General features: G+C 70.8%; 207 protein-coding genes, 5 tRNA genes and 1 pseudogene (2 of these 213 only partly in view). 145 read left to right on the forward strand and 68 right to left on the reverse strand.

Going from position 1 to position 230686, the window contains the following annotated elements:
* Both acnA and dxs read left to right on the forward strand, forming a co-directional pair.
* Positions 1-832, forward strand: partial view of an aconitate hydratase AcnA gene (gene acnA, locus AC1ROW_RS00795; protein ID WP_493016987.1) — the final stretch only. 1979 nt of this gene lie to the left of the window's left edge; 832 of the gene's 2811 nt are visible here — the last part of the coding sequence; its start codon lies beyond the left edge, outside the window; the stop codon is at positions 830-832.
* A 79-nt stretch (positions 833-911) separates the two neighbouring features.
* Positions 912-2858 carry a 1-deoxy-D-xylulose-5-phosphate synthase gene (dxs, locus tag AC1ROW_RS00800; RefSeq protein WP_493016988.1) on the forward strand — a complete coding sequence of 649 codons (1947 nt, stop codon included), beginning with the start codon at positions 912-914 and terminating at the stop codon, positions 2856-2858.
* Between the two features lie 46 nt (positions 2859-2904).
* Here dxs and AC1ROW_RS00805 read toward each other — a convergent pair whose 3' ends face one another.
* A complete protein-coding gene (locus tag AC1ROW_RS00805) occupies positions 2905-3438 on the reverse strand; it encodes a dihydrofolate reductase family protein (protein WP_493016989.1) in 534 nt (177 codons plus the stop codon).
* A gap of 52 nt (positions 3439-3490) precedes the next feature.
* On the opposite strand from AC1ROW_RS00805, the gene AC1ROW_RS00810 reads away from it, so the two are divergent.
* Complete coding sequence (locus AC1ROW_RS00810) at positions 3491-4471, forward strand: aldo/keto reductase (RefSeq protein ID WP_493018332.1); 981 nt, start codon at positions 3491-3493, stop codon at positions 4469-4471.
* A gap of 9 nt (positions 4472-4480) precedes the next feature.
* Here AC1ROW_RS00810 and AC1ROW_RS00815 read toward each other — a convergent pair whose 3' ends face one another.
* The gene (locus AC1ROW_RS00815; RefSeq protein WP_493016990.1) at positions 4481-7489 is read right to left on the reverse strand and encodes a glycoside hydrolase family 2 TIM barrel-domain containing protein; all 3009 of its coding nucleotides are present in this window, start codon (positions 7487-7489) and stop codon (positions 4481-4483) included.
* Positions 7490-7551: 62 nt separating this feature from the next.
* Here AC1ROW_RS00815 and AC1ROW_RS00820 point away from each other — a divergent pair, with 62 nt between their 5' ends.
* Positions 7552-8184, forward strand: a complete 633-nt coding sequence (locus tag AC1ROW_RS00820) for a TetR/AcrR family transcriptional regulator (RefSeq protein ID WP_493016991.1) — start codon at positions 7552-7554, stop codon at positions 8182-8184.
* A gap of 17 nt (positions 8185-8201) precedes the next feature.
* Here AC1ROW_RS00820 and AC1ROW_RS00825 read toward each other — a convergent pair whose 3' ends face one another.
* From AC1ROW_RS00825 to AC1ROW_RS00850, 6 genes are all read right to left on the reverse strand, one after another.
* Positions 8202-9446, reverse strand: a complete 1245-nt coding sequence (locus tag AC1ROW_RS00825) for an arginine deiminase (protein WP_493016992.1) — start codon at positions 9444-9446, stop codon at positions 8202-8204.
* 58 nt (positions 9447-9504) lie between these two features.
* On the reverse strand, positions 9505-10956 hold the full coding sequence (locus AC1ROW_RS00830; protein ID WP_493016993.1) for a basic amino acid/polyamine antiporter: 1452 nt from the start codon (positions 10954-10956) through the stop codon (positions 9505-9507).
* A 156-nt stretch (positions 10957-11112) separates the two neighbouring features.
* Positions 11113-13272 (reverse strand): 3-hydroxyacyl-CoA dehydrogenase NAD-binding domain-containing protein, encoded by a 2160-nt coding sequence (locus AC1ROW_RS00835; protein ID WP_493016994.1) that lies wholly within the window; start codon positions 13270-13272, stop codon positions 11113-11115.
* 6 nt (positions 13273-13278) lie between these two features.
* On the reverse strand, positions 13279-14487 hold the full coding sequence (locus AC1ROW_RS00840) for a thiolase family protein (RefSeq protein WP_493016995.1): 1209 nt from the start codon (positions 14485-14487) through the stop codon (positions 13279-13281).
* Between the two features lie 72 nt (positions 14488-14559).
* Positions 14560-15756 carry an HRDC domain-containing protein gene (locus AC1ROW_RS00845; protein WP_493016996.1) on the reverse strand — a complete coding sequence of 399 codons (1197 nt, stop codon included), beginning with the start codon at positions 15754-15756 and terminating at the stop codon, positions 14560-14562.
* Positions 15749-16336 (reverse strand): DUF3000 domain-containing protein, encoded by a 588-nt coding sequence (locus tag AC1ROW_RS00850; protein ID WP_493018333.1) that lies wholly within the window; start codon positions 16334-16336, stop codon positions 15749-15751. Before AC1ROW_RS00850 ends, AC1ROW_RS00845 begins: the two co-directional genes overlap by 8 nt.
* A gap of 167 nt (positions 16337-16503) precedes the next feature.
* On the opposite strand from AC1ROW_RS00850, the gene AC1ROW_RS00855 reads away from it, so the two are divergent.
* Together AC1ROW_RS00855 and AC1ROW_RS00860 are read left to right on the forward strand one after the other, a co-directional pair.
* Positions 16504-17697, forward strand: coding sequence for an alpha/beta hydrolase family protein (locus AC1ROW_RS00855; RefSeq protein ID WP_493016997.1), 1194 nt, complete (start codon positions 16504-16506; stop codon positions 17695-17697).
* Complete coding sequence (locus tag AC1ROW_RS00860; RefSeq protein WP_493016998.1) at positions 17694-18755, forward strand: S66 family peptidase; 1062 nt, start codon at positions 17694-17696, stop codon at positions 18753-18755. Before AC1ROW_RS00855 ends, AC1ROW_RS00860 begins: the two co-directional genes overlap by 4 nt.
* 1 nt (position 18756) lies before the next feature.
* Here the strand turns inward: AC1ROW_RS00860 and AC1ROW_RS00865 are convergent, their stop codons facing one another.
* Complete coding sequence (locus tag AC1ROW_RS00865; protein ID WP_493016999.1) at positions 18757-19194, reverse strand: SufE family protein; 438 nt, start codon at positions 19192-19194, stop codon at positions 18757-18759.
* A 35-nt stretch (positions 19195-19229) separates the two neighbouring features.
* A complete protein-coding gene (locus tag AC1ROW_RS00870; protein WP_493017000.1) occupies positions 19230-20147 on the reverse strand; it encodes a sulfurtransferase in 918 nt (305 codons plus the stop codon).
* A gap of 127 nt (positions 20148-20274) precedes the next feature.
* Here AC1ROW_RS00870 and zapE point away from each other — a divergent pair, with 127 nt between their 5' ends.
* The 5 genes from zapE (at position 20275) to AC1ROW_RS00895 (ending at position 26008) form a co-directional block, all read left to right on the forward strand.
* The gene (gene zapE / locus AC1ROW_RS00875; protein ID WP_493017001.1) at positions 20275-21330 is read left to right on the forward strand and encodes a cell division protein ZapE; all 1056 of its coding nucleotides are present in this window, start codon (positions 20275-20277) and stop codon (positions 21328-21330) included.
* Between the two features lie 220 nt (positions 21331-21550).
* On the forward strand, positions 21551-22825 hold the full coding sequence (locus AC1ROW_RS00880; RefSeq protein ID WP_493017002.1) for an ammonium transporter: 1275 nt from the start codon (positions 21551-21553) through the stop codon (positions 22823-22825).
* A gap of 112 nt (positions 22826-22937) precedes the next feature.
* On the forward strand, positions 22938-24155 hold the full coding sequence (locus AC1ROW_RS00885; protein ID WP_493017003.1) for an ammonium transporter: 1218 nt from the start codon (positions 22938-22940) through the stop codon (positions 24153-24155).
* A complete protein-coding gene (locus AC1ROW_RS00890) occupies positions 24097-24630 on the forward strand; it encodes a type II toxin-antitoxin system PemK/MazF family toxin (RefSeq protein ID WP_493017004.1) in 534 nt (177 codons plus the stop codon). The genes AC1ROW_RS00885 and AC1ROW_RS00890 overlap by 59 nt, the downstream gene beginning before the upstream one ends.
* Positions 24631-24715: 85 nt before the next feature.
* Positions 24716-26008, forward strand: a complete 1293-nt coding sequence (locus AC1ROW_RS00895) for an O-acetylhomoserine aminocarboxypropyltransferase/cysteine synthase family protein (protein ID WP_493017005.1) — start codon at positions 24716-24718, stop codon at positions 26006-26008.
* A 242-nt stretch (positions 26009-26250) separates the two neighbouring features.
* On the opposite strand, the gene AC1ROW_RS00900 is transcribed toward AC1ROW_RS00895, so the two are convergent.
* Complete coding sequence (locus AC1ROW_RS00900; protein WP_493017006.1) at positions 26251-27474, reverse strand: MalY/PatB family protein; 1224 nt, start codon at positions 27472-27474, stop codon at positions 26251-26253.
* A 143-nt stretch (positions 27475-27617) separates the two neighbouring features.
* Here AC1ROW_RS00900 and AC1ROW_RS00905 point away from each other — a divergent pair, with 143 nt between their 5' ends.
* On the forward strand, positions 27618-28571 hold the full coding sequence (locus tag AC1ROW_RS00905; protein ID WP_493017007.1) for a hypothetical protein: 954 nt from the start codon (positions 27618-27620) through the stop codon (positions 28569-28571).
* A 7-nt stretch (positions 28572-28578) separates the two neighbouring features.
* Positions 28579-28920, forward strand: coding sequence for a hypothetical protein (locus tag AC1ROW_RS00910; RefSeq protein ID WP_493017008.1), 342 nt, complete (start codon positions 28579-28581; stop codon positions 28918-28920).
* Positions 28921-28977: 57 nt separating this feature from the next.
* On the opposite strand, the gene AC1ROW_RS00915 is transcribed toward AC1ROW_RS00910, so the two are convergent.
* A tRNA-Val gene (locus AC1ROW_RS00915) sits at positions 28978-29053 on the reverse strand.
* 188 nt (positions 29054-29241) lie between these two features.
* Between AC1ROW_RS00915 and AC1ROW_RS00920 the strand changes: the two genes are divergently transcribed.
* The 4 genes and pseudogenes from AC1ROW_RS00920 (at position 29242) to AC1ROW_RS00935 (ending at position 30931) form a co-directional block, all read left to right on the forward strand.
* Positions 29242-29314 (forward strand) — tRNA-Gly (locus AC1ROW_RS00920).
* A 69-nt stretch (positions 29315-29383) separates the two neighbouring features.
* Positions 29384-29454: transfer RNA gene (locus tag AC1ROW_RS00925), tRNA-Cys, on the forward strand.
* Positions 29455-29477: 23 nt separating this feature from the next.
* Positions 29478-29552 (forward strand) — tRNA-Val (locus AC1ROW_RS00930).
* A 324-nt stretch (positions 29553-29876) separates the two neighbouring features.
* A pseudogene (locus tag AC1ROW_RS00935) lies at positions 29877-30931 on the forward strand (zinc-dependent alcohol dehydrogenase family protein).
* Between the two features lie 99 nt (positions 30932-31030).
* Here the strand turns inward: AC1ROW_RS00935 and AC1ROW_RS00940 are convergent.
* The 4 genes from AC1ROW_RS00940 to AC1ROW_RS00955 all read right to left on the reverse strand — a co-directional run bounded on the left by AC1ROW_RS00940 (position 31031) and on the right by AC1ROW_RS00955 (position 33320).
* Positions 31031-31567, reverse strand: coding sequence for a flavodoxin domain-containing protein (locus AC1ROW_RS00940; RefSeq protein ID WP_493017009.1), 537 nt, complete (start codon positions 31565-31567; stop codon positions 31031-31033).
* 355 nt (positions 31568-31922) lie between these two features.
* A complete protein-coding gene (locus AC1ROW_RS00945; RefSeq protein WP_493017010.1) occupies positions 31923-32408 on the reverse strand; it encodes a 2'-5' RNA ligase family protein in 486 nt (161 codons plus the stop codon).
* Between the two features lie 102 nt (positions 32409-32510).
* Positions 32511-32828, reverse strand: coding sequence for a hypothetical protein (locus tag AC1ROW_RS00950; protein ID WP_493017011.1), 318 nt, complete (start codon positions 32826-32828; stop codon positions 32511-32513).
* Between the two features lie 51 nt (positions 32829-32879).
* Positions 32880-33320 (reverse strand): GNAT family N-acetyltransferase, encoded by a 441-nt coding sequence (locus AC1ROW_RS00955; RefSeq protein ID WP_493017012.1) that lies wholly within the window; start codon positions 33318-33320, stop codon positions 32880-32882.
* Positions 33321-33514: 194 nt separating this feature from the next.
* On the opposite strand from AC1ROW_RS00955, the gene AC1ROW_RS00960 reads away from it, so the two are divergent.
* The 3 genes from AC1ROW_RS00960 to AC1ROW_RS00970 all read left to right on the forward strand — a co-directional run bounded on the left by AC1ROW_RS00960 (position 33515) and on the right by AC1ROW_RS00970 (position 38296).
* Complete coding sequence (locus AC1ROW_RS00960) at positions 33515-35590, forward strand: S53 family peptidase (RefSeq protein ID WP_493017013.1); 2076 nt, start codon at positions 33515-33517, stop codon at positions 35588-35590.
* Between the two features lie 103 nt (positions 35591-35693).
* Positions 35694-37664 carry a threonine--tRNA ligase gene (thrS, locus tag AC1ROW_RS00965; RefSeq protein WP_493017014.1) on the forward strand — a complete coding sequence of 657 codons (1971 nt, stop codon included), beginning with the start codon at positions 35694-35696 and terminating at the stop codon, positions 37662-37664.
* Positions 37665-37768: 104 nt separating this feature from the next.
* Positions 37769-38296: an HIT family protein gene (locus AC1ROW_RS00970; RefSeq protein WP_493018334.1), complete on the forward strand. Its 528-nt coding sequence runs from the start codon at positions 37769-37771 to the stop codon at positions 38294-38296.
* A 71-nt stretch (positions 38297-38367) separates the two neighbouring features.
* On the opposite strand, the gene pdxY is transcribed toward AC1ROW_RS00970, so the two are convergent.
* On the reverse strand, positions 38368-39234 hold the full coding sequence (gene pdxY / locus AC1ROW_RS00975; protein ID WP_493017015.1) for a pyridoxal kinase PdxY: 867 nt from the start codon (positions 39232-39234) through the stop codon (positions 38368-38370).
* A 17-nt stretch (positions 39235-39251) separates the two neighbouring features.
* Positions 39252-40592: an aminotransferase class I/II-fold pyridoxal phosphate-dependent enzyme gene (locus tag AC1ROW_RS00980; RefSeq protein ID WP_493017016.1), complete on the reverse strand. Its 1341-nt coding sequence runs from the start codon at positions 40590-40592 to the stop codon at positions 39252-39254.
* A gap of 95 nt (positions 40593-40687) precedes the next feature.
* Here AC1ROW_RS00980 and pdxS point away from each other — a divergent pair, with 95 nt between their 5' ends.
* The 12 genes from pdxS (at position 40688) to AC1ROW_RS01040 (ending at position 53109) form a co-directional block, all read left to right on the forward strand.
* Positions 40688-41590, forward strand: a complete 903-nt coding sequence (pdxS, locus tag AC1ROW_RS00985; protein ID WP_493017017.1) for a pyridoxal 5'-phosphate synthase lyase subunit PdxS — start codon at positions 40688-40690, stop codon at positions 41588-41590.
* A gap of 10 nt (positions 41591-41600) precedes the next feature.
* On the forward strand, positions 41601-42230 hold the full coding sequence (gene pdxT, locus AC1ROW_RS00990) for a pyridoxal 5'-phosphate synthase glutaminase subunit PdxT (protein WP_493017018.1): 630 nt from the start codon (positions 41601-41603) through the stop codon (positions 42228-42230).
* A gap of 39 nt (positions 42231-42269) precedes the next feature.
* Complete coding sequence (locus AC1ROW_RS00995; RefSeq protein ID WP_493017019.1) at positions 42270-43931, forward strand: FAD-dependent oxidoreductase; 1662 nt, start codon at positions 42270-42272, stop codon at positions 43929-43931.
* A 120-nt stretch (positions 43932-44051) separates the two neighbouring features.
* Positions 44052-44813 (forward strand): YebC/PmpR family DNA-binding transcriptional regulator, encoded by a 762-nt coding sequence (locus tag AC1ROW_RS01000; RefSeq protein WP_179605738.1) that lies wholly within the window; start codon positions 44052-44054, stop codon positions 44811-44813.
* 15 nt (positions 44814-44828) lie between these two features.
* Positions 44829-45428, forward strand: coding sequence for a crossover junction endodeoxyribonuclease RuvC (gene ruvC / locus AC1ROW_RS01005; RefSeq protein WP_493018335.1), 600 nt, complete (start codon positions 44829-44831; stop codon positions 45426-45428).
* Entirely contained in the window at positions 45425-46063 is a 639-nt protein-coding gene (gene ruvA, locus AC1ROW_RS01010; protein ID WP_493017020.1) for a Holliday junction branch migration protein RuvA, read from the forward strand. Before ruvC ends, ruvA begins: the two co-directional genes overlap by 4 nt.
* Positions 46060-47112 (forward strand): Holliday junction branch migration DNA helicase RuvB, encoded by a 1053-nt coding sequence (gene ruvB, locus AC1ROW_RS01015; protein ID WP_493017021.1) that lies wholly within the window; start codon positions 46060-46062, stop codon positions 47110-47112. The genes ruvA and ruvB overlap by 4 nt, the downstream gene beginning before the upstream one ends.
* A gap of 59 nt (positions 47113-47171) precedes the next feature.
* Entirely contained in the window at positions 47172-47573 is a 402-nt protein-coding gene (yajC, locus tag AC1ROW_RS01020) for a preprotein translocase subunit YajC (protein WP_493017022.1), read from the forward strand.
* 65 nt (positions 47574-47638) lie between these two features.
* Positions 47639-49378 carry a protein translocase subunit SecD gene (gene secD, locus AC1ROW_RS01025; protein WP_493017023.1) on the forward strand — a complete coding sequence of 580 codons (1740 nt, stop codon included), beginning with the start codon at positions 47639-47641 and terminating at the stop codon, positions 49376-49378.
* Positions 49378-50394, forward strand: a complete 1017-nt coding sequence (secF, locus tag AC1ROW_RS01030) for a protein translocase subunit SecF (RefSeq protein ID WP_493017024.1) — start codon at positions 49378-49380, stop codon at positions 50392-50394. Before secD ends, secF begins: the two co-directional genes overlap by 1 nt.
* A gap of 9 nt (positions 50395-50403) precedes the next feature.
* Positions 50404-50787 (forward strand): rhodanese-like domain-containing protein, encoded by a 384-nt coding sequence (locus tag AC1ROW_RS01035; RefSeq protein WP_493017025.1) that lies wholly within the window; start codon positions 50404-50406, stop codon positions 50785-50787.
* Between the two features lie 72 nt (positions 50788-50859).
* On the forward strand, positions 50860-53109 hold the full coding sequence (locus AC1ROW_RS01040; RefSeq protein WP_431350072.1) for a RelA/SpoT family protein: 2250 nt from the start codon (positions 50860-50862) through the stop codon (positions 53107-53109).
* Here the strand turns inward: AC1ROW_RS01040 and AC1ROW_RS01045 are convergent.
* The 3 genes from AC1ROW_RS01045 to AC1ROW_RS01055 all read right to left on the reverse strand — a co-directional run bounded on the left by AC1ROW_RS01045 (position 53096) and on the right by AC1ROW_RS01055 (position 55848).
* Positions 53096-53665, reverse strand: a complete 570-nt coding sequence (locus AC1ROW_RS01045) for a type IV toxin-antitoxin system AbiEi family antitoxin (RefSeq protein WP_493017026.1) — start codon at positions 53663-53665, stop codon at positions 53096-53098. The genes AC1ROW_RS01040 and AC1ROW_RS01045 overlap by 14 nt on opposite strands.
* Before the next feature lie 119 nt (positions 53666-53784).
* Entirely contained in the window at positions 53785-55014 is a 1230-nt protein-coding gene (locus tag AC1ROW_RS01050; protein ID WP_493017027.1) for a DUF349 domain-containing protein, read from the reverse strand.
* A 57-nt stretch (positions 55015-55071) separates the two neighbouring features.
* On the reverse strand, positions 55072-55848 hold the full coding sequence (locus AC1ROW_RS01055) for a peptidylprolyl isomerase (RefSeq protein WP_493017028.1): 777 nt from the start codon (positions 55846-55848) through the stop codon (positions 55072-55074).
* A 185-nt stretch (positions 55849-56033) separates the two neighbouring features.
* On the opposite strand from AC1ROW_RS01055, the gene AC1ROW_RS01060 reads away from it, so the two are divergent.
* From AC1ROW_RS01060 to AC1ROW_RS01095, 8 genes are all read left to right on the forward strand, one after another.
* A complete protein-coding gene (locus AC1ROW_RS01060) occupies positions 56034-57374 on the forward strand; it encodes a replication-associated recombination protein A (RefSeq protein WP_493018336.1) in 1341 nt (446 codons plus the stop codon).
* Between the two features lie 197 nt (positions 57375-57571).
* A complete protein-coding gene (gene rpsD, locus AC1ROW_RS01065; protein ID WP_493017029.1) occupies positions 57572-58195 on the forward strand; it encodes a 30S ribosomal protein S4 in 624 nt (207 codons plus the stop codon).
* 147 nt (positions 58196-58342) lie between these two features.
* On the forward strand, positions 58343-58720 hold the full coding sequence (locus AC1ROW_RS01070; protein WP_369963151.1) for a DUF948 domain-containing protein: 378 nt from the start codon (positions 58343-58345) through the stop codon (positions 58718-58720).
* 67 nt (positions 58721-58787) lie between these two features.
* Positions 58788-58979, forward strand: coding sequence for a hypothetical protein (locus tag AC1ROW_RS01075; RefSeq protein WP_345834844.1), 192 nt, complete (start codon positions 58788-58790; stop codon positions 58977-58979).
* Between the two features lie 53 nt (positions 58980-59032).
* Positions 59033-61690, forward strand: a complete 2658-nt coding sequence (alaS, locus tag AC1ROW_RS01080) for an alanine--tRNA ligase (protein WP_493017030.1) — start codon at positions 59033-59035, stop codon at positions 61688-61690.
* Positions 61691-61693: 3 nt separating this feature from the next.
* Positions 61694-62161: a Holliday junction resolvase RuvX gene (gene ruvX, locus AC1ROW_RS01085; RefSeq protein WP_493017031.1), complete on the forward strand. Its 468-nt coding sequence runs from the start codon at positions 61694-61696 to the stop codon at positions 62159-62161.
* 67 nt (positions 62162-62228) lie between these two features.
* On the forward strand, positions 62229-63737 hold the full coding sequence (gene mltG, locus AC1ROW_RS01090) for an endolytic transglycosylase MltG (protein WP_493017032.1): 1509 nt from the start codon (positions 62229-62231) through the stop codon (positions 63735-63737).
* Positions 63730-64944, forward strand: a complete 1215-nt coding sequence (locus AC1ROW_RS01095; RefSeq protein ID WP_493017033.1) for a shikimate dehydrogenase — start codon at positions 63730-63732, stop codon at positions 64942-64944. The genes mltG and AC1ROW_RS01095 overlap by 8 nt, the downstream gene beginning before the upstream one ends.
* 100 nt (positions 64945-65044) lie before the next feature.
* On the opposite strand, the gene AC1ROW_RS01100 is transcribed toward AC1ROW_RS01095, so the two are convergent.
* The 4 genes from AC1ROW_RS01100 to AC1ROW_RS01115 form a co-directional block, all read right to left on the reverse strand.
* Positions 65045-65581, reverse strand: coding sequence for a hypothetical protein (locus AC1ROW_RS01100; RefSeq protein WP_493017034.1), 537 nt, complete (start codon positions 65579-65581; stop codon positions 65045-65047).
* A gap of 134 nt (positions 65582-65715) precedes the next feature.
* A complete protein-coding gene (locus AC1ROW_RS01105; protein WP_493018337.1) occupies positions 65716-67380 on the reverse strand; it encodes a hypothetical protein in 1665 nt (554 codons plus the stop codon).
* Positions 67380-67706, reverse strand: coding sequence for a hypothetical protein (locus AC1ROW_RS01110; RefSeq protein ID WP_493017035.1), 327 nt, complete (start codon positions 67704-67706; stop codon positions 67380-67382). The genes AC1ROW_RS01105 and AC1ROW_RS01110 overlap by 1 nt, the downstream gene beginning before the upstream one ends.
* Entirely contained in the window at positions 67703-67972 is a 270-nt protein-coding gene (locus AC1ROW_RS01115; protein ID WP_493017036.1) for a hypothetical protein, read from the reverse strand. The genes AC1ROW_RS01110 and AC1ROW_RS01115 overlap by 4 nt, the downstream gene beginning before the upstream one ends.
* Before the next feature lie 78 nt (positions 67973-68050).
* Here AC1ROW_RS01115 and aroC point away from each other — a divergent pair, with 78 nt between their 5' ends.
* The 23 genes from aroC (at position 68051) to rpe (ending at position 91240) form a co-directional block, all read left to right on the forward strand.
* Positions 68051-69259 (forward strand): chorismate synthase, encoded by a 1209-nt coding sequence (aroC, locus tag AC1ROW_RS01120; RefSeq protein ID WP_493017037.1) that lies wholly within the window; start codon positions 68051-68053, stop codon positions 69257-69259.
* Between the two features lie 5 nt (positions 69260-69264).
* Complete coding sequence (locus AC1ROW_RS01125) at positions 69265-69822, forward strand: shikimate kinase (protein ID WP_493017038.1); 558 nt, start codon at positions 69265-69267, stop codon at positions 69820-69822.
* Positions 69819-70898 carry a 3-dehydroquinate synthase gene (aroB, locus tag AC1ROW_RS01130; RefSeq protein WP_493017039.1) on the forward strand — a complete coding sequence of 360 codons (1080 nt, stop codon included), beginning with the start codon at positions 69819-69821 and terminating at the stop codon, positions 70896-70898. The genes AC1ROW_RS01125 and aroB overlap by 4 nt, the downstream gene beginning before the upstream one ends.
* Positions 70898-71119: a hypothetical protein gene (locus AC1ROW_RS01135; RefSeq protein WP_493017040.1), complete on the forward strand. Its 222-nt coding sequence runs from the start codon at positions 70898-70900 to the stop codon at positions 71117-71119. Before aroB ends, AC1ROW_RS01135 begins: the two co-directional genes overlap by 1 nt.
* 5 nt (positions 71120-71124) lie before the next feature.
* Entirely contained in the window at positions 71125-71562 is a 438-nt protein-coding gene (locus AC1ROW_RS01140; RefSeq protein ID WP_493017041.1) for a type II 3-dehydroquinate dehydratase, read from the forward strand.
* A gap of 99 nt (positions 71563-71661) precedes the next feature.
* Entirely contained in the window at positions 71662-72225 is a 564-nt protein-coding gene (efp, locus tag AC1ROW_RS01145; RefSeq protein ID WP_493017042.1) for an elongation factor P, read from the forward strand.
* Complete coding sequence (nusB, locus tag AC1ROW_RS01150; RefSeq protein WP_208039424.1) at positions 72225-72647, forward strand: transcription antitermination factor NusB; 423 nt, start codon at positions 72225-72227, stop codon at positions 72645-72647. Before efp ends, nusB begins: the two co-directional genes overlap by 1 nt.
* Positions 72648-72658: 11 nt before the next feature.
* A complete protein-coding gene (locus AC1ROW_RS01155) occupies positions 72659-73375 on the forward strand; it encodes a DsbA family protein (RefSeq protein WP_493017043.1) in 717 nt (238 codons plus the stop codon).
* Between the two features lie 77 nt (positions 73376-73452).
* On the forward strand, positions 73453-74025 hold the full coding sequence (pyrR, locus tag AC1ROW_RS01160) for a bifunctional pyr operon transcriptional regulator/uracil phosphoribosyltransferase PyrR (protein WP_493017044.1): 573 nt from the start codon (positions 73453-73455) through the stop codon (positions 74023-74025).
* Positions 74022-75017 (forward strand): aspartate carbamoyltransferase catalytic subunit, encoded by a 996-nt coding sequence (locus tag AC1ROW_RS01165; RefSeq protein ID WP_493017045.1) that lies wholly within the window; start codon positions 74022-74024, stop codon positions 75015-75017. Before pyrR ends, AC1ROW_RS01165 begins: the two co-directional genes overlap by 4 nt.
* A complete protein-coding gene (locus AC1ROW_RS01170) occupies positions 75014-76339 on the forward strand; it encodes a dihydroorotase (RefSeq protein WP_493017046.1) in 1326 nt (441 codons plus the stop codon). The genes AC1ROW_RS01165 and AC1ROW_RS01170 overlap by 4 nt, the downstream gene beginning before the upstream one ends.
* Positions 76332-76859, forward strand: a complete 528-nt coding sequence (locus AC1ROW_RS01175) for a PH-like domain-containing protein (protein ID WP_493017047.1) — start codon at positions 76332-76334, stop codon at positions 76857-76859. Before AC1ROW_RS01170 ends, AC1ROW_RS01175 begins: the two co-directional genes overlap by 8 nt.
* Position 76860: 1 nt before the next feature.
* Complete coding sequence (carA, locus tag AC1ROW_RS01180) at positions 76861-78030, forward strand: glutamine-hydrolyzing carbamoyl-phosphate synthase small subunit (protein ID WP_493017048.1); 1170 nt, start codon at positions 76861-76863, stop codon at positions 78028-78030.
* Complete coding sequence (carB, locus tag AC1ROW_RS01185; protein WP_493017049.1) at positions 78030-81311, forward strand: carbamoyl-phosphate synthase large subunit; 3282 nt, start codon at positions 78030-78032, stop codon at positions 81309-81311. The genes carA and carB overlap by 1 nt, the downstream gene beginning before the upstream one ends.
* Positions 81312-81340: 29 nt before the next feature.
* Positions 81341-82195, forward strand: coding sequence for an orotidine-5'-phosphate decarboxylase (pyrF, locus tag AC1ROW_RS01190; RefSeq protein WP_493018338.1), 855 nt, complete (start codon positions 81341-81343; stop codon positions 82193-82195).
* Positions 82188-83129, forward strand: a complete 942-nt coding sequence (gene gmk / locus AC1ROW_RS01195; protein ID WP_493017050.1) for a guanylate kinase — start codon at positions 82188-82190, stop codon at positions 83127-83129. The genes pyrF and gmk overlap by 8 nt, the downstream gene beginning before the upstream one ends.
* A 95-nt stretch (positions 83130-83224) precedes the next feature.
* Positions 83225-83485 (forward strand): DNA-directed RNA polymerase subunit omega, encoded by a 261-nt coding sequence (gene rpoZ, locus AC1ROW_RS01200; RefSeq protein ID WP_185277257.1) that lies wholly within the window; start codon positions 83225-83227, stop codon positions 83483-83485.
* Between the two features lie 108 nt (positions 83486-83593).
* Positions 83594-84877 carry a bifunctional phosphopantothenoylcysteine decarboxylase/phosphopantothenate synthase gene (locus AC1ROW_RS01205; protein WP_493018339.1) on the forward strand — a complete coding sequence of 428 codons (1284 nt, stop codon included), beginning with the start codon at positions 83594-83596 and terminating at the stop codon, positions 84875-84877.
* A gap of 65 nt (positions 84878-84942) precedes the next feature.
* A complete protein-coding gene (metK, locus tag AC1ROW_RS01210) occupies positions 84943-86136 on the forward strand; it encodes a methionine adenosyltransferase (RefSeq protein ID WP_493017051.1) in 1194 nt (397 codons plus the stop codon).
* Between the two features lie 2 nt (positions 86137-86138).
* The gene (locus AC1ROW_RS01215) at positions 86139-88151 is read left to right on the forward strand and encodes a primosomal protein N' family DNA-binding protein (RefSeq protein WP_493017052.1); all 2013 of its coding nucleotides are present in this window, start codon (positions 86139-86141) and stop codon (positions 88149-88151) included.
* A gap of 56 nt (positions 88152-88207) precedes the next feature.
* Positions 88208-89116: a methionyl-tRNA formyltransferase gene (fmt, locus tag AC1ROW_RS01220; RefSeq protein ID WP_493017053.1), complete on the forward strand. Its 909-nt coding sequence runs from the start codon at positions 88208-88210 to the stop codon at positions 89114-89116.
* Positions 89113-90570, forward strand: coding sequence for an RsmB/NOP family class I SAM-dependent RNA methyltransferase (locus AC1ROW_RS01225; RefSeq protein ID WP_493017054.1), 1458 nt, complete (start codon positions 89113-89115; stop codon positions 90568-90570). The genes fmt and AC1ROW_RS01225 overlap by 4 nt, the downstream gene beginning before the upstream one ends.
* A 10-nt stretch (positions 90571-90580) precedes the next feature.
* Entirely contained in the window at positions 90581-91240 is a 660-nt protein-coding gene (gene rpe, locus AC1ROW_RS01230) for a ribulose-phosphate 3-epimerase (RefSeq protein WP_493017055.1), read from the forward strand.
* Positions 91241-91259: 19 nt separating this feature from the next.
* Here rpe and AC1ROW_RS01235 read toward each other — a convergent pair whose 3' ends face one another.
* Positions 91260-92486: an MFS transporter gene (locus AC1ROW_RS01235; RefSeq protein WP_493017056.1), complete on the reverse strand. Its 1227-nt coding sequence runs from the start codon at positions 92484-92486 to the stop codon at positions 91260-91262.
* Between the two features lie 127 nt (positions 92487-92613).
* On the opposite strand from AC1ROW_RS01235, the gene AC1ROW_RS01240 reads away from it, so the two are divergent.
* The 14 genes from AC1ROW_RS01240 (at position 92614) to pyk (ending at position 109099) form a co-directional block, all read left to right on the forward strand.
* The gene (locus AC1ROW_RS01240; RefSeq protein WP_179605777.1) at positions 92614-92877 is read left to right on the forward strand and encodes a phosphoribosyl-ATP diphosphatase; all 264 of its coding nucleotides are present in this window, start codon (positions 92614-92616) and stop codon (positions 92875-92877) included.
* 46 nt (positions 92878-92923) lie between these two features.
* Positions 92924-93763, forward strand: coding sequence for an ATP phosphoribosyltransferase (hisG, locus tag AC1ROW_RS01245; protein WP_493017057.1), 840 nt, complete (start codon positions 92924-92926; stop codon positions 93761-93763).
* Positions 93763-94527: an imidazole glycerol phosphate synthase subunit HisF gene (hisF, locus tag AC1ROW_RS01250; protein ID WP_493017058.1), complete on the forward strand. Its 765-nt coding sequence runs from the start codon at positions 93763-93765 to the stop codon at positions 94525-94527. The genes hisG and hisF overlap by 1 nt, the downstream gene beginning before the upstream one ends.
* Positions 94524-94916: a phosphoribosyl-AMP cyclohydrolase gene (gene hisI / locus AC1ROW_RS01255; RefSeq protein ID WP_493017059.1), complete on the forward strand. Its 393-nt coding sequence runs from the start codon at positions 94524-94526 to the stop codon at positions 94914-94916. The genes hisF and hisI overlap by 4 nt, the downstream gene beginning before the upstream one ends.
* A 62-nt stretch (positions 94917-94978) precedes the next feature.
* On the forward strand, positions 94979-96472 hold the full coding sequence (locus tag AC1ROW_RS01260) for an anthranilate synthase component I (RefSeq protein ID WP_493018340.1): 1494 nt from the start codon (positions 94979-94981) through the stop codon (positions 96470-96472).
* Positions 96462-97184, forward strand: coding sequence for a Trp biosynthesis-associated membrane protein (locus AC1ROW_RS01265; RefSeq protein WP_493017060.1), 723 nt, complete (start codon positions 96462-96464; stop codon positions 97182-97184). Before AC1ROW_RS01260 ends, AC1ROW_RS01265 begins: the two co-directional genes overlap by 11 nt.
* 89 nt (positions 97185-97273) lie before the next feature.
* A complete protein-coding gene (locus AC1ROW_RS01270) occupies positions 97274-97504 on the forward strand; it encodes a DUF6704 family protein (protein ID WP_493017061.1) in 231 nt (76 codons plus the stop codon).
* Between the two features lie 3 nt (positions 97505-97507).
* Positions 97508-98278 carry an indole-3-glycerol phosphate synthase TrpC gene (gene trpC, locus AC1ROW_RS01275; RefSeq protein WP_493017062.1) on the forward strand — a complete coding sequence of 257 codons (771 nt, stop codon included), beginning with the start codon at positions 97508-97510 and terminating at the stop codon, positions 98276-98278.
* On the forward strand, positions 98278-99489 hold the full coding sequence (trpB, locus tag AC1ROW_RS01280) for a tryptophan synthase subunit beta (RefSeq protein WP_493017063.1): 1212 nt from the start codon (positions 98278-98280) through the stop codon (positions 99487-99489). The genes trpC and trpB overlap by 1 nt, the downstream gene beginning before the upstream one ends.
* Entirely contained in the window at positions 99486-100283 is a 798-nt protein-coding gene (trpA, locus tag AC1ROW_RS01285; RefSeq protein ID WP_493017064.1) for a tryptophan synthase subunit alpha, read from the forward strand. The genes trpB and trpA overlap by 4 nt, the downstream gene beginning before the upstream one ends.
* Positions 100284-100407: 124 nt before the next feature.
* The gene (gene lgt, locus AC1ROW_RS01290) at positions 100408-101397 is read left to right on the forward strand and encodes a prolipoprotein diacylglyceryl transferase (RefSeq protein ID WP_493018341.1); all 990 of its coding nucleotides are present in this window, start codon (positions 100408-100410) and stop codon (positions 101395-101397) included.
* A 181-nt stretch (positions 101398-101578) separates the two neighbouring features.
* Entirely contained in the window at positions 101579-106174 is a 4596-nt protein-coding gene (gene gltB, locus AC1ROW_RS01295; RefSeq protein WP_493017065.1) for a glutamate synthase large subunit, read from the forward strand.
* Positions 106167-107624 carry a glutamate synthase subunit beta gene (locus AC1ROW_RS01300; protein WP_493017066.1) on the forward strand — a complete coding sequence of 486 codons (1458 nt, stop codon included), beginning with the start codon at positions 106167-106169 and terminating at the stop codon, positions 107622-107624. Before gltB ends, AC1ROW_RS01300 begins: the two co-directional genes overlap by 8 nt.
* 59 nt (positions 107625-107683) lie before the next feature.
* Positions 107684-109099, forward strand: a complete 1416-nt coding sequence (gene pyk / locus AC1ROW_RS01305) for a pyruvate kinase (protein ID WP_493017067.1) — start codon at positions 107684-107686, stop codon at positions 109097-109099.
* Between the two features lie 105 nt (positions 109100-109204).
* Here pyk and AC1ROW_RS01310 read toward each other — a convergent pair whose 3' ends face one another.
* The 3 genes from AC1ROW_RS01310 to AC1ROW_RS01320 are packed head-to-tail and all read right to left on the reverse strand — an operon-like array spanning position 109205 to position 112420.
* Positions 109205-109840: a hypothetical protein gene (locus AC1ROW_RS01310; RefSeq protein ID WP_493017068.1), complete on the reverse strand. Its 636-nt coding sequence runs from the start codon at positions 109838-109840 to the stop codon at positions 109205-109207.
* A 25-nt stretch (positions 109841-109865) separates the two neighbouring features.
* Positions 109866-110441, reverse strand: coding sequence for a hypothetical protein (locus tag AC1ROW_RS01315; protein ID WP_493017069.1), 576 nt, complete (start codon positions 110439-110441; stop codon positions 109866-109868).
* Positions 110438-112420, reverse strand: coding sequence for an alpha/beta hydrolase (locus tag AC1ROW_RS01320; RefSeq protein ID WP_493017070.1), 1983 nt, complete (start codon positions 112418-112420; stop codon positions 110438-110440). The genes AC1ROW_RS01315 and AC1ROW_RS01320 overlap by 4 nt, the downstream gene beginning before the upstream one ends.
* A gap of 325 nt (positions 112421-112745) precedes the next feature.
* Here AC1ROW_RS01320 and AC1ROW_RS01325 point away from each other — a divergent pair, with 325 nt between their 5' ends.
* The 3 genes from AC1ROW_RS01325 to AC1ROW_RS01335 are packed head-to-tail and all read left to right on the forward strand — an operon-like array spanning position 112746 to position 115668.
* Positions 112746-113807 carry a LolA family protein gene (locus AC1ROW_RS01325; RefSeq protein ID WP_493017071.1) on the forward strand — a complete coding sequence of 354 codons (1062 nt, stop codon included), beginning with the start codon at positions 112746-112748 and terminating at the stop codon, positions 113805-113807.
* A gap of 39 nt (positions 113808-113846) precedes the next feature.
* Positions 113847-114785 (forward strand): ABC transporter ATP-binding protein, encoded by a 939-nt coding sequence (locus tag AC1ROW_RS01330; protein WP_493017072.1) that lies wholly within the window; start codon positions 113847-113849, stop codon positions 114783-114785.
* Positions 114772-115668, forward strand: coding sequence for an ABC transporter permease (locus AC1ROW_RS01335; RefSeq protein WP_493017073.1), 897 nt, complete (start codon positions 114772-114774; stop codon positions 115666-115668). Before AC1ROW_RS01330 ends, AC1ROW_RS01335 begins: the two co-directional genes overlap by 14 nt.
* Before the next feature lie 67 nt (positions 115669-115735).
* Here the strand turns inward: AC1ROW_RS01335 and AC1ROW_RS01340 are convergent, their stop codons facing one another.
* The 3 genes from AC1ROW_RS01340 to AC1ROW_RS01350 form a co-directional block, all read right to left on the reverse strand.
* The gene (locus tag AC1ROW_RS01340; RefSeq protein ID WP_493017074.1) at positions 115736-116623 is read right to left on the reverse strand and encodes an EamA family transporter; all 888 of its coding nucleotides are present in this window, start codon (positions 116621-116623) and stop codon (positions 115736-115738) included.
* Between the two features lie 61 nt (positions 116624-116684).
* On the reverse strand, positions 116685-117263 hold the full coding sequence (locus tag AC1ROW_RS01345) for a GNAT family N-acetyltransferase (RefSeq protein WP_493017075.1): 579 nt from the start codon (positions 117261-117263) through the stop codon (positions 116685-116687).
* Positions 117264-117272: 9 nt separating this feature from the next.
* Positions 117273-118118 carry an alpha/beta fold hydrolase gene (locus AC1ROW_RS01350; protein WP_493017076.1) on the reverse strand — a complete coding sequence of 282 codons (846 nt, stop codon included), beginning with the start codon at positions 118116-118118 and terminating at the stop codon, positions 117273-117275.
* Positions 118119-118192: 74 nt separating this feature from the next.
* Between AC1ROW_RS01350 and AC1ROW_RS01355 the strand changes: the two genes are divergently transcribed.
* Positions 118193-120619 (forward strand): phosphoketolase family protein, encoded by a 2427-nt coding sequence (locus AC1ROW_RS01355; protein WP_493018342.1) that lies wholly within the window; start codon positions 118193-118195, stop codon positions 120617-120619.
* 13 nt (positions 120620-120632) lie between these two features.
* Here AC1ROW_RS01355 and AC1ROW_RS01360 read toward each other — a convergent pair whose 3' ends face one another.
* On the reverse strand, positions 120633-121412 hold the full coding sequence (locus AC1ROW_RS01360) for an SGNH/GDSL hydrolase family protein (RefSeq protein ID WP_493017077.1): 780 nt from the start codon (positions 121410-121412) through the stop codon (positions 120633-120635).
* A gap of 36 nt (positions 121413-121448) precedes the next feature.
* Between AC1ROW_RS01360 and AC1ROW_RS01365 the strand changes: the two genes are divergently transcribed.
* Entirely contained in the window at positions 121449-121910 is a 462-nt protein-coding gene (locus tag AC1ROW_RS01365) for a VOC family protein (RefSeq protein ID WP_493017078.1), read from the forward strand.
* A 31-nt stretch (positions 121911-121941) separates the two neighbouring features.
* On the opposite strand, the gene AC1ROW_RS01370 is transcribed toward AC1ROW_RS01365, so the two are convergent.
* The 3 genes from AC1ROW_RS01370 to AC1ROW_RS01380 all read right to left on the reverse strand — a co-directional run bounded on the left by AC1ROW_RS01370 (position 121942) and on the right by AC1ROW_RS01380 (position 124897).
* Positions 121942-122895 (reverse strand): hypothetical protein, encoded by a 954-nt coding sequence (locus tag AC1ROW_RS01370; protein ID WP_493017079.1) that lies wholly within the window; start codon positions 122893-122895, stop codon positions 121942-121944.
* Positions 122896-123027: 132 nt separating this feature from the next.
* Complete coding sequence (locus tag AC1ROW_RS01375) at positions 123028-124053, reverse strand: LLM class flavin-dependent oxidoreductase (RefSeq protein ID WP_493017080.1); 1026 nt, start codon at positions 124051-124053, stop codon at positions 123028-123030.
* Between the two features lie 43 nt (positions 124054-124096).
* Positions 124097-124897, reverse strand: a complete 801-nt coding sequence (locus AC1ROW_RS01380; RefSeq protein ID WP_493017081.1) for an alpha/beta hydrolase — start codon at positions 124895-124897, stop codon at positions 124097-124099.
* A gap of 75 nt (positions 124898-124972) precedes the next feature.
* On the opposite strand from AC1ROW_RS01380, the gene AC1ROW_RS01385 reads away from it, so the two are divergent.
* Positions 124973-125797 carry an MBL fold metallo-hydrolase gene (locus AC1ROW_RS01385; RefSeq protein ID WP_493017082.1) on the forward strand — a complete coding sequence of 275 codons (825 nt, stop codon included), beginning with the start codon at positions 124973-124975 and terminating at the stop codon, positions 125795-125797.
* A 27-nt stretch (positions 125798-125824) separates the two neighbouring features.
* Here the strand turns inward: AC1ROW_RS01385 and AC1ROW_RS01390 are convergent, their stop codons facing one another.
* Entirely contained in the window at positions 125825-126145 is a 321-nt protein-coding gene (locus AC1ROW_RS01390; protein WP_493017083.1) for a thioredoxin family protein, read from the reverse strand.
* A gap of 97 nt (positions 126146-126242) precedes the next feature.
* Between AC1ROW_RS01390 and AC1ROW_RS01395 the strand changes: the two genes are divergently transcribed.
* The 6 genes from AC1ROW_RS01395 to AC1ROW_RS01420 all read left to right on the forward strand — a co-directional run bounded on the left by AC1ROW_RS01395 (position 126243) and on the right by AC1ROW_RS01420 (position 130155).
* On the forward strand, positions 126243-126743 hold the full coding sequence (locus tag AC1ROW_RS01395; protein WP_493017084.1) for an FBP domain-containing protein: 501 nt from the start codon (positions 126243-126245) through the stop codon (positions 126741-126743).
* 159 nt (positions 126744-126902) lie between these two features.
* A complete protein-coding gene (locus AC1ROW_RS01400) occupies positions 126903-127229 on the forward strand; it encodes a hypothetical protein (RefSeq protein ID WP_493017085.1) in 327 nt (108 codons plus the stop codon).
* Positions 127207-128142, forward strand: coding sequence for an FAD:protein FMN transferase (locus AC1ROW_RS01405; RefSeq protein ID WP_493017086.1), 936 nt, complete (start codon positions 127207-127209; stop codon positions 128140-128142). Before AC1ROW_RS01400 ends, AC1ROW_RS01405 begins: the two co-directional genes overlap by 23 nt.
* The gene (locus AC1ROW_RS01410; RefSeq protein WP_493017087.1) at positions 128142-128720 is read left to right on the forward strand and encodes a ferric reductase-like transmembrane domain-containing protein; all 579 of its coding nucleotides are present in this window, start codon (positions 128142-128144) and stop codon (positions 128718-128720) included. Before AC1ROW_RS01405 ends, AC1ROW_RS01410 begins: the two co-directional genes overlap by 1 nt.
* Positions 128717-129910: an NADH-ubiquinone oxidoreductase-F iron-sulfur binding region domain-containing protein gene (locus tag AC1ROW_RS01415; RefSeq protein ID WP_493017088.1), complete on the forward strand. Its 1194-nt coding sequence runs from the start codon at positions 128717-128719 to the stop codon at positions 129908-129910. Before AC1ROW_RS01410 ends, AC1ROW_RS01415 begins: the two co-directional genes overlap by 4 nt.
* Positions 129907-130155, forward strand: a complete 249-nt coding sequence (locus AC1ROW_RS01420; protein ID WP_493017089.1) for a ferredoxin — start codon at positions 129907-129909, stop codon at positions 130153-130155. Before AC1ROW_RS01415 ends, AC1ROW_RS01420 begins: the two co-directional genes overlap by 4 nt.
* Positions 130156-130187: 32 nt before the next feature.
* Here the strand turns inward: AC1ROW_RS01420 and AC1ROW_RS01425 are convergent.
* Positions 130188-130270, reverse strand: a tRNA-Leu gene (locus tag AC1ROW_RS01425).
* A gap of 38 nt (positions 130271-130308) precedes the next feature.
* On the opposite strand from AC1ROW_RS01425, the gene AC1ROW_RS01430 reads away from it, so the two are divergent.
* Entirely contained in the window at positions 130309-130914 is a 606-nt protein-coding gene (locus AC1ROW_RS01430) for an ANTAR domain-containing response regulator (protein ID WP_179605811.1), read from the forward strand.
* A gap of 204 nt (positions 130915-131118) precedes the next feature.
* Here the strand turns inward: AC1ROW_RS01430 and AC1ROW_RS01435 are convergent, their stop codons facing one another.
* A complete protein-coding gene (locus AC1ROW_RS01435) occupies positions 131119-131523 on the reverse strand; it encodes a hotdog fold thioesterase (RefSeq protein ID WP_493017090.1) in 405 nt (134 codons plus the stop codon).
* 93 nt (positions 131524-131616) lie between these two features.
* Between AC1ROW_RS01435 and polA the strand changes: the two genes are divergently transcribed.
* The 7 genes from polA (at position 131617) to uvrB (ending at position 142136) form a co-directional block, all read left to right on the forward strand.
* Positions 131617-134295, forward strand: coding sequence for a DNA polymerase I (polA, locus tag AC1ROW_RS01440; protein ID WP_493017091.1), 2679 nt, complete (start codon positions 131617-131619; stop codon positions 134293-134295).
* Positions 134296-134433: 138 nt separating this feature from the next.
* Positions 134434-136107, forward strand: a complete 1674-nt coding sequence (locus AC1ROW_RS01445) for a DUF885 domain-containing protein (RefSeq protein ID WP_493017092.1) — start codon at positions 134434-134436, stop codon at positions 136105-136107.
* Between the two features lie 32 nt (positions 136108-136139).
* Positions 136140-136784 (forward strand): DUF4166 domain-containing protein, encoded by a 645-nt coding sequence (locus tag AC1ROW_RS01450; protein WP_493017093.1) that lies wholly within the window; start codon positions 136140-136142, stop codon positions 136782-136784.
* Positions 136785-137768 (forward strand): epimerase, encoded by a 984-nt coding sequence (locus AC1ROW_RS01455; RefSeq protein ID WP_493017094.1) that lies wholly within the window; start codon positions 136785-136787, stop codon positions 137766-137768.
* Between the two features lie 107 nt (positions 137769-137875).
* Positions 137876-139318: a 30S ribosomal protein S1 gene (gene rpsA / locus AC1ROW_RS01460; protein WP_345834910.1), complete on the forward strand. Its 1443-nt coding sequence runs from the start codon at positions 137876-137878 to the stop codon at positions 139316-139318.
* A gap of 83 nt (positions 139319-139401) precedes the next feature.
* Complete coding sequence (gene coaE, locus AC1ROW_RS01465; RefSeq protein WP_493017095.1) at positions 139402-139998, forward strand: dephospho-CoA kinase; 597 nt, start codon at positions 139402-139404, stop codon at positions 139996-139998.
* Positions 139999-140069: 71 nt separating this feature from the next.
* Positions 140070-142136: an excinuclease ABC subunit UvrB gene (gene uvrB, locus AC1ROW_RS01470; RefSeq protein WP_493017096.1), complete on the forward strand. Its 2067-nt coding sequence runs from the start codon at positions 140070-140072 to the stop codon at positions 142134-142136.
* Between the two features lie 7 nt (positions 142137-142143).
* Here uvrB and AC1ROW_RS01475 read toward each other — a convergent pair whose 3' ends face one another.
* The gene (locus AC1ROW_RS01475; RefSeq protein WP_493017097.1) at positions 142144-142431 is read right to left on the reverse strand and encodes a hypothetical protein; all 288 of its coding nucleotides are present in this window, start codon (positions 142429-142431) and stop codon (positions 142144-142146) included.
* A gap of 110 nt (positions 142432-142541) precedes the next feature.
* Between AC1ROW_RS01475 and AC1ROW_RS01480 the strand changes: the two genes are divergently transcribed.
* The 15 genes from AC1ROW_RS01480 (at position 142542) to AC1ROW_RS01550 (ending at position 158736) form a co-directional block, all read left to right on the forward strand.
* Complete coding sequence (locus AC1ROW_RS01480; RefSeq protein ID WP_493017098.1) at positions 142542-143273, forward strand: DUF4129 domain-containing protein; 732 nt, start codon at positions 142542-142544, stop codon at positions 143271-143273.
* Between the two features lie 11 nt (positions 143274-143284).
* On the forward strand, positions 143285-143908 hold the full coding sequence (locus tag AC1ROW_RS01485) for a hypothetical protein (RefSeq protein WP_493017099.1): 624 nt from the start codon (positions 143285-143287) through the stop codon (positions 143906-143908).
* Positions 143909-143963: 55 nt separating this feature from the next.
* Complete coding sequence (locus tag AC1ROW_RS01490; protein ID WP_493017100.1) at positions 143964-145058, forward strand: AAA family ATPase; 1095 nt, start codon at positions 143964-143966, stop codon at positions 145056-145058.
* Positions 145058-146386 (forward strand): DUF58 domain-containing protein, encoded by a 1329-nt coding sequence (locus tag AC1ROW_RS01495; protein ID WP_493017101.1) that lies wholly within the window; start codon positions 145058-145060, stop codon positions 146384-146386. The genes AC1ROW_RS01490 and AC1ROW_RS01495 overlap by 1 nt, the downstream gene beginning before the upstream one ends.
* Positions 146383-146928 carry a hypothetical protein gene (locus tag AC1ROW_RS01500; RefSeq protein WP_493017102.1) on the forward strand — a complete coding sequence of 182 codons (546 nt, stop codon included), beginning with the start codon at positions 146383-146385 and terminating at the stop codon, positions 146926-146928. Before AC1ROW_RS01495 ends, AC1ROW_RS01500 begins: the two co-directional genes overlap by 4 nt.
* A gap of 251 nt (positions 146929-147179) precedes the next feature.
* Positions 147180-150062, forward strand: coding sequence for an excinuclease ABC subunit UvrA (gene uvrA / locus AC1ROW_RS01505; RefSeq protein WP_493018343.1), 2883 nt, complete (start codon positions 147180-147182; stop codon positions 150060-150062).
* 9 nt (positions 150063-150071) lie between these two features.
* A complete protein-coding gene (gene uvrC, locus AC1ROW_RS01510; protein ID WP_493017103.1) occupies positions 150072-152078 on the forward strand; it encodes an excinuclease ABC subunit UvrC in 2007 nt (668 codons plus the stop codon).
* Between the two features lie 113 nt (positions 152079-152191).
* The gene (rapZ, locus tag AC1ROW_RS01515; RefSeq protein WP_493017104.1) at positions 152192-153079 is read left to right on the forward strand and encodes an RNase adapter RapZ; all 888 of its coding nucleotides are present in this window, start codon (positions 152192-152194) and stop codon (positions 153077-153079) included.
* Between the two features lie 57 nt (positions 153080-153136).
* Positions 153137-154117, forward strand: coding sequence for a DNA-binding protein WhiA (gene whiA / locus AC1ROW_RS01520; protein WP_493017105.1), 981 nt, complete (start codon positions 153137-153139; stop codon positions 154115-154117).
* Positions 154118-154232: 115 nt separating this feature from the next.
* Complete coding sequence (locus tag AC1ROW_RS01525) at positions 154233-154859, forward strand: superoxide dismutase (RefSeq protein WP_431345949.1); 627 nt, start codon at positions 154233-154235, stop codon at positions 154857-154859.
* A gap of 101 nt (positions 154860-154960) precedes the next feature.
* Entirely contained in the window at positions 154961-155965 is a 1005-nt protein-coding gene (gene gap / locus AC1ROW_RS01530; protein ID WP_493017106.1) for a type I glyceraldehyde-3-phosphate dehydrogenase, read from the forward strand.
* A gap of 15 nt (positions 155966-155980) precedes the next feature.
* On the forward strand, positions 155981-157198 hold the full coding sequence (locus tag AC1ROW_RS01535; protein WP_493017107.1) for a phosphoglycerate kinase: 1218 nt from the start codon (positions 155981-155983) through the stop codon (positions 157196-157198).
* Entirely contained in the window at positions 157186-157989 is an 804-nt protein-coding gene (gene tpiA / locus AC1ROW_RS01540; RefSeq protein ID WP_493017108.1) for a triose-phosphate isomerase, read from the forward strand. The genes AC1ROW_RS01535 and tpiA overlap by 13 nt, the downstream gene beginning before the upstream one ends.
* Positions 157990-158097: 108 nt before the next feature.
* Positions 158098-158343, forward strand: a complete 246-nt coding sequence (gene secG / locus AC1ROW_RS01545) for a preprotein translocase subunit SecG (protein WP_179605831.1) — start codon at positions 158098-158100, stop codon at positions 158341-158343.
* A 27-nt stretch (positions 158344-158370) separates the two neighbouring features.
* Positions 158371-158736: an RNA polymerase-binding protein RbpA gene (locus AC1ROW_RS01550; protein ID WP_345834926.1), complete on the forward strand. Its 366-nt coding sequence runs from the start codon at positions 158371-158373 to the stop codon at positions 158734-158736.
* A 58-nt stretch (positions 158737-158794) separates the two neighbouring features.
* Here AC1ROW_RS01550 and pgl read toward each other — a convergent pair whose 3' ends face one another.
* The 6 genes from pgl to tkt are packed head-to-tail and all read right to left on the reverse strand — an operon-like array spanning position 158795 to position 166934.
* On the reverse strand, positions 158795-159565 hold the full coding sequence (gene pgl / locus AC1ROW_RS01555) for a 6-phosphogluconolactonase (RefSeq protein WP_493017109.1): 771 nt from the start codon (positions 159563-159565) through the stop codon (positions 158795-158797).
* On the reverse strand, positions 159562-160524 hold the full coding sequence (locus AC1ROW_RS01560) for a glucose-6-phosphate dehydrogenase assembly protein OpcA (RefSeq protein WP_493017110.1): 963 nt from the start codon (positions 160522-160524) through the stop codon (positions 159562-159564). The genes pgl and AC1ROW_RS01560 overlap by 4 nt, the downstream gene beginning before the upstream one ends.
* A complete protein-coding gene (gene zwf / locus AC1ROW_RS01565) occupies positions 160521-162062 on the reverse strand; it encodes a glucose-6-phosphate dehydrogenase (protein ID WP_493017111.1) in 1542 nt (513 codons plus the stop codon). Before zwf ends, AC1ROW_RS01560 begins: the two co-directional genes overlap by 4 nt.
* 9 nt (positions 162063-162071) lie before the next feature.
* Positions 162072-163682, reverse strand: coding sequence for a phosphoglucose isomerase-related protein (locus AC1ROW_RS01570; protein WP_493017112.1), 1611 nt, complete (start codon positions 163680-163682; stop codon positions 162072-162074).
* A complete protein-coding gene (tal, locus tag AC1ROW_RS01575; protein WP_493017113.1) occupies positions 163679-164806 on the reverse strand; it encodes a transaldolase in 1128 nt (375 codons plus the stop codon). Before tal ends, AC1ROW_RS01570 begins: the two co-directional genes overlap by 4 nt.
* Before the next feature lie 34 nt (positions 164807-164840).
* Complete coding sequence (gene tkt / locus AC1ROW_RS01580; protein WP_493017114.1) at positions 164841-166934, reverse strand: transketolase; 2094 nt, start codon at positions 166932-166934, stop codon at positions 164841-164843.
* A 372-nt stretch (positions 166935-167306) separates the two neighbouring features.
* On the opposite strand from tkt, the gene AC1ROW_RS01585 reads away from it, so the two are divergent.
* Both AC1ROW_RS01585 and AC1ROW_RS01590 read left to right on the forward strand, forming a co-directional pair.
* Positions 167307-168230 (forward strand): heme o synthase, encoded by a 924-nt coding sequence (locus AC1ROW_RS01585; protein WP_493017115.1) that lies wholly within the window; start codon positions 167307-167309, stop codon positions 168228-168230.
* A gap of 86 nt (positions 168231-168316) precedes the next feature.
* A complete protein-coding gene (locus AC1ROW_RS01590; RefSeq protein ID WP_493017116.1) occupies positions 168317-168859 on the forward strand; it encodes a GNAT family N-acetyltransferase in 543 nt (180 codons plus the stop codon).
* Here AC1ROW_RS01590 and AC1ROW_RS01595 read toward each other — a convergent pair.
* A complete protein-coding gene (locus tag AC1ROW_RS01595) occupies positions 168833-169774 on the reverse strand; it encodes a COX15/CtaA family protein (RefSeq protein ID WP_493017117.1) in 942 nt (313 codons plus the stop codon). The genes AC1ROW_RS01590 and AC1ROW_RS01595 overlap by 27 nt on opposite strands.
* A gap of 326 nt (positions 169775-170100) precedes the next feature.
* Here AC1ROW_RS01595 and sufB point away from each other — a divergent pair, with 326 nt between their 5' ends.
* The 6 genes from sufB (at position 170101) to AC1ROW_RS01625 (ending at position 175901) form a co-directional block, all read left to right on the forward strand.
* Positions 170101-171519, forward strand: coding sequence for a Fe-S cluster assembly protein SufB (gene sufB / locus AC1ROW_RS01600; RefSeq protein WP_179605842.1), 1419 nt, complete (start codon positions 170101-170103; stop codon positions 171517-171519).
* Between the two features lies 1 nt (position 171520).
* Positions 171521-172708 carry a Fe-S cluster assembly protein SufD gene (sufD, locus tag AC1ROW_RS01605; RefSeq protein ID WP_493017118.1) on the forward strand — a complete coding sequence of 396 codons (1188 nt, stop codon included), beginning with the start codon at positions 171521-171523 and terminating at the stop codon, positions 172706-172708.
* Positions 172708-173037 carry a non-heme iron oxygenase ferredoxin subunit gene (locus AC1ROW_RS01610; protein WP_493017119.1) on the forward strand — a complete coding sequence of 110 codons (330 nt, stop codon included), beginning with the start codon at positions 172708-172710 and terminating at the stop codon, positions 173035-173037. The genes sufD and AC1ROW_RS01610 overlap by 1 nt, the downstream gene beginning before the upstream one ends.
* 4 nt (positions 173038-173041) lie before the next feature.
* Positions 173042-173836 carry a Fe-S cluster assembly ATPase SufC gene (sufC, locus tag AC1ROW_RS01615; protein ID WP_493017120.1) on the forward strand — a complete coding sequence of 265 codons (795 nt, stop codon included), beginning with the start codon at positions 173042-173044 and terminating at the stop codon, positions 173834-173836.
* A 28-nt stretch (positions 173837-173864) separates the two neighbouring features.
* Positions 173865-174194, forward strand: a complete 330-nt coding sequence (locus AC1ROW_RS01620) for a metal-sulfur cluster assembly factor (protein WP_179605846.1) — start codon at positions 173865-173867, stop codon at positions 174192-174194.
* Positions 174195-174302: 108 nt separating this feature from the next.
* Positions 174303-175901: an ABC-F family ATP-binding cassette domain-containing protein gene (locus tag AC1ROW_RS01625; RefSeq protein ID WP_493017121.1), complete on the forward strand. Its 1599-nt coding sequence runs from the start codon at positions 174303-174305 to the stop codon at positions 175899-175901.
* Positions 175902-175983: 82 nt separating this feature from the next.
* On the opposite strand, the gene AC1ROW_RS01630 is transcribed toward AC1ROW_RS01625, so the two are convergent.
* Genes AC1ROW_RS01630 through AC1ROW_RS01640 form a run of 3 tightly spaced genes read right to left on the reverse strand, consistent with a single transcriptional unit; the run spans position 175984 to position 177430 of the window.
* Positions 175984-176862: an SURF1 family cytochrome oxidase biogenesis protein gene (locus AC1ROW_RS01630; protein WP_493017122.1), complete on the reverse strand. Its 879-nt coding sequence runs from the start codon at positions 176860-176862 to the stop codon at positions 175984-175986.
* Positions 176859-177101, reverse strand: a complete 243-nt coding sequence (locus tag AC1ROW_RS01635; protein WP_493017123.1) for a hypothetical protein — start codon at positions 177099-177101, stop codon at positions 176859-176861. The genes AC1ROW_RS01630 and AC1ROW_RS01635 overlap by 4 nt, the downstream gene beginning before the upstream one ends.
* Positions 177098-177430, reverse strand: coding sequence for a DUF3099 domain-containing protein (locus AC1ROW_RS01640; RefSeq protein ID WP_493017124.1), 333 nt, complete (start codon positions 177428-177430; stop codon positions 177098-177100). The genes AC1ROW_RS01635 and AC1ROW_RS01640 overlap by 4 nt, the downstream gene beginning before the upstream one ends.
* A 76-nt stretch (positions 177431-177506) precedes the next feature.
* Here AC1ROW_RS01640 and fabG point away from each other — a divergent pair, with 76 nt between their 5' ends.
* Positions 177507-178217, forward strand: a complete 711-nt coding sequence (fabG, locus tag AC1ROW_RS01645) for a 3-oxoacyl-ACP reductase FabG (RefSeq protein WP_382460522.1) — start codon at positions 177507-177509, stop codon at positions 178215-178217.
* A gap of 29 nt (positions 178218-178246) precedes the next feature.
* Here fabG and serB read toward each other — a convergent pair whose 3' ends face one another.
* Both serB and glgC read right to left on the reverse strand, forming a co-directional pair.
* Positions 178247-178930 (reverse strand): phosphoserine phosphatase SerB, encoded by a 684-nt coding sequence (gene serB, locus AC1ROW_RS01650; protein ID WP_493017125.1) that lies wholly within the window; start codon positions 178928-178930, stop codon positions 178247-178249.
* The gene (glgC, locus tag AC1ROW_RS01655; RefSeq protein WP_493017126.1) at positions 178927-180171 is read right to left on the reverse strand and encodes a glucose-1-phosphate adenylyltransferase; all 1245 of its coding nucleotides are present in this window, start codon (positions 180169-180171) and stop codon (positions 178927-178929) included. The genes serB and glgC overlap by 4 nt, the downstream gene beginning before the upstream one ends.
* Positions 180172-180218: 47 nt before the next feature.
* On the opposite strand from glgC, the gene glgA reads away from it, so the two are divergent.
* From glgA to AC1ROW_RS01670, 3 genes are all read left to right on the forward strand, one after another.
* Positions 180219-181406 (forward strand): glycogen synthase, encoded by a 1188-nt coding sequence (glgA, locus tag AC1ROW_RS01660; protein ID WP_493017127.1) that lies wholly within the window; start codon positions 180219-180221, stop codon positions 181404-181406.
* 19 nt (positions 181407-181425) lie between these two features.
* Positions 181426-182226 (forward strand): ABC transporter ATP-binding protein, encoded by an 801-nt coding sequence (locus AC1ROW_RS01665; RefSeq protein ID WP_493017128.1) that lies wholly within the window; start codon positions 181426-181428, stop codon positions 182224-182226.
* A 134-nt stretch (positions 182227-182360) separates the two neighbouring features.
* Positions 182361-182612, forward strand: coding sequence for a type B 50S ribosomal protein L31 (locus AC1ROW_RS01670; RefSeq protein WP_090038270.1), 252 nt, complete (start codon positions 182361-182363; stop codon positions 182610-182612).
* A 120-nt stretch (positions 182613-182732) separates the two neighbouring features.
* On the opposite strand, the gene AC1ROW_RS01675 is transcribed toward AC1ROW_RS01670, so the two are convergent.
* From AC1ROW_RS01675 to treS, 3 genes are all read right to left on the reverse strand, one after another.
* The gene (locus AC1ROW_RS01675) at positions 182733-183065 is read right to left on the reverse strand and encodes a DUF4190 domain-containing protein (RefSeq protein WP_493017129.1); all 333 of its coding nucleotides are present in this window, start codon (positions 183063-183065) and stop codon (positions 182733-182735) included.
* Between the two features lie 68 nt (positions 183066-183133).
* Positions 183134-183832 carry a 3'-5' exonuclease gene (locus AC1ROW_RS01680; protein ID WP_493017130.1) on the reverse strand — a complete coding sequence of 233 codons (699 nt, stop codon included), beginning with the start codon at positions 183830-183832 and terminating at the stop codon, positions 183134-183136.
* Positions 183833-183887: 55 nt separating this feature from the next.
* Entirely contained in the window at positions 183888-185597 is a 1710-nt protein-coding gene (treS, locus tag AC1ROW_RS01685) for a maltose alpha-D-glucosyltransferase (RefSeq protein WP_493017131.1), read from the reverse strand.
* Between the two features lie 175 nt (positions 185598-185772).
* On the opposite strand from treS, the gene AC1ROW_RS01690 reads away from it, so the two are divergent.
* Together AC1ROW_RS01690 and AC1ROW_RS01695 are read left to right on the forward strand one after the other, a co-directional pair.
* On the forward strand, positions 185773-186735 hold the full coding sequence (locus AC1ROW_RS01690; protein ID WP_493017132.1) for an alpha/beta fold hydrolase: 963 nt from the start codon (positions 185773-185775) through the stop codon (positions 186733-186735).
* A complete protein-coding gene (locus tag AC1ROW_RS01695) occupies positions 186732-187847 on the forward strand; it encodes a glycosyltransferase family 4 protein (RefSeq protein ID WP_493017133.1) in 1116 nt (371 codons plus the stop codon). The genes AC1ROW_RS01690 and AC1ROW_RS01695 overlap by 4 nt, the downstream gene beginning before the upstream one ends.
* On the opposite strand, the gene AC1ROW_RS01700 is transcribed toward AC1ROW_RS01695, so the two are convergent.
* The gene (locus AC1ROW_RS01700) at positions 187826-188425 is read right to left on the reverse strand and encodes a histidine phosphatase family protein (RefSeq protein WP_493017134.1); all 600 of its coding nucleotides are present in this window, start codon (positions 188423-188425) and stop codon (positions 187826-187828) included. The two genes, AC1ROW_RS01695 and AC1ROW_RS01700, sit on opposite strands and share 22 nt — an antisense overlap.
* Positions 188426-188456: 31 nt before the next feature.
* Positions 188457-189302 carry a Sir2 family NAD-dependent protein deacetylase gene (locus tag AC1ROW_RS01705; protein WP_493017135.1) on the reverse strand — a complete coding sequence of 282 codons (846 nt, stop codon included), beginning with the start codon at positions 189300-189302 and terminating at the stop codon, positions 188457-188459.
* 81 nt (positions 189303-189383) lie between these two features.
* On the opposite strand from AC1ROW_RS01705, the gene AC1ROW_RS01710 reads away from it, so the two are divergent.
* The 3 genes from AC1ROW_RS01710 to AC1ROW_RS01720 all read left to right on the forward strand — a co-directional run bounded on the left by AC1ROW_RS01710 (position 189384) and on the right by AC1ROW_RS01720 (position 193911).
* On the forward strand, positions 189384-190190 hold the full coding sequence (locus tag AC1ROW_RS01710; protein ID WP_493017136.1) for a TrmH family RNA methyltransferase: 807 nt from the start codon (positions 189384-189386) through the stop codon (positions 190188-190190).
* A gap of 76 nt (positions 190191-190266) precedes the next feature.
* Positions 190267-191526, forward strand: coding sequence for a D-alanyl-D-alanine carboxypeptidase family protein (locus tag AC1ROW_RS01715; RefSeq protein ID WP_493017137.1), 1260 nt, complete (start codon positions 190267-190269; stop codon positions 191524-191526).
* 168 nt (positions 191527-191694) lie between these two features.
* On the forward strand, positions 191695-193911 hold the full coding sequence (locus AC1ROW_RS01720) for an acyltransferase family protein (protein WP_493017138.1): 2217 nt from the start codon (positions 191695-191697) through the stop codon (positions 193909-193911).
* Between the two features lie 23 nt (positions 193912-193934).
* Here the strand turns inward: AC1ROW_RS01720 and AC1ROW_RS01725 are convergent, their stop codons facing one another.
* Positions 193935-194729 carry an SGNH/GDSL hydrolase family protein gene (locus AC1ROW_RS01725; RefSeq protein ID WP_493017139.1) on the reverse strand — a complete coding sequence of 265 codons (795 nt, stop codon included), beginning with the start codon at positions 194727-194729 and terminating at the stop codon, positions 193935-193937.
* A gap of 187 nt (positions 194730-194916) precedes the next feature.
* Here AC1ROW_RS01725 and AC1ROW_RS01730 point away from each other — a divergent pair, with 187 nt between their 5' ends.
* Entirely contained in the window at positions 194917-196659 is a 1743-nt protein-coding gene (locus AC1ROW_RS01730; RefSeq protein WP_493018344.1) for a DEAD/DEAH box helicase, read from the forward strand.
* A 37-nt stretch (positions 196660-196696) separates the two neighbouring features.
* On the opposite strand, the gene gdhA is transcribed toward AC1ROW_RS01730, so the two are convergent.
* Complete coding sequence (gdhA, locus tag AC1ROW_RS01735; protein ID WP_493017140.1) at positions 196697-198046, reverse strand: NADP-specific glutamate dehydrogenase; 1350 nt, start codon at positions 198044-198046, stop codon at positions 196697-196699.
* A 99-nt stretch (positions 198047-198145) separates the two neighbouring features.
* On the opposite strand from gdhA, the gene AC1ROW_RS01740 reads away from it, so the two are divergent.
* Genes AC1ROW_RS01740 through AC1ROW_RS01750 form a run of 3 tightly spaced genes read left to right on the forward strand, consistent with a single transcriptional unit; the run spans position 198146 to position 200279 of the window.
* Positions 198146-198700 (forward strand): DUF2127 domain-containing protein, encoded by a 555-nt coding sequence (locus AC1ROW_RS01740; protein ID WP_493017141.1) that lies wholly within the window; start codon positions 198146-198148, stop codon positions 198698-198700.
* A 51-nt stretch (positions 198701-198751) separates the two neighbouring features.
* A complete protein-coding gene (locus tag AC1ROW_RS01745) occupies positions 198752-199474 on the forward strand; it encodes a VIT1/CCC1 transporter family protein (protein WP_493017142.1) in 723 nt (240 codons plus the stop codon).
* 25 nt (positions 199475-199499) lie between these two features.
* Complete coding sequence (locus AC1ROW_RS01750; RefSeq protein WP_493017143.1) at positions 199500-200279, forward strand: AMP nucleosidase; 780 nt, start codon at positions 199500-199502, stop codon at positions 200277-200279.
* Positions 200280-200289: 10 nt separating this feature from the next.
* Here AC1ROW_RS01750 and AC1ROW_RS01755 read toward each other — a convergent pair whose 3' ends face one another.
* From AC1ROW_RS01755 to AC1ROW_RS01765, 3 genes are all read right to left on the reverse strand, one after another.
* Positions 200290-201678, reverse strand: a complete 1389-nt coding sequence (locus tag AC1ROW_RS01755; protein ID WP_493017144.1) for an NAD(P)/FAD-dependent oxidoreductase — start codon at positions 201676-201678, stop codon at positions 200290-200292.
* 85 nt (positions 201679-201763) lie between these two features.
* Complete coding sequence (locus AC1ROW_RS01760; RefSeq protein WP_493017145.1) at positions 201764-203179, reverse strand: aspartate aminotransferase family protein; 1416 nt, start codon at positions 203177-203179, stop codon at positions 201764-201766.
* Positions 203180-203181: 2 nt separating this feature from the next.
* Positions 203182-203664, reverse strand: a complete 483-nt coding sequence (locus tag AC1ROW_RS01765; protein ID WP_493017146.1) for an Lrp/AsnC family transcriptional regulator — start codon at positions 203662-203664, stop codon at positions 203182-203184.
* 89 nt (positions 203665-203753) lie between these two features.
* On the opposite strand from AC1ROW_RS01765, the gene AC1ROW_RS01770 reads away from it, so the two are divergent.
* Together AC1ROW_RS01770 and AC1ROW_RS01775 are read left to right on the forward strand one after the other, a co-directional pair.
* Complete coding sequence (locus AC1ROW_RS01770; RefSeq protein WP_493017147.1) at positions 203754-205211, forward strand: gamma-aminobutyraldehyde dehydrogenase; 1458 nt, start codon at positions 203754-203756, stop codon at positions 205209-205211.
* A gap of 111 nt (positions 205212-205322) precedes the next feature.
* Positions 205323-206867, forward strand: coding sequence for an APC family permease (locus AC1ROW_RS01775; protein WP_493017148.1), 1545 nt, complete (start codon positions 205323-205325; stop codon positions 206865-206867).
* An 85-nt stretch (positions 206868-206952) separates the two neighbouring features.
* Here AC1ROW_RS01775 and AC1ROW_RS01780 read toward each other — a convergent pair whose 3' ends face one another.
* Genes AC1ROW_RS01780 through AC1ROW_RS01790 form a run of 3 tightly spaced genes read right to left on the reverse strand, consistent with a single transcriptional unit; the run spans position 206953 to position 210700 of the window.
* Positions 206953-208341 carry an aldehyde dehydrogenase family protein gene (locus AC1ROW_RS01780; protein ID WP_493017149.1) on the reverse strand — a complete coding sequence of 463 codons (1389 nt, stop codon included), beginning with the start codon at positions 208339-208341 and terminating at the stop codon, positions 206953-206955.
* Positions 208341-209534, reverse strand: coding sequence for an acyl-CoA dehydrogenase family protein (locus AC1ROW_RS01785; protein ID WP_493017150.1), 1194 nt, complete (start codon positions 209532-209534; stop codon positions 208341-208343). Before AC1ROW_RS01785 ends, AC1ROW_RS01780 begins: the two co-directional genes overlap by 1 nt.
* Positions 209531-210700, reverse strand: a complete 1170-nt coding sequence (locus tag AC1ROW_RS01790; protein ID WP_493017151.1) for a CaiB/BaiF CoA transferase family protein — start codon at positions 210698-210700, stop codon at positions 209531-209533. Before AC1ROW_RS01790 ends, AC1ROW_RS01785 begins: the two co-directional genes overlap by 4 nt.
* 87 nt (positions 210701-210787) lie before the next feature.
* Here AC1ROW_RS01790 and AC1ROW_RS01795 point away from each other — a divergent pair, with 87 nt between their 5' ends.
* The 10 genes from AC1ROW_RS01795 to AC1ROW_RS01840 all read left to right on the forward strand — a co-directional run bounded on the left by AC1ROW_RS01795 (position 210788) and on the right by AC1ROW_RS01840 (position 227300).
* Positions 210788-211573: a FadR/GntR family transcriptional regulator gene (locus tag AC1ROW_RS01795; RefSeq protein ID WP_493017152.1), complete on the forward strand. Its 786-nt coding sequence runs from the start codon at positions 210788-210790 to the stop codon at positions 211571-211573.
* Positions 211566-212285 carry a cache domain-containing protein gene (locus AC1ROW_RS01800; protein WP_493017153.1) on the forward strand — a complete coding sequence of 240 codons (720 nt, stop codon included), beginning with the start codon at positions 211566-211568 and terminating at the stop codon, positions 212283-212285. The genes AC1ROW_RS01795 and AC1ROW_RS01800 overlap by 8 nt, the downstream gene beginning before the upstream one ends.
* A 69-nt stretch (positions 212286-212354) precedes the next feature.
* A complete protein-coding gene (locus AC1ROW_RS01805; RefSeq protein ID WP_493017154.1) occupies positions 212355-213626 on the forward strand; it encodes an FHA domain-containing protein in 1272 nt (423 codons plus the stop codon).
* Positions 213623-214459, forward strand: a complete 837-nt coding sequence (locus AC1ROW_RS01810; RefSeq protein WP_493017155.1) for a PP2C family protein-serine/threonine phosphatase — start codon at positions 213623-213625, stop codon at positions 214457-214459. Before AC1ROW_RS01805 ends, AC1ROW_RS01810 begins: the two co-directional genes overlap by 4 nt.
* Positions 214460-214642: 183 nt before the next feature.
* Positions 214643-216064 carry a serine/threonine-protein kinase gene (locus AC1ROW_RS01815; protein WP_493017156.1) on the forward strand — a complete coding sequence of 474 codons (1422 nt, stop codon included), beginning with the start codon at positions 214643-214645 and terminating at the stop codon, positions 216062-216064.
* Positions 216037-221967 carry an Ig-like domain-containing protein gene (locus tag AC1ROW_RS01820; RefSeq protein WP_493017157.1) on the forward strand — a complete coding sequence of 1977 codons (5931 nt, stop codon included), beginning with the start codon at positions 216037-216039 and terminating at the stop codon, positions 221965-221967. Before AC1ROW_RS01815 ends, AC1ROW_RS01820 begins: the two co-directional genes overlap by 28 nt.
* A 104-nt stretch (positions 221968-222071) precedes the next feature.
* Entirely contained in the window at positions 222072-223043 is a 972-nt protein-coding gene (locus tag AC1ROW_RS01825; protein WP_493017158.1) for an AAA family ATPase, read from the forward strand.
* Complete coding sequence (locus AC1ROW_RS01830) at positions 223040-224383, forward strand: DUF58 domain-containing protein (protein WP_493017159.1); 1344 nt, start codon at positions 223040-223042, stop codon at positions 224381-224383. Before AC1ROW_RS01825 ends, AC1ROW_RS01830 begins: the two co-directional genes overlap by 4 nt.
* Complete coding sequence (locus AC1ROW_RS01835; RefSeq protein ID WP_493017160.1) at positions 224380-226686, forward strand: DUF4129 domain-containing protein; 2307 nt, start codon at positions 224380-224382, stop codon at positions 226684-226686. The genes AC1ROW_RS01830 and AC1ROW_RS01835 overlap by 4 nt, the downstream gene beginning before the upstream one ends.
* Entirely contained in the window at positions 226683-227300 is a 618-nt protein-coding gene (locus AC1ROW_RS01840) for a zinc ribbon domain-containing protein (protein WP_493017161.1), read from the forward strand. The genes AC1ROW_RS01835 and AC1ROW_RS01840 overlap by 4 nt, the downstream gene beginning before the upstream one ends.
* Before the next feature lie 99 nt (positions 227301-227399).
* Here the strand turns inward: AC1ROW_RS01840 and ald are convergent, their stop codons facing one another.
* The 3 genes from ald to gabT form a co-directional block, all read right to left on the reverse strand.
* Positions 227400-228515, reverse strand: coding sequence for an alanine dehydrogenase (gene ald / locus AC1ROW_RS01845; protein ID WP_493017162.1), 1116 nt, complete (start codon positions 228513-228515; stop codon positions 227400-227402).
* A 240-nt stretch (positions 228516-228755) separates the two neighbouring features.
* Positions 228756-229754: an asparaginase gene (locus AC1ROW_RS01850; RefSeq protein WP_493017163.1), complete on the reverse strand. Its 999-nt coding sequence runs from the start codon at positions 229752-229754 to the stop codon at positions 228756-228758.
* Positions 229751-230686, reverse strand: partial view of a 4-aminobutyrate--2-oxoglutarate transaminase gene (gene gabT, locus AC1ROW_RS01855; protein ID WP_493017164.1) — the 3' portion only. 420 nt of this gene lie beyond the right edge of the window; only the last 936 of its 1356 coding nucleotides appear in the window; its start codon lies off the right edge, out of view; its stop codon occupies positions 229751-229753. The genes AC1ROW_RS01850 and gabT overlap by 4 nt, the downstream gene beginning before the upstream one ends.

Genomic DNA, 230686 nt, shown 5'->3' on the forward strand with positions numbered 1-230686 from the left:
CACCCCGACCGGCTCGGTCTTCGAGTGGGACGAGAAGTCCACCTACGTGCGCAAGCCCCCGTACTTCGAGGGCATGACGCTGGAGACCACGCCGGTCACCGACATCACCGGCGCCCGCGTGCTCGCCAAGCTCGGCGACTCGGTCACCACCGACCACATCTCGCCCGCCGGCTCCATCAAGGCGGACAGCCCGGCCGGCCAGTACCTCACCGAGCACGGCATCGACCGCAAGGACTTCAACTCCTACGGCTCGCGCCGCGGCAACCACGAGGTGATGATCCGCGGCACGTTCGCGAACATCCGCCTGCGCAACCAGCTGCTGGACGGTGTGGAGGGCGGCTACACCCGCGACTTCACGCAGGCCGACGGTCCGCAGTCGTTCATCTACGACGCGTCGCAGAACTACCAGGCGCAGGGCACCCCGCTCGTCGTGCTCGGCGGCAAGGAGTACGGCTCCGGCTCGTCGCGCGACTGGGCGGCGAAGGGCACCAGCCTCCTCGGCGTCCGCGCGGTCATCACCGAGAGCTTCGAGCGCATCCACCGCTCGAACCTGATCGGCATGGGCGTCGTCCCGCTGCAGTTCCCGGCCGGCGAGAACGCCGACTCGCTGGGGCTGGACGGCACCGAGTCGTTCTCGATCACGGGGCTCGAGGAGCTCAACGAGGGCAGCACGCCGAAGACGGTGCACGTCGTCGCGGAGCCGACCGAGCACTCGCCGTCGGGCAAGCAGACCGTCGAGTTCGACGCGGTGGTCCGGATCGACACGCCAGGTGAGGCGGACTACTACCGCAACGGCGGCATCCTGCAGTACGTCCTGCGGAGCCTGGTGTAACCAGACCGTTGTCAAGGGGAGGCTCGGGATCGCCTGGTTCCGAGCCTCCTCCGATTCACAGGGTTCTACACTGAAATCCATGAGCATCCTCGAAACCATCCACGGGCCGCGTGATCTCGACCGGCTCACGGAGCGGGAGCTCGACCAGCTCGCTGCCGAAGTGCGGGCGTTCCTGGTCGCCAACGTCGCCAAGACGGGCGGTCACCTGGGGCCGAACCTCGGCGTGGTCGAGACGACGATCGCCATCCACCGCGTGTTCGACTCGCCGCGGGACGCGATCGTCTTCGACACCGGGCACCAGTCGTACGTGCACAAGCTGCTCACGGGCCGCCAGGACTTCTCCCGGCTGCGCCAGCGCGGCGGCCTCGCCGGCTACCCGCAGCGCTCCGAGTCCGAGCACGACATCGTCGAGAGCTCCCACGCGTCGTCGTCGCTGAGCTGGGCGGACGGCATCTCGCGCGCCTTCGAGATGACCGGCCAGAACGACCGGCACGTGATCGCCGTCGTCGGCGACGGCGCGCTCACCGGCGGGATGACGTGGGAGGCGCTCAACAACATCTCCGACGACAACAACCGCCGGCTGATCATCGTCGTCAACGACAACGGGCGATCCTACGCGCCGACCATCGGCGGGATGGCGCGCTTCCTCAACACGGTGCGCACCCGGCGCACCTACCGCAACCTGTACCTGACCAGCCGCAAGGCCTTCGACAAGCTCGGCACGCCCGGCCAGTCGTTCTACCGCGGCATCCGCGGCGGCCTGCACGGCTTCCTCAGCCGCTTCTCCAACAACGAGTCGCTGTACTCGAACCTCGACATCAAGTACATCGGGCCGGTGCACGGCCACGACATCGCGGCGATGGAGGAGGCTCTGCGCCAGGCGAAGAACTACGGCGCCCCGGTCATCGTGCACGCGATCACGCAGAAGGGCCGCGGCTACGAGCCGGCCCTGCGCGACGCCGCCGACCAGTTCCACGCCGTCGGCCAGATCGACCCGGAGACGGGCGAGGCGCTCGAGAGTTCCACCGGGCAGAGCTGGACGAGCGTCTTCTCCGACGAGATCGTGAAGCTCGCCGAGCAGGACCCGAAGATCGTCGGCATCACCGCGGCGATGCTGCGACCGACCGGCCTGCACAAGTTCGCCGAGCGGTTCCCCGACCGGGTGCACGACGTCGGCATCGCCGAGCAGCACGCGGCGACGAGCGCCGCAGGGCTCGCCTACGGCGGCCTCCACCCGGTCGTCGCTATCTACGCGACCTTCATCAACCGGGCGTTCGACCAGGTGCTGATGGACGTCGCGCTGCACAAGGCGGGCGTCACCTTCGTGCTCGACCGCGCCGGGGTCACCGGTCCGGACGGGCCGAGCCACCACGGCATCTGGGATCTGGCGATCCTGCAGGTGGTCCCCAACATCCAGCTCGCAGCGCCGCGCGACGGCTCCCGGTTCCGCGAGGAGCTGGCGGAGGCCGTGGCGGTCGGCGACGCGCCCACCGTGCTGCGGTTCCCGAAGGGCGAGGTGCAGGCGGACATCCCGGCCGTGCGGCGCCTGGAGGACGGCGTGGACGTGCTGCGCGAGTCCGACAGCCAGGACGTCCTGCTGGTGACGGTCGGCCCGATGGCCGACCTGGGCTTGAAGGTGGCGGACCGGCTCGCGGCGCAGGGGATCGGGGCGACCGTCGTGGACCCGCGCTGGGTCGTCCCGGTGCCCCGCAGCATCCTCAGCCTGGCCGCCGACCACCGCATCGTCGTGACGATCGAGGACGGCATCCGGGTGGGCGGAATCGGCACGCGCGTGCGCCAGGACCTCCGCGAGGCCGGCATCGACACCGCAGTGGACGAGCTCGGGCTGCCGGACGCGTTCATCGACCACGCGACACGCAGCCAGATCCTGGACGACGCGGGGCTCACGCCGCAGAAGATCGCGCGCGACCTGGTCGCACAGGTCCTCGGCAGCCGCGTCCCGATCGCACGCCCGCTGCCCGCGGACGAGCCCGCCGAGGACGTCGCCAAGAAGCGCCGCGCCTGACCCGTCACACTCTTCCCATCACCCGCGGCGGTGGTGGGGGTGCCGCTCAGGCGAAGCGGTAGACGTGCTCGACGGCGCCGGACGGGAACGTCTTGGTGCCGGAGAGCACGAGCGGCCGGCTCGCCTCGGCGACGGGCAGCAGCGGCTTGCCCGAGCCGACCAGCACCGGCACGTACGTGATGTGCAGCTCGTCGATCAGGCCGCGGTCGGCGAACTGGGCCGCGAGCGCGCCGCCGCCGACCATCCACACGTCGCGGTCGTCGGCGGCGTCCCGGAGTTCGGCGTCGAGCTGGGCGATGTCGCCGGAGAAGAACGTGACGACCGCGCCTTCCGGGACCGGCAGCGCGCGGTGGGTGACCACCCAGGTTGGGATGTCCTGGTAGGGCCAGGGACCCTGCTCGCCGAGCACGAACTCGTACGTCGTCGCGCCCATCACCAGCGCGCCGATGCCTGCGATGAACTGCTGGTAGTGCTCGTCGAACTCCTCGAAGCCGAACTGCATCAGCCACTCGATGCGGTCGTGCACGTCGGCGATGAAGCCGTCGATGGAGGACGCGACGTAGTACTTCGTGAGGGCCATGGGGCGACCGTACCAGCCGCCGCGGACACGGGGATATCGTGAGGGCATGGCACTGATGACGATCACACTGGGTACGAAGAAGCTCGAGGTCTCGCGACTCGGCCTCGGCTGCATGGGCATGAGCGCGTTCTACACCGGCGCAGGCGACAACGACGCCGGTTCGATCCGGACCATCCACCGGGCGATGGACCTCGGGGTCACCTTCTTCGACACCGCGGAGATCTACGGCCCGTACACCAACGAGGAGCTGCTGGCCCGCGCCTTCGCCGGCGGCCGGCGCGACCAGGTGGTCATCGCGACCAAGTTCGGCACCATCCGGCACCGCTCGAAGGGCGAGCGCGGCCTGGACGGCTCGCCGGAGAACGTCCGGCTTTCGGTCGAGGGCTCGCTGAAGCGGCTGCAGACCGATCGCATCGACCTCTACTATCAGCACCGGATGGACCCGGGCACGCCCATCGAGGAGACGGTCGGTGCGCTGAAGGAGCTGATCGAGGAGGGCAAGATCCGGCACTACGGGCTCTCGGAGGCCGCGCCGGAGACGATCGTGCGCGCCAACGCGGTGCACCCGGTGACCGCAGTGCAGACCGAGTACTCCCTCTGGACCCGCGACCCGGAGGCGGAGGTGCTGCCCACCGTGCGCGAGCTCGGCATCGGTTTCGTGCCCTACTCGCCGCTCGGCCGCGGCTTCCTCACCGGCTCGATCCGCTCGCTCGACCAGCTCGCCGAGGACGACTTCCGCCGCTTCAACCCGCGGTTCGAGGGCGACAACCTGGAGGCCAACATCCGCATCGTGGAGCAGGTCGACGAGGTGGCGCGCGAGGCCGGGGCCAAGCAGGGCCAGGTGGCGCTCGCGTGGCTGCTCTCGCGGGGCGACGACCTCGCGCCGATCCCGGGCACGCGCCGCGTCGAGAACCTGGAGCAGAACGTCGCGGCCGCCGACCTCGAGCTCACCCCCGAGCAGCTGGCGCGCCTCGACGCCGTCGCGGCCCCCGTCGGCGACCGTTACGCCGACATGAGCCCGCTCAACAAGTAGCCGCCGGGATCACACCCGGAAGCGCAGCCGCAGCGTGCGGGCCTCGGGGCGGAGGGCGAACTCCGGCCAGACGTCCGGCCCGCACGCGCGCGAGCCGAGGCCGTGCTGAGCGGCGTCCACGAACAGGTACGTGGTGTCCGACCCCGGCAGCTCGTGCGGGTGGGGCGCCGCGGCGACCTGCTGCGGCGTGTGCCGGGAGAGCGAGAAGCCGGGGAGGCGTCCGCGGCCGTGCGGGAACGCGGTGAAGCCGAACGCGCCCAGGTCGACCTCGCGCACGGCCGAGCGGTGCCCGGTCTCCTGCGGCCGGGCGTACTCCACGTTCAGCTCGTCCAGGGTGGCCCGGAACCGGCCGACGTATGCGGCACGGGTGCTGTCGGGGTAGGACTCCAGCGGACCGGTGCCGAACCATTCGGCGCCCTCCACCACGCCGTCGCGATCGGGGAGGTCGAACCGCACGCCGATCCGCGGCCACACGCTGGGCCAGCCGGACGACGGCTCGATCTCCACCCGCAGGTCGAGCTCGCCGTCGGTCAGCGTCCAGACGGTCTCGACGGTCACGGAGTGCACGGAGTTCGCCGCCGAGACGCGCGTGATGGTCCGCAGGCCGCGCGCCGCCTCGTTCTCCGCCTCGTGCACCGACACCAGCCGGTGCGTCAGCCGGTCGAGGCCCTGCTCCCGCCAGAGGCTCGCGCTGGAGACGCCGAGGATGCTCGCGTCGCTGTACGCCAGGTCGCCGTACGCGGCGCCCTCGTCGTTGTCGGTGGGGGCGCGGAACAGCTCCAGCCGCGGTCCGGCGACGCCTCGGCCGCCGAGGGCGACGAGCCGGCCCCGCTCGAAGGTCGCTGGGCCGAGCGCGAGCGTCCCTTCCGCCTCCCGCCACTCCAGAGGCCGCGGGGCCGGACGGCGACGCCGCGGCGCCGATCGGTCGACCTGCGCCCGGGCGACGACGTGACCGGCCGGAGCCCAGGCGGTGTCGGCGGCGAGCACGGCCGTCACAGTGAGCCACGTCTCCGCGTCATCCGCCACCGCGACGGTGGGGAGCGGCAGGCGTACCGAATCGCCGGCCTCCACCACCGGGAGGTCGAGCGTGCCGGTGGTCGCCTCGCGCCCCTCGTGCTCGACCGTCCAGCGCAGGGCGACGTCGGCGGTGCTCGCGCTGTGCCGGCGATTCGTCACGACCAGCTCGTCGCCGTCGAACGCCAGGGCGACCGGCTGCGCCACCGCCGCGAACTCGTGCAGTCCGGGGGTGGGCACGTCGTTCGACAGCACAATCCCGTCCATCACGAAGGTGCCGTCGTGGACCACCTCCCCGAAGTCCCCGCCGTACGCGTAGTACGGCGTGCCGTCCGCGGTCCGGGTGAGGATCCCGTGGTCGCGCCACTCCCAGACGAACCCGCCGTGGAGTCGCGGATGCGTGTCCACCAGCGCTTCGTACTGGTCGAGCGCGCCCGGCCCGTTGCCCATCGCGTGGGCGTACTCGCAGAGGAGGAACGGCTTGGTCCGCTGCCGCGCTCCCTGCGCGGGCGTGCAGCCGAGCAGCGGGGCGAGCGAGCCGTCCGTCCCGATCTGCTCGGTCTCGGGCACTGAGGAGTACATCCGCGAGTAGACATCCGTGTACTCGCCGGTGTAGTCGCCCTCGTAGTGCACCGGGCGCTCGGGGTCGCGGTCGTGGACCCAGGCGGACATCGCGGCGAGGTTCGCGCCGGTGCCGGACTCGTTGCCGAGCGACCACAGCACGATCGCGGGATGGTTCTTGTCGCGCTCCACCGTGCGCCGGATGCGGTCGAGGTAGGCGTCGCGCCAGCGCGGGTCGTCGCTCGGATTGTCCCGCCAGCCGGCCTTCTCGAAGCCGTGCGTCTCCAGATCGCACTCCAGGATGACCCAGAAGCCGAGTTCGTCGGCGAGGTCGAGGAGGCGCGGGTGCGGGGGGTAGTGGCTGGTGCGGATGGCATTCACGTTGAACCGCTTCATCCGGATCAGGTCGGCGCGGGCGTGCTCCTCGTCGAAGACCCGGCCGCGCTCGGGATGGGTCTCGTGCCGGTTCATCCCGTGGAAGACGACCCGTCGGCCGTTGACGAGGAACCGGTCGCCGCGGATCTCCACGGTGCGGAAGCCGAGGCGCAGCGACACGGTCTCGCCCCGGGCGGAGACGGTGGCGTCGTAGAGCCGTGGCGTTTCGGCGGCCCACGGCTCGACCGGCCCGACCGCGAGGGGCGCGACGTCGGCGGGCGTCTCCCAGACGGCCTCGACGCGGAGCTCGGGAATGCGCAGGGAGACCGGAAACGCGCTGGCGTCGGCGGTGAGCTCCGGGAGGACGCGTCCGCTGCCGTCCGTGAACGCGGTGCGGAGCCAGACGTCCTCGATCCCGTCGGCCGGACGTGCCGACAGGGTCACGTCGCGGAAGATCCCGGGCAGCCACCACTGGTCCTGATCCTCCAGATAGCTCGCGGCCGACCACTGGTGGACGCGCACCGCGAGGAGGTTGTCCCCGGCGCGCACGTGGTCGGTCACATCGAACTCGTGGGCGAGCCGGCTGCCGCTCGCGGAGCCGACCTCCACGCCGTTCAGCCACACCCGGTAGAGCGACTCGACCCCGTCGAACCGGAGGACCACCCGCGCGTCGGCGGGCCACCCCGCCGGGACGTCGAACCGGCGCCGGTAGTCGCCGGTCGGGTTCTCGTCGGGCACGAAGGGCGGCTCGATCGGGAACGGGTACTGCACATTGGTGTAGATCGGGCGGCCGTAACGGCCGTCGCCGTGCAGGACCCAGTGCGCCGGAACCGGGAGCGTGTCCCAGGCGGCGTCGTCCAGCTCGGGGCGCGCGACGTCGTCCGGCAGGTCGGCGGTGGGGGAGAGCCGGAACCGCCAGTCGCCGTTCAGTGAGAGCGACGGGGCGTCGGACTGCAGCCAGGACCGGGGCGCGCGGAGGGCGCCGGAGGAGGGTGCGGTGTCGGCGAGGAGGGCGGGAGACGGCACGATGCTCCTTGGATGGTCACTGCGGCGTGGAGGGGCTAGCATCGACCGTAGTCGAAAATGGTTCGAGTGACCTAATTTGGAGTAGGCCTCATGTGGAGTGGGATGTGACCGAGAGCCGCGAACCGGCGCGGCGGCGCGGGCCGTACGCGAAATCGGCCGAGCGACGGCAGCAGATCGTCGACGAGGCGTATCGCGTGTTCGCCACGCGCGGCTACCACGGCAGCTCGCTGCGCGAGATCGCCGCCGCGGCCGGTATCGGGCTGAGCACGCTCCAGCACCATTTCGGCGGCAAGGAAGCCCTGCTGCTCGCGGTGCTCGCCCGGCGCGACGAGCTCGGCGGGGATGTGGACCCCACGGGCGGCCGCCCCTCCGACATCCTCCCGTTCCCCGACGCGATCGTCGCCCAGGCCCGGCGCAACGAGAACATCCCCGGGCTCATCGCGCTCTACAGCATCCTCGCCGCGGAGGCCACCGGCCCGGATCACCCCGGCCACGCCTACTTCCTCGGTCGCTATGCCGGAATGCAGGACTCCTACGAACGCGAGTTCGCCGCGCTCGCCGCGGCGGGGCGTCTCCGCGACGGCGTGGACCCGGCGCTCGCCGCAGCGACGGTGGTGGCGCTATGGGAGGGCATCCAGCTCCAATGGCTCTACGCCCCGGAGCGCGTCGACGCCGCCGCGGCCCTACGCGGCTACCTCGACCTGGTGCTGGTCAGCGGGACGTCCGCCGACCAGTAGCGTGCCGCGGCGGCCTGCTAGAAGTCGACCGGGTCGCGCAGCAGCGGGCAGGTCATGCAGTGGCCGCCGCCGCGGCCGCGACCGAGTTCGGCGCCGACGATCGGGATGACCTCCACGCCCGCGCGGCGCAGGGCGTCGTTGGTGGCGGTGTTGCGGTCGTAGGCGTAGACGACGCCGGGTCGCAGCGCGACCGCGTTGTTTCCGCTGTCCCACTGCTGGCGCTCGGTCTCGTAGTTGTCGCCCGCTGTCTCGATCACGCGCAGTCGGGGGAGACCGAGGGCGCCCGCGACGACGTCCACGAAGGCCCTGCCGCCCTCGTCGGTCACGTCGACGGGGTTCGTGCCGCTGCCGGGCCGCAGGGTGAAGGTGTGCACGCGGTCCATGATCGCCGGGTACAGCGTGACCAGGTCGCGGTCGGCGAAGGTGAACACGGTGTCCAGGTGCATGGCCGAACGGAGCTTCGGCATGCCGGCCACGATGACCTGCTCGGCCGCGCCCGCCTCGAAGAGCGCCGCGGCTGTCTGCGTGATCGCCTGCCGGGAGCTGCGCTCGCTCATGCCGATGAGCACGGCGCCGTTGCCCACGGGCATGACGTCCCCGCCCTCCAGTGTCGCCTGACCCCAGTCGCGCTCGGGGTCGCCCCACCAGACGCGCGCGCCCGCGAACGCCGGGTGGAACAGGTAGATCGCCTTCATGAGCAGGGTCTCGTCGTGCCGTGCCGGCCAGTAGAGCGGGTTGAGCGTGACCCCGCCGTAGATCCAGGACGTGGTGTCGCGCGTGTAGAGCGTGTTCGGCAGCGGCGGCATCAGGTACTCGCGCACGCCCGTCGACTCGCGGGCCAGCGCGATGTAGCCGGTCCGGTAGTCCTCGGGGAGGTCGGCGGTGGAGAGGCCGCCGATCAGGAACTCGGCCAGTCTCTCCGTGGGGAGGGACTCCAGGAACGCGCGGGTGCCCTCGACGAGTCCCAGGCCGACCTCGTTGGGGACGACCTTCCGGTCGAGCAGCCACGCCCGCGCCTCCGGCCGGGCGACGGTCTCGGCGAGCACCTCGTGCAGCTCGAGCACCTCGACCCCGTTGGAGCGGAGGTCGGCGACGAACGCGGCGTGGTCGCGCTTGGCGTTCTCGACCCACATCACGTCGTCGAAGAGGAGGTCGTCGGCGTTCGTCGGGGTGAGCCGGTGGTGCGCCAGCCCGGGCGAGGCGACGAGTACTCGCCGCAGCTGCCCGACCTCCGAGTGGACGCCGAATGTGGTGTCGGTCACAGTGATCCCCTTACGTGTCGTGCCTGATTGGTGTTCGACGGAAAGCGTTCGGGCGTCGTCACAGGGTGATCCAGCCGAGCGAGAGCGCCACGATGCCCAGGATCGCGCCGAGCACCGAGACGGCGAAGATGACGAGCTCACGGCCGCTGAACACCTTCCTGCCCTGCTCGCGCCGGACCATGACGAACAGGATGGTCGCCGGCGCGTAGATGATGAACGAGAGCAGCACGAAGGTGAGGCCCGCCGCGAAGAGGAGGAAGGCGGTGTAGATCGTCGCCAGGACCGTCACGACCAGGTCCCGCCCCCAGCCGCGCGGCTCCTGCATATAGGTCTCCCGCGTCGTCACGAGCTTGAGCGCGTAGAGAGCGGCCAGGAAGAACGGGATGAGCGTGAGCGCGCTGGTCAGATCGAGGGCCAGGTTCAGGGCGTCGTTGGCGAAGTAGATGATGACCAGGACGGCCTGCACGAACAGGGCGGTGAGCAGCAGGGCCGCAGTGGGCACGTCCTGGCTGTTCGAGCGGGCGAGGAAGCGCGGCATGTCGTGGTCCTTGGCGGCCACGAACAGCACCTCGGCCGCCATGAGCGACCAGGCGAGATACGCGCCGAGCACGGACACGATGAGGCCGATGCTGACGAACCAGGCGCCCCACGGACCGACCGCGGCCTCCAGCACGCCGGCCATCGACGGCTGGCGGAGCTTCGCAATCTCGCCCATCGGCAGCACGCCGTACGAGACGATCGTGACCGAGGCGAACACGGCGAACACGCTCACAAAGCCGAGGATGGTGGCACGGCCCACGTCCTGGCGGCGCTTGGCATGCCGGGAGTAGGTGCTCGCACCCTCCACGCCGAGGAACACGAAGACCGTCACCAGCATGGTGTTGCGGACCTGGTTGAACAGGGAGCCGGCATAGTCGGCGCCGCCCCAGTTGGCCGCGAACACGTCGGGCTTGAGCACGAAGAGCGCCAGCAGGATGAACACGATGATCGGCACGACCTTGGCGACCGTGACGATGCGGTTGATCGCCGCGGCCTCCTTGATGCCGCGGCGGATGAGGAAGAAGAATCCCCAGAGCGCCGCCGAGGAGATCGCGATGGCGAGGATCGTGTCGCCGTTGCCGAGCGCGGGGACGACCGCGCCGATCGTGGACATGATGAAGACCCAGTAGAAGACCAGGCCGACGGAGGCGCTGGCCCAGTAACCGAACGCGGAGAAGAAGCCGAGGTACTCGCCGAAACCGGCCTTGGCGTACGCGTAGACGCCGGCGTCGAGCTTCGGCTTGCGGTTGGCCAGCAGCTGGAAGACGAACGCGAGCATGAGCATGCCGACGCCCGCGATCGTCCACGCGATGAGCGCGCCGGCGACGCCGGTCTCCTGCGCGAACCGGCGGGGGAGCGAGAACACCCCGGCGCCGACCATGCTGCCGACGACCATGCCGGTCATCGTGAGCATCGAGAGCTTGACGGGAGTGGACACCCCGGTCTGCGGCGCTGCCTTCTGATCCGTCACGGGGCCCCCAAGTCGCACACCAGTGAGATATATGAACGCTAACGAGCCCCGTTCCGGTCGGTCAAGACCCGTCCCGGGTGAAAAACCGAAACCGCCGAGTACGCGGAAAGTCCACGTACTCGGCGGTTTCGACCGGAGTTTCTGCGTACTCGGCGGTTAGGCGACGGCCTCCGCGGGGGTGCGGACGCCACGGACGGGCGGGTGCTGGAAGGTGTCCCCGAAGACCCGTTCGGACGCGCCGACCCGGTCGAGGTACGGCGTGATGCCGCCCATCTGGAACGGGAAGCCCGCGCCGAGGATCATGCAGAGGTCGATGTCCTCCGGCGCCTCGACCACGTGGTCGTCGACGAGCATGCGGTGGATCTCGTCGGCCAGGCCGTCCTCGAGCCGGCGCAGGATGTCCTGCTCGCTCCACGGGTTCTTGCCGCCGGTCAGGATCTTGGCCGCGCCCTTGTCGAGCCCCTTCACCTTGCCCTTGGAGTCCTTCTCCAGCAGGGTGCCGTGCTCCGCCAGGCGGTGCAGGTTCTCGCTGCGGTAGAACCGGTCGGGAAAGGCCGCGTGGTGCGTGTCGAGCACGTGCGCGCCGACCTTCAGGCCGACCAGGTCGAGCAGGACGGAGGGCGCCATCGGCAGGCCGAGCGGCGCGAACGCCTTGTCGACGGTCTCGAACGGCGTGCCGTCGTCCACCGCGTGCATCGCCTCGCCCAGGATCTTCGCCAGCACCCGGTTCACGACGAACCCGGGGGTGTCGGCCGTGATGACGGCGTTCTTCTTGAGCGCCGCCGCCGTGACCATCGCGGTGGACAGCGTGGCGTCGTCCGTGTGCGGGGTCTTCACGACCTCGATCAGCGGCATGACCGCGACCGGGGTGAAGAAGTGGAAGCCGACCAGGCGCTCAGGGTGCTTCAGCTTCGCGCCGATCTGCTCCACCGACAGCGAGGAGGTGTTGGTCGCCAGCACAGCCTCGTCGGAGAGGTACTGCTCGACCTCGGCGAAGACGTTCTGCTTGACGGTCAGCTCTTCGAAGACCGCCTCGATCACCCAGTCGCAGTCGGCGAAGTCGGCCTTGTCGGTCGTGCCGGTCACGAGCGCGCGCAGTCGGTTGGCCTCGTCCGGGGAGATCCGGCCCGTCTCCTGGAGCTTGCCGATCTCGTCGTGGATGTACGCCACGCCCTTGTCGACGTGCGCCTGGTCCAGGTCGGTGATCACCACGGGCACGCGCAGCCGGCGCACGAACAGCAGCGCGAACTGGCTGGCCATGTAGCCGGCGCCGATGACGCCGATCTTGGTGACCTTCTTGGCCAGTGCCTTGTCCGGCGCTCCGGCGGGGCGCTTGGCGCGCTTCTGGACCAGGTTGAACGCGTAGATGCTGGCCTGGAACTGGTCGCCCGAGATGAGCTCGGCGAGCGCGTCGTCCTCCAGCTCGAAGCCCGCGGCGCGGTCGTTCGCCTTGGCGGCCTTCAGAAGCTCCAGCGCCTTGTACGGCGACTTCGGGACGGTGCCGATGCGGCTCTCCAGCATCTTGCGGGCGATGCCGATCGCAGCGTCCCACTTGACCATGCGCTCGACCTTGCCGGGCACGTTCGGGCGCTTGACCTCGACGGCGCCGGTGAGGACCTTGTCGGCCCAGAGGAGGGAGTCCTCCAGGAAGTTCGCCGAGTCGAAGATCGCGTCCGCGATGCCGAGCTCGAAGACCTCCTGCGGCTTCAGCATCCGGTTCTGCTTGAGCGGGTTCTCGACGACGACCTTGAGGGCGTTCTCGATGCCGATCAGGTTCGGCAGGATGGTCGCGCCGCCCCAGCCGGGGATGAGGCCGAGGAAGACCTCGGGGAGCGCGAACGCCGCCGCGTTGCGGTCGATGGTGCGGTAGTCGGCGTTGAGGCCGATCTCGACGCCGCCGCCGAGCGCGAGCCCGTTGGTGAACACGAACGAGGGGACGCCGAAGGTCGCCTGCTTGCCCAGCACGTAGTGGCCGAGCTGGGGGAGCAGCTTCGCGACCTCCACGCTCGGGATGTCGCTGACCCGGCTGAGGTCGGCGCCCGCGGCGAGGATGAACGGCTTGCCGGTGACGGCGACCGCGTCGACCTCGCCGCGCGCGGCCCGCTCGGTCAGCGCGTCGAAGGTCTTCCCCAGCTCCAGCAGCGTGGCGGGGCCCATCGTGTTCGGGCGGGTGTGGTCGCGGCCGTTGTCGAGCGTGACCAGCGCGAGGGTCTTGCCGCTGGGCAGCGGCACGTCCTTCACGTAGGAGTGGGTGACGACCTCGTCGGAGGTGAGCTCGACGAGGGGGGAGAAGTCGATGGTGCTGTAGTCGGTCACTGGTGCTCAGCCCTTCTTCGCCGCGCGCTTGCTGTAGTGGGGGTTCTCCCAGATCACGGTGCCGCCCTGGCCGAGGCCGACGCACATCGCGGTCAGCCCGTAGCGGACCTCCGGGTGCTCCTCGAACTGGCGCGCGAGCTGGATCATCAGGCGGACGCCGCTCGCGGCGAGCGGGTGGCCGATCGCGATCGCGCCGCCCCACTTGTTGACCCGCGGGTCCTGGTCGTCGATGCCGAAGTGGTCCAGGAACGACAGCACCTGGATGGCGAACGCCTCGTTGAGTTCGAACAGGCCGATGTCCTCGATCGTGAGGCCCGCCTTGCGGAGCGCCTTCTCGGTGGACGGGACCGGGCCGATGCCCATGATCTCCGGCTCGACGCCGGCGAACGCGAAGCTGACCATGCGCATCTTCGGCGTCAGGCCGAACTCCTTGACCGCGTCGGAGGACGCCAGCAGGCTCGCGGTGGCGCCGTCGGTGAGCGGCGACGCGTTTCCCGCGGTCACCCGGCCGTGCGGCCGGAACGGGGTCTTCAGCGTGGCGAGGCCCTCCATCGTGGTCTCCGGGCGCATGCCTTCGTCCTGCGTGGCGAGGCCCCAGCCCTGCTCGGAGCGGATGGCGACCGGCACGAGGTCCGGCTGCAACTTGCCCGCGGCGTACGCGGCGGCGGTCTTCTGCTGGCTGCCGAGGGCGAACCGGTCGGAGCGCTCCTTGGTGAGCGCCGGGAACCGGTCGTGGATGCGCTCGGCCGTCATGCCCATGTTGAGTGCGTCCTCCGCGACCATGCGCTCGGACAGGAAGCGCGGGTTGGGGTCGGCGCCGAAGCCCATCGGGTGCCGTCCCATGTGCTCCACGCCGCCGGCGATGACGAGGTCGTAGCTGCCGAATGCGATCCCGGAGCCGAGCGTGGTGACGCTCGTCATCGCGCCGGCGCACATCCTGTCGATCGCGAAACCGGGCACCGACTTCGGCAGCCCGGCGAGGAGCGCGGCCGTGCGGCCCAGGGTCAGGCCCTGGTCGCCCTGCTGCGTCGTCGCCGCGATGGCGACATCGTCGATGCGCTCCTTGGGCACGTTCGGATTCCGCTCCAGCAGGCCGATCATGGCCTTGACGACGAGGTCGTCCGCGCGGGTGTTCCAGTACTGCCCTTTTTCGCCCGCACGTCCAAACGGAGTACGGACTCCGTCGACGAACACGACATCCGTTCTATCGGCCACAGTGCCTCCCAAATCAGGTCGCTGACGATCCTAAGGAGGCCCCGACGCCGGAGTGGAATCGTTTGATTCTTTCTACGAAACGGCTTCGGACGCGTCGCCGGGCGTTTGGGTGCTTTCCACAAAGGCCTGGGCGATCGCCTGTGAGGTTGCCTCAATCTGCCAGCGCCGGGCGCCGTGCTGGGCGAGCGCGTCGGCGACCGTCGACGGCGTGATGTCGGCCGGCGGCGTCCACGCGACACGGCGCAGCGTGTCGGGGGTGAGCAGGTTCTCCAGCGGGAGTGACAGCTCCTCGGCCAGTGTCGTCAGCGCCGCGCGGGCGGCCTTCAGCCGGGCGTCGGCCTCCGGGTTGCGGTCGGCCCAGGCCCTCGGCGGCGGGAGGCTGTCGCCGGTGCCGCGCAGGACGGGCAGGTCGTTCGTGGTGCGGGCTGCCTCGATGGCGGCCCACCAGCGGTCCAGCTCGGTGCGGCTGGCGCGGCCGGTGAACTCGCGCATGGCGGCGAGGGCGCGCTTGGACTCCGGCATCGCCTTGGCGGCGGCGGTCAGGGACGCGTCGGGGACGAGCCGGCCGGGCGCGACGTCGAGCTGCTGGGCGAGTGCGTCGCGGCTCAGCCACAGCTCGCGCGCGGCGGCGAGATTGCGGATGCCGCGGATGGAGTGGATGCCGGACAGCCGCCGCCACGGCTCCTGGCGCGCCACGACGAGCTCGCGGGTGAGCTCATCGGCGAACTCCTGACGGGCGATGTCGGTCTTGCCGGCCTCCACCAGCAGCCCGGCGATCGCGTCGCGGAGGTCGGGCAGCAGCTCGACGTCGAGGGCGGCGTAGTCCAGCCACGGCTCGGGCAGCGGGCGGGTCGACCAGTCGGCGGCGCTGTGCTCCTTGGCGAGGTGGATGCCGAGCAGCTCCTCCACGACGGTGCCGAGGCCGACGCGCGGCATCCCGAGCAGGCGCGCGGCCAGCTCGGTGTCGAAGATGCTGACCGGGTCGAGTCCGACCTCGCGCAGGCAGGTGAGGTCCTGCGTCGCGGCGTGCAGCACCCACTCGTCGCCGGCGATCGCCTCGTTGAGCTCGTCGAACCGGCCGATCGCGGGCGGGTCGAACAGGAAGGTCCCTGAGCCGCGCCGGAACATCTGGATGAGGTACGCGCGCTGCGAGTAGCGGAACCCGCTCGCCCGCTCGGCGTCGACCGCGATCGGCCCTTCACCGGCGACGATCTGATCCAGGGCCCGGTGGTAGCCGTCTGGCGTGTCGATGACGGTGTGCTCAGCCACGCGGTGTCCGTCTCGTGCTCAGCAGGCTCACCCCTTCGCCCGTCGGCGGCAGGCCGGCCAGCATGCAGAGCAGTTCGCCCCAGCCCTCCACGTGCGCGGCGATGTCGGTCTCCAGCGGGCTCCAGGAGGCGCGCAGCTCGATCTGGGCGCCGTCGCCCTGGGCGGCGAGCTCGCCGAAGCCGGTGGAGATGATCTTGGTCGCGGTGCCGCTGGCGGCGGTGTACTTGGCGTGGCGCGCGTCCAGGGCGTCGACCAGCCACGACCAGGCCACGTCGGCGAGGAACGGGTCGAGGCCGATGTCGGTCTCGAGCGGGGCCTGCGCGAAGCAGACGATGCGGAACGGGCCGCCCCAGGCCTCCGGCTCGTCGGGGTCGTAGAGCAGGATGAAGCGTCCGGTGCCGAGGTCGGAGTCGTCGCCGTGCCGCGCGGGACGCACGTCCGCCGCGAGCGCGACGGAGTACGGCGCGAGCTGGGCGGGAGCCGGGATCTCCGTGATGACGAGCTCGGGCCGCGCCTTCGCGGAGCGGACGGACTCGAGTGCCGCCCCGTACTCCTTCGGCAGGTGAGTCTCCCGGGGCACGTGGGTCTCCCCCTGCGGGTGCGGGTCCCCGGGCAGCTGCGGCGGGGTCGAAGTGGGTGTCGACACGCTACGAACACTAGAAGGATTCGCGCGCTCGTGACAGTAAGGCACGCCGCCCGGTGGACTCCTGGCGGCGACGGGGCGCGGGCACGGCTACGCTGTCGGGCATGGCGACGACCAGCAGCGGATCCGGCGGAAACGGGGCATTCGGGAAGGTGGTCGGCGTGACGGCGGCCGTCGCGGGAGGGCTCGTGCTGCTCACCGCGGCGGGGGCCGGCTTCGCGATGGCGCGCGTGGCGCGAACGGTGATCACGCCGGTGCGCAGGCGCCCGCACCGCGAGGTCGTGATCGCGGCGGACGAGGGGCTCGGCGTCATCACGCTGAGGCGGACGCCGGACTCGGCGATGCCCGGCCGGTTCGGGCTGTGGTTCGGGTCGGAGACCGGCTATGCGAAGATCGGCGGCCTCCTGGAGACCACCGACACCACTGTCGTGCGGGAGCTGGAGCGCGTGCACTTCGGCGAGCTCGGGCCGGGTCGGGCGCGGATCAGCGGGTACTACTACCTGGAGCCGGAGGAGCTCGACCTGCCGGCGGAGAGCGTGGCGATCGAGACCGACCTGGGCCAGGCGCCGGCGTGGGTGTTCCCGGCCGATGAGGCGGCCACGGGCGACCGCTGGGTCATCCAGGTGCACGGCTGGGGCGCGACGCGGCAGGAGGGTCTGCGCGCCGTCCGGACGTTCCACGCGGCGGGCTACACCTGCCTGCTCGCCTCCTACCGCAACGACGGCGACGCCCCGGAGAGCGCGGACCGCCGCTACGGCCTCGGCGGGACCGAGTGGCGGGACATCGACGCCGCGATCCGGTACGCGGCCGACCACGGCGCCCGCTCGATCGTGCTGATGGGCTGGTCGATGGGCGGCGCCGTGGTGCTGCAGACGGTCACCCGGTCGCAGAACCTCGACCTGGTGACGGGCGTGGTGCTGGAGTCGCCGGTCGTCGACTGGATCGACACGCTCGAGTTCCAGGCCAACATGCTGCGCCTCCCCGACGCGATCGCCCAGGGCGCGATGCGGTTGATCGCCTCCGACTGGAGCGGCCCGATCACCGGCCTCGGCGCGCCGATCGACCTGCGCAGCATGGACTTCGTGGCCCGGGCGGCTGACCTCAGCCTCCCGATCCTCATCCTGCACAGCCAGGACGACGGCTTCGTGCCGGACACCGCCTCGCGCGCGCTCGCCGCGGCGCGCAGCGACATCGTGACCTTCGTGCCCTTCACGGTCGCGTTGCACACCAAGCTCTGGAACTACGACGAGGCGAAGTGGGCGGCGGCTGTGCGGGAGTGGCTGGACGAGCGCGCGTGAGCGGGGTGCACCGCCCGGTCGTGCCGCCCGCGGCCCGGCCGGGGGATCGGGTGGCCGTGCTCTCGCCGTCGTTCGCGGCGCCCGCGCGCTGGCCGGCGGTGCATGAGCAGGCGCTGCGCAGGCTGGAGGAGCTGACCGGCCTGGTGCCGGTCGAGTACCCGACCACCCGGCAGCTCGGCGCGACACCGCAGGAGCGCGCGCGGGACCTGAACGCGGCGTTCGCCGATCCCGGCATCCGGGCGGTGCTGGCGACCATCGGCGGTGATGACCAGATCCGGGTCATCCCGCACCTCGACCGGGAGGCCGTGCGCGCCGACCCGAAGCCGTTCCTCGGCTACAGCGACAACACCGGCATCCTGAACTGGCTCTGGACGGAGGGCGTCGCCGGGTTCTACGGCGGCAGCACGCAGGTGAACCTGGGACCGGGGCCGCGCGTGCACGACATCCAGCTGCGGTCGCTGCGCGCCGCCCTGCTCGGCGGCGAGCCGATCGAGCTGACCGACCCGGGCGAGTCGGAGGACTTCGGGACCGACTGGGGCGACCCGCGCGCGCTCGCCGAGACCGGGGAGCGCGAGCCGACCGACCGGTTCGCCTGGGCCGGACCCCGACGCCGGGTCACGGGCACGACCTGGGGAGGCTGCCTGGAGGTCGTGGACTGGATCCTGCTCGCCGACCGCTTCCCGTTCCCGCCCTCGGCGCTGGAGGGGGCCGTCCTGCTGGTGGAGACGAGCGAGCTGACGCCGCCGGCGCACTGGGTGCGGTACACGCTGCGCGCCCTGGGCGAGCGCGGGCTGCTCGCGCCGCTCGCTGGCGTGCTCGCGGCGCGGCCGCCGGTGAGCACCTTCGAGCACCGGCCGGACGCGGCCGAGCGGCGGCGCCTCCGCGAGGCGCAGCGTGACGCCGTGATCGAGACCGTGGCCGAGTACAACGCCGACGCGGTGGTGTGCGTGGGCGTTCCGTTCGGGCACACCACGCCGCAGTGGATCGTGCCCTACGGCGGGCGGATCACCCTCGACGGGGAGAGTCGCCGGGTGTTCGCCGACTACGCTCGCGGCTGAGTCAGGCCGCCGCGAGTTTGGCGCGCACCTGGCGCTTCGCGCGGCCGAGCAGCGCCGACATCCCGCGGAGGCGCAGCGGCGACACGGCCTGCGTGAGGCCGAGCGTATTCGGGAAGTCGTCCGGCACGGCCAGCACCTCGTCCGCGGTGAGTCCCGCGAGACCCTGGACCAGGATCGACGCGAAGCCGCGGGTGGTCGGGGCCTCCTTGGGCGCCGTGGCGTAGAGGTGGACGATGCCGTGCTCGTCCACCTCCACGAAGATGAAGACCGGCGCCTGGCACTCTTCGACCCGCTCCAGCAGGTCGGGGTGGTCGCGGTAGCGCTCCGGGAGGTCGGGCAGCTCGTCCGAGAACTCCAGCAGCAGCTGCAGGCGATCGTTCTGCTCCAGCGCCTGGAAGTCGTCGCGGATCTCGGCGAGCGTGCCGGTGAGGGCGGTCATGCTTTAAAGGCTACCTTCGTGCGGGTGCGGCAGGGTCAGCGCGAGGGAACCTCGCCAGGCTCCGTGCCCGTCACGATCGGCACGCGCACGGCCGAGCCCCACTCCGTCCACGATCCGTCGTAGTTGCGGACGTTCTCGAAGCCGAGCAGGTGGGTCAGCACGAACCAGGTGTGGCTGGAGCGCTCGCCGATGCGGCAGTACGCCACCACGTCGTCGCCCGGCTTCAGGCCGGCGTCGCCGAGGTAGATGGCCTCCAGGTCGGCGCGGCGCTTGAACGTCGCGTCGGGGGCGGCGGCGCGCGCCCACGGCACCGAGGCGGCAGACGGGATGTGGCCGGCGCGCAGGGCGCCCTCGGTGGGGTAGCCGGGGATCTCGGTGCGCTCGCCGCTGTACTCCTCGGGGGAGCGGACGTCGATCAAGGCCCCTTCCCCCGAACGGACCCGCCCCAGGTGGGCGAGCACATCCTCCTTGAAGGCGCGGATGGTGTGGTCGTCGCGCTCCACCACCGGGTACTCCACCGGCGCGGGCGTCGGCACCTCGCGGGTGAGCTCGCGGCCCTCCGCGATCCACTTGTCGCGGCCGCCGTCGAGCAGGCGCACGTCCTCGTGGCCGAACAGCGTGAACACCCAGAGCGCGTAGGCGGCCCACCAGTTGTTCTTGTCGCCGTAGATGACGACGGTGGTGTCGCGGGCGATGCCCTTGCCGCCGAGCAGCTCGGCGAAGCGTTCCGGGCTGACGTAGTCGCGGACCACCGGGTCGTTGAGGTCGGTGTGCCAGTCGATCTTGACCGAGCCGGGGATGTGGCCGGTGTCGTAGAGGAGGACGTCCTCGTCCGACTCCACCACCGCCAGGCCGGGCTCGCCGAGGTGCTCGGCCAGCCAGTCCGTGCTGACCAGTCGTTCGGGGTGCGCGTAGCCGGTGAAGTCGATCGACGGGTCGGGGGCGATGGCCATGCTGCTGATCCTCCGGGTTAGGCTGGGAGCCTGCGAAATCGCGGGCCAGGAGTCCAGGCTACGCGGCGCGCGGCGGGTGACGAACGTCCCGTCAACACTTCTTCACACTTAAGGTGCGCATCCAGACATGACGATCGAGACGACCGGGGCTCTTCCCCGCCTCGCGGACCGCTCGCCGGCGATCACCGGCGCCGAGATCGCGGCGAGCCTCGTGCCGCCGTCGCAGTTCGAGCACGCCACCTTCGAGTCGTACCGGCCCGACCACGACTACCCGTCGCAGTCGGAGGCCGTCGCCACGCTGAAGCTGTTCGCCAAGTCGTGGGAGCCGCAGCGTCCTGCCGGGCTGTTCAGCCGCAGCCGCCGCAAGGTGGAGGCCATGAAGCCGGGCGTCTACCTCGACGGCGGCTTCGGCGTCGGCAAGACCCACCTCCTGGCCGCGCTCTGGCACGAGGCGCCGGGGCCCAAGTACTTCGGCACCTTCATCGAGTACACCGCGCTGGTCGGCGCGCTCGGCTATGCGGGCGCGGTGGACCTGCTCCGCGGCTCCACCCTGATCTGCATCGACGAGTTCGAGCTGGACGACCCGGGCGACACCATGATGATGACCCGCATGCTGGGCGAGCTGGTCGCCTCCGGCACCCGGATCGCAGCCACCAGCAACACGCCGCCGAACGCGCTCGGCGAGGGCCGCTTCGCCGCGAGCGACTTCCTGCGCGAGATCCAGTCGCTCTCCGCCAACTTCCAGACCCTGCGCATCGACGGCCTCGACTACCGCCGCCGCGACACCTCGGGACATGCGGTCAGCGTCGACGCGGGGGAGTACGACCGGGTGCTGGCGGCGCTCACCGCCCGCGGCGAGACCGCGACGAGCGACACGTTCGACGGCCTGATCTCCCACCTCGCCACCGTGCACCCGTCGCGCTACATCAAGATGCTCGACGGAGTGGACGTCATCGGGCTGTCCGACGTGCATGTGCTGCACGACCAGATGGCGGCGCTCCGCCTCGTGGCGTTCATCGACCGCGTGTACGACGCGGAGATCCCGGTGGTGCAGACCGGCACGCCGCTGAGCGAGGTGTTCGACGACGAGATGCTGGGCGGCGGCTACCGCAAGAAGTACCTGCGCTCGATGTCGCGCATGATCGCCCTCACCGCGGGCGAGCTGCCGCCGCACGACGACTGAGACGCCCCTCCAGGCGGCCGCCCGGCAGTCGCCCCGGGGATTCGTAGACCGGCGAAACAGACTGTTTACACAGCGCAGGGATGCGTAACACCCGCGAAACACGAGCATCCCGCAGCCGAAACCTCTCGCGATCAGACTGGCTCCACCCCGAAGCGCCCGACCCGGCTCCGATGAGTCCGAACCCATCCCCAGGGCGTCGCATAGAGAGGTAGAGACTCGCATGGTGTTGCACACAGCCGCGGACTACGCAACGACAGGGACCGTGAACGCCCTGTGGTTGCTCGTCGCCGCCGCCCTCGTCCTGCTGATGACCCCCGGCGTCGCCTTCTTCTACGGCGGCATGGTCCGCGCGAAGAGCGTCGTCTCCATGATGATGATGAGCTTCGGCGCGATGGCCATCGTCGGCGTGCTCTGGGTCGTCTACGGTTACGGGCTCTCGTTCGGCAAGCCGCTCATCCCGCACGTGCTCGGCACGCCCGACCTGTTCCTCGGCAGCCTGATGGGCAAGGACGGGATGACGCCCGACCTCGGCGGACTCGCGTTCGCCGGCTTCCAGGCCACCTTCGCCATCATCACGGTCGCGCTGATCTCCGGCGCGATCGCCGACCGCGCCAAATTCGGCGCCTGGATGGTCTTCGCCGGCATCTGGGTGACGGTCGTCTACTTCCCGGTCGCGTACTGGGTGTTCAACCTGCAGGACGGCTGGATCTCTTCCATCCTGCACGTGAACGACTTCGCCGGCGGCACCGCGGTCCACATCAACGCCGGTGCGGCGGGCCTCGCCCTCGCCCTCGTGCTCGGCAAGCGCGTCGGCTTCCAGAAGGGCATGAGCAAGCCGCACAACGTGCCGCTGACGCTGCTCGGCGCCGCGCTGCTGTGGTTCGGCTGGTTCGGGTTCAACGCCGGCTCGGAGGCCGCGGTCGACGGCGTCGCCGCGATCGCGTGGATCAACACCCTCGCCGCCCCGGCCGCGGCGACTATCGGCTGGCTGATCGTCGAGAAGATCAAGGACGGCAAGCCCACCTCGATCGGTGCGGCGTCGGGTGCGGTCGCCGGCCTCGTCGCGATCACTCCGGCCTGTAACATCCTGACCCCGGGCTTCGCGATCCTGCTCGGCCTGGTGGCCGGCGCCATCTGCGCCGTCGCGATCGACCTGAAGTTCAAGCTCGGCTTCGACGACTCGCTCGACGTGGTCGGCATCCACCTCATCGGCGGCCTCGTCGGAACGCTGTGGATCGGCATCTTCGGCTTCACCCACATCGGCGGCGACGCCACCAAGCCGTTCTCCAGCCTCTGGTACGGCGGGAGCTGGGTGCAGCTCGGAGCGCAGGCGATCGGCGCCTTCAGCGTCCTGATCTACTCCTTCGTCCTGGCCTACGCGATCGGCTGGGTCATCCAGAAGACGATGGGCTTCCGGATCAAGAACGAGGACGAGCTGGCCGGCGTCGACACCGTGGTGCACGGCGAGGAGGGCTACGCGCTCGAGACGGTCTGACCGTCTCGCACCATCCAGCATCCGCGAACGGGGTGCCGCCTGCGGGCGGCGCCCCGTTCGGCGTCTGCGCGCCCGTTAGGGTAATGCTTGCATTGTGGCGGAAGGGAGCGGGATGGCCGCGACAGGCGAGCAGGTCGACACCCTGCTGCTGTTCGTCTGCGGGGCGCTGACGCTGCTCGTCCCGTTCGGCCTCGCGTTCTTCGTCGGCGGCCTCGGCGGCCGCTCCACGACCTCCCGGGCCATGAAGTTCGCGCTGACCGGCACGGCGGCGACCATCCTGCTCGGCGTCGGCGGCGGCTACGGGATGCTCGCCGGTCGGCCGTGGCTGCCCCACGTGCTCGGCGCTCCGTCGTTCGACCTGGCCGCCGGCTTCGGGGCGGCGTCGCACCGGCCCGACCTGTACGCCCTCGCCAAGGCGGGGTCGATCCTCGCGGCGGCCGCGGTGTCCATCGCGATCGTGGGCGTCGCCGTCGCCTCGCGGATCACGCTGCGCGCCTGGTTGGTCTTCACGGTGGTCTGGTCGGTGCTCGTGCTGTACCCGGCGGGCTACGCTGTGCTCGCGCTGGACGACGGCTGGGCGACCGGCGTGCTCGGCGTGATCGACTTCGGGGGAGCACTGCCGATCGGCGTGGCGGCGGGAGCGGCGGCCGCTGGGGTCATCCTGGCGTGCGGCCGGGGCGAGCACCGGCCACCGGAGCAGCGCAGCTTCCCGGCCATCGCTATCGGCGGGACGCTGGTCTGGGTCGGCTGGCTCGGACTGGTCGTCGGCTCGGAAGGGTCGGTGGACTCCTACACCGGACTGATCTCGATCAACGCGTTCGTCGCCTCCGGCGGAGGGTGCCTGGCCTGGATGGTCGTGGACCGGGTGCTGCTGCGGCGCCCCACCACGGTGAGCGCACTCTGCGGCGCCTTCTCCGGGCTGGTGGCGATCACCCCGGCGGCGGGAGTCCTGACGGTCGGCTGGTCGCTGCTGCTCGGCGTGATCGCGGCGCTGGCGTGCGCGACGATGGTCGACCTCGCTGCGCGGGCGCGGTTCGGCGCGTCGATGGCGCTGATCGTCATCGTGACAGTCGCGAGCATGGTCGGCCTGCTCTACCTCGGGCTGTTCGCCGCGGGCGGCGGGATGGTGGACAGCGGCAACTTCGACCTGTTCACCGCCCAGGCGATCGCCGGGTTCTCGGTGCTGATCGGCTCCTTCCTGGTCTCGCTGCTGCTCGCGCTCGCGCTGCGCTACACACTCGGCCTCACCCGGATCCGCTATCGTGCCACGAGTGAGCCGACTCCTCGACGCGATCGCGCGACTGTTCCGTCCCGCGCCGCGGAAGACTGAACGGCCGGCCTCCCGCGTCGGACCGGCCCGCTCCGGGCGCGTCGCCGGGCTGGAGCCGGGCCGCGGGGGCGTCGACGCGACGATACAGGTGGACCCGCGCCGGCTGAAGGGGCTGCGCACCTCGTACAACCCGAAGACCGACGGCGAGCCCGACCCGGGCGAGATCGTCTGGACCTGGGTGCCGTACGAGGAGAACGACGGCCGGGGCAAGGACCGGCCGGTGCTCGTCGTCGCGGCGGAGCCGTCCGGGACCCTGATCGCGGTCGCGCTGACCAGCCAGGCGCATCCGGGCCGTCCGGAGTACCTGGCGATCGGCGCAGGCGACTGGGACGGCCGCGGCCGGCCGAGCTTCGTCAAGCTCGACCGGGTGTACCGCGTGCACCGCACCGGGATGCGCCGGGAGGCCGCGGCGCTCGACGCCCGCCGGTATGCGACCGTCCGCGCTGCGCTGCGGAAGCTGTACGGCTGGAGCTGAGCGGCCTCCCCGCCGCCCGGCTGCTCGATGACGAACCGTGAACCGGGAGCGCGCGCCGCGCGGCCCGCGTCACTACAGTTGCCGCATGCCTGACGACTGTTCGCGCCCCCTCGACTTCGAGACCCGGCAGATCCACGCCGGCGCCGTGGTCGACGCCGAGACCCGCGCCCGCGTCACCCCGATCTACCAGACCGCCGGCTATGTCTTCGACGACTTCGACGACGGCGAGGACCGTTTCGCCGGCCGCAGCCGCTACCGCGCGTACTCGCGCAACGACAACCCGACCAACGCGGTCGCGGGGCAGCGCATCGCCGACCTGGAGGGCGGCGTGGACGGGATCGTGGTCTCCAGCGGGCAGGCCGCTATCGCCGCGGCGATCAACGCGCTCGCCGAGGCGGGCGACCACATCCTCGCGACCCGGTCGCTGTACGAGGGCACGCGGGAGATGTTCCGCGGCATCCTGAAGCGCCAGGGGATCGCGTTCGAGTACGTGGACGACGACGCCTCCGACGCGGAGTGGGCGGCGCGGTTCCGGCCGAACACGAAGGCCGTCTACACCGAGACGCTGCCGAACCCGCTCAACCAGGTGGTCGACATCCAGCGGCTGGCCCGCGTCGCGCACGCGGCCGGCGTCCCGCTGATCGTCGACAACACCGTCCCGACGCCGTACCTGTGGCGGCCGATCGAGGACGGCGCCGACATCGTCGTGCACTCGACCTCCAAATGGCTGTCCGGTCATGCCTCGGTGATCGGGGGAGCGGTGGTCGACGCCGGCCGGTTCGACTGGGCGGCGCACGCCGACCGCTTCCCGCAGCTCACCGAGCCGCCGCGGCCGGGCGTCGCGTCGTTCGTGGAGCGCTACGGCGGGGGCGCTTACCTGGCCTACCTGCGCACGGTGATCGTGCTGGAGTACGGGCCGACGGTGCCGCCGCTCAGCACCTTCCTGCTCCTGCACGGCATCGAGACGCTGTCGGTGCGGATGGACCGGCACGTGGCGAACGCCCAGGAAGTGGCGGAGTTCCTGGCCGGGCGGCCGGAGGTGTCGCGCGTGTTCTATCCGGGGCTCCCTGGCGACCCGTACCATGAGCTGGCTTCGCGGTACCTGCCGCTGGGCGCGGGCTCCATCGTGTCGATCGACCTGGCGGGCGGGAGGGCGGCCGCCCGGCGCTTCCTCGACGCGCTGCGGCTGGTCAGCCCGATGACGCATATCGGCGACGTGCGCACGCTCGCCATCCACCTCGGCAGCACCATCCACGCCAAGCTCACCGAGGAGGAGCGCCTGGACGCCGGGATCACGCCGGGGCTCGTGCGGCTCTCGATCGGCATCGAGAGCCCCCGCGACATCATCGCGGACCTCCAACAGGCCCTGGAGGCGTAGCGCCGCGCGAACGCGCCGCGCCCACATTTGTGCCGAATGTCGCGAAAGCACGCGCCATTCGCGCGATTCGTGGCGAAATGGTCCCGACGGTTGCTCGGCGACATTCGTGCCGAATGTCGCGAAAGCACGCGCCATTCGCGCGATTCGTGACGAATGTTCCGATGAGGGCTGGTGGACATTCGTGCCGAATGTCGCGAATGCGCCGCGGTTTCGCGCGATTCGGCACGAATCGCGCGGGGGCGTTACGCGGGGGTGAGCGCGGGAGTCGCGGCCGCGACGGTCGCGGCGATGCGGCGGACGGCCTCCACGACGGTCGTCGGGTCGCAGGCCAGGTTGATGCGGGCGAAGCCGCGGCCCGGCTCGCCGAACGCGAGCCCGGAGTTGAGGGCGACGCGTCCGGTGTCGATCAGTACGCGTGCGGGATCGTCGCCCAGCCCCGTCTCCCGGAAGTCCAGCCAGGCGAGGTAGCCGGCGTCGGGCCGGACCACCCGCACCGACGGTGCATGCACGGCGAGCTCGGCCTCCAGCAACCGGAGGTTCGTCACGAGCTGATCGAGGAGCCCGTCGCGCCAGCGCAGGCAGGAGAGCGCGGCGACGTTGGCGTGCAGGCCGAGGATGCTGGTGCGGGCGGCGAGCTCTTCCGGCAGCCGGGTGAGCAGGTCGGCCGTGGCCGGCTCTGCCGCGACGATGACGGCGCACTTGAGCCCGGCGAGGTTCCACGCCTTGCTGGCGGAGGTCACCGTGGCGGCGCGGGCGCCGGCGGCCCGGGCCACGGGCGCGAACGGGGTGAAGCGGGCGCCCGGGTGGGCGAGCGGAGCGTGCACCTCGTCGCTGATGACGAACACCCCGTAGCGGGCGGCGAGGCGGGCGAGCGCCTCCAGGCTGCGCCTGCTGTGACATCGGCCGGTCGGGTTCTGCGGGTTGCAGAGCAGCATCGCGTCGGCGCCCGCGGCGAAGGCGGTCTCCAGTCCGTCCAGGTCGAGCGCCCAGCCGGCGTCCTCGCGCAACGGGACTGTGATCGCGACGGCGTCGGCCTCCTCGATCATCTCGAAGAACGGCGGATAGACCGGGGGCGTCAGCACGACCCGGCCGCCGGACTCCGGCAGCACGAGCCGCAGCGTCTCCACCACGCCCACGGTCACGTCAGTGGCCAGGTGCACCCACTCCGGGTCGACGCCCCACGACCATGAGCTCCACGCGAAGTCCGCGAACGCGGGCGCGAGCGGGCCGGCCGAGTCGAGGTAGCCGGTGTCGGAGTTGCGGAGGGTCTCGGCGACCCTGTCGAGGATCGCCGGCTCGACGTCGAAGTCCATCTCGGCGACGAAGACCGGGAGGACGTCCGCCGGGTAGCGGCGCCACTTGATGCTGGAGCGGGACGCGAAAAGCTGCTCCAGGGGGCGGGCCGGTGCGAAGCTCATCGCCCCAGGATGCTGCACGGCGGGGGCGAGCGCATCCGGGCGCGTCACGGAACGTAAGGTACGGGTCTCGACGCGCGGTCTCGCGCGGGTCGGCGACCTGAGGCATCCCGGGTCAGGCCATGGGATAGCGCGGAGCGAATACCGTACTGGCACGGATTCTGCGGTTCCGGGGCGTCGATAGCGTTCGAGTCATGACGGACCTGACCGGTGCCCTGCCTCCCGAGACGAACCGCTTCGCGTGGGTGCGAACGCTGCTCCCGCGGATCGTGATCGGCTCGCTGATCGCCGCCGCCCTCGTCGGCGTGTACGCCGTGATCATCGGGCGGTGGGACGACACCTGCTGGCGGCTGATCGGCACGATCGCGCTGCTGGTGTTCTTCTCGCTGGTGTCCTGGTACGACGCGGACGTCTCCGCGCGCCGTGCGTCCTGGTTCGGAGCCGTGTCGGTGACGCTGTCGGCCTTCCTGCTGCTCGACGGGCTGGTGAAGCTCTGGTCGCCGGCGCTGGACGGGTCGCCGGGCTTGGACGGCGGGCCGGGCGCACCCGAAGCGCCCGGCACGTCCTCCTGGGGCTTCCTGGGCTGGATCGCGCTCGTCGTGGTGGTGCGGCTCGGCCTCCTGCACATCCACCTGGTGCTGAACACCCAGCGCCGCTTCACCGGGCCGATCATGTCGAAGGTGACGGTCTGCACGCTGGTACTGGTCGGCGCGCTGACGGTGGGGCTGGCCGCGCCGCTCGTGTTCGATCGCGTGGAGTTCTCGGAGGGGTACTGGCGGCTGGTGGCCGCGATCGCGATCCTGGACGCGCTGGGGACGATCCTGATCCCGTTGACATACACCCTGTTCGGGCCGAAGGCGGGGAAGCGCAGGGGAGTGGGGGCGGCCGCGTATACGCCCACTGCTGCCGCTGCGCCCGCTGCTGCCGCTGCGCCCGCTGCTGCCGCTGCGCCGGCTCCTGCCGCTGCTCCGGCTCCCGCCGTTGCGCCCGTTCCGGCCGCCGCTCCCCCCGCGTCGCCGTCCGCGTACCCGAATGTGCTGACGCCGACCGGCGGGTATCGCCTGGAGTGGCCGCGCTACGTCAACGGCACCCCGCTGCCGGCGAGGCCGGACGGCTCGCCGGACTTCACCGGCGTGATCGGGTACTGAGCCGCGGATGCAGGCGGATCAGGCCCCCCGGCGACGCCTCGCGCTGCACCTGATCTGGGTCTTCCCACTGGTCGTGGCGTTCAGCGTCGTGCCGTTCGTGATCGCGGCGTTGTCCTGGTGCGGCATCAGCGGCTGCTCGGGCGGCGGGTGGGGCCGGGACGTCAGCGAAACCTGGCTGGCGATCCTCGCCTGCTGTGTCGCGGCCGTCGCGCTGGCGCTGCCGTTGCTGTTCATCCCCTGGGTGCGTCGGCGTGCGATCAGGATCCCGGTCGGGATCGGCTCTGGACTGGCCTGGGGGTATCTGATCGCGGTGGTCTCGCACGGAGAAGGCCCGTGGTTCACGCCGTGAACGGGGATGGCTTCGAGCGCCGACGAAAAAGCCCCCGGCCGATCCCGGGGGCTTACGTGGTGGGCGATACCAGACTCGAACTGATGACCTCTTCCGTGTGAAGGAAGCGCGCTACCAACTGCGCCAATCGCCCGTGGGTTCGCGGCCGGGGATTCCGGCTGCGAGACTCGATACTAGCCGACGCCGGCCCCGCTTTGCACATCGGCCCCGCGCGCCGGGCGTTGCGTCGTGCGACACACCCGGCCGGCGCGTCCGGTTTTGTCATCGGACCGCGGATCGGCTAAAGTCATTCAAGTGCCGCGGGAGACCGGGGCGCGAAATGCGGATGTAGCGCAGTTGGTAGCGCATCACCTTGCCAAGGTGAGGGTCGCGAGTTCGAGTCTCGTCATCCGCTCGAGTCGGCCTGGTATCTCTGGATTCCAGGCCTCTCGAATACGGTACGGTTCTTCCGTGTTGTGGCTTCGGTGGATTGGCCGAGAGGCGAGGCAGCGGCCTGCAAAGCCGTATACACGGGTTCGAATCCCGTATCCACCTCGATCCTGAGTAACTCAGGCTCTGGGCGATTGGCGCAGCGGTAGCGCGCTTCCCTGACACGGAAGAGGTCACTGGTTCGATCCCAGTATCGCCCACCAACGAAACCCCCGGTATGACCGGGGGTTTTCTCGTTTCGCCTCCCATCCCGTGCTTCCCCAGCCTGGTCCGACGCGGCACAGTTCAGCGGGCACAGGGTCCCGCTTGAATCGTGATGGGACGTATGGCCCTGTCACGGTTCCGCATCCGACGACAGGCTCCCTTTCATCCACGCTGCGGAATGGGGAGGCCTGCGGGATTCCGGCCTCATCACAGAATCAGAGTTCCGATCGAAGCGGCAGGCCGTCATCGACAGTCTGTGAGGTAGCCCCCACGTGGACGATTCCCTGGTGCCAGAGGCGCCGAATGCGACTGGAGGAAGCGAAATGAAGGCTCTCGTGTACAACGGCCCGGGTCAGAAGAGCTGGACCGAGATGCCGGATCCTGTGATCCAGCATCCGACCGACGTGATCGTGAAGATGGCCGCAACGACGATCTGCGGCACAGACCTCCACATCCTCAAGGGGGACGTGCCCGAAGTGGCCGTAGGCCGCATCCTCGGTCATGAGGGCATCGGCGTCATCACGGAGGTCGGATCGGGTGTCACACAGCTCGCCGTCGGCGACCGTGTCATCCTGGCCTGCGTCAGCTCCTGCGGCGTGTGTTCGAACTGCCGCAAAGGCCTCTACAGTCACTGCCTGAACCCGGAGGGCATCCCGGGGATCGGGTGGATCTTCGGTTACATGATCGATGGCACGCAAGCCGAATACGTTCGGGTGCCGTTCGCCGAGAACTCCGTGTACAAGGTGCCGGATGGCGTCACCGATGCCGAGGGCATCCTGCTGTCCGACATCCTCCCCACCGGTTTCGAGATCGGTGTGCGATAGGGAACGTCCAGCCAGGCGACGTGGTCGCCGTGGTCGGAGCGGGGCCGGTCGGGCTCGCAGCGGTGATGACGGCGCAGCTGTACGGTCCCTCCCAAGTCGTCGCCATCGACCTGGACGATGCGCGACTGGCTCGCGCCGCGGACTTCGGCGCCACCCACACCGTGAATTCCGGCCGCGCGGATTGGAAGGAGCAAGTGCTCGCCCTCACGGATGGCGCCGGCGTCGACGTCGCGATCGAGGCGGTAGGCATCCCTCAGACGTTCACGATGGCGGTCGACATCGTCCGGCCCGGCGGACACGTAGCCAATATCGGTGTCCACGGAAAGCCGGTCGAACTCGCGCTCAACAAACTCTGGATCCGCAACATCACCATCTCGACCGGGCTGGTGAACACCAACACGCTCGGGATGCTGCTGAAACTGGTCAGTCAGCATCGCCTGCCCGCGGACAAGTTCGTCACGCACCGGTTCAGCTTCGATCAGCTGACCGACGCATATGAGGTGTTCGGGAACGCCGCCGAACACGATGCGCTCAAGGTTCTCATCCAGAGTTAGGTCTTCTCGCCACCGGGTTGCTTTCACCGGTCGTCCGCAGGGGCCAAGGCTCGACCGCGCGGCCGGTCGCTTCGGTTCGCCGGGGTAGCCGCAGCAGTGTCACATCCGGCCGGCCGGTTGCAGCTCGTCGGCGACCGACGCCGCCCAGGCCTCGATGACGGGCCATTCACGGAAGTCGCCTTGAGGGAGGATGTCGCGGATGGCCGGCATCCACGCGAAGAGACGGTCCGATCCGCGGAGCTTGTCGTGGTCGAACGCCCCCCGGAAGACCTGCATGCCGCGGGGATGGAGAAGCTCGGAATACGTGGCGAACTGCTTGGGCTCCGCGGCCTTGAGGACGTCGTGGCCGTCCTTGTCGACCTGCTCCGTGCCGACCGGTCCGCTGCTGAACAACCAGACCGGGTGGGCAGCCAGCTCGTCGACATTTCGGCGGACGAACCGGCGGGCGGCTTTGCGCCAGTTGAACTCGTAAGTGGCGGAGCCGACGACATACGCGTCGAAGCCGGTCACCTGGTCGAGGTCTTCGCAGCGGCGGACCTCGACGTCGAGACCGTGGTCCCGGAGGACCGTCCCGATGCGTTGCGCGATGCCCTCAGTTGCTCCGTACTTGCTCGCGTAGGCGATGAGCGTTCTCATGGCGTATGCCCTCTCGACTGACGTATTCAGGTCTGCGATGAGCGGCACGGTACGGGGACTGAGTGTCCGGTGCACAGGGTCGAAAGTCACAAGGCGTTCGCTCTGAGCGCGCCGCGGATCGGATCCGGGTGCCGGCGTCACCCACGGCGTCACCGAGGGTGGCGACCGGCACCGACGTCGGTACGGCCGCCGACCCAGGTACTCAACGAGGACACAGCCTGGAGAGTTCCACCCGCCCAGAGGCCGAAACGCTCGACGTCCGGCGCGAGCACGCCCGACCCCTCCACCTCATCAGCGGGAGCCCGCTCCGCAAGTTCCGTCACGGCCGCCCAGTAGCGGTCTGCGCGTTCGGCGGTCACCTCCGGCCCACGTCCACGACGTCGACGATCGTGCCGTACTCCTCCGTGAGCTGCGCCGTCGCGACGCAGCGCACCGGCCGGACGTCTCCGTCCCGCAGCCGCTCCGCACGGCCCAGGGTGATGTGCGGACGGTACCCGTCGTGCCAGTACTCGGGCTCGTCGGCGACGAAGCCGGGCAGACGCTCGACGGCGGCCGCGAGCGCCTCGTGCACGCCGGGGAACGGGCCGGGTTCGACGAGCTGGACCGGGATGTCATGGTGCGGACCGAACAGCGCGCGCCCGGCCAGCCGCGCCTCGACGGGCAGGGCCGCCAGCGCGCCGCGGACCACCTCGATCACCTGTTCCGGCGATGCCTCGACCGTGAAGTTCGAGACCAGCGTCACGTGCGCGGGCCACGCCGAGCGGGGGATCGCGGCGCCGACCTCTGTCGGTGCGAAGAGGGCGACGACGGCGTACCCGGTCACGGTCGCCTCACCGCGCATCCGCGATCACCTGGTCGATCCAGCCCTGTCGCGGCGCGGGCCAGCAGGAAGCGCTCGCCCTCGCGGATCACCGCCGTGACGGCGGGGGCAGCAGGAAGTCGATCACTCGACGGAGTGCTGACCGGCCAGGTCGGAGAAGTCGGTCCCGTCGGCGTTCTCGTGGCGGACGAAGCTGCTCGGCGCCGGCAGGCCGGAGGTGCGCTGGGCGTTCTGGATCTCCGGGAGGGCCGTGAAGTCGCGTGCCCCGTCGGAGTCGCGCCAGAGGTTGTAGACGGTGAGCCCTCTGTCGGTGGGCAGCGTCACGGAGGAGATCGCGCCGAAGCGTGGAGCATGCTCGGCCACCACAGGGTCGAAGTGCTCCCGCTTGGCGGCGAGCAGCTCATCCGGATCGCCGTCCAGGGTGTGGATCGTGAAATACATGTCCGCCCTCCCGTCCAGGAGTATAACCAGGGCCCGGCGTCGGGTCCGCCCCTAGTCGCGCACCCCCGCATACCGCATCAGCGTCGAGTCCCGCCGCACGAACCCCACCGACTCGTACAGCGCGATCGCCGCCCGGCGGCTCGGTCGTGAGGTCAGGTCGAGCGTCCGGAGCCCCTGCGCCTCGGCGAGCTCGATGATCGCGGTCAGGAGCCTGCGGGCGACGCCCCGGCCGCGGTGCGCGTCGTCCACCACCACGTCATCCACGTGCCCGCGCCAGCCGGTCGCCAGCGGGAAGGACACCAGTGTCGCCATCCCGGCGACCGCGCCGTCCACACGCGCGACGAGGAGGTCCGTGCCGGGGTGGGCCAGCATGGCCAGCACCCGGTCCTGGTCGAACGTGGACGAGCGGGACAGTTGCGGCAGCAGCCTGCGCAGGGCGGCCAGGTCGGTGCTGTCGAGTGCGGTCGGGATGTCGATCTCGATCGTGGTCATGCTCTCCACCGTAACAACCGCGTTTCGTGCTGCTCCCTCGCTGCCCGTCCGTCCGCTCGGATGAGAGTCAGCCGGAGGCCACCCGGCTTTCCTGAACGGATTCTCAGAGAACCATGCTTGGTCTACCCCCGTTCACAGGGGTTTGATAGCCCTGCGCCGACCAGCGCATCCATCGCATCGGTGAAAGGACATCCATGCGCACGACAACCAGAACCCTCAGGGCCGCAGCCGTCACCACCGGCGCGGCCCTTCTCTTTGCCGCGGTGGCCGCGTCGCCCGCCGTCGCCGACTCCGGCAGGAACGCCCTGCCCGGCAGCCAGCCGGCCTGGGCGAACGCGAAGGCGCTCCGCTCGGCGGCCCCTGCGACCGACACGGTCGACCTGCGGGTGTACCTGCCGTGGCAGAACCAGGCCCAGGCGGAGGCGACGGCGCTCGCCGTGTCCACGCCCGGCTCGGCGAGCTACCGGCGCTACCTGACGCCGCAGCAGTTCCGCCAGCAGTTCGCGCCGGCGCAGTCCAGCGTGGTGGCGGTGCAGCAGTTCCTGCGCAAGGCCGGCTTCTCGATCGTGGACACGCCGTCGAACAACCGGTACGTCTCGGCCGAGGGAACCGTGGCGCAGGCGCAGAGCGCGTTCGGCGTCACGCTCGGCGAGTACGACGCGTACGGCACGACGCTGCGCGCGCCGGAGTCGGCGGTCACGATCCCAGCGTCGCTCACCGGGATCGTGGAGAGCGTGGCGGGCCTCGACCAGGGGGCCGATCTCATCGCGCCGACCAACACCACCGGCAACGGCACGACGAACGGCAACGGCCCGAACCAGGTCCACGGCGCACCGTCCGCGGGCTTCCGCGCCGGCCAGCCCTGCTCGCTCTGGTACGGCGAGAAGACGGTCGCGATGCCGAATGCTCCCGCCTACGGCACCAGCAGCAAGCCGATCGCCCCCTGCGGCTACACGCCGGCGCAGGTGCGCGGCCTCTACGGCCTCGACACGGTCGCCGCGACGGGAGCCGGCCAGACGGTCGCCTTCGTCGGCGCGACCGCGAGCCCGACGCTCGTGCAGGACGTGACGAAGTACAGCAGCCTGCACGGCCTCCCGGCACCGAAGATCACGCAGATCGTGGCGCCGGGCGTGTACAAGCACCCCGACACCCCGAAGCAGACGCCCGGCGACTTCTACGGCGAGGAGACCCTCGACGCGGAGGCCATCCACACGACGGCGCCGGACGCCAGCCTGCTGTACGTCGGCTCCTCGAACGCGCGTCAGGACTTCGACGCGTCGGTCAACCACATCGTCGACAAGCACCTGGCGAGCATCCTCTCGATCAGCTACGGGTTCGCGGGGGAGGCGGTGCCGCAGGGCTACATCAACAGCCTCAACAACACCTTCATCCAGGCGGCGGCCACCGGCATCGGCGTCTTCGTCTCCAGTGGCGACAGCGGTGACGAGGTCAAGAACTTCGGTTCGCCCCAGGTCGACTTCTATGCGGACAGCCCGTGGGTGACCGCGGTCGGCGGCTCGTCCGCCTCGGTCGTACCCACAGCGGCGGCGCCGACCGGCCTCAGCTACGCCTCCGTCGACGACCCGTCCTCCGCCCTCAACACGAGCGGCTGGAAGCGCTCGTTCGAGGTGGGCTGGCAGACCGGGCTCGACTCCGTGACGCCGACGGCGACCGACCACCTGTCGGGAGCCCCGTACGAGCTGGACGGCACGTTCAAGACGGCCCTTCCGGGCGGCTTCAACGGCGGTGGCGGCGGAGGCGTGAGCAAGGTCTTCGCCCAGCCGTCGTACCAGGCGGCGGCGGTCGGCTCGGCCTCCGGGAGGCTGGTGCCCGACATCAGCGCCCTGGCCGACCCGAACACGGGCCTGCTCGTCGGGCAGACCCAGGCGTTCAGCGACGGCACGTACTACGACGAGTACCGCATCGGCGGCACCTCCGTCGCGGCGCCGCTGACCGCGGGCATCGCCGCCGTGGCCAACCAGGTCGCCGGCTCCCCGCTCGGGTTCCTGAACCCGCGCATCTACGGGGCGTACTCGGCGGGAGGCTCGGCCTACTACGACGTCGACCAGGCCGACCTGTTCGGCTCGGCGCTGCCGAGCGTCCTCCGCGTCAACTACCTCAACAGCGAGAACGCCGCCGGCGGTCTCAGCTACAGCCTGCGGACGCAGGAGACGCCGAACCAGACGCTCCACAGCATCAAGGGCTACGACACCGCCACCGGAGTTGGGACGCCGAACGGCGCCTCCTTCTTCGCGGCGATCACCAAGTAGCGCGTCCCTCGCAGTGCCGAGTGCCCCCTCCCGGACGGGAGGGGGCACTCGTGCCGACTAGAGTTGACGCATCCCATTGGAATACGACTCTAGGAGTGGACAGGTGGCCGACGGCTTCGAGCTCTTCACCGACCGTTCCGTTGTCGCGATGCGCGTCAACGGTGAGCTGAAGGATCTCGCGACGACCGTCACGACCACCGACACCGTCGAGCCGGTCACCATCGACTCTCCCGACGGCCTGAGCATCCTCCGCCACTCCACCGCCCACGTCCTCGCGCAGGCCGTGCAGGCGATCAACCCGGAGGCCAAGCTCGGCATCGGGCCGCCCATCACCGACGGCTTCTACTACGACTTCGATGTGGCCGAGCCGTTCACCCCCGAGGACCTCAAGGCCCTCGACAAGGAGATGGCGCGCATCGTCCGCGCGGGCCAGCGGTTCATGCGCCGCGTCGTGACCGACGACGAGGCGCGTGCCGAGCTCGCCGGCGAGCCGTACAAGCTCGAGCTGATCGGGCTGAAGGGCTCCGGCGCGGAGTCCGGCGGCGGCGACGAGTCCGTCGAGGTCGGTTCCGGCGAGCTGACCATCTACGACAACGTCGACCCGAAGACCGGCGAGACGGTCTGGAAGGACCTCTGCCGCGGCCCGCACGTCCCGAGCACCCGCATGCTCGGCAACGGCTGGGCGCTGACCCGGGTGGCGGCCGCCTACTGGCGCGGCTCGGAGAAGAACCCGCAGCTGCAGCGCATCTACGGCACCGCGTGGCCCAGCAAGGACGAGCTGCGCGCGTACCAGACCCGCATGGAGGAGGCCGCCAAGCGCGACCACCGCAAGCTCGGCGCGGAGCTCGACCTGTTCAGCTTCCCCGACGAGATCGGCTCGGGCCTGGCGGTGTTCCACCCCAAGGGCGGGATCATCCGCAAGGAGATCGAGGACTACATGCGCGATCGGCTGATCGCGAACGGCTACGAGGTCGTGAACACGCCGCACATCACCAAGGCGCACCTCTTCGAGACCAGCCAGCACCTCAACTGGTACAAGGACGGCATGTTCCCGCCCATGCACCTGGACGAGGAGCGCGACGCCGAGGGCAACATCACCCGGCAGGGGCAGGACTACTACCTGAAGCCGATGAACTGCCCGATGCACAACTTGATCTTCCGGGCCCGGGGGCGCAGCTACCGCGAGCTGCCGCTGCGGCTGGCCGAATTCGGCACCGTGTACCGGTACGAGAAGTCCGGCACGCTCTCCGGCCTCACCCGGGTCCGCGGCCTCACGCAGGACGACGCGCACATCTACGTGACAGAGGAGCAGATCAGGGACGAGGTCGCGCGCCAGCTCGACTTCGTGCTGGAGACCCTGCGCGGCTACGGCCTCACCGACTTCTACCTGGAGCTCTCCACGAAGGACCCGGAGAAGTACGTCGGCAGCGACGAGAGCTGGGAGACCGCGACCGAGACCCTCCGCGAGGTGGCGATCGCGTCCGGGCTGGAGCTCGTGGACGACCCGGGCGGGGCGGCGTTCTACGGCCCGAAGATCTCCGTGCAGGCGCGCGACGCGATCGGCCGCACCTGGCAGCTCTCGACGGTCCAGCTGGACTTCAACCAGCCGGAGCTGTTCGAGCTGGAGTACAACGCGGCCGACGGCACCCGCAAGCAGCCGGCGATGATCCACCGCGCGCTGCTCGGGTCGATCGAGCGGTTCTTCGCGATCCTCCTGGAGCACTACGCGGGCGCCTTCCCGGTCTGGCTGTCTCCGGTCCAGGTGGTGGGCATCCCCGTCGCCGACAACTACGCGCCGTTCCTGGACGAGGTGATCGCACGGCTGCGCGCCCGCGGCGTCCGCGCCGAGGTCGACCACTCGGACGACCGCATGCAGAAGAAGATCCGCACGCACACCAAGGCGAAGGTGCCCTTCCAGCTCATCGTGGGCGAGGAGGACGCGAACGCAGGCACGGTCAGCTTCCGCTTCCGCGACGGCACGCAGCGCAACGGCGTGACCGTGGACGAGGCGATCGAGCGGATCGTCGGGAGCATCGAGAGCCACGAGCTGGTCGAGACGGCATGGCCCGCCTGAGCCTCGAGGACTACGCGGACCACGGTGGCGAGCAGAGCGGCGAGCAGAGCGGCGAGCAGAGCGGCGAGCAGAGCGGCGGGGACGTCGGTGCGGAGGGCATCCGCATGGACGACCCGTCGCACCTCGCCGGGGTGCCGGACGAGTTCCAGCGGCTGTGGACCCCGCACCGGATGGTCTACATCCAGCACGGTCAGCAGCCCGGCAAGGACGACTGCCCGTTCTGCGTGGCGCCGAGCCTGAGCGACGAGGACGCGCTGATCGTGGCACGCGGCGAGCACGCCTTCGCGCTGCTCAACCTGTTCCCGTACAACAGCGGTCACCTGCTGGTCTGCCCGTACCGCCACATCGCGAACTACGACGAGGCCACGCCGGAGGAGGTCGCCGAGATCGGCAGAATCACCCAGACGGCGATGCGCGTCATCCGCGAGGTCTCTCGCAACGACGGCTTCAACATCGGGATGAATCAGGGGGTGGTCGCGGGCGCCGGCATCGCGGCGCACCTGCACCAGCACATCGTGCCGCGCTGGGCGCAGGACGCGAACTTCTTCCCGATCATCGCGAAGACCAAAGCCCTGCCCCAACTCCTCGGCGAGGTGCGGCAGGCCATCGCCACCGCCTGGCCGAAGGCCTAGGCGGCAGCGATTCGTGGCGAATGTCGACTCTCGCGCGGCGAGAGTCGACATTCGGCACGAATGTGCGCGCGTCAGCGCAGCTGCGTGACCGTGAACTGCTCGCGCGGGTGAGCGTAGGACTCCTGCGACTCCACGAGCTGGAGTTCGCGGTCGCCCGACGCGAGTGTGTTCACGAGCAGGTCGTACACGCTGGACACGGTCTTGCTCAACGCGGAGGCCGCGTCGCCGGATCCCGCCCGGCGCGACGCCAGGTAGTGCGCGGTGAACAGCGCCGCCGTCACATCGCCCGACCCGTTCGCCTTCAGGGCCAGCCGCGGCGTCTGCACGATCCACGCGCCCGCGTCGTCCACCGCCAGCATCTCGATGGTGTCCTCCGGCTGGTCGGGCCGCTCCACGCTCGTGACCAGGACGGTGCGCGGCCCCATCGCCCGCGCGGCGTCGACCGCGGCGAGCGTGGACTCCAGGTCGCCCGGCTCCGTGCCGGTGAGGTAGCCGAGCTCGAACTGGTTGGGCGTGATGATGTCGGCGACCGGCACGACCTTCTCGCGCAGCAGCTCCGGGATCGCCGGCGCGACGAAGCAGCCGGACTTCGCGTTGCCCATCACCGGGTCGCAGGCGTACGCCGCGTCCGGGTTGGCGGCCTTGACCCGGGCGACGGCGTCCACGATCACGTCGCCGATGCCCTCGCTGCCCTGATATCCGGACAGGACGGCGTCGATCGTCCCGAGCACGCCGCGCTCCTCGATCCCGGTGATCACCGCGCGCACGTCGTCCGGGGCGATGAGCGGCCCGCGCCACGCGCCGTAGCCGGTGTGGTTGGAGAAGTTCACGGTGTAGACGGGGAGCACCTCCACGCCGATGCGCTGGAGCGGGAACACGGCGGCGGAATTGCCCACATGACCGTAGGCGACGGCGGACTGGATGGAGAGGATACGCATCCTTCGATCCTGTCAGATCAGGGCCGGGGCACCGACCGCTCGGCGGCCTCCACGAGGTCGTCCACGAGCCTGTCCGCCTCCTCCTCGCCGAGGTCGTGCACCGTCAACCGCAGGTGGTGCGACGGCGCCGGCCGGCCGCCGAGCAGGAACTCGTCGCCCGTGCGCGCCAGCCAGCCGCGGCGCATCAGCCGATCGGCCACGAGCCGCGCCTCGACCGGCAGCGCCACCCACAGGTTGAGGCCGTCGCCGGCCTCGGTCGGGAGGCCGCGCGCGCTCAGCCGCGCCGCGAACGCCGCGTTCTGCGCGGCGTAGTGCCGACCTGCCTCCGCGACCTCGCCCAGCACCGTGGCGTCGGTGAGCTGCGCGAGCACCAGGCGCTGGAGGATGTGGCTCACCCAGGTGGTGCCGGGGCTGAGCCGGAACGCGAGGCGGTCGGCCGTCTCCGCGTCGGTCGCGGCGATCGCCAGGCACATGTCCGGGCCGAGGAACTTCGACACCGAGCGGACCAGCGCGAAGCGGCGGTGCCCTGGACCGATCAGCGTCTCGTACGGACGCTGCGACAGCATGGAGAAGTGGTCGTCCTCGATGACGAGCACGTAGGGATGGTCGGCCAGCAACTCGCGGAGGGCGGCGGCGCGGGCGGGGGAGAGGGTCGCCCCGGTCGGGTTCTGGGCGCGCGGCGTGCAGATGATCGCGCGCACGCCGGCGTCGAGCGCCGCGCGGAGGCCGTCGACGGTCATCCCCTCGGCGTCCACCGGCACGGGCACCGCGCGGTAGCCGCCGTGCCGGACCGTGTGGATGCTGGCGAGGAAGCAGGGGTCCTCGAGCGCGACCGCGTCATCGCGCAGCAGTGCCTGGGCCAGCAGCCGCTCGACGGCGTCGACGGCCCCGTTCGTCACGGTGATGCGGAGGCCGGGGCCGGGTTCGAGGTCGCGGAGGTCCTCCCGCACCCACGCCAGCGCCCGTGCCTCCAGCGCCGGGTCGATCACCGGCTCGCCGTAGAGCACCGGTCGCCCGGTCGCGCGGGCCAGGGCCGACGAGAGATCGGGGATCCGCTTCGGGTCCGGGTTGCCCGTGCCGACGTCGCGGAGGATGCTGTCGGCCGCGTAGCCCTCCTGGGCGACGGCCTCGACACCCGCGATGACCGTGCCCGCCCGGCCGCGCGCCACGACCACGCCGGCTTGCGCCAGCAGCCGGTAGGCGGCGACCGCCGTGTTGCGGTTGATGCGCAGCTGGGCGGCCAGCTCGCGCACCGGGGGGAGGGCGTCGCCGCGGCGCAGGGCCCCGCGCTCGTGCAGCGCGCGCACGCTCGCCGCGATCTCCGCCGCAGTCGTGCCCGTGATGACCTGTTCGTCCATATCCGCTCCCCGGCGTCGAGTCTAACCAGCCTCTGAGAGGATGCTATCGTTCGGCATAGGCCAAAACAGTTTTTGTACCGCACGAGAGGGCGATCATGACAGTCACAGAACAGGGCACCGCCACGGGGTCGAGCCGGGTCAAGCGCGGCCTGGCCGAGATGCTGAACGGCGGCGTCATCATGGACGTCGTCACACCGGAGCAGGCCCGCATCGCCGAGGACGCCGGCGCCGTCGCCGTGATGGCGCTGGAGCGCGTCCCAGCCGACATCCGCGCGCAGGGCGGCGTCGCCCGTATGAGCGACCCCGACCTGATCGAGGCGATCATCGCCGAGGTCTCCATCCCGGTCATGGCGAAGGCCCGCATCGGCCACTTCGTCGAGGCCCAGGTGCTGCAGGCGCTCGACGTCGACTACATCGACGAGTCCGAGGTGCTCTCGCCCGCCGACTACGTCAACCACATCGATAAGTGGCAGTTCACCGTCCCGTTCGTCTGCGGCGCCACCAACCTCGGTGAGGCCCTGCGCCGCATCAACGAGGGCGCGGCGATGATCCGCTCCAAGGGCGAGGCCGGCACCGGCGACGTCTCGGAGGCCACCAAGCACATCCGCAAGATCACCTCGGAGATCAACGCGCTGAAGTCGATGACGAAGGACGAGCTCTACGTCGCCGCCAAGGACCTCCAGGCCCCGTACGAGCTGGTGGCGGAGATCGCCGAGACCGGCAAGCTCCCCGTCGTGCTGTTCACCGCGGGCGGCGTGGCCACCCCGGCCGACGCCGCGATGATGATGCAGCTCGGCGCGGATGGCGTCTTCGTCGGCTCGGGCATCTTCAAGTCGGGCAACCCGGAGCAGCGCGCGGCCGCGATCGTCAAGGCCACCACATTCTACGACGACCCGCAGGTCATCGCCGAGGTCTCCCGTGGCCTGGGCGAGGCGATGGTCGGCATCAACGTCTCCGACCTCGCCGCGCCGCACCGCCTCGCCGAGCGTGGCTGGTAACGCGGACCCGATGCCGTCGACAGCGACCGGCCCGCGCGTCGGCGTCCTGGCCCTGCAGGGGGATTTCCGCGAGCACCTCGCGGTCCTGCGGGGCCTCGGCGCCGACGCCGTCCCCGTGCGCCGGGCGGAGGAGCTGGAGCGGATCGACGGCCTGGTCATCCCGGGCGGCGAGTCCAGCGTCATGGACAAGCTGTCGCGCGCGTTCGGCGTCGCCGAGCCGCTGAAAGCGGCGATCGCCGGCGGGCTGCCGGTGTACGGCACCTGCGCCGGGCTGATCATGCTCGCGGACGCGATCGTGGACGGAATCGCGGGTCAGCAGAGTCTCGGCGGCCTGGACGTCGCCGTGCGCCGCAACGCGTTCGGCTCGCAGGTGGACTCGTTCGAGACCGACCTCGACATCCCTCAGCTCGGCGACGAGCCGGTGCACGCGGTGTTCATCCGCGCCCCGATCGTCGAGAGCGTGGGGGAGCGGGCGACCGTGCTGGCGCGCGTTCCGGACGGCCGGGTCGTCGCCGTCGAGCAGGGCGACCTGCTCGGGACGTCGTTCCACCCCGAGATCACCGGCGACACGCGCTTCCACGCGTACTTCCTGGAGAAGGTGCGGGCACGCGTCGCCGGCCGGGTGGACGCCGCGGTCTGAGGATGGTGCGGCCTCGCCGCGGTCGCCTATGATCGCGGCGTGCCGACGCCTCCTGCTGAACGGCCGCCGTTCCGGGTCCCGGTCGGCACCGCGGCCAACCCCGTCTTGGAGCAGGACGCGCTCGCCCGCCTGATGGCGCTCGGCGCTTCGGAGGAGTTCGCCGTCGGGGACACGCTGTTCCGGGCCGGCGACGAGGAACTCGACTTCTTCGTCATGGAGTCGGGCCGGGTCGACATCGTCCGCGAGGCGACCGCGGACTCGCCCGCGCGCGTCGTCGCCGAGTGGCAGGCCGGCGAGTTCCTCGGCGAGCTGAGCATGCTGACCGGCCAGGCGTCGCTGCTCACCGCCCGGATCGTGGAGCCGAGCCGGGTGCGGCGCGTCCCCAATGCGGTCTTCAAGCAGCTCATGTCGAACGACGGGGAGCTGTCGGAGATCCTGCTCGCTGCCTTCCGCGGCCGCCGGCGTCTGCTGATGGCCGCCGCCGACCGCACCACGCAGATCTTCGGGACGGAGGGCTCCGCCGCGGCCCTGGCGCTGCGCCGCTACGCCGCGCGCATGGAACTGCCGCACCGCTGGACGGACGTCTCCACCGACGCGGGCCGTGCGGCGCTGGAGGCTTCCGAGCACGCCGGGCTCGACCTCCCGCTCGTCGTGTCCCGCGGCGCCGTGATCGCCGCGGCCACCCCGCTCGCCCTCGCCGAGGCGGTCGGCCTGGCGTACCGCTACCGCGACGGCGACGAGTTCGACCTGGTCGTCGTCGGCGCCGGACCGGCCGGCCTCGCCGCCGGGATCTACGGCGCCTCCGAAGGGCTGCGCACCCTGGTGCTCGACGCCCTCGCGCCCGGCGGCCAGGCCGCGGCCAGCTCGCGGATCGAGAACTACCTCGGCTTCCCGTCCGGTGTCTCGGGCGCCGAGATCACCGAGCTGGGCCTCGTGCAGGCGCTGAAGTTCGGCGTGCGGTTGTCGGCGCCGGCCGAGGTCACCGGGCTGGCGCCGCGCGAAGGAGGCCACGAGCTGACGCTGGCGGAGGGCGACGCGATCCAGGCACGCGCGATCGTCGTGGCCACCGGCGCGCGCTACCGGCGGCTGCCGCTGGAGCGATGGCCGGAGTTCGAGGGCGGAAGCATCTTCTTCGCGACGACCGAGTTGGAGGCCAGGACCGTCGCCCGCCGGCCCGCGGTCGTCGTGGGCGGGGCGAACTCGGCCGGCCAGGCCGCCCTGTACCTCGCCGAGCTCGGCAGCGATGTGGCCATCGTCGTCCGCGGACCGGATATCGCGACCAAGATGTCCAGCTACCTGGTCGACCGGGTGCGGTCGCACGAGCGGATCACCGTGCACACGTCGTCGGACGTGACGGCGCTGCACGGAGGCGACCGCTTGGAGGGCGTCACCCTGACCTCCTCCGCCACCGGCGACACCGAGCGAGTCCCCGCGGCGGCACTGTTCTGCTTCGTCGGCGCGGAGCCGCAGGCATCGTGGCTGAGCGGTGCGGCGGTGGACGGCAGCGGCTTCCTGCTGACGGACGTGGACCTCCCGGCGGCGGCCGACGCCGGCCGGGGGCCGCTTCCCTTCGAGACGAGCCTGACCGGGGTGTTCGCTGCGGGCGACGTGCGGCACGGCTCGATGAAGCGCATCGCTGCTGCGGTCGGGGAGGGCGCGAGCGCGGTCGCGTCGGTGCACAGGGCGCTCGCGGCGCAGTAGCGCTTCCGCTTCGGGGTCCCGTCCGCTTGCCGCGCCGCCTTCGCGCCGGCCGCGTCTTCGGGAGGCCTAGGGCCGAGGCATTATTATGGACAGGTTCAACAGCAACTCGAGGGAGCACCAGTGTCCGGGCATTCCAAGTGGGCAACGACCAAGCACAAGAAGGCGGTCATCGACGCCCGCCGCGCCAAGTCGTTCGCCAAGCTCATCAAGAACATCGAGGTGGCGGCGAAGACCGGCGGCGCCGACCTGTCCGGCAACCCGACCCTGGTCGACGCGGTCCAGAAGGCCAAGAAGACCTCCGTCCCCAACGACAACATCGACCGCGCGATCAAGCGCGGCGCCGGCCTGACCGGCGAGTCCATCGAGTACACGACCATCATGTACGAGGGCTACGGCCCTGGCGGCGTCGCCCTCATGATCGAGTGCCTCACCGACAACAAGAACCGCGCCGCCGCCGAGGTCCGCACCGCGATGTCGCGCAACGGCGGCACCATGGCCGACCCGGGCAGCGTGGCCTACAACTTCCACCGCAAGGGCGTCATCGTCGTCCCGCACGCCGACGGCGTCGACGAGGACACCGTCCTCACCGCCGTCCTCGACGCGGGAGCCGAGGAGGTCACCGACCGCGGCGAGAGCTTCGAAGTCCTGACCGAGGCCACCGACCTGGTCGCCGCGCGCACCGCGCTCCAGGAGGCAGGCATCGACTACGACTCGGCCGATGCCGAGTTCGTCGCCACGGTCAACGTGGAGGCCGACGCCGAGCTGGCGCGCAAGGTCTTCCGCCTCATCGACGCCCTGGAGGACTCGGACGACGTGCAGAACGTCTACACGAACCTCGACCTCACGCCCGAGGTGCAGGCGCAGCTCGAAGACGACGAGTAAGGCGCGCACATGACGATCCGGGTGCTCGGCATCGACCCGGGTCTCACGCGCTGCGGTGTCGGCGTCGTGGACGTCCGGCCCGACAGGAAGGCCGCCCTGGTGGAGGTCACGGTCATCCGCACGCCGGCGGACATGCCGCTGGAGCAGCGGCTGCTGGCGGTCGGCACCGGGATCGACGCGCTGCTCGACGCGCACCGCCCTGACGTGGTGGCGATCGAGCGCGTCTTCGCCCAGCACAACCTCCGCACGGTGATGGGCGTCGCCCAGGTGAGCGGGGTGGCACTGCACGCCGCCGCTCGCCGCAGCCTCCCGGTCGCGCTGCGCACGCCGAGCGAGGTCAAGGCGGCGATCACGGGGTACGGCTCGGCCGACAAGAAGCAGGTGCAGGCGATGGTCGCGCGCATCCTCGGGCTGGCGGAGGCTCCGAAGCCGGCGGACGCCGCGGACGCGCTCGCCATCGCGATCTGCCACGCGTGGCGCGGCGCCCCCGCGGCCGACGGGGGAGCTGCGGGCGCGGCTCCGCGCGGCGCCGCTCAGACCCCGGCGCAGGCCGCATGGCTCGCCGCGGAGCGCTCAGCCCGGACGTCGGCCGTTCCCCGTAGGCTGGCCAGGTGATCTCCTCCCTCCGCGGCACCGTCCTCTCCGCCAGCGGCGGCACCGCTGTGATCGAGGTGGGCGGGGTCGGCTTCTCCGTCACGCTCACCCCCGACCACGTGCTGTCCCTGCGCGTCGGCGAGGAGGCGTTCGTGTTCACCTCGCTCATCGTCCGGGAGGACGCCCTCCAGCTCTTCGGCTTCGAAGACCTCGAGCAGCTCCAGGCCTTCGAGCTGCTCAACGGAGTGTCCGGCGTGGGCCCCAAGTCCGCGATCGGCGTGCTGTCGGTGCTCAGCCCCGACCAGGTCGCGGACGCGGTCGCGGCCGACGACGACGCGCCGTTCCGCAAGGTCTCCGGAATCGGCCCCAAGACCGCCAAGCTCATCGTCGTCTCGCTCGCCGGCAAGCTCGCCGCCGCCCGCCGGGCGCCCGCCCGCGCGGTGAAGGCGAAGGGCACGCCGTCAGCCGTCCCCGACAGCGTGATCGTCGCCCTGGTCGGCCTCGGCTGGCCCGAGAAGATCGCGGCGGAGGCCGTGTCCGACGTCGTCGCCGAGACCGACGAGAGCGCGCGCGACTCCGTCCAGGCCCTGCTGCGGCTCTCGCTCGCGCGCCTCGGCCCGGCCGGCGCCGGCGCGGCGAGCGGGGCGGCCCGATGAGCGACGACCTCACCGCGCCCGAGCTCGAGTCGGAGTCAGAACTCGCCTTCGAGGGCGCGCTGCGTCCGCGCACGCTGGCCGAGTTCGTCGGGCAGGCGAAGGTCCGCGGCCAGCTCCAGCTGCTGCTGACGGCCGCGAAGATGCAGGAGCGCACGGCCGACCACATCCTCCTGGCCGGCCCTCCCGGACTGGGCAAGACCACGCTCGCCATGATCGTCGCGCACGAGAGCGAGCGGCCGCTGCGGCTCTCCAGCGGCCCCGCCATCCAGCACGCCGGCGACCTCGCGGCGCTGCTGTCGTCGCTGACGCCGGGGGAGGTGCTCTTCATCGACGAGATCCATCGAATGGCGCGCTCGGCGGAGGAGATGCTCTACCTCGCGATGGAGGACTTCCGGATCGACATCATGGTCGGCAAGGGCGCGGGCGCCACCTCCATCCCGCTCGACCTCGCCCCGTTCACGCTGGTCGGCGCGACGACCCGCTCCGGGCTGCTGCCGAACCCGCTGCGCGACCGCTTCGGCTTCACCGCCCACCTGGAGTTCTACGATGAGGGCGAGCTGACCCAGGTGCTCACCCGCGCGGCAACGATGCTCGACTTCGAGATCGACCGGGAGGCGCTGGCGGAGATCGCCGGCCGCTGCCGCGGGACCCCGCGCATCGCCAACCGGCTGCTGCGCCGGGTGCGCGACTACGCGCTGGTGCACGGCGGCCGCGCCGACGTTGCGGCCGTGCAGGCCGCGCTGGAGCTCTACGACGTGGACCCGCTCGGCCTCGACCGCCTCGACCGCGCCGTGCTGCACGCCATCCTGGAGCGCTTCGAGGGCGGCCCGGTGGGCCTCAACACCCTCGCGGTGTCGGTCGGCGAGGAGGCGGAGACCATCGAGTCGGTCGTCGAGCCGTTCCTGGTCCGGATCGGGCTGCTGTCCCGAACGCCGCGCGGGCGCGTCGCCACGCCGGCGGCCTGGCGGCACTTCGGACTGGCCGGCCCGCGACTTGGCGGCGAACGGCAAGGGCACTCACAGCAACCGTCCCTGATGGATGACATATAATTCAAGCTGGCCATTCGCGCCACACCCCCTTGACTTCACCGGAAGGTTCGGCTTACTTCATGGATCCGTTGACCATTGTGATGGTCGTCATTCTGGCGGCCCTCGTCTTCTTCATGTTCCGCAACAGCCGCAAGCGGCAGAAGGAGCAGGCGGAGACGCGTTCGAAGATGGTGCCCGGCGCCGAGGTGATGACCAACTTCGGCCTGTACGGCACGCTGCTCTCCGTCGACGAGGACGACAACACCGCCGTCATCGAGACGAGCCCGGGCCACGTCGTGAAGGTGCACCGCCAGGTGCTCGCCCGCGTCGTGGAGCCGAAGACCACCGAGACCGGCGACACCGAGGTCGCGGGCCCGGAGCTCAACGAGGACCACGCCATCCCGGCCGACTCCTCCGCTCCGGAATTCGGCGAGCGGCTGGACGACGCGCCGAAGAAGCCCGGCGCGAAGAGCGACGACTGATAGCATCCCTGTGCTCCGCGCGCCGAGAGGGTGCGCGGATCGCTCGTAGAAAGCTGAGTTCCTAGGTGGCAAAGTCGACCCCGGTCAAAAAAGCCTGGCGTTCGTTGACGTGGCTCGGTCTCATCGTGGTGGTCCTCCTCGGGACCCTCACGGCCGGTGTCCTGTTCAGCAATGCGACGTGGCTGCCCAAGCTCGCCCTCGACCTCGAGGGCGGCACCCAGATCATCCTCGCCCCGCAGGTCGAGAACGGTCAGTCGGTGCAGCAGCAGCAGCTCGACCAGGCGGTCTCGATCATCCGCCAGCGCATCGACGCGTCGGGTGTCTCCGAGGCGCAGATCTCCACCGAGGGCTCACGCAACATCGTTGTGTCGCTGCCGGGCAAGCCGGACCAGCAGACGCTCGACCGCGTCAAGGCCAGCGCGCGACTGGACTTCCGTCCCGTGCTGCTGACCAGCGGCCCGACCAACCAGGTCGTGGGCGCCGACGGCAAGTCGACCCCCGCGCCCAGCCCGGCGCCCGGTCTGCAGTCCACGCCGTCGACCAAGCCGACGAACGGCAGTGACCTGGCCTGGGTGACGCCCGCGCTGAAGGCGGAGTTCGACGCCTTCTCGTGCGACGCGAACAAGAACAAGGACCTCAGCGCCGCTCCGACGGACAAGCCGCTGATCACCTGCGACGACAACAACACGGTCAAGTACCTGCTCGGCCCGGTCGAGGTGAAGGGCCAGAACATCTCCGACGCGAGCGCCGGCATCGAGCAGAGCTCGCAGGGCGTCAGCACCGGCCGGTGGGTCGTCAACATCGTCTTCGACTCGACGGGCACCAAGCAGTTCGCCACCGTGACCACTCGCCTGAACGCCCTCCAGGGCGCGCAGAACCAGTTCGCGATCGTCCTGGACGGCCGGGTCATCTCGGCGCCGACCACCAACGCGGTGATCACCGACGGCAAACCGCAGATCTCGGGCAACTTCACCGAGCAGAGCGCCAAGACGCTCGCCGACCAGCTCAAGTTCGGCGCGCTGCCGTTCAGCTTCAAGGTGCAGAGCCAGGACGACATCTCGGCCACGCTCGGAACCTCACAGCTGATCAGCGGTCTCATCGCCGGTCTGATCGGCCTGATCCTGGTCGCGATCTACACGTTCTTCCAGTACCGCCTGCTCGGTCTCGTCACGATCTTCTCGCTCGTCGTCGCCGGCGCGCTGACCTGGCTCACCATCTCGCTGCTGTCCTGGCACTACGACTACCGGCTCTCGCTCGCGGGCGTCGCCGGCCTGATCGTCGCGATCGGCTTCACGGCGGACTCGTTCATCGTCTACTTCGAGCGAATACGAGACGAGTTGCGCGACGGGCGCAGTCTCGAATCCGCGGTGGAGGCCGGCTGGGGCCGTGCACGCCGCACCATCTACGCGTCCAAGGCCACCAACCTCCTGGCGGCCGTGGTGCTGTACGTGCTCGCCGCGGCCAACGTGCGCGGCTTCGCGTTCACGCTCGGGCTCACGACGATCATCGACGTGATCGTGGTGCTGCTGTTCACGCACCCGACGCTCCAGCTGCTCGCCAAGACGCGGTTCTTCAGCAGCGGCCACCCGCTCTCCGGCCTCGATCCCGAGGCGCTGGGCGCGGTGTACCGCGGTGCGGCCCGGTTCCGCGCCCCGAAGCCCGAGCTGGTCGGCGCCGGGAAGGCCGCCCGCAGCAGCGGAGAGGCGGCCCGCCGCCAAACGATCGCCGAGCGCAAGGCGGCGGAGCTCGCCTCCGCCTCGACCTCCTCGTCCTCCGATCGATCGTCCGAGGGGAAGGACAACTGATGGCCAGCCGCCTCACCAAGTTCGGAAACGACCTCTACACCGGGGCGCGCTCGTTCGACTTCGTCGGCAAGCGCAAGATCTGGTACAGCATCGCGATCGTGATGGTCGTGCTCTCCATCCTCATCCCGGTCGTCAAGGGCGGGTTCAACTTCTCGATCGAGTTCCGCGGCGGATCGCAGTTCCAGATCAGCCAGGTGCAGAGCACCGACACCGCCAAGGCGCAGAGCGCCGTGGCGAGCGTCGTGCCGAACGCCGTCTCGCACGTCAGCGTCGTCGGCAACAACGCCGTCCGGGTGCAGACCGACCAGCTCTCCGACACCCAGACCAAGGCCGTGGCCGACGCGCTGGCCAAGGCGTACGGCGTCCCGTCGTCCGAGGTCTCGTCCACGTTCATCGGTCCATCGTGGGGTGCGGACGTGACCCAGCAGTCCATCCAGGGCCTGGTGGTGTTCCTGCTGCTGGCGTTCATCGCGATGGCGCTCTACTTCCGAACGTGGAAGATGTCGGCGGCTGCGATCATCTCGCTCTTCCACGACCTCATCATCACCGCGGGGATCTACGCCCTCGTCGGCTTCGAGGTGTCGCCCGCGACGATGATCGGCTTCCTGACGATCCTCGGCTACTCGCTGTACGACACGGTCGTGGTGTTCGACAAGATCCGTGAGAACACGCGCGAGGAGCTGGAGCTCACTCGACGCACGTTCCCGGAGGCGGTCAACCTGGCGGTGAACCAGACCCTCGTCCGCTCGATCAACACGGCCGTGGTGGCCGTGCTCCCGGTCGCGTCGATCCTGTTCATCGGCGCGTACGCCTTCGGCGCCGCCACGCTGCGCGACATCTCGCTCGCGCTGCTCATCGGCATCATCGTGGGCACCTACTCGACGATCTTCCTGGCCGCCCCGATGTACTCGCAGTTCCGCGAGGGCGAGGCCGCGATCAAGAAGCACGACCAGAAGGTCCGTTCGATCCGGCCCAAGGCCCAGGTCGCCACTACCGAGCCGGTTCCGGCGGAGTAGCGTCGGCGCATGAGCGGTCACTACCTGTCGGAGGACGAAGTGAGTGCCGCGCGTGCGCGCGAGCTCGTCGACGCGGGAGCGGCCTGGCTGCTCGACGTCCGCGAGGTTCACGAGTGGGAGTCCGGCCACGCGCCGGCCGCCCACCACATCCCGATGGGGGAGCTGGGCCTGCGTCAGCACGAACTGCCGGAGGACCAGCAGATCCTGGTGATCTGCGCCGTCGGCGGCCGGTCTCGGCGGGTGACCGACGCCCTGCTGCAAGCGGACTATCCCGCCGCGAACGTCGCGGGCGGGATGCTCGCCTGGCAGGCGTCGGGTGGCCCGGTCTCCTCGCCAGGCGACGGTGGGGAACCCGCGTCCGACCCCGGCCGGCCCCCGGGAGCGTCCGCCTGAGCGCCGATCGCGCCGCCCCCGTGACCGGGAGGGCGCGAACAGCGGCGATAATGGACGACAGGAGGCGAGCAGATGGTTGATACGACGACACCGCAGTCCGCCTCGCTGCGCCGTCTCGTCCCGCGGATCTTCTCCCGGGCGCAGCCCGCCGGCGCGGTCGACACCCTGATCCGCACGGTGCGCATGCACCATCCGAAGGCCGACCTGTCGCTCATCGAGCGCGCCTATGCCGTTGCCGAGCGCGCCCACGACGGTCAGAAGCGTCGCTCCGGCGAGCCGTACATCACCCACCCGGTCGCAGTCGCGCAGATCATCGCCGATCTCGGCATCGGCGCGAAGACCATCGCGGCCGCGCTGCTGCACGACACCGTGGAGGACACCTCCTACACGCTGGACGAGCTGCGCGACCAGTTCGGCGACGAGATCGCCATGCTGGTCGACGGCGTCACCAAGCTCGACAAGGTCAAATACGGCGACAGCGCCCAGGCCGAGACCGTCCGGAAGATGATCGTCGCGATGTCGAAGGACATCCGCGTGCTGATCATCAAGCTGGCCGACCGCCTGCACAACGCGCGCACCTGGGGCTTCGTGCCCGCGGCCAACGCCACCCGCAAGGCCACCGAGACGCTGGAGATCTACGCGCCGCTCGCGCACCGGCTCGGCATCCAGACGATCAAGTGGGAGCTCGAGGACCTCTCGTTCGCCGTGCTCTATCCCAAGCTCTACGCGGAGATCGAGAGCCTGGTGAAGCAGCGCACGCCCGAGCGTGAACGCCTCGTGCAGCAGGTGATCGACGCGATCAACGACGACCTCAAGACCGCGAAGATCCGCGGCAAGGTGGTCGGCCGGCCCAAGCAGTACTACTCGATCTACCAGAAGATGGTCGTGCGTGGCCGCGAGTTCGACGACATCTACGACCTGGTCGGCATCCGCGTGCTCGTCAACACCGTGCGCGACTGCTACGCCGTGCTGGGGTCCATCCACGCGCGCTGGACGCCGATGCCCGGCCGCTTCAAGGACTACATCGCGACCCCGAAGTTCAACCTGTACCAGTCGCTGCACACGACCGTGATCGGTCCGCAGGGCCGCCCGGTCGAGATCCAGATCCGCACCGAGGAGATGCACCAGCGCGCCGAGTTCGGTGTCGCGGCGCACTGGAAGTACAAGGAGCAGACCACCGGCAAGAGCGCCGGCGGACCCGGCAAGGTGGACACCGACCTGGCGTGGCTCGCCCACATCTCCGACTGGCAGGCCGAGACCGCCGACCCGTCGGAGTTCCTGGACTCGCTGCGGTTCGAGATCGGGGCGAAGGAGGTCTACGTCTTCACGCCGAAGGGTCGCGTGATCGGCCTGCCGGCCGGCGCGACCCCGGTCGACTTCGCGTACGCCGTGCACACCGAGGTCGGTCACCGGACGATGGGCGCCAAGGTGAACGGCCGGCTGGTGCCGCTGGAGAGCACCCTCTCGACCGGCGACGTGGTGGAGATCTTCACCTCCAAGAACCCGGACTCCGGCCCGAGCCAGGACTGGCTGAACTTCGTCAAGAGCCCGCGGGCCCGCAACAAGATCCGCCAGTGGTTCACCAAGGAGCGCCGCGACGAGGCGATCGAGCAGGGCAAGGACGCCATCGCCCGGGCGATGCGCAAGCAGAACCTGCCGCTGCAGAAGCTGATGACCCAGGACGCCCTCGTGGAGGTCGCGTCGTCGCTCAAGCACCCCGACGTCTCGTCGCTGTACGCCTCGGTCGGCGAGGGCCACATCTCGACGCAGTCGGTGATCGAAAAGATCGTCGCCTCGCTGCAGAGCGAGGTCGAGTCCGATGGCGAGCTGGACATCCCGGTCAAGGGACGTCCCAAGCAGCTGCGAAACAGCGACTCCGGCGTGCTCGTGCGCGGTGCGCCCGACATCCTGGTCAAGCTCGCCAAGTGCTGCACCCCGGTGCCGGGCGACCCGATCGTCGGCTTCGTGACGCGCGGCCAGGGCGTCTCCGTGCACCAGGCGAACTGCCACAACGTGCAGTCGCTGCTGCAGGAGCCGGACCGCATGATCGACGTGGAGTGGGCGCCGAGCTCGAAGAGCGTCTTCCTGGTGCAGATCCAGGTGGAGGCGCTGGATCGCTCCGGCCTGCTCTCCGACGTCACGCGCGTGCTGTCCGAGCACCATGTCAACATCCTCTCTGCGACGGTGACGACGTCGAGCAACCGGCTGGCGCTGAGCCGTTTCGTGTTCGAGATGGGCGACACCACGCACCTCGACCGCGTGCTCAACGCCGTGCGCCGGATCGACGGCGTCTACGACGTGTACCGGGTCAGCGCCGGCTGACCGGAGCCGGCAGCTCCGTCCGCTCGACCAGGGGCATCCGGGTGAGCGCTCGGGTCGCGCCGTGCCGGCGCGACCGGGCGACGTGCGCGCCGAGCGCATCGGGCGACGCGCGCCCGAGCTCGAGCAGGTGACGCACCTCCATGGCCTCCGGCGGCCCGAAGCGGGGGAGGGTCAGCATCAGGTCGGCCGCCGTGCGCAACGGCGCCGTCACCCGGACGCCGCTCAGCTCGACGACCTCGCCGGCGCCCAGCCGGTGCTGCTGCGCGTCGAAGTCGGGCGAGACCCGGCCGCGCTGCCTGCGGTCGACGCAGACCTGCGGTCGCAGCGGCGGCGTCGAGCGGGTGCCGTGGATCCAGGCCGCGGTGCCGCGATCGGCGACCGTGCTCCCCGGTCGCAGGGCCGCGAAGGCGTGCGCGCGCAGCGACGGGGTGTCGGGGGTGTCGATGGCGGCGAACGCGTCGCCCACCCGATAGAGCTGCCCGTCGAGCACGAGCGAGAAGAGTTCGGCGAGCGGGAGGACGTTGCGATCGAGGAGAAGGGGAATGGCTGTCGTCATGCCTCCAGCCTCCGCCGGCCGCACCCGCCGGAGACCGCCGTCAGCGAATCCGTGGAGTACTCATCCGATCCCGCGGGCTGTGGAGGACGACCGCCGCAGCCGGGAACGCAACCGGGAACTCAGCCGAGCGCGTCCAGCCAGACCTTGCGGGCGTCGAGAGCCTCCTGGGCGGCCTTGACCTTGGCCGAGTCGCCGCTGGCCTTGGCCTCTTCGAGCTCCTGCTCCAGCTTGGCGATCGCCGCGTTGAGCTGGCTGGCCAGCCCCTCGGAGCGGGCCTTCTTCTCGGGGTCGTTGCGCTCCCAGTGCTCCTCGTCCAGCCGGCGCACGGCCGCCTCGACCTTGCGGAGCCGGTCCTCGATCGGGCGCACCTGGTCGCGCGGCACGCGGCCGATCGCGTCCCAGCGCTCCTGGATGGAGAGCAGCTTCGCGCGCGCGGTCTCGCGGTCCTTCTCCTTCAGGAGCGGCTCGGCCTCCTCGAGCAGCGCGAGCTTGAGCGTGAGGTTCTCCTCGTACTCGACGTTGTCGCGCGCGTCGACTTCGGCCTTGGCCGAGTAGATGGCGTCGCCCGCCGCCTTGAACCGCGCCCACAGCGCGTCGTCGTTCTTCTTGCCCGCGCGGCCGGCCAGCTTCCACTGGTCGAGCAGCCGGCGGTACTCCGGGACGCCGTCGGCGCCGAGCGGCACGAGACCCTCGGCCTGCTCGATGAGCGCGTTCTTGCGGGCGCGGACGTCGCGGTGCTGGTTGTCGAGCTCGGCGAAGAAGGCCTTGCGGTTGTGCTCGATGGTCGAGCGTGCGGCGCGGAACCGCTTCCACAGCTCGTTCGCCTCGTTCTTGGGCAGCCGGGGACCGTCGTGCTGGTGCGCCTGCCAGCTCGCGAAGAGGGCGTCGAGCTCGGCGGTGGTCTGCTTCCACTGCGTGCGGGCCGGATCCTGCGCGGCGAGGGCCTCGGCCTGCTCCACGATCGCCGTGCGGTCGGCGACGGCCTGCTCCAGCGCGGCCTTGGCCTCCGCGCTCTGCTGCTCGGTGAGCTCCTCGACGGTGCCGCCGAGCGCGTCGAGCCGCGCGATCAGCGACGCGAGGTCGCCCACAGCGTTCGCGCCCTCGACCGAGCTGCGCAGGCTCGCGACGGACTTGGCGACGTCGGCCGCCGGTGCGCCGCGGCGGGCGCGCTGCTCCAGGAGGCCGACCTGGCCGGCGAGGTCGGTGTACTTGCGCTCGAAGTAGGCGATCGCCTCCTCCGGAGTGCCGTCCGGGTACTCGCCGACGGCGCGCTCGCCATCGCCCTCGCGGACGTACACGGTGCCGGTCTCGTCGACGCGACCCCAGGGGTGCTGTTCAGAAGTAGCCAAGAGCCTCACCTTGCTTGCGGTGCCACGTTGGGAATCAGCCTATTGCACACGCCGGGATCACTGCAGCGTGAAGCTGTCGATCTTCGTCGGGACAGCGGGCTTGCCGTCGGTGCTGCCGCCCTGCACGCCCTTGGAGGTGACCTCGGCGTTGAGCGTGTCGAGGCCGTTGGTGATCTTCCCGACGACCGTGTAGCCGCCCGCGGAGTCGGACGGGATGGTGGTGTCCTTGTACACGATGAAGAACTGGCTGCCCTGGCTGCTCGCGTTGCCGCTCTGGCGCGCCATGGCGATGGTCCCCGCTGGGTACTTGTCGTCCTTCGGTGCGTTTTCGATCGGGCCGTAGGAGTAGCCGGGGCCGCCGCTGCCGTCGCCGTTCGGGTCGCCGCACTGCAGCACGTAGAAGCCGCCGCTGGTGAGGCGGTGGCAGGTGAGCCCGTCGTAGAACTTCTTCTGCGTGAGCGCGATCGTGGAGGAGACCGCCTGCGGCGCGGCCTTGCCGTCCAGCGAGACGCCGAGCTTGATGCCGTTGATCGTGAGGTCGCCCGTCCAGGTGCGGCCCTCCGCGATGCTCGCGGAGGGCACGCCCGCCGCGGCCGAGGCGGACGGCGAGGGCGACGGGGAAGCGGACGCGCTGGTGGCCGAGGGCTTCGCGAAGAAGAGGAGCTGCGTGCCGATCGCGAGCAGCACGATCACCAGCACGGCGATCCCGGAGACCCAGTTGTCCCGCTTGCGGCGCTTGACCTTCTCCTCGTGCACCGTCTGCCGCGCCTGATACGCGCGGAGACGCTCGCGAGCCTGTCGCGCTTCGCGGTCGTTCTGCTTACTGGGTGCCACGTCTGTCCTCCGGGGGCGCCGTCGAGCGGGGGATGGGATGCGATCCGCGCCGCTGACTGTCGCCCGGCGGGATGGATGCTGCACGAACCTTATCCGGCGCGGCTATGAGCGCCCAAACCCACGCGCCGCGTGCGGACGCAGCGAACGCCGACCCCGATGTCAGTGGCGGCGACTACTCTTGTCGGGTGGTCGATGTGCAACCTGGGCTCCGGACGGGAGCGACGCCTCTCGCCGTGCGCATGCGGCCGAAGTCGCTGGACGAGGTGGCCGGCCAGCGTCATCTGCTCCGGCCCGGTTCCCCGCTGGTCGCGCTGGCCTCCGACAAGGACGGGCAGAGCGGTTCGGTGTCCGTGATCCTGTGGGGTCCGCCCGGCACCGGCAAGACCACGCTGGCGCAGGCGATCGCGCACTCGTCGGGCCGGCGGTTCGTGGAGCTGTCCGCGGTCACCGCCGGGGTGAAGGACGTCCGCCTGGTGATGGACGAGGCCCTCTCCACGCGCGACCTGTACGGCGTCTCGACCGTTCTCTTCCTCGACGAGATCCACCGCTTCACCAAGGCTCAGCAGGACGCCCTGCTGCCCGGCGTCGAGAACGGCTGGGTCATCCTGGTCGCCGCGACCACCGAGAACCCGTCGTTCTCGGTCATCTCCCCGCTGCTGTCGCGTTCGCTCCTGCTCACGCTCGAGACCCTGAGCGACGAGGATCTCGGCGTCGTCATCGACCGCGCCGTCGCCGACGATCGCGGGCTGGGCGGCCAGTACACGCTGGACGACGAGGCGCGGGCCGCGCTCATCCGGCTGGCGTCCGGCGACGCCCGGCGCGCCCTCACGGCGCTGGAGGCCGCATCCGTCACGGCCGCGTCGGCGACGCCGGCGACCTCCAAGAAGAAGCCGGTCATCACCGCAGAGCTGGTGGCGCAGGCCGTCGACCGCGCCCTGCTGCGCTACGACCGCAACGGCGACGAGCACTACGACGTCATCAGCGCGTTCATCAAGTCGGTCCGCGGCTCGGACGTCGACGCCGCGCTGCACTACCTCGCGCGCATGATCGAGGCGGGGGAGGACCCGCGATTCATCGCCCGCAGAATCATCGTCTCCGCGTCCGAGGACATCGGGATGGCCGACCCGCAGGCGCTCGTCGTCGCGATCGCCGCCGCCGACGCCGTGCAGTACATCGGCATGCCGGAGGGGCGCATCCCGCTCGCGCAGGCGGTCGTCCACCTCGCGACGGCGCCGAAGTCGAACGCGGCGTACATGGCGCTCGACGCCGCGATCGCCGACGTCCGCGCCGGCAAGATCGGGAGGGTGCCCAAGCACCTCCGCGACGCGCACTATCCCGGCGCGAAGCGGCTCGGCCACGGCAAGGGCTACAAGTACCCGCACGACGACGCCCTCGGCGTCCTCCAGCAGCAGTACCTTCCCGACGAGCTGGCCGACACCACCTACTACGCGCCGACCGAGCACGGCAACGAGCGCGACGTCGCCGCGCGCCTGGCGAAGCTGCGCCGCATCGTGCGCGGACGCTGACCGGGAGTCTGCTAGAATCGTCTGGCCTAGAAGCGTGTTCAGGGTGCGGCTGCCCGGGACACGCTCTCGACGGGACAGGCCCTGTAGCCGGGCGTCCCTGGCGTCAATCCCTCTCTCTTGCAGGTGAAAGACCCTGCGCAGCGCACCCCTGCGTGCACTGCGACCAACATTCGTAGAGAGAAAACCGAAAGGAAATCGTGTCTTCACGTTCCCGCAGCAAGACCCGCGAGTCGCGGGCCCTGGGCATCGCCCTGACCCCCAAGGCCGCCCGCTACATGGAGAAGCGTCCGTACGCTCCCGGTGAGCACGGCCGCACCAAGCGCAAGCAGGACTCCGACTACGCCGTTCGTCTGCGCGAGAAGCAGCGTCTGCGCGCCCAGTACGGCATCCTCGAGAAGCAGATCCGCATCGCGTTCGAAGAGGCCCGCCGCGCGCAGGGACTGACCGGTGAGAACCTGGTCGAGCTCCTCGAGATGCGCCTCGACGCCCTGGTCCTCCGCGCCGGCTTCGCCCGCACCATCTCGCAGGCCCGCCAGTTCGTGGTGCACCGCCACATCCTCGTCGACGGCAAGATCGTCGACCGCCCGTCCTTCCGCGTGAAGCCGGGTCAGCTCATCCACGTCAAGGCCCGCTCCGAGGGCACCGAGCCCTTCCAGGTCGCGGCCGCCGGCGGTCACGTCGACGTCCTGCCGAAGGTCCCGGCCTACCTCGACGTCGAGCTCGACAAGCTCCAGGCCCGCCTCGTGCGCCGCCCGAAGCGCGCCGAGGTCCCGGTCACCTGCGACGTGCAGCTCGTCGTCGAGTACTACGCCGCCCGCTAAGGCGAGCGACAGACTCCCGCAGAACGGGGTCGCGGCTTCGGCCGCGGCCCCGTTTCTCGTTGCCGGTTTACCGCCTGCCGGGTCCATCCGGAGCCGGTTTCCCGTACGCTGGGGGTCGTATGCCCGTCACGGAATGGAGGGGGCGACATGTCCGGAGGCGACATCGCAGGACTCATCGCGGCGGCCGTGTTCGCCGTCCTGGTCGGATTCATCGCCGTACCGCTGCTGAAGCTCGGCCGCGTGCTCGACTCCACGCGTGACGCCATCAAGGAGGCCAGCGACGGCATCACGCCGATCCTGGAGGAGACGGCGACCACGATCCAGGAGACGAACAAGCAGCTCGCCCGGGTCGACACGATCACCCGGAACGTCGCCGACGTGACCGGCAACGTGTCGGCGCTCGTGGCGCTCTTCGCCGCCACGGTCGGCGGTCCGCTGATCAAGCTGGCGGGCTTCAGCGCTGCCGTGCGCGCCGCCCTCCGGGTGCCGGGGGCCTCCCGGCGTTCCCGCCGCCAGGCGGACTAGACTTGCGCGAGTGCGCTGAGCGCGCGCAACTGCGCTCACTGCGCAACCAGGGAGGGAAGATCCGGCAATGAAGAGTTTCCTGTGGCTCCTGATCGGCGTGGCCGTCGGCTTCGTCGTCGCCCACAAGGTCAACGAGACCCCCAAGGGTCGCGAGTTCTTCGGCACGCTCGACAAGAAGGCGCGCGACTTCGGCGAGGCCGTCTCCGACGGCTACCGTCAGCGCGAAGCCGAGCTCCGCTCGGCCATCGACGGCGACTGAGCCCCGCCTTTTCGACCTCGTCTCCCCGCTCCACCCTCGATCGACCGGAAACCATGCAGACTGCTGAAATCCACCGCCGCTGGCTCGACTTCTTCGCCACGCGCGGCCACACCGTCGTCCCGTCCGCCTCGCTGGTCAGCGACGACCCGTCGCTGCTGTTCACGGTGGCCGGGATGGTGCCCTTCGTCCCGTACCTGACGGGCGTCGTGCCCGCGCCGTTCCCGCGCGCGACCAGCGTCCAGAAGTGCATCCGCACCCTGGACATCGAGGAGGTCGGCAAGACCCCGCGCCACGGCACGTTCTTCCAGATGTGCGGCAACTTCTCGTTCGGCGACTATTTCAAGGAGCAGGCGATCACGTTCGCCTGGGACCTGCTCACCCTGCCCGAGGACGAGGGCGGTCTCGGCTTCGAACCGAAGGACCTCTGGGTCACGGTGTACGAGGAGGACGACGAGGCCCGCGAGATCTGGACCCGCGTAGCCGGCCTCCCCGCCGAGCGCATCCAGGGCCTCGGCAAGGACACCAATTACTGGTCGACCGGCCAGCCCGGCCCCGCCGGCCCCTGCTCGGAGATCTTCTTCGACCGCGGCCCCGCGTACGGCGTCGACGGCGGTCCCGCGACCGACGACGACCGCTACGTGGAGATCTGGAACCTCGTCTTCATGCAGTACCTGCGCGGCGAGGGCACCGGCAAGAAGGACTTCGAGATCCTCGGCGACCTGCCGAAGAAGAACATCGACACCGGCCTGGGGCTCGAGCGCGTCGCGTTCATCAAGCAGGGCGTCGACAACATGTACGAGATCGACCAGGTCCGCCCGGTGCTCGACCGCGCGGCCGAGCTGGCCGGCAAGCCGTACGGCAACGAGGCGCACGAGGACGACGTCCGCCTGCGCGTGGTCGCCGACCACGTCCGCAGCGCGCTCATGCTGATGACCGACGGCGTCACGCCGTCCAACGAGGGCCGCGGCTACGTGCTGCGCCGCCTGCTGCGCCGCACGGTGCGCGCGATGCGGCTGCTGGGCGTCGAGACGGCCACCTTCCCCGAGCTGTTCCCGGCCTCGCGCGACGCCATGAAGGCGGCGTACCCCGAGGTGGAGGCCGAGTTCGCGCGCACGTCGCAGCTCGCCTACGCGGAGGAGGAGACCTTCCTGCGCACCCTCGCGTCGGGCACGAACATCCTCGACACCGCCGTGGCGAGCACCAAGGGCGCGGGCAAGGACGAGCTCGCCGGCGACACCGCGTTCCTGCTGCACGACACCTACGGGTTCCCGATCGACCTCACCCTGGAGATGGCGGAGGAGGCCGGCCTCAGCGTCGACCGCGCCGCGTTCGACACTCTGATGGCGAACCAGCGCGCCCGCGCGAAGGCGGACGCCAAGGCGAAGAAGACCGCCCTCGCCGACCTGTCGGTCTACAGCGCGTTCCGTGCGCAGGGCGAGACGGTCTTCACCGGCTACACCGATCTGGAGACGGAGTCGAGCGTGCTCGGCCTGATCGTGGACGGCCAGTCGGTGAACGTCGCCCGCGAGGGCCAGGTCGCGGAGATCATCCTCGGCGCGACCGCGCTCTACGCGGAGTCCGGCGGTCAGAGCGCGGACGCCGGCACGATCGTGGGCCCGGGCTACGAGCTCGACGTTCTCGATGTGCAGAAGCCGGTCAAGGGGCTGATCAGCCACAAGGTGCTGGTGCGCAGCGGCGAGGTCGGCGTGGGCGCGCCCGCGACCAGCCTCGTCGACGCGCAGTACCGGCGCGGCGCCACGCAGGCGCACTCCGGCACCCACATCATCCACGCGGCGCTGCGCCAGGTGCTCGGCCCCAACGCGCACCAGTCCGGCTCGTTCAACAAGGCCGGCTACCTGCGCCTCGACTTCTCCTGGAACCAGGCGCTGTCTGCGGAGACCCGCAGCGAGATCGAGGAGATCTCCAACAACGCGATCCGCGACAACCTGCAGGTGACGACGCGCGAGCTGCCGCTGGCCGAGGCCAAGGCGCTCGGCGCGATGGCGCTGTTCGGCGAGAAATACGGCGACGTCGTGCGTGTGGTCGACATCGGCGGCCCATGGTCGCGCGAGCTCTGCGCCGGTACGCACGTGTCCACGAGCGCGGAGATCGGGATGATCAACCTGGTCAGCGAATCGTCGGTCGGCTCGACCAACCGCCGCGTGGAGTCGCTGGTCGGCCTGGAGGCGTTCCAGGACCTGGCGGTCGAGCGCACGATCGTGTCGCAGCTCTCCGGCGCGCTCAAGACGCCGCGCGAGCAGCTGCCCGAGAAGATCGCCGACCTGATGGCGAACCTGAAGGCCGCCGAGAAGCGCATCCAGGCGTTCGAGGCCCGCGCGGTGCTCGACAAGGTGCCCGGACTGCTGGAGTCGGCCACCCGCCGTGGCGCGGTCACCGTCGTGGCCGAAGACGCAGGCACGCTCAACTCGGCCGACGATCTGCGCCTGCTGGTGACGACCGTTCGCGAGCGGCTCGGTTCGGACGCCGCGACCGTCGCGCTCGCGGCGCGCGCGGCGGGCAAGCCCGTCGTGATCGTGGCGACCAACCAGGCCGCGCGCGACGCCGGGGTGAACGCGGGCGCTCTCGCGAAGACGGCGTCCGGTGTGCTCGGCGGCGGCGGAGGCGGCAAGGCAGACCTCGCGCAGGGCGGCGGAACGGACGCCGAGGCGATCCCGGCCGCGCTCTCCGCGGTGGTTTCGGCGATCGGCTAGCGCGTGCGCAGCGGAGTGCGACTCGGCATCGACGTGGGGAAGGTCCGGATCGGCGTGAGCCGGTCCGACCTCCACGGGATGCTGGCGACTCCGGTGGAGACGGTCGCACGCTCCGAGGATGCTGCGGATCGGCGCAGGATCGCGGAGATTGTGACCGAACTCGGAGTTTTCGAGATTATCGTCGGGTTGCCTCTGGCGCTCTCGGGTGCGCACACCGCGTCGACGGCGGACGCCGTCGCCTTCGCGGAAGCGCTCGACGCCGAGGTGGACGTGCCGGTGCGGTTGGTGGACGAACGTCTGTCGACCGTCTCGGCGCACTCGGCGCTCCGGGCGTCGGGCAAGAACTCGAAAAGCGCGCGTCCGGTGGTGGATCAGGTGGCCGCCACGATAATTTTGCAGCACGCCCTCGACGCGGAGCGCGCTTCAGGCCGTCCGCCGGGCCACCCCGTCGAACCGAGCATTGGACCCTAGTTTGTCGCAGAACCCGCAGGAGAAGCCGGAGCCCCCCGTCTTCCCGGCCGTGAACCGGCATCAGCCGATGACCAGGCGCGAGGCGCGCCAGGCCAGGGAGGCCCAGGAGGCCCAGCAGGCTCAGGAGGCCCAGCAGGCTCAGGCTCAGGCCGGGGCTCCTGTCGTCGACACGCGCAATCCGCAGACTCCCGGCCCGTGGACGCCGCCTCCCGCCGAGACACCGGCCAACCGCGAGACCCTCGCCGGGCTGGACTTCGACTCCGTTGTGACCGGACCCGTGCCCGTCGACGCGGCCGCGTCCGCCGAGCGGGAGCCGGTCGGAGCCTCCACGCGCCACGAGGCCGGGCAGGGCGCCGCCGGCCACGATCACGGCCGGTTCGAGGACTCGGCCCACGCGATCTTCGCGTCGCTCACCGGCCACGGCGAGCACACGTCCGACGCCGGCCGCGGCGAGTCGCCGCTCGCCTGGCACCAGCAGAACTACCTCTCGCACGAGCCGGTGCCCCGCCGGAAGCGGCGCTGGCTCAAGCGGCTCGTCATCACCGTCGTCGTCGTCCTGGTCCTCGGCGGCCTCGCGGCCGGCGGTTTCATGGCGTTCCAGCCGCAGGTCGCGGCGCTCGTCGCGAAGGTCCTGCCGCAGAACGACGACTACACGGGCAACGGCACCGGCTCGGTGACGTTCACGATCAAGGCGGGCGACGACGGCAGCGCGATCGCGACGAACCTGAAGAAGGCGGGTGTGACCAAGAGCTACGACGCGTTCTACACGCTCCTGCTCCACCAGCAGCCGCAGATCGTCTGGCAGCCCGGTGTCTTCAAGCTGGCGAAGCAGATGAGCGCGAAGGCCGCCCTCGCGGCCCTGCAGAACCCGTCCTCGCGGCTGCAGAACACCGCGGTGATCCCCGAGGGCACCGCCGAGAAGGACGCGCTGCAGACTGTGGCGACCGCCACCAAGATCCCGTTCGACCAGCTGCAGCAGGCCGCCGCGAACCCGGCCGACTTCGGGCTGCCCGCCCAGGCGAAGACGCTGGAGGGCTTCCTCTTCCCGGCGACCTACACGTTCGCCCCCGGCGTCTCGGCGCACGACGCGATCAAGACGATGGTGGACCGGTCCTTCCAGGCGCTCGACCAGGCCGGCGTGCCGGCCGCCGATCGCTGGAACGATGTGATCCTCGCCTCGATCGTGCAGCGCGAGGCCGGCCTGAAGGACGACTACCCGAAGGTCGCACGGGTGTTCCTCAACCGGCTCGCGCAGGGCTGGGACCTCCAGTCCGACGCGACCGTCGCCTACGGAACCGGGCACACCGACCGGGTTGCGACCACCGACGCCGAGCGCGCGGACGCCTCGAACCCTTACAACACGTACGTGCACCCCGGGCTCCCAGTGGGGCCGATCTCCAACCCGGGCGACCTCGCGCTGAACGCTGTGACGCACCCGGCGGACGGGCCCTGGATGTACTTCGTGACCTGGAACCTCAAGACGGGCGAGACGATCTTCTCGACCACCCAGGCGGAGCACGAGGCGGCGGTCGCGAAGTGGCAGCAATGGATGAAGGACAACCCCGGCTATGAGTGACGCACCGAAGCCCCGGCCCGCCGCGAAGTCCCGGGCGGCGAAACCGCAGAACCCGGAGGACGCGGTCGACCCGGCCGTCGAGAACGGGGTGTCGGAGGCGTCCGCGGAGGAGATGATCGCCGCGCTGGTGGAGGCCGAGCGGGAGGCCGAGGCCGAAGAGGAAGCGATCGCGGAGGCGGAGCGGGCCGCCGACGAGGAGGAGCCGTTCGAGGAGGAGCCGGCTGCGGAGGAGCTCGCCGAGGAAGAGCAAGCCGACGAGGAGCCGGCCGAGGACGAGCAAGCCGACGAGGAGCCGGCCGAGGACGAGCCCGCCGAGGCTCCCGCCCCGTCCCGCCGCCTGGCCGTTCTCGGCTCGCCGATCGGCCACTCCCGGTCTCCCGCCTTGCACCGCGCCGCGTACGCCGCTCTCGGCCTGGACTGGTCGTACGACCAGCTCGACGTCACCGAGGCCGGCCTCTCCGCGTTCCTGGACGGCCTGGGCGAGGAATGGCGCGGCCTGTCGCTGACCATGCCGCTCAAGCAGACCATCATCCCGCTGCTGACCGAGACCGACCGGGTCGCGGAGCAGACCGGCGTGGCCAACACGGTCCTGATCGACGGCGACGACCTCAGCGGCTTCAACACCGACGTCGCGGGGATCGTCCGCGCGCTGTCCGCCGCCGGCCTGGAGGAGGCGCGCTACGTGCACATCCTGGGCGGGGGAGCGACCGCCGCTTCCGCCCTGGTCGCCGCGGCCGAGCTCGGCGCGGAGCGCGTGGACGTGCACGTGCGCGACCTGCAGAAGAGCGTCTGGCTGGAGCCGCTGGCCCACCAGCTCGGGCTGATGATCCGGATCCGGTCGTTCGCGCAGGCCGATCGTTCGCTGGACGTGCCGCAACTCGTCATCAGCACGCTGCCCGGCGGCGCGTCCACCGAGGCGATCTACACCGACTCGACGCGACGTCAGGCCGTGCTGCTCGACGTGGCGTACGACCCATGGCCGAGCGTGCTCGCGAAGGCCTGGCAGGCCGTCGGCGGCCGCGTCGTCTCCGGGCTCGCGATGCTCGCGCAGCAGGCCCTCCTGCAGGTGCGCATCTTCGTCTCCGGCGACGTGCTTCAGCCTCTGCCCGACGAGGAGGGCGTCCTGGAGGCGATGCTCGCCGCGGTCGGCATCGACGCGGAAGGCGCGCCGGTCGGCGACGGCTCCGTGGAGGGCGAAGCGGAGTAGCGGGTGGTTGGTCGCCTGGTCCGGATGCACCGGAGGGATCAGGTGGCATGGGGCAGGGGACGCGGCAGGCCTCAGGCTTGGGCTACCGGCAGAGGGATGTTCAGAGTCCCTGAAGTGGTCGGAACTCGCTGCTTTTGGGGGTTACCAGAACGATGACGGTGTTGACGTGGCCGGGGCCTCTGTAACTGAAGTCGTAGATCACTTCGAACCCGAGCTTGTAACCGGGCTGTAGCGCAGCCCTTGACTTGCGATCCGGGTGGTCCTTCATGTACTTGATCTCTCGTTCCACGCTGGTTTTGTCGAAGCCGTAGGCTTCGGTGCCGTCGCGGAGGATGGTGAAGAACTCTTCCGGGGTGTCCGCGGTCAGGAAGTAGGAGATTTCATCGACCCACGCGTGCTTCTCGACGGTGAAGAACATGATGCGGTCGGTGTGGGCGGTGAGCGTGCCGTTGGAGCCGTGGAGGGTGAGAGTCATGAGGCCGTCGACGCTGAGATCAGGCACAGAGCGGGCCGTGTCGGGGAGGCCGAGGTCTTCTTTGAGGAGCTCATTGGTGGTGAGGTCGAAGGTGACCTTGCAGGTTTCGGCGATCTCCTTGAGGCCTGCCTCGTCGAATTGTGAGTTCTTCGGTTCGTTCATCGTCGTTTCCTGCTTTTTTGGGGTGTCGCATTGCTGTAGTGAGGAGTGTGAGGTGAGGGCCTGGACCACCCCGCACCCGGAGAGTGAGAACACCAGCAGCCCGGCTGACGCGATCCCGGCCAGTTTGCCGTATCTCATGGTTTCTTCTTGCCGGTGTAGCCCTGCCGTAACCGGTCGATGATTTCGGGGAGTCGGTTCGGGATGCGCATGTCTTCGGTGCGTTTGGTGAAGTCGGACCCGATGATCTCTCGCACCTTATCCGGGTGGTTGGCCACCAAGTCCTGGTACACCGGCAGGGTGTCCTCTTTGATTAGCGCCCAGCGATCGTCCTTGTCCGCGATGTTCCCCCCAGAGAACACCTCGGGGAACGTCCTCGCGCCCGGGATTGACGCGGCGCCGATCAAGGTGATCGTCTGCGTCATCGCTTCTCCGGTGATCGGGTGGTTGCGCATGGCGTCGTAGTTGTCGTTGATGATCTCTCTTTGTTCCCGCCTGAGAAGGTACGCATTTCCATCGGCGACCTGTGCGGGGTCGCCGGACGCAATCCGCTCCCATGCGATCGCGGTGTTTCGGTCGATGGCGCCAGAGGCGCGGAGGCGTTCGATTTCTTTCATGCCGCCGGCGAGGAAGGCTTCGTGTTGGCGGGCCTGGTCGAGGAAGATCTCTTTCTGCATCCCGAGCAGGGTGGTTTCGAAGAATCGCAGTTCGTCGTCGCCGAACTGCTTCAGGAACGCCCAGACCTCGTTGGGGATGAACGGAGGTTGTACCCCGGACTTCAGGATGCTGCGCAGCATGCCGAGGTCGCGGAACCCGCCGGCGAAGGATGGCCCGATCATGTTCGCCATTCCGGCCCATTGGAGATCCGGGTTCTTGAGGTAGAGGCGACCGTAGTAGTCGTAGACCTTCTTGATGATCTCCCAGTTCGCCTCCGTCCCGCGATTGATGTCCCACTTCCCAGGGTCAATACCCGCCTTCACGAGAGCCTTGTGATTCCAATACCCCGTGAGGAAGTGTCTGTACTCAAGTGAAAAGGTGGCGATCAGCCCGGAGTCGGCGGCCGCGTCCATCGCGATCTTCGCGCCTTCCCAGTGCTTAGACGCCCAGTCGCGGAATTCCGAGCTGTCAAGGTACGCCGACCGCTGCTCGGGGGTCATCCCCTTCAGCAGCTCCGTCAGGTACTGCGCGTCCTTCTTCGGGTCCGGCCTGATCCGGGACGGGGCGAACATGGCCACGCCTTTTCCCTTGGACACGGTCTGGCCGAACAGCCCTCTCGTGCCCAGGTTGAACCCGTGCAACGCATCCAACCGGTCCTGAAGGTCGCGAAGGTCGTTCTCCAGTTGCGTCAACACGAGGTCCAGTTGAGGGCCCACCGCCCTCAGCGCTTCCCCTGCTCCAGGCAGTGCCCAGTCCGCCGCCGCCGCGACAGCCTCGTTCGCCTCCTTCAGGCGTTCGGTGAGGTCGTGTTGCGGCTTCGTCGCGGTGAACTGCCTCTTCAGTTCGTCCTCTTTTAGCACCCTGAAACGATTGACCTTGCTGTCTTCGTGCGTGAACTTCTCGAGATCCTTCCCGATGACCGCGATCTCATCACGTGCCGCAGCGATCTGCGGGGCGATGTCGCGAGACAGAACGAGTTGAGCGGCGGAATAGGCTCTGCCGGACAGCTCACCACCGCTCAAAGCGTCGGTAAGGCGATTAGCCGCAGACTCCGTCGCCTCCAACACGGACAAGGCCGTGGTCAGGTTCCCGGTCAGCGCCGTCTTCAGCTTGTCCGACTCAGCAGCGTCATAGACCAGCCCCATCACGCACCCCGTCCCTCATCGCCTGACCGCTCCGCGTCCGCGGCGCGATTGATGGCGCGCACTGTCTCGGTCAGCACCTCTGTCTGCTCGCTCGCGAGTCGACCGACATAGCCGTCGACCTCTCTGCGCGCCGCCAAGTCTTTCTGCACGAAGTAGTTCGTCGTCCCCAAGCCGGCCGCAGCCTCCTCGAACCGGGAAGTGTGCTCCCTCATCGCCCGCCGATACTCGTCCCAGCGCTCCTCATGACGGCGAATCTGCGAAAGCGCATCCGCGACGTCCTGCTCGGACGAGACCTGTCCGTAGCTCTCCCCATAACGACCGCTCACGAGTCCGCACCCCAGATCGCCGCGTCCAGACTGTCGCGTTGCTCGATCTGCTTCGCTAGAGAATCGACATTCCGGGCGTGACTGATCAGAGTCGCGGACAGTTTGAAGATGCCATCCAGGGCGGTGTTCGTCACCGCCGCCCCATCCCTCATGCTGGCGATGTTGCTCGAACCGAGTTCCACAGTATTCGCCTCGATGTCCGTCTTGATGGCGGCGATACCGGCCGCCGCGTCCTGAGCGGCTGCAACGCTTGACGTCAATTTCACTAATACAACCTCCGGTGCTTACATACAAACATAGAGGTTGCCATGCCGTCGGGTCCACCGCTGTGCCAGAATCGAAGCATGCTTCGTTGGCTCACGGCCGGGGAATCCCACGGCCCCGAACTCATCGCCGTCCTGGAGGGGCTCCCCGCCGGGGTCCCCGTCTCGCTGGACGCCGTCCGCGCCGATCTCGCCCGCCGCAAGCTGGGCTACGGCCGCGGCGCACGGATGAAGTTCGAGCAGGACGCGCTGGAGGTCTCCGGCGGCGTGCGCCACGGCCTGAGCCTCGGCAGCCCGATCGCGCTGCGCATCGGCAACACCGAGTGGCCCAAGTGGGTCGACGTGATGAGCCCGGAGCCGGTCGACCCGGAGAAGCTCGCCACCGGGCGCGGCGCCGCGCTGACCCGGCCGCGTCCCGGCCACGCCGACCTGGTCGGCATGCAGAAGTACGGCTTCGACGAGGCCCGTCCGATCCTGGAGCGCGCGAGCGCCCGGGAGACCGCCGCCCGCGTCGCGCTCGGCGCCGTCGCCCGCTCGTTCCTCGCCGAGCTCGGCGTCACGCTGGTCAGCCACACGCTGTCCATCGGCCCGGTCCGCGTCCCCGAGGACGCCCCGCTGCCCACGCCTGCCGACGTGGCCACGCTCGACGCCGACCCGCTGCGCTGCTTCCACCCGGCCACCTCCGAGCGGATGGTCGCCGAGGTGGACGACGCCCACAAGGAGGGCGACACCCTCGGCGGCGTCGTCGAGGTGCTCGCCTACGGCCTCCCGCCGGGGCTCGGGTCGCACGTGCACTGGGACCGCCGGCTCGACGCGCAGCTCGCCGCCGCGCTCATGGGCATCCAGGCGATCAAGGGCGTGGAGGTCGGCGACGGCTTCCTGACCACCACCCGCCGGGGCTCGCAGGCGCACGACGAGCTCGTGGCCGAGGACGGCGCCATCCAGCGCACCAGCGACAAGGCCGGCGGCACCGAGGGCGGCATGAGCACCGGCAGCGTGCTGCGCGTCCGTGCCGGCATGAAGCCGATCGCCACCGTCCCGCACGCCCTCCGCACGATCGACATCGCCACGAGCGAGGCCGCTCCCGCACACCACCAGCGCTCCGACGTCTGCGCGGTCCCCGCGGCCGGCGTGGTCGCGGAGGCGATGGTGGCGCTCGTGCTTGCGAACGCGATGCTGGAGAAGTTCGGCGGCGACTCGGTCACCGAGACGGCGCGCAACCTCCGCGGCTACCTCGACGCCATCCCGCAGAACCTGGCAACCGAGCGCGCCAGCGCGCCCTACGCCTGAGTGCCGTGACGATCGTCCTGATCGGCCCGCCTGCGGCGGGCAAGACGCGGGTGGGCAAGCGCCTGGCCAAGCGGCTCGGCCTCCCGTTCGTGGACACCGACGCGGTCGTGGTCGCCGGGCACGGCGCCATCGCGGAGATCTTCGCGGCGCACGGCGAGCCGCACTTTCGCGCGCTCGAACGCGCCGCGGTCGCGGAGGCCGTCGCCCGCCCCGGCATCGTCTCGCTGGGCGGGGGAGCGGTGCTCGACCCGGACACGCAGGCCGACCTGGCCGCGACCCGCGTCGTCCTGCTGACCGTGCAGCCGGAGGCCATCGCCGCCCGGATCACCAACCGCAAGCGCCCGCTGGTCACCGACCTGGAGTCGTGGAAGCGACTCGTGGCGGTGCGCACCCCGCTTTACGAGTCGCTCGCGGACTACACCGCCGACACCTCGACCCGGCCGATCGACACCATCGTGGAGGAAATCGCGCGCTGGGTCGAAGACGGCTGGGTCGAAGACGGCCGGGTCGAAGACGGCCAGAGCACCGGACAGGACCAGAGCACCGAACAAGGAGAGTCATGACCGACCAGCCCACCGAGATCCTCGTACCCGGGGCGCAGCCGTACCCGGTCGTCATCGGCCGCGGCCTCCGGTTCGACCTCGCCGCGCACCTCGGCGCCGGGGTGCACAAGGTGCTCGTCGTGCACCCGCCGACGCTCGGGGCCGCGGCGGCCGAGCTGCGCGAGTCGCTGCTCGGGACGTACGAGGTGCTGCTCGCCGAGGTCCCGGACGCGGAGGCCGCCAAGCGCGTCGAGGTCGCGTCGTTCCTCTGGGGCATCATGGGCCAGGCCGATTTCACCCGCTCGGACGCCGTCGTCGGCTTCGGCGGCGGCGCCGTCACCGACCTGGCCGGCTTCGTCGCCGCGACCTGGCTGCGCGGCGTCCGGCTGGTGCAGGTCCCGACGACCGTGCTGGGGATGGTGGACGCCGCGGTCGGCGGCAAGACCGGAATCAACACCGCTGAGGGCAAGAACCTCGTCGGCGCCTTCTACGCGCCCGCCGCAGTGGTCTGCGACCTCGACACCCTGACCTCCCTCGGCCGTAACGAGCTGCTCGCGGGCTTCGCCGAGGTCGTCAAGTACGGCTTCATCGCCGAGCCGGAGATCCTGGACATCATCGAGCGCGATGTGGACGCCGCCACCGATCCCGAGTCGCCGGAGTTCCGCCGCCTCATCGAGCTGTCGATCGGGATCAAGGCGCGCGTGGTCGGAGAGGACTTCACCGAGCAGGGCCTCCGCGAGATCCTCAACTACGGCCACACGCTCGGCCACGCGATCGAGCACGCCGAGCGCTACCAGTGGCGGCACGGCGCGGCGATCTCCGTCGGGATGGTCTACGCCGCGGAGCTCGGCCGGCTGAGCGGTCGCCTGAGCGATGAGGCCGTCGACCGGCACCGCCGCATCCTGGAGTCGCTGACGCTGCCGACCAGCTACCCGGCCGGCCGCTGGCAGACCCTGCTGGCGACCATGCAGCGCGACAAGAAGGCCCGCGGCAGCCTGCTGCGCTTCATCGTGCTGGACGACATCGGCCGGCCGACCGTGCTCGCGGGGCCCGATCAGAGCCTGCTGTTCGCCGCGTACCAGGAGATCGGGTCCTGATGGCCAAGACCGTCGCGCAGAAGCTGCTGCTGAAGGAGGGCGATGCGCTGAGCGTCGTGGGCGCCGATGCGAAAGGCGGCCGCGCCGACGTCAACCGGGGCACCATCATCCGGGAGGCCGGCGCGTTCGGCTGGCGGCCGATCAGCAATATGGCCGTCGACGACGTCTGGTCGGCCGTGCGCGTCCGTCCGCTCGCCGACGGCGAGGCGCCGGTAGGGTGAGCGGCATGACTTCCGTCCTCGTCCTGAACGGTCCCAACCTCGGCAGGCTCGGCACCCGCGAGCCGGACGTGTACGGCGCGGGCACCCTGGAGGACCTCCGCGCCCAGCTGGTCGCGGACGCACCCGAGCTGGACATCGACCTGCGCCAGACGGACGTCGAGGGCGAACTGCTGGGCTGGCTGCACGAGGCGGCGGACTCCGGCGCGCCGGTCGTCCTGAACGCCGGCGCGTGGACGCACTACTCGTACGCGCTGCGCGACGCGGTCTCGCTCGTGACCAAGTCCGGCGGCACCGTGATCGAGGTGCACCTGTCGAACCCGCACGCGCGGGAGGAGTTCCGGCACACCAGCGTCCTCACCGCCGTCTCCACCGGTGTGATCGCCGGCTTCGGGTTCGAGTCGTACCGGCTGGCTCTGGCGTTCATTCGCCGAAACGCGCGCTGACGTCTAGAATCTTCTGGGGCTCCGTACGCTGAGCCCGTCGTGGACGGCGCGGGGCGCCGCTCCCACCTGAATCTTCCGCAAAGCGAATGGAACTCTGGCATGGCATCGACCGCTGACATCAAGAACGGCATCGTCCTCAACATCGACGGACAGCTCTGGAGCGTCATCGAGTTCCAGCACGTCAAGCCGGGCAAGGGTGGAGCGTTCGTCCGCACGAAGCTGAAGAACGTCACGACCGGCAAGACGGTCGACCGCACCTACAACGCGGGCGCGAAGATCGAGATCACCAACGTCGACCGCCGCGACTACCAGTACCTGTACCAGGACGGCGCCGACTTCGTCTTCATGGACACCAGCGACTATGACCAGATCACCATCCCCGGCCCGATCGTCGGCGACTCCGCCAACTTCATGCTCGAGAACCAGAACGTGACCGTCGCGCTGCACGAGGGCTCGCCGCTCTACGTCGAGCTCCCGGCCTCCGTCGTGCTCGAGATCACCTACACCGAGCCCGGCCTGCAGGGCGACCGCTCCACCGGCGGCACTAAGCCCGCCACCGTGGAGACCGGCTACCAGATCCAGGTCCCGCTGTTCCTCGAGACCGGCACCAAGGTCAAGGTCGACACCCGCACCGGCGACTACCTCGGCCGCGTCAACGACTAGTGAGCGCCCGGACCAAGGCGCGCAAGCGCGCCCTCGATGTGCTGTTCAGCGCCGACCTGCGGCAGCTCACCCTGCCGCAGGCGCTGGCGGCGGAGGCGGAGCGCGCGGCCAACGAGCCGACGCGTGAGGCCTCCTGGCTGTACGCCCGCGAGATCGTGGACGGCGTGATCGACCACCAGGACGAGATCGACGAGCAGATCGAGACGTACGCCCAGGGCTGGACCCTGGCGCGCATGCCCGCCGTCGATCGCGCCATCCTGCGGATCGGCGTCTGGGAGCTGCTGTTCAACGACGAGGTCCCGGACGGCGTCGCCATCTCGGAGGCCGTGGAGGCGGCGACCGTGCTGTCGACGGACGACTCGGCCGGCTTCGTGAACGGGCTGCTGGCCAAGATCGCGCAGAACCGCCCGCAGCGGGCATGACCCCGTCGGGCATGACCGCTTCGCGCCGGCTCCGCCGGTTCGTCGCCGCCGCGGTGCTCGCCGTCGCCGTGACCGCGGGCGTCGCCTCCTGCACGCTGCTCGGCGGTGACTCGAACGTCCCCGTCGCGACCGCGAAGCCCGCCACGGGCATCGACGGCGCGGCGAACTTCGCGGGCGGCTACGTCTGGGCGGGCTCCGGCCCGAAGAAGGTGGACCTCTGGTTCGACCCGATGTGCCCGGTCTGCGGCGCGTTCGAGAAGTCGAACGGCGCGACACTGGCGAACGCCGTCAAGGACGGCACGATCACCCTCCGCCTGCACCCGCTGACCTTCCTGGACCGGGTGTCCAACGGCACCGGGTACTCCACCCGCGCGTCGGCGGCGCTCGCCTGCGTCGCCGTGCACGACCCGGAACGGACGCTGGACTACTACCAGGCGCTGTTCGCGAACCAGCCGGAGGAGAACTCCAGCGGCCTCACCGACAAGCAGCTCGGGAAGCTCGCGACGGATCACGGCATCACCGACATCGCGGGCTGCATCGACCGCAGCGGGCCGTACCAGGCCTGGGCGCAGGCGAACACGGCGCACTCGCAGAGCGGCCCGATCACCGTCGACGGCAAAAAGGTGCTCGACAACATCCAGGGCACACCGACGGTGCTGGTGAACGGCAGGCAGTACACCGGCTCGATCAGCGACGAGAAGGAGTTCGCGAGCTTCCTCGGCCGGTGAGCGGCGCCGAGCCTGGTAGGCTCGACCCAATTGGCATCCTTTAACAGCCGTCCTGTGAGGCGGGGAAGGAGGTCGGCATGACAGCGCGCACCGTGCTGCAACAGGCTGACATCGCCCGGGCGTTGACTCGGATCTCGCACGAGATTCTGGAGTCCAACCGGGGAACGAACGACCTGGTGATCCTGGGCATCCCGACGCGGGGCGTCGTGCTCGCACGGCGGATCGCTGAGAACATCCAGCGGATCGAGCCGGACTCGGTCGCGTCGCCCGACGACATCGTCGGCGCCCTCGACGTGACGATGTACCGCGACGACCTCTCGCGCCACCCCACGCGGGCGCCGCAGCCGACCTCGCTGCCGGGGTCGATCGACGGGCGCACCGTCGTGCTGGTGGACGACGTGCTCTTCTCGGGCCGCACCATCCGCGCCGCGCTCGACGCGCTCAGCGACCTGGGGAGGCCTCGCGTCGTGCGCCTGGCCGTGCTGGTCGACCGCGGGCACCGCGAGCTGCCGATCCGGGCGGACTTCGTCGGCAAGAACCTGCCGTCGGCGGCCTCCGAGCGGATCTTCGTGCGGCTCGACGAGATCGACGGCGAGGAGTCGGTGACGATCGACGAGCCCGCCGCGGCCGAGGGGGGAGCGCGCGCATGAGGCACTTGCTGAGCACCAAGAGCCTGTCGCGGGACGACGCGATCACGCTGCTCGACGTCGCCGAGGACATGGCCGACGTGCAGGACAGGGAGGTCAAGAAGCTCCCGACCCTGCGCGGCAAGACGGTCGTCAACCTGTTCTTCGAGGACTCGACGCGCACGCGCATCTCGTTCGAGGCGGCGGCGAAGCGGCTCTCGGCGGACGTCATCAACTTCTCCGCCAAGGGCTCCAGCGTCTCCAAGGGCGAGAGCCTGAAGGACACCGCGCAGACTCTCGCGGCGATGGGCGCGGACGCGGTCGTCGTGCGGCACAGCGCCTCGGGCGCCCCGCAGACCCTCGCGACCAGCGGCTGGATCGACGCGGGCGTGCTCAACGCCGGCGACGGAACGCACGAGCATCCGACCCAGGCGCTGCTCGACGCCTTCACGATGCGGCGGCGGCTGCACGGCCGCGGCTCGCGAGGCCGCGACCTCGACGGCGTGAGCGTGACCATCGTCGGCGATATCCTGCACTCCCGCGTCGCCCGCTCCAACGTGTGGCTGCTGCAGACCCTGGGCGCGAAGGTGACCCTGGTCGCTCCGCCCACGCTGCTGCCGGTGGACGTGTCGAGCTGGCCGGCCGCGATCGGCTACGACCTGGACACGGCCATCGACGCCGGCCCGGACGTCGTGATGATGCTCCGCATCCAGGGCGAGCGGATGCACGCGGCCTACTTCCCCTCCGAGCGCGAGTACGCGCGGCGCTGGGGGCTGGACGACGAACGGCTGGGCCGGCTCGGGGCCGATAGCATTGTGATGCACCCGGGACCGATGAACCGCGGGCTGGAGATCTCGGCGGCCGCCGCCGACTCGCCGCGGTCGACGGTGCGGGAGCAGGTCGCCAACGGCGTGTCCGTGCGAATGGCCGCACTGTACCTGCTGCTCTCCGGAGGCGACAACAGTTCCCAGGCGATGAACGACGGGCGGACGACGAACGATGGTGGTGTGCGATGAGTGAGAGTGCGACGCAGAGGTTCCTGATCCGCGGCGCGACTCTGGCCGACGGCACGCGCACCGACCTCCTCCTCGCCGACGGGAGGATCGCCGCCACCGGCGCGGACGCGAGCGACGCCGGCGCGACCGCGATCGACGCGGACGGCCTGATCGCCCTCCCCGGCCTGGTCGACCTGCACACGCACCTGCGCGAGCCGGGCTACGAGCAGAGCGAGACGGTCCTGACCGGCACGCGCGCCGCCGCGGCCGGAGGCTTCACCGCCGTGTTCCCGATGGCGAACACCTCCCCGGTCGCCGACACCGCCGGCGTCGTGGAGCAGGTGCTCCGCCTCGGCGAGGCCGCCGGCTACGCGACCGTGCAGCCGATCGGCGCCGTGACCGTTGGCCTGGCGGGGGAGCGGCTGGCCGAGCTCGGCGCGATGGCCGACTCCCGCGCGAAGGTGCGGGTCTTCTCCGACGACGGCAAGTGCGTCTCCGACCCGCTGCTGATGCGCCGCGCGCTGGAGTACGTCAAGGCGTTCGGCGGCGTGATCGCGCAGCACGCGCAGGAGCCGCGGCTCACCGAGGGCGCCCAGATGAACGAGGGCGCGCTGTCCGGCGAGCTGGGCCTGACCGGGTGGCCGGCCGTGGCCGAGGAGTCGATCATCGCCCGCGACGTCCTCCTCGCCGAGCACGTCGGCTCGCGGCTGCACGTCTGCCATGTCTCGACCGCCGGCTCGGTGGACGTCATCCGCTGGGCCAAGGCCCGCGGCGTCGACGTCACGGCCGAGGTGACGCCGCACCACCTGCTGCTCACCGAGGAGCTGGCCTCCGGCTACGACGCCCGCTACAAGGTCAACCCGCCGTTGCGCCGGGCCGAGGACGTGGAGGCGCTGCGCGCCGGCCTCGCCGACGGCACGATCGACATCGTCGCGACCGACCACGCGCCGCACCCGGTGGAGTCCAAGGACTGCGAGTGGGACGCCGCCGCGTTCGGGATGGTCGGGCTGGAGTCCGCGCTCTCGGTGGTGCAGGCCTCAGTGGTCGACAACGGTCTCCTCGGCTGGACCGACATCGCCCGCGTGCTCTCGGCCGCTCCAGCCAGGATCGGCCGGCTGGACGGCCACGGCCTTCCGCTGGAGGTCGGCGCGCCCGCCGAGCTGTTCCTCTACGACCCGACCGCCTCGCGGGAGTTCTCGACGGGCGACCTCGCGGGCAAGGGCGTCAACTCGCCCTACCTGTCGATGACGCTGCCGGGCCGCGTGGTGGCGACCTTCCACCGCGGCTACGCCACCGTGCTCGACGGCGCGGTCGTCGAGGAGCTGGAGGCAGCTCGTGGATAAGCTCCTGCCGACCATCGGCATCCTCCTCGTCGTCATCGTCGTGCTGGCGCTCGCCCTGGTCGGCTGGCGACGGCGCGTCCGCCGCGACGCCCCGGCCGGCGGCGGCTACCCGGAGCCGGAGACCTCCGCGGCGCCGACGGCCTCCTCCGAGGTGCTCTACGTCGCCACGACCAAGGCCGGCGAGTCCCTGGAGCGATTGGCGCTGCCGGGCCTGTCGTACCGCGGCAGGGGAACGGTCGACGTCTCCGCCGACGGCGTCCGGCTCCGCGTCACGGGGGAGCAGCCGGTCTTCATCCCGGCCACGGCGCTCACCAGCATCGGCGCGGCCACGGTCACGATCGACCGGGTCGTGGAGCGGGACGGCCTGCTCCGGCTCGGCTGGACCACCAGCGGCGGAGCGTCCGCCGACAGCTACTTCCGGGTCGTGGACCCGGCCGGGCGCGGTCTCCTGACCGCGGCCGTCGAAGACATCCTCCCGGGCGGTCCGACGCCCGAGGCGACAAGTGAAAGCGAGGTGTGACGTGGCCGCAGCAGAACCTGCCGTGCTCGTCCTCGAAGACGGGAAGCGCTACGTGGGCCGGGCCTACGGCGCCCGTGGGCGGACGCTCGGCGAGGCGGTCTTCGCCACCGGCATGACCGGCTACCAGGAGAGCCTGACCGACCCGTCGTACGCGGGCCAGATCGTCCTCATGACGGCGCCGCACATCGGCAACACCGGCACGAACGACGAGGACATGGAGTCCCGGCGGATCTGGGTGGACGGCTTCGTCGTCCGCGAGCCCAGCCGCGTCGTGTCCAACTTCCGCGCCCAGCGCAGCCTCGACGACGACCTCGTCGAGCAGGGCGTCGTCGGCATCAGCGGCATCGACACCCGCGCCGTCACGCGGCACATCCGCTCGGCGGGCGCCATGCGCGCGGGGATCTTCTCCGGCGAGGACTTCGCGCTGAGCGACTCCGAGCAGCTGGAGCTGGTGCTCTCGGCTGCGAAGATGTCCGGCCGCAACCTCTCGGCCGAGGTCTCCACCGTCGAGCCCTACACCGTGCCCGCGGTCGGCGAGCGCGTCGGCTCGGTCGCGGTCCTCGACCTGGGCGTCAAGAAGTCCACGCTCGAGAACCTCGCGGCCCGCGGACTCGACGTGCACGTCCTCCCGCAGCAGGTCACCGCCGAGCACGTCCTCAGCCTCAACCCGTCCGCGCTGTTCTTCTCGAACGGGCCCGGCGACCCGCAGGCCTCCGACAAGCACGTCGCGCTCCTGCAGGAGACGCTGCGCGCCGGGCTGCCGTACTTCGGCATCTGCTTCGGCAACCAGCTCCTCGGCCGCGCGCTCGGGCTCACCACCTACAAGCTGCCGTTCGGCCACCGCGGGATCAACCAGCCGGTGCTCGACAAGCGCACCGGCCGGGTGGAGATCACCGCCCAGAACCACGGCTTCGCGGTCAAGGCGCCGATCGACGCGACCTTCGACTCCCCGGCCGGCTTCGGCCGGGTGGAGGTCAGCCACTTCAGCCTCAACGACAACGTCGTGGAGGGCCTGAACTGCCTCGACCTCGACGCCTTCAGCGTCCAGTACCACCCGGAGGCCGCCGCCGGTCCGCACGACGCCAACTACCTCTTCGACCGGTTCCTCGAGCTGATCCACAAGCGTGAGGCCGGGTCGCAGGACGACCAGAACCAGGAAGGCACGAACTGATGCCCAAACGCGACGACATCCACTCCGTCCTGGTCATCGGGTCCGGCCCGATCGTCATCGGCCAGGCCTGCGAGTTCGACTACTCCGGCACCCAGGCCTGCCGCGTGCTCAAGCAGGAGGGCGTGCGCGTCATCCTGGTGAACTCCAACCCGGCCACGATCATGACCGACCCGGACTTCGCCGACGCCACCTACGTCGAGCCGATCACCTGGGAGGTCATCGAGACCATCATCGCCAAGGAGAAGCCGGACGCGATCCTGCCGACCCTGGGCGGGCAGACCGCGCTCAACGCGGCCATGCAGCTGCACGAGCACGGCATCCTGGAGAAGTACGGCGTCGAGCTGATCGGCGCCAAGTTCGACGCCATCCAGAAGGGCGAGGACCGCCAGATCTTCAAGGAACTCGTGGTCGAGGCCGGCGCCGAGGTCGCGCGCTCGCACATCGCCCACACCGTCGAGGAGGCGCTGGAGTTCGCCGAGGACCTCGGCTACCCGCTCGTCGTCCGCCCGTCGTTCACGATGGGCGGCCTCGGCTCGGGCTTCGCCTACACGCCGGAGGACCTGCGCCGGATCGCCGGCGACGGCATCCACCAGAGCCCGACCAGCGAGGTGCTCCTGGAGGAGTCCATCCTCGGCTGGAAGGAGTACGAGCTCGAGCTGATGCGCGACACCTCCGACAACACGGTGGTCGTCTGCTCGATCGAGAACGTCGACCCGGTCGGCGTGCACACCGGCGACTCGATCACCGTCGCGCCCGCGCTGACGCTGACCGACCGCGAGTACCAGAAGCTGCGCGACATCGGCATCGACATCATCCGCGCGGTGGGCGTCGACACCGGCGGCTGCAACATCCAGTTCGCGGTGAACCCGGAGAATGGCCGGATCATCGTCATCGAGATGAACCCGCGCGTCTCCCGTTCGTCGGCGCTGGCGTCGAAGGCCACCGGCTTCCCGATCGCCAAGATCGCCGCGAAGCTCGCCATCGGCTACCGGCTGGACGAGATCCCGAACGACATCACCCAGGTGACCCCGGCCAGCTTCGAGCCGACGCTCGACTACGTCGTGGTCAAGGTGCCGCGGTTCGCGTTCGAGAAGTTCCCGGCCGCCGACCCGACGCTGACCACCACCATGAAGTCGGTGGGCGAGGCCATGGCGATCGGCCGCAGCTTCACGAGCGCGCTGCAGAAGGCGCTCCGCTCGCTGGAGAAGCGCGGCTCGTCCTTCCACTGGGGCCACGAGTCCCGCACCGTGGAGGAACTGCTGGAGTCGATCGCGACCCCGACCGACGGCCGGATCGTCGACGTGCAGCAGGCCCTCCGCCTCGGCGCGACGCCCGAGCAGGTCTTCGAGGCCACCAAGATCGACCCCTGGTTCATCGACCAGATCGTGCTGATCAACGAGGTCGCCGAGCAGCTCCGCGACGCCGAGACCCTCGACACCGACACCCTCCGCTACGCCAAGGACCACGGCTTCTCCGACGCCCAGATCGGCGAGCTGCGCGGCTTCGGCGAGGCCGACGTGCGCGAGGTGCGCCACATCCTCGGCGTGCGCCCGGTCTACAAGACGGTCGACACCTGCGCAGGCGAGTTCCCCGCGCTCACGCCGTACCACTACTCGAGCTACGACGAGGAGACCGAGGTCGTCGCGAGCGACAGCCGCAAGGTCGTCATCCTCGGCTCCGGCCCGAACCGCATCGGCCAGGGCGTCGAGTTCGACTACTCCTGCGTGCACGCCTCGTTCGCCCTGCACGACGCCGGGTTCGAGACGATCATGATCAACTGCAACCCGGAGACGGTCTCGACCGACTACGACACCTCCGACCGCCTGTACTTCGAGCCGCTGACGCTCGAGGACGTGCTGGAGGTCATCCACGCCGAGTCGCAGTCCGGCGAGCTGGTCGGCGTCGTCGTGCAGCTCGGCGGCCAGACCGCCCTCGGCCTCGCCAAGGGGCTGGAGGCGGCGGGCGTCCCGATCCTCGGCACCACCCCCGAGGCGATCGACCTGGCGGAGGAGCGCGGCCTGTTCGCCGGCATCCTCGAGAACGCCGGGCTGCTGGCCCCGCGCAACGGCACGGCGATCGACTTCCCGTCCGCCGCGCACGCGGCGGAGCAGATCGGCTACCCGGTGCTCGTCCGCCCGAGCTTCGTGCTCGGCGGCCGGGGCATGGAGATCGTCTACGACACCGCCTCGCTGGCGGACTACTTCGAGCGGGTCGCGGGTCAGGGCATCGTCGGACCGTCGCACCCGCTGCTGGTCGACCGGTTCCTGGACGACGCGATCGAGATCGACGTGGACGCCCTGTACGACGGCGAACGGCTGTACATCGGCGGCGTCATGGAGCACATCGAGGAGGCCGGCATCCACTCCGGCGACTCGAGCTGCACGCTCCCGCCCATCACGCTCGGCCGCCGGGAGATCGACCGCGTGCGCGAGGCGACCCTGAAGATCGCCGAGGGCATCGGCGTCCGCGGCCTGCTGAACGTGCAGTTCGCGATCGGCGCCGGCGTGCTCTACGTGCTGGAGGCCAACCCGCGCGCGTCGCGGACGGTCCCGTTCGTGTCGAAGGCGCTCGGCATCCCGCTCGCCAAGGCCGCGTCCCGGATCATGGTCGGCGACACCATCGCCGGACTGGTCGAGGAGGGCCTGCTCCCCGAGACCGATGGCTCGGTCATCCCGATGGACTCGCCCGTCGCCGTCAAGGAGGCCGTGCTGCCGTTCAAGCGGTTCCGCACCCGCGAGGGCAAGATCGTGGACTCGGTGCTCGGCCCGGAGATGCGCTCCACCGGCGAGGTGATGGGCATCGACCGCGACTTCCCGACGTCGTTCGCCAAGAGCCAGGCCGCTGCCTACGGCGGCATGCCGCTGGAGGGCACCGTGTTCGTCTCGGTCTCCGACCGGGACAAGCGCGCGATCGTCCTCCCTGTGCTGCGCCTGAAGCAGCTCGGCTACGACATCGTCGCAACCGAGGGCACTGCCGAGGTGCTCAACCGCAACGGCATCGCCGCGGGGATCGTGCGCAAGTTCAGCGAGGCGCCGGAGGAGGACTCGGTCGTCGGGCTCATCACGCGCAACGAGGTGGACGTCGTCATCAACACGCCGAGCGGCCGGTCCGCCCGTGCCGACGGCTACGAGATCCGCGCCGCTGCGGTGGCCGGCGACAAGCCGCTGTTCACTACGATCGCCGAGCTGAGCGCCGCCGTCGCGTCGCTCGACGCGGTGCGCGAGGGCTTCGAGGTGACGTCGCTGCAGGAGTACGCCCGGCAGAGGGCCGAGCGGGCGTGACGGCGCTCGGCTCGACCTCCCCGGCTGCGGTGCCGTTCGGCGACCGGCTCGCCGCCGCGTTCGCCGCACACGGCCGGCTGTGCGTCGGCATCGACCCGCACGCGCACCTGCTGGCGGACTGGGGCCTGGAGGCCTCGGCCGCCGGCGTGCGCGCGTTCGGCCTGCGGGTAGTGGAGGCCGCCGCCGGCCGCGCCGGGATCGTGAAGCCGCAGGTGGCGTTCTTCGAGCGCTACGGGTCCGCGGGTTACGCGGCGCTGGAGGACGTCCTCCTGGCGGCGCGCGACGCCGGGCTGCTGGTGATCGCGGACGCCAAGCGCGGCGACATCGGCACCAGCGTCGCGGCGTACGCCGAGGCCTGGCTGACCCCCGGCTCGCCGCTGGAGGCCGACGCCATGACGATCGCCGCCTTCCAGGGCGTCGGCTCGATCGCGGACCCGATGCGGCTCGCCGAGGCGAGCGGGAAGGGCCTGTTCGTCCTCGCGGCGACGTCCAACCCCGAGGCCGCGGCCATCCAGCAGGCGGTCGTCGCCGACGGCCCCCGTGCCGGGATGACGGTCGCCCGTGCGATCATCGAAGACGTGCACGCGTTCAACCAGGAGCAGCCAACGCATCTCTTCGGCACGGTCGGCCTGGTGCTCGGCGCCACGGTCGCGCTGGGGGACTACGGGATCGACACCGCCACCGCGATGGCGCCGGCCGTGCCGGTGCTCGCGCCCGGCTTCGGCCATCAGGGCGCGCGCGTCGAGGACGTCGAGCGCCTGTTCGGGGCGTTCGCGCCCGGCGTGATCGTGAGCGAGTCGCGCGGGCTGCTGGCCGCAGGACCCGACGGCCTGGCCGACGCGATCGCGCGTCGAGCGGAGGAGGTGCGCGCCAGCCATGGCTGAGACCCGCAGCGAGGCCCCCGCCTCCCGCCGCCCCGCTCCGCCGGAGGTCGACCGGACCGCCGCGTCCGCCGCCGCTGTCGCAGCCCGCCGGGCGCGCGCCGCCGTCAAGAACGCCATCGCCTCCCGCGAGGTCTCTCCGCTGGTCGTCCTCGACCGCGCGACCGCCGCGCCCGACGGCGTGGAGGGCCGGCTCCGCGTCACCGAGTTCCTGTTGAGCGTCCCCGCGATCGGGACCACGAAGATGCAGGAGGCCCTGCAGCGCCTCGCCATCTCTCCCGCCAAGCGGCTCGGCGGCCTCGGCCGGCACCAGCGGCTCAAGCTCCGCGAGTTCCTGATCGAGCGCGAGAACCGTTCCGGCCGCCGCCGCAATCAGCTCGTCGTGCTGGCGGGTCCCACCGCCGTCGGCAAGGGCACCGTCTCCACGTACATCCGGGAGAACTACCCGGACGTGCTGCTGTCGGTCTCCGCGACCACGCGGGCCCCGCGGCCCGGCGAGGTCGACGGCGTCAACTACTACTTCGTCGACGACGCCGAGTTCGACCGGATGATCGAGGCCGGTGAGCTCCTGGAGCACGCCACCGTGCACAACGCCTACCGCTACGGCACGCCGCGCGCGCCGATCGAGGCGGCGCTGGAGCAGGGCAGGAGCGTCCTGCTGGAGATCGACCTCCAGGGCGCCCGCCAGGTGCGCGAGTCGATGCCGGAGGCGCGGCTGATCTTCCTGCTGCCGCCGACCTGGGACGAGCTGGTCAGACGCCTGATCGGGCGCGGCACCGAGGAGGCGGCCGAACAGCAGCGCCGGCTCGAGACCGCCAAGGTGGAACTGGCGGCCCAGGACGAGTTCGACTACCGCGTGGTCAACCACACGGTCGCTGAGGCTGCCCGGGAGGTCGTAGACTTGATGAAGGTCCGCGCGGCGCCGGCGCGCCCGTAGGCCGGATCTCACGCGCCGACACCGGCGCCATCCGCAGTTTCTCCGCGTCTCGACACCGCGAGGCCCGGACGCAATGAACAGAGAGGGTTACCGCAATGGCAACCACCAACAACGGCATCATCGACCCGCCCATCGACGACCTCCTGGCTCGCGTCGAGTCCAAGTACGCGCTGGTCATCTTCGCCTCCAAGCGCGCCCGCCAGATCAACGACTACTACGCCGACCTGCACGAGGGCAGCCTGTTCGACAACGTCGGCCCGCTGGTCGACTCGTCCGTCGACGACAAGCCCCTCTCGGTCGCGCTCCACGAGATCAACGAGGACAAGCTCGTCATCAAGCCGCTGGCCGCGGAGTAACCTCCCGGCCCTTCCGGCAGACAGAGAGCCGCCGACCGAGCGCAAGAGAACGACCGCAGCCGGGACCGTGTCCCGCTGGCTGGAGGAGATGCCGCCGTGAGCCCACGATTGACCGTCGTCGTCGGAGTGACCGGCGGCATCGCCGCGTACAAAGCCGTCGGGGTCATCCGCGCGCTGGTGCTGGAAGGGCACTCGGTGCACGTGGTGGCGACGGAGGCCGCGCTGCGGTTCGTGGGCCGGCCGACCCTCGAGGCGATCAGCCGCAACCCTGTGGCGACCGACCTCTACGAGGGCGTCGCCGAGGTGCGGCACGTGGCCATCGGCCAGTCCGCCGACCTGATCGTCATCGCCCCGGCGACGGCGAACACCCTGGCGAAGCTCGCCGCCGGCATCGCCGACGACCTGCTCGGCAACACGGTCCTCGCCTCGACCGCTCCGCTCGTCGTGGCCCCGGCGATGCACACCGAGATGTGGCGCAACGCCGCCACGGTCGCCAACGTCGCCACGCTGCGCAGCCGCGGCGTCACCGTCGTGGGCCCGGCCTCCGGGCAGCTCACCGGCGCGGACTCCGGCCCCGGCCGCATGGAGGAGCCCGAGGTGATCGTGCGGGCGGCTCTGCGCGCCGCCGGCATCTCGCCGCGCCTGGCGGTGTCGGCCGTGCCGGAGCCGGTCGCCGACGTCGTGGTGCTCTCCGAGCGCCGCCGCGCCAACGAGGCGTCGCGTCGGCCGCGCGGGGGAGTGGACCTCGCCGGCAAGCGCGTCGTCGTGACCGCGGGCGGCACGCGCGAGCCGCTGGACCCGGTGCGGTTCCTCGGCAACCGGTCGAGCGGACGGCAGGGCGTCGCCGTCGCCGCGGCGGCACAGGCCCGCGGCGCCGAGGTCGTCCTCATCGCCGCGCACCTGGAGGTCGAGCCGCCAGAGGGTGTCGAGCTGATCCACGTGCAGACCGCGCTGGAGCTGCAGGAGGCCGTCACCGAGGCGGCGCGCTCGGCCGACGTCGTCGTGATGACCGCGGCGGTCGCCGACTACCGGCCCGCCGTGATGCGCGACTCCAAGATCAAGAAGACCGAGGCCGGCCAGAGCCTGACGATCGAACTCGTCGCCAACCCCGACATCCTCGCCGGCCTCTCCGCCGCCAAGCGCGAGGGCCAGGTCGTCGTGGGCTTCGCGGCGGAGACCGAGCCGGACCCGTCGACGCTCATCGAGCTGGGGCGCAGCAAGCTCGCGGCCAAGGGCAGCGACTTCCTCGTGCTGAACCAGGTCGGCTGGGAGCAGGGCTTCGCAACGGAGAGCAACGAGGTCGTCGTGCTCCGCAGGGGCGGGGATATAGTGATGGAGGCCTCGGGGAGCAAGCTGTCGGTGGCCGACCGTATCTTGGACGTCGTCGTTTAGTCGTCGACCAGGGCCCCGGCATCCCCTGGCCCCGTCCGCGCCGCGATCAACGATCAGGGAGAACAATGGCAGATCTGCGCCTCTTCACGTCCGAGTCGGTCACGGAAGGACACCCGGACAAGATCTGCGACCAGATCTCCGACAGCATCCTCGACGCGCTGCTCGCGGTCGACCCGCACAGCCGCGTCGCCGTCGAGACGCTGGTGACCACTGGTCTCGTCCACGTCGCCGGCGAGGTGACGACGAATGGCTACGTCGAGATCCCCGCGCTGGTGCGCGAGAAGATCGTCCAGATCGGCTACGACTCGTCCGACGTCAGCTTCGACGGCACCCAGTGCGGTGTGTCCGTCTCGATCGGCGCCCAGTCGCCCGACATCGCCCAGGGCGTCGACAACGCCTTCGAGTCGCGCGCCGAGCAGAGCACGGACGACCTCGACCGCCAGGGTGCGGGCGACCAGGGCATCATGTTCGGCTTCGCCACCACCGAGACGCCGCAGTACATGCCGCTCCCGATCTGGCTGGCGCACCGTCTCGCCGAGCGCCTCGCCGCCGTGCGCAAGGACGGCACGCTCGACTATCTCCGCCCGGACGGCAAGACCCAGGTCACCATCGGCTACGAGGGCTACACGCCGCGATCGGTGGAGACCGTCGTGCTCTCCACCCAGCACGCGCCGCACATCTCCAGCGAGCAGCTCCAGGCCGAGGTGATCGAGGAGGTCATCGCCCCGGTCATGCACGAGGCCGGGCTGGAGACTGCGCACATCCGCACGCTCATCAACCCGACCGGCCGCTTCGAGATCGGCGGCCCGAAGGGCGACGCCGGGCTCACCGGCCGCAAGATCATCGTCGACACCTACGGCGGCGCCAGCCGGCACGGCGGCGGCGCGTTCTCGGGCAAGGACCCGTCGAAGGTCGACCGTTCGGCGGCGTACGCGATGCGCTGGGTCGCGAAGAACGCCGTCGCGGCGGGGCTCGCCGACCGGCTCGAAGTGCAGATCGCGTATGCGATCGGCAAGGCCGCCCCGGTCGGGCTCTACGTGGAGTCGTTCGGCACCGGTCACGTGTCCGACGAGCGCATCATCCGGGCCGTCCGCGAGGTCTTCGACCTGCGCCCGGCGGCGATCGTGCGCGACCTCGACCTGCTGCGGCCGATCTACGGGCAGACGGCGACCTACGGCCACTTCGGCCGCGAACTCCCCGACTTCACCTGGGAGCGGCTGGACCGCGTCGACGACCTGCGCTCCGCCGCGGGGCTGTAACCGTGCCGGCGGCCGCCACGGTCGCCCGTGTGCTCCTCGACTCGCCGCTCCCGCAGCTCGACCATCTCTTCGACTACAGCGTCCCCGAGGAACTCGCCGCGCAGGCGGTGCCCGGGGTCCGGGTGCGCGTCCCGCTGCGCTCGGCCGGCCGCGTCGCCGATGGCTACCTGGTGGAGCTCGCGGAGCCGGACGAGGCGTTCTCCGGCACGCTGAGCCCGCTGGAGGCCGTGGTGTCGCCGGTGGCGGTGCTCACCGAGCCGGTGTGGCGGCTGGCGCGGAAGCTCGCGGACCGGAGCGCCGGGACGGCCAGCGACATCCTCCGGCTGGCGGTGCCGCCGCGCATGGTGCGGGTGGAGAAGGCGTGGCTGGCGGCACGGGAGGCGGGCGCTGCCGCCGACGGCACCGACGCGCCGACCGAACCGGCGCCGGCGGTGTTCCCGGTGCGCGGCTACGGTTCCGGCGTGGTGGAGGCCGCGGTGGCGGCGGGAGAGCGCATCGCGCTGCGGCCGATCCCGCGGTTGAGCAAACTCCCGGACGGCACCTGGGTCGGTGAGTGGGCGATCACGCTCGCCGCGCTCGCGACGGCCACCTGGCGCGTGGGCGACACCGCCATCGTCGCCGTGCCCGACCATCGCGACCTGGAGCAGCTCGGGGCCGCGCTGGCGGCGATCGCGCCCGCGGCCGCGGTGGTCCGCGCCGACGCCTCCCAGTCCAACCCGGAACGGTACAAGGGCTTCCTCGCCGCGCTGTCCGGTCCGCGCATCGTGATCGGCAACCGCTCGGTGGTCTACGCCCCGGCCGCCCGCCTCGGCCTGGTCGCCGTGTGGGAGGACAGCGACCCGCTGTTCGCCGAGCCGCTGAGCCCTTACGTGCACACGCGCGACGCCGCGCTCGTCCGGCAGGAGCTGGACGGCGGGGCGCTCGTGCTGAGCGGGCTGGTCCGCAGCGTGGAGGCGCAGCGGCTGGTCGAGCTGGGCTGGCTGCGCGATCTCGGGCCCGAACGCGCGCACAGCGCCAAGGTCGTGCTGACCGCGAATCAGAGCGCCGACGAGCCCGCCGCCCGTGCCGCGCGCATCCCGTCGTCTGCCTGGCGGGCCGCCCGGGAGGCGCTGAGCGGCGAGAGCGGGCGGCCGCGCGGTCCCGTGCTCGTCCAGGTGGCCCGGCCGGGCTACGTGCCGGTGCTGTCGTGCGCCCACTGCGGCCAGGCGGCGCACTGCACCCGCTGCCAGGGCCCGCTCGGGCAGCGCCGGGCGGGCGCGACGCCGTCCTGCAACGTGTGCGGAGCTCTCGCCACCGAGTGGCGCTGCACGCGCTGCGAGCACACGAAGCTGCGGATGGTGACGCCGGGCTCCGGCCGGACGGCCGAGGAGCTGGGCCGTGCCTTCCCCGGCACGCGCGTGATCCTCGCGGACGGCGACCACCCGGTGCAGCGGGTCGGCGCAGCGCCTGCGCTCGTGGTCGCCACGCGCGGCGCCGAGCCGATCGCGGAGGGCGGCTATCAGGCGGTGCTGCTGCTCGACGGCGAGCGGATGCTGGCGAACGAGACGCTGCATGTTGCCGAGGACTGTCTGCGCTGGTGGACGAGCGCCGCGGTGCTGGCCGCTGCGGGCGCTCCCACTGTGCTCGTCGGCGTCTCCGGCGACCTTGCGCGCGACTTCGCCACGGGCCGCCTGGTCGAGTTCGCCCGCGAGGAGCTGGCCGACCGCCGCCAGCTCCGCTTCCCGCCCGCCGTCCGACTGGCCTCCGTCACCGGTGCGGCCGAGGCGGTGGGCGGGGTGCTGAAGGCGGTCGACCCCGAGCTCCTGATCGACGTGCTCGGCCCGGCCGAGGTCGACGAGACGACGGTCCGGGCGATTCTGCGGTTCGAGTACGCGAAGGGCGCCGAGGTCGCGGCGGCCGTCCGGGCCACGGTGGTGCGCAACGCGACGCAGCGCCGCAGGGCCCCCGGGGGCCGTCCCGGCTACCGCCCCGCGCCGACGCTCCGCGTCCGCTTCGACGACCCCGAGGTCCTCTAGCCGCCGCCACGTCGCCGGTAGACTCGGGGGCTGGACCAGACCGAAAGAACCTTGACATGCGACTCGTCTTCGCCGGCACGCCCGCCGTCGCCGTCCCTTCCCTCAACGCCCTCGCCGAGCGGTTCGACATCGCCGCCGTCATCACCCGCGAGGACGCGCCGCTCGGCCGCAAGCGCGTGCTGACGCCGTCGCCCGTCGCCGACGCCGCGGCCGCCCTCGACCTCCCGGTCATCAAGGCCAACCGGCTGGACGAGGCGGTCACCGACCAGGTGGCGCGCCTCGAGGCCGACCTCGGCGTGATCGTCGCATACGGCGGCCTGGTCCGGGAGCCGCTGCTCTCGACCCCGCGGCTCGGCTGGGTCAATCTGCACTTCTCGCTCCTGCCCCGCTGGCGCGGCGCGGCGCCCGTCCAGCGCGCGGTCATGGCCGGCGACGCCGAGACCGGAGCCGCCGTGTTCCAGCTGGTGCCCGGCCTCGACGCCGGCGACGTGTTCGCCGAGCTGCGGCTGCCGATCCCGGCCGACGCGACGGCAGGGGAGCTACTCGACAGCCTCTCGTACGACGGCGCGCTGCTGCTCGTTGACACCGTCGCCGCGCTGGCGGACGGCACAGCCGAGGCCGTCCCGCAGTCGGGCGAGCCGGTGCTCGCGCCGAAGCTCACCATCGACGACGCCCACCTCGACTTCACCCAGCCGGTGGAGGAGGTCTATGCGCGCCTGCGCGGCGTGACCCCCGAGCCCGGGGCCTGGGCGCTGCTCGGCGGCGAGCGGTTCAAGATCCATGCGGCGCGCCCGGCGCCGGGGCTGTCCCTCCCGGTCGGCGTGGTCGCCGAGACGGAGGGCCGCATCGAGGTGGGCACCGGGACGACGCCGCTCGAACTGCTCACGGTGCAGCCGGCCGGCAAGCGTGCGATGGACGCCGCCGACTGGTGGCGCGGCGCCGGCGGGGAGGCGGTGCTGGCATGAACGACCACAAGCACGGCGATCACAAGCACAACGATCACGGCCGCAACCGCCCCGGCCGCAGCGGCGCCGAGCGCACCCGCGTCCAGCCCTCGCGAAAAGTCGCCCTCGACGTCATCTCCGCCGTCCGCGAGTCGGACGCCTACGCCAACCTCCTGCTGCCCGGCCGCATCGCCCGGGCGGGACTCTCGCCGGCTGATGCGGCGCTCGCCACCGAGCTGACGTACGGCACGCTGCGGATGCAGGGGTACTACGACCGCGTGATCGCGCGCGCCGCCGGCCGCACGGTCGACAAGATCGACCCGCCGCTGCTCGACGTGCTGCGGCTCGGCGCGCACCAGCTCCTGTCGACCCGCGTGGCCTCGCACGCCGCGGTCAACGAGTCGGTCGCGCTGGCGCGCCAGGTCGGCAGCCGCTCCGGCACCGGGTTCGTCAACGGCGTGCTCCGCGAGATCGGCCGCTCCACGCCCGAGGAGTGGCGTGCGCGGGTGCTGGCGGACGCGAAGAACGAGGACGAGCGCTACGCGGCGCTCAGCTCGCACCCGGCCTGGATCGTGCGCGCGTTCCACCGCTCCCTGGAGTCCGAGGGCCGCGGGGAGGAGCTGGAGGCGCTGCTGGAGGCCGACAACATCGCTCCGCGGGTCAACCTCGTCGCGCTTCCGGGCCTGGCCGACCCGCCGGAGGGCACGCGCCCCGACCGCTTCTCTCCCGTCGGCTTCACCGCGGGCGGAGGCGACCCGCAGGGGCTCGTGACCGAGGCGGAGGGCCGGCTCCGGGTGCAGGACGAGGGCTCGCAGCTCGCCGCGCTCGCGCTGACCCGTGCGCGGCCGGTCGAGCCGGGGGAGCGCTGGCTCGACCTGTGCGCGGGACCTGGCGGCAAGGCGGCGCTGCTGGCGGCCGAGGCGCTCGCGGGCGGCGCGACCCTGGTCGCGAACGAGGTGGTGCCCGCCCGGGCCGAACTGGTCCGCCGCGCCCTCGCGGCCGTGCCGCTCGACGTCCAGATCTGGGAGCGCGACGGCATCGGCATCGGCGCGGAGGAGCCGGAGACGTTCGACCGCATTCTGCTCGACGCGCCGTGCACCGGCCTGGGCGCGCTGCGCCGCCGCCCCGAGGCGCGCTGGCGGAAGACCCCGCGCGATGTGGCCGAGCTGACCGCGCTGCAGGCGCAGCTCGTCGACTCCGCCGTGGCGGCGCTGAAGCCCGGCGGTCTCCTGGCCTACGTCACGTGCTCCCCGCACGTCGCGGAGACCCGCGCGATCGTGGCCGACGCCCTCGACCGGCACCGCGGCTCGCTGCGGCCGGTGGCCACGGCCGACATCGTGCAGTCGGTCGCCGAGGAGCGGCTCGACCTCGCGGGCGACGCCGAGCAGGTCCAGCTCTGGCCGCACCGCCACCTGACCGACGCGATGTTCATCGCGCTGCTGGAGAAGCCGGGCCCGGCCTCAGCGACCGCATAGGCTGGGACCCATGGCGACGCGCATCAACCCGAGCATCCTGGCGGCGGACTTCGTGAACCTGGAGCGCGACCTCCACGCCATCGCCACGGCCGACCTGGTGCACGTGGACGTCATGGACAACCATTTCGTGCCGAACCTCACGTTCGGTCCGCAAATGGTGGGCCGCATCCAGGACGTCAGCCCGATCCCGCTCGACGTGCACCTGATGATCGACGACCCCGACCGCTGGGCCCCCGGCTACGCGGAGCTCGGCGCCTACTCGGTGACCTTCCACGCGGAGGCGGCCGCCGACCCGGTCGGGCTCGCCCGCCGGCTGCGCTCCCTCGGGGCCCGCGCGGGGATCGCGCTCAAGCCCGGCACGCCGGCCGAGGGGTACCTCGACCTCCTGCCGGAGTTCGACCAGGTGCTGGTGATGACGGTGGAGCCCGGTTTCGGCGGCCAGTCGTTCATGGCAGAGACGATGCCCAAGCTGCGGTCGCTGCGCGAGGCGGTGGCGTCCCGCGGCCTGGACGTCTGGCTGCAGGTGGACGGCGGCGTCACCGAGGAGACCATCGTGACCGCGGCGGAGAACGGCGCCGACACCTTCGTGGCCGGGTCGAGCGTCTTCCGCGGCGAGCCGGCCGAGCGGATCGCCGGCCTGCGGGCCGCGGTGGCGGCGCACACCCACTGAGGTCTGCGCCGCCGACGGGTCAGCCCTGGGCCGGTGCGGCCTCCGTCGCCACAGCGGGAGCCCGTGCGGGGATGATCGACAGCGCGGCGACCGCGAGCAGCGCCGTCGCGGCGAACACGTAGAACCCGCCGGGGTAGGCCAGGCCGAGCGAGACCAGCGTCCCGGTCACCGCCGGGCCCAGGATCGCGCCCAGCCGGCCGATGCCCGCCGCGAAGCCGAGTGCCGTGCCGCGGATCTCGGGCGGGTAGAGCTGGGTGATGAACGCGTAGACGAGCACCTGCGCCGAGAACACGAACACGCCGGTGACGAAGACCGCGGCGTACAGCATCGTCACGTCGTCCATCCGGATGCTGAGGATCGCCAGCAGCACGCCCGCGAGCGCGAACCAGGCCATCGCCACGCGCTTGGTGCCGGCCCGGTCGGCCACGATCCCGGCCAGGACGAGGCCGGTGACGGCGCCCGCGTTCAGGGTGAGCAGGAGCCCGAGCGAGTCGGTGGAGCCGTAGCCGGCGTCGCGCATGAGCTGCGGCAGCCAGGTGTTCAGCCCGTAGACCAGCAGCAGGCCCATGAAGGACGCCACCCAGACGCCGACGCTGATCGTGACGTAGCGGCGCTCGACCAGCCGGCGCACCGTCGGGCGCGGGGCGGACGTGCGCTCCCGGCGCGACTCGGGGAGGCCGAGCCGGATCAGCGGGACGGTGACGAGCCCGGCGACGCCGCCGATCACGAACAGCACCCGCCAGTCCGGGATGACGGACATGGCGATGAGCGCCGTGAGGACGGCGCCGACGTGATAGCCCGTCATAGTGAGGGTGGTCGCCTTGCCCGCGCGCCCGCTCGGCATCAGCTCGGTGACGTACGCGATGGTGACCGGCAGGCAGGCGCCCAGCGCGAGGCCCGCGAGCACGCGGAACAGCCCGAACACGAACACGTTCGGCGCGATGACCACCGCGAGGGTGAGCAGCGAGAAGACCGTCACGCAGAGCAGCAGGCAGAGCCTCCTGCCGTAGCGGTCGGCGAGCGGGCCGACGGTCAGCGCGCCGACGCCGACGCCGACCAGCCCGGCCGTGGCGACCGCAGTGGCGGCCGGAGCATCGAAGCCGAGTTCGTTCGTGCTCAGGAGGGTGGGGATGACGGTGCCGAGCACCACCAGGTCGAAGCCGTCGAGCGCGACGATCACCCAGCACAGGAGCAGGGGCCAGAACGCGGCGCGGCCGGTGGACAGCGGGGAGGTGGTCGGTGCCAAAGGGAATCTCCTCGTCGAGATGGTATGTCAGATGAGACCTGGCGACATTAGCACATCACGCGCGGTCGACGCCCGCGGACGGGGTCACGCGGAGCGACCCGCGCTCCGCGACCGGTACGCTGTAACGGTGAAAACCTTCGACGACCTCTTCGCCGAGCTCAGCGAGAAGGCCGAGACCCGCCCGGAGGGCTCCGGGACGGTTCGCGAGCTGGACGCGGGCGTGCACGCCATCGGAAAGAAGATCGTGGAGGAGGCTGCCGAGGTCTGGATGGCCGCCGAGTACGAGTCCGACGAGGCCACGGCCGAGGAGATCTCCCAGCTCCTCTACCACCTCCAGGTGCTGCTGCTCGCCAAGGGCCTCACGCCGGCCGACGTGTACCGACATCTGTGACGACCGCCTCCCACCTCTGTCGAACACGTCACGAAAGTCGAATCACATGCTGAAGATCGCCGTCCCCAACAAGGGCTCCCTCTCCGAGACCGCGGCGCAGATGCTCCACGAGGCGGGCTACAACGGCCGCCGCGACCCCAAGGAGCTCATCGTCGCCGACCCCCGCAACGGGGTGGAGTTCTTCTACCTCCGGCCGCGCGACATCGCCACCTACGTCGGCTCCGGCGCCCTGGACGTCGGCATCACCGGCCGCGACCTCCTGATCGACTCGGAGTCGCCCGCCGCCGAGATCGCGGCGCTCGACTTCGCCGCCTCCACCTTCCGCTTCGCCGGCCCCGCGGGCACCTACACCGACCTCGCCGACCTGGAGGGCAAGCGCGTCGCGACGAGCTATCCGGGCCTGGTCGGCGGCTTCCTCGCCGAGAACGGCGTGGACGCCGCGCTCATCAAGCTCGACGGCGCCGTGGAGTCCGCCGTGCGGCTCGGCGTCGCGGACGCGGTGGCGGACGTGGTCGAGACCGGCTCCACGCTCCGCAAGCAGGGCCTGGAGATCTTCGGCCCGGTCATCCTGGAGTCCGAGGCCGTGCTGGTCTCCTCGCCGTCGCCCGCGGCCGGGGTGGACACCCTGCTCCGCCGGCTGCAGGGCGTCATGGTCGCCCGCCAGTACGTGCTGGTCGACTACAACCTGCCGGTCGCGCTGCTGGACCGGGCCGTCGCACTGACGCCCGGCGTGGAGTCGCCGACCGTGTCGCCGCTCGGCGAGCCCGACTGGGTGGCCGTGCGGGTCATGATCAAGCGCGACAGCACCAACCACGTCATGGACGACCTCTACGAGCTCGGCGCCCGGGCGATCCTGGTCACATCGATCCACGCGGCGCGCATCTGATGAGCGTCGCGGTCCGGGTCATCCCCTGTCTCGACGTGGCCGCCGGACGCGTCGTCAAGGGCGTCAACTTCCAGAACCTGCGCGACCAGGGCGACCCGGTGGAGCTCGCCCGGCGGTACTTCGAGCAGGGTGCGGACGAGCTGACCTTCCTCGACGTCACGGCGACGGTCGACGACCGGGCGACCACCTACGACGTCGTGCGGGCGACGGCCGAGCAGGTCTTCATCCCGCTCACGGTCGGCGGCGGCGTACGCAGCACCGAGGATGTGGCCAAGCTGCTGGGCAGCGGCGCCGACAAGGTCGGCGTGAACTCGGCCGCGATCGCGCGCCCCGAGCTGGTGGCGGAGATCGCCCGGCGCTTCGGCGCGCAGGTGCTCGTGCTCTCGCTCGACGTCAAGCGCTCGGCGGCGACCCCCTCCGGTTTCGTGGTGACGACGCACGGCGGCCGCACCGAGACGAGGATCGACGCTCTGGACTGGGCGGCGCGCGCTGTCGAGCTCGGCGCCGGCGAGCTCCTGGTCAACTCGATCGACGCCGACGGCACCAAGGAGGGCTTCGACCTGGAGCTCATCCGCGAGATCCGGGCGATCAGCCGCGTCCCGGTCATCGCGTCCGGCGGTGCAGGGGCGGTGGGGGACTTCGTCCCCGCGATCGAAGCCGGGGCGGACGCCGTGCTCGCCGCGAGCGTGTTCCACTCGGGCGAGTTGACGATCGATGATGTGAAGGACGAACTGCTGCGCGCAGGTCTGGAGGTGCGCTCATGACCGGGCTCGACGACGTGATCGGCCGGATCCGCTTCACCGACGCCGGGCTGGTGCCCGCCGTCATCCAGCAGTGGGACTCCCGTGAGGTGCTGATGATGGGCTGGATGGACGCGGAGGCCGTGCGCCGCACGCTCACCGAGGGCCGCGTGACCTTCTGGTCGCGCTCCCGGCAGGAGTACTGGCGCAAGGGCGACACCTCCGGGCACGTCCAGTACGTGAAGGGCGCCGCGCTCGACTGCGACGGCGACACCCTGCTGGTGACCGTCGATCAGGTCGGCGCGGCCTGCCACACGGGGACGCGCACCTGCTTCGACGCCGATGTGCTCGCGCCCGCCGTGGGCGGAGCGGAGACCGACGAGCTGATCACGGAGATGGGGTCCGACCTGTGACCGCGACCGCGAACGGCACGACCGGCACGACCGGCACGACAAGCCACAGCGAGTTCGCCGCGCTGGCCGCCGAGCACCGCGTGGTGCCGGTGGTCCGCGAGCTCTTCGCCGACGGCGAGACGCCGGTCGGCATCTACCGCAAGCTCGCCGCCGGCCGGCCCGGCACCTTCCTCCTGGAGTCCGCCGAGCAGGGTGGCATCTGGTCGCGCTTCTCCTTCGTCGGCGCCGCGTCGTTCGGCATGCTCACGCAGGACGGCGACGACGTGCGCTGGCTCGACTACGGCGTCTCCGCGGAGCGGGCGCTGGGGACCACCGTGCCGAGCGGGCCGCTCGACGCCCTCGCTGCGCTCCACGAGCGCTGGCGGACGCCGCGCATCCCGGGGCTGCCCCCGCTGACCGGTGGCCTGGTCGGCTTCATCGGCTGGGAGGCCGTGCGCCAGCTGGAGCGGTTGCCGAACCGCCCGCCGACGGAGGTCGACGTTCCGGGCCAGGCGATGGCGTTCGTCGCCGACCTGGTCGTGATCGACCACCGCTCGGGCACGGTCAAGCTGATCGCCAACGCCCTCGCCGACGGCGAGTTGGATGCTGACGCGCTCTGGGACGACGCGCAGCAGCGCCTCGACCGCATGCAGCGGCAGCTCGCGCAGCCCTCCGAGGCGTGGCTGGCCGAGGTCGACCTCGGCGCTCCGGCGCACCCGGTGTCCCGCACCCGCGAGCAGGACTTCCTCGCGTCGGTCGAGACGGCCAAGGAGCGCATCGTCGCCGGTGACATCTTCCAGGTCGTCATCTCGCAGCGCTTCGAGCTGGAGTGCACCGCCGACGCGCTCGACGTCTACCGCGTGCTGCGCGCGCTGAACCCGAGCCCGTACATGTACCTGCTGTCGCTGGAGCGGCCGGACGGCGAGCCGTACCAGATCGTCGGCTCCTCGCCGGAGGCGCTGGTCAAGGTGCAGGAGGGCCGCGCGTTCACGCATCCCATCGCCGGCTCCCGGCCGCGCGGCGCGACGCCGGAGGAGGACCTCGACCTGGAGGCCTCCCTGCTCGCCGACGACAAGGAGCGCGCCGAGCACCTGATGCTCGTCGACCTGGCTCGCAACGACCTGCTGAAGGTGTGCGCGGCCGGCACTGTCGAGGTGACCGAGTTCATGCGCGTGGAGCGGTTCAGCCACATCATGCACATCGTCTCGTCCGTGGAGGGCGACCTGCTGCCCGAGTCCGGCGCGATCGACGTCTTCCGGGCGACCTTCCCGGCCGGCACGCTCTCCGGCGCGCCCAAGCCGATGGCGCTGCGCATCATCGACGAGCTGGAGCCCGCGCAGCGCGGCGTCTACGGGGGAGTGATCGGCTACTTCGACTTCGCCGGCGACGCCGACCTCGCCATCGCGATCCGCACGGCGACCATCCTCGGCGGAGTCGCGCACGTGCAGGCGGGCGGCGGCCTCGTCGCCGACTCGGTGCCGCGCCTGGAGTTCCAGGAGTCGCAGAACAAGGCGGCGGCGCCGCTGCGCGCGGTCGCGGTGGCCAACGGCATGAGACGGGTGCGCGGTGCGGACTGAGAACCGCCGCGTCAAGTACCTGACCCTCCTCGTCCTCGTGGTGGGCAGCGGCCTCGGGCTGCTGTCGGCGACGCAGACCTGGTTCACCATCCAGGTGCGGGACGTGGCGAACCACGCCGGGACGGTCACCGTCGCCGGCTCGGCCGCCGCCCCAGCGCTGACGGCGCTCTCGCTGGCCGGGCTCGCGCTGACCGCGGCCTTCGCAATCGCCGGACCGGCGTTCCGGGTGGTGCTGGCGGTGCTCGCCGTGCTGTTGAGCTTCTCGCTCGTCTACTCGGCGCTCGCCGTGCTCGGCGACCCGTTGCAGGCCGCCAGTGCGGCGATCACCTCGGCGACGGGCGTCGCAGGGGAGGCCTCGCTGCGCAAGCTGGTGCAGAGCACCACCACCGGGTTCTGGCCGTGGCTCGCCGTCGTGGGCGGCGTGCTGGTCGCGCTGTCCGGCGTGCTCGCCCTGGTCTTCCTGCGGGCCTGGCCCGGCCCGTCGCGCAAGTACCAGACCCGCTTCGCGGGCGAGGACGGGCGCTCGGCCGAGGAGGCCCTCGCCGAACTGGACGGCCCCTCAGGCGCGGAGGAGGCCACCGAGGAGGGCGACGAGCGCGAGGCGCGCGCGGCCGCCGAATCCGATGCGCCCGAGCAGCCCACCTCCCTCGACCGCGACGCCGCGATCGACAGCTGGGACGAGCTGAGCCGCGGCGACGACCCCACCCGCTGAGCCACTAGACTGGTTCAGATCCACCAATCCGTGCGCGCCCGCTCCGGTCCCAGGGCTACCGGGATGCGCACCCGACGTGCAGGAGTCCCATGAGCACCGAGTCAGTCGAGCCAGGCCACGGTCATTCGCCGGCGGCGTGGACGGCCGTGATCATCATGCTTATCGCCTTCACCATCGGCGCCATCGCGTTCTTCTACGACGCGCCGATCATCGTGTGGGCCTCCGCCGGTCTCGCGATCGTCGGACTCCTCGTCGGCTGGATCATGAAGCGCGCGGGCTACGGAGTGGGCGGCTCCAAGTACACCCCGAAGGGCCACTAGCCCGTGCTCGCCGACCTCGTCGCCGGCGCGCTGGAGGACGCGGAGCGGCGACGCGCCGAGCGACCGTACGCGGTCGTGGAGGCCGCGGCCGCCGCGCGTGAGCCCGCCGTCGACGCGCTCGAGGCGCTCGCGCCCAACGGGCGGGTCAAGATCATCGCCGAGGTCAAGCGCGCGAGCCCGTCGCGCGGCCACCTCGCCGAGATCCCCGACCCGGCCGCACTCGCCGCCCTGTACGAGCGCGGGGGAGCGAGCGCGATCAGCGTCCTCACCGAGGAGCGCCGTTTCAAGGGGTCGCTGGCCGACCTCGAGGCGGTCCGCGCCGCCGTCTCCCTCCCGGTGCTCCGCAAGGAGTTCGTCGCCGAGCCCTACCAGGTGCTCGAGGCACGGGCCGCCGGGGCCGACCTCGTGCTGCTCATCGTCGCCGCGCTGGACCAGCAGCGGCTCGTGGAGCTGCACGACCTGATCACCGACCTCGGGATGACCGCGCTGGTGGAGGCGCACACCGAGGACGAGTTGAGCCGCGCGTTCGACACCGGCGCGAAGCTGGTGGGCGTCAACGCGCGCAACCTCTCGACGTTCGAGCTGGACCCTGACCTGTTCGGCCGCCTGGCCGACCGGTACCCGTCCGGCGTCATCCGCGTGGCGGAGTCGGCCGTGAAGTCGGCCGCCGACGTCGCGCACTACCGGGCGGCGGGCGCGGATGTCGTGCTCGTCGGCGAGGCGCTCGTCACGAGCGATCCCATCGCCACGCTCGGCCAGTTCCTTGGAGCCTGATGTCCCTTCGTTCTGAACACGGACCCTACTTCGGCGAGTTCGGCGGGCGCTTCGTGCCCGAGTCCCTCGTCGCCGCCCTCGACGAGCTCACCGTGGCGTGGGAGGCGGCGAAGGCCGACCCCGCGTTCCACGCCGAGCTGGACGAGCTGCACCGCAGCTACACCGGCCGGCCGAGCATCATCACCGAGGTGCCGCGCTTCGCCGCGCACGCGGGCGGAGCGCGCGTCATCCTCAAGCGCGAGGACCTCAACCACACCGGCTCGCACAAGATCAACAACGTGCTCGGCCAGGCCATCCTCACCAAGCGGATCGGCAAGACCCGCGTGATCGCCGAGACCGGCGCCGGCCAGCACGGCGTCGCCACCGCGACCGCCGCGGCGCTGTTCGGTCTCGAGTGCACCATCTACATGGGCGAGGTCGACACCGAGCGCCAGGCGCTGAACGTCGCCCGCATGCGCCTGCTCGGCGCGGAGGTCGTCGCGGTCAAGACCGGCTCGCGCACCCTCAAGGACGCGATCAACGACGCGATGCGCGACTGGGTCACCAATGTCGAGAACACCAACTACATCTTCGGCACGGTGGCGGGCCCGCACCCGTTCCCCGAGATGGTGCGCGACCTCCAGAAGATCATCGGCGAGGAGGCCCGCGAGCAGGTGCTCGCGCTGACCGGCCGCCTGCCCGACGCCGTCGCGGCGTGCGTCGGCGGCGGCTCGAACGCGATGGGCATCTTCCACGCGTTCCTGGACGACGAGGACGTGCGCCTGGTCGGCTTCGAGGCCGGCGGCGAGGGCGCTGAGACTCCGCGGCACGCCGCGACCATCACCAAGGGCCGGCCCGGCGTCCTGCACGGCGCGCGCAGTATGCTGCTGCAGGACGAGGACGGCCAGACCATCGAGTCGCACTCGATCTCCGCCGGACTCGATTACCCGGGCGTCGGTCCGGAGCACTCGTGGCTGGCCTCGATCGGCCGCGCCGAGTACCGCCCGGTGAGCGACGCCGACGCCATGGCGGCCCTGCGCCTGCTCAGCCGCACCGAGGGCATCATCCCGGCCATCGAGTCCGCCCACGCGCTGGCCGGCGCCCTGGAGCTCGGCAAGCAGCTGGGCCCGGACGGCATCGTGCTGGTGAACCTCAGCGGCCGCGGCGACAAGGACATGGAGACCGCCGGACGCTACTTCGGCCTGATCGACGAAGGAGCCGTGCAGTCGTGAGCCGCGTGGCAGACACCATCGCCCGCCGCAACGCCGAGGCGGCAGGGGCCCTGATCGGCTACCTTCCGGCCGGCTTCCCCGACCTGCAGACCAGCGTCGACGCGGCGGTGGCGCTGGCGGAGAACGGCGTCGACGTGATCGAGCTGGGCCTGCCGTACTCCGACCCCGTCATGGACGGCGCGGTCATCCAGGCGGCGACCCAGCAGGCGCTCTCCAACGGGTTCCGGCTGCGCGACGGTTTCACCGCCGTGCGCGAGATCACGCAGCGCGTGGACGTGCCGGTCCTGGTGATGACCTACTGGAACCCGGTGCTGCAGTACGGCGTCGACCGGTTCGCGGACGACCTGGCCGCCGCGGGCGGCGCCGGCCTCATCACGCCCGACCTGATCCCCGACGAGGGCGCGGCCTGGCTGGCCGCCTCCGAGCGCGCCGGGCTCGACCGTGTCTTCCTCGCCGCGCCGTCCTCGACGGACGCGCGCCTGCGCTCGACCGTCGAGCACAGCCGCGGCTTCGTCTACGCCGTCTCCACGATGGGTATCACCGGCGCGCGCACCGACGTCGACGCCGCGGCGCGCACGCTGGTCGGCCGGCTGCGCGACGCCGGGGCCACCAGCACGTGCGTCGGCCTCGGCATCTCCAGCGCGGCGCAGGTCGCCGAGGTGCTCGAGTACGCCGACGGCGCGATCGTGGGCTCGGCCCTCGTGAAGGCGCTGGCCGACGGAGGAGTCGCGGAGGCCGGACGGGTCGCCGCGGAGCTCGCCCGCGGCACGGTGCGCCAGGGCGCGACGGCCTGACCGCGCTTCGGGCTGACCCGGCCGCGTCGGCGGCACACCCGACCAACACTTAGACTGGAGGCCGTGCGCCGCTCGGCGCCGGACTCCATCGGATACGAAAGGTAGTCATCGCGTGATCGCGACGATGAGCAGCTGGGTCGCCAGCATCCCGAGCCCGGGACCCGAGTGGCAGCAGATCCCGATCGACATCTTCGGGCTGCACTGGCGCATCCAGACCTACGCGATCATGATCCTGATCGGCATCGTGGTCGCCGCCCTCTGGACCTCCCGCCGCCTCACCAAGCGCGGGGCCGAGCCGGGCGTCATCCTCGACATCCTGCTCTGGGCGGTCGTGCTCGGCATCATCGGCGCGCGGCTCTACCACGTGTTCACGCACCCGTCCGACTACTTCTACCCCGGCGCGAACCTGTTCAACGTGTTCGCGATCTGGGAGGGCGGCAACGCCATCTTCGGCTCGCTGATCGGCGGCGCCGTCGGTGTCTGGATCGCCTGCCGCATCAGCGGCCTGCGGTTCTGGAGCGTCGCGGACGCCCTGGCGCCCGCGCTGCTGCTCGCCCAGGCGATCGGCCGCCTCGGCAACTACTTCAACCAGGAGCTGTTCGGCCTGCCGACCAACCTGCCGTGGGGCCTGCAGATCGACGCGGGCAACAAGGCGATCCCGGTCGGGCTGCCGGACAACACGCTGTTCCAGCCGCTGTTCCTGTACGAGATCATCTGGAACGTCATCGGCGTCGCCGTCATCCTGTTCCTGGAGCGGAAGTTCCGCCTGCAGTGGGGCAAGACGCTCGCCGTCTACCTGATCTGGTACGGCGTCGGCCGCTCCTACCTGGAGTCCATCCGCATCGACCCGAGCGAGTTCTCCTTCCTCGGCATCCCGAGCAACGTCTGGGCCGCGTTCCTGGCCGTCGTGCTCGGCGTCGTGATCTTCATCGTGCAGTCCCGCCGGCACCCCGGACTCGAGCCGAGCGTCTACCGACCGGGCCGTGAATGGGTTCGCCCCGATGCTGAGGTAGACTCTGACGACACGGACTCGGACGACGAGGCCTTCGTCGATGGCGACGGAGAACCCACCGCGTCCGCCGGAGCCAAGGCCACAAGCCCGTCGCGCGGATGACCTCCGCCGGCTCAGAACCACCCACCCCGTAGAGGCTGATCCCGCACGCACTACCTGACCGCACCGACCCCCGGGCCGCACACAAGCCCGGCGCAGTTGCGGCGGAACCTCCCAGCATCGGGCCGAAGGCGTCCCCGCACTCCAATCCCCACATCCACGACACTGTGAGGACGGTCGAAATATGGCGGTCACGCCTCCCCACTCCCGGTTCAGCACGGTTCCCGGTAAGCAAGGTCTCTACGACCCTGCCGCCGAGAAGGACGCGTGCGGCCTCGCCATGGTCGCCACGCTCCGCGGCACCGCCGGTCACGACATCATCGACGCCGCCCTCGAGGCGCTGCGCCACCTGGAGCACCGCGGCGCGGTCGGCTCCGACGCCGGCACCGGCGACGGCGCGGGCATCATCACGCAGGTGCCCGACGCGTTCCTGCGCGCCGTGTCCGGCCTGGAGCTGCCCAGCGCCGGCCGCTATGCCGTCGGCAACGCGTTCCTGCCGACGGACGCGGAGAGCCGTGAGGCCGTCAAGACGGCGGTCGAGGCCATTGCGACCGAGCACGATCTCACGGTGCTGGGCTGGCGCCCGGTCCCTGTGCGCCCGGAGGAGCTCGGCACGCTGGCGCGCGACGCCATGCCGGTCATCGAGCAGCTTTTCGTGTCGAGCACCCGCACGGACGAGCGCGGGGAGCCGGTCGCCGGCATCGCGCTGGACCGCCTGACGTTCTTCCTGCGCAAGCGCGCCGAGCGCGAGCTCGACCTGTACTTCTCGTCGCTGTCCAGCCGCACCATGGTCTACAAGGGCATGGTCACGACGCTGCAGCTCGAGCCGTTCTACCCGGACCTCTCCGACCAGCGCTTCGCGTCCAAGCTGGCCCTGGTGCACTCGCGCTACTCGACCAACACCTTCCCGTCCTGGCCACTCGCGCAGCCGTTCCGGATGATCGCGCACAACGGCGAGATCAACACGGTCTCGGGGAACCGCAACTGGATGCGCGCCCGTCAGTCGCAGCTGGAGAGCGAGCTGCTCGGCGACCTCTCGCCGGTGCTGCCGATCGTCACCCCCGGCGCCTCCGACTCGGCGTCGTTCGACGAGGTGGTGGAGCTCATCTCGCTCACCGGCCGCTCGCTGCCGCACGCCGTCATGATGATGGTGCCGGAGGCCTGGGAGAACCAGACCGAGATCGACCCGGTCCGCCGCGACTTCTACGAGTACCACTCGATGCTCATGGAGCCGTGGGACGGCCCGGCGGCGATCGTCTTCACCGACGGCTCGCTCGTCGGCGCGACCCTCGACCGCAACGGCCTCCGCCCCGGCCGGTACGTCGTCACCAACGACGGCCTGGTGGTGCTCGCGTCCGAGATCGGCGTGCTCGACATCGAGCCGAGCCGCGTGGTGCGCAAGGGCCGGCTGCGCCCCGGCCGGATGTTCCTGGTCGACACCGTCGCCGGGCGCCTGATCGAGGACGACGAGATCAAGTCCGAGCTCGCGGCGGGCGCGCCCTACGGCGAGTGGCTGGCCGAGGGCCGGATCAACCTCAAGGACCTGCCGGAGCGCGAGCACATCGTGCACACGCCGGCCTCCGTCACGCGCCGCCAGCGCACCTTCGGTTACACCGAGGAGGAGGTGCGCGTCCTGCTGAAGCCGATGGCGACGACGGGCGCGGAGCCGCTGGGCGCGATGGGGTCGGACACTCCGGTCGCTGTGCTCTCCGAGCGCCCCCGGCTCCTGTTCGACTACTTCACGCAGCAGTTCGCGCAGGTCACCAACCCGCCGCTCGACTCCATCCGCGAGGAGGTCGTGACCTCCCTGGCCCTCGGCCTCGGCCCGGAGCGCAACCTGCTGAGCGCCGGCCCGGAGCACGCCCGCCAGGTCGTCCTCGACTTCCCGGTGATCGACAACGACGAGCTGGCCAAGATCCAGCACATCGACCCGCGCCCGGGCAGCCGCCTCACCACGACGCTCCGCGGCCTCTATCGCTCGGACGCCGGGCCGGACGCCATGCAGGCGCGGCTCGCCGAGATGTGCGACGAGGTGGACGAGGCCATCGAGGCCGGCGCCCAGTTCATCGTGCTGAGCGACCGCGACTCCACCAAGGACCTCGCGCCCATCCCGTCGCTGCTCATGCTCGCGGCCGTGCACCACCACCTGATCCGCGCCGAGAACCGCATGAAGTGCGGTCTGATCGTGGAGGCGGGCGACGTCCGCGAGGTGCACCATGTCGCGCTCCTGATCGGCTACGGCGCCTCGGCGATCAACCCCTACCTGGCGATGGAGACCTGCGAGGAGCTCGTCCGCAGCGGGATGATCACCAACGTCACGCCCGAGAAGGCCGTCAAGAACGTGATCAAGGCGCTCGGCAAGGGCGTGCTGAAGATCATGTCGAAGATGGGCATCTCCACCGTCTCGTCCTACGCGGGAGCCCAGGCGTTCGAGGCCGTCGGCCTCAGCCAGGAGTTCGTGGACCAGTACTTCACCGGCACCACCAGCAAGCTCGGCGGCGTCGGCATCGACGTCATCGCGGCGGAGAACCTGGCGCGCCACACCGCCGCCTACCCGCCGGAGGGCGCGATCCTCGCGCACGAGCGGCTGCAGACCGGCGGCGAGTACCAGTGGCGCCGGGACGGCTCGCCGCACCTCTTCAACCCGGAGACGGTGTTCCGCCTGCAGCACTCCACGCGCACCCGGCGGTACGACGTCTTCCGCGAGTACACCAAGCTCGTGGACGACCAGGCCGAGTCGCTGATGACGCTGCGCGGCATGTTCACGCTGCGCACCGGCGAGCGTCCCGCGGTCCCGATCGACGAGGTCGAGCCCGTCGAGTCCATCGTCAAGCGCTTCTCCACCGGGGCGATGAGCTACGGCTCCATCTCCAAGGAGGCGCACGAGACCCTCGCCATCGCGATGAACCGCCTCGGCGCGAAGTCGAACACCGGCGAGGGCGGCGAGGACCTCGACCGCTTGCTCGACCCGGAGCGCCGCAGTGCGATCAAGCAGGTCGCCTCCGGCCGGTTCGGCGTCACGTCGATGTACCTGACTCACGCGGACGACATCCAGATCAAGCTCGCGCAGGGCGCCAAGCCCGGCGAGGGCGGCCAGCTGCCGCCGACCAAGGTCTACCCCTGGGTCGCGCGCACCCGGCACGCCACCGCGGGCGTCGGGCTGATCTCGCCGCCCCCGCACCACGACATCTACTCGATCGAGGACCTCAAGCAGCTCATCTTCGACCTGAAGCGCGCGAACCCGAACGCCCGCGTGCACGTCAAGCTGGTGAGCGAGTCCGGCATCGGCGCGGTCGCAGCAGGGACGGCGAAGGCGCTGGCCGACGTCATCCTGGTCTCCGGCCACGACGGCGGCACGGGCGCGTCCCCGGTCAACTCGCTCAAGCACGCGGGCACGCCGTGGGAGCTGGGCCTGGCGGAGACGCAGCAGACGCTCATGCTCAACGGCATGCGCGAGCGCGTCGTGGTGCAGGTGGACGGCCAGCTCAAGACCGGCCGCGACGTCATCGTCGGCGCGCTGCTCGGGGCCGAGGAGTTCGGCTTCGCGACCGCGCCGCTGGTCGTGTCCGGCTGCGTCATGATGCGCGTCTGCCACCTGGACACCTGCCCGGTCGGCGTCGCCACGCAGAACCCGGAGCTGCGGTCGCGGTTCTCGGGCAAGCCGGAGTTCGTCGTCAACTTCTTCGAGTTCATCGCCCAGGAGGTGCGCGAGTACCTCGCCGAGCTCGGTTTCCGCAGCCTGGACGAGGCGATCGGCCACGCCGAGCTGCTCGATGCCGACCGCGCGATCGAGCACTGGAAGGCGTCCGGCATGGACCTGACGCCGATCCTCCGCGGGCCGGAGTTCCCGGAGTCCGCGCCGCGCAAGAACGGCCGCGCCCAGGACCACGAGCTGGACGAGCACTTCGACAACCAGCTCATCCAGGCCGCGCACGACGTGCTCGTGTCCGCGCACCCGGGCTCCGAGGGCGCGTCGCTGTCGCTCTCGCTGCCGATCCGCAACACCGAGCGCGCCGTCGGCACCATGCTCGGTCACGAGGTCACCGCCCGGCACGGCGAGAACGGACTGCCGACCGGCACCATCGACATCACGCTGACGGGCTCCGCCGGCCAGTCGCTTGGCGCGTTCCTCCCCGCGGGCATCACGCTGCGGCTGGAGGGCGACTCCAACGACTACGTCGGCAAGGGCCTCTCCGGCGGCCAGATCGTCGTCCGCCCGCCGCAGGGCAGCGTCTTCCCGGCCGAGCGCAACGTCATCGCGGGCAACGTGATCGGCTACGGCGCGACGCAGGGCAGCATGTTCATCCGCGGCATCGTGGGCGAGCGCTTCCTGGTCCGCAACTCGGGCGCGACCGCGGTCGTGGAGGGCGTGGGCGACCACGCGCTGGAGTACATGACCGGCGGCCTCGCGGTCATCCTGGGCGGCACCGGCCGCAACCTGGGCGCGGGAATGTCCGGCGGCACGGCGTACGTGTACGACCTGAAGCGCGAGCGCGTCAACCGCGACGCGCTGGCCACCGGCGAGCTGGAGCTGCTGCCGCTCGGCAGCGCCGACATCGAGATCGTGCGGGACCTGCTCGAGAAGCACCGCGCCGAGACCGGCTCGGCCCTCGCCGAGCGGATGCTCGCGGACTTCGACGCCACAGTGGCGAAGTTCGTCAAGGTGCTGCCGCGCGACTACGCGGCCGTGCTGCAGATGCGTCAGGAGGCCGTCGACGAGGGACTCGACCCCGACGGCGACATTGTGTGGAACCGGATCTTGGAGGTGACAGGTGGCTGACCCCAAAGGCTTTCTGAAGACGACCGAGCGGGAGCTGCCGAAGCGCCGTCCCGTCTCCGTCCGGCTGATGGACTGGAAAGAGGTCTACGAGGCCGGCGACCCGGCGCAGCTGCGCCGTCAGGCCGGCCGCTGCATGGACTGCGGCATCCCGTTCTGCCACCAGGGCTGCCCGCTCGGGAACCTCATCCCGGAGTGGAACGACCTGATGTGGCGCGGGGAGGGCCGCCAGGCCATCGAGCGCCTGCACGCGACCAACAACTTCCCGGAGTTCACCGGCCGGCTCTGCCCCGCGCCCTGCGAGTCGTCGTGCGTACTCGGCATCAACCAGCCCGCCGTCACGATCAAGCAGGTCGAGGTGTCGATCATCGACCAGGCCTGGCAGAACGGCTGGGTGCAGCCGCACCCGCCGGAGCGCCTCACCGGCAAGACCGTCGCGGTCGTCGGCTCCGGTCCCGCCGGCCTCGCCGCCGCGCAGCAGCTCACCCGCGCCGGCCACACGGTCGCCGTGTACGAGCGGGACGACCGGATCGGCGGCCTGCTGCGCTACGGCATCCCGGACTTCAAGATGGAGAAGAAGCACCTCGAGGCGCGACTGAACCAGATGATGGCCGAGGGAACCCGGTTCCGCGCCGGTGTGAACATCGGCGTCGACATCGCCTGGGACGACCTGCGGGCGCGCTACGACGCGGTCGTGGTCGCCACCGGTGCGATGGTCCCGCGCGACCTCCCGATCCCCGGACGCGACCTCGCGGGCGTGCACTTCGCGATGGAGTACCTGGTCCAGCAGAACAAGGCCGGCGCCGGAGACCAGGTCGCCGACCAGATCACGGCGGACGGCAAGCACGTCATCGTGCTCGGCGGCGGCGACACCGGAGCCGACTGCATCGGCACCGCGCACCGCCAGGGTGCGGCCAGCGTGACCAACCTCGCGATCGGCAAGCAGCCGCCGGCGGAGCGCCCCGCGCACCAGCCGTGGCCGATGACTCCGACGCTGTTCGAAGTGCAGAGCGCCCACGAGGAGGGCGGTGCGCGCGAGTACCTCGCCTCCACCGTCGAGTTCCTCGCCAACGAGTTCGGCGAGGTCAGGGCCCTCCGCGTCGCGGAGACCGAGTACCTCGACGGCCGACGCGTGCCGAAGGCCGGGACCGAGCGCGAGATCCCCGCGGACCTCGTCCTCCTGGCGCTCGGCTTCACCGGTCCGGAGCAGGAGGACCTGGGCTCCCAGCTCGGCCTCCCGTTCGACGCCCGGGGGAATGTGGCCCGCGACGGCGACTACCAGACCAGCGAGGCCGGCGTCTTCGTCGCCGGCGACGCGGGCCGCGGCCAGTCGCTCATCGTGTGGGCCATCGCAGAGGGCCGGGCAGCGGCAGCCGCCGTCGACCGGTATCTTGAAGGGGAGACGGAGTTGCCGTCCCCGGTCCGACCCACCGACCGGGGCATCCTCGTCTGATCCCCTCCACCACGAGAACGCGCCGCCACGGTGCGAGAATCACGGAGCACTAAGAACCCATGAGAAGGGCGAAAATCGTCGCGACCCTCGGTCCGGCGACCTCCAGCTACGACAACATCCGCGCGATCATCGATGCGGGCGTCGACGTCGCTCGGATGAATCTGAGCCACGGCAGCTACGACGTGCACGAGGGGGTCTACGCCAACGTGCGCAAGGCCGCCGACGACGCGGGGAAGCCGGTCGCGGTCCTCGTCGACCTCCAGGGTCCGAAGATCCGTCTCGGCAAGTTCGAGGCGGGCCCCTACGACCTCGGGCAGGGTGACATCTTCAAGATCACCACCGACGACATCATCGGCACCAAGGAGATCTCCTCGACCACGTTCAAGGGGCTGCCCAATGACGTGAAGCCGGGCGACTACCTCCTGATCGACGACGGCAAGGTGCGCGTGCGCGTCATCGAGGTCGAGGGGAACGTCGTGACCACCGAGGTCGTCGTCGCCGGCCCGGTCTCCAACAACAAGGGCATCAACCTCCCCGGCGTCGCGGTCAACGTGCCCGCGCTGTCCGAGAAGGACGAGGCCGACCTGCGCTGGGGCCTCAAGCTCGGCGCCGACATCATCGCGCTGTCGTTCGTGCGCAACGCCAAGGACATCGAGCGCGTGCACGAGATCATGGCGGAGGAGGGCCGCAAGGTCCCCGTCGTCGCCAAGATCGAGAAGCCGCAGGCCGTCGAGGCGCTCGAGGAGATCATCGAGGCGTTCGACGCCATCATGGTCGCCCGCGGCGACCTCGGCGTGGAGCTCCCGCTGGAGGCCGTCCCGATCGTGCAGAAGCGCGCGGTCGAGCTGGCCCGCCGCGCCGCCAAGCCGGTCATCGTGGCCACCCAGATGCTCGAGTCGATGATCTCCAGCCCGGTCCCGACCCGCGCAGAGACCTCCGACGTCGCCAACGCCGTCCTCGACGGCGCCGACGCGGTGATGCTCTCGGGCGAGACGAGCGTCGGCGAGTACCCGGCGATCACCGTGGCCACCATGGCGCGCATCGTCACCTCGACCGAGGAGCACGGCCTGGACCGCATCCAGCCGCTCGGCACGCGTCCTCGCACCCAGTCGGGCGCGATCACGCTCGCCGCGGTGGAGGTCGCGGACTTCGTGGAGGCCAAGTACCTCTGCGTGTTCACCGAGTCGGGCGAGTCGGCCCGCCGGATGGCCCGCCTGCGCAACAAGATCCCGATCCTGGCGTTCACGCCGGAGGAGTCGGTGCGCCGCCGGATGTCGATGTTCTGGGGCGTCGAGTCGTTCGTCGTGGACCGCGTCACCCACACCGACCAGATGGTCGCGCAGGTGGACGAGGCCCTGAAGTCCACGGGCCGCGCCGAGAACGGCGACAGGGTCATCATCATCTCCGGCTCCCCTCCCGGGATCCCCGGAACCACCAACGACATCCGCGTCCACAAGGTCGGCGACGTCCTCTAGGGCGGATGAGGAAGGCCCCGCTGAGGCGGGGCCTTCCGCGTATCCGGCGCGAGTCCCGTGGGGGCGTAGGGGTTCAATCCGCGAGAGCGTGAGTCACACCGGCCTTCACCAGTTCTTCGGCAGCACTGGGTCGTCGGGATCGATCGGAGCACATTGGCTGTATCCCCGGAAGTCGGCGTAGTTCTCACCGATCGTGAACACGATCCCCAAGCCGTCTGCACGAACACCGGTCAGATACGGCGGGTACGACACCACCTTCCGCGGCGGGTAGATCCTATTGTCCTCGACCACCTTCGTCGGGAACCCGTGCTCGGTCCACAGCTGCGCAACCCGCTCCGCGGTCTCCTCCGGACTGGACTTCGTCGGACCGAAGTACTGGTTGAAAATGTTCCAACTCTCGGACGGGGTGCCATCGGCATAATCCCCGCACCCGTTCCCCCAGCTCTTATCGGGCACGGTCGGCCACTTGTCGGCGACCAGGGCGGTCGCCTCGTCGTAGAGACGTTGGATTTCCTGTTCGACTGCGGCGCGGTCGGCTCTGTCTTGGTCTTCCACCTGCTGGATATCCTTCGCGGTCATCGATTGTGCCGCACACCCACCGAGGGCGCCGACGGGCAGCAGCGCGGTCAGCACCACGACGGGTAGCACCACTCCGTGCACGCCCCGTGGTCGGGTGATCATCGTCCGCCTCCAGGCGGAGTAGCGTCGCGTGCGGTCCAGGATGCGCTCCATCGTCGCCATCGCCGTGCTCGACTGGCCTGAAGGTTCACCAGTTCTTCGGCAGCCGTGGGTCGTCGGGGTCCTCCGGAGCGCACCGGCTGTATCCCTGGAAGTCGGCGTAGTTCTCACCGATCGTGAACACGATGGCCAAACCGTCTGCACGAACACCGGTCAGATATGGCGGGTACGACACCACCTTCCGCGGCGGGTAGATCTTGTTGTCCTCGACGACCTTCGTCGGGAACCCGTAGTCGGTCCACATCTTCGCAACGCGCTCCGCCGTCTCCTCCGGGCTTGACTTGGTCGGACCGAAGTACTGGTTGAAGATGTTCCAGGTCTCTGATGGGGTGCCATCGGTATAGTCACCGCACCCGGTCTGCCAGCTCCTGTCGGGCGCGGTCGACCAGGTATCCGCGACCAGGGCTGTGGCCTCGTCGTAGAGGCGCTGGATTTCCTGTTCGACCGCGGCGCGGTCGGCTTTGTCTTGGTCTTCCATCTCTCGAATCTCCTTCGCGGTCTTGGGTTGTGCTGCGCAACCCGTCAGCGCTCCCGTGGCGAGCAGTGCTGCCAGTGCGACAACACGCAGCATTGTGCGGGGGGCGGCCGTGATCGTCCTGCTCATTGTCGTGCCCCCGACGGTGTCGGGCTCGGGCGCGGTTGCGGGTTTGGCACCGCCGATCGGTCCTGCGGGGTCCCGCCGGTGGGGATCTCCTGTCCGCGTCCCATGGTGGCCATCGCCGTTGCGTACTGTGCGGAGGTGAGGTTGTCGAGGTAGCTGTAGGAGTCGGGGGTTTTCGGACCGTTACCGAACGGGCCGTGTTTTGTGATCCCCTTCAGGTCGAGACCATCCAGCGTCGTGGCCTCCGCGCTGAACGGGTGCGCGCCGAAGCTCGGGCTGGTGGGGTCGAAGCGCCCGGAAAGGGTCTGCCCGATCCTGGCCCACCCGTCCCGTGTGCCCTGGGTCGCGTAGACCTCCCCGCCCGGCACATGCAACGCCGCCGCCGTCGGGACGCTTCCGGCAATGCCCGCGGACCCGAGGAGTACGACATGCCCAGCGGTGACTCCCTTCTGGGTCAGGGCAAGCGTGGCGACGTCGGTCCCGTACGAGTGCGCCACGACCGAGAGCCCGGCCGCGTTCGCCGGCCAGTCCTTCACCGCGGTCAACCCGCGCAGCGTGTTCCCCAGCCGTTCCGCGCCCGCTGTGGCGAGATCATTCTGGATAACCCCCACCACGTCCACGCTGCCGGGAGGGTCGTAGTCCAGCCAGGACAGCACCGCGATCTTGTCGCGCGGAACACCGGATGCCTTCGACTGTTGTTGTCGCAGGTCTTCCGCGGCTTTGCCGTACTGTCCGATGTCGTTGGCGGTGGTTCCCATTCCGGGAACCACGACGCTGATGTGGTCGGCGGTCTCCAGCAGTCCGGTGCTGATGGCGACTTTGATGCGTTCACCGGGTTGATAGACATACAACTCGTGCGGCGGGGTATCGGTCGGACCCTTGCCGTAAGCGATATCGATACGCGAGAGCGTGTCGGCCAGTTTCTGCGCCTCGGCCAGACGACTCAGTGCGCTTCGACGGACCCCCTCGAATGGCGAGCCGAGTTCGGGATCCGCCTTGGCGTCTTTGAGGCGTTTCTTCGCGTCGGCGAGGTCGGCCTTCAGGCATTCACGGTTCGCGTCGGAGCGGACCCGCGGCGGGACGCCGTCGAGGTTGCCGACGAGCCTCGGAACCGCCTTCGCCCACTCCTTGCGCTGCGTCGCGTCGAGTTTCTTCCACCACGCAGCCGTCTTCTCCGGCGCGGGCGGGTGGTCCCAGAACCGTTGAAGCAGCTCCGGGTGGGCGGCCAGCAACGTCTTCATCTGCGACGGGGACACGTCGTTCAGCAGCGACGACAACTCGGCGGCCGTCGCGGTCGACCAGTCCTTGGACGACCCCAGGCCTGCCAGGTAGACGAGAGCTTTCGCCCGTGCGGTCGGAGCAGCGATCCCGACACCGCCGCCGAGTTGCTCCAGGAGCGCGACGGTGTCCCTGATGGCGGAGTCCAGTTTCGACAAGCCGTCGCGAAACAGGCCCTGCGTCGCGGTTGCGAAGGCTTGGAGCGCCGTCAACCTGTCTTCCAGGTCGCGGATCTGCCTTTCCAGCTCGTTCAAGACCAGTTCCAGCTGAGTGTTCGCCATCTGCAGCGACTCGCTCAAGCCCGGCACCGCCACCGCGGAGTCCGCAGCACGGCTGTTGGCCTCCATCAGACGCTCGGTGGCATCCCGCTGGGTCGTGGTCGCGACGAGCTGCGTGGTCAGCTCGTCCTCTTTCAGAACGCCCCATCGGCTGACCTTCGCGTCCTCCCGAACATACGTGTCGAGTTCACCCCGGATCGCGTCGATCTCGCCCTTCGCCCGCGCGATACAGGGCACGACGACCCACGCGAACAACGCATCGACGGCGGAATACCCTTTCCCGGACAGCTCTCCGGTGCCCAAGCCGGCGAGAAGCCTTTTCGACGCGCTCTCCAGCTTGGCGAGCGCTGTGGATGCGGCCGTGAGGTTGGCCTCCAACGCGGTCTTCACGCTTTCCGAGTCGCCCGAGTCGTAGCTCAAACCCACGATGCGCCTTCCTTCTTTTGTCGCAGCCGTTCCAACGGCGCCTCACGGGGGATAGCCGACGCTGCGTCTGTCACGAACTCCGAGCGTTCCCGTGGAGACTGCCGACTCAGCCGTCGTGTCCCCGACGAGCGCTGATAGCAGTTCAGCCTATCTGCAGTCCTACATTGCACGCGTCAGTGCTGAAATTGTAGACGGCAATCCGAATGTGCCGCCGGAAGGCGGGAGAGGAGATCTGTCGCCCGCGTGTCATACCTGGGGATGATTTCCGGTTCTCCCACCGAATCGGAAGGGTCGGCGGCGGGGTCCCGAGCGTATCCTCGGGACTATGAAGCACCGCCTGATCCGCTGGCTCCCGGCCATCGTCGTCCCCGCCGCCATCGCCGCGGGCGCGATCGCGATCCCGCTCGCCGCGGGTGCGGCGGACCTGCCCGTGAAGTCGCCGGAGGATGTGCTCCGGCTGGTCGCGTCGAGCGACACCAAGGCGTTCTCCGGCACCGTCGAGCAGACCTCCGACCTGGGGCTGCCCAGCATCCCGAAGACGGGAGGCGGGTCCTCCAGCACGGACGGCTCCATCGCGAGCACGCTCTCGTTGCTGATGGGCGACCACTCCGCCAAGGTGTACGTCGACGGTCCGACCAAGGTGCGCGTGCAGCTCCTCGACCAGCTCGCCGAGCGCGACGCCATCCGCAACGGATCGGACCTCTGGCTGTACCAGTCGAGCAACCAGTCGGTCACCCACGCGACCGTCCCGGCGCACGAGAAGAGCGGAGCGGAGCCCACCCCGACGCCCGACGCCACGGCGACCACGCCGCAGGCGCTGGCCGAGAAGTTCCTGGCGGCCGTCGACCCGTCCACGAAGGTGACCCTCGGCCCGAACACCAAGGTCGCCAACCGTGACGCCTACGACCTGGTGCTGACGCCGCGCACCGACGCCACTCTGGTGGGATCGGTGGCCATCGCGGTGGACGGCCAGACCGGCCTGCCGCTGCAGGTCCAGGTGACGGCGCGCGGGGCCTCCTCGCCGGCGTTCCAGGCCTGGTTCAAGGACTTCACGCCGAGCGCGCCGGACGCGAGCGTGTTCTCGTTCACCCCGCCGAAGGGCGCCAAGGTCACCGAGCAGGCGCCGAAGGCGGGCGAGCACCACAATGCAGCGACCAACCGGCCGAAGCCGACGGTCACGGGCACCGGCTGGGCGACGATCGTCAGCCTCCCGGCCGGCACGGTCCCGGCGCAGGCGCTGTCCGACCCGCTGGTGGCGCAGCTGACCCAGTCGGTCGCAGGAGGTCGCGCGCTGTCGACTTCGCTGGTGTCCGTCCTGGTGACGGCGGACGGCCGGCTGCTCGCGGGCGCCGTCCCGGTCTCCGCGCTCCAGGCCGCCGCTCAGTAAGCGACCGCCGGTGACTGCCAGCTCAGCGGACGCAGCGCGGTGAGCGACGCCGCCGCCATCGCGACGAGCGGCCTGACCAAGCGCTTCCGCGGACGCGCCGTCGTGGACGGTATCAGCCTGTCGGTGCCGCGCGGGTCGGTCTTCGGCTTCCTCGGGCCGAACGGCTCGGGCAAGACCACGACCATCCGGATGCTGCTGGGGCTGATCTCGCCGTCGGCCGGGTCGATCGACCTGCTCGGCGAGGCCATGCCCGACCGCGGCGCGACCGTGCTGCCGCGCGTCGGCGCACTGGTCGAGGGTCCGGCCTTCGCGCCCTACCTGTCCGGGACCGCGAACCTCGTCCGGCGCGACACGGCCGACCGGTACGCGCCGGGCGCGACCCGCTCGGAGCGCGTCGCCGCCGCGCTCGACCGCGTCGGCCTCACGCACGCGGCGGGCAAGCACGTGCGCACCTACTCGCTCGGCATGAAGCAGCGCCTCGGGATCGCCGGCGCACTGCTCACCGACCGCGACCTCCTGGTGCTGGACGAGCCGACCAACGGGCTCGACCCGCAGGGCACGCGGGAGGTGCGCAACCTCGTCCGCTCGCTCGCCGATGAAGGCACGACGGTCTTCGTCTCCAGCCACCTGCTCGCGGAGATCGAGCAGATCTGCACGCACGCGGCGATCATGCGCACGGGCCGCCTCGTCGCGCAGGGCTCGCTCGATGAGCTGCGCAGTGCCTCCGGGCCGCGCGTGAGCGTGACCACGCCGGATCGTGCCACGGCGGCCGCGGTGCTCGCCCGGTTCGGGCTCGCGCCGGAGACCGGCGGCGACGGCGTGGAGGCGGCGCTCACCGAGGGCGCGCCGGCGGTGGAATACCTCGCCGCGAGCCTGGTCGGCGCGGGCGTGCGGCTGCGCGGCTTCGCCGTTCGGTCGTCCAGTCTGGAGGAGCGCTTCGTGGAGCTGACGGGGGAGGGCTTCGATGTCGAGCAGTGAGGCGGTGCCGGTGGAGGCCGCGGCGACGCCGCTCGATCGGTCGGTCGCGTCGGTCGGAGCGCGGCGCGCACGGCCGTCCGCGGGCTGGGCGCTGCTGGGCTCCGAGCTGTCGGTGATGTTCCGGCGCTGGCGCACCTGGGCGATGCTCGGCGCGCTGGCGGCCGTGCCCATCCTGATCGCCGTGGCCGTCCGGCTGACCGGTCGCGGCAGGGGTCCGGCGTTCCTCGACCAGATCACCAGCAACGGGCTGTTCGTCGCGTTCACGGCCCTCGTGGTCTGCGTGCCGCTGTTCCTGCCGTTGACCATCGGCGTCGTCGCGGGCGACACGATCGCGGGGGAGGCGAGCCACGGGACGCTCCGCTACCTCGTGATCGCCCCGGCCGGCCGGCTGCGGCTGCTCGCGGTGAAGTACGCGGGCTGCGCCGTCTTCTGCGTCGCCGCGGCGCTGACGGTCGCCCTGGCGGGTGCGCTGATCGGCGCTCTGCTGTTCCCGATCGGGCCGGTGACGCTGCTGTCGGGCGCGGTCGTCCCCATCGGCGACGCGGCCGTGCGGATGCTGCTCATCGCGCTCCACATCGTGGTGTCGCTGCTCGGGATGTGCGCGATCGGGCTGTTCCTGTCCACGCTGACCGATGTCCCGGTCGGGGCGATGGCCGCGACCGCGGTACTGGCCGTGGTGTCGCAGGTGCTGGACCAGCTCCCGCAGCTCGACGCCATCCACCCCTGGCTGTTCAGCCACTACTGGCTCGGCTTCGCCGACTTCCTGCGCGCCCCACTGGTCTGGGACTCCTTCGTGTCCAACCTCTGGCTCCAGGCCGGCTACGTCGCTGTCTTCGGCGCCCTCGCGGTCGGCCGCTTCCTGACCAAAGACGTCCTGTCCTAGCCAACGTCCTGGCAGGACACGCCGCCTGACGCGCGCGCGAGACGGCGTGTTCTGGCAAATGGTTCGGTCAGGGGATGGTCTCGGCCGTGGACTCGAGGTCGGAGCGCGGGTGGTCGCGCTGCGTCGCGATCGTGACGCCCGCCGCGAGGCACACAATGACGATGCCGACGAGCTGGACGAACGCGAACCGCTCGCCGAGCACGATGACCCCGAAGATCGTGGCGATCACCGGCCCGAACGCGGTGATGACTGCGTAGAGGCGCGGGGTGATCCGCCGCAGGATGAACGTGTCCAGGCTGTACGGCACCGCTGAGGAGAGGATGCCGGCGGTCAGCAGCAGCCCGGCGACCCGCCAGTCGATGCGGCTGTAATCGACCACGACGAGCGCCAGGGGAACGGTGAGCACCGTCGCGACGACGCTCGCGACGCTGAGGCCCTCCAGCCCTGGCAGCCGGATCGCCACCCGGCGGGTGAGCAGGATGTAAGCCGCCCAGGACGCCGCGGCGGTCAGCGCGAGGACGACGCCGATCGGGTCGATGGCGCCCTCCGTCGCGGTCAGCAGCACGACCCCGCCGGCCGCGGCGACGGCGCAGGCCGCGTCGAGCAGGCGCCGGGAGCCGGCCAGCGCGAGCGCGAACGGACCGAGGAACTCGATGGTCGCGGCGATCCCGAGGCCGAGCCGGCCGACGGCCTCGTAGAAGCTGAGGTTCATCGCGGCCAGCACCACGCCGAGCGCGAGCGCCGGCCACAGCCGGGTCCAGGTCAGTTCGGCGCGCTTCGGGCGGTAGAACGGCAGGATGCAGACGGCCGTCACCACCTGGCGCACGGCGACGACGACGAGCGATCCGACGATCGGGATCAGCAGCCCGGCGACCGAGGAGCCGAAGTTGATGCTGACCTCGGTGGCGACCTGGGTGCCGGCCCCGACGACGACCCGGTTGCGCTGCGAACTCACCCGTCCGAGCTTAGTTGCCGCCCGGCGCGCGGGCGTTCGTCCGCGCGCGCGTCGGTCCGCGTCAGGCGGTCAGCGTCCTCCGCATGATCGCCCGGGTCGCGCTCGGCCGGCGGACCTCTTCGAAGCCGCCGTCGCGGAACAGCGACACGGTGCCGTGATAGCGCTCCGCGGCCGACAGCGACGGCCGGACCTCCGGATCCACCGGGTAGCCCTCCACGACCGTCGCACCGCGCTCCCGGGCGTGCTGGAGCGCGCCGGCCAGCAGCGCGCGGGCGACGCCGCGCTTGCGGTACTCGATCCGGACCACGAAGCAGGTGACCGCCCAGACATCCTGCGGGTCGCCCTCCTGGCGCCGGGTGATCGGCGAACGGCCGAGCGCCGGATACGCGGAGAACGGTTCCACCGCCGCCCAGCCGACCGGCTCACCGCCGATGCGCGCGATGACGCCCGGCGAGCCCTGCTGCACCTGCTCGTGCAGCAGCGCCTTCGTCTCCTCGCGTGTTGCGGCGTCCCAGTCGGAGCGGCTGAGCTTGAACCACTGGCACCAGCACGACGACGGGTCGCCCTTGGTGCCGAACACGGTCTGGAGTTCGTCCCAGGTCGACGCGTCGACCGATTCCGTGACCACTTCGTCCGTCATGCCCCGAACCTAGCGCGGACCCAGGACACCCGCGAGGAAGCGCGGGCGCTCGACGTGCCCGAAGTGGCCGGTGCCGGGCAGGGTCAGCGCCGAGAAGCGCGGGATGATCGCGGCCAGCCGCGCGTCGTCGTCGGCGCCCACGAACACGTCGTGGTCGCCGTGCACGGCGAGCACGGCGCAGCGGATCCGCCCCCAGCGCTCCTCCGCCGGGTAGCGCCGGGCGCAGGCGACCGCCCGGACGAATGCGGCCGGCCGCAGGTCGTGGGCGAGCTCGTGCACGGTGAGCGGCTGCGGGCGGCCGAAGAGCGGAGCGAGGAGGAGCCCTAGGAGCCCCAGCCGGTCGAGTCCGCGCACGAACGGCGCAGCTGCCGCGCCGGAGGCCGCGAGCAGCCGCATCCCGAGCAGCAGCAGCGCCAGTCCGGGGCAGGCGCGCAGCAGCCCGAAGCGGCCCAGCCGGTCGCCGCGGCCGCCCAGCGTCGTGGCAGACACGAGCAGCAGGGACTCGGTCGCCGCGGGCTCCTGGGCCGCGAGCTCCAAAGCCAGGAAGCCTCCCATCGAATGGCCGACCACCCGCCAGCGCTCGTAGCCGAGCCCGCGCGCCGCCGCCGCCACGGCCCGCGCGAGCGACTGCGCGTCCAAGCCGCGCACGTCGGCAGGCGAGTCGCCCCAGCCCGGGAGGTCGGGCACGACCAGGTCGTCGAGCGCGGCCGCCCCGCCTGCGGCCTCGATTGCGGGCAGCCAGGTCGTCCACGAGCCGGCGGCGCCGTGCAGGAGGATGGTCGCGGTCCGGGCCGTGCGGCGCGTGTGCCGCACCGCCACGGGACCTACCGGCGTGTCGATGATCGTGGTGTTCACCCCTGTTGTTCGGAGCGGACCCCTCGTAGGATTCCCGAGTGAGCGAGACGTCGAACGAACTCCCAGCCACCGCAATGTCCGACACGAACCCTCTAACCGACGAAGACCTCGATCAGCTCGACGCCTGGTGGCGCGCCGCCAACTACCTCTCCGTCGGCCAGATCTACCTGCTCGACAATCCGCTGCTGCGCCGCCCGCTCTCGCGCGACGACATCAAGCCCCGCCTGCTCGGCCACTGGGGCACCACCCCCGGCCTCAACTTCCTCTACGCGCACCTGAACCGCGCGATCCGGCAGCGCGACCTCGACACGATCTTCGTCGCCGGTCCCGGCCACGGCGGGCCCGGTGTGGTCGCGAGCGCCTACCTGGACGGCACCTACAGCGAGGTCTACAGCGGCATCGACCGGAGCGAGGACGGGCTGCGGAAGCTGTTCCGGCAGTTCTCCTTCCCCGGCGGCATCCCGTCGCACGCCGCTCCGGAGACGCCGGGCAGCATCCACGAAGGCGGCGAGCTCGGCTACGCGCTCTCGCACGCCTACGGTGCCGCGTTCGACAATCCGAAGCTGCTGGTCGCGGCCGTGGTCGGCGACGGGGAGGCCGAGACCGGGCCGCTCGCGACGGCGTGGCACTCGAACAAGTTCCTGAACCCGAAGGCCGACGGCGTCGTCCTCCCGATCCTGCACCTCAACGGCTACAAGATCGCGAACCCCACGGTGCTGGCTCGCATCCCCGAGGCCGAGTTGCTGGAGCTGATGCGCGGCTACGGCTATACGCCGTACCTGGTCTCGGGCGGGTTCGACGGCGAGGACCCGCGCGAGGTCCACAAGCGGATGGCGGCGACGCTGGACGAGGTCCTCGACCGGATCGCCGAGATCAAGGCCGCCGCCGGGTCCGGCGACCTGATCGACCGTCCCGCGTGGCCGATGATCATCCTGCGCACCCCCAAAGGCTGGACGTGCCCGGCGGAGATCGACGGCCACCCCGCCGAGAACAACTGGCGCTCCCACCAGGTTCCGCTCGCCGACGCCCGCGACACCGAGGCGCACACCCGGTTGCTGGAGAACTGGCTGTTGTCGTACCGCCCTGAGGAGCTGTTCGACGAGGCGGGCGCGCCGGTCCCACTGATCGCGTCGCACGCGCCGGCGGGCGAACGCCGGATGAGCGCCAACCCGGTGGCGAATGGCGGCCTGCTGCGCCGCGACCTCCGGCTGCCCGACTTCCGCGACTACGCCGTCGACGTCCCGGCGCCGGGGGAGACGGTCGCCGAGGCCACGCGGGTGCTCGGCGGCTGGCTGCGGGACGTCATGGCCGAGAACCCGCACGACTTCCGGCTGTTCGGCCCGGACGAGACGGCCTCCAACCGGTTGCAGGACGTGTTCGAGGTCACCGGCAAGCAGTGGAACGCCGAATTCTGGCCGATCGACTCCGACAACCACCTGGCGCCGAGCGGCCGGGTCATGGAGGTGCTGAGCGAGCACCAGTGCCAGGGCTGGCTGGAGGGCTACCTGCTGACCGGCCGGCACGGCGTGCTGACGTCGTACGAGGCGTTCATCCACATCGTGGACTCGATGTTCAACCAGCACGCGAAGTGGCTGAAGAGCGCACGCGAGATCCCGTGGCGCCGGCCGGTGGCGTCGCTCAACTACCTGCTGAGCTCGCACGTCTGGCGGCAGGACCACAACGGCGCCTCCCACCAGGACCCGGGCTTCATCGACCACGTGATGAACAAGAAGGCCGACATCGTCCGGGTCTACCTTCCGTTCGACGCCAACACGCTGCTGTCCACGTACGACCACTGCCTCCGCTCGGTCGACTACGTGAACGTGGTGGTCGCCGGCAAGCAGCCGTCGCCGAACTGGCTGAGCATGAAGGACGCGATCGCGCACTGCACGCGCGGCATCGGCGTCTTCGACTGGGCCGGGACCGAGCGGGAGGGGGAGGAGCCGGATGTTGTCCTCGCCTGTGCGGGCGACATCCCGACGCTGGAGGTGCTGGCCGCGGCCGACATCCTGCGCCGCCGCCTGCCGGACCTGGCGGTGCGGGTCGTGAACGTCGTGGACCTGATGCGGCTGCAGAGCGAGGGCGAGCATCCGCACGGCATGAACGACCGGGAGTACGACGCGCTGTTCACGACCGACAAGCCGGTGATCTTCGCCTACCACGGTTACCCGTGGCTGATCCACCGCCTCACCTACCGCCGGGCCGGCCACGACAACCTGCACGTGCGCGGCTACAAGGAGGAGGGCACGACCACCACCCCGTTCGACATGGTGATGCTCAACGACCTCGACCGGTACCACCTGGTGATCGACGTGCTCGACCGGGTGCCGGGGCTGGCGGCCCGGGAGGCGGCGTTCCGTCAGGAGATGGTGGACGCCCGGCTGCACGCCCGCCAGTACACCCGGGACCACGGGGAGGACATCCCCGAGGTGGCGGAGTGGCGCTGGGGCGGCGGCGCGCGCAGCACCCGCATCGACACCACCGGCGGCGACAACGACTGACGCGCTCGGCGGATCAGAGCGGGTGGGCGGAGGCGGGGTCGACGACCGTCAGTTCCGGGATCTTGGCGGTGCGGCCATCGCCGGACGACCGGCCGGTGAGGCGGCGGCCGATCCACGGCAGCACGTAGCGCCGGTAGTAGTCCGCCGTGCGCCGCGACGGCTCGCCCGCGGGCGCGGACTCCACCTCGTCCACGCCCCACTCGGCCGGCACCGGCACGCCGAGCGCGGTCAGCACGTTGCTCGCCACCCGGGCGTGGCCGAGCGCGTTGAGGTGCAGCCGGTCGGCCGACCAGTAGCGGATGTCCTCCAGGGACTCGTCGGCCCAGTTGTCGACGAAGAGCACGCCCTCGCGGGGCAGCAGGTCGCGCACCGCGACGGCCAGCTCGTCGCCGCGCTTGCGCAGCAGCCCGCCCATGGGCAGGTGCCGGCTCGGGTTCGCGCCGCTCAGCAGCAGCATCGTGCTGCCGGAGGCCGTCACCCGGTCGGCGGCGTCGATGAGCTGCGTCGCCACCGACGCGATCGTGACGCGCGGGCGCATGATGTCGTTGCCGCCGCCGTTGAGGCTCACGAGCTGCGGGTGCTGGGCGATGGCCGGATCGAGTTGCTCGGTGAGGATCGGGGTGAGCTTGCGGCCGCGGATCGCCAGGTTCGCGTAGCGCACGGGCTCGGTCGAGGCGAGCGCCAGCCCGAGCGCGACGAAGTCCGCCCAGCCGCGCTGCCGGCCGTCCGGGAGGTCGTCGCCGACTCCCTCCGTGAAGCTGTCGCCGATCGCGATGTAACTGCTGTAGCCCATCCCGCTACGCTACCGCGCGCGGCTAGCATGACCGCCATGCAGAAGGTCAGAACGTTCCTCTGGTACGACGGCCAGGCCGAGGCGGCGACGAAGCACTACGTCTCGCTCGTCCCCGGCTCCCGCATCGTCCGCGTCGACCGACTCGGGGAGGACGGCGGCACGGTCCTGGTCACGTTCGAGCTCGGTGGGATCGAGTACCTGGCGCTGGACGGCGGACCTGCTTACTCGTTCACGGAGGCCGCCTCCCTCATGGTTGTCTGCGAGGACCAGTCGGAGGTCGACCGGCTCTGGGACGGCCTCACCGGGGACGGCGGCGAGCCCGGCCCGTGCGGCTGGCTGAAGGACCGCTGGGGCCTCAGCTGGCAGATCGTCCCGCGTGCGCTCCTGGAGCTGCAGCAGGACCCGGACCGCGAACGCGCCTCACGCGCGAACGCGGCCATGCTCAGGATGGGCAAGATCGACATCGCCGCGCTCTATGCGGCGGCCGAAGCGGGCTGAACCCGCCGCGGGCTGAACCCGACGCGGCACGTCAGCCGCGCGCGATCAACGCCTGCCAGGCGGGCAGGTGCTCGACGGTGACGCCCGTGTAGCCGGGGAATCCGCCGAACGCCGACCGCACCTGCGCCGTCTGCGCCTCGAGCACCGTCGCCGAGTCGTCGCCGAACGTCGCACCCGGTCCGCCCGCCACCTCCGGCGAGTCGGTCTCGACCCCCACGCTGAACGGCACCCGGGCGCTCGCCGCCGCCGTCGCAGCGGGCTTGGCCAGCGCGATGATCCCGTCGTCGCCGGCGGCGTGGTCGGAGAACGCGACGATCGCGACCGACTTCACGTGGGGCAGCAGCGTCCGGAACAGCGTGCTGCTCCCGTCCGTCGTCGGCTTGGCCTCCAGCCACCAGGGGAGGTCGGCCCCGACCGGGACGGACCGGGCGGCGCGCGCCGCCGTGTCGTACATGGTCGCGAGCTGGTCCACGATGCCGGGGAGCTGGTCGTCGGTGGCGTTCACCCACGGCTCGACATCGAACTGCACCGCGTCGAAGGGGGCCGCTTTGAGGGCGGCTGTGGTCCAGGTTGCGGCTAGGTCGGGCTGCTGCGCCCACGCCGGGTCGCCGCCGAGCGCGCCGACCGTGGTCACGCCGGCGCGGTGCAGCGCGGTCACCGCCGAGCGCAGCCACGGGCCGAACGGGCCCTGGTCGGCCGCCCAGGGCACGGAGAGGTAGACGGTGCGCAGCTTGTGCGCGGAGGCGAACGCGGCGAGCGCCTTCGGCTGGAACGCGGCCTCACCGTCGCCGCGCGGGTCCACGGACGGGTCGATCGGGTTACCCCACGCCCACATGCCGGTGATGGCGGACGGCGTGGACGCGCTGGTCAACGCCACAGCCTTCGGCGGAGCGGCGGAGAGTCCGGCCGCGCCGATCCCGGCCGCGCCGAGCGCGAGCGCCAGCCCGGCCGCGATGATTCCTGCACCCGATCGTCGAGTTCGCAAAGCACACCCCTTCCGTGGGACCGGACGAGGTCGTCACGGCCTGTGCTGCGGAATTCGGGTGTACCGCATGGCGATCCTCTCATGTGCGTGAATATCGCACAGGGCCGCGTTCGGGGTACACGCGGTTCGCCGTCAGGCTCCGTCGCGCCACCCCAGCTCGCGCCCCACGCCGACCACGGCCTCCAGCAGCCGCGCGTTGAAGTCGACGCCGAGCTGGTTCGGCACCGTCACCAGCACGGTGTCCGCCATCCGCACGGCCTCGTCCTGCGCCAGCTCCGCGACCAGCTTCTCGGGCTCGCCGATGTAGGAGCGGCCGAAGCGCGCGATCCCGCCGTCGAGGTGGCCGACCTGGTCGCGGCCCTCCACCTGCGCACGGGCGCCGAAGTAGCGGCGGGACTCGTCGTCCACGATCGGGATGATGCTGCGGCTGACGCTCACCCGCGGTTCGCGCTCCCAGCCCATCTCGGCCCAGGTGTCGCGGAAGCGCTGGATCTGCTCCGCCTGGAGCTTGTCGAACGCGTCGCCGGTGTCCTCCGTGAGCAGTGTGGACGACATCAAGTTCATGCCCTGTTCGGCGGTCCACTCGGCTGTCGCGCGCGTGCCGGCGCCCCACCAGATCCGGTCGGGGAGCGTCGGCGACAGCGGCTGGACGGACAGGCCGCCGGTGGTGCCCGTCATCCGCGGGTCGGCGTTCGCCATCGCCTCGCCGGCGATGGCGGCGCGGAAGATGGCCGTGTGCCGCCGGGCCATGTCCGCATCCGACTCGCCCTCGCCGGGCACGTAGCCGAACGACTCGTAACCGGCGAGCGCCGTCTCCGGTGACCCACGGCTGACGCCGAGCTGCAGGCGCTCGCCGCTGATCAGGTCGGCTGCCGCGGCCGACTCCGCCATGTACAGCGGGTTCTCGTACCGCATGTCGATGACGCCGGTGCCGATCTCGATGCGCGACGTGCGCGCGCCGATCGCGGCCAGCAGCGGGAACGGGGAGGCGAGTTGCGGGGCGAAGTGGTGCACCCGGACGAACGCGCCGTCGGCTCCCACCTCCTCCGCCGCGATGGCGAGCTCCACCGTCTGCAGGAGGGCGTCGGCCGCCGTCCGCACGACGGAGCCGGGGACGGCCTGGTAGTGGCCGAAGCTGAGGAAGCCGATGCGTTTCACAGTGAGGGCAAGCCGTCAGGCCGGCGCGGTATTCCGGGCCGGCTCAGTCCTCCAGCCCCTGCTGCCCCAGCCAGACCAGGACCTCCGTCGCCACGTCGCGCCAGCCGTGGTCGATCACGAGCGAGTGCCCGCGGTCGCGGAAGGTGATCAGCTCCGTCACGGCGTTGGAGTCGCGGTAGAGCTTGAGCGTCGCGTCGGTGGTGACCTCCGGGACGGTGTTGTCCTCGCCGCCGGCGATGAGCAGCAGGGGTCCGCGGTCCTGGTTCTTGGTGTCGACGGCGGCCTGCGAGTGGAGGCTGAAGTTCGCCGCGGCGGCCTGGAAGATCGGGCGCACCGTGGAGGGGACGGTCCAGCGGTCGTACAGCTCCTTCGCCTCCTCGTCGGTGAGCTGGTTCGCGAAGCCGAACTTGAACTGCTCGTAGGTCAGGGCGATCGGCTTGTGGATGTTCGCCGGGTTGTCCAGCACCGGGAAGGACGCCTTGAGCTGGCGGAACGGCAGCGGCAGCACGCCCTTGATCTGCGCCGGGTCGATCGCGACGCCGGAGTTGCCGTAGCCCTCGCCGATCAGCTTCTCGGTGATCAGGCCGCCGAACGAGTGGCCGATGATGACCGGAGGGATGTCCATCGCCTCGATGATCTTCGCGAAGTGCTCTGTGACGTCGTCGATGCCGTAGTTGGCCACATCGTCGGGGTGCGCCCGTGTTTCGGCCACGGTGTCCTTCTCGCCGGGCCACAGGGGTGCGACGGGGGCGTAGCCCTCCGCCGTGAAGAGGTCGATCCAGGGTTGCCAGCTGCTCGCGTGGAGCCAGAGGCCGTGGATGAAGAGCACTGGTTGATCTGCCATGGCGCACAGGCTATTGCGCGGGCGGCCTCACGGCCAGACCTGACCGCGACGACAGCGCCGGGTAACCTGGCCGGCATGGCCGATTGGTTGTGCGCGACGTGCGCGGTGGAGACGACCCCGATCGTGACGGACGCGGGGGAGGAGCCGCCGGCCTCCTGCCCGATCTGCGAGGACGAGCGGCAGTACGTCCCGCCGACCGGTCAGCGCTGGACCACCCTGCAGCGCCTGCAACGCGAGGGCGAGCGGGTGACCGTGACGGAGCTGGAGCCCGGCCTCTACGGGCTGAGCAGCGAGCCGAAGGTGGGTATCGGCCAGCGCGCCCTGCTGCTGTGCACTCCGGACGGCAACCTGCTCTGGGACCCCACCGGCTACGTCGACGAGGCCGCGGCGACCGCGGTGCAGGACCTCGGCGGCGCGGCGGTCATCGCCACCAGCCACCCGCACATGTTCGGCGCGCAGACCTCCTGGTCGCGGATGCTCGGCGGCGTCCCGATGCTCGTGCACGCGGCCGACCGGCACTGGGTCCAGCGCGAGGACCCGGCGATCCGGGAGTGGAGCGGCGAGGAGGAGGTGCTGCCGGGTGTGCTGCTGCGCACAGTCGGCGGGCACTTCCCGGGCAGCGCGATCGTGCACTGGGACCGCGGGGTGGTGCTCAGCGGCGACACGGTGTTCCCGGGGCCGTCGCAGAAGTGGGTGACCTTCCAGCGGAGCTTCCCCAACGACATCCCGCTCTCCGCGGCCGTGGTGCGGCGGGTCGCCGAGCTGGTCTGCGACCGGCCGTTCGAGCGGATGTACGGCAACCTGGGCAACGTCATCCCGGAGGACGCCCGGGAGGCCGTGCGGCGGTCGGCCGAGCGTTACATCGGCTGGGTCAGCGGCGCATTCGACCATCTGACCTGAGGGGCGGCCCCGGCAGCGCCGCGCGCGTCAGCTCAGGAACGGCGCGAGCTCGAACTCCAGGGCGGGCTTCGGCTTGGCGCCCACGATCGTCTTGACGACCTCCCCGTCCCGGAACACCTTCGTCACCGGCAGCGACAGCGCCCCGTACTCGGCGGAGGTCTGCGGGTTCTCGTCCGCGTTGATGCGCAGGACGCGGAGGTCGTGCTCGTCCGCGATCCGCTCCAGGATCGGCGTCAGCGCGCGGCACGGTCCGCACCACGGCGCCCAGAACTCGACGAGGGTCGTGCCGGGCGCGGCGAGGACGTCGGAGGCGAACGAGGCGTCGGTGACGCTGGCGAGAGTGCTCATGCCGGGAGGCTAAGCCGTCCCCCCGGGGTCAAGGTCAACCGCCCGCTTCGGGTATGGGCTCGCCCACCTGTGCGAGCATGGGACGCAGGAGGTGGACATGGACACCCTGACCCCGCAGGAACTGCGTGACTCGTTCGTGAACTGCTCGCGCTCCGACGCCGCCGACCTGCCGCTGCCGCCCGGCGTGCACGAAGTGGACTGGGCCCGCCGCGAGTACCTCGGCTGGCGCGACCCCCGGCTGCCGCAGCGCGGCTATGTCGTCATCCCGACCGGGAGCGGACCGGTCGGCATCGTGCTGCGCGCGTCGGAGGCCTCCATGCGCTCGCACGCGCCCACCATGTGCGGCTGGTGCCAGGACGTCCACGTGACGCGCGACGTCTACTTCTGGTCGGCCCGCCGCGCCGGCGATGCCGGCCGCAAAGGCGACACGGTCGGCGCGCTGGTCTGCGCGTCGTTCGAGTGCACCGAGAACGTGCGGCGCACACCCCCTCCGCAGTTCGTCGGCTTCGACTCCGAGCGCGTGATCGAGGAGCAGATCGCGGGGCTCGGCGAGCGGGTGCGGCGGTTCGCACAGGCCGTGGTGGGCGTGCGGCCCTGAGCGTGCGCGAAGCCGATCGTGCAAAGGGGATTCACAGCGACCCGATAACCGGTTCTCACCCGGATTAAGGATGCCGAAAGAAACCGGGCGCAGGCTGGTATCAGCTCCCAGGAGGTCGCGTCCCAGGCGACCCGCGGAGGGCGGGTTGGAGGCCCGGTCATGGACATTCGTTCGGCGGGACGGCGCACGGCCGTCGGGATCACCGCGGCGATCGGCATCTCGAGCCTCGCTGTGACCGGCATCCTCTCCGGCTACCTCTTCGCCGGCACGACGACAGCCCGCACAGCGGGGGGCGCGACGGTGAATACGGGCAGCACGGGCAACGGTTCGTCCAGCGACGACTCGGGCGGCGGGGCCAACGGCGACGACTCCGGCTCGTCCGGCTCTGGCTCCTCCACCGGCTCCGGCTCCTCCACCGGCTCCTCAGGCAGCGGCATCCAGCAGAGCCAGGGCGGTGGGTTCAGTGGCCAGTCCACCGGCTCCTGAACTCGTCCACGACGACTTCGCAGTCTGGGGCGTCGACGCTCGCGTCGTCGTGTCCGACGCGGAGGTCCTCGCGCAGGCTCGGGGCATCGCCGACGCGGAACTCGCCGCGGTCACGGCGGCCGCCAGCCGGTTCGAGCCCGCGAGCGAGCTCTCCCGGCTCAACGCGCAGGACCGACCCGCCGGCGGCGTCGAACTGAGCCCGCTGCTGGCCGAGTTCGTCGCCGTCGCGCTCGCCGCGGCCGCCGACACCGACGGCGACGTCGACCCGACGCTCGGCGGCGACCTGGACCGGCTCGGCTACGACCGCGACTTCGCCGCACTGGCCGCCGACGGAGTCACCGTGACGGTCGCGCGGCCGCGGTCGCCCGGGTGGCGGCGCGTGTCGCTCGACGGCCGCCTCCTGACGCTGCCCGGCGACCTGAGGCTCGACCTCGGCGCGACCGCGAAGGCGCACGCCGCCGACCGCATCGCCCGCCGGATCGCGGCGGAGACCGGCGCGGACAGCCTGGTCTCGCTGGGCGGCGACATCGCCACCGCCGGACGCACCGCCCGGCTCTGGGAGGTGCTCGTCCAAGACCTCCCGGCCGACCCGGCCCAGCAGATCGCGATCCCGAACGGCGCGGGCCTGGCGACGTCGAGCACGCAGAAGCGGCGCTGGCGCAGCGACGGCCAGGCGAGGCACCACATCCTCGACCCGCGCTTCGGGCTGCCCGCCGACGACGTCTGGCGGTCGGCCACGGTCGCAGCTACCACCTGCGTCCGCGCCAACGCGCTCAGCACGGCGTCGATCGTGCGCGGACTGAAGGCTCCGGAGTGGCTGCGCGGCCTGGGCGCGGACGCCCGGCTGGTGGCCAGGGACGGGGCGATCGTCACGACGGGGCGCTGGCCGGCGGACCGGGACGAGGTGAGCTGATGGACGAAGTGCTCTGGGCCGTCGGCCGAGCCTCCGGCGTCGTCGCGCTCATCCTGCTCACCGTGTCCCTCTGGCTCGGCATCGTAACCCGCTCCGGGCGCCCGCTGCCCGGGATGCCGCGCTTCTCGGTCACGCTCCTGCATCGCAACGTCTCGCTGCTGGCGGTCGTCTTCCTCGTCCTCCACATCGGGACACTGCTGCTCGACTCGTACGCGAAGCTCACGCTCGCCGACATCCTGGTGCCGTTCCTCGGCGCGCACCTGCCGTTCTGGCTCGGCCTCGGCACGGTGGCCGTCGACCTCCTGATAGCGGTGACCATCACGGCCCTGCTGCGCCGGCGGCTGGGCGTGCGCGTCTTCAAGGCCGTGCACTGGCTGAGCTACGCGCTGTGGCCGATCGCGCTCGCCCACACGATCGGCGACGGCACCGACGGCAGGTCCGGCTGGATGCTGCTGCTCGCCGGAGCGTCGGTGCTGTTCGTGCTCGTGGCCGTGGTCTGGCGGGTCTCCGCCGGGTTCCTCGAGACGTCCGCGGCACGACGCACGGAGGCCGAACCGAGCAGAAAGGGGCTGTCATGACCCTGACGGCCGTTCTGTCGGTCTCCGACTCCGCCGGTATCCCGCCGCGGCTGCTGGCGGCCGGGCACTCGGCAGGCGCGGCTGCCCACCTCGCCGCGTTCGGCCCGCGCCGCGGCCTCCGCCGCTCCGACCTCGAACGCGAGCTTGAGCGGTCGGGGCTCACCGGCCGCGGCGGAGCCGCGTTCCCGGCCTTCCGCAAGCTGGCAGCGACGAACGGGAGACGCGCGCCCGTCGTGATCGGCAACGGCTCGGAGGGGGAGCCGTGGAGTTGGAAGGACGCCGTGCTGCTCGCGGACGCGCCGCACCTGGTCCTCGACGGCCTCCTGACCGCGTCTGAGGCCCTGGGTGCTGCGCGCACCATCCTCTACGTCCACGGGCCGGCTCTCGCACCGGTCACGGCCGCCGTCGCGGAACGCTCCGACGCGGGTCGCGTCGAGCTGATCGAGGCGGCGGACGGGTTCGTCGCGGGTGAGGCGAGCGCCGTGGTGAACGCCCTCCAGACCGGTCGCGGTGTTCCGCTCGACCGGGTGCGGCGGCTCTCGGAGTCCGGGCTCGACGGGAGGCCGACGCTGCTGCACAACGTCGAGACGCTCGCCCAGCTCGCGCTCGTGGACCGCTACGGCGGCGACTGGTTCCGCAGCGTCGGCGACCCCGCGCAGCCGGGGACCCGGCTGGTGACGGTGACCGGCGATGTGGCCACCGAGGGCGTGTTCGAGGTGCCGACCGACGCGAGCGTCGTGGACATCGTCGCGCGGGCCGGCGCGGAGGCCCGGCTCGCCGCGGGTGTGCTGCTCGGCGGGTATCACGGGCGCTGGATCGCACCGAACGAGACCGGCGCGGCGGCGGGGGAGTACGCCGGAGCCGGAGTGGTGCACGTGCTCGGCCCCCAACGCTGCGGACTGGCGACGACCGCGGCGATCGCCCAGGAACTGGCCGCGGCCTCCGCCCGGCAGTGCGGGCCGTGCCTCTTCGGCCTCCCGGCGATGGCCGACCGGTTCGCCGAGCTGGCAGCCGGCCGGCTCGCCCCGCAGGCCGCTGCCGAGCTCGCGCGGCTGGCGGAGGTGGTCGACGGACGCGGCTCGTGCCACCATCCCGACGGCGCCGCGCGGCTGGTGCGCAGCGCGCTCCGGGTCTTCGCGCGCGACATCCACGCCCACGCCGAGGGCCGCTGTGTCCGGAGCGCACGATGAGCGGCCGGGCTGAACTTCCGCGTCACGCCCTCCACGTCGACTGGACGCGCTGCGACGGCCGCGGCCTGTGCGCCGAGCTGCTGGACGGCACGATCGCAAGGGATGAATGGGGCTACCCGTTCGCGGTCGGCCAGCCGGCCTCCGCACGGTCCGACATCCCGGTGCGCGGCGACCAGCTCGAGGCCGCGGAGGACGCGGTGGCGCTGTGCCCGGTGCTGGCCCTGCGGCTGCGTCGGGTGGGATGACGAATTTGCGCCGAGTCGGCGGTGTGGGGTTGTGCCGCTGGTGGGACTCGAACCCACACGCCCTTCCGGACAAAGCATTTTGAGTGCTCCGCGTCTGCCATTCCGCCACAGCGGCGCACAACAACACCTGAACAATACCGTAGGCTTTTACCCGTGACTGACCAGGAGACCACCCCCACCGCACCCCGCCGAGTCGTCGTCGCGGAGGACGAGTCGCTCATCCGGCTCGACATCGTCGAGACTCTCCGCGACAACGGTTTCGAGGTCGTCGGCGAGGCCGGGGACGGCGAGACCGCGGTCGCGCTGGCCACCGAGCTGCGCCCCGACCTGGTCGTCATGGACGTCAAGATGCCCCAGCTCGACGGCATCTCGGCGGCCGAGCGCCTCTCCAAGAACCACATCGCGCCCGTCGTGCTGCTGACCGCGTTCAGCCAGAAGGAGCTCGTGGAGCGCGCGACCGAGGCCGGCGCCCTCGCCTACGTGGTCAAGCCGTTCACGCCCAACGACCTCCTGCCGGCGATCGAGATCGCCCTGGCCCGCTACCAGCAGATCATCGCGCTGGAGGCCGAGGTCTCCGACATGGTGCAGCGCTTCGAGACCCGCAAGCTGGTCGACCGCGCCAAGGGCCTCCTCAACGAGAAGATGGGCCTCAGCGAGCCGGACGCGTTCCGCTGGATCCAGAAGGCCTCCATGGACCGCCGCCTCACGATGCACGACGTCGCCCAGGCCATCATCGAGCAGCTCGCCCCCAAGAAGTAACCCGCGCCGCGCTGCCGCGCTGCGCGGGCGCCGCGATTCGTGGCGGATCGCGCGCAACCGCGCCGCATTCGCGACATTCGTCACGAATCGCGCAACCCGCACCTTGCGACATTCGTCACGAATCGCGCGAGACCGCGTCGCATTCGCGACATTCGTGCCGAATCGCGCGGCGGGTGAGCGCCGCGATTCGTGACGAATCGGGCGCTACAGGTTCTTGATGAGGTTCGTGATGCGGATCGTGGAGCAGCGGCGGCCGCGGTCGTCGGTGACGGCGATCTCGTGCGTCGTCAGGGTGCGGCCGAGGTGGATGGGCGTGCACACGCCGGTCACGTAACCCTCCGTCGCCGCGCGCGTGTGCGACGCGTTGATCTCGATGCCGACCGCGAGGCGGCCCTCGCCGGCGTAGAGGTTCGCCGACATCGACCCGAGGGACTCGCCGAGGACAACGTAGGCGCCGCCGTGCAGCAGGTCCGCGGGCTGCGTGTTGCCGAGCACGGGCATCCGCGCCACGGCCCGCTCGATCGTGAACTCCACGATCTCGATGCCCATCTTGTCGGCGAGGGCGCCGAGCCCCCGCTGCTTCACGTACGCCAGCGCGTCCTCGGTCATCTGCTGCCTCTCCGCTGTGGTTCCGGCCGACGTCGGCCGTCGGCAGTGCTTCGTCGTCCCGGGACTGTCATCGGCCCCTTGTAGGCTTGCCTGGTGTCAGACTCCGAAAAGCCTACCCTTCTGATCATCGACGGCCATTCGCTGGCATTCCGGGCCTTCTACGCCCTCCCCGTCGACAGCTTCGTGAACCGCGAAGGGCAGCACACCAACGGCATCCACGGCTTCATCGCGATGCTGATCAACCTGCTCCAGCAGCAGCGTCCGACGCACCTCGCCGTCGCGTTCGACATCTCGCGCTACTCCTTCCGCACCCGCGAGTACCCGGAGTACAAGGGCACCCGCAACGAGACCCCCTCCGAGTTCGTCGGCCAGATCCCGCTGCTGGAGGAGGCCCTCCACGCGATGAACATCACCACCATCGCCAAGGAGGACTACGAGGCCGACGACATCCTCGCCACGCTCGCCCGCCAGGGCCGCGAGCAGGGCTACCGCGTCCTCCTGGTCTCCGGCGACCGCGACACCATCCAGCTCGTCAACGACGACGTCACCCTGCTCTACCCCAACGTGCGCGGCGTCTCCGAACTCAAGGTCTACGACCCCGCCGCGGTGCGCGAGCGCTATGGCGTCGAGCCGCACCAGTACCCGGAGATCGCCGCGCTGGTCGGCGAGACCAGCGACAACCTGATCGGCATCGACAAGGTCGGCGAGAAGACCGCCGTCAAGTGGGTCCAGCAGTACGGCACCGTCGAGAACATCGTCGCCCACGCCGACGAGATCAAGGGCGTCGTGGGCCAGAACCTCCGCGACCAGCAGGAGAACGCCCTCCGCAACCGCCGGCTCAACAAGCTCCTGGACGACGTGGAGCTGGAGGTCGGGCCCGCCGACCTGGAGCGCAAGCCGCTCAACGAGAACGCCGTGCGCGACATCTTCGCGCGCCTCCAGTTCAAGACGCTGCTCGACCGGTTGATGAAAGCCGCGGCCGAGGACGACACGCTCGCCGCCGGCGGCGGCGGAACCGCCCCGTCGGAGGGCGACGCCGGCGCGGTGAGCGCGCCGGCCGTCCGCACCCTGGTGGACGAGGAGCTGGCCAACTGGCTGGCCAAGGCCTCCGCCGACGGCGCCGCGGTCGCGGTTCAGCTCGAGACCGGCCCCGCCGGCATCACCGGCTTCGGCCTGGCCGCCGCCGACGACACGGTCTACGTCCCGTGGGCCGCGGGCCGCCCCGACTACACCGCGCTGGAGGAGTGGCTCGCGAGCAGCGCGCCCAAGTACTTCTTCCACGCCAAGCCGCAGTTCAAGGCGCTCAGCCGCGCCGGCTTCGTGGTCGACGGGCTCGCGTTCGACACCCGGATCGCGTCCTGGCTGGTCAAGCCGGGCGCCGCGCCGCAGTCGCTCGCCGAGCAGGTCTACGAAGTCCTCGGAGAGACCCTGCCGGTTTCCGATCCGAACCAGCTCGTGCCGCTGAACGACGCAGTGAGCCCCGCGACCGAGGCCTGGTACATCCGCCGCGTGGCCGAGGGCCAGATGATCGCGCTCGACGCGGGCACCCGCGCCGTGCTCGACGACATCGAGCTGCCGCTCGTCGCTGTCCTCGCCGAGATGGAGCTCGACGGCGTCTCGATCGACACCGAGGTGCTGAGCCGCCTGCGCGGCCAGCTCACGGACAAGGCCAACGACTACGCCGCGCGAGCCTACGCGGAGGTCGGCCATGAGCTCAACCTGGGCTCGCCCAAGCAGCTCCAGCAGGTGCTGTTCGACGAGCTCGGGATGCCGAAGACCCGCTCCACCAAGACCGGCTACTCGACCGACGCGCAGTCCCTGGCCGACCTGCAGGGGAGCAACCCGCACCCGTTCCTCGACCTGCTGCTCCAGCACCGCGACGCCACCAAGCTGAAGCAGATCGTGGAGACGCTGGAGCGTTCGGTCGGCACGGACGACCGCATCCACACCACCTACGACCAGACCGGCACCAGCACGGGCCGCATCTCGTCCAACGACCCGAACCTCCAGAACATCCCGATCCGCACCGAGGAGGGCCGCGAGATCCGCTCGGCGTTCCGCAGCGGCCCGGAGTACGAGATATTGCTGACCGCCGACTACTCGCAGATCGAGATGCGCATCATGGCGCACCTGTCCGAGGACCCGGGACTCATCGAGGCGTTCAACGCGGGGGAGGACCTGCACCGCTTCGTCGGCGCGCGCGTGTTCGGCGTGGCGCCGGAGGACGTCACCCCGCTCATGCGCACCAAGGTCAAGGCGATGTCGTACGGCCTCGCCTACGGCCTCAGCCCGTTCGGCCTGTCCAAGCAGCTCCGCATCGAGACGAAGGAGGCCCGGGACCTGATGGCCGGCTACTTCGAGCGCTTCGGCGCGGTGCGCGACTACCTGCGCAGCGTCGTGGAGATCGCCCGGGTGGACGGCTACACCGAGACGATCTTCGGTCGCCGCCGTCCGTTCGCCGACCTGACCTCCACCAACCGGGTGCTGCGCGAGAACGCCGAGCGCCAGGCGCTCAACGCTCCCATCCAGGGCTCGGCGGCCGACATCATGAAGATCGCCATGCTCGGCATCGCCGGCGACCTGATCGACCAGAAGCTGAACTCCCGGATGCTGCTCCAGGTGCACGACGAGCTCATCTTCGAGGTCGCCCCCGGCGAATGGGACGCCCTGGAAGCGGTCGTCCGCACCCGCATGGCCGGCGCCGCCGACCTCCGCGTGCCCCTCGACGTGCAGATCGGCCGCGGCCCCAACTGGGAGGCCGCCGCCCACTGACCCGTCGCACCCGCGACCCCCGCCGCCGAGTACGCGATAAGTCCGCCGAAAACCGTCGAGTACGCAGACTATTCGCGTACTCGACGGCCTCATTCGCGTACTCGACGGCGTGGTGGGGGCAGTCGATAGGCTCGGGGCATGACGAACGCAGAGAAGCGCGAACCGACTCCGATCGACACGATCGCTGAGGAGTGGGTCGACACCCAGTTGGAGCTCCACCCCGAGTACCACGTCTGGCTCGGCCGGCCCGGCCGCGAGGGCGAGTACTCCGACTACTCGCCGGCCGGCGCCGAGCAGGCCGTCGGCAAGGTGCGCGAGGCGCTGGCGAAGATCCGGGCCGCCGAGCCGGTGGACGACATCGACCGGGTGACCAAGATGGACCTGTCCCGCGAGCTCGAGCTCACCATCGAGAAGCACGAGGCCGGCTTCAGCCAGCGCGACCTCAACGTGATCGCTTCCCCGGCGCAGGAGCTGCGCGACATCTTCGACCTCGTCCCGACCGACACCGAGGAGGACTGGGCCAACGTCGCCACCCGCCTGCACAACCTCCCGGCCGCGATGGACGGCTACATCGAGACCCTGCGCAGCGGCATCGCCAACGGCAACGTCCCCGCGATCCGCCAGGTGCGCGAGGTGCTGGCCCAGGCGAACAAGCAGGTCGCCGGAACCGGGTTCTTCTTCGACTTCACCGGCTCGGCGAAGACCCTCGACGGCGAGCTCCCCGCGTCGCTGAAGGCCGACCTGGCCGAGGGCGCGAAGGAGTCGGCCGCCGCCTACGCCACGCTCGCCGCGTTCCTGCAGGACGAGCTCGCCGCTCACGCGCCGGAGAAGGACGCGGTCGGCCGCGAGCTGTACGCTCTCGCCTCCCGCGACTTCCTCGGCGCGACCGTCGACCTGGACGAGACCTACGAGTGGGGCATCGAGGAGCTCGCGCGCATGGTCGCCGAGCAGGAGTCGATCGCGAACGAGATCAAGCCGGGCGCCTCCGTGCACGAGGCGATCGCGTTCCTGGACGGGGACGCCTCCCGCAAGCTGCACGGCACCGACGCGCTGCAGCGCTGGATGCAGGAGACCAGCGACCGCGCCATCGAGGAGCTGGGCCGCACGCACTTCGACATCCCCGCCGAGATCCGCCGCCTGGAGTGCATGATCGCCCCCACGCAGGAGGGCGGCATCTACTACACCGGCCCGAGCGACGACTTCGCCCGTGCCGGCCGGATGTGGTGGAGCGTCCCGGAGGGCGTCACCGAGTTCGACACCTGGCGGGAGCTGACCACCGTGTACCACGAGGGCGTCCCGGGCCACCACCTCCAGATCGCACAGGCCACCTACAACAAGGCGCAGCTGAACTCCTGGCGCCGCATCGCCGGCACCTCGGGCCATGCCGAGGGCTGGGCGCTCTACGCGGAGCGCCTGATGGAGCAGCTCGGCTACCTCGACGACCCGGCCGACCGGCTCGGGATGCTCGACGGCCAGCGGATGCGCGCCGCCCGCGTCGTCCTCGACATCGGCGTCCACCTGGAGAAGCAGCTCCCCGACGGCTCCGGGCCGTGGACCGGCGAGTACGCGTTCGGCTTCCTGGCCGACAACGTCAACATGAACGAGGGGTTCGTCCGGTTCGAGGTGAACCGCTACCTCGGCTGGCCGGGGCAGGCGCCGTCGTACAAGATCGGCCAGCGGATCTGGGAGCAGCTCCGCGACGAGTACGCGCGCCGCGAGGGCGCGTCGTTCGACATCAAGGCGTTCCACAAGAAGGCGCTCGACATCGGCGGCGTCGGCCTGGACACGCTGAAGTCGGCGCTGCTCGACTGAGCGCCCGCAACAGCAGAGAGCGCGCAGCCGCGATGACCTCCCCGTACCGGGCCGTGCTCGGCCCTGCGTTCGACGACCTCCATCCGCGGCTGCGCGCCTACTTCGACGCCATCCCGGACGGCTCGGCCGGCGTCGGCCGGGGTGTGTTCGACACCGTCGGCACGCCCCGGCGCTGGCTGTGGCCGGTGCTGGCGGTCTTCGCCCGGGCGCACGTGATGTTCCCGGTGTGGGAGCGCGGTGTGCCGTTCACGGTCGAGAACGTGCCGGTGCTGTCGGCCGACGGCGGCCCGGCGGTCCGTGCGGTGCGCCGCTTCGAGCTGCGCGGGCGCGCGCTCGACATGCGCGACGAGATCGGCGTGGACGGCTGGTTCATCGTGGACCGCCTCGGCTCGCCGGTGCTCGCCGAGGCCTGGTTCTCCGCCCGCGTCCTCGACGGCGCCCTCCGGCTGACCTCGCGCCGGGTCGCGCTGCGGGTCGGCCGGCTGCGGATCGTCCTTCCGCGGCTGGTCGCTCCGGTCGTCGCCCTCACCGAGCGCTACGACGACGAGCGAGACGCGCAGGCGGTCTCCGTCGTCGTGCGCGTCCCGCTGATCGGTAGGGTGTACCAGTACGCGGGGAGGTTCCGATACGAGGTCGGGCGCCGCGAGGCCGGCGGGGACGCCGCAGCGGGGGAGTGAGTGAGCGAGCGCATCGTCATCGCCGGCGCGTCCGGGTTCATCGGACGCTATCTGGCGGAGCACTACCGCGCCGCGGGCGCGACGGTCCTGCTGGTGGGGCGCGACGGCGCCGACGCGTGCTGGGGCGACGCTGAGGCGCTGCGCCGGGTGGTCACCGGCGCGGACGTCCTGATCAACCTGGCTGGCAAGAGCGTGAACTGCCGCTACAGCGACGCCAACCGTGCCGAGATCTTCCGCTCCCGGCTGGAGACCACACGCGAGCTGCGGGAGGCCGTCGCAGCGTCCGACGCCCCGCCCCCGGTGTGGTTCAACGCCTCCACCGCCACGATCTACCGGCACGCCGAGGACCGGCCGATGACGGAGTCCACCGGCGAGCTCGGCACGGGGTTCTCGGTGATCGTGGCGCGCGCCTGGGAGGCCGAGTTCTTCGAGGGGGAGCTTCCCGGGACGCGCCGCATCGCGCTGCGCATGGCGATCGTGCTCGGAGACGGCTCGGCGCTCGTCCCGCTCATCCGGCTGGCACGCTTCGGCCTGGGCGGCCCTCAGCTCGACGGCCGGTGGTTCGCCACGACCGCGCGGCGCAACGCGGGCACCTTCCACGAGTTCCGCGCCCGCGGGGGACGGCAGCGGTTCAGCTGGGTGCACATCGCCGACGTGTTGGGCTCGATCGAGTTCGTACGCCGGCATCCCGAGCTCGACGGCCCGGTCAACATCGCGGCGCCGCACCCGTCCGACAACCGCGCGCTGATGGCTACCCTGCGCCGCGTGCTCCGCGTCCCGGCCGGGCTGCCGGCCTTCCGGTGGATGCTGGAGCTCGGCACCGCGGTCATCCGCAGCGAGACCGAGCTGGTGCTGAAGAGCCGCTGGGTGGTGCCAGAGCGGCTGCTCGCCGCGGGCTACGAGTTCGCCTTCCCGGACCTGGAGCCCGCTCTCCGCGACATCGTCGCCGGACGCGAGTTGCCCCTTGCGCAGACCAGTCGGTAGACTGGACCGTCACTTGTGTGACATCCACATCCGCCTGCCGTTCGCGGAAGACACCCACAAAGGTTCGCGTTCGGCCTGATTTATGTCCATAACGGAGCATCCACTACATGACAACCGCAACGACCGACAAGGCACCGAAGCAGGTCGCAGTCAACGACATCGGTTCTGCTGAAGACTTTCTTGCCGCGGTCGAAAAGACGCTGAAGTTCTTCAACGACGGAGACCTCATCGAGGGCACCGTCGTCAAGATCGACCGCGACGAGGTCCTCCTCGACGTCGGCTACAAGACCGAGGGTGTCATCCCCTCCCGCGAGCTTTCCATCAAGCACGACGTCGACCCCAGCGAGGTCGTCGAGGTCGGCGACACCGTCGAGGCGCTCGTTCTCCAGAAGGAGGACAAGGAAGGCCGCCTCATCCTGTCCAAGAAGCGTGCGCAGTACGAGCGCGCGTGGGGCGACGTGGAGAAGATCAAGGAAGCCGACGGCGTCGTGACCGGTACGGTCATCGAGGTCGTCAAGGGCGGCCTGATCGTCGACATCGGCCTCCGCGGCTTCCTGCCGGCGTCGCTCATCGAGCTGCGCCGCGTCCGCGACCTGACCCCGTACCTGGGCCAGGAGATCGAGGCGAAGATCCTCGAGCTCGACAAGAACCGCAACAACGTGGTCCTGTCGCGCCGCGCGCTGCTGGAGCAGACCCAGTCGGAGTCCCGCACCACGTTCCTCAACAACCTGCACAAGGGCCAGGTCCGCAAGGGCGTCGTGTCCTCGATCGTCAACTTCGGCGCGTTCGTCGACCTGGGCGGCGTGGACGGCCTCGTGCACGTCTCCGAGCTCTCGTGGAAGCACATCGAGCACGCCTCCGAGGTCGTCGAGGTCGGCCAGGAGGTCACCGTCGAGATCCTCGAGGTCGACCTGGACCGCGAGCGCGTCTCGCTGTCTCTTAAGGCGACTCAGGAAGACCCGTGGCAGGTCTTCGCCCGCACCCACGCGATCGGTCAGGTCGCGCCGGGCAAGGTCACGAAGCTGGTTCCGTTCGGTGCCTTCGTCCGCGTCGCGGACGGCATCGAGGGTCTGGTGCACATCTCCGAGCTCTCCGGCAAGCACGTCGAGCTCGCGGAGCAGGTCGTGTCGGTCGGCGAAGAGGTCTTCGTCAAGGTCATCGACATCGACCTGGAGCGCCGCCGCATCTCCCTGTCGCTCAAGCAGGCGAACGAGGGCGTCGACCCCGAAGGCACCGAGTTCGACCCGGCCCTCTACGGCATGGTCACCGAGTACGACGAGCAGGGGAACTACAAGTACCCCGAGGGCTTCGACCCGGAGACCAACGAGTGGAAGGAAGGCTTCGAGACCCAGCGCGACGAGTGGGAGCAGCAGTACGCCGCTGCCCAGGCTCGTTGGGAGGCGCACAAGCGCCAGGTCGCGAAGGGCATCGAGGAGGCGGCCGCCGACAGCGGTTCCTCGTCCTACTCGAGCGAGACCGGCAACGGCGGCACCCTGGCCGACGACGAGTCGCTCGCCGCTCTGCGCGAGAAGCTCAGCTCCAACAACTGAGATCCGTCTCACCTGTGAACGGCCGGTCCCTCCGGGGGCCGGCCGTTCCGGCGTTAAGCCGAGGGAGCAATAGGCTGGTCGCCGTGCATCTCATCGGACTGACCGGCGGCATCGCCTCCGGGAAATCGACCATCGCCTCCCGCCTCGCCGAGCTCGGCGCCGTCGTCGTGGACGCCGACCGCATCGCCCGGGAGGTCGTCGAGCCCGGTACCCCGGCGCTGGCCGAGATCGCCCGCACCTTCGGCGACGGCGTGATCGCCCCGGGCGGCAGCCTCGACCGGCCCGCACTCGGCGCGATCGTGTTCGGCGACCCGGACGCCCTCCAGAAGCTCAACGGGATCACCCACCCGGCCGTGCTCGCCGCCTCCACCGCGCGGTTCGAGGCCGCGGCCGCCGCCGACCCCGCGGCGATCGTCGTGTACGACGTGCCGCTGCTGGTCGAGTCCGCCAACGAGTACCCTTTCGACCTGGTGGTCGTCGCGCACGCCGACGCCGCGACGCGGATCGATCGGCTGGTGCGGCTGCGCGGGATGGACCGCGCGGAGGCCGAGCGCCGGATCGGGTCGCAGGCCTCCGACGAGGAGCGCCTGGCCGTGGCGGATGTGGTGATCGACACCGACGGTCCGCTGGATCGGACGCTGGAGCAGGTGGACGAGCTCTGGGAGAGCCTGCGGAGCTGAGCGGACGCTGTCCCGTTCCGCTCTCAGCGAGAGCGGGCCTCGATGTCGGTGGTCGTTCCTAGACTGGACTCATGCAAGCCACGCGTCTCGTCCGTCCGTTCGAGGTCGTCAGCGAATTCGCGCCCAGCGGCGACCAGCCCAAGGCCATCGCCGAACTCGCCGCCCGGATCAACGCCGGCGAGACCGACGTCGTCCTCCTCGGCGCGACCGGTACCGGCAAGTCGGCGACCACCGCCTGGCTGGTCGAGCAGGTGCAGCGCCCGACGCTCGTGCTCGCCCACAACAAGACCCTCGCCGCGCAGCTCGCCAACGAGTTCCGCGAGCTGCTGCCCAACAACGCGGTCGAGTACTTCGTCTCGTACTACGACTACTACCAGCCCGAGGCCTACGTCCCGCAGACGGACACCTTCATCGAGAAGGACTCCTCGGTCAACGCCGAGGTCGAGCGGCTGCGGCACTCCACCACCAACTCGCTGCTCAGCCGGCGCGACGTGGTCGTGGTCTCCACCGTCTCCTGCATCTACGGCCTCGGCGCCGCGGAGGAGTACCTGGAGGCGATGGTCGCCCTCCAGGTCGGGCAGAACGTCGGCCGCGACGCGCTCATCCGGCGGTTCGTCGCGATGCAGTACGAGCGCAACGACGTCGACTTCTCGCGCGGCAAGTTCCGCGTGCGGGGCGACACCATCGAGATCATCCCGATGTACGAGGAGCACGCGGTCCGCGTCGAGCTGTTCGGCGACGAGATCGAAGCGCTGTACTCGCTGCACCCGCTCACCGGCGAGGTGCTGCAGAAGATGGACGCCGTGTCGGTCTTCCCGGCCACGCACTACGCCGCCAGCCCGGCGACGATGCAGCGCGCCATCGGCACCATCCAGGAGGAGCTGCGCGAGCGGCTGCAGGAGCTGGAGCGCGAGGGCAAGCTGCTGGAGGCGCAGCGGCTCCGGATGCGCACCCAGTTCGACCTGGAGATGATGGAGCAGATCGGATTCTGCTCCGGCATCGAGAACTACTCGCGGCACATCGACGGCCGGCAGCCCGGCGAGGCGCCGAACTGCCTGCTCGACTACTTCCCGGACGACTTCCTCGTCGTCATCGACGAGTCGCACGTGACCGTCCCGCAGATCGGCGCCATGTACGAAGGCGACGCCTCGCGCAAGCGCACGCTGGTCGAGCACGGCTTCCGCCTGCCCAGCGCCCTCGACAACCGTCCGCTGCGCTGGAACGAGTTCAAGGACCGCGTCGGCCAGACGGTATACCTGTCGGCGACCCCGGGCCAGTACGAGATGGGCGTCGCGGACGGCGTGGTCGAGCAGATCATCCGTCCGACCGGCCTGGTCGATCCGCAGATCGTCGTCAAGCCGACCAAGGGCCAGATCGACGACCTGCTCGAGGAGATCCGGCTGCGCGTCGAGCGCGACGAGCGCATCCTGGTCACCACGCTGACCAAGAAGATGGCCGAGGAGCTCACCGACTTCCTCGCCGAGGCCGGCGTGAAGGTCCGCTACCTGCACTCGGATGTGGACACCCTCCGCCGCGTCGAGCTGCTGACCGAGCTGCGCGCCGGCGTCTACGACGTGCTGGTCGGCATCAACCTCCTCCGCGAGGGCCTGGACCTGCCGGAGGTGTCGCTGGTGGCGATCCTCGACGCCGACAAGGAGGGCTTCCTCCGCTCGTCGACGTCGCTCATCCAGACCATCGGCCGCGCGGCCCGAAACGTCTCGGGCGAGGTGCACATGTACGCGGACGTGCTCACCGACTCGATGAAGAACGCGATCGAGGAGACCGACCGCCGCCGTGAGCTCCAACTCGAATACAACCGCGCCAACGGGATCGACCCGCAGCCCCTCCGCAAGCGCATCGCCGACATCACAGACGTGCTGGCCCGCGAGGAGGCCGACACGGCCCGGATGCTCGCCGGCCGCGAGCAGCGCCGCAAGAGCCCGACGCCGAACCTGCGGAACGGCGGCATCGCCGCCCAGGGCGCAGCCGAGCTGGAGTCGCTGATCGCGGACCTCAACGACCAGATGCTCGCCGCGGCAGGCGAACTGAAGTTCGAGCTGGCGGCGCGCCTGCGCGACGAGCTGTCGGATCTGAAGCGCGACCTTCGGCAGATGGAGAAGGCCGGGCACCTGGGCTGAGCGCCGGCTACATCGGCATCAGCTCTCCCACCTCGACGCTCCCGCCGTAGCCGAGGCCGGGGCAGCCTTCCGCCAGCGCGGTCGCCGCCGCCAGGTCGGCCGCTTCGACGAACGCGTAGCCGGACAGGGCGTTGGCTCCGGCCGGCGCTCCCAGCAGCGCGGTCGTCCCGACGCGGCTGCCCGGGTCGGTCACCGTCGGGCCGATCTTCTCGAACCAGGCGCCCCAGGCGGCGATCTCGTCCTCCGTGGCGGTCACGGCGGGGTCGTTGCGGAACGCGAACACGAACGCAGACATGATGTCCTCCTTCTGAATCCGGTTGACGTCGGACGTCAACTCAGCAGTACGACGTGGCAGGTCACCCGAAATCGACAGCGCCCGCGCCACCTCCGCGCTACGGTGGCAGAGTGGGTTCGACGGCGACGCGGACACGGCAGCGGTGGGGGATGGTCACCGCCGCCGCGGTGCTGCTCGCCCTCTCGGGGGTGGCGCTCGCCTTCCAGGGCGCTCCGGTCTTCACCGGGCTCCGGTTCACCCCGCCGGCCGCCGACCTGCAGCCGCACCCCGGGGAGCAGCGGGCCACCGGCACTCCCGCGCCGTCGGAGATCCCGCACGAGACCCGCGTCGACCTGACCTGGGTGACCTACGCGGTCATCGCGTTGATCGTCGTCGTCCTGCTCGGCCTGCTCTGGCGATACCTGCGGAGGAGGCTTCATCCTGCGCTCCCCGGACTCAGCGGCGCTGTCGACGGCTCTACCGAGGGGACCGTCGCACCCGAGCCGCCCGCGCAGCCGCGTCCCGAGCGCGTCCGCCGCGGCCTCGACCGCGCCCTCGATCTGCTCGGCGAGGGCCGGGAGCCGCGGGACGCCATCGAGCGGGCCTGGCTCGGGCTGGAGGAGGGCGCGGCCGACAGCGGTGTCCACCGCCTGCCGGCCGAGACGCCGGGGGAGTTCGTCCGCCGCGTCCTCGCCCGGGTCGCGTCCGACCGCGATGCCGCCGGTGATCTTCTCGACCTCTACCTGCGCGCCCGATTCAGCGACGCGCCCGTGACCGCGACCGATGTGGCTGCGGCCCGCGCCGCGATCGAGGCGTTGCGCGCCTCGTGGGGGACCGCAGCGGTGGGCGGGGTGGACCGGTGACGCGCGCGCGGATGGTCCGGCGTGCCGTCGGCTGCGTCGTCGCGGCCGCGGTGGTCGGGGTGGCGGCCTGGTTCTTCGGGATGGACGCCCCGCACGCCGTCGGCCTCGGGTTCGTGGTCTTCGCGCTCGGCGCCGTGCTCTCGCTGCTCGGGGATCAGGCCGAGGTCACCTGGCCGGTGCCGTCGCCGCAGCCGCGGCCCGGCGCCCGGCGGGACGTGGTCCAGCTCGGCTGGGCGCTCGGCGCCCGCGGCGGACGCGTGTCCCCGGAGGCGGTCCGCCGGTTGCGCGGGCTCGCCGCCGAGGTGCTCGACCGGCACGGTGTGCAGCTGGACGACGTGACCGCCGCGCCCCAGGTCATCGCACTCCTGGGAGAGGAGACCGCCCGCCTGTTGCACAAGGGCAGCGCCGTCGCCCCGCGCCCGAAGGAGTTCGCCGCCTCGCTCGCCCGGCTGGAGGCGCTGGCCGGCCCCGGCCCCGAGGCGCACCGGCACGCGCAGGACGGTGGTCAGGCGGCGTACCAACGGACGCAGGACGGCGGTTCGGCGGCGCACCCTGCTCCGGCCTCGGCGGGGTCGCCTCCCTCCGCGGCAGGCGGTTCGGCCGAACCGCTCACCACCGAGCGAGGAGCCGCATGACGCCCACCGCCTCCACCACGCGCACGTCCCGCGGCGCCGACACGACAGGAGCCCGATGACCCCGGAAACTTCCGCCGCCGCAGCGCAGAGCACCGCGGCGGCCGACGCCGTGCCGGCCGACGCCGCGCCGGCCCACGCCACGCCGGCCGACCCGGCGACCGGCCCCGCCCCGCTCCCCGTCGCCGAGGTCGCCCGGCTCGGCGCCGAGGTCCTCGACCGCGTGGAGTCCGTCGTCGTCGGGATGCGCGAGCCCCTGCACATCGCACTCGCCACGGTCCTGGCCGGCGGCCACGTGCTGTTCGAGGACGTCCCCGGCCTCGGCAAGACGCTCGCCGCGCGCAGCATCGCGAGCGCCGTCGGCCTGGACTTCCGGCGGCTGCAGTGCACGCCCGACCTGCTGCCGTCCGACATCACCGGCTCCTTCGTCTACGTGCCGTCGACCGCCGAGTTCGAGTTCCGGCCGGGGCCCGTGTTCACCGGGCTGTTCCTCGCGGACGAGATCAACCGCACCTCGCCGAAGACGCAGTCCGCGCTCCTGGAGGCGATGGCCGAGGGACAGGTGTCCGTCGAGGGGCGCAGCTTCGCGCTGCCACGGCCCTTCCACGTGGTCGCGACGGCGAACCCGATCGAGTCGGAGGGCACCTACGCCCTCCCGGAGGCGCAGCTCGATCGCTTCATGGTCCGGCTCGGTGTCGGCTACCCGGACCCGGACGGCGAGACGCAGGTGCTCCTCGCCCGCGTCGCCCGGCGGCACGAGGTCGCCACGGTCGAACCGGTCACCGACGCCCGGACGCTGCTGGCGATGCAGGCGGGCGTCGAGAGCGTGGACGTGGACCCCGACATCGCCGCCTACTGCGTCCGGCTGGCCGCGGCCACGCGTCGGCACCGCTCTGTAGAGGTGGGGGCGTCGCCGCGCGGGTCGCAGGGCCTCCTGCTGGTCGCCCGGGCGCTGGCGGTGCTCGCCGGCCGCGACTTCGTCATCCCCGACGACGTCAAGCGGGTCGCGGTCCCGGTCCTCGCGCACCGGCTGACGCTGACCGTGCAGGCGTGGACCAGCGGCGTGAGCGCGTCGCAGGTGGTCCTGGAGGTCGTGTCCTCCGTGCCCGGACCGCCGGCGGTGGGCGTGCGCGAGCGGGAGGCCGCGGACTGATGTCGCTGTGGTCGCGGGCGCGCATGCCCGGCCCGCGCGAGCGGACCGAGGCGCCGGCCGGCGGCTCCGGGTGGGCGCTGAGCCCGGCGGTGACCGCGGCCGCGATCGTCGCTGCGGTGTGCCTGGTCGCCGCGTTCGTGCTGTCCCGGGTCGAGCTGGTGCTGGTCGCGGCGCCGCTGCTGCTGGTGGCGGTGGCCGGCTGGTCGTCGCGGCCGGAGTCCGCGGCCGCCCGCACCCGCGTGAGCATCGCCGGCGACGACCCGGACGGCCGCGTGCGCGTCGACGCCGTGGCGGAGGCGGACGGCCGGCCGGACGGCGTGCACCTGCGCATCCACCGCGCGGATCGTGCGCCAGAGGACGCGGTGGTCACGCCGCGCGAGGCGGCGCGGCTGCGCTTCCGCGTCGCCGTCTCGCACTCCGGCCCGCAGCGGATCCTGTCGCTCGCCGCCCGCGGGATCGGGCCGGACGCGGCGTGGACCGGTGACCCGGGTCTCCCGGCCGTCGCGGAGCGCGTCGTCCGCCCGGTCGCCCAGCGGGTGCGGAGCCTCCCGCTGCCCGCGCGCCTGCTCGGACTGACCGGTGGCCACGTCTCCACCCGGCCGGGCGACGGCGGCGAGTTCCGGGACATCGACCGGTTCCGCCCCGGCGACCGGCTCCGCCGCATCGACTGGAAGGCGACCGCCCGCCTCGCCCAGCGCCCCGGCGAGCTGTATGTGCGCCGGACGACGGCGACCTCCGACGCCGCGGTGCAGCTCGTCCTGGACGCCCGCGACGACGTCCCCGGCGCGGTCGCCGGCTGGGCGGCGCCGTACCCGCGGCCCGGAGCGACGTCGCTCGACCTCGCGCGGGAGGCCGCGGTGTCCTTGGCCGGCGCCTACGCCGCTGCGTCCGACCGTGTGGGGTTCGACGACCTCTCCGACGCGCGCCGTGCGCTGCCTCCGCGCGCGGGCGCGCGACACCTGCACCGGGTCCAGCGCGCGGTGGAGCTGACCACCGCGCACGGGTCGGCGACCGAGCGCGCCAGGGCGCCTCGGCTCGCGCAAGGGGCGGTGGTGTTCGTGATGTCCACCTTCCTCGACGACCAGGCCATGCGTCTGGCGCTCACCTGGCGCGCGGCGGGGCACCGGGTGATCGCGGTGGACGTACTGCCGCCGCGCACCGTCCACGACCTGCCGTCCCGGGAACGGCTGGCGCTGCGGATCGTGGACCTGGAGCGCGGCCTGCGACTGGACCGGCTGCGAGCGGCAGGGACCGAGCTGCTGGTGTGGGCGTCGCCCGACCGCGACGCGACACTGCGCCGGCTGGCGACGCCGAGGAGGCGGATATGAGCAGCGGGACGGGGGTGAGCGGCGCGGGTGAGCAGACTCCGGCCACCCCCGACCTCGGCCTCACCCTCCCGGCCTGGTCGCTCCGCGTGGCGTTCGCGGTCGTCGCCGTCCCGCTCGCCGTGAGCACCGCGCCCAGCGGCCCGTGGCCCGCCCTGGCCGTCCTCCTCACCGGGGTGGCGGTCGCCGTCCCGCGCTGGCGGGTCGCGTGGGTGCTCATCGGCGTGCTCGCGTTCTCCACCCTCCTCGAACCGGGCACGCTCACGCTCCGGCTGCTCGCCGTGATCGCCGCCGTCCACGTGCTGCACATGCTCGCGGCCTGGATGCTGGTCCTCCCCGCGAGGGCGCGGTTGCAGCCGGCCGTGCTGCTGCCGTCGCTGCGGCGCCTGGTCCTCATCCAGGTGCCCGTGCAGGCGGCCGCGATCGTGCTGCTGCTCGTCGCCCGGCCCGCCGCGGCGCCGTGGCTGGCGATGGTCTCCGGCGCCGCGATCGTCGGGCTGGTGGCCCTCCTGGCGGCGCTCCTGCTCGCCCGGCCGCGGGCTTGATCCCGGCGCCGGGTACGAATGTCGGTGGTGCGGCGTACGCTCGCGCGTGGTCGCACATCCTCTGGCCGAGTTGCTAGGATCGAACAAAGCTTCGAACTCGCCTACACGGCCTCCGACGGGGGCGTCGCGCGGTGCGCGGTGGGCGAACACGCGGGTGGGGCGACGGCGAATAGCGGAGAATGGAACGAGTGAGCACTCTGAATAGCAGGAGTTCGGGCAGCAGGAGTTCGGCGGGCAATCCGAGCAAGGTCGTGGGGTCGCACCTCAGCGTCCGCGGCGCCCGCGTGCACAACCTCCACAACGTCGACCTCGAGATCCCGCGCGATTCGCTGGTCGTCTTCACGGGACTGTCCGGCTCGGGCAAGTCCTCGCTCGCCTTCGACACGATCTTCGCGGAGGGGCAGCGCCGCTACGTCGAATCGCTGTCCGCGTACGCGCGGCAGTTCCTCGGCCAGGTCGACCGGCCCGACGTCGACTTCATCGAGGGCCTGAGCCCCGCGGTGTCGATCGACCAGAAGTCCACCAACCGCAACCCGCGGTCGACGGTCGGCACCATCACCGAGATCTACGACTACATGCGCCTGCTCTGGGCGCGCATCGGCGTCCCGCACTGCCCGGTCTGCGGCGAGAAGATCCAGCGCCAGACGGTGCAGCAGATCGCCGACCAGCTCATGGAGCTGGAGCCGGGCACGCGCTACATGGTGGTCAGCCCGGTCATCTCGCAGAAGAAGGGCGAGTTCGTCGACCTCTTCAAGGAGCTCGCCGCGAGCGGCTATTCGCGCGCGCTCGTGGACGGCGAGCAGATCCAGCTCAGCGAGCCGCCGACGCTGAAGAAGCAGTACAAGCACGACATCTCCGTCGTGGTCGACCGTCTGGTCGCCGGACCCGACATCCTCGGGCGGCTCACCGACTCGCTGGAGACCGCGCTGCGGCTCACCGACGGCCTGGTGCAGGTCAACTTCGTGGACCGCGAAGGTCCCGAGGCGTGGCAGTCGTTCAGCGAGAAGCTGTCCTGCCCGAACAGCCACCCGATCCAGCTCACCGAGATCGAGCCGCGCACCTTCTCGTTCAACGCGCCGTTCGGCGCCTGCCCGGAGTGCTCCGGGCTCGGCACGCGCATGTCGGTGGATGAAGACCTGCTGCTCGGCGACGACGAGCTCAGCATCGCTGACGGCGTCATCGTTCCCTGGACCACGCAGGGCAAGGGCCTCTTCAACTACTACGAGAAGCTGCTCGACGGCCTCGCCCGCGACCTCGGCTTCTCGCTGAAGACGCCGTGGAAGAAGCTGCCGCAGAACGTGCAGGAGGCCGTGCTCCGCGGCGACAACTTCGAGGTCAAGGTGCGGTGGAAGAACCGCTACGGCCGCGAGATGTCCTACACGTCCGGCTTCGAAGGCGTCGTGCCCTACATCGAGCGCCAGTACGCGCAGGCCGAGACCGACAGCCAGCGCACCCGGTGGGCCGAGTACCTCCGCGAGGTGCCGTGCCCGGTCTGCCAGGGCAAGCGGCTGAAGCCCGAGGTGCTCTCGGTGCTCGTCCACGGCGCGTCCATCGCGGACGCGTCCCTGCTCAGCCTGTCGGACGCCCGTGCCTTCATGGAGAAGCTGCACCTCACCGAGCGCGAGCAGAAGATCGGCGCGCAGGTGCTGCGCGAGATCAAGATCCGCCTGGACTTCCTCATCCAGGTCGGCCTGAGCTATCTCGACCTGGCCCGCGCGGCGGCGACGCTGTCCGGTGGCGAGGCGCAGCGCATCCGCCTGGCGACCCAGATCGGGTCGGGCCTCACCGGCGTGCTGTACGTCCTGGACGAGCCGAGCATCGGCCTCCACCAGCGCGACAACCGCCGCCTGATCGACACGCTCGTCGCGCTGCGCGATCTCGGCAACACGCTGATCGTGGTCGAGCACGACGAGGACACCATCCGCACGGCCGACTGGATCGTGGACATCGGTCCGGGGGCCGGCGTCAACGGCGGCCACGTCGTGCACTCCGGCTCCTACGACGAGCTGCTGGCCAACACCGAGTCGCTGACCGGCGACTACCTGGCCGGCCGGCGCGAGATCGCCATCCCGGAGAAGCGGCGCAAGATCGACAAGAAGCGCGTGCTCCGGGTGGTGGACGCGGAGGCCAACAACCTCAAGAAGGTGACAGTCGACTTCCCGCTCGGCGCGTTCGTGGCGGTCACGGGCGTCTCGGGCTCCGGCAAGTCCTCGCTGGTCAACGACATCCTGTACCGGGTGCTCGCCAACAAGCTCAACGGCGCCCGCAAGCTGCCGGGCAAGCACCGCACGGTGACCGGACTGGAGAACCTGGACAAGGTCGTGCACGTCGACCAGGCGCCGATCGGGCGCACGCCGCGCTCCAACCCGGCGACCTACACAGGCGTCTTCGACCGCATCCGCACCCTGTTCGCGGAGACGCCGGAGGCCAAGGTCCGCGGTTACCTGCCGGGCCGGTTCAGCTTCAACGTCAAGGGCGGTCGCTGCGAGACCTGCTCGGGCGACGGCACGATCAAGATCGAGATGAACTTCCTGCCCGACGTCTACGTCGCGTGCGAGGTCTGCGGGGGAGCGCGGTACAACCGCGACACCCTAACTGTGCACTACAAGGGCAAGAACATCGCCGAGGTGCTCGACATGCCGATCAGCGAGGCGGCCGAGTTCTTCCGGCCGATCTCGGCGATCCACCGCTACCTGCAGACCCTCGTGGACGTCGGCCTCGGCTACGTCCGTCTCGGGCAGAGCGCCACGACGCTGTCCGGCGGCGAGGCGCAGCGCGTCAAGCTCGCGACGGAACTCCAGCGCCGGTCGAACGGACGCAGCGTGTACGTGCTCGACGAGCCGACCACCGGGCTGCACTTCGAGGACGTCCGCAAGCTCCTCCTGGTGCTCAACGGCCTGCTCGACAAGGGCAACACGGTCATCGTCATCGAGCACAACCTCGACGTCATCAAGTCCGCCGACTGGATCATCGACATGGGTCCGGAGGGCGGCGCCGGCGGCGGCGAGGTCATCGCGACCGGCACGCCGGAGCAGGTGGCCGAGACGCCGGGGAGCCACACAGGCTACTTCCTCAAGGAGATCCTCCAGGGGGAGGGCGCGCTCGGTGGCGAGCGTGTCCGCGGCGCCGCGTAGGATCACGCTGTGCAGAGTACGGACACGGTCGGCTACCGCCCCAAGGCCGGCGAGATCCCCACGCAGCCGGGCGTCTACCGGTTCCGCGACAAGAACCGGAGGGTGCTCTACGTCGGCAAAGCGAAGAACCTCCGCGCGCGGCTGAGCAACTACTTCCAGCCGCTGCGGAGCCTGCACGAGCGCACCCGGCGGATGGTGATCACCGCATCGAGCGTCGAGTGGACGGTCGTCGCCAGCGAGTTCGAGGCGCTCCAGCTGGAGTACACCTGGATCAAGGAGTTCAACCCGCCGTTCAACGTGCAGTTCCGGGACGACAAGTCTTACCCGTACCTGGCGGTGACGCTGGGGGAGCGGATCCCGCGCGTCATGGTCACCCGCAACCGCAACCTCAAGGACGCGCGCTACTTCGGTCCGTACACGAAGGTCTGGGCGATCCGCGACACGGTCGACCTCATGCTGAAGGCGTTCCCGGTGCGCAGCTGCTCCGACGGCGTGTTCCGCCGCGCCGAGCTGACCGGGCGGCCGTGCCTGCTCGGCGACATCGGCAAGTGCGCCGCGCCCTGCGTCGGCCGGATCAGCCCGGAGGACCACCGCGAGCTCGCCGAGGACTTCGTCTCCTTCATGGCGGGCAACGACAGCAAGTACATCCGCGACCTCACCGAGAAGATGAAGCAGGCGGCGAGCACGCTCGACTACGAGGCCGCCGCGCGGCACCGCGACGCGATCGGCGCGCTCGAGGCGGCCATGGGCAAGAGCGCGGTCGTCCTGCAGGAGAACGTGGACCTCGACGCCTTCGGCATCGCGCACGACGAGCTCGCCGCCGCCGTGCAGCAGTTCATCGTCCGCGGCGGCCGCATCCGCGGTGTGCGCTCCTGGGTGGTCGACAAGGAGCTCGACATCTCGCTGGGCGAGCTGGTGGAGACCGTCCTCCAGAACGCCTACGAGGGCGCCGACGCGCCGCCGCGCGAGATCATCGTGCCCGAGCTTCCGGAGGACGCCACCGAGCTGGAGCAGTGGCTCATGGCCCGCCGGGTGGAGGCCGACGAGGCCGCCCCCGTGCGGCGCGGCCCCAAGTCGACCGGTCGCGTGGAGCTGCGGGTCGCCCAGCGTGGCGACAAGGCCGCGCTCGCGCAGACCGCGGAGATGAACGCGAAGAACGCGCTGATCCTCTACAAGACCCGGCGCAGCTCCGACTTCGTCGCGCGTTCGAAAGCCCTCAACGACATCCAGGACGCCCTCGGCATGGCCGAAGCGCCACTCCGGATGGAGTGCTTCGACGTCTCGCACCTGAGCGGCACCAACATCGTCGCCTCGATGGTCGTTTTCGAGGACGGCCTGCCGCGCAAGGACCAGTACCGCCGGTTCAGCATCCCGGAGTCCACCGACGACACCGAGTCGATCTACCAGGTGATCTCGCGCCGCCTGGCGTACCTGCGGGACGACGGCGACCAGCCGGACGCCGACCAGCCGGATACGGCCGAGCAGCCCGACATCGAGCAGCGCGACGGCGACGGCGACGACCCGCGGATCGACGTCGACGCCGAGCTCGCGGAGGCCGCGGAGCGCCGCCGCCGCAAGTTCTCCTACCCGCCGAACCTCCTCATCGTCGACGGCGGCCAGCCGCAGGTCGCCGCGGCGCAGCGCGCGCTGGAGGAGTCCGGCGTCACCGGCATCCAGCTCGCCGGCATCGCCAAGCGACTGGAGGAGATCTGGCTGCCGGACTCCGACTTCCCGGTCATCCTGCCGCGCAACAGCGACGCCCTGTTCCTGGTGCAGCGCATCCGCGACGAGGCGCACCGCTTCGCGATCACCTACCAGCGGGCGCGGCGCAAGCGCGACATCTCGACGGTGCTGGGGGAGATCCCCGGCCTGGGACCCGCGCGCGTGAAGGAGTTGCTCAAGCACTTCGGATCGGTGGCGCAGCTGCGCCAGGCGACGCCCGAGCAGATCGCGGAGGTGCGCGGCGTCGGCCCGGCCATCGCGGCGGCCGTCCACGACCGGCTCGCTGCCGGCTGAGCGCCGCCCACCCGCGAAGAGGAGCCCGCGCAGAAGCGCACGACTCCGGAAACCGCCTCGGCGCGGCGGGTCAGTCGGTAGGCTGGTCGCACCCGGTCAGAGAAGGAGAGCACGTGGCGAGCGACATCGACACGAACGCCGAGCAGCAGGAAGTGCTGATCGTCACCGGGATGTCGGGGGCGGGACGGTCGACCGTCGCCAACGCCCTCGAAGACCTCGACTGGTACGTGGTCGACAATCTGCCTCCGCAGATGCTGCGGCCGCTGATCGAGCTGGCGAACCGGGCCGAGTCCGGGCTGCCGCGGATCGCCGCGGTGGTCGACGTGCGCGGCCGCAATTTCTTCGAAGACCTGCAGTCGATGATCCAGAGCCTGCGCGAGGGCACGAAGGTGCGGGTGCTGTTCCTGGAGGCCTCCGACGCCGTGCTGGTCCGCCGCTTCGAGCAGGTGCGGCGCCCGCACCCGCTGCAGGGCAACGGCACCATCCTCGACGGCATCGACGCCGAGCGCGCGCGGCTGCGCGAGATCCGCGAGGCGAGCGACATCATCGTCGACACCACCGACCTGAACATCCACCAGCTCGCCACCAACATCACCGACACCTTCGCGGCGGAGGACACCGCCGGCGTCCAGGTGACCGTGATGAGCTTCGGCTTCAAGTACGGCCTCCCGCCGGACGCCGACCTGGTCGCCGACGCGCGGTTCCTGCCGAACCCGTTCTGGAACCCCGAGCTGCGCCCGCACACCGGGCTGGACGAGATCGTCCGCGACTATGTGCTCCAGCAGGACGGCGCCGAGGAGTTCGTCGACGGCTACACCGCCGCGATGCGCCCGATCTTCGCCGGCTACCAGCGCGAGAACAAGCGGCACGCGATGATCGCGATAGGCTGCACGGGAGGGAAGCACCGGTCCGTCGCGATAGCCGAAGAGCTCGCGACCCGGTTGAGGGGCTTCCCCGGCGTCGCGGTCAACACCAAGCACCGTGACCTGGGCCGTGAATGATGCCGGCCGCCCACTTCACGGCGTGACCCGCGCCGTCTTTCACAGTTAGGAATCCGATTGGCTCTCACCGCCGATGTCAAAGACGAACTCACGAAGGTCGAAGTCAGCAAGACGACCGTCCGCGCCGCGGAGCTCGCGACCATCCTGCGGTTCTCGGGCGGGCTGCACCTGATCGGCGGCCGGATCGCGGTGGAGAGCGAGCTGGACACGCCCGAGCTCGCGCGCCGCGTCCGCAAGGACCTGGCCGAGCTGTACGGCGTCCGCAGCGACGTGTCGGTGATCTCGTCCTCCGGCGTCCGCCGCGCCAGCCAGTACCTGGTCCGCGTGCTGGAGGGCGGCGAGACGCTCGCCCGCCAGACCGGTCTGCTGGACGCCCGCCGCCGCCCGATCCGCGGCCTCCCGAACCGGCTCACGACCGGTTCCCGCGAGGAGCTCGCGGCCGTCTGGCGCGGCGCGTTCCTCGCGCACGGCTCGCTGACCGACCCGGGCCGTTCCGCCGCCCTGGAGGTCACCTGCCCCGGCAACGAGGCCGCCATGGCTCTCGTGGGCGCCGCGGGCCGCCTCGGCGTGTCCGCCAAGGCCCGCGAGGTGCGCGGGGTGCACCGGGTCGTCATCCGCGACGGCGAGGCGATCAGCGCCATGCTCGTGGCGATGGGCGCGGTGGAGACCGTCGCCAACTGGGAGGAGCTGCGCCAGCGCCGCGAAGTGCGGGCCACGGCCAACCGGCTGGTGAACTTCGACGACGCCAACCTGCGGCGCTCCGCCCAGGCCGCTGTCGCGGCCTGCTCCCGCGTCGAGCGCGCCCTGGAGATCCTCGGCCCGGACGTCCCGGAGCACCTGCGCTACGCCGGCGAGCTGCGCCTGGCGCACCGCGACGCCAGCCTCGACGAGCTCGGCCACCACGCCGACCCGCCCATGACGAAGGACGCCGTGGCCGGCCGCATCCGCCGCCTGCTGGCGATGGCCGACAAGAAGGCGTCCGACCTGGACATCCCCGGCACCGACGCCAACCTCCCCGCCGACCTGGATGAGGTGTAGTTTCCGCAATGGGCGTGCGGCCGGGAAGAGACCTGAAGCCGGCCGGGTTGCCGTCACTAGACTGAACAGGTCGCCCGAATCGGGAATCGAAGAAGAACAACTGTGGAGATGAGTAATGGCTGACTACACGCTGCCTGACCTTCCGTACGACTATGCGGCCCTGGAGCCCAACATCAGCGGCCGGATCATGGAGCTGCACCACGACAAGCACCACAAGACCTACGTCGACGGCGCCAACACCGCCATCGCGAAGCTGGCCGAGGCGCGCGACGCCGACGACCTGACGTACGTCAACAAGCTGCAGAAGGACCTGGCGTTCAACCTCGCCGGGCACGTCAACCACACGGTCTTCTGGAACAACCTGTCGCCGGAGGGCGGCGACAAGCCGACCGGCGAGCTCGCCGCGGCGATCGACGAGTTCTTCGGCTCGTTCGACAAGTTCCGCGCCCACTTCACCGCCTCGGCGCTCGGCATCCAGGGCTCCGGCTGGTCGATCCTCGCGTGGGACTCGCTGGGCCAGAAGCTCATCATCGAGCAGCTGTACGACCACCAGGGCAACCTCGCCGCGGCCACCATCCCGCTGCTCATGCTCGACATGTGGGAGCACGCCTTCTACCTCGACTACGTGAATGTCAAGGCGGATTACGTCAAGGCGTTCTGGAACATCACCAACTGGGCGGACGTGAACGACCGCTTCGTGAAGGCCCGCGAGAAGACCGCGGGTCTGCTGCTACTGTCGTAGCGGGTCGGCGTCCCGGGAGGGAGCCCTCCCGGGACGCCGCCGTCCGCAACAACACCCACATGGCGCCGTCCGGCGCCCCCATCAAGCAACGGGAGACATCTGTGTCCGTAAAGATCGGAATCAACGGGTTCGGTCGCATTGGTCGCAACTACCTGCGCGCGGCCCTCGCCAAGGGCAGCGACCTCGAGATCGTCGCGGTGAACGACCTCACCGACAACAAGACGCTCGCGCACCTGCTCAAGTACGACTCGATCACGGGCCGCCTGGACGCGACGGTCGAGCTCGAGGGCGACAGCATCGTCGTCAACGGCAAGCCGATCAAGGTGCTCGAGGAGCGCGACCCCGCCAACCTCCCGTGGGGCGACCTGGGCGTCGACATCGTCATCGAGTCCACCGGGCGCTTCACCAAGGCCGCAGACGCCAAGAAGCACCTCGAGGCGGGCGCCAAGAAGGTCATCATCTCCGCTCCGGCCACCGACGAGGACGCCACGTTCGTCATCGGCGTGAACGAGCACCTGTACGACCCGGAGAAGCACAACATCATCTCCAACGCGTCGTGCACCACCAACTGCCTCGCGCCGCTGGCCAAGGTCTTCAACGACGAGTTCGGCATCGAGCGCGGTCTGATGACCACGGTCCACGCCTACACCGCCGACCAGAACCTGCAGGACGGCCCGCACAGCGACCTCCGCCGTGCCCGCGCCGCCGCGATCAACATCGTCCCGACCTCCACCGGCGCCGCCAAGGCGATCGGCCTGGTTCTGCCGGAGCTGAAGGGCAAGCTCGACGGCTTCGCGCTGCGCGTCCCGGTCCCCACCGGCTCGATCACCGACCTGACCGTCACCGCCTCGCGCCCCGTCACCATCGACGAGGTCAAGGCCGCGTACAAGAAGGCCGCCGAGGGTCCGCTCAAGGGCATCCTCAAGTACACCGAGGACGAGATCGTCTCCTCCGACATCGTGTCCGACCCGCACTCGTCGATCTTCGACTCGGGGCTGCTGCGCGTGATCGGCGACCAGGTCAAGCTCTCGAGCTGGTACGACAACGAGTGGGGCTACTCCAACCGTCTGGTCGACCTGACCGAGTACGTCGCCGAGCGTCTCTAAGGGCCGGGAACCGACGTGACGCTCCGCACCCTCGACTCACTCGGTTCGCTCGCGGGAAAACGCGTCGTCGTCCGCTGTGATCTGAACGTCCCCCTCCAGGACGGGAAGATCACGGACGACGGTCGCGTGCGAGCGTCGATTCCCACTCTGGACGCCCTGATCAACCAGGGCGCCAAGGTGATCGTGATCTCCCACCTGGGCCGCCCCGAGGGCGCGCCCGACTCGAAGTACAGCCTGGCGCCGGTGGCCCAGCGGCTCTCGGAGCTGCTGGGCAAGCCGGTGACCTTCGCGCAGGACACCGTCGGCGCGGGCGCCGAGGCTGCGGTCGCGGGCCTGCGGGACGGCGATGTCGCCCTGCTGGAGAACCTCCGGTTCAACCCGGGCGAGACCGCGAAGGACGAGGCGGAGCGCACGGCGTTCGCCGCCAAGCTCGCCGCGTTCGGTGACGCCTTCGTCTCGGACGGCTTCGGCGTGGTCCACCGCAAGCAGGCCAGCGTGTACGAGCTCGCGAAGGCGCTCCCGAGCGCCGCGGGCACGCTCATCGCGGCCGAGCTGGATGTGCTCGACCGGCTCACCGAGAACCCCGAGCGCCCCTACGCGGTCGTGCTCGGCGGGTCCAAGGTGTCGGACAAGCTCGGCGTGATCGGCCACCTGCTTCCGCGCGTGGACTCGCTGCTGATCGGCGGCGGCATGCTGTTCACCTTCCTCGCCGCGCTCGGCCACAAGGTGGGCTCCAGCCTGCTGGAGGCCGACCAGATCGACACGGTGAAGGGCTACCTGGCGAAGGCCGAGGAGCTCGGCGTCGAGATCGTGCTGCCGCGCGACGTGGTCGTGGCCTCGAAGTTCGGCGCCGACGCGGAGCACGTGGTGCGCCCGATCGACGCGATCGAGGACACCGACTGGGGCGCCTCCGGGCTCGGCCTGGACATCGGCCCGGAGACCGGCGAGCTGTTCTCGGAGTACATCCGCGCCGCCCGCACGGTGTTCTGGAACGGCCCGATGGGCGTCTTCGAGCTGGCGCCGTTCGCGGCGGGCACCAAGGCGATCGCGCAGGCGCTCACCGAGGTCGACGGCCTCGGCGTCGTCGGCGGGGGAGACTCCGCGGCGGCCGTGCGCGCGCTCGGCTTCTCCGACGATCAGTTCGGTCACATTTCTACCGGCGGCGGCGCGAGCCTCGAGTTCCTCGAGGGCAAGCACCTGCCGGGTCTGGAGGTCCTGGGATGGCAGCAGTGAACGAGTCCGTGCGGCGGGTCCCGCTGATCGCGGGCAACTGGAAGATGAACCTCGACCACCTGCAGGCGATCGCGGTCGTCCAGAAGCTGGCGTGGACCCTGAAGGACGCCGGGCACGACTACTCGGCCGTCGAGGTCGCCGTGTTCCCGCCGTTCACCGACCTGCGCAGCGTGCAGACGCTCGTCGCGGCCGACAAGCTGCCGATCGCGTTCGGCGGCCAGGACGTCTCCGAGCACGACTCGGGCGCCTACACCGGCGAGATCGCGGCCTCGTTCCTCGCGGCCCTGGAGTCGCGCTACGTGATCATCGGCCACTCGGAGCGGCGCACGCTGCACAACGAGACCGACGAGCAGGTGGCGGCGAAGGTCGCCCAGGCGATCAAGAACAACATCGCGCCGATCATCTGCGTCGGCGAGACGGCGGAAGACCTGGAGACCCACGGCGCCAGCGCCGTGCCGGTCGCCCAGCTCCGCGCGGCCCTGGCGTCTGTCGACTCGGCCGCCGACTTCGTCGTCGCCTACGAGCCGGTCTGGGCCATCGGGTCCGGTCAGGCGGCGACGCCGGAGCAGGCCGAGCAGGTCGCGGCGGCGCTGCGCGCGGTGATCGTCGAACTCCTCGGCGAGGAGGTCGCGGCCAAGACGCGCATCCTGTACGGCGGCTCGGTGAAGTCCGGCAACATCGCCGGCTTCATGCGCGAGCCGAACGTCGACGGCGCTCTCGTCGGCGGCGCGAGCCTCGACGTGGCCGAGTTCTCGGCCATCATCCGCTACCAGAAGCACGTCGGAGTCTGACGGCGCGCGACGGCTCCCCGAACCTCCGGTGAGCCGTCGCGCCCTTCGGCGGTTATACTGGTCGTTGGTTTTGCCGGGCGCGGGCCCGGTCGCATCGAAAGGTCAAGCGTGCAGATTCTCACGGTCATCCTCCAGGTGTTGCTGGGGATCACCAGCCTCCTGCTGACCCTCCTCATCCTGTTGCACAAGGGACGCGGCGGCGGCCTCTCCGACATGTTCGGCGGCGGCGTCACCTCCAACCTGGGCGCCTCCGGCGTCGCGGAGCGCAACCTCAACAGGATCACCGTCATTCTCGGGCTCATCTGGATCACGTGCATCGTCGTGCTCGGGCTCATCACCAAATTCAGCGCCTAGCCGGCGCGCCTTCACCAGAGGAGAAGCATGGCATCCGGAGGAAGCGCAATCCGAGGCTCGCGCGTCGGCGCGGGCCCCATGGGGGAACAGGACCGCGGTTTCCACGCCGAGCGCGTGGCGGTCTCGTACTGGGACGCCCTCGGCAACGAGACCGTCCGTTATTTCGCGGCAAACCTGCCCGACGAGGAGATCCCCGATGTGATCGACTCGCCGTCCACCGGCCTCCCGGCCGGGCGTGACAAGGAGAACCCGCCCTCGGTCGCCAAGACCGAGCCGTACAAGACGCACCTGGCCTACGTGAAGGAGCGCCGCTCGGAGGAGGAGGCGGAGCAACTGCTCGAGGACGCCCTCAACCAGCTCCGCGCCCGCCGTGGTAAGCCCACCAGCAACTAGAGCGTCAACGAAGAAGCCCCGCCGGTCGATGACCGGCGGGGCTTTCGTGTGTTCGGGCTCAGTAGCTCGGGGCGATGAGATTCTCGGGCACGTCCACGGCGGCGTCCTTGTCCACGAAGAACACGGTGCGCTTGCGGCCCTTCGCGCCGGCGACCGGCACCTCGGTGTAACTCGCACCCGCGAGGGCGAGGCCCAGGGCGCTGGCCTTGTCGCTGCCGGAGAGCACCAGCCAGATCCGGTCGGAGGCGTTGAGCACCGGGCGGGTGAGGCTGAGCCGCAGCGGCGGCGGCTTCGGCGACTCGCGTTCCGCGATCACCGTGGCCTCCGTCTCGCGGATGCCCGCGCGGTCGGGGAACAGCGACGCGATGTGCCCGTCCGGGCCGACGCCGAGGAAGGTGATGTCGAACTTCGGGAAGGCCTGGCCCTCCGGAGCGAACGCCTCCAGCTCGGCGGCGTAGACGCGCGCCGCCTCGTCGACGTCGGGGATCTCGTCCGACGCCGGGAACGGGTGGATGTTCTCCGGCGGCACCGGGAGGTGGTCGAGGAGCGCCTCGCGCGCCTGGCGCTCGTTGCGCTCCTCGCTCGACTTCTCGACGAACCGCTCGTCGCCCCACCAGAAGTGCACCTTCGACCAGTCGATGGTGTCGCGCGCGGGGGAGCCGTTGACGGCCTCCAGCACGGCGATGCCCATCGTGCCGCCCGTCAGCGCGATGTTCGCCGCGCCGAGGTCGTCGAGGATGTCGATCGTCTTGGTGAGGAAGCGCGCGGCCACTGACGCGGCGACTGCTTCCTTGTCGGGGTGGACGAGCACCCGCCGTTCGTTCGTCATACTGTCGCGCCCACTCCTTCGTCGGAGGCCTCGAGCAGCCCGAGACCCTTCGTGATGACCTCGCCGTACAGGTCGTCCGGGTCCAGCCTACGCAGTTCCTCGGCGAGACAGTCGCGGAGGCTGCGGCGCGGCAGCGACAGATCGTGCGTCGGCTGTCCCGGCTGGGAGAGCCGTGCGATGTTCGGGACCTCGCGCTCGAGCTCGATCGTGCCGGACTCCCGCTCCATCCGTACGCCGTGGATGCCGCCGGAGCCGATCGCGCGCGACGCGAGATCGTACTGCACCGGCACCTGGAGCTGCAGGCGCAGCCACGCGGCGAGCAGGAGGGTGGAGGGGGAGTCGGCAGCGCCGGCGACCTCCACCCCGGTGATCGGCTCGTACGGCGGCTGGTCGAGCACCGCGGCGAGCTGCGCGCGCCACAGGGTGAGCCGCGTCCAGGCGAAGTCGGTGTCGCCGGGGGCGTACGTGTCCGCCAGGTGGAACAGGGCCTCCTGCGGATTCGGCTGGGCCGACGCGTCCGTGATGCGGATCGTGGCGATCCGGCCGAGCGGGGAGGTCGACGCCTTCGAGGGCGCGATCCCCGGCCACCAGACCACGACGGGAGCGTCGGGGAGCAGGAGGCCGGTGACCAGCCCCTCCTCGTCGCTCGCCGTCTCGCCGTAGGCGCGGAGCACGATGACTTCGCTCGCGCCGGCGTCGCCGCCTACGCGGATCTGGGCGTCGAGACGGCCGGAGTCCGTGTGACTGCGCTCCTCCTCGGTGGACACCACGATGACGCGCATCGGGTGCTCGCGGGAGGCGTCGTTGGCGGCCTCGATGGCCTCCTCCTCCTGGCCGAGGTGGGTGGCGATGATGAGCGTGAGCACGCGCCCGAGGGCGACGGCGCCGCCCTCCTCGCGGATCTTGACGAGCGCCTTCGAGATGTTGCTCGTCGTGGTGTCGGGCAGATCGACGATCATGGACGCCTCCAGACGCGGCCGTCGCGGGCGAGGAGCTCGTCGGCGGAAGTCGGGCCCCAGGTTCCGGGGCGGTACTGCTCGGGCTGGCCCTGCGTGGCCCAGAACTCCTCGATCGGGTCGAGGATCTTCCAGGACAGCTCGACCTCCTCGTGCCGCGGGAACAGCGGTGGATCGCCCAGCAGGACGTCGAGGATGAGACGCTCGTAGGCCTCGGGGCTCGCCTCGGTGAAGGCGTGGCCGTAGCCGAAGTCCATGCTCACGTCGCGCACCTGCATGCCGGCGCCGGGGACCTTCGAGCCGAAGCGGATGGTCACGCCCTCGTCGGGCTGCACGCGGATGACGAGCGCGTTCTGGCCGAGGGCGCTGGTCTGCGAGTCCGCGAAGAGCTGCTGCGGCGCGCGCTTGAACACGACCGCGATCTCGGTGACCCGGCGGCCCAGGCGCTTGCCGGCGCGCAGGTAGAACGGGACGCCGGCCCAGCGGCGGGTGCCGATGTCGAGCTTGATCGCCGCGTAGGTCTCCGTCGTGGAGTGCGGGTTCATCCCGTCCTCCTCCAGGAAGCCGACGACCTTCTCGCCGCCCTGCCAGCCGCTGCCGTACTGGCCGCGGGCGGTCGACTTGGCGAGGTCCTCCGGCAGCCGGACGGCCGCGAGCACTTTCTCCTTCTCGGCGCGCAGGTCCGCGGCGTCGAATGAGATGGGCTCCTCCATCGCCGTCAGGGCGAGGAGTTGCAGCAGGTGGTTCTGGATGACGTCGCGCGCGGCGCCGATACCGTCGTAGTAGCCGGCGCGGCCGCCCACTCCGATGTCCTCGGCCATCGTGATCTGAACGTGGTCGACGTAGTTGGCGTTCCAGATCGGCTCGTACAGCTCGTTGGCGAAGCGCAGCGCCAGGATGTTCTGGACCGTCTCCTTGCCGAGGTAGTGGTCGATGCGGAACACCGAGTCCGGCGGGAACACCGACTCCACGACCTTGTTGAGCTCGCGCGCCGACTTCAGGTCGCTGCCGAACGGCTTCTCGATGACGACGCGGCGCCAGCCGGTGCCGGACTGGTCGGCCAGCCCCGACTTCTTGAGCTGCTCGGTGACGAGCGGGAACGCCTTCGGCGGGATGGACAGGTAGAACGCGTGGTTGCCCATCGTGCCGCGCTCGACGTCCAGCTTCTGGACGGTCTCCTTGAGGCGCTGGAAGGCCTCGGCGTCGTCGAACTCGCCCGAGACGAAGCGCACGCCCTGGGCGAGCTGCTTCCACACGTCCTCGTCGAACGGCGTGCGCGCGTACTGTTTGACCGCGTCGTAGACGACCTTCTCGAAGTCCTGGTCCTCCCAGTCGCGTCGGGCGAACCCGACGAGCGAGAACCCGGGCGGCAGGAGGCCGCGGTTCGCGAGGTCGTAGACGGCCGGCATCAGCTTCTTGCGCGACAGGTCGCCCGTCACGCCGAAGATGATGAGGCTGCTCGGCCCCGCGATGCGGTTGAGGCGACGATCGGAGGGCAACCGCAGGGGGTTGAACTCCGGGGTGATCTCCACCGGTGACATCAGGCTCCTCTAGTTGACGGCCTCGAACAGCGAGACGACGTCGGCCTCGGGGTTCGTGAGGGTCAGGGTCAGCACCGGGCGGCCGTGCTCGCCGAGCACGCTCGCGTCGCCGGCGGCCTGAGCCTGGATGAGCTGGCCGAAGGTGAACGGACGGCCCGGGATCTCCAGATCCTCCGGCGCCACGGCGGTGATCTGCAGGAACACGCCGACGGCGGGACCGCCCTTGTGGAACTGACCGGTCGAGTGCAGGAAGCGCGGGCCCCAGCCGAAGGTGACAGGGCGGCCGGCCTTGGCGGCCAGCAGGTCGCGGATGCCCGCGAGCTGCGGGAGCGCGAGGCGGTCGACGTAGGCCTGGACCGAGACGTAGCCGTCCGGTCCGAGCTGCGTGAGCAGGGCGTCCACCGCGCCGTCGAGCGTCGACGCGTCGCCGAGGAACGAACCGGTGGTGCGCACCTCGACGCCGCCGGCGGTGAACGCGGGCGCGACGGGCTCCGGACGGTTCTCGAGCAGCGCTCGGGCGGCGACCTTGGCGGCCTCCACGTCGGGCTGGTCGAACGGGTTGATCCCGAGCAGGCGGCCGGCGACCGCGGTCGCGTACTCCCAGACGATGAGCTGGGCCCCCAGGCTGCCGGAGACGAGGATCTCGCCCTCGTGGCGGGCGGCCGGGAACAGGTGGTGGGCCTCCGCGTTGGCGACGAGCCGGACCACCTGGAGGTCGGCGGGCTTCGACGTCAGCTCGGGGGCGAGCGTGTCGAGCACGACGGGGAGCAGGCCGGTGCCGTTCTTGCCGGTGGACTCCGCGATGAGCTGCTCGGCCCAGTCCGCGAACCCGACGATGTGGGTGCCGTCCGAGACGATGCCCAGCTTGTCCTTGAGCGGGTTGGTGCCGGCGATCGCGGCGCCGAGCACGAGGCCCGGGTTGGCGTCGTTGTCGACGGCGAGCTCGATGAGCGTCGCCTCGGCCTCGTCCAGCAGCTCGGAGATGTCCACGCCGGCGAGGCCGGACGGGACCAGCCCGAAAGCGGTGAGCGCCGAGTAGCGGCCGCCCACGTTGGGGTCGGCGTTGAACACGCGGTAGCCCGCCTCGCGCGCCGACTGGTCGAGCGGCGAGCCCGGGTCGGTGACGACGACGATGCGCTCCGTCGGGTCGATGCCGGCGTCGCGGAACCACTTCTCGTAGACACGCTTCTGGCTGTCGGTCTCCAGGGTCGAGCCCGACTTGGAGGAGATGACGACGGCGGTCGCCTGGAGGCGGTCGCGCAGGGCCGACAGCACCTGACCGGGGTCGGTCGAGTCGAGGACCGTGAGCTCGGCCTCAGCGGTGCGCGTGATGACCTCGGGCGCGAGCGAAGAGCCGCCCATGCCGCCGAGGACGATGTGGTTCACGCCTTTGGCGTGCAGCTGCTCGCGCAGGGCGACGATCTCGGGGACGAGCGGGCGGGAGATGGCGACGGCCTCGGTCCAGCCGAGGCGCTTGGCGGCCTCCGGCTCGGCGTCCGGGCCCCAGAGGGTGGGATCCTGCGCGGTGATGCCGGAGGCGACGCGGTCGGCGACGAGCTGCGGCACCACCGACGCGACGGCCTGGGCCGCCGCGCCGGTGACATGGATGCGGAAGGTCACTTGGCGGCCTCCAGCGCGTTGGTGACGGTCTCGACGAGCTCGCCCCACGACACGTTGAACTTGTCGACGCCCTCGCGCTCGAGTGTGGCGGTCACGTCGTCGTAGTCGATGCCGAGGCCGGCCAGCGCGTCCAGGACGCCCTTCGCGTCGGCGTAGTTGCCGGTGACGGTGTCGCCGGTGATCTCACCGTGGTCGAAGGTCGCCTCCAGCGTCTTCTCCGGCATGGTGTTGACCGTGTTCGGCGCGACCAGCTCGGTGACGTAGAGGGTGTCGGGCAGGCTCGGGTCCTTGACGCCGGTCGAGGCCCAGAGCGGGCGCTGCTCGTTCGCGCCGGCGGCCACGAGGGCCTTGGCGCGGTCGGTGGCGAACTCCTGCTCGTACAGCTCGTAGGCGAGGCGGGCGTTGGCGATGCCGGCCTTGCTCTTGAGCGCGAGCGCCTCGTCGGTGCCGATCGCGGTCAGGCGCTTGTCGACCTCGGTGTCCACGCGGGACACGAAGAACGACGCCACCGACTGGATGCCGGACAGGTCGATGCCCGCGGCCTTGGCCTTCTCGAGGCCGGTCAGGTACGCGTCTATCACCTGGCGGTAGCGCTCGAGGCTGAAGATCAGCGTGACGTTGACGCTGATGCCGGCCGCGATGGTCTCGGTGATGGCCTCGAGGCCCTCGACCGTCGCGGGGATCTTGATCAGCACGTTGGGCTTGTCCACCTTGGCGGCGAGCTTCTTGGCCGTCTCGATGGTGGCCTTCGCGTCGTGCGCGAGGCCCGGCTCCACCTCGATGGAGACGCGGCCGTCGACGCCGTTGCTGGCCTCGAAGACCTCGTGGAAGATGTCGCTGGCGTCGGCGACGTCGTCGGTCGTGATCTCGAAGATCGCGTCCTCGACGCTCACGCCGGCGGCGGCGAGCTCCTTGACCTGCGCGTCGTAGGCCTCGCCCTTGGAGAGCGCGGCGGCGAAGATCGTCGGGTTGGTGGTCACGCCGACGACGTTGCGCTCGGCGATCAGCTTCTGGAGGCCGCCCGTGGCGATGCGCTCACGGGACAGGTCGTCCAGCCAGATGCTGACGCCCGCGGCGGACAGCGCGGCCGTGGGGGAGGTGGTGGCGGAAGTGGTGTCGGTCATCGTGGTTTCTTCTTCTCTTCCTCAGTGCCCGCGCTCAGAGCGACGCGAGCGATTCCTTGGCTGCGGCGACGGCATGCTCGGTGGTCATGCCGAACTCGCGGAACAGCGTCTTGTAGTCGGCCGAGGCGCCGAAGTGCTCGATCGAGACGCTGCGGCCGTGGTCGCCGACGATCTTGTCCCAGGCGAGCGCCAGGCCGGCCTCGATGGAGACGCGGGCCTTCAGGTCGGACGGGAGGACCTTCTCCTGGTAGGCGGCGTCCTGCTCGTGGAACCATTCCAGGCAGGGGGCCGAGACGACGCGGGCGTTGATGCCCTCGCCGCGGAGGACCTCGCGGGCCTCCAGCGCGATCTGCACCTCGGAGCCGGTGGCGATGAACAGCACGTCGGGGGTGCCGCCCGGGGCCTCGGCCAGGATGTACGCGCCCTTGGCGACGTTGGCCGCCGAGGCGAGGGTGTCGCCGGTGGCCTCGCCGTCGCCGCGCTCGAACACGGGGATGTTCTGGCGGGTCAGGGCGATGCCGGCGGGGCCGCCGCGGCGCTCCAGGATGGTCTTCCACGCGTAGGCGACCTCGTTGGCGTCGCCCGGGCGGACGACGTCGAGGTGCGGGATGGCGCGGAGCGTGGAGAGCTGCTCGATCGGCTGGTGCGTCGGGCCGTCCTCGCCGAGCGCGACCGAGTCGTGCGTCCAGACGAAGATCGACGGCACCTGCATGAGCGCGGCCAGGCGGATCGCGGGGCGCTGGTAGTCGCTGAAGATCAGGAACGTGCCGCCGAACGGGCGGGTCGGCCCGTGCAGCACGATGCCGTTGAGGATCGCGGCCATCGCATGCTCGCGGATGCCGAAGTGCAGCACGCGGCCGTACGGGTTGCCGGTCCACTCGTGGGTCGAGTGCTCGGTGGGCACGAACGACGCGGCGCCCTCGATGGTGGTGTTGTTCGACTCGGCGAGGTCGGCCGAGCCGCCCCACAGCTCGGGCATGACGCCGGCGATGGCGTTGAGGACCTTGCCGCTGGCGGCGCGGGTGGAGACGTCCTTGCCCGCCTCGAAGACCGGGAGGGCCTCCTCGAAGCCCGCGGGCACGTCGCCGGCGAGCAGGCGGTCGAGGAGCTCCTTGCGCTCCGGGTTCGCAGCGGCCCAGGCGTCGAAGCCCTTCTGCCACTCGGCGTGCTCCTGCGCGCCGCGCTCGACGGCCTTACGGGTGTGCTCGATGACGTCCTCGGCGACCTCGAAGGTCTGGTCGGGGTCGAAGCCGAGCACCTCCTTGACGGCGCGCAGTTCGTCGGCGCCGAGCGCCGAGCCGTGGATCTTGCCGGTGTTCTGCTTCTTCGGCGCCGGCCAGCCGATGATGGTCTTGAGGACGATCAGCGACGGCTTGTCGGTGACGGCCTGCGCGTTGAGGATGGCCTGGTGCAGCTCCTGCACGTCCTCGTGGTAGACGCCGGTCTTCTTCCAGTCGACCACCTGCACGTGCCAGTGGTAGGCCTCGTAGCGGGCCTTGACGTCCTCGGTGAAGGCGATGTTGGTGTCGTCCTCGATCGAGATCTGGTTGGCGTCGTAGATGGCGATCAGGTTGCCGAGCTGCTGGTGGCCGGCGAGGCTGGAGGCCTCCGAGCTGACGCCCTCCTCGAGGTCGCCGTCGCTCGCGATCACGTAGACGAAGTGGTCGAACGGGCTGGTGCCGGGGGCGGCCTCCGGGTCGAACAGGCCGCGCTCGAAGCGCTGGGCGTAGGCGAAGCCGACCGAGGAGGAGATGCCCTGGCCGAGCGGCCCGGTGGTGATCTCGACGCCCTTGGTGTGGCGGTACTCGGGGTGGCCGGGGGTGAGCGAGCCCCAGGTGCGGAGCGCCTTGAGGTCGTCGAGCTCGAGGCCGTAGCCGCCGAGGTAGAGCTGGATGTACTGGGTGAGCGAGCTGTGGCCTGCGGACAGGATGAAGCGGTCGCGGCCGAGCCAGTGCTCGTCGTGCGGGTCGCGGCGCATCACCTTCTGGAACAGCAGGTACGCGGCGGGGGCCAGGCTCATCGCGGTGCCGGGATGACCGTTGCCCACCTTCTCCACCGCGTCGGCCGCGAGGACGCGCACCGTGTCTACTGCCTTGTTGTCAATGGGATCCCACTGCAGAGCTGCCACGTGAAAACTGACCCTTCGTAGATGTGGTGAGGGCCGTCGTGTAACCCGCACCGGTTGAGGTAGTGCGCGCCGTGGACGTCATCGGCGCCGGTGGCGCTTCTCCGTCACAGTCCTACAAATCGAGGTCCGTGGGAAGGGGCACCGGCTGGCGAGCACCTCCAAGTATAGGTAACGCGCACGAAACACGGGGTCTTCCCGCAGGTCCGTGCGCTACCGCCCTGCGCACCGCCGCGGAAGACTGCGGAACTGCACCGGTGTCGTAGACTGGTCGCGGTCTGTAACAATCCGCACAGTCGCCGGGACACTCCGTGAGACCGGCGTCCCGGGGCCGCACGAACCCAGTACTAAGAGACCCAGTTATCCAGGGGAGCAATGGACGTCGCTGTATCGAGCCGTGTCGAACCGGCGAGCCGCATCGGCGTCGCGCGCAAGGCGAAGGCGTACCTCGCCCTCACCAAGCCGCGCGTGGTCGAACTGCTGCTGGTCACGACCGTCCCGACGATGATCCTCGCCGCTCACGGCATCCCGAACCTGTGGCTGGTGCTGGCCACGGTGGTCGGCGGCTACATGTCGGCCGGCTCGGCCGGCGCGTTCAACTGCTACATCGACCGCGACATCGACCGCGTGATGCGCCGCACCAAGAACCGGCCGCTGGTGACCGGCGAACTGAGCGACCGGGAGGCCCTCGGCTTCGCGTGGGCGCTCGGCATCGCCTCCGTGCTTGTGCTCGGCTTCTTCACGAACTGGCTCGCGGCGGCGCTGTCGGTCGGCGCCATCCTGCTGTACGTCGTCTTCTACACCCTCATCCTCAAGCGCCGCACCGCCCAGAACATCGTCTGGGGCGGGATCGCCGGCTGCATGCCCGTGCTGATCGGCTGGGCTGCCGTCACCGGCTCGCTCGCCTGGCCGCCGGTCATCCTGTTCGGCGTCATCTTCCTCTGGACGCCCCCGCACTACTGGCCGCTGTCGATGAAGTACCGCGAGGACTACAAGGAGGCGGGCGTCCCGATGCTCGCCGTCGTCCGCGGCCGCACGGTCGTGGGCCTCCAGGTCATCCTCTACGCGTGGGCGATGGTCGCCTGCTCGCTGCTGCTCATCCCGGTGGCGCACATGGGGCTGCTCTACACGGTGGTCTCGCTGGGCGCAGGCGGCTGGTTCCTCTACGAGTCGCACCGGCTCTACAACCTCGCGATCCGCCATGAGCACGTCTCGCCCATGCGGGTGTTCCACGGCTCCATCGCCTACCTGACGCTCATCTTCCTGGCCGTCGCGATCGACCCCCTGCTCTGGTTCTGACCCGCGATTCGCGCCGAATGTCGTGAATGGGCGGCGCTTTCGTGACATTCGTGCCGAATGTGCGCGGCGCTGGTAGCGTGCCGAGCGTGCAGGCGCTGAGGACGGCCCGGCTCGTCCTCGACGCGCCGGGGGAGGAGGACATCCCCGCCGTCTTCGAGGCCTGCAGTGATCCGGAGACCCTGCGCTGGGTCCCGCTGCCCCAGCCGTACACGATCGACAACGCCGAGTTCTTCGTGCGCGAGTACTGCCCCTACGGGCTGGCGAGCGGACGGTTCACGGTGTGGGCGATCCGGGAGGGTGCGAGCGCGCCGCTCCTCGGGATCGTGGAGGTGCGCCGGGATGAGGCGGCCGGGTCCGCCTCCCTCGGCTGCTGGCTGACGCCGTCCGCGCGGCGCAGGGGAGTGATGACCGAGGCGCTGACGGCCGTGTGCGACTACGCGCTCTCGCCGGGTGGCCTGGCCCTCGACGCGCTGCGCTGGGAGTACCTGCCCGGCAACGAGGCCAGCAGGCGGCTCGCCGAAGCGGTCGGGTTCGACTTCGCGGGCGCCGCGCGGCACACGGTGGACTTCCGCGGCGAGCAGCGTGAGGCCCTGATCGGGGTGCTACGCAGTGACGACGTCCGCGGCTGAGCCGGCCTCGACCGTGTCGCGCGGCGCGGGCGCCGTCAGCGACATCACCACCGCCGTCATCGCCGACGCGAGCGTTGCCGCCAGCGTCATGTGGATGCCGACCAGGATGCCGGGAAGCCCGGTGTTGGACTGGATGAGCCCGACCGCGATCTGCGCGAGCTCGACGGCGAGCAGCAGCAGCGTGAAGCGGCGGACGGGCGTCCCGCGGAGCCGCCAGGCGCCGGCCACGAGCACCAGCGTCAGGGCGAAGGTCAGGTACGCCGGGGTGGCGTGCACGTGCTCGATGAGTTCCGGGTTCAGGCCGGTACGGGGGGTCTTGGGGTCGCCGGCGTGCGGGCCGGTGCCCGTCGTGACGATCCCGAGGACGATCGTCACACCGACGACCACGCTCGTCACGTAGGCCGTGACGGCGTACCAGGCCGGCACCGCGCGGATACGCGGGCCGGGGACGGCGTACACGCGCACGAGGAACACCGTCGTCAGCGCGACCAGCACGATGGAGGTGACGAAGTGGAGGCCGACGATCCACCAGCTCAGGCCGGTCAGGACGGTGATCCCGCCGAGCACCGCCTGGAACGGCACACCCAGGCCGGCGGCGAAGGCGAGCCAGAACAGGTCGCGGCGCGAGCGGAGCAGCTTGACCACCATCAGGAACGCGAGGATCGCCAGGATCGCGAGCACGCCGCCGAGCATGCGGTTGCCGAACTCGATCACGCCGTGGATGCCCATCTCTGGCGTGTTCACGATCGAGTCCGCCGTGCACTTGGGCCAGGTCGGGCAACCCAGTCCGCTGGAGGTGAGCCGGACGGCGCCGCCCGTGGTGACGAGCATGATCTGAGCCGCGAGGTAGAGCCAGGCGACGACCTTGGTGCGCCGGTCGACACGGTCGGGCAGCCACGCGATGATGCGCTTCATAAGTTCCTGGGTTCCTCAGATCTGATCGATACTCGGCCAACGTGCAGGCGCGCCTCTACTATTACCGCCTCGCACCTGTAGAATTGGTGGGTTCGAGAAACGCGCGACCCTGCGCGTGCTCGCAGGCGTTTCCTCGCCTGCGGCCGGGGCGCTGTCGCCCATGTCCTCGATCAGTCTAGGTACGTGCTGAGTCGATACGCAGCACGCACAGCACGCAACGAAGCCACCCGCACAATCAGGACGCTCCCAGCGCACGGCAGCCGCACGCCGGGGGAGGAATGAGCCGGACTGATATCCGGTTGAGAGTGGTAGGAAACGAGGTAGATATGTCAGACATCCTGATCGACCGGCCAGAACTCGCGAGCCTCGGGCAGTACGAGTTCGGCTGGGCGGACTCCGACGCCGCCGGAGCCTCCGCGCGTCGTGGGCTCGGCCCCGAGGTGGTGACCGACATCTCCCACCTCAAGAACGAGCCCGAGTGGATGCTGCAGCGCCGCCTGAAGGCCCTCCAGCTGTTCGAGCGCAAGCCGATGCCGACCTGGGGCGCCGATCTCTCCGAGATCGACTTCGACAACATCAAGTACTTCGTCCGCTCCACCGAGAAGCAGGCCCAGAGCTGGGAGGACCTGCCGGAGGACATCCGCAACACCTACGAGAAGCTCGGCATCCCCGAGGCCGAGCGCCAGCGCCTCGTCGCCGGCGTCGCCGCGCAGTACGAGTCCGAGGTCGTCTACCACCAGATCCGCGAGGACCTGGAGGAGCAGGGCGTCATCTTCCTCGACACCGACACCGCGCTGAGGGAGCACCCGGAGATCTTCCAGGAGTACTTCGGCACGGTCATTCCGGCCGGCGACAACAAGTTCGCGGCGCTCAATACGGCCGTCTGGTCCGGCGGCTCGTTCGTGTACGTGCCCAAGGGCGTCCACGTCGAGATCCCGCTGCAGGCCTACTTCCGCATCAACACGGAGAACATGGGCCAGTTCGAGCGCACGCTGATCATCGCCGACGAGGGCAGCTACGTGCACTACATCGAGGGCTGCACGGCCCCGATCTACAAGTCCGACTCGCTGCACTCCGCGGTGGTCGAGATCATCGTGAAGAAGAACGCCCGCGTCCGTTACACGACCATCCAGAACTGGTCGAACAACGTCTACAACCTCGTCACCAAGCGCGCCACGGCCGCTGAGGGCGCGACGATGGAGTGGATCGACGGCAACATCGGCTCCAAGGTGACGATGAAGTACCCGTCGATCTACCTGATGGGAGAGCACGCCAAGGGCGAGACCCTCTCCGTCGCCTTCGCGGGCCCGGGCCAGCACCAGGACGCCGGCGCCAAGATGATCCACATGGCGCCCTACACGCAGTCCTCGATCGTCTCGAAGTCCATCGCCCGTGGCGGTGGCCGTGCCGGCTACCGCGGCGAGGTCCGGGTGGACGCCAACGCGCACCACGCCGCCAACACCGTGCGCTGCGACGCGCTGCTGGTCGACACCATCTCCCGGTCCGACACCTACCCGGCGATCGACATCCGGGTGGACGACGTGCAGCTCGGCCACGAGGCCACGGTCTCCCGCGTGAGCGAGGAGCAGCTGTTCTACCTGATGTCCCGGGGGCTCCCGGAGGACGAGGCCATGGCGATGATCGTCCGCGGCTTCATCGAGCCGATCGCTCGCGAGCTCCCGATGGAATACGCACTCGAACTCAACAAGCTCATCGAGATGGGCATGGAAGGCTCTGTCGGCTGATATGACGACCCCCAGCACACCGACGCAGACCCCCGAGACGGCGCCGGCTCCTCGCCACATGCGCGCGCCCGTCCCGGTGCAGACCCGCTCCGAGCGGTTCACCTCCACGCAGGTCACGGACTTCCCCGACGTCACCGGGCGCGAGGTCATGTGGAAGCACACCCCTGTCGCCCGCCTCGCCGAGCTCATCTCCGGCGAGCTGGACGGCGCGCCGTATGTCTTCGACCTGACGCCGGCCCCCGGCGTGACCGCCTCGTGGATCGGCCGCGACGACGCCCGCGTCGGCGCCGCCGGCATCCCGGAGGACCGCGCCTCGGCGAACGCCTGGACGAACTTCGAGCAAGCGCTGCTCGTGTCCGTCTCGGGCGACGACGTCAAGGAGGCCACCCTCACCCGCGCGGCCCTCGGCGGCCCCGCCCGTGCGGCGCACACCGTGGTGGAGGTCGCCCCCGGCGCCCACGCCACGCTCATCCTGCAGAACAGCGGACCGGCGCACCTGACCGAGAACGTGGAGTTCCTGCTCGGCGCCCACGCGAACCTCACGGTCGTCTCGGTGCAGGAGTGGGACGACGACGCGCTGCACGTCGCGGCGCACTTCGCCGAGCTGGCCGAGGGCGCGCGCATCAAGCACGTCGTCGTCACGCTCGGCGGCGGCGTGGTTCGGCTCAACCCGTCGGCGCACCTGGCGGGCGCCCGCGCCGACGCCGAGCTCCTCGGCGCCTACTTCGCCGACGCCTCCCAGCACCTCGAGCAGCAGGTGTACGTCCACCACGACGGTCCGGAGACCCGCAGCCGCGTCACCTACAAGGGTGCGCTGCAGGGCGAGGGCGCGCGCACGGTGTGGATCGGTGACGTGCTGATCGGCCCGAAGGCCGTCGGCACCGACACTTACGAGCAGAACCGCAACCTGGTGCTGACCGATGGCGCCCGCGCCGACTCGGTGCCGAACCTGGAGATCGAGACCGGCGACATCGTCGGCGCCGGCCACGCCAGCGCCACGGGACGCTTCGACGATGAGCAGCTCTTCTACCTGCAGTCGCGCGGCATCCCGGAGGACGAGGCGCGCCGCCTGGTCGTCCGCGGCTTCCTCTTCGAGATCGTCCAGCAGATCGGCTCGCCCGCGCTCCAGGAGCGCCTGCAGGCCGCCATCGAGGACGAGCTCGCGGTATCCGTCACGGCGGCGAGCTGATGGCGGCCTCCCGCGTCGCCGCCGCGGCCGAGCTGGTCGAGAACCAGGCGACCCGCGTTGTCGTGGACGGCGTCCCGATCGCGATCGTCAAGGACTCGGCCGGCGACATCCACGCCATCGGCGACACCTGCACGCACGGCGAGATCTCCCTCGCCGAGGGCTTCATCGAGGGCGAGACGCTCGAATGCTGGGCGCACGGCTCCCAGTTCTCGCTGATCACCGGCAAGCCGCTCAACCTCCCGGCCTACGAGCCGGTCCCCGTCTTCCAGGTCGAGGTCATCGACGGAGACGTGTACATCGACCCGAACGTCACGAAAGAGATCCAGTAAGCACATGTCAGTCCTCGAGATCCGCGACCTGCACGTCACCGTCGAGACGGACCAGGGCACCAAGCCCATCCTGAACGGTGTCGACCTGACCATCCGCGAGGGTGAGATCCACGCCATCATGGGCCCCAACGGCTCGGGCAAGTCCACCCTCGCCTACACGATCGCCGGCCACCCGAAGTACACGGTCACCTCCGGCACCATCACGCTCGACGGCGAGGACGTCCTCGCGATGACCGTCGACGAGCGCGCCCGCGCCGGCCTGTTCCTCGCGATGCAGTACCCGGTCGAGATTCCCGGTGTGACCAACACCAACTTCCTCCGCACCGCCAAGACCGCGATCGACGGCCAGGCGCCCGCCATCCGCACCTGGGTGAAGGACGTCCGCGAGACGATGGGGCAGCTCCGCATGGACTCCTCGTTCGCCGAGCGCAACGTCAACGAGGGATTCTCGGGCGGCGAGAAGAAGCGCAACGAGATCCTGCAGTTGGAGCTGCTCAAGCCGAAGTTCGCGGTGCTGGACGAGACCGACTCCGGCCTCGACGTCGACGCGCTCAAGGTCGTGTCGGAGGGCGTCAACCGCGCCAAGGCCAACACCGGGCTCGGCATCCTGCTGATCACGCACTACACGCGCATCCTCCGCTACATCAAGCCGGACTTCGTGCACGTCTTCGTCGCCGGCCGCGTGGCCGAGGAGGGCGGCCCGGAGCTCGCCGACCGCCTGGAGGAGGAGGGCTACGACCGCTTCGTCGACGCCCCCGAGTCCGCGTCCGCCTCGGCGGGCGAGCTGGCCGAGGCCTGAGCCGGCGGCCCGGAGGTAGAATCCGATCATGCCCGCCACGCTGAGCCCGGCGCTCTTCGACCAGGTCGAAGAGGCGCTGAAGAACGTCATGGACCCCGAGCTCGGGATCAATGTCGTCGACCTGGGCCTCATCTACGACCTGGCCTGGGATGAGGAGAACAACGCCCTCATCATCTCGATGACGCTCACGAGCGCCGGCTGCCCGCTGACCGACGTGCTCGAGGAGCAGACCGCCGAGAGCCTCGACGGCATCGTCGAAGCCTTCCGCATCAACTGGGTGTGGATGCCGCCGTGGGGCCCCGAGCGGATCACCGACGACGGCCGCGACATGATGCGCGCCCTCGGCTTCGCCATCTAGCATTCCCCCTTATCCCCGCCATCCGTTCCGGAGTTCCGTACGCCTCGCCTCGGCGTGTCGCGCGCAGAACTCCGGAGCGGATGGCTTCTGAACGTTAGGAACACCGCTTTGCTCGCCGTGCACGATCTCGAACTGCGTGTGGGAGCGCGCCTGCTGATGGAGGACGTCAGCTTCCGCGTGGCCGACGGCGACAAGATCGGGCTGGTCGGGCGCAATGGCGCCGGCAAGACGACTTTGACCAAGGTGCTCGCGGGCGATCTGCTGCCGACGGCCGGCAAGGTCGACCGCTCGGGCGAGCTGGGCTACCTGCCGCAGGACCCACGCTCGGGCAACCTCGACGACCTCGCGCGCACGCGCATCCTGGACGCGCGCGGTCTCGGCTCGATCGTCCTCGGCATGCAGCAGGCCACGCACGACATGGCGAGCGACGACGCGGACGTGTCCGCCGCGGCCATGAAGAAGTACGGCCGGCTGGAGGAGCAGTTCCACATGCACGGCGGGTACGCGGCCGAGGCGGAGGCGGCCTCCATCGCCTCCAACCTGAACCTGCCGGACCGCATCCTCGACCAGCCGCTGAAGACCCTCTCGGGCGGCCAGCGCCGCCGCATCGAGCTGGCGCGCATCCTGTTCTCGGACGCGCGCACGATGATCCTGGACGAGCCGACGAACCACCTCGACGCCGACTCGGTCGTCTGGCTGCGGGACTTCCTCAAGAACTACTCCGGCGGCTTCATCGTCATCTCGCACGACGTGGAGCTGGTCGGCGAGACGGTCAACCGCGTCTTTTACCTGGACGCCAACCGCCAGGTGATCGACATCTACAACATGGGCTGGAAGAACTACCAGCGTCAGCGCGCCGCCGACGAGGAGCGCCGCAAGAAGGAGCGCGCCAACGCCGAGAAGAAGGCGTCCGCCCTCCAGCTCCAGGCGGCCAAGTTCGGCGCCAAGGCCACGAAGGCGGCGGCCGCGCACCAGATGGTCGCGCGCGCCGAGAAGCTGCTCGCAGGCCTGGACGAGGTGCGCCAGGTCGACCGGGTGGCGAAGCTGCGCTTCCCGACCCCGGCCGCATGCGGCAGGACGCCGCTTGCGGCCTCGGACCTGTCCAAGAGCTACGGCTCGCTGGAGATCTTCACCGCCGTGGACCTCGCGATCGACCGCGGCTCCAAGGTCGTCGTTCTCGGACTGAACGGCGCGGGCAAGACCACGCTGCTGCGGATGCTCGCGGGCGTCGACAAGCCGGACACCGGCATGGTGGAGCCCGGCCACGGCCTCCGGATCGGCTATTACGCGCAGGAGCACGAGACGATCGACGTCGAGCGCTCGGTGCTGCAGAACATGGTGTCGTCGTCGCCGAACCTGACCGAGACCGAGGCCCGCAAGGTGCTCGGCTCGTTCCTGTTCACCGGCGACGACGCGCACAAGCCGGCCGGGGTGCTCTCCGGCGGCGAGAAGACCAGGCTCGCGCTGGCGATGATCGTGGTCTCCGGTGCGAACGTGCTGCTGCTGGACGAGCCGACCAACAACCTCGACCCGGCCAGCCGCGAGGAGATCCTCGACGCGCTCGCGCACTACGAGGGAGCGGTGGTGCTGGTCAGCCACGACGAGGGCGCCGTGGAGGCGCTGAACCCCGAGCGCGTCCTCATCCTCCCCGACGGCGTCGAGGACCACTGGAACCGCGACTACCTCGACCTGATCTCGCTGGCATAGCGCCGACATTCGTCACGTATCGCGGCTCTGACACGCTCAGAGTCGCGATTCGGCACGAATGTGAAGCGTAGCCGCGCGGTGTTCAGCGGGCGTCGAGGAGTTCGTCCTCGACGTCGGCGTCGCTGCGCTTGAGGGCCCGGCGACGGGCGCGCTCGGCGGCGCGGGCCCGCTCGGCGGGGTCGTGCTCGTTGCGCTTGCGGTACTCGGTGCGCAGGGCGTAGCCGAGACCGAAGAAGCCGATCAGGGCGAAGATGATCCACTGGATCATGTACGACCAGTGTAGGCCCTCGTCCTGCGTGGGCGGGTCGGTGACGGTCGGCGTCGGCGCGCTCGCGGGGCTCGGCTTCTGCGACGCGAGCAGGCCGTACGCCCCGGTGTAGACGTCGGCGCCGCCGAGCTTCTGCTTGACCACCGAGAGCTGGATGGTGCCGACCTGCATCCCGACGCCGGTGCGGCCCTGGATGGCCGGCTCGCTGGCCTTCAGCCGGGCGATGACGGTGACGGCACCGGAGGGCGCGGGCGGCACGTGGTCGGGGGCGTCGGTGTTGTTGCCGGTGGGCACCCAGCCGCGGTCCACGATGAACAGCGATCCGTCCGCGGTGCGGAGCGGAGTGAGCACCTCGAAGCCGGGGGAGCCGTTGAACGGGCGGTTGCGCGCCAGGATCTCCTTGTCCTTCTCGTACGTGCCCGTCACGGTGACGCGCGTCCACTCCTGCGCGGGGGAGTACGCGGTGAGCGACGGCAGCTCCTGGTCGAGCGGGACTGGATGGGAGTAGAAGTTGGCGGAGATGAGCGCGTTGGCGGCCGCGGCCTCCTTGCTGCGCGCGAGCTGCCAGTTGGAGAGGAAGCCGCAGGCGATCGCGAACACGATCGCGAACGCCAGGTAGCCGAACCAGCGGCGGGAGAACGCGAAGCTCCAGCCGACGGACCTCTGCTCGGGCGTCGACGGGTCGGGGGTCACGCGCCGGTCCTCCCCGTCTCCGCGGGGCTCGGGGTCTCGACCGGCACGACGGTGACCGGGAACTCCCGTGCCGCGAGGAACTCGCGCAGGTAGTCCACGTGCTCGCCGCAGGCCAGCCACACCTTCACCCGGTCGGCGCTGTGGATGCGCGGGTTGCGCCACTCGATCCGCCAGGCCGCGGTCTCCCGGCAGCCGGCGCGGGAGCAGGTGAGCGGCTCGGGTTCGCCCAGTCCGATCACTCATCCTCCTCGTGCGCGTTCGCGCCGTGCGTGTCGCCGCTGTCGTCCTGACGTCCTCCCGGCGGAGGGGCCATCGGAAGGATATTGCCCGGACGCTGTGCTTCCGCTTCATGCGGCTCGGCGCCGACATTGGCGATCACCACCGCGAAATACGGCAGGAACACCGCGCCGATCAGCGGGATCGCGCCCCACGGCCAGCCCACGATGAGCGCGACGATGAGGCAGACGATACGGACCCCCATGGCGACGGAGTACTTGATCATCCGCCGCTTGCGCTCCTCGTCCGGCGAGAGCGGGAGATTGGTGATGGACGGGCGTGGCTGCTTCATGTGCGTTGACTCCAGAGTACGTCCATAAACTGGTACCGGCCCGCTGCGGGCCGAATCGATTGAAGGGATCGTCTGCATGACCACGCCACGCACTGTGCTCGTCACCGGAGGGAACCGGGGGATCGGCTACGCGATCGCCGAGGAGTTCCTCGCTCAGGGGCACCGTGTGGCGGTGACGGCGCGTTCGGGCGAGGGCCCGGCCGGCGCGCTCACGGTCCGCGCCGACGTCACCGACGCCGCGTCCGTGGACGCCGCCTTCACCCAGGTGGAGGCCGAGCTCGGCCCGGTCGAGGTCGTGGTGGCGAACGCCGGCATCACCAAGGACACCCTGCTCATGCGGATGAGCGACGAGGAGTTCGACTCGGTGGTGGAGACCAACCTGGGCGGGGCGTTCCGTGTCGTCAAGCGCGCCTCCAAGGGCATGCTGAAGGCCCGCTGGGGCCGCATCGTGCTCATCTCGAGCGTCGTGGGCCTGTACGGTTCCGCAGGACAGGTGAACTACGCGGCCAGCAAGGCGGGGCTCGTCGGCATGGCGCGCTCGATCACGCGCGAGCTCGGCGCCCGCGGCATCACGGCCAACGTGGTCGCCCCCGGCTTCATCGAGACGGACATGACCGCCGCCCTGCCCGAGGCGCAGCAGGCGGAGTACAAGCGCAACATCCCGGCCGGCCGCTTCGCGTCGCCGAACGAGGTCGCGCGCGTGGTCGCGTGGGTCGCGGGCGACGACGCGGGCTACGTGTCCGGCGCCGTGATCCCGGTCGACGGCGGCCTCGGGATGGGCCACTAGCCCGTCGGGCCGCCAGCCGCTCGCGGCCGTCAGCCCCGCAATCCCAGCAGCGGCAGGACCTGAGCCAGGTCCTGCCGGTCGATGACCAGGTCGGCCTCCTCGCGCACCCGCGGCTTCGCGTTGAACGCGACGGCGAGTCCGGCCTCCGCCATCATCCGCAGGTCGTTGGCGCCGTCGCCGATCGCCACGGTCCGGCGGAGGTGGACGCCGGACTCCGCGGCCCAGAACAGCAGGGCCTGCGCCTTCGCCGCGGCGTCGACGACAGGCCCGTCGATCTCGCCGGTCAGCACGCCGTCGGCCACGGCGAGCCGGTTGGCCCGCCAGTGGTCGAGACCGAGCCGTTCGCCGAGCGGGTCGAGCAGTTCGTGGAACCCGCCGGAGACGACGCCGACCTCGCCGCCTGCGGCCTGCACGCCGGCGATGAGCTCCGGGACGCCGTCGGTGACGCGGATGCGCTCCCCGACGCGCTCGAAGACCGAGACGGGCAAGCCCTCCAGCGTGCGGACGCGCTCGCGCAGGCTCTCCTCGAAGTCGAGCTCGCCGCGCATGGCGCGCTCGGTGATCTCGGCGACCTCGGTGCGCGAGCCGGCCTCGTCGGCGAGCAGCTCGATCACCTCGTCATGGATGAGGGTGGAGTCGGCGTCGAGGACGACGAGGAAGCGGGCGGCCCGCTCGGTGGGGCGGATGCCCTCGCGTGGATGTCCTGACGTCATGGGACGACGTGCACTCCCTTGCCGACGACGGTGATCCCGGACTCGGTGACCGTGAAGCCACGAGCGCGGTCGCGCTCCGGGTCCACGCCGATGCGCGCGCCCTCCGCCACGACCACATCCTTGTCGAGGATGGCCCGGCCGACGAAGGCGTTGGGCTCGATCAGGGCGCGGTCGAATACGACGGAGTCGATCACCTTGGCCCCGGAGGCGACGGTGGCCCAGGGGCCGAGCACGCTGCGCTCCAGGTGCGCCCCGGAGATGACGGAGCCCAGCGAGACGATCGAGTCGATCGTGGTGCCGAGCGCGCCGCGGCCGTCGCGGACGATCTTCGCGGGCGGCGAGTTGAGCACCTGACTGAAGATCGGCCACTCCCGGTTGTAGAGGTTGAACACCGGCAGCGCCGAGATGAGGTCCTGGTGGGCCTCGAAGAACGAGTCGATCGTCCCCACGTCGCGCCAGTAGTAGGCGTCGCGGTCGGTCGATCCCGGCACGTCGTTGTTGTTGAAGTCGTAGACCGCTGCCTCGTTCCGCGACACGAAGTCGGGGATGATGTCGCCGCCCATGTCGTGGTTGGAGTCTGGCCGGTCGCCGTCGCGGATCACCGCGTCGATCAGGGCGTCGGCGTCGAAGACGTAGTTGCCCATCGAGGCGAGCACCTCCTGGGGGGAGTCCGGCAGGCCCACCGGGTCCTTCGGCTTCTCGCGGAACGCCGCGATCCGGTCCGGCTTGTCCGCGTCCACCTCGATCACGCCGAACTGGTCGGCGAGGGAGATCGGCTGGCGGATCGCAGCGACGGTCGCTGGGGCGCCCGAGTCGATGTGCGCCTGCAGCATCTGGTTGAAGTCCATGCGGTAGACGTGGTCGGCGCCGACCACGACCACGATGTCGGGCCGCTCGTCGCGCAGCAGGTTGAGGCTCTGCAGGATGGCGTCGGCCGAGCCGCTGAACCAGCGCTTGCCGAGTCGCTGCTGGGCCGGGACGGACGCGATGTAGGAGTTCAGCATCCCGTCCAGCCGCCAGGTCTGCGAGACGTGCCGGTCGAGGCTGTGCGACTTGTACTGCGTCAGCACGACGATCTGGCGCAGCTGCGAGTTGATCAGGTTGGACAGCGCGAAGTCGATGAGCCGGTATTGTCCGCCGAACGGCACCGCAGGCTTGGCGCGGTCGGCGGTCAACGGCATCAGCCGCTTCCCTTCGCCGCCCGCGAGCACGATGCCGAAGATCTTCTTGCCTGCTGCCATAGGCACCACAGTAGAGGCAACCGGGGGGCTGTACTAGCGTTCTCGACATGCGCGTTGATCTTCTGACCAAGGAGTACCCGCCGGACATCTACGGCGGAGCCGGGGTGCACGTGACCGAGCTGGTCCGCGCGCTGCGGACCGATACCGAGGTAATGGTCCGCTGCTTCGGGGAGCCGCGGGACGAGGCGGACACGTTCGCGTACCGCGTCCCCGCCGAGCTCGCGACGGCCAACGGCTCGATCACGACGCTCGGGGTCGACCTCCAGATGGCGCAGGACTGCGGGGGAGCGGACGTCGTCCACTCGCACACCTGGTACGCCAACGCGGGCGGCCACCTCGCGAAGCTGCTGCACGGCGTCCCGCACGTCGTGACCGCGCACAGCCTGGAGCCGCTGCGGCCGTGGAAGGCCGAGCAGCTCGGCGGCGGCTACCGCGTCTCGAGCTGGATCGAGAAGACCGCCTTCGAGGCCGCCGACATGGTCATCGCGGTGAGCGACGGCATGCGCCGCGACATCCTCGCCTCCTACCCGGCTCTGGACCCGCAGAAGGTCACCGTGGTCTACAACGGCATCGACCTGGAGCGCTGGACCCCGCTGCACGACGCCGACAAAGCGCGCGCCCTCGGCATCGACCCCGACCGTCCCGCCGTGATCTTCGTGGGCCGGATCACCCGGCAGAAGGGCCTCCCGTATCTCCTGCGCGCTGCACGGATGCTGCCGCCGGAGGTGCAGGTCATCCTGTGCGCCGGCGCGCCGGACACCCCGGAGATCCTTGCCGAGGTGACCGGGCTGGTGGAAGGCCTGCAGGCCGAGCGCGACGGTGTCGTCTGGATCGACCGACTGCTGCCCAACGATGAGCTGCGCGCCGCTCTGACGGCCTCCACCGTGTTCGTGTGCCCGTCGATCTACGAGCCGCTCGGCATCGTGAACCTGGAGGCCATGGCCTGCGGGCTCCCGGTCGTCGGGACCGCGACCGGCGGCATCCCCGAGGTGATCGTCGACGGTGTCACCGGCCGGCTCGTGCCGATCGAGCAGCTCCAGGACGGTACGGGGACGCCGACCGATCCGGAGGCGTTCGTCCGCGACCTCGCGGCCGCGCTGACCGAGGTCGTCTCCGACCCCGAGCGGGCCGCGCGGATGGGCGCCGCGGGGCGGAAGCGCGCCGAGACCGAGTTCAGCTGGACGGCGATCGCGGAGCAGACCCGCGCCATCTACCGGTCCTTGACCTCCGTCTGACGCCGGTAGGCTAGAGCGCATGGCAGGCAGTGTTCTCCGACTTCACGACGTGTCCGTAGTCCGGGACGGCAACCCCGTCCTCCAGAACGTCGACTGGACGGTGGAGCCGGAGGAGCGCTGGGTCATCCTCGGCCCGAACGGCGCGGGCAAGACCACGATGCTGCAGGTCGCCGCGGCGGCCATCCACCCGTCGTCGGGGGAGGCCGTGGTGCTCGGCGAGACCGTCGGCCACAGCGACCTGTCCGAGCTGCGTCCGCTGCTCGGCTTCGCCTCGACCGCGCTGGCCCGGCGCATCCCGCGCACCGAGCGGGTGCTCGACGTGGTGATGACCGCGGCCTACGCCGTGACCGGCCGCTGGAACGAGCTCTACGAGGACATCGACGAGCGCCGCGCCCGCCGGGTGCTGTCGGAGTGGCACCTCGACCACCTCGCCGAGCGCACCTTCGGCAGCCTGAGCGACGGCGAGCAGAAGCGCGTTCAGATCGCCCGCTCGGTGATGACCGACCCGGAGATCCTGCTGCTCGACGAGCCCGCTGCGAGCCTCGACCTCGGCGGCCGCGAGGAGCTGGTGCAGCTGCTGGGCGGCTACGCGAGCGACCCGAAGTCCCCGGCGATCGTGATGGTCACCCACCACGTCGAGGAGATCCCGCTCGGCTTCAACCGCGCGCTCCTGCTCAAGGACGGCCGCGTCACCGCCGCCGGCCCGATCGGCGAGGTGCTGACGAGCGAGTCGCTGAGCGAGACCTTCGGGGTGGACGTGGAGCTCACCGAGACCGAGGGCCGCTTCACCGCCCGGGCGCGTCAGGCCACGAGCGACTGAGGTATCTGCTAAACTCGATAGCTGGTTCCCCGCACGATCCGTCGATCTGACAGGTGAGAACCGAAAAGCTTTCCGTCAACGCGCTGAAGCGCGCGGACACGACCGACCGAACACTACGCAACAAGGAAGTCCTCATGAAGACTGGCATCCACCCCGACTACGCCCCCGTGGTTTTCCGCGACCTGGCCTCGGGTGCGACCTTCCTGACCCGCTCCACCGTGAGCAGCGACAAGACCATCGAGTGGGAGGACGGCAACACCTACCCGGTCATCGACGTCGAGATCTCCTCGGAGTCGCACCCGTTCTACACGGGCAAGCAGCGCATCCTCGACTCGGCCGGCCGCGTCGAGAAGTTCAACACGCGCTACAAGAACTTCGGCAAGTAAGCCGCAACGCGAAAGGCCCCCGTCTGTGACGGGGGCCTTTCGCGTTGTGCGCTGTACATTCGTGCCGAATGTCGCTTCTGGCGGCGCCATTCGCGACATTCGGCACGAATCCGGTCGGGCTCAGTAAGTGCGGTAGCCGTGCGAGGCGGCGATTCCCAGGCCGACGAGGACCAGGATGAAGACCAGGATGCCGATCGCCACCTCGATGAAGCCGATGATGACGGCGGCGAGGGCGAGGCCCCGGCCCTGCTCGCCGGTGCGCTTGATCTGGGAGAGGGCGACGAAGCCCAGGATGATGCCGACGACGCTCACGAAGAACGCGAGGATGAACGCCACGATCGACATCGTGTTGTAGCCGGGCTGTGCCGGCGGCTGGTAGGCGCCGTACTGCGGCTGCGGCGGCTGCGGCTCCTGCGGCGGGAGGGGCTGCGGATTCAGGTCGGAGTCACTCATGTTTCACACACTAGCGTCCCCAGCGGACGTGCAGCAGCCCCCAAACGTGCGGGGCCTGGACGGCACGGTCACGCGGTCCAGGCGTGCACCGGCCACGCACCCGAGGCCGTGAAGTCGGGGTCCCGGACGCGTCGCATGTACTCCTGGAAGTCGGCCGCCTGCTCGCGGCACCAGTCCACCTGCTTGGAGTGAAGCTCCACAGCGGCCATCGCAAGCTCCTCGACGTGCCGCTGGGCCAGCGCCTGGGCGAGGCGCCCCGCCGCGACCGCGTCGGCACCGGCGTCGTGGGCGGCGATCAGTTCGACGCCGTAGTGCGTCGCGGTGACGGTCAGCGTGCGCTTTCCCGGGCGGTAGCGGTCCACGGCGCGGTCGATGACCAGCGGGTCGATGATCGGGCCGGGGGAGGACAGCGGCTCGACGCCGTGGCGGCGGGCCTCGCGGTCGAGGAGCGTGAAGTCGTAGGGCGCGTTGTAGGCGACCACCGGGATGCCGCGATCGAACAGCCGGCGGAGCTGGTCGACGATCGCCTCGACGCCGGCGCCGGCGTCCATGCCCTTCTCGCGGGCGAGTTCCGTGGTGATGCCGTGCACCGCCGTGGCCTCCGCGGGGATTTCGACCTCCGGGTCGAGCAGCCAGTAGCGGCCGTGCTTGACCTCGCCGTTCTCGCCGAGCAGGCCGACGTGGGCGGTGACGATCCGCGCCGTCTCGACATCCACGCCGGTGGTCTCCAGATCGAAGACGCCGAGTTCGTGATGCCAGTTGCTCATGCAGCCAGCGTAGGAAGGACCTGGCGTCCGTCCCCGCCGAACACGCCGAGGGGAACTACGCCCGGCGCGGCTCGATGTGCAGCCAGTAGAAGTTCTGCGTGCCGAGCGTCAGCGTGAAGCGGCCGTCCTCGGCGACGGTCGGGAACTCCGCGCCGCCGAACAGGTCGTAGAGCGCGCTCCCGGCGAACTCCGGCGCCTCGAGCGTCACCGACACCGGGTTGTGCGCGAACGAGAACACGCAGAGGACATCCTCCGGCTGATCGCCGAAGTGCGTCCCGCTGCCCGCGTAGCTGCGCACGAACGCCAGCACCGACTCGTGGTCGGTGGGAAGCACGCGCATGTCGCCGAGCCCGAACACCGGGTGCGCCTTGCGGACGTGGATGACGTTGCGGATCCAGTGCAGCAGCGAGCGCGACTGCGCCAGTTGCGCCTCCACGTTCACCTGGTTGTAGTGGTACACGAGCGACTGGACGACCGGGAGGAAGAGCTTGCCGGGGTCGGCTGTGGAGAAGCCGGCGTTGCGGTCCGGCGTCCACTGCATCGGGGTGCGCGAGCTGTCGCGGTCGGGCAGCCAGATGTTGTCGCCCATCCCGATCTCGTCGCCGTAGTAGAGGAACGGGCTGCCCTCCAGCGAGAACAGCAGCGCGTGGGCGAGCTCCAGTTCGGCACGGGAGTTGTCGAGCAGCGGGGCCAGCCGGCGCCGGATGCCGATGTTGGCGCGCATCCGCGGGTCGTAGGCGTACCAGCCGTACATCGCCTGGCGGTACTCCTCGCTGACCATCTCGAGGGTGAGCTCGTCGTGGTTGCGGAGGAAGACGCCCCAGGCGGAGCCCTCGGGCACGTCCGTGGTCTCGGACAGCACCCGGATCAGCTCGGAGGCCTGCTGGCTGCGCAGCGCGTAGAAGATGCGCGGCATCACCGGGAAGTCGAACGCCATGTGGCACTCGGGCTCGTCCTCGGAGCCGAAGAACGCCGCGACCTCGCGGGGCCACTGGTTCGCCTCGGCGATCATCATCCGGCCCGGGTACTCGCGGTCGACCATCACCCGGAGCTTCTTGATGAACTCGTGGGTGGGCGGCTCGCCCTCGCCGTTGCCCTCATCCGACTCGTACAGGTAGGGGATCGCGTCGAGCCGGAAGCCGTCGACGCCCAGGTCGAGCCAGAACCGGACGACGTCGAACATCGCGTCGTGCACCGCCGGGTTCTCGAAGTTGAGGTCGGGCTGGTGCGAGAAGAACCGGTGGAAGTAGAACTGCCGCCGCGCCTCGTCGAACGCCCAGTTGGAGTCCTCGGTGTCCACGAAGATGATCCGGATGTCCGGCCACTTGTCGTCGGTGTCGTTCCACACGTAGAAGTCGCCGTACGGACCCTCGGGATCGCTGCGGGACTGCTGGAACCACTCGTGCTGGTCGGAGGTGTGGTTCATCGGGAGGTCGATGATGATGCGCATGTTGCGCTCGTGCGCTTTGGTGACCAGGTCGCGGAACTCCTCGATCGTTCCGAACTCGGGCAGGATCGCCTTGAAGTCGGACACGTCGTAACCGCCGTCGCGCAGCGGCGACTGGAAGAACGGCGGCAGCCAGAGCGCGTCGATGCCCAGCCACTGCAAGTAGTCCAGCTTGGAGGTCAGGCCGGCGATGTCGCCGGAGCCGTCGCCGTTGCTGTCCACGAAGGAGCGGACCATCACCTCGTAGAAGACGGCGCGGCGATACCACTGCGGATCGAGGGTGAGCCCGGGCAGCGTGATGGGCGCGGTGAAACTCACGGTTCTCCTTCTCGAGCGGCCACGCCGTCGGGGCAGCGAGCTCGGGGGTCGTGCACGGTGGGGTCATGCAAGCGATTACATCCAGAGAAGTCTAGGACCTGCGGGCGGTGGGCTGTCCAGTCCTCACCCGGCATTCACCGGGCGACGGTCGGGTCGCGGCCTAGACTGTACGGCGATGACCTCCTCGACACGGTACGCCGCCTCCCCGTACCGCGACGCCGCCTCCCCGTACGCCGAGGCGCTGAGTCGCGTCCCGGTCCGTCGCGCCGAGCTTCCGCTGCTCGGCGGTCTGACGCGCTACTGGGACTACGGCGACCGGGACGCCGCGACCACGCTGGTGATGGTGCACGGCTTCCGCGGCGACCACCACGGCCTCGAGCCGGTGGTCGCCCAGCTCGGCGGCGGCCTCCGGCTGATCTCGCCCGACCTCCCCGGCTTCGGCGAGTCCACACCGTTGACGGAGCGGGATCACGACATCCCCGGCTACTCCGCCTGGTTGCGTGCGTTCGTGGACGGGCTCGGCCTGAGCGGGAGGGTCGTGCTGCTCGGGCACTCGTTCGGCTCGATCGTGGTCGCGGCGACGCTGGCCGGCGACGCGGGGGAGCGTCCCGACGCCGTGGTGCTGGTCAACCCGATCGGCCAGCCGGCCCTCGCCGGTCCCCGCGGTGTCCTGACCCGGCTCGCGATCTTCTACTACTGGCTCGCGGCGGCCCTTCCCGAGCGCCTCGGGTTCGCCCTGCTGCGCAACCGGATCATCGTGCGCGTGATGAGCGAGGCGATGGCGAAGACCCGGGACCGCTCGCTGCGCGCGTGGATCCACGGCCAGCACGACAGCTACTTCTCGGCGTTCAGCGACCGGCGGGTCGTGCTGCAGGCGTTCCGCGCCTCCGTAGCACACGATGTCAGCGAGTACGCGGCGCGCATCCCGGAGCCGACGCTGCTGATCGCCGCGATGGACGACGACATCACGCCGATCGAGGCCGAGCGCCGGCTGTGCGGGCTGTTCCCGGACGCGCGCCTGGTCGAGGTCGCGGACGTCGGCCACCTCATCCACTACGAGAAGCCGGCGCAGGCCGCGCGGGCGATCGAGGAGTTCCTGAGCGGCACCCACACCGCGGACGGAGGAGAGCGCCCGTGAGGATCGTCTTCGACTGCCGTTACACCCGCATCGGCCGCCACGACGGCATCAGCCGCTTCACGGCAGGACTGGTGGGCGCACTGGCTCAGCGCCACGCCGTCACGATGCTGATCAGCGACCACCGCCAGCTCGAGCTGCTGCCCGACCTGCCGTGGGAGCTCGCCCCGTCGCCCACCTCCGCGCTGGAACCGCTGGTCGCCCGCCGGGTCAACAAGCTGAAGCCGGACGTCGTGTTCACTCCCATGCAGACGATGGGGAGTTTCGGGCGGCGCTACCGCCTGATCCTGACCGTGCACGACCTGATCTACTACCGGCACCCGACGCCGCCGCGCGACCTGCCCGGGTTCGTGCGGGTGCTCTGGCGGCTGTACCACCTCGCCTGGTGGCCGCAGCGGCTGCTGCTCAACCGGGCGGACGCGGTCGTGACGGTGTCCCAGACGACCAAAGACCTGATCGCCGAGCACCACCTCACCATGCGCCCGGTCTACGTCGTCCCGAACGCCGCGGACATGCCGGCGCTGCCGGAGGAGCGCCTGGCGCGCACCGCCCCCGAGGCGAAGGTGCTCGTCTACATGGGCTCGTTCATGCCGTACAAGAACGTGGACACGCTGGTGCGCGCGGCGGCGCAGCTTCCCGACTACCAGCTCCACCTGATGAGCCGGGTCGCCCCGGCCGAGCGCGACCGTCTCTCGGCGCTGGAGCCCGGGGCGCGGCTGGTCTTCCACGACGGCGCGACCGACGAGGACTACGCCGAGACGCTGGCGCGCGCGACCGCGCTCGTGACGGCGTCGCGCGACGAAGGTTTCGGCATCCCGCTGGTGGAGTCGATGACGCTCGGGACGCCGGTCGTCGTCAGCGACATCCCGATCTTCCGCGAGATCGGCGGCGAGGCGGCGCTGTACTTCCCGGCCGACGACGCCGACGCGCTGGCCGCGCGGGTGCGACACCTGGAGCAGCCGGGCGTGTGGGCGCAGCGGTCGGCGGCGTCGCTCCGCGAGGCGGGCCGGTTCACCTGGTCGGCGTCGGCCGACCACCTGCTGACCGTGCTGACCGCGACCGCGACCCGGGCCGCGCGCCGCGGCCGCCGGGTTCAGAGCACCGACGCGGTGTAGAGGTCACGGTCCTCCGGCCCGAGGTTGAAGCGGTCGAGGGTGAGCCGGCCGTCGTCGTAGCGGAAGCGGTGCACGGAGCCGTTCGGGATGACCTCCCCCGGGCCGGGGAGGGCGTGGTCGGTCACGTGCCGGACCAGCGAGCCGATCACGCCGCCGTGGCTGACCACGATCAGGTTCTCGCCCGGGTGCGCGTCGCCCAGTTCGAGCAGGGCCGGGAGCGCGCGCTGGACGACCTCCTCGCGGGTCTCCCGTCCGGGGACGGGTGTTCCCTCGGGCCAGCGCTCCAGGATCTCGGCTCCTGTCAGGCCTTCCGCCTCGCCGTACTGCCGCTCGGCCACGGCCGGCAGCGTCCCCGGCTCGCCGAGCCCCAGGTGCCCTGCGATGATCCGCGCGGTGTCGAACGCCCGGCTGAGCGGGCTCGCGTACACGGCGTCGAAGCGGCCTCCCGCCAGTGCCCGGCCCGTCGCGTCGGCCTGGGCGCGTCCCGTCGCGTTGAGCGGGATGTCGCTGGAGCCCTGGATGCGCTTGGCCAGGTTCCAGTCGGTCTGGCCGTGCCGAACGAGGGAGATGAGGGTCACGCGCGTCCTTTCGTCGAGGACGCGCGGCGGGTCAGGCGAGCCGGCGCGCCAGCTCGACCAGCGTCTCCGTGGTCCCGCCGTCCAGCTTAACGGTGGCCCGCGCGTCGCCTTTGGTCTCGCCGCGGTTGACGATGACGATCGGGAGGCGCTTGCGGCGCGCCTCCTCCAGGAGCCGGATGCCGGAGTTGACCACGAGCGACGAACCCGCGATGACGAGCGCGTCGGCGGCGCGCACCAGAGAGCTGGCCTCCCGGTACTTCTCGGCGGGGATGAACTCGCCGAAGAACACCACGTCGGGCTTCAGGTGCCCGCCGCAGACCGTGCAGTCGGGGATGACGAAGGAGTCGACGTCGGTGACGATCGCGTCGCCGTCCGGGGCGATCTCGACGGCGCCCTCGGTCTCCAGCCACGGGTTCGCCGCGTCGATGCTCGCGGTGATGGCCTCGCGCGCGAAGATCTGCCCGCAGACCAGGCAGACGACGCGGTCCATCGAGCCGTGCAGGTCGACCACGCGGCGGCTGCCCGCCTGCTTGTGGAGGCCGTCCACGTTCTGCGTGATGACGCCGTTCGCCGCGCCCGCGATCTCCAGGGCCGCGAGGGCGCGGTGGCCGTCGTTCGGGTGGGCCGCGGCGAAGCGGCGGTAGCCGACGTGGCTGCCGGCCCAGTACCGCTTGCGGTACCGGTCGTCGGAGAGGAACTGCTGGAAGGTCATCGGGGTGCGCTTCGGCGCCCCCTCGCCGCGGTAATCGGGGATTCCGGAGTCCGTCGACACGCCAGCGCCGGTCAGTACCGCGAAAGTGCGCCCGGCGAGCAGGCCTTCGACCTCGTCGATGCCGCGCGAGAGCTCGGGTGAGAGCTCGGTCGTCAGCGTGGTCACAGGCACCTCCCGGTCGGTCCTTCCGGAAGTCTAAACCGGCCGCTTTTCGAGTTTGTTTCGGGCGACTGGCAATCTGGACGGGTGCAGATCCATCGTGTGACCGACCTGACCGCCGACGGCCTCGCCGACTACTCCCGCCTGACGGACGTCGCGCTGCGGCGTGTGACCGAGCCGGAGGGCGGCCTCTACATCGCGGAGTCCACCAAGGTCATCACGCGTGCGCTCGCGGCGGGCCACCGCCCGCGTTCGGTGCTGCTGCAGGAGCAGTGGCTGGACGACGTGGCGCCGCTGCTGGACGCGTACCCGGACGTGCCGGTGTTCGTGGGGGAGTCGGCGCTGCTGGAACAGCTCACCGGCTACCACCTCCACCGCGGGGCGCTCGCGGCGATGCACCGGCCGGAGCTGCCGGACCCGCGGGTACTGCTCGCCGGTGCGCGCCGGGTGGTCGTGCTGGAGGACATCGTCGACCACACCAATGTCGGGGCGATCTTCCGCAGTGTCGCGGGCCTCGGCGCGGACGCGGTGCTGGTCAGTCCGCGCTGCGCGGACCCGCTGTACCGGCGCAGCGTGCGTGTGAGCATGGGCACCGTGCTCCAGGTGCCCTGGACGCGCCTCCCGGAGTGGGACGAGGCGGCGCCGCTCCTGCACGAGGCGGGCTTCGAGATCGCGGCGCTCGCGCTGGCGGACGACGCGGTCGGGCTGGACGAGTACGCCGCCCGGGCGCCGGAGCGCGCGGCGCTGGTGTTCGGGGCGGAAGGCGACGGCCTCAGCCGGCGGGCGCTGGCGGCGGCGGACACGGTGGTGACCATCCCGATGCTGCACGGGGTGGACTCACTGAATGTGGCGTCGGCGAGCGCGGTGGTGCTGTGGGCGATGCGGGCGGGGTGAGGGTGGCCGCGGCGTTCGTGCTCGCCCGTGGCGCGTTCTCAGCGGATGCCTCACTCCGTCCCCCTAGAATCCGAAGGTGCCTCAGCAAGTCCTCGCCGATCCGCCGCGCAGTGTGAACCGCAAGCAGGTGTACCGCCGCCGGCGGATCGTCGTCTTCGGGGTCGGGGGTGTGCTGCTGATCGCGCTGCTGTACGTGTTCGGGTCGGTCATCACCCCCATCCCGGCGACCGCCGCCGTCACGCAGCACGAGACGTCGCTCACGCAGCCCGCGGCGCAGCTGAACTGGCCGGGCTATGGCTCGGCCGCGATCACCGCGCCCGACTATCCGGGCGCGACCGAGTTCCACGGCAGCAGCGCCAGCGTGCCGATCGCGAGCATGACCAAGACGATCACCGCGCTCGTCGTCCTTCAGGCCAAGCCGCTGGACGGCACCGCCGAGGGGCCGACCATCTCGTTCACGCAGAAGGACGTCGACATCTGGAACCAGGTCATCGCGGCCGGCGGTTCCTGGGCTCCGGTGAGGGCGGGCACGTCGATGACGGAGAAGCAGGCGCTGACCGCCATGCTGCTCCCGTCGGCCAACAACTACGCCATCTCGCTGGTGAACTGGGCGTACGGCTCCACCTCCGCCTACCTCAAGGCGGCGAACAGCTGGCTCGCGGCGAAGGGCTTCACCGGCACCAAGGTGGTGACCCCGGACGGTCTCGACCCGGGCAACGTCAGCACCACGAAGGACCTGATCGGCATCGGCAAGCTCGTGCTGGCGTCCCCGACGCTCTCCGCGATCGTCTCGCAGAAGACGGCGACGCTCCCGGGCGCCGGCCCGCAGGACAACACCAACTCCCTGCTCGGCGTGGACGGCGTGGACGGCATCAAGACCGGCAACACCGACGAGGCGGGCTTCTGCCTGCTGTTCTCGGCCGAGGTGACGGTGGGCAAAGAGAAGGTGCGGGTGCTCGGCGTGGTGCTGGGCGCGGCCGACCACGACACCCTGTGGGCGGGCGTGAGCGGACTGCTGACGAGCATGCAGGCGGGCTTCCACGAGGTGACGGCGGCGACGGCCGGGCAGGTCTTCGGGTCGTACACGACCAAGTGGGGCGCGGCCTCCAACGTGGTGGCGACGACGGGGGAGAGCTTCATCGTCTGGTCGGACACGCCGATCACGGTGGACCTGACCACGCAGCGACTCCAGTCGGGATTCAAGGGCGACATCGTGGGACACGTGACGTTCACGGTCAACGGGGACGCGAAGACGGTGGACCTGGCGCTCGCGAAGGATGTGCCGGACCCGGGGTTCGGGTGGCGGCTGGCGCATCCGGGGGGTCTTGGGGTCTAAGCCCCGGCTTGACCCTGCACGGCCGCTCGGGTGAGGTGCCGGGTGAGGTGCGGACCCGCGATCCCGTGCGCGCGGGCGGCTTCCGGCGGGACCCCGGAGGCGGCGCGTCGTCGGTCCCCTTAGCGTGATGAGGTTCACCCCCCCACACCCGCTGAGGCCCCACATCACATGACGTCCGACACCCAGCCCTTCACGCGCGCCGAAGCCCGTGGCCGCCGCTCCGCCCCCGCGACGAGCCGTCCGGCGAACCCGCCTACTGTCAAACGGCTCGACCTGCAGGGGCTGCGCGCCCTCGCCGTCGGCCTGGTCGTGCTCAACCACGCCTTCGAGTGGCCGGCCGGCGGCTTCGTCGGCGTCGACATCTTCTTCGTCATCTCCGGCTTCCTGATGACCTCGCTGCTGTACCGGGAGTACGAGCGCTCGGGCACGATCCGGTTCCTGGCGTTCTACCGCCGCCGCATCCGACGCCTGATCCCAGCCTCCGCGACCGTGATCGCGGTGACGATCGCGGGGGCCTTCGCGCTGTTCGGCCCCGGCCGCTTCCTCTCGACGGTGTGGGACGGCGTCGCGGCGCTGTTCTTCGTGTCCAACTGGCGGTTCGCGGCCGAGTCGACGGACTACTTCGCCCAGGGCGCCCAGACGTCGCCGCTGCAGCACTACTGGTCGCTCAGCCTGGAGGAGCAGTACTACCTGATCTGGCCGGTCGCGGTCCTGGTGCTGGCGCTGCTCGCGGCGGGGCGGCACCGCCCGCGGATCCTGGCCGCGTCGCTGTGCCTGGTGATCACGGCGGGCCTCTTCTTGGTGGCGCTCCAGCTGACGCAGGCCGACAGCGCGACCGCGTACTTCATCACGCCGGCCCGCCTGTGGGAGCTGTCGGTGGGTTCGACGGTGGCGCTCTGCATGCCGCTGTTCGACCGCCTGCCTGCGGGGTGGCGGCCGGCGATCATGCTGTCGGCGCTGGCCGGGATGATCGCCGCTTCGGTCATCACGCCGTCGGGAGCGGGCTTCCCCGCGCCGTGGGCGCTCGTCGCGGTCGTCAGCACGGCGGTGTTCATCGCGTTCCCGTGGCAGCCGCGCCGGACCTGGCTGAACCCGCTCGCCAATCCGGTCCTCACGCACGTCGGGGACATCTCGTACTCGCTGTACTTGTGGCACTTCCCGGCGCTCATCCTCATCACGGAGGCGTTCCGCGGGCTGCCGGGGGACAAGACGGCGATCCCGGCGGTCGTGTCGATCGTGGTCGCGTTCGGGCTGTCGGAGGTGACGTACCGGTACGTGGAGGAGACGGTGCGGAAGTCGCGGTGGCTGGAGCCGCGGAAGAACAGGCGAATCAGAACTCACGCCTCCAAGTCGAAGGCCGTGGCGCTTGGAGTCGCGGCGACGGCGACGGCGGCGGTTCTGATTCTGGCGTTCACCGTGGATCAGGAGGCAAGAAACCCGGAAGACGCCGCTGAGAGGACGTCGACGCCTTCGCCAGGAAACGCGCTCGAACAGGGAGCCGACGGCAGTGAGCTCGACTCATTGGCGTCAGCGATCACGACCGCATTGAAGGAGCAGACCTGGCCGGCGCTCAACCCGAGCATGGATAGCGTGATCGCAGGCTATAAGCGAGATGTAGCGACGAATGCGTGCGCTAATCAGACTTTTCCCGGCTTGGAGGCATGTACGTGGGGCGCCGCGGACGCGCCGCACTCTCTCGCGATCGTGGGCGATTCCACGTCGGCCAGTTATGTTCCGATGCTCCGAGCGCTTGCGGACGGCTCGAACGGACAGCTCATGGTCAGCTCGCTGGGCATGTACGGGTGCCCCTTCGTCGAATTCGAGACGACCAACGGCGCCGAGTCCTTCAACAAGGCGTGTCCCGGTCGCAAAGAACAGGCGATCGAAACCATCGCTGGGATGAAGCCGGGCATCGTGCTCGTCTCCAACACGTACATCCCGCTCAGGAAGACCAGCGACGGCAAGACCTTCACCCCGCAGGAGTACGCGGACGGATTGCGCCCATTCCTCGAGCGGATCGCACCGAATGCGGGCAAGATTCTGCTCGTGGCGCCCCCACCGGTTCAGAAGGATGTCCGCGAGTGCTACTCGCCTCGAACGGGGCCGGACGCATGCGTGTCGACCGTCCCTTCACGATGGAAGTCGATGGGGTCCGCCGAGTCGGCGCTCGCGGGGGAGTTCCACGGAGCGTGGATCGACAGTCGGCCCCTCTTCTGCGTGTCGTCGCGGTGCCCCGCATTCGCCGCCGGCATGCCGATCAAGTTCGATGACATCCATCTCACCGAGGAGTACTCGCGGCACATCGCTGCGGCGTTCGTGGAGCTCCTCGCTCGGCAGCAGATCTCTCTCATGGGCGAAGCAGCGGAACCGCCGCCCGCGTCGTGAAAGGTCGGGCGCGCCTCCGCCCGTCAGTCCCTCCGCACCTCGATCACGAACGGCCTCGCCTGAGGCCGCTTCGGCAGCACATGATCCCCCGACGACTGGTGCCGGATGCGCCGCAGCACCCACGGAACGAGGTACTCCCGCGCCCACGACAGGTCTTCCGCGCGGGCCTGCCGCCAGGTGCGCGCCGGCAGCGGCTCCGGCTCCAGCGGCTGGAGGTCGTTCTCGACGTTCAGCGCGGCGAGGACCATGCGGGCGACGGTGTGGTGGCCCAGCGGCGCCAGGTGGAGGCGGTCGGGCGCCCACATCCGCACATCCTGGATCTCCGTGAGCGACCACTGGTCCGCCACGATCGCGTCGTACTTCGCCGCGACCGCCCGGACGTTCTCGTTGTAGATCGCCACCTTGCCGCGGATGCCGCGGAAGACGGGGGAGAAGCCGACATCCACCCCGGTGAACACCACGACGGTGGCGCCGTCCGCGCTCAGGCGGCCGACCGCCTCGTCCAGGAGGGCCGCGATCGCGTCGGGGTCGGTGCCGGGGCGGATGACGTCGTTGCCGCCGGCCGAGATCGTGATGAGGTCGGGGCGGAGGGCGACAGCCGGCTCCACCTGCTCGTCCAGGATCTGCTTGATCAGCTTGCCGCGGACCGCGAGGTTCGCGTAGGCGAAGTCGTCCGTCTTGCTGCTCAGCACCTCCGCCACGCGATCGGCCCAGCCGCGGTGGCCGCCGGGGCTGCGCGGCTCCGGGTCGCCGATTCCCTCGGTGAACGAGTCGCCGAGCGCGACGTAGCGGGACCACGGATGCTGAGCTTCGACCATCCCACCATTCTGCATCGCGAGGACGCCCGCCCACGATTGTCAGGCGGCTCCGGTAGATTCGATTCAAGTGGAGACGACAGCAGCACCCTTGCCCGATGAGCCCGGGACGAGCGCTGGCGTACCCGCAGAACCCGCGGAACCGGAGCACCCGGTCGGCGCCCGCGCGGGCAGCTTCGCCGCCGAGCACCTGTCGCCGTCGTTCCCGGAACGGGCCGCCTGGGGCACCGCCGGCAAGCTCCGCGCCTGGCAGGCGGAGGCGCTCGACGCCTACTTCGTCAATGAACCGCGCGACTTCCTCGCCGCCGCGACGCCCGGCGCGGGAAAGACCACGTTCGCGCTGCGCCTCGCTACCGAGCTGCTGTCGCGGCGCGTCGTGGAGCGGGTGACGGTCGTCGCCCCGACCGAGCACCTCAAGCGGCAGTGGGCCGAAGCTGCCGCGCGGGTCGGCCTGCACCTCGACCCCGACTTCCGGAACGCCGACGGGCGCTACGCGCGGCACTACAAGGGTGCGGCGGTCACCTACGCGCAGGTCGCGATGCGGCCGAGCCTGCACAAGGACATCACCGAGTCGTACCGCACGCTCGTCATCCTCGACGAGGTGCACCACGGCGGCGACGCGCTGTCCTGGGGCGACGGGATCCGGGACGCGTTCGAGCGCGCCACCCGGCGGCTGTCACTGACCGGGACGCCGTTCCGCTCCGACACCGCGCCGATCCCGTTCGTCTCCTACCTGCCCGACCGGCAGGGAATCCGGACCTCGGTCACCGACTACAACTACGGGTACGGCCGGGCGCTCAGCGACGGCGTCGTCCGCCCGGTGATCTTCATGGTCTACGCCGGGCACATGCGCTGGCGCACGAAGACCGGCGACGAGATGGAGGCGCGGCTCGGCGAGGGCAACACCAAGGACATCACTTCGCAGGCCTGGCGCACCGCGCTCGACCCGCGCGGCGAGTGGATCCCGGCCGTGCTGAGCGCGGCCGACCGCCGGCTCACCGAGGTGCGCAACTCCATCCCGGACGCCGGCGGCCTGGTGATCGCGACCGACCACTACGCGGCCCGCGCCTACGCCGACCTCCTGCAGCAGATCAGCGGGGAGCCGGTGACCGTCGTGCTCTCCGACGAGAAGGAGGCCAGCGACCGGATCGCCGACTTCTCCGCCGGCGACTCCCGGTGGATGGTCGCGGTCCGGATGGTGTCGGAGGGCGTGGACGTGCCGCGGCTGGCGGTCGGCGTGTACGCGACCAGCGCCTCCACCCCGCTGTTCTTCGCGCAGGCGATCGGGCGCTTCGTGCGCGCGCGGCGGCGCGGCGAGACGGCGTCGGTGTTCCTGCCCAACGTCCCCACCCTGATGGCGCTCGCGAACGCGCTGGAGCTGGAGCGCGACCACGCCCTCGACCGGCCCTCCGCCGAGGGCGGCGAAGGCGACCTCTGGAACCCGGAGGACGCCCTGGTCGCGGACGCCAACAAGGAGGCGCGCGCGTCGGAGGCGCTGACCGAGCAGTTCGCGTTCGAGGCACTCGGGTCGGAGGCGAACTTCGACCGCGTGGTCTACGACGGGCGCGAGTTCGGCGGCTTCGCGGTACCCGGCACGGACGAGGAGCTCGACTTCATCGGGCTGCCGGGCATCCTGGAGCCCGATCAGGTGCACGACCTGCTGATGCAGCGCCAGCAGCGGCAGGCGCGGCGGCACTCGGCCCGGCCCGCCGCCGCCGAAGGGCACCCGCCCGCGCCGCTGCACCGCACCCTCAAGGAGCAGCGGCAGCTGCTCAACAGCCTGGTCGGCCTCTACTCCAAGAACTCGGGGGAGCCGCACGGGCTCATCCACGCCGAGCTGCGCCGGGTGTGCGGGGGCCCTGCCGTGGCGCAGGCGAGCGTCTCGCAGCTGCAGGCGCGAATCGAGTGGCTGCGGAAGCGGATCGGGCGCTAGTGCTTCCCGCGCCCGACCCGCTCGACGCCTCCGAAGATCAGATGACCCCGAGCGCCAGCATCGCGTCCGCGACCCGGACGAACCCCGCGACGTTCGCGCCCAGCACGTAGTCGCCCGGCGCACCGTACTGCTCGGCGGTCTCCGCGCAGCTGTCGTGGATGCTCGTCATGATCTCGTCGAGGCGCTTCTCGGCGTACTCGAACGTCCAGGCGTCCCGCGACGCGTTCTGCTGCATCTCCAGCGCGGAGGTCGCCACTCCGCCCGCGTTCGCCGCCTTGCCGGGAGCGAACAGGACCTCCGCCGCGCGGAGCACGTGGACGGCGTCGGGCGTGCACGGCATGTTCGCGCCCTCGACCACGGCGGCCACTCCGTTGCCGGCGAGCGTCGAGGCGGCGGAGGCGTCCAGCTCGTTCTGCGTGGCGCACGGGATCGCGACGTCGATCGGGGTCTCGGCCGCCAGCGCCCAGATGTCGCCGTTCGCCCGGTACTCCGCCGACGGGCGGCGGGCCGCGTACTCGGACAGGCGCGCCCGCTCCACCTCCTTGAGCTCCCGGAGCAGCTCGACGTCGATGCCATCGCGGTCGTACACGACCCCGGAGGAGTCCGAGCACGCGACGACGGTGCCACCGAGCTGGTGCACCTTCTGGATGGCGTACACCGCGACATTGCCGGAGCCGGAGACGAGCACCCGGGCGCCGTCGAACGAGCGTCCGCGGGTCGCCAGCATCCGCTCCGCGAAAACGACGGCGCCGAAACCGGTCGCCTCCGTGCGGAGCAGCGAGCCGCCCCAGCCGACGCCCTTGCCGGTCAGCACCCCGGACTCGTAGCGGTTGGTGATGCGCTTGTACTGGCCGAACAGGTAGCCGATCTCTCGGCCGCCGACGCCGATGTCGCCCGCCGGCACGTCGGTGTACTCGCCGACGTGCCGGTACAGCTCCGTCATGAAGGACTGGCAGAACCGCATCACCTCGGCGTCGGAGCGGCCCTTCGGGTCGAAGTCGCTGCCGCCCTTGCCGCCGCCGATCGGGAGGCCGGTGAGCGCGTTCTTGAAGATCTGCTCGAAGCCGAGGAACTTCACCGTGCCGAGCGTGACGCTCGGGTGGAAGCGCAGGCCACCCTTGTACGGGCCGAGGGCCGAGTTGAACTCCACCCGGAAGCCCCGGTTGACCCGGATGTTCCCCTCGTCGTCCGTCCACGGCACGCGGAAGATGAGCTGGCGCTCCGGCTCGGTCATCCGCTCCAGCACCGCCGCCCTGGCGTAGTGGGGGTTGGCCTCGATGACCGGGCCCAGCGAGCCGAGCACTTCGCGTGCCGCCTGATGGAATTCCGGCTCGCCGGCGTTGCGGCGGAGGACGTCGTCCAGGAGCGAGGAGAGCACGGGAGTCACACGGAGGCCTTTCTCGAAACGTAAGATTTCTGAGTCTACTCTCATGGAACTCGTGACCTTCGCCACCGGTGCGCTCCCGGCCGGTGGTTCGATGGGGGAATGACCACGGAGCGCGACGCCGAGCACGGCACCATCGACCGCAGGGAACGGTTCCTGCGCGGCCTGTTCCGGGTGACGCTCGTCCTGAAGGGCGCGGACGGCGTCCTGGAACTGATCGGCGGTGTCCTGCTGCTCTTGCTGACCCCGGAACGGATGAACGCGGTCGTGACCTTCCTCACGCAGCACGAGCTCGGCGAGGATCCGAACGACCCGGTGTCCCAGTGGATCGTCCACTTCGGCCACACCCTCACCGGATCGGAGACGCTGTTCGGCGCGGTCTACCTGCTGCTGCACGGTGTCGTGAAGGTCGTGCTCGTCTGGGCGGTGCTGAAGCAGCAGCTCTGGGCGTACCCGTGGATGATCGGCTTCCTCGCCGTGTTCATCGGCTGGCAGGGGTGGGAACTCGCCAGGCACTTCTCCTGGGGGCTGTTCGCGTTGACCGTGTTCGATGTGCTGATCGTGGTGCTGACCGTGCACGAATACCGCGTGCAGCGCCGGTGGCTGAAGGCGAGGCGCGCGGAGGCTTCCGAGAGCGCGGAGCCCGCCACGAGTTAGGTTCGGCTGCGCTTGCTGGAAAAGGGACCGCGAGGTTCCTAGGCTGGCGCTATGACCGCGGAGACTGTGAACGGAAAGCACCCCGACGAGCCGCACCGCGAGGGGCTCTCGCAACGACTCAACTGGCTGCGCGCCGGCGTGCTCGGCGCCAACGACGGCATCGTGTCCGTCGCGGCCGTCGTCGTCGGTGTCGCGGGGGCCACGCCCTCCGTTCCGGCCATCCTGACCGCCGGACTCGCCGCCCTCGTCGGAGGCGCCGTCTCGATGGCCCTCGGCGAGTACGTCTCGGTGAGCAGTCAGCGTGACAGCGAGCACGCCCTCATCGCCAAGGAGCGCAAGGAGCTGGCCGAGATGCCGGACGAGGAGCTCGCCGAGCTCGCCGGGCTCTACGAGTCGCAGGGCTTGAAGCCGGAGACGGCCCGCCAGGTGGCGCTCGAGCTGACCGAGCACGACGCCCTTCGGGCGCACCTCTCCGCCGAGCTGGGGATCGACATGGACGACGTGGTGAGCCCGTGGCACGCCGCGATCGCCTCGGCGGTCTCGTTCACCATCGGCGGCATCCTGCCGCTGCTGACCATCCTGACGCCCGCCGCGATCCGCATCCCGCTGACCTTCGTGGTCGTGCTGATCGCGCTGGCGGCCACCGGCTACGTCGCGGCGTGGATCGGCGGCGCGTCGCGCGGCAAGGCGATGATCCGTGTGGTCATCGGCGGCGCGCTGGCGCTGGCGGCGACGTTCGCGATCGGCGCGCTGTTCGGCACCCGGATCGGCTGACCCGCCGCCGCGGGAGGGGTATCCCATGAAGGAGAAGCAGGAGATCGTCAGGGACTGGCTGCCCCGCTACACCGGGACGCCGCTGGAGGAGTTCGGCGACCACATCCTGCTGACCAACTTCGGCGACTACGTCTACCGGTTCGCGGAGTGGTACGGCGGGGAGGTCCGCGGCACCGACCGCTCGATGCCGAACGCGACCGCCGACGGCATCACGATGATCAACTTCGGCATGGGCAGCCCGAACGCGGCGACGATCATGGACCTGCTGAGCGCGGTGAGCCCGAAGGCGGCGCTCTTCCTCGGCAAGTGCGGCGGCGTCAAGAAGAAGAACCAGCTCGGCGACCTGGTGTTGCCGATCGCTGCGATCCGCGGCGAGGGCACGTCGAACGACTACCTGCCGCCGGAGGTGCCTGCGCTGCCGGCGTTCCAGCTCCAGCGCGGTGTCTCCACGACGATCCGCGACTTCGGCCACGACTATTGGACGGGCACGGTCTACACGACGAACCGGCGGGTGTGGGAGCACGACGACACGTTCAAGACCTACCTGCGGCAGACGCGGTGCATGGCGGTGGACATGGAGACCGCGACGGTGTTCGCGGCCGGGTTCGCCAACCACATCCCGAGCGGGGCGCTGCTGCTGGTGTCGGACCAGCCGATGGTCCCGGAGGGCGTCAAGACGGCGGAGAGCGACCGCAGCGTGACGGCGCAGTTCGTGGAGCGGCATATCCGGATCGGGGTGGAGTCGCTGCGGCTGGTGCGGCGGAACGGACGCAGCGTGCGGCACCTGCGGTTCGAGGACGGCTGACGCTGCGGCGTCAGTGACCGGTGAGGGGAGCCATGGCGCGCGCGATGACGGATCGCCGTCCGGTGGCGCGCTCTTCCAGGTCCGCACCCTCCATCGCCACGAGCCCCGCGTTCGCCCCGAGGAACCGCAGCGGCTCCGGCTCCCAGCGCGGCGAGCGGTGACCGACCCACGGGAGGGCGGTGAGCCCGGTGCGCCGGTCCGTGACCAGGTCGGCGAGCGTGCGCCCGGCCAGGTTGGTCGTGCTGAGGCCGTCGCCGACGTAGCCGCCGGCCCAGGCCTCGCGCGCGTCCCGGTCGATGCCGACGGCGGCGTGCCAGTCGCGCGGCACCCCCAGAGGGCCGCCCCAGTGGTGCGTGATCCGCGCGCCTGCGGCCGCAGGGAAGAGCTCGCCGAGCGTCCGGACCAGGTGGTCGCGCACGCGCGGTGAGCGGTCGTACGAGGTATGGATCGCGCTGCCCAGGTGGTAGCGCGCGCCGCGGCCGCCGAAGGCGATCCGGTTGTCCGCCGTGCGCTGGCCGTAGACGATGAGGTGCCGGAAGTCGGCGAAGGTCTGGCCGTGCTCGATGCCGATGCGCTCCCAGACCGCGTCGGACAGCGGCTCGGTCGCGATCATCAGCGAGTACAGCGGGAGGACGCGGCGGCCGACCTGGGGGAGCTGCGAGCCGTAGCCCTCGGTCGCGTTCACCACGGTTCCGGCGCTGACGGTGCGCTCGGCGCCGTCGACGCGGACGCGCACGACGCCGTCGGTCCAGCCGACGACCTCCGTCCCCTCCGCGATGGTGGCCCCGCGGCGTTCGACGGCGCGGGCGAGGCCGCGCACGAGCTTGGCGGGGTGGACGCGCGCGCACGCGGGGGTGATGGTCGCGGCGACGGCGTCCGGCACCCCGTATCGCGCCTGGACCGTCTCGGTGCCGGCGAGCGAGACCCGGTCGACGCCGAACTCCTCCGACTCGGCGAACTCGGCTCGCGCGGCGGCGAGCTGCACGCGGTCGCGGGCGAACGTCACCGTGCCGCCGCGGACGTAGTCGCAGTCGATGTCTTCGGCGGAGGCGACACGGCCGACCTCCTCCACCGTGTCGACCATCGCCTGCCGCTGCGCGATCGCGGCCTCCCGGCCGTACCGGGCGGCGAGCGCGGAGGCGGACCACGGGAACAGTGCTGAGCACCAGCCGCCGTTGCGGCCGGACGCGCCGAACCCGGCCACCTCGCGCTCCAGCAGCAGGATCTTCAACCCGGGGTCCAGCTCCTGGAGGTAGTAGGCGGTCCAGAGCCCGGTCAGGCCCGCGCCGACGATCGCCACGTCCACCGTGGCGTCCTCGGCCAGCGCGGGGCGGGGCCGGAAGCCGTCCTCGGCCTCGGCGATCGAATCGAACCAGAAGCCGACACTGCGGTAGTCCACGTCACTCCATTCACGTCGTCGTGCGGAAACGGAACGAGCCCGCGCCCCCGGGCGGGATGCGCGGACTCGTCCGGTGGTGCGTCTCCTACAGGTGGTTGCTCGCCTCGGTGAGCACCGACTCCAGGATCTGCCGGATCTCGACGAACTCGTCCGGGCCGATGGTGAGCGGCGGCGCGAGCTGGACGACGGGGTCGCCACGGTCGTCGGCGCGGCAGTACAGGCCGGCGTCGAACAGGGCCTTGGAGAGGAAGCCGCGCAGCAGGCGCTCCGACTCGTCGTCGTCGAAGGTCTCCTTGGTCGCCTTGTCCTTCACCAGCTCGATGCCGAAGAAGTAGCCGTCGCCGCGGACGTCGCCGACGATCGGGAGGTCGAGCAGCTTCTCCAGCTCGGCGCGGAACAGCGGCGAGTTCTCGCGGACCCGCTCGTTGAGGCGCTCCTCCTCGAAGATGTCGAGGTTCTCCAGCGCCACGGCGGAGGACACCGGGTGCCCGCCGAACGTGTAGCCGTGGTAGAACGACGTGTTGCCGTGCTTGAAGGGCTCGTAGATCCGGTCGCTGATGATCGTCGCGCCGATGGGGGAGTAGCCGGAGGTCATGCCCTTGGCGCAGGTGATCATGTCGGGCACGTAGCCGTACTGGTCGCAGGCGAACATGTGGCCGATGCGGCCGAAGGCGCAGATGACCTCGTCGCTGACCATGAGCACGTCGTACTTTTCGCAGATCTCGCGCACCCGCTGGAAGTAGCCGGGGGGCGGCGGGAAGCAGCCGCCGGAGTTCTGCACCGGCTCCAGGAAGATCGCGGCGACGGTCTCCGGACCCTCGAACTGGATCATCTCTTCGATGCGGTTCGCGGCCCAGACGCCGAAAGCTTCGATGTCGTCGGTCGGCGCGCCCATTTCGCCCGCGCGGTAGAAGTTCGTGTTCGGGACGCGGAACCCGCCCGGGGTCAGCGGCTCGAACATCTCCTTCATGGCCGGGATGCCGGTGATGGCCAGGGCGCCCTGCGGGGTGCCGTGGTAGGCGACCGCGCGGGAGAGGACCTTGTGCTTGGTCGGGCGGCCCTGCAGCTTCCAGTAGTACTTGGCCAGCTTGAAGGCGGTCTCGACGGCCTCGCCGCCGCCGGTGGAGAAGAAGACGCGGTTGAGGTCGCCGGGCGCGTAGTGCGCGAGGCGATCCGCGAGCTCGATCGCGTTCGGGTGGGCGTAGGACCAGATCGGGAAGAAGGCCAGCTGCTCGGCCTGCTTCGCGGCCACCTCGGCGAGGCGCTTGCGGCCGTGGCCGGCGTTCACGACGAACAGCCCGGAGAGGCCGTCGATGTAGCGCTTGCCGTGGTCGTCCCAGATGTGGTGACCCTCGCCGCGGGTGATGATGGGGACGCCGTGGCCCTCCTCCATCACCGACTGGCGTGCAAAGTGCATCCAGAGGTGGTCGCGTGCCTTCGCCTGCAGGTCTGCCTCATCGGGTGTGATGGGCTCGCCGAACGTTTCAACGGTTGTCGTCATGGTTATCGCGTTCCCCAGTTGTAGAACTGTTTGTGGAGTTTGAGGTACACGAACGTCTCGGTGGAGAGCACTCCCTCGAGGGTCCGGATCTCGGAGTTGAGCATGGTGATGAGGTCGAGGTCGTTCTCGCACACGACCTCCGCGAGGATGTCGTACGTGCCCGCCGTGAGGACCACGTAGTCCACGGCCGGCATGGCGGCGAGCTTGTCCGCGATCACCAGCGTGTCGCCGGTGACGCGCACCCCGATCATCGCCTGGCGGTAGAACCCGAGCTGCATGGGATCGGTGACCGCCACGATCTGCATCACACCCGACTCGGTCAGCTTCTGCACGCGCTGGCGCACGGCCGCTTCGCTGAGACCGACGGCCTTGCCGATCTCCGCGTAGGACTTCCGGCCGTCCACCTGCAACTGCTCGATGATCGCCTTGGAGACGTCGTCGATGATCGCAGCCTTCGCGCCGTTCGTTGCCCGAGGGGTACTCATGGAGCGATTCTGTCAGTGGCGAGGCGGTCTAGCAAGCGAATCCGCACATTCCTGCCCGATTCACTGACGAAATCCGTAGACTCCCCGCCATGAGTTCACCGCTGAGCACAACAACCACACCCGAACTGCACAACTTCGTCGCCGGAGCGCGCACCGCCGCGCGCGGGAGCGACAGCATCTCCCTGATAGACCCGGCGACCGAGGACGTCTACGCCACCGCCCCCGTCTCGACAGCGGAGGACGTCGCCGACGCCTACCGGGCCGCGGAGGCTGCCTTCGAGGTCTGGGGCAACACCACGCCAGGCGAGCGCCAGCTCGCGCTGTTCCGCATCGCCGACGCGATGGAGGCGCGCGCGGAGGAGTTCGCCGACGCCGAGTCGCAGGACACCGGCAAGCCGCGCGGCACGCTGGTGGAGGACGAGATCCTGCTGTCCGTCGACCAGATCCGCTTCTTCGCCGGGGCCGCCCGCAACCTGGAGGGCCGCTCGGCCGCCGAGTACATGCCCGACCACACCTCGTTCATCCGCCGCGAGCCGATCGGCGTCGTCGGCCAGGTGACGCCCTGGAACTACCCGCTCAACATGGCGGTCTGGAAGTTCGCGCCGGCCCTCGCCGCGGGCAACACGACCGTGCTGAAGCCGTCCGACACGACGCCGCTGTCGACGCTGCTGCTGGCCGAGGTGGCCAGCGAGTTCCTGCCGGCCGGCGTGCTCAACGTCGTGCTCGGCGACCGCAGCACCGGCGCGGCGATGATCGATCACCCGACCCCGCAGCTGGTCTCCATCACCGGCTCGGTGCGCGCGGGCATGGAGGTCGCCCGGGCGGCCTCGTACGACCTCAAGCGCGTGCACCTGGAGCTCGGCGGCAAGGCGCCGGTGATCGTGTTCGACGACGCGGACATCGAGAAGGCCGTCGAGGGGATCGTCGCGGCCGGCTACTTCAACGCCGGCCAGGACTGCACCGCCGCCACCCGACTGCTCGTCCAGGAAGGGGTGCACGACGAGTTCGTCGCGGCGCTCGCCCAGTACGCCCGCGAGAACGCCCGCACCGGCGCGCCGCGCGAGGACGGCGTCCTCTACGGCCCGCTCAACAACGCGAACCAGCTCGCGCAGGTGAGCGGCTTCGTGGACCGGCTGCCCGACCACGCGAACATCGAGCTCGGCGGACGCCGGCAGGGCGACCGCGGCTACTTCTGGGAGGCGACGATCGTGTCGGGGCTGCGGCAGGACGACGACGCGGTGCAGAACGAGATCTTCGGGCCGGTCCAGACCGTGCAGAAGTTCACCGACGAGGCGGAGGCGCTGCGCTGGGCGAACGGCGTGCGCTACGGGCTCGCGTCGTCGGTGTGGACGAAGGACCACGGCCGGGCCATGCGCTTCGCCAAGGGCCTCGACTTCGGCTGCGTGTGGATCAACACCCACATCCCGATCGTGGCCGAGATGCCGCACGGCGGGTTCAAGCACTCCGGCTACGGCAAGGACCTGTCGATGTACGGGTTCGAGGACTACACACGGATCAAGCACGTCATGTCGTACATCGGGGAGTAGCGCGACACTCCGTCGGGGGTAAAACATCCTGTCCTATAGGTATTCGGGCTCCGTCTCCGTTACGCTGCCCTGGCACACACCGACGTGTGCGATTGATCCGGAAGGCATTCGATGTCTGCAGAACCCTCGTCCTCGGCCCACCTGGAGGACGGCGAGCACCTCGCCGTCCTCGGGTACGAGGACTCCTTCAACCGGTCCATGACCCTGTGGGCCAACTTCGCTCTCGGCTTCACCTACCTCTCGCCGCTCGTGGGCGTCTACTCGCTGTTCGCCGTCGCGATGGCGACAGGGGGACCGCCCTCCATCTGGTGGATCCTCATCGTCGGGGCCGGGCAGTTCCTCGTCTCCCTCGTGTTCGGGGAGGTGGTCTCGCAGTACCCGATCCACGGCGGCATCTACCCGTGGGCGCGGCGGCTGTGGGGCCGGCGCTACGCGTGGATGGCGGCCTGGGTCTACATCTGGGCGATGATCGTGACCATCACCGCGGTGGCGTCGTACGGCAGCGGCTTCCTGGGCAGCCTGTTCGGCCTCCCCGCCACCAAGGAGGTCACCTTCGGGCTGACGGTGCTGCTGCTGGTCGTGGCGCTCGGGCTGAACTTCACCGGGACGAAGACCCTGGCGACCGTCGCCCGGATCGGCCTGTCGGCGGAGCTCATCGGCGTGATCGCGGTGGGGCTCTACCTGCTGATCTTCCAGCGCAAGCACCCGTTCTCGGTGTTCTTCGACACGATGGGCGTGCAGGGCCACGGCTCGTACCTGATGGCGTTCCTCGGGGCGGCGCTGGCGGGACTGTTCCTCTTCTACGGCTTCGAGGCGTGCGGCGACGTGGCCGAGGAGGTCGCGAACCCGGCCCGGCGCATCCCGCTCGCCATGATGATGACGATCCTGGTCGGCGGCGTGTCCGCGCTGTTCGCCTTCGGCGGCTACATCCTGGCAGCGCCCGACCTGGCGAAGATCGTGGCGGGCAAGGACGTCGACCCGATCCCCGAGATCCTGCAGTCCGCCCTCGGCGACGTCGGCGCGAAGATCTTCCTGGTCGTCGCCGTGACGGCGTTCCTGTCCTGCGTGCTCAGCCTGCAGGCGGCGGCGAGCCGGCTGCTGTTCTCGTTCGCGCGCGACGGGATGATCCCGGCGCACCGGTGGCTGTCCCGGGTGTCGCCGCGTACCAAGGTGCCGGTGAACGCGCTGATCGTGGCGTGCAGCATCCCGGTGCTGATCAGCCTGATCGTCTACCTCGGCCCGGACGGGTTGATCACGCAGGTGACCGCGTTCGCCGTGCTCGGCATCTACGTCGCGTTCCAGTCGGTGGTGCTCGCGTCGCTGCGGCAGCGGGTGAAGGGCTGGCGGCCGGCCGGACCGTTCTCGCTCGGCCGCGCCGGGCTCGTCGTCAACATCCTTGCGCTCGCGTACGGGATCTTCGCGATGGTGCTGCTGGCCTGGCCGACGAGCACGGGCAACTGGTTCAACGACTGGATCGTGCTGATCGGCTTCGGGATCGTCGCGGGCGCGGGACTGCTATACCTGTTCCTCGCGCGCCCGGACCGGGCGTCGGACGCGCCGGCCGGTGACGCGATCCGGGTGGCTGAGCTGCTCCGCGCCCGCCGCGCCGCCTCGGCGGCCCCGGCTCCCTCCGCCGAGCCGGCCCCGGCCGACTGACCCCCCATCCGAAACGGCCTGGCAGGACATGCCGCGCGGCGGTTCGCCGAGGCGGCGTGTCCTGCCAGGTAGATGGTGTTCCGGGTCAGGACTCGCGGCGGGGGATGCCGAGGGGATTGCCGTCGCGCAGCTCTGGAGGCAGGACGTCCTGCGGGGCGTCCTGGTAGGCGATCGGCGTCAGCCAGCGTCGGATCGCCGTGGCGCCGACCGAGGTGTGGATGCTCGCCGTCGTCGCGGGCCAGGAGCCGCCGTGGTGCTGGGCCCAGCCGATGGCGACGCCGGTCGGCCAGCCGTCGAACAGTAGGCGGCCGGCGATCGGGGCGAGCGCGCCGGCGAGGGCGGTGACGTCCTCGCCGGCACCGCGGTGGATCGTGGCGGTGAGGGACGGACGCAGTGCCGCGAGCAGCGCGGACAGCTCGTCGTCGCGGTAGGAGACCAGGACCGTGACCGGGCCGAAGTGCTCGTCGAGGAAGGCGCCCGGCGCCGCAAGGAAGGCGGCGGCGTCCACGAGCGCGACGGCGGGCGTCGAAGTCCCCGGTGCGTCCGGGCCGAGGAGCACGGTCACCGCGTCGTCCGCACCGAACAGCTCGAGCGCCGACGCGTAGGCGGCGCTCATCCCGTCTGTCAGCTGGCGGGACGCCGTCGCTGAGCCGAGAGCGTCGCGGACGGCGTCGTTCACACCCTCCCCGGACGGCACGAAGACCAGGCCCGGCTTGGTGCAGTACTGCCCGGCGTCGCGCGTGAAGGAGCCGACGAGCCCCGCGCCGATGTCGGTCGCCCGCTCACGCGCGGCCGCGCGGGTGACGACCACGGGGTTGATGCTGCCCAGCTCCCCGTAGAAGGGGATCGGGTCGGGCCGGGAGGCCGCGAGGTCGAACAGCGCGCGCCCGCCGCGCTCCGAGCCGGTGAACCCGGCCGCCCGCACGGCGGGATGCTGCACGAGCGCGACCCCGGCCTCCAGTGCCTCCACGAGCGCGAACCATCCTGACGGCAGCACCGAGAGGGCCAGGTCCGCCGTGCGCCGGGACAGGCGTGGGTGGCCGGGGTGCGCCTTCACGATCACCGGGCAGCCCGCGGCGAGCGCCGACGCCGTGTCGTTGCCGAGCACCGAGAACGCGAACGGGAAGTTCGACGACGTGTAGACCGCCACTGGCCCGAGCGGCCGCAGCATCCGGCGCAGGTCGGGACGCGGCGGGATGAGCGTCGCGTCGGGGGAGTCGAGCGTCGCCTCCAGGTAGCCGCCCTCGCGCGCCACGCCCGCGAAGAAGCGGAGCTGGGCTACCGTGCGGGTGACCTCGCCGTCGAGGCGCGTCTGCGCGAGGTGGGTTTCCTCGGCGGCCAGGGCGACGAGACCGGCGCGGTCGGCTTCGAGTGCGTTGGCGAGGGCGTCGAGCCAGGCCGCGCGCTCCTCGCGGGTGGTGGGCAGGAGGGCAGCGGCGGCCGCGGCCTCCGCTGCGGCGGTGACGTCGGCCATCAGAACGCCGCCAGCCCGGTCAGCGCGCGCCCGAGCACGAGCGTGTGGATCTCGTCCGTGCCCTCGTAGGTGCGCACCGACTCCAGGTTCGCCATGTGCCGCATGACCGGGAACTCGTTCGTGATGCCGTCTCCGCCGAGGATCGTGCGGGCCTCGCGCGCGATGGCGAGCGCCTCACGCACGCTGTTCAGCTTGCCGACGCTGATCTGCGTCGGCGTCAGCCGCCCCGCCTCCTTCAGTCGGCCGAGGTGCAGGGCGAGCAGCATCCCCTTCTCGTACTCCACCAGCATGTCGGCGAGCTTCTGCTGGATGAGCTGGGTCGCGCCGATCGGGCGCCCGAACACCTCGCGCGTCGTCGCGCGCTCGATGGAGACCTCCAGACAGGAGCGCGCGGCGCCCATCGCGCCCCAGACGATCCCGTAGCGGGCCTCGTTGAGGCAGGAGAACGGTCCGGACAGGCCGCGCGCGCCCGGCAGCATCGCCGAAGCGGGGACGCGGACCGCGTCGAGGACGATGTCGCACTGCACCGAGGCGCGCATGGAGAGCTTGCCGTCGATGGCCGTCGCGGTGAAGCCGGGCGTGGCGGTCGGCACGACGAAGCCGCGCACGCCGTCCTCCGTCGCCGCCCACACCACCGCGACGTCGGCGAGCGCCGCCAGGCCGATCCAGCGCTTGGCGCCGTCGAGCACCCAGTCGTCGCCGTCGCGGCGGGCCGTGGTCGTCATCGCGGCGGGGTCGCTGCCGCCCTGCGGCTCGGTGAGGGCGAAGCAGCCGATGCGCTCGCCGCGCGCCATCGGCGGCAGCCACTCCGCCTTCTGCTCGTCCGAGCCGAACTTCGAGATGGCGCTCATGGCGAGCGAGCCCTGCACCGACACGAAGGTGCGCCAGCCGCTGTCGGCGGCCTCCAGCTCGTGGCAGACCAGCCCGTAGGCGACCGCGCCGGCTCCTGCGCAGCCGGGGTCCTTCAGATGCATGCCGAGGAAGCCGAGCGCGCCGAGTTCGGCGACGAACTCGCGGCGGAAGTGCTTGTCCTCGAAGTCCTGCTCGATCACCGGCGCGATCCGGTCGACCGCGAAGCGCCGGGCGGCGTCGCGCCAGCGCAGCTCGTCGTCGGTGAGCAGGTGGTCGATGCTGAACGCCTCGTCGAGTGCGGACGCGGCGGAGGAGACGGAAGCGGAGACCGGCGTGGTCATCGGGTTGTCCTTTCGCTGGACGGCCGGACGGCGTCCAGCCACTGGGGTTCGTGCGCGCCGAGCAGCGGCGCCGGGGTGCGGTGCACGGCCGGGGACGTGCTCAGGCGGATGGGCGTGGCGGGCTGGCGGGAGACGCGCCCGGTCGACGGGTCGGCTGTGCTGGTCACCGGGTCGAGTCCGAGGGACTCGGCGAACGCGAACGCCTCTCCGACGCTGTTGACGAGGCCGGCCGGGACGCGCGCGGCGCCGAACGCGGCCACCCAGTCGGCGGCGGGGCGGGCGGCGAGAGCGGGCTCCAGCACGGCTCGGAGGGCGGCGCGGTGGTGTACGCGCTCCTCGTTGGTGGCGAAACGGCTGTCGGCCGCGAGCTCCGGGAGACCGAGCACGGCGGCGAACGCGGCGAACTGCCGGTCGTTTCCCACCGCGACCACGAGCTCCCGGTCGGCCGCCCGGAACAGCTCGTACGGCGCGATGCTCGGGTGCGCGTTGCCGAGCCGGCCCGGAGAGCGGCCGGTGGCGAGCGTGCTCGACGCCTGGTTGGTGAGGGCGGCGAGCAGCGAGCCGAGCAGGTCGACGTCCACGCGTGAGCCGAGGCCGGTGCGGTCGCGCTCGCGCAGGGCGAGCAGGATCCCGGCCAGCGCGTTCTGACCGGTGAGCACGTCCACGAGCGCGACGCCGACCTTGCTGGGCTCGCCGTCGGGCGCTCCCGTGATGCTCATCAGGCCGCCGACCGCCTGGACCAACAGGTCGTAGCCCGGCAGCCCCGCGCCCTCCGCCCGGCCGAAGCCGGTGATCGAGCAGTAGATCAGGCCCGGGTTGGCGGGGCGGAGGCTGTCCTCGTCCAGTCCGAACCGCTCCATCACCCCTGGACGGAAGTTCTCCACCAGCACGTCGGCCGTCTCGGCCAATCCGCGCGCGGAGGCGAGGCCCTCCGGGGTGCCGAGGTCGCAGACCACCGAGCGCTTGTTGCGGTTGACCGCGCCGAAGTAGGTGGACTCGCCCGCGTCGTCGACCGGCGGCCGCCACGACCGGGTGTCGTCGCCGGCCGGGCTCTCGATCTTGATCACGTCGGCGCCGAAGTCGGCCAGCGTCATCGTGGCGTAGGGGCCGGCGAGGACTCGGGAGAAGTCGGCGACGCGCAGGCCGGAGAGGATGCCGTCGGCCATGGTCGCTCCTTCGCTCCGACGGCCGCGAACGCGGGCCGTCGTAATTCATCCTATAGCGAATGATTCGATCGGGTTATCGTGGGAGGCGTGACCACCTCCACTCGCGATGCTGCCGGAACGACCCGGCCGGCGCCAGGGGCGCGGGACGCGGTCTTCGCGCAGCTCTCCGACGCCGGCCGCGCCGAACAGGTCGCCCGGCGCCTCGCCGACGCGATCATCCTGGGCGTGCTGACACCGGGGGAGCGGCTGCCCAGCGAGGCCGAGCTCGCCCGCCGGTTCGGCGTCGCGCTTGTGACGGCGCGCGAGGGCCTCGGCATGCTGCGCGAGGCGGGACTGGTCGAGACCCGGCGCGGGCGGGACGGCGGCTCCTTCGTCATGCACCCGGGCGACGGCGACGAGGCGCTGCTCGCTACCCGGCTGCGCGGCCTTTCGCAGGTGGAGCTGAGCGACCTGGCGGTCTACGTGACGGCGATCGCGGCCGGGTGCGCAGATCGCGCCGCGGAGCGCTCGACCGCGACGGATGACGCCCGGCTGGCGGCATGGCTGGACGCAGCCGACTTTACGGGGCCGGCCGCCGCGCGCCGAAACGCCGGTGGCTTCCTGCTGGAGCTCGCCGTGCTCAGCCAGTCGACCCGGCTGGTGCGCGAGCAGATCCGGTTGCAGGCGGAGTTCGGGCCGCTGCTCTGGCTCGGGATGCGCGACGCCGACCTGCGCGCGGGGACGGCGTACTCCGCCCGTGCGATCGCGGACGCGGTCGCCGCGGCGGACGGCGCCGCAGCCCGCGCCGAGGTCAGCGCGCTGCTGGCGCGCGTCGCACGCTGGCTGCTGTCCGCGAAGGCGCGGATCGAGACGGGAGGGACGATCGATGGCTGACGTCATCGCGACGGAGACCAGCGCCGGCCTGGCGGCTGCGGCCGAGCGGGTGAGCGCGCTGTTCGCCCGCATCCAGGACTCCCTGGCCGGCTGGCGCGACACCATCCTGGGCGAGGAGGGCGCAGACGCGGGCACCTCCGCGGCCGCCATCGACGCGACCGTCGGCTCGCTGGTCATCCCGCTGCTGCGCGAGGACGACCCGCTGCTGGTCGGCGCCGGCTTCATCGCCGCGCCCGAGTTCACCGGCGGCGACGACCTGCACTTCTCCTGGTGGCTCGGCCCGCTGGAGGAGAACCCGGTGTTCGGATCGACCTCCGAGCCGAGCCGGCTCGACCTCGCGTCCCGCTCTTACTCCGACTATCTGCGCGACTTCCGCTCGCTGGAGTGGTACAGCATCCCGCAGTCCACCCACCGCACCCACATCACCGGCCCGTACGTCGACCACCTGTGCGCGTGCGACTACATCGTGACCGTCACCTCGCCCGTCGAGCGGGACGGCCGGATGATCGGGGTGGTCGGCGTCGACATCTACGTCAAGCGGTTGGAGCGCGAGCTGCTGCCGGCCCTGCTCGCCGCCGGGCGCCCGGTGGTGCTGGTCAACGAGGCCGGCCGCGCGATGGTCTCGACCGACCCGGCGGTGCTGGTCGGCGACGTGGTGGCGGCGGGCGAGGACGCGGTGCGCTGCGCCGGGACCCCGTTCCGCCTGGTCTAACATCGGAACGACCAGTACGTCCTGCATCGGGGAGCGCCCCCGGCCCATCGTCGACCAGGAGGAACCCCGGTGACTCCCGGCTTCACCCGCTACGCCCCGACCGCCGGCCCGTCGCGCTGGCTTCTCATCGCCGGCCGCCGCTTCGTGGCCTGCGTCGAGAGCACGGTCGCCGACAGCATCGTGGACGCGGTGTGGTGGCTGGCCGACTCCGACCTCGCCACGATCGAGTCCGTCGTCGGCGCGTTCCCGCTCGCGGGCCCGGACAGCGTCCGCTCGTTCGCCGTCGCGGAAATGGGCGAGCCGAACGCCGCGGGCGAGATCGTGGTCACAGCCGTGGTGCGCGGGTCCGCCGCCCTCGACATCTACTCCGTCGGCGGCGCCCGGCGCTTCGGTTCCGGTGGCGTGCAGCCGTGGGTGCTGGCGGAGTTCCGGAACGTCACCGGGCTCGCGGCCGGCGGGGACGACCTCCCCACCGGGCCGGTCGCGCGGCTGTCGCGCGGCTCGCTGCCGATCGGCCTCGGCGTGGTCGACGGTGAGCTGCTGACCTGGTCGAGCGTGCCGATCGAGCGCGTCGAGCGCACCGCCGACCGGACGCCTGTGCCGGCCGAGGACGCAGGCGCAGGCGAGTCGCAGCCTGGGGCGTCCGACGTGGACGAGACGATCATCCGCGCCCGCAACCGCAGCTCCAGCCTGTTCTCGCACGCCGACGTGCCGGACGTCCCGGCGACGGCCGGGCTCGCCGAGTCGCCGGAGGCCGCTCCGGTCGTCCAGCCGGTGCGCGCGGCGCACGAGCTGGCCGGCGCGGTCGACATCGAGGAGCCCGGCGTCGCGACCGAGCGCCCGGACCTGCGCGACACGCCCGGAATCGGCCGGGCGCCGGTGGCGGGCACGAGCGAGCCGCCGAGCGCCGAGACGGAGGTCGCGCCGCCGCAGCAGCGCTTCGAGGTCCGGGTCGTCCCGGGGGACATCATGGCGCTCGACGTGCCCATCGTGATCGGCCGCCGGCCCGCACTCCCACGGGTGGAGTCCGGCGTCGCGCCGCGCCTGATCGCCGTCCAGTCGCCGCAGCAGGAGGTGTCCTCCACACATGTGCGCATCGAGCAGTCGGGGGACGCCGTGGTGGTGACCGACCTGCGCTCGACGAACGGCACCGTCGTGCACCGGCCCAGCGGCGTCGCCGACCGGCTGCGCCCCGGGGAGTCGACCGTCGTCCTCGCCGGAACGGTTGTGGAGATCGGCGACGGTAATATCATCGAGATCACCGCCGTCCCGGCCGGCGGCACCACGGGGACCCCGCGGCCGCTGCCGGAAGCGGACCGTCGAGAAGAAGGACGCGAGTGACCCAGATCGGTCGCACCAACCGGCGCCACACCGTGGTCGTGCCGGGCGGCGCAGACGCGCGCATCAGCCTGTCCTGGGCGGCGCTGTCCGACACCGGCTACCGCCGCAGCGTGAACGAGGACAGCCTCCTGGCGCGCTCGCCGATCTTCGCGGTCGCCGACGGGATGGGCGGCCACACGGCGGGCGACTTCGCCAGCACCGCTGTGGTGACCCGGCTGGCCGAGAAGGTCCGCGTCGACTTCGTGACAGAGGCATCGCTGACCGAGGCGTTGCGCGACGCGGTGGACGACATGGGCCGCGGCGTCGGCCAGACGGACCTCGGCACAGGCACGACCGTGACGGGCATCGCGCTCACGCTGTCGGACGGGTCGCCGTACTGGCTCGTCTTCAACATCGGCGACTCGCGCGTCTACAGCTTCCGCGACGGCACGCTGGAGCAGCTCACCGTGGACCACTCGATCGTCCAGGAGCTGCTCGACGCCGGGGCCATCACCCCGGCGGAGGCGGAGGTCCACCCGCACAGCAACGTCATCACGCGCGCGGTCGGGTTCAACGAGGACCCCGTGCCCGACTACTTCCTGTTCCCGATCGTCGCCGGCTCCCGCCTGCTGGTCTGCTCGGACGGGCTCACCAAGGAGCTCACCGAGCACGGCATCCGCTACTACCTCGGCGAGGGTTCGTCGCCGCTGGACGCCGCGCAGCAGCTCATGGACGCCGCGCTCGGAAACGGCGGACGCGACAATGTGACCGTCGTCGTGGTCGACGTGCTGGCCACCCCGGAGAGCGGATCGCACCGCGAGGGATTCCCGCGCCGGGCCGCCCGCCGGCACTGACGGACGCCCCCTGCACGGGGGACGGCGAGGGCTGATTTGGCCCCCGAGTTGGGGGTAATCGAGATGCCCCCAGTGCGGGTCCGAGCCCCCTGAGGCGCTCCGGCGGCTGCCTACAATTGATGAACGCCTTCGCCCCCGCGAACGCGAACGGCCGATGACGGGAGGAGCTGCTTGGCTCGGCGCTTGCCTTCACAGCCGCCGAACCTCCCTGGCTTCTCGTACGTCAGGGTGCTCGGTTCGGGCGGCTTCGCCGACGTGTTCCTCTACGAGCAGAACATGCCGCGCCGACAGGTCGCGGTCAAGGTCATGCTGGCCGAGGTGGTCACCAGCCAGGTCAAGCAGATGTTCCAGGCCGAGGCCAACCTGATGGCCCAGCTCAGCACGCACCCTTCGATCCTCACCGTGTACCAGGCGAGCGTGTCCGCCGACGGGCGGCCGTACCTGGTCATGGAGCTGTGCTCGTCGGCGATCGGCCAGCGCTACCGCTCCGACCCGCTGCCGGTGCCCGAGGTGCTGAGCATCGGGGTGCGCATCGCGAGCGCGGTCGAGACGGCGCACCGCGCGGGCGTCCTGCACCGCGACATCAAGCCCTCCAACATCCTCACCACCGCGTACGGCCACCCGGTGCTCAGCGACTTCGGCATCGCGGCCACGCTCAGCGAGGCCGACGTGACCGAGGCGATCGGGCTCTCGATCCCGTGGTCGGCTCCGGAGGTGCTGCTCGACGAGACCAGCGGCACCGTCGCCAGCGAGGTGTGGTCGCTCGGGGCGACGATCTACTCGCTGCTGGCCGGACGCTCGCCGTTCGAGCAGCCGGGCAAGGAGAACACCTCCGCCGAGCTGATCCAGCGCATCACCAAGGGCCGCCCGCAGCCGATCGGCCGTCCGGACGTGCCGCCGCGGCTCGAGCAGGTCCTGCTCCGCTCGATGTCACGCAAGCCGTCGGCGCGCCAGCGCAGCGCGCTGGAGCTGATCCGCGAGCTCCAGTCGGTCGAGGCCGAGCTGGGGCTGCCGCAGACGCCGATCGAGGTCGCGATGGACGACTGGGCGCTGGCGACGGCGGACGATCCCGAGGAGCGCACGCGCGTCAAGGGCGTGGTCGCCATCGACCCGGGCTCGGCCCGCCGTCGCAGGCGCCGTTCCGCCCCCGCCGCGACCGGGGCGACCCGCGCGCCCACCCGGACCATCGTCCGGGAGAGCGCAGGCAGCTCGCCCTCGGTCCCTCCCGCGCCGCCGGCCCGCGTCTCGCGCGCCCTCATCGGGGCCCTGGTCGCGTGCTCGATCCTCGTCGTGGTGCTCGCCGTCACGGCCACCGTCGTGCTGGTGCGTGCGAACGCCTCCAGCGACATCCCGACCGTGCGCGACCTCAGTGGCCGGGTCAGCCAGGGCACCATCGTGTTCACCTGGAGCGATCCGGGGCTGGAGAGCGGCGACAGCTATCAGGTGACCGTCGACGACCAGCCGCCGAGCAGTCAGCGCGCGACGGAGTTCCGCGTCGACGCGAAGCCGGGCCAGACCGTCTGCGTGACGGTCACGGTCAACCGTGACGGCAAGAACGGCTCGCCGAGCGGCCAGAAGTGCGTGCAGAGGACCGGCTCGCCATGATCCGCGCCTGGCTCCTGGCACACAAGTCGATCGCGGCCACCGCCCTGAGCGGGACCGTGGTGGCGGCGGTCGTCGCGACGCTCGCCGTGGTGTCAGGCGGCTACAGCGCCCAGCACCTGCAGCTCAACGACGCGGCGGTCTGGGTGGCCAGCGACACCAAGAAGGCGCTCGGCCGCGCCAACACGCAGATCGACTCGCTCAACTCGATCGTGCAGGGCACGGGCGAGGCGCTGGACGTCGTCCAGGACGGTCAGAGCGTGCTGCTCCTGGACAAGGAGGCCAACACCGCGGCCGTCGTCGATCCCGCGACCGCTCAGGCGGGCAAGTCGGTGGCGCTGCCGCCGCGATCGCCGCAGGTCTCCGTCGCGGGGGACAACGTCGCGATGCTGTCGCAGACCACCGGCCAGCTCTGGCTGACGTCGATGCAGCAGCTCGAGCAGTTCAACTCCGGCTCGGCGCCGACGATGGACCTGGGCGGCCGCGCGGTGGGCGCGATGGACCCCTCCGGCGTGCTCTTCGCGTATCAGCCGGACGCGCGCAAGCTGGTGCGGGTCGACTTCGGCGGCCAGCAGCCGGCGACCTCGTCCGAGAAGGTGCCGACGCGCGGGACGGGTGCGCACGTCCAGCTCACGTCGGCGGGCGGCCACTGGGCGCTCTTCGACCCTGATGAGAAGACCCTCTGGGTATCGGGTCGGACGATCGACCTCGCCGCGGCGCTCGGCGAGGACAGCTCCCCGGTCCTCCAGGCGCCGTCGGCGGACGGCAGCGCGGTCTGGATCGCGACCTCCAGCGGTCTCATCCGCGTGCCGCTGGACGGCACGGCGCCGAGACGCGTGCTCGGCACGGTGTCGGGAGCGCCCGCCGCCCCGGCGGTGGTGGGCGGCTGCGCGTACACGGCCTGGAACTCGGGCGCGGTGTGGCACACCTGCTCCACCCCGTCCGCCGGGACCCGCAGCACGCTGAGCCAGGTGCCCTCCGGCGCCGTGCTGTCGTTCCGGGTGAACCGCGCCCGGGTGGTCCTCAACGACGCGAGGTCCGGCGTCTCGTGGGCCGTGCAGAGCGGGAACGCCCGCATCGACAACTGGGACGACCTCGTCGCCAAGAAGACCACGCAGCAACTGGTGGACCAGTCCAAGCAGGACACCACGCCCCAGTACGCCAAGCAGGAGCAGCCGCCGGTCGCGGTGAACGACCAGTTCGGCGCCCGGCCGGGCCGAGTGACACCGCTGCCGGTGCTGCTCAACGACTACGACCCGAACGGCGACGTCCTCACGATCGACTCGTTCACCGCCATCCCCGCCGGCCAGGGCACGATCGAGCTGACCAACTCCGACCAGCTGCTGCAGATCACCCTGCCTGCCACGGCGAGCGGATCGATCGGCTTCGACTACACGATCTCGGACGGACGCGGCGGTACGGCGACGGCGCACGTCACGGTGACGGTCCGCTCGCCGCAGGAGAACTCGCCCCCGGTCTGCGTCCGGCCGGCCAAGGCCGTCGTGCCGGCCGGCGGCCGGGTGACGACGTCGACGCTCAGCGAGTGCTACGACCCGGACGGCGACCCGTTCTACCTGGCAGGCGCGTCCGTGCCGGCGCCGGACACGGTGACCTTCACTCCGCAAGGCCAGGTGGCCTATTCCGACCACGGCCAGGGCGGCGGGCTCAAGGACATCGCCCTCGTGCTCTCCGACGGCCGCGCGGAGGGCACAGGACAGCTCGCCATCACAGTGCAGCCGCCCGGCCAGGTGCCGATCATCGCCGACCCCTTCGCCGTGGTGGCGTACCAGGGCCAGGAGGCCACGATCCGCCCGCTCGACCATGTGCGCGGAGGCAACGGCGTCGTGCGGCTGAGCACGGTGCCCTCCAAAGCGGACGCCACGATCACGCCGGACTACCAGGGCGGCACTTTCCGGTTCTCGTCGGATCAGGCCGGCACCCACAACATCGAGTACTCGGTCACGGACGGCGTGATCACGACGACCGGTCTGGCGCGCATCGAGGTGAAGGCGCCGCCCGGCTCGAACACGTCGCCGATCGCCGTGCCGCACACCGCGTTCATCCGCGAGCAGTCGACGCAGGACGTGGACGTGCTGTCCACCGACATCGACCCCTCCGGCGGCGTCCTGCTGGTGACCGGGCTGACCGATCCCGCCGTGTCGACCGGCGTCAAGGTGCAGATCCTGCAGCAGCGCACCCTGCGCGTCTCGTTGACCCGTCCGCTCGCCGCTCCGGTCGACTTCCACTACCGGCTGAGCAACGGCCTTGCCGACACGGAGGGAACGGTCACGGTCGTCCAGCTCCCGGCGCTGACCGTGCACCAGCCTCCGATCGCCGTCCCGGACTCCGTGGCGGTGCGGGTGAACGACACCGCCGACATCCCCGTGCTCGCCAACGACGTCCAGCCCGACGGCGAGAAGCTGACGCTCGACCCGACCCTCGCGACACCGCTGCCGGCCGGCGCCGGACTGCTGTTCGCCACCGGCGACCACCTGCGGTATCTCGCGCCCTCCAAACCGGGCAACTACGTCGCCGCCTACCGGGTGTACGGGGCCGACGGACAGTGGGCCACCGCCGAGGTGAACATCGCGGTGCGCGAGCGCGACCTCGCCACCAACAACCCGCCGGTGCCGAAGACCGTTACGGCCCGCGTGCTGGCCGGCGACACGGTGCGCATCACCGTCCCGCTCTCCGGCATCGACCCGGACGGCGACTCGGTGCAGTTCGTCGGGCAGGAGACCAACCCGCAGAAGGGCGCGGTCGTCGCCTCCGGGCCCGACTGGATGGACTTCCAGGCCGGCGCCTACGGCGCGGGCACCGACACCTTCACGTACGCGGTCGTCGACGCGCTCGGCGCCCGCGCGACGGGAACGGTCCGTGTCGGTATCGCGCCGCGGGTGGAGGGCGCACGCAACCCGGTCGCCGTCGAAGACGACGTCACGACGCGGCCGGGCCGGACCCTCAACGTGCAGGTGCTGGCGAACGACTCCGACCCCGACGGCAGCCCGCTCAGCGTCACGGCGGTCACCTCCCTGGACGGCAAGGCCAAGGCCAAGATCCAGGGCGACATCGTGGTGGTGAAGGCCCCGCAGCAGGAGGGCGCCTACGGATTCCTCTACACGATCCAGAACCAGCAGGGCGGCACCAGCCAGGCCTTCCTCCGGGTCACCGTCGACAAGAACGCCCCGCCGGCGCGCCCGGTGGTGAGCGACACCGTGCTCGGGCTCTCCGACATCCTCGGCCGGAACACCGTCGACGTGAACGTGCTCGGCAACGTGTTCTTCGCCGACGGCCCGGTGTCGACGCTGAAGCTCTCGGTCGTGTCGGGCTACGGAGGCACGGCGACGGTCACGGCCGGCAAGCGCCTCCACGTCACCATCGGGGCCAAGAGCCAGATCATCCCGTTCAAGGTGGCCAACCCGGAGGACGAGTCGGTCGCAGGGTACGGCTTCGTCCGCGTGCCCGGCTACGACGACGCCCTGCCGCAGCTCAAGCGCGGGGCGCCCAAGCTGACGGTGGTCAGCGAGAAGACGCTCACCATCCACTTGAACGACTACATCGTGGCGATCGGCGGCCGGAAGGTGAAGCTCACCGACGCGGCGACGGTACGGGCGACGCACGCCAACGGCGACGACCTGGTGGTCAACTCCGACACCCTCCAGTACACCTCCACCTCCCGGTACTTCGGCCCGGCGAGCATCTCCTTCCAGGTCACCGACGGCACCAGCGCGACCGACCCGAACGGCAACGTGGCGACCATCGTGCTGCCGATCGATGTGACGCCGCGCGAGAACCAGCCACCGGTGTTCACCGGCGCGCTCATCGACTTCGAGCCGGGGCAGTCGAAGACGGTCGATCTGACCAAGCTGACCAGCTACCCGTACGCCAAGGACCAGAACGAGCTCCAGTACTCGATCCAGAACCCGCGCCCGAGCGGCGTCTCGCTTTCGCTTTCGGGCTCGAAGCTGACCATCTCGGTCGGCGCCGATGTGCAGAAGGGCAGCACGCCGTCGATCTCGATCGGGGTCAAGGACGCCGTCAACGCCGGTCAGGCCGGCCGGATCGACCTCAACATCGTGCCGTCGACGCGGCCGCTTGCCAGCCCGCAGCCGGACCGGGTGATCGCCCCGCGCGGCCAGACGACGACGGTCGATGTGCTGGCGAACGACGCCGCAACGAACCCGTTCCCCGGCAAGCCGCTGCGCGTGATCGCCGTGCGCGGGCTGGGCGGGGCCCTCCCGGCGGGCGTCTCGATCACGCCGAGCACCGACAACTCGGTGCTGCAGGTCACGGTCTCCAGCACCGCGGCGCCGCAGGACACCACCCTGCAGTACGAGGTCGCCGACGCGACGAACGACCCGGACCGCTACACCTGGGGCACGGTCATCATCTCGGTGCAGGACCGGCCTGCGCCGGTCTCCAATGTGCAGGTCGGGGCGATCGGCGACCGCAGCCTGACGCTGAGCTGGACGCCCGGCGCGTTCAACAACTCGCCGATCACCGGCTTCCAGGTCACCATGTCCAGCGCGGCCACCGGGGCGGTCCTCGGGACCACGCAGTGCACCACCACGGTGTGCGCGATCACCACGCCGGGCAATGGTCCGCAGAACGCCGTCGTCCTGGCCGTGCAGGCCCGCAACGCGCTCGGCCTGTCCGACCCGACCGACTACGTCGAGCCGGTCTGGTCGGACGTCATTCCGAACGCTCCGGCCAACGTCAACTGGACGCCGCTGGACCACGGCCTCCGGATCAGCTGGAACCGGCCGGCCGACGCGCCGGGGGCGAGCCCGATCACGTCCTACGTCGTCACCGTCGGCGGCCTCGTCAACGCCGTCCAGGTCTCGTCGGCCGACAGCGGGAGCTACGCGCTCAACGTCACGGACCCGGGGATCGCGAACGGCGTGGCGCTCGGCTTCACCGTGTCGAGCCGCAACGCCTTCTACCAGGGCAGGACGACCTGGAACCAGACTGCGGGGAGCGGTGTGCCCGCCGGGGCGCCGGTGCTGACCGGCACGGCGCCGAGCGCGGCGCCCGACAACACGGACGGCTCGAGCGCCACGCTGTCCTGGCCGAGCGTCTTCGGCGCCAACGGCAAACCGATCACCGACTACTACGCCGCCGTCTTCCAGGGCGGCGCGGAGCCGGGCTGCAGCGTGACCGGGGTGGACACCGGCAACCCGGTGCTGCACGTCGATCCCACGTCGTCCTCGTTCATCCACACGGGAGGCCAGAGCACGACCTTCACCGGGCTGCAGGCCAACCAGACGTACAGCTTCGTCGTCTACGCCTACAACGGCCAGGGCTGCACCGCGAGCGCGGTCGTCTCGGCGACCCAGCGCCTGCAACCGGGCGCGGTGCGGAACGTGACGGTCACCGGCCCGACGCCGAGCTCGTCGACCACCTGGGACTACCACGCCGCGGTCGACTACCAGACCGGCAGCGGCTCCAGCCCGGTGATCAGCTACCAGCTCCTCAGCGGCGGGTCGGTGGTGGACGGCGGGCAGCTCTCCGGCACGACCGGCAGCGTCGCCGGGAGCGGCACCGGGCACTACGGCGTCCCGCTCACGCTGAGCATCACGAACATCTGCGAGACCTATCCCGACGGCTCCCAGCTCTGCACCCCGCAGAACTTCACGAAGCCCCTGGGGGTCGCGGTCAACACCGCGATCGCCGGCCAGCGCTTCGACCAGGCGACCGGGACCTTCAGCTGGACGGCCTGGCCGACCGGACCGGGCTACACCCGCGTGACGTACAGCTGCGGCGGCCCCGAGGTCGACATGCCGCCGGCCGGTCAGACCGCGCTCTGTGTCGTGGACCCCGGCACGGCAAACCCGGCGCTCGCGGTGAAGGTCTACGCCAACGGCGACACGTACAGCACGTCCTACCCAGCCTCAGGTATGCCATGAGCGACGCCAGGCATACTGAGGACGGCGCGCGCGCAGGCGCCGCGCTGCTCACGCACACCGAGATCGAGGACCCCCGACTCGGGAGATCCCAGAGAGGCGACAGCATGACGATGACCCCCGAGCAGGCCGGCTGGTTCTCGGGCGTGTTCGACCGCCTCGTGCAGAACATCGACCGCGTGCTCCTCGGCAAGTCGCACGTCATCCGCCTCGCCCTGGTCGCGCTGCTGAGCGAAGGCCACCTGCTGCTGGAGGACTTCCCCGGCACAGGCAAGACCTCGCTCGCCCGCGCGATGGCCGAGAGCGTGCGCGGCACCACCAACCGCGTGCAGTTCACGCCCGACCTCCTGCCCGGCGACATCACCGGCGTGAACATCTACGATCAGCGCACCGGCGCGTTCGAGTTCCACCGCGGGCCCGTGTTCGCCAACATCGTGCTGGCCGACGAGATCAACCGCGCCTCGCCGAAGACCCAGTCGGCGCTCCTGGAGGTGATGGAGGAGCAGCAGGTCACCGTCGACGGCGTGCGCCACACGGTCGGCGAGCCGTTCATGGTCATCGCGACCCAGAACCCGATCGAGCAGGCGGGCACCTACCGGCTGCCGGAGGCGCAGCTCGACCGCTTCCTGATGAAGGCCTCGATCGGCTACCCGGATCACGAGGCCACGCTCCGCATCCTGGAGGGCGCCGAGCGGCGTGCCCACGAGATCGTCGTCCCCGAGGTCATCTCCGCCGAGACCGTCACCGAGATGGCGGACCTGGCGCGCGGCGTGCACGTGGACCCGACGATCAACGACTACGTGTCCCGGTTGGTCGACGCCAGCCGCTCGGCCGACGAGATCCGGCTCGGTGTCAGCGTCCGCGGCGCGCTCGCGCTCGTCCGTGCCGCCAAGACGCTCGCGGCGGCGTCCGGTCGGTACTACGTGACCCCGGATGACGTGAAGGCTCTGGCCGAGCCCGTGCTCGCGCACCGTCTGGTGCTCGACCCGGAGGCCGAGTTCGAGGGCGTCACCGCCTCCAGCGTCGTCGGTCAGCTCCTCATCGAGGTCCCGCCGCCCAGCGATCGGGCCGCCGTGTGACCAGCACCGTCACCCGCACCCAGGTCGAACTCACCAACGCGCGCGCCCGCATCGTCGGCGAGCGCGACGGCGCGCTGGCCGACGCCATCGTGTGGGTGGTGCGCACCGGCTCGGCCGCCGGCCGGGCTGTCGCGGCGGCGGCGCGGGCGCTCGGCGCGGTGATCACGCCGCTCGGCTGGTCCCTGTTCGCGGTGACCGTCCTCGCGCTGGTGGCCGGCTACGTCCTCGGCTGGACGGAGGCGGTGGTCGTGGGCTGGATGGCCGTGGCGCTGCTGCTGATCGCGTCGATCTACCTCGTGGGCCGGCTCGCGTACGACGTCGGCCTGGCTCTCCCGACCAACCGTGTCGTGGTCGGCGATCGGGCCCCGGGCGAGGTCACGGTGCGGAACCCGGCCAGGCGGCGGCTCCCCGGCGTGCGCGTGGAGGTGCCGGTCGGGGCGGGCCTCGCCGAGTTCGCGGCGCCGGCGCTCGCGAGCGGCGACGAGCACTCCGACGTCTTCGTGGTGCCGACCAGCCGGCGCGGGATCGTTCCGATCGGGCCGGTGCGGACCGTGCGCGCCGACCCGATCGGGCTGCTGCGGCGCGAGCTGGTGTGGGCCGAGTCGCTCGACCTGTTCGTGCACCCGCGCACCATCGCCATCCCGAGCATGAGCACCGGGTTCGTGCGCGACCTCGAGGGCGCGCCGACTCGCGACCTGACCCAGTCCGACGTCGCCTTCCACGCCCTGCGCGAATACATGCCGGGCGACGAGCGGCGCAACATCCACTGGAAGAGCACCGCCAAGACCGGCAGCTACATGGTGCGGCAGTTCGAGGAGACCCGGCGCAGCCACCTCCTCGTCGCCCTGAGCCTGTCGGCGGCGGACTACGCCACAGAGGCGGAGTTCGAGCTGGCGGTCAGCGCCACCGGGTCGCTCGGCGTGCGTGCGATGCTCGACTCGCGCACGGTCTCCGTCGTCGCGAGCGCCGAGACGCCCGACTTCGCCAAGCGCGTGCTGTTCAGCGCCCGGCGGCTGAGCACCGTCGGCCGCGGCCGCCTCCTGGACGACCTGGCGGGGGTGGAGACGGCCGAGTCCGCGCTCCGGCTGCCCGAGCTCGCCCAGGTCGCCAGCGAGGACGCCGCCGGCATCTCCATCGCGTTCCTGCTCTGCGGCTCGACCGTGACGGCGACCCAGCTCCGCTCGGCGGCGGCGCACTTCCCGCTCGGCGTCGACGTGGTGGCGATCGTGTGCGACGAGGGCGCGGTGCCGAGCCTGCGCAGGGTCGCGGACCTCAGCGTGCTGACCATCGGCTACCTGGAGGACCTCCAGCGCAGCCTCGCGAAGCGGCTCGCGACGTGATCGGCCGGCTGCCCTGGCGGTCCGCCGCGCTCGACACCGCGTTCGCTCTGGCGGCGGTGGCCCTGGCCGCGTGGTCGTTCTGGCCGGTCTACCAGGCCGGCGCGTTCGTCACGATGCTGGTGGCGACGCTGGTCCTCGGCGGCGCTGTCGGCGTGCTCGGCGCGACCTTCCGCTGGCCCAGCATTGTCGTGGCGGGCGTCGTCGTCCTCGTCTATCTGGCGACCGGCGTACAGCTCGCCGTGCCGAGCCTGGCGACCGGGGGCCTGCTCCCGAGCGGGGCCGGCTTCCTGAGCCTGGTGCAGGGGACCTGGCTCTCCTGGAAGCAGCTCGTCACGATCTCGGTGCCCGTCGGGTCGTACGAGGCGCTGCTGGTGCCCGCGTTCATCCTCGTGCTCCTGGCCTCTGTGATCGCGACGAGCGTCGCGCTGCGGTCGTCGCTTCCCGAGCTCGCCGGCATCCCACCGGTCGTCGTGCTGATCGCCGGGATCGCCTTCGGCTCGTCCGTGACCCCGGCCCCGCTCTGGCTGGTGATCACCCTGTTCGCGCTCCTGCTGGTGTGGAACCTCCGGTTGCGCCTGCGCAGGCGGACCGCCGCGGTGCGCACGCTGCGCCAGCAGAGCGGACTCACCGTCGAGAGCCGCCGCGAGCGCGGCTCGACGGTGATGCTGACGGCCTCGGGGGCAGCCGTGATGCTGGCCGTGGCCGCGGCGGTCGGCATCGGCGCGACTGCCCTCGTGCCGCCCGCGGGGCAGCGCCAGGTGGTGCGGACCGCGGTCGAGCAGCCGTTCGATCCGCGTGCCTATCCGAGCCCGCTGACCGGGTTCCGGTCGTACTTCGAGCCGGGCACGGCCTCCCAGCCGATGCTGAGCGTGTCCGGCCTGCCCACCTCCGGGCGGATCCGCGTCGCGACACTCGACACCTACGACGGGGTCACCTACTCGGTCGGCAGCGAGAAGGTCACCAGTGCCTCCGGCTCCTTCGCGCGGCTGCCGTACCGGCTCGACCAGGGCGGGACCAAGGGCGACCCGACCCAGCTGACGGTGACCGTGCGCGGCTACCGCGGGCCCTGGGTGCCCGGTTCCGGCCAGCTCGAGCAGATCCAGTTCTACGGCCCGCACGCCGCGAACCTGTCCGGCGCGTACTTCTACAACGATGTGACCGGCACCGGCGCCGTGATGGCCGCGCTGCACGACGGCGACACGTACGTGGCCGACTCGGTCACGCCGCCGGCGCTGACCGCCGCGCAGCTCGCGAAGGTGGAGCCGGGTTCGGACTCGGTGCCGCGCCCGGCGGTCGTGCCCGACGAGCTCCAGTCGACCCTGCAGAAGTACACCGCCGGCGTCACCGGAGCGGGGCCGAAACTCGCCGCCGCGCTGAAGGGGCTGCAAGCCGACGGCTACCTCTCGCACGGCGTCGGCCCGAACGAGCCGGCCAGCCGCTCCGGGCACGGCGCCGACCGGATCACCGAGCTGCTGACGGACGTGCCGATGCTGGGGGACCAGGAGCAGTACGCCGTCACGGCCGCTCTCATGGCGCGCCAGCTCGGCTTCCCGGCCCGCGTGGTGATGGGTTTCGTCGCGCCCGCGGATGCCAGAGGCGCCGTCACCCTGCTCGGCTCGGACGCCTCGGCGTGGATCGAGGTGCAGACCACCGCCGGCTGGGTCACGGTCGACCCCACGCCGCCCGTGCGCCCCGTGCCGCCGAAGCAGCCGCAGCAGCCGACCGAGATCTCCCGACCGCAGACCAATGTGCAGCCTCCGGTCGACGACACGCCCAAGCAGAACGAGGAGCCGCCGAACGCGCAGGTCGACAGTACGAACCCGCCGGCGCCCAACCCGGTGCTGGAGGCGATCCTGGCGATCCTGACGGTCATCGGCTGGACGCTGCTGGTCCTCGCGGTCGTCGCGGCGCCGTTCCTCGCCGTCATCGCGGCGAAATGGCGCAGACGTTCGCTGCGCAGGTCGGCGCCGACCGCGGCCGAGCGGATCGTCGGCGGCTGGCGCGAGTTCGCCGACGCCGCCGTCGATCACGGCTACGACCGCCCGCCCGCCGCCACCCGGCTCGAGTTCGCCACCACCATCGGCGGCTCCCGGGCGGCGGCGCTCGCGCAGGTCGCCGACCGCGCGGTGTTCAGCCCCGTCGAGCCCACCCGTGCGGAGGCGGACTCCGTGTGGAAGGCCGTGGACGACCTCCGCAGTCAACTCGATCGGCGCGACACGCGGTGGAAGCGGTGGCTCGCGGCGGTCTCGCTGCGTTCGCTCGGATACCGTGGGAGGACGGGAGAGAGGACGAGCAGGCGATGAAGTGCCGGGTGTGCGGAGCGGAGCTCACGGAAGGAACGCTGTTCTGCGGCAACTGCGGGAGCTCGGTGACCGCGTCGCGCGTGCGGCCGCCGGAGGTCGCGGACCCCCGGCCGTCGGACACCTCGATCGTCGCGCCGCTCGCCAAACCGCCGGTGGCGCGTCCGAAGCCCGCGGTCGCCGGACGGTTCCCGGGCGGGATCGAACTGGACGAGGACGGCCTGCCGCCGACCGAGGCGATCGACGTCGTGCCACTCGACAGCGCGCCGCCCGCGCCTCCGGCCCCGCGCGTGCGTACGTACCGGCTGAGCTTCTCGACGGGGGAGTCGGTGGAGGTCCGCGGGAGCGGCCTCGTCGGCCGCCGTCCGATCACCCAGCCGGGCGAGCACGTCGACCAGCTCGTCGCGATCTCCGACCCGGCCAGGAGCGTGTCCAAGACGCACCTGGAGTTCGGGCTGGAGGGCGAGGACCTGTGGATCTGCGACCGCTACTCCGGCAACGGCACGGTCGCGCGCCCGCTCGGCGGCGTCGCGCGGCAATGCGAGGCCGGACGGCGCTATCGGGTCGAGCGGGGCACCCGGGTCGACATCGGCGACCAGTGGTTCGATGTGAGCTGAGCTTCGATGTGAGCTGAGCTTCGACGTGAGCTGAGTCTCGACGTGAGCTGAGCTTCGACGTGAGCTGAGCGGCTCCCCGCCCAGCCCACGTCGTGCGGTTCAGACCAGCGCGTCCGCGAGCGGCGCGTCCACGATGCCGTGCGCCTCGGCGACGCCCGCGTTGGTGACGTGCCCGTCGTGCACGTTGAGTCCGAGCGCCAGCGACGCGTCGGCCCGCAGGGCGGCCTGCCAGCCGTTGTTCGCGATGGCGCGCGCGTAGGGCAGCGTGGCGTTGGTGAGCGCGTACGTGGAGGTGTGGGGCACCGCGCCGGGCATGTTCGCCACGCAGTAGAACAGCGACTGGTGCACCGTGAAGGTGGGGTCGGCGTGCGTGGTCGGGTGCGAGTCGGCGAAGCAGCCGCCCTGGTCCACGGCGATGTCGACGAGCACGCTGCCCGGCTTCATCCGGGAGACCATTTCGTTGGTGACCAGCTTGGGCGCCTTCGCGCCGGGGACGAGCACCGAGCCGATGACGAGGTCGGAGGCCACGACGGCCTTGTCGATCTCGAAGCTGTTCGACGCGATGGTCTTGATGCGGCCCGAGTACAGGGCGTCGAGCTCGCGCAGGCGCGCGATGTTCGTGTCGAGGACGGTCACCTCGGCGCCGAGGCCGACCGCGACGGAGGTCGCGTTCGTGCCGGCGACGCCGCCGCCGAGAACCGTGACGACCGCGGGGTGGGTGCCGGGCACGCCAGGGACGAGCAGACCGGGGCCGCCGTTCGGCTTCAGCATGGTGTTGGCGCCGACGATCGGCGCGAGCCGGCCGGCGACCTCGCTCATCGGGGCGAGCAGCGGCAGCGCCCGGTTCGGGAGCTGGACCGTCTCGTACGCGATGGCGGTCACGCGGGCGTCGAGGAGCGCACGGGTGAGCGCCTCGTCGGCGGCGAGGTGCAGGTACGTGAACAGCACCAGGCCCTCGCGGAAGTAGCCGTACTCGGAGGCGACCGGCTCCTTCACCTTGAGGATGAGGTCGCCCGCCGCCCAGGTCGCGGCCGCGTCGGGGAGGATCGTCGCCCCGGCGCCGACGTACAGCTCGTCGGGGATCGAGGAGCCGACACCGGCCCCGGTCTCGACGTACACGTCGTGGCCGGCTCCGACCAGGTCGTGGACGCCTGCGGGCGTAATCGCCACGCGGTATTCGTTGTTCTTGATCTCGCGGGGGATCGCGACCTTCATGGGGCTCCTCAGCTCCTCACACTTCGACGTGATGGTTCGACATCACCTTAGCCGTCTTCACGGAGGATTTCGATAGCGATTCGGCGGACATCATGCTGATTCCGTAAATTCGGCGTCGAATCGTGGCCGATTTCGTCAGTTCGTCTCGGTGCTCATCCGCGCGGCCGCCCTCACCGAGGGACACCTGAACGCCCCTGAAACGCCGTTTCAGGGGCGTTCATATGCCCTTCGGGGGGGAGATCAGTGGGCGTAGGAGGCGCGGATCTCGCCGACGGGGACGCCGTTGCCGAGGACCGCGAGGTCCAGCTTCGGGGCGACGGCCTCCACCGCGGCACGCTCGATCGCGCCCGCGTCCGCCAGCAGCGAAAGGGCGACGATCGAGGCCGCGCGCAGGCTGCCGTCCAGGATCTTGAGACTGACGGTCGTGCCGTCGGGCGCCGCCATCACCATCACGCCCTCGGCGCCGAGCTTGGCGAAGACCCCGAGCTCGTCGATCACGACGGTGTTGGCGCGGCCGGGCCCGTCGATCGCCCAGCCGTTGGCGAGCACCGCGGTCCGCAGCACGGCGGCGTTGCGGAACAGCGCGAAGGGGGAGCCCTCCGACGCCGTTCCGATCCGCTGGATGCCGCGGGCGAGCGCCAGCAGCGACATCGCGTGCACGGGAGCGCCGCAGCCGTCGACGCCGGTCGCGACGACCTTCTCGCCGGTCAGCCGCTCCGTCGTGTCGCGGATGTGCTGCTGCAACGGGTGCTGCTGGCTGAGGTAGCTCTCCATCGGCCAGTGGTTGACCCGGCACGCCAGCAGCATGGCCGCGTGCTTGCCCGAGCAGTTCATGAACACCGGGCTGCGCTCGGCGCCCTCCCGTATGGCGTTCTCGCGCGCCGTGCCGTCCAGCGGCCAGTCGGAGGGGCAGTGCAGCGCGTCCTCGGTGAGCTGAGCCTGCGCGAGCAGTCCGCGGACCACCGAGACGTGCGCGGGGGTGCCCGCGTGGCTCGCGGTCGCCAGCACGGCGCCTGCGCCCTCCAGGGTCACGCCGGCGCCCATGACCGCGACGGCCTGGAACGGCTTCAGCGAGGAGCGCGGGAACACCGGCTTCTCCGGCGCGCCGAGCGAGCGCACGACGTCGCCGTCCGGGCCGAGCACCACGGCGGAGCCGGCGTGCCGCGACTCGACGAAGCCGCTGCGCTCGACGACCGCCAGCTCCACCGCCTCGGCGGTGCCGAAGACCTCCGGCGTCACAGCGCGGCGAACGCGTCGTCGAGGACGGACACCGCGTCCGCGATGAGCGCGTCGCTCACGGCGAGGCTCGGCAGGAAGCGGAGCACGTTGCCGAAGGTGCCGGCGTTCAGGAAGAGGATGCCGCGCTGCGCCGCAAAGGCGATGATCGCGTTCACGGCCTCCGGGTTCGGGACCTTGGTGGTCTCCCCGGTGCCCGGCTGGACCAGCTCGATCGCGACCATCGCGCCGATGCCGCGCACGTCGCCGATGATGTCGTACTTCTGCTGCAGCTGCTCCAGCGCCGGCTTGAGGGCCTTCTCGATGCGCGCGCCGTGGGCGAGGAGGTCGCCCTTCTCGATCTGCTCGAAGACGGCGATCGCGGCCGCTGCGGCGACCGGGTTGCCGCCGAAGGTGCCGCCGAGGCCGCCGGGCTGGGCGGAGTCCATGATCTCGGCGCGGCCGGTGACGGCGGCGAGCGGGAGCCCGCCCGCGATGCCCTTGGCGCTGAGCACCAGGTCGGGGACCAGCCCGAAGTGCTCGCTGGCGAAGAAGGCGCCGGTACGGGCCATGCCGCTCTGGATCTCGTCGGCGATGAAGACGACGCCGTTGGCCGTGCACCACTCCTGCAGGGCCGCGAGGTACCCCTCGGCCGGGACGACGAAGCCGCCCTCGCCCTGGATCGGCTCGGCGACGAGGCAGGCCAGGTCGGTCGCGCCGACGACCTTCTCGAGGTAGGCGATGGTGCGGGCGGCCGCCTCGGCTCCGCTGAGACCGTCGCGGTAGGGGTAGGAGTTGGGCGCGTGGTAGACATCGCCGGCGAACGGGCCGAAGCCGGTCGCGTACGGCATCGCCTTGTAGTTCATGGCCATCGTCAGGTTGGTGCGGCCGTGATAGGCGTGGTCGAGCACGGCGACGGCGCGGCGGCCGGTGTGCTTGCGGGCGATCTTGACGCC

It is taken from the genome of Leifsonia sp. GW821-FHT13C09 (assembly GCF_058806435.1).

Excerpts from the sequence above, each read along its gene's own strand:
- AC1ROW_RS01400 (WP_493017085.1), top strand. The coding sequence starts at position 126,903 with ATGGACATTCGTTCGGCGGGACGGCGCACGGCCGTCGGGATCACCGCG.
- AC1ROW_RS01360 (WP_493017077.1), bottom strand. The coding sequence starts at position 121,412 with ATGGGCTACAGCAGTTACATCGCGATCGGCGACAGCTTCACGGAGGGA.
- AC1ROW_RS00970 (WP_493018334.1), top strand. The coding sequence starts at position 37,769 with ATGGACGACCCGTCGCACCTCGCCGGGGTGCCGGACGAGTTCCAGCGG.
- hisI (WP_493017059.1), top strand. The coding sequence starts at position 94,524 with ATGACCGGGCTCGACGACGTGATCGGCCGGATCCGCTTCACCGACGCC.
- AC1ROW_RS00870 (WP_493017000.1), bottom strand. The coding sequence starts at position 20,147 with ATGGCCATCGCCCCCGACCCGTCGATCGACTTCACCGGCTACGCGCAC.
- AC1ROW_RS01135 (WP_493017040.1), top strand. The coding sequence starts at position 70,898 with ATGGCCAAGACCGTCGCGCAGAAGCTGCTGCTGAAGGAGGGCGATGCG.
- AC1ROW_RS01780 (WP_493017149.1), bottom strand. The coding sequence starts at position 208,341 with ATGGCCGACGTCACCGCCGCAGCGGAGGCCGCGGCCGCCGCTGCCCTC.
- AC1ROW_RS01560 (WP_493017110.1), bottom strand. The coding sequence starts at position 160,524 with ATGATCGTCGATCTGCCCGACACCACGACGAGCAACATCTCGAAGGCG.
- AC1ROW_RS01785 (WP_493017150.1), bottom strand. The coding sequence starts at position 209,534 with ATGACCACGCCGGTCTCCGCTTCCGTCTCCTCCGCCGCGTCCGCACTC.
- AC1ROW_RS00885 (WP_493017003.1), top strand. The coding sequence starts at position 22,938 with ATGGCCGCGACAGGCGAGCAGGTCGACACCCTGCTGCTGTTCGTCTGC.
- sufB (WP_179605842.1), top strand. The coding sequence starts at position 170,101 with ATGTCAGACATCCTGATCGACCGGCCAGAACTCGCGAGCCTCGGGCAG.
- zapE (WP_493017001.1), top strand. The coding sequence starts at position 20,275 with ATGACGATCGAGACGACCGGGGCTCTTCCCCGCCTCGCGGACCGCTCG.
- AC1ROW_RS00945 (WP_493017010.1), bottom strand. The coding sequence starts at position 32,408 with ATGCGCGGTGAGGCGACCGTGACCGGGTACGCCGTCGTCGCCCTCTTC.
- AC1ROW_RS00905 (WP_493017007.1), top strand. The coding sequence starts at position 27,618 with ATGACGGACCTGACCGGTGCCCTGCCTCCCGAGACGAACCGCTTCGCG.
- AC1ROW_RS01310 (WP_493017068.1), bottom strand. The coding sequence starts at position 109,840 with ATGGCGACGATGGAGCGCATCCTGGACCGCACGCGACGCTACTCCGCC.
- fmt (WP_493017053.1), top strand. The coding sequence starts at position 88,208 with ATGCGACTCGTCTTCGCCGGCACGCCCGCCGTCGCCGTCCCTTCCCTC.
- pdxY (WP_493017015.1), bottom strand. The coding sequence starts at position 39,234 with ATGCGTATCCTCTCCATCCAGTCCGCCGTCGCCTACGGTCATGTGGGC.
- tal (WP_493017113.1), bottom strand. The coding sequence starts at position 164,806 with ATGACCGACACCACTTCCGCCACCACCTCCCCCACGGCCGCGCTGTCC.
- AC1ROW_RS01490 (WP_493017100.1), top strand. The coding sequence starts at position 143,964 with ATGACCCCGGAAACTTCCGCCGCCGCAGCGCAGAGCACCGCGGCGGCC.
- AC1ROW_RS01380 (WP_493017081.1), bottom strand. The coding sequence starts at position 124,897 with ATGGCAGATCAACCAGTGCTCTTCATCCACGGCCTCTGGCTCCACGCG.
- metK (WP_493017051.1), top strand. The coding sequence starts at position 84,943 with ATGGCAGATCTGCGCCTCTTCACGTCCGAGTCGGTCACGGAAGGACAC.
- AC1ROW_RS01040 (WP_431350072.1), top strand. The coding sequence starts at position 50,860 with ATGGTTGATACGACGACACCGCAGTCCGCCTCGCTGCGCCGTCTCGTC.
- AC1ROW_RS00855 (WP_493016997.1), top strand. The coding sequence starts at position 16,504 with ATGGCGACGACCAGCAGCGGATCCGGCGGAAACGGGGCATTCGGGAAG.
- aroC (WP_493017037.1), top strand. The coding sequence starts at position 68,051 with ATGCTTCGTTGGCTCACGGCCGGGGAATCCCACGGCCCCGAACTCATC.
- AC1ROW_RS01725 (WP_493017139.1), bottom strand. The coding sequence starts at position 194,729 with ATGGTCGAAGCTCAGCATCCGTGGTCCCGCTACGTCGCGCTCGGCGAC.
- carB (WP_493017049.1), top strand. The coding sequence starts at position 78,030 with ATGCCCAAACGCGACGACATCCACTCCGTCCTGGTCATCGGGTCCGGC.
- AC1ROW_RS01035 (WP_493017025.1), top strand. The coding sequence starts at position 50,404 with ATGAGCGGTCACTACCTGTCGGAGGACGAAGTGAGTGCCGCGCGTGCG.
- AC1ROW_RS01415 (WP_493017088.1), top strand. The coding sequence starts at position 128,717 with ATGACCCTGACGGCCGTTCTGTCGGTCTCCGACTCCGCCGGTATCCCG.
- AC1ROW_RS01740 (WP_493017141.1), top strand. The coding sequence starts at position 198,146 with ATGACCACGGAGCGCGACGCCGAGCACGGCACCATCGACCGCAGGGAA.
- hisF (WP_493017058.1), top strand. The coding sequence starts at position 93,763 with ATGAGCGTCGCGGTCCGGGTCATCCCCTGTCTCGACGTGGCCGCCGGA.
- AC1ROW_RS01690 (WP_493017132.1), top strand. The coding sequence starts at position 185,773 with ATGACCTCCTCGACACGGTACGCCGCCTCCCCGTACCGCGACGCCGCC.
- lgt (WP_493018341.1), top strand. The coding sequence starts at position 100,408 with ATGAGCAGCTGGGTCGCCAGCATCCCGAGCCCGGGACCCGAGTGGCAG.
- AC1ROW_RS01485 (WP_493017099.1), top strand. The coding sequence starts at position 143,285 with ATGGTCCGGCGTGCCGTCGGCTGCGTCGTCGCGGCCGCGGTGGTCGGG.
- sufC (WP_493017120.1), top strand. The coding sequence starts at position 173,042 with ATGTCAGTCCTCGAGATCCGCGACCTGCACGTCACCGTCGAGACGGAC.
- aroB (WP_493017039.1), top strand. The coding sequence starts at position 69,819 with ATGACCGACCAGCCCACCGAGATCCTCGTACCCGGGGCGCAGCCGTAC.
- AC1ROW_RS01665 (WP_493017128.1), top strand. The coding sequence starts at position 181,426 with ATGGCAGGCAGTGTTCTCCGACTTCACGACGTGTCCGTAGTCCGGGAC.
- pdxT (WP_493017018.1), top strand. The coding sequence starts at position 41,601 with ATGCCGTCGACAGCGACCGGCCCGCGCGTCGGCGTCCTGGCCCTGCAG.
- rpoZ (WP_185277257.1), top strand. The coding sequence starts at position 83,225 with ATGGCAACCACCAACAACGGCATCATCGACCCGCCCATCGACGACCTC.
- AC1ROW_RS01140 (WP_493017041.1), top strand. The coding sequence starts at position 71,125 with ATGACTTCCGTCCTCGTCCTGAACGGTCCCAACCTCGGCAGGCTCGGC.
- AC1ROW_RS01775 (WP_493017148.1), top strand. The coding sequence starts at position 205,323 with ATGTCTGCAGAACCCTCGTCCTCGGCCCACCTGGAGGACGGCGAGCAC.
- AC1ROW_RS01390 (WP_493017083.1), bottom strand. The coding sequence starts at position 126,145 with ATGAGCACTCTCGCCAGCGTCACCGACGCCTCGTTCGCCTCCGACGTC.
- rpsA (WP_345834910.1), top strand. The coding sequence starts at position 137,876 with ATGACAACCGCAACGACCGACAAGGCACCGAAGCAGGTCGCAGTCAAC.
- AC1ROW_RS01335 (WP_493017073.1), top strand. The coding sequence starts at position 114,772 with ATGTCGAGCAGTGAGGCGGTGCCGGTGGAGGCCGCGGCGACGCCGCTC.
- ald (WP_493017162.1), bottom strand. The coding sequence starts at position 228,515 with ATGAAGGTCGCGATCCCCCGCGAGATCAAGAACAACGAATACCGCGTG.
- AC1ROW_RS01155 (WP_493017043.1), top strand. The coding sequence starts at position 72,659 with ATGACCGCTTCGCGCCGGCTCCGCCGGTTCGTCGCCGCCGCGGTGCTC.
- AC1ROW_RS00940 (WP_493017009.1), bottom strand. The coding sequence starts at position 31,567 with ATGAGAACGCTCATCGCCTACGCGAGCAAGTACGGAGCAACTGAGGGC.
- AC1ROW_RS01445 (WP_493017092.1), top strand. The coding sequence starts at position 134,434 with ATGACGAACGCAGAGAAGCGCGAACCGACTCCGATCGACACGATCGCT.
- alaS (WP_493017030.1), top strand. The coding sequence starts at position 59,033 with ATGCAGACTGCTGAAATCCACCGCCGCTGGCTCGACTTCTTCGCCACG.
- AC1ROW_RS01790 (WP_493017151.1), bottom strand. The coding sequence starts at position 210,700 with ATGGCCGACGGCATCCTCTCCGGCCTGCGCGTCGCCGACTTCTCCCGA.
- AC1ROW_RS01345 (WP_493017075.1), bottom strand. The coding sequence starts at position 117,263 with ATGACGGACGAAGTGGTCACGGAATCGGTCGACGCGTCGACCTGGGAC.
- zwf (WP_493017111.1), bottom strand. The coding sequence starts at position 162,062 with ATGTCACCGGTGGAGATCACCCCGGAGTTCAACCCCCTGCGGTTGCCC.
- sufD (WP_493017118.1), top strand. The coding sequence starts at position 171,521 with ATGACGACCCCCAGCACACCGACGCAGACCCCCGAGACGGCGCCGGCT.
- gltB (WP_493017065.1), top strand. The coding sequence starts at position 101,579 with ATGGCGGTCACGCCTCCCCACTCCCGGTTCAGCACGGTTCCCGGTAAG.
- AC1ROW_RS01435 (WP_493017090.1), bottom strand. The coding sequence starts at position 131,523 with ATGACCGAGGACGCGCTGGCGTACGTGAAGCAGCGGGGGCTCGGCGCC.
- AC1ROW_RS01395 (WP_493017084.1), top strand. The coding sequence starts at position 126,243 with ATGGACACCCTGACCCCGCAGGAACTGCGTGACTCGTTCGTGAACTGC.
- ruvB (WP_493017021.1), top strand. The coding sequence starts at position 46,060 with ATGAGCGACGACCTCACCGCGCCCGAGCTCGAGTCGGAGTCAGAACTC.
- AC1ROW_RS00955 (WP_493017012.1), bottom strand. The coding sequence starts at position 33,320 with ATGACCACGATCGAGATCGACATCCCGACCGCACTCGACAGCACCGAC.
- AC1ROW_RS01450 (WP_493017093.1), top strand. The coding sequence starts at position 136,140 with ATGACCTCCCCGTACCGGGCCGTGCTCGGCCCTGCGTTCGACGACCTC.
- AC1ROW_RS01070 (WP_369963151.1), top strand. The coding sequence starts at position 58,343 with ATGTCCGGAGGCGACATCGCAGGACTCATCGCGGCGGCCGTGTTCGCC.
- AC1ROW_RS01500 (WP_493017102.1), top strand. The coding sequence starts at position 146,383 with ATGAGCAGCGGGACGGGGGTGAGCGGCGCGGGTGAGCAGACTCCGGCC.
- rpe (WP_493017055.1), top strand. The coding sequence starts at position 90,581 with ATGGCGACGCGCATCAACCCGAGCATCCTGGCGGCGGACTTCGTGAAC.
- AC1ROW_RS01825 (WP_493017158.1), top strand. The coding sequence starts at position 222,072 with ATGACGATGACCCCCGAGCAGGCCGGCTGGTTCTCGGGCGTGTTCGAC.
- tpiA (WP_493017108.1), top strand. The coding sequence starts at position 157,186 with ATGGCAGCAGTGAACGAGTCCGTGCGGCGGGTCCCGCTGATCGCGGGC.
- AC1ROW_RS01315 (WP_493017069.1), bottom strand. The coding sequence starts at position 110,441 with ATGAGCAGGACGATCACGGCCGCCCCCCGCACAATGCTGCGTGTTGTC.
- AC1ROW_RS01355 (WP_493018342.1), top strand. The coding sequence starts at position 118,193 with ATGTCCGACACGAACCCTCTAACCGACGAAGACCTCGATCAGCTCGAC.
- efp (WP_493017042.1), top strand. The coding sequence starts at position 71,662 with ATGGCATCGACCGCTGACATCAAGAACGGCATCGTCCTCAACATCGAC.
- AC1ROW_RS01095 (WP_493017033.1), top strand. The coding sequence starts at position 63,730 with ATGAGTGACGCACCGAAGCCCCGGCCCGCCGCGAAGTCCCGGGCGGCG.
- trpB (WP_493017063.1), top strand. The coding sequence starts at position 98,278 with ATGTCCCTTCGTTCTGAACACGGACCCTACTTCGGCGAGTTCGGCGGG.
- AC1ROW_RS01170 (WP_493017046.1), top strand. The coding sequence starts at position 75,014 with ATGAGTGAGAGTGCGACGCAGAGGTTCCTGATCCGCGGCGCGACTCTG.
- pyrR (WP_493017044.1), top strand. The coding sequence starts at position 73,453 with ATGACAGCGCGCACCGTGCTGCAACAGGCTGACATCGCCCGGGCGTTG.
- AC1ROW_RS00865 (WP_493016999.1), bottom strand. The coding sequence starts at position 19,194 with ATGACCGCCCTCACCGGCACGCTCGCCGAGATCCGCGACGACTTCCAG.
- AC1ROW_RS01765 (WP_493017146.1), bottom strand. The coding sequence starts at position 203,664 with ATGAGTACCCCTCGGGCAACGAACGGCGCGAAGGCTGCGATCATCGAC.
- AC1ROW_RS01720 (WP_493017138.1), top strand. The coding sequence starts at position 191,695 with ATGACGTCCGACACCCAGCCCTTCACGCGCGCCGAAGCCCGTGGCCGC.
- AC1ROW_RS01475 (WP_493017097.1), bottom strand. The coding sequence starts at position 142,431 with ATGTCTGCGTTCGTGTTCGCGTTCCGCAACGACCCCGCCGTGACCGCC.
- glgC (WP_493017126.1), bottom strand. The coding sequence starts at position 180,171 with ATGGCAGCAGGCAAGAAGATCTTCGGCATCGTGCTCGCGGGCGGCGAA.
- AC1ROW_RS01325 (WP_493017071.1), top strand. The coding sequence starts at position 112,746 with ATGAAGCACCGCCTGATCCGCTGGCTCCCGGCCATCGTCGTCCCCGCC.
- pdxS (WP_493017017.1), top strand. The coding sequence starts at position 40,688 with ATGACAGTCACAGAACAGGGCACCGCCACGGGGTCGAGCCGGGTCAAG.
- AC1ROW_RS00960 (WP_493017013.1), top strand. The coding sequence starts at position 33,515 with ATGCGCACGACAACCAGAACCCTCAGGGCCGCAGCCGTCACCACCGGC.
- AC1ROW_RS01620 (WP_179605846.1), top strand. The coding sequence starts at position 173,865 with ATGCCCGCCACGCTGAGCCCGGCGCTCTTCGACCAGGTCGAAGAGGCG.
- AC1ROW_RS01075 (WP_345834844.1), top strand. The coding sequence starts at position 58,788 with ATGAAGAGTTTCCTGTGGCTCCTGATCGGCGTGGCCGTCGGCTTCGTC.
- AC1ROW_RS00980 (WP_493017016.1), bottom strand. The coding sequence starts at position 40,592 with ATGGACGAACAGGTCATCACGGGCACGACTGCGGCGGAGATCGCGGCG.
- AC1ROW_RS01840 (WP_493017161.1), top strand. The coding sequence starts at position 226,683 with ATGAAGTGCCGGGTGTGCGGAGCGGAGCTCACGGAAGGAACGCTGTTC.
- AC1ROW_RS01365 (WP_493017078.1), top strand. The coding sequence starts at position 121,449 with ATGCAGAAGGTCAGAACGTTCCTCTGGTACGACGGCCAGGCCGAGGCG.
- dxs (WP_493016988.1), top strand. The coding sequence starts at position 912 with ATGAGCATCCTCGAAACCATCCACGGGCCGCGTGATCTCGACCGGCTC.
- AC1ROW_RS01045 (WP_493017026.1), bottom strand. The coding sequence starts at position 53,665 with ATGACGACAGCCATTCCCCTTCTCCTCGATCGCAACGTCCTCCCGCTC.
- AC1ROW_RS00910 (WP_493017008.1), top strand. The coding sequence starts at position 28,579 with ATGCAGGCGGATCAGGCCCCCCGGCGACGCCTCGCGCTGCACCTGATC.
- fabG (WP_382460522.1), top strand. The coding sequence starts at position 177,507 with ATGACCACGCCACGCACTGTGCTCGTCACCGGAGGGAACCGGGGGATC.
- AC1ROW_RS01675 (WP_493017129.1), bottom strand. The coding sequence starts at position 183,065 with ATGAGTGACTCCGACCTGAATCCGCAGCCCCTCCCGCCGCAGGAGCCG.
- AC1ROW_RS01165 (WP_493017045.1), top strand. The coding sequence starts at position 74,022 with ATGAGGCACTTGCTGAGCACCAAGAGCCTGTCGCGGGACGACGCGATC.
- AC1ROW_RS01420 (WP_493017089.1), top strand. The coding sequence starts at position 129,907 with ATGAGCGGCCGGGCTGAACTTCCGCGTCACGCCCTCCACGTCGACTGG.
- AC1ROW_RS00815 (WP_493016990.1), bottom strand. The coding sequence starts at position 7,489 with ATGCTAGCCCCTCCACGCCGCAGTGACCATCCAAGGAGCATCGTGCCG.
- glgA (WP_493017127.1), top strand. The coding sequence starts at position 180,219 with ATGCGCGTTGATCTTCTGACCAAGGAGTACCCGCCGGACATCTACGGC.
- uvrB (WP_493017096.1), top strand. The coding sequence starts at position 140,070 with ATGCAAGCCACGCGTCTCGTCCGTCCGTTCGAGGTCGTCAGCGAATTC.
- AC1ROW_RS01760 (WP_493017145.1), bottom strand. The coding sequence starts at position 203,179 with ATGACGACAACCGTTGAAACGTTCGGCGAGCCCATCACACCCGATGAG.
- AC1ROW_RS01595 (WP_493017117.1), bottom strand. The coding sequence starts at position 169,774 with ATGAAGCGCATCATCGCGTGGCTGCCCGACCGTGTCGACCGGCGCACC.
- AC1ROW_RS01640 (WP_493017124.1), bottom strand. The coding sequence starts at position 177,430 with ATGAAGCAGCCACGCCCGTCCATCACCAATCTCCCGCTCTCGCCGGAC.
- AC1ROW_RS01750 (WP_493017143.1), top strand. The coding sequence starts at position 199,500 with ATGAAGGAGAAGCAGGAGATCGTCAGGGACTGGCTGCCCCGCTACACC.
- secF (WP_493017024.1), top strand. The coding sequence starts at position 49,378 with ATGGCCAGCCGCCTCACCAAGTTCGGAAACGACCTCTACACCGGGGCG.
- hisG (WP_493017057.1), top strand. The coding sequence starts at position 92,924 with ATGCTGAAGATCGCCGTCCCCAACAAGGGCTCCCTCTCCGAGACCGCG.
- AC1ROW_RS01800 (WP_493017153.1), top strand. The coding sequence starts at position 211,566 with ATGGCTGACGTCATCGCGACGGAGACCAGCGCCGGCCTGGCGGCTGCG.
- pgl (WP_493017109.1), bottom strand. The coding sequence starts at position 159,565 with ATGACGAACGAACGGCGGGTGCTCGTCCACCCCGACAAGGAAGCAGTC.
- serB (WP_493017125.1), bottom strand. The coding sequence starts at position 178,930 with ATGACGTCAGGACATCCACGCGAGGGCATCCGCCCCACCGAGCGGGCC.
- AC1ROW_RS01225 (WP_493017054.1), top strand. The coding sequence starts at position 89,113 with ATGAACGACCACAAGCACGGCGATCACAAGCACAACGATCACGGCCGC.
- AC1ROW_RS01770 (WP_493017147.1), top strand. The coding sequence starts at position 203,754 with ATGAGTTCACCGCTGAGCACAACAACCACACCCGAACTGCACAACTTC.
- AC1ROW_RS01495 (WP_493017101.1), top strand. The coding sequence starts at position 145,058 with ATGTCGCTGTGGTCGCGGGCGCGCATGCCCGGCCCGCGCGAGCGGACC.
- AC1ROW_RS00805 (WP_493016989.1), bottom strand. The coding sequence starts at position 3,438 with ATGGCCCTCACGAAGTACTACGTCGCGTCCTCCATCGACGGCTTCATC.
- AC1ROW_RS01670 (WP_090038270.1), top strand. The coding sequence starts at position 182,361 with ATGAAGACTGGCATCCACCCCGACTACGCCCCCGTGGTTTTCCGCGAC.
- mltG (WP_493017032.1), top strand. The coding sequence starts at position 62,229 with ATGACCAGGCGCGAGGCGCGCCAGGCCAGGGAGGCCCAGGAGGCCCAG.
- AC1ROW_RS01100 (WP_493017034.1), bottom strand. The coding sequence starts at position 65,581 with ATGAACGAACCGAAGAACTCACAATTCGACGAGGCAGGCCTCAAGGAG.
- AC1ROW_RS01610 (WP_493017119.1), top strand. The coding sequence starts at position 172,708 with ATGGCGGCCTCCCGCGTCGCCGCCGCGGCCGAGCTGGTCGAGAACCAG.
- AC1ROW_RS01525 (WP_431345949.1), top strand. The coding sequence starts at position 154,233 with ATGGCTGACTACACGCTGCCTGACCTTCCGTACGACTATGCGGCCCTG.
- AC1ROW_RS01410 (WP_493017087.1), top strand. The coding sequence starts at position 128,142 with ATGGACGAAGTGCTCTGGGCCGTCGGCCGAGCCTCCGGCGTCGTCGCG.
- yajC (WP_493017022.1), top strand. The coding sequence starts at position 47,172 with ATGGATCCGTTGACCATTGTGATGGTCGTCATTCTGGCGGCCCTCGTC.
- gmk (WP_493017050.1), top strand. The coding sequence starts at position 82,188 with ATGGCTGAGACCCGCAGCGAGGCCCCCGCCTCCCGCCGCCCCGCTCCG.
- AC1ROW_RS00950 (WP_493017011.1), bottom strand. The coding sequence starts at position 32,828 with ATGTATTTCACGATCCACACCCTGGACGGCGATCCGGATGAGCTGCTC.
- AC1ROW_RS01550 (WP_345834926.1), top strand. The coding sequence starts at position 158,371 with ATGGCATCCGGAGGAAGCGCAATCCGAGGCTCGCGCGTCGGCGCGGGC.
- AC1ROW_RS01385 (WP_493017082.1), top strand. The coding sequence starts at position 124,973 with ATGGCCGATTGGTTGTGCGCGACGTGCGCGGTGGAGACGACCCCGATC.
- AC1ROW_RS01745 (WP_493017142.1), top strand. The coding sequence starts at position 198,752 with ATGACCGCGGAGACTGTGAACGGAAAGCACCCCGACGAGCCGCACCGC.
- pyk (WP_493017067.1), top strand. The coding sequence starts at position 107,684 with ATGAGAAGGGCGAAAATCGTCGCGACCCTCGGTCCGGCGACCTCCAGC.
- AC1ROW_RS01105 (WP_493018337.1), bottom strand. The coding sequence starts at position 67,380 with ATGGGGCTGGTCTATGACGCTGCTGAGTCGGACAAGCTGAAGACGGCG.
- AC1ROW_RS00880 (WP_493017002.1), top strand. The coding sequence starts at position 21,551 with ATGGTGTTGCACACAGCCGCGGACTACGCAACGACAGGGACCGTGAAC.
- AC1ROW_RS01680 (WP_493017130.1), bottom strand. The coding sequence starts at position 183,832 with ATGAGCAACTGGCATCACGAACTCGGCGTCTTCGATCTGGAGACCACC.
- AC1ROW_RS01270 (WP_493017061.1), top strand. The coding sequence starts at position 97,274 with ATGAGCACCGAGTCAGTCGAGCCAGGCCACGGTCATTCGCCGGCGGCG.
- AC1ROW_RS01585 (WP_493017115.1), top strand. The coding sequence starts at position 167,307 with ATGGACGTCGCTGTATCGAGCCGTGTCGAACCGGCGAGCCGCATCGGC.
- AC1ROW_RS00895 (WP_493017005.1), top strand. The coding sequence starts at position 24,716 with ATGCCTGACGACTGTTCGCGCCCCCTCGACTTCGAGACCCGGCAGATC.